190 protein-coding genes and 8 pseudogenes (1 of these 198 cut by a window edge) are annotated in these 215,919 nt (G+C 58.4%); 101 read left to right on the forward strand and 97 right to left on the reverse strand.

Annotated features, from left to right (window positions below; translation table 11 throughout):
• From NDI54_RS13345 to NDI54_RS13405, 13 genes and pseudogenes are all read left to right on the forward strand, one after another.
• A protein-coding gene (locus tag NDI54_RS13345) for an acetate--CoA ligase family protein (protein WP_310896929.1) crosses the window boundary here: on the forward strand, positions 1 to 1,496 show its 3' portion. It extends 670 nt beyond the left edge of the window; 1,496 of the gene's 2,166 nt are visible here — the last part of the coding sequence; its start codon lies off the left edge, out of view; it ends in the stop codon at positions 1,494 to 1,496.
• Between the two features lie 108 nt (positions 1,497 to 1,604).
• On the forward strand, positions 1,605 to 2,843 hold the full coding sequence (locus tag NDI54_RS13350; protein ID WP_310896930.1) for an MFS transporter: 1,239 nt from the start codon (positions 1,605 to 1,607) through the stop codon (positions 2,841 to 2,843).
• A gap of 304 nt (positions 2,844 to 3,147) precedes the next feature.
• Positions 3,148 to 4,230: an isocitrate/isopropylmalate dehydrogenase family protein gene (locus NDI54_RS13355; protein ID WP_310896931.1), complete on the forward strand. Its 1,083-nt coding sequence runs from the start codon at positions 3,148 to 3,150 to the stop codon at positions 4,228 to 4,230.
• A gap of 468 nt (positions 4,231 to 4,698) precedes the next feature.
• Complete coding sequence (locus NDI54_RS13360) at positions 4,699 to 5,151, forward strand: helix-turn-helix domain-containing protein (RefSeq protein ID WP_310896932.1); 453 nt, start codon at positions 4,699 to 4,701, stop codon at positions 5,149 to 5,151.
• Between the two features lie 210 nt (positions 5,152 to 5,361).
• A complete protein-coding gene (locus NDI54_RS13365) occupies positions 5,362 to 7,281 on the forward strand; it encodes an ABC transporter substrate-binding protein (RefSeq protein ID WP_310896933.1) in 1,920 nt (639 codons plus the stop codon).
• 14 nt (positions 7,282 to 7,295) lie between these two features.
• On the forward strand, positions 7,296 to 8,279 hold the full coding sequence (locus NDI54_RS13370; RefSeq protein ID WP_310896934.1) for an ABC transporter permease: 984 nt from the start codon (positions 7,296 to 7,298) through the stop codon (positions 8,277 to 8,279).
• Positions 8,279 to 9,199, forward strand: coding sequence for an ABC transporter permease (locus NDI54_RS13375; RefSeq protein WP_310896935.1), 921 nt, complete (start codon positions 8,279 to 8,281; stop codon positions 9,197 to 9,199). The genes NDI54_RS13370 and NDI54_RS13375 overlap by 1 nt, the downstream gene beginning before the upstream one ends.
• Positions 9,196 to 11,319: an ABC transporter ATP-binding protein gene (locus tag NDI54_RS13380; RefSeq protein WP_310896936.1), complete on the forward strand. Its 2,124-nt coding sequence runs from the start codon at positions 9,196 to 9,198 to the stop codon at positions 11,317 to 11,319. The genes NDI54_RS13375 and NDI54_RS13380 overlap by 4 nt, the downstream gene beginning before the upstream one ends.
• Before the next feature lie 3 nt (positions 11,320 to 11,322).
• Positions 11,323 to 12,699: a hemolysin family protein gene (locus NDI54_RS13385; protein WP_310896937.1), complete on the forward strand. Its 1,377-nt coding sequence runs from the start codon at positions 11,323 to 11,325 to the stop codon at positions 12,697 to 12,699.
• 43 nt (positions 12,700 to 12,742) lie between these two features.
• Complete coding sequence (locus NDI54_RS13390) at positions 12,743 to 13,192, forward strand: universal stress protein (RefSeq protein WP_151147975.1); 450 nt, start codon at positions 12,743 to 12,745, stop codon at positions 13,190 to 13,192.
• 314 nt (positions 13,193 to 13,506) lie between these two features.
• The gene (locus NDI54_RS13395; protein WP_310896938.1) at positions 13,507 to 14,658 is read left to right on the forward strand and encodes a thiolase family protein; all 1,152 of its coding nucleotides are present in this window, start codon (positions 13,507 to 13,509) and stop codon (positions 14,656 to 14,658) included.
• Entirely contained in the window at positions 14,655 to 15,035 is a 381-nt protein-coding gene (locus NDI54_RS13400; protein WP_310896939.1) for a Zn-ribbon domain-containing OB-fold protein, read from the forward strand. The genes NDI54_RS13395 and NDI54_RS13400 overlap by 4 nt, the downstream gene beginning before the upstream one ends.
• Positions 15,036 to 15,190: 155 nt before the next feature.
• Positions 15,191 to 15,711: pseudogene (locus NDI54_RS13405) on the forward strand (IS6 family transposase); the annotation flags it as partial.
• Between the two features lie 1,124 nt (positions 15,712 to 16,835).
• On the opposite strand, the gene NDI54_RS13410 reads toward NDI54_RS13405, so the two are convergent.
• The 3 genes and pseudogenes from NDI54_RS13410 to NDI54_RS13420 all read right to left on the reverse strand — a co-directional run.
• Positions 16,836 to 17,255, reverse strand: a complete 420-nt coding sequence (locus NDI54_RS13410) for a universal stress protein (RefSeq protein WP_310896940.1) — start codon at positions 17,253 to 17,255, stop codon at positions 16,836 to 16,838.
• A gap of 148 nt (positions 17,256 to 17,403) precedes the next feature.
• Positions 17,404 to 18,243 carry an ABC transporter permease gene (locus NDI54_RS13415; RefSeq protein WP_310896941.1) on the reverse strand — a complete coding sequence of 280 codons (840 nt, stop codon included), beginning with the start codon at positions 18,241 to 18,243 and terminating at the stop codon, positions 17,404 to 17,406.
• Positions 18,244 to 18,889: 646 nt separating this feature from the next.
• Positions 18,890 to 19,129: pseudogene (locus NDI54_RS13420) on the reverse strand (helix-turn-helix transcriptional regulator); the annotation flags it as partial.
• Between the two features lie 152 nt (positions 19,130 to 19,281).
• Between NDI54_RS13420 and NDI54_RS13425 the strand changes: the two are divergent.
• From NDI54_RS13425 to NDI54_RS13440, 4 genes are all read left to right on the forward strand, one after another.
• Positions 19,282 to 21,462 (forward strand): heavy metal translocating P-type ATPase, encoded by a 2,181-nt coding sequence (locus NDI54_RS13425; protein WP_310896942.1) that lies wholly within the window; start codon positions 19,282 to 19,284, stop codon positions 21,460 to 21,462.
• A gap of 221 nt (positions 21,463 to 21,683) precedes the next feature.
• Positions 21,684 to 21,839: a hypothetical protein gene (locus tag NDI54_RS13430; RefSeq protein WP_310896943.1), complete on the forward strand. Its 156-nt coding sequence runs from the start codon at positions 21,684 to 21,686 to the stop codon at positions 21,837 to 21,839.
• Positions 21,840 to 22,142: 303 nt separating this feature from the next.
• Positions 22,143 to 23,219, forward strand: a complete 1,077-nt coding sequence (locus NDI54_RS13435) for a succinylglutamate desuccinylase/aspartoacylase family protein (RefSeq protein ID WP_310896944.1) — start codon at positions 22,143 to 22,145, stop codon at positions 23,217 to 23,219.
• Positions 23,220 to 23,649: 430 nt separating this feature from the next.
• Positions 23,650 to 23,838 (forward strand): hypothetical protein, encoded by a 189-nt coding sequence (locus NDI54_RS13440; protein ID WP_310896945.1) that lies wholly within the window; start codon positions 23,650 to 23,652, stop codon positions 23,836 to 23,838.
• 739 nt (positions 23,839 to 24,577) lie between these two features.
• Here NDI54_RS13440 and NDI54_RS13445 read toward each other — a convergent pair.
• Positions 24,578 to 26,044 carry a DUF4397 domain-containing protein gene (locus NDI54_RS13445; protein WP_310896946.1) on the reverse strand — a complete coding sequence of 489 codons (1,467 nt, stop codon included), beginning with the start codon at positions 26,042 to 26,044 and terminating at the stop codon, positions 24,578 to 24,580.
• Between the two features lie 320 nt (positions 26,045 to 26,364).
• Between NDI54_RS13445 and NDI54_RS13450 the strand changes: the two genes are divergently transcribed.
• Together NDI54_RS13450 and NDI54_RS13455 are read left to right on the forward strand one after the other, a co-directional pair.
• Positions 26,365 to 26,643 (forward strand): ArsR/SmtB family transcription factor, encoded by a 279-nt coding sequence (locus tag NDI54_RS13450; protein ID WP_310896947.1) that lies wholly within the window; start codon positions 26,365 to 26,367, stop codon positions 26,641 to 26,643.
• Positions 26,644 to 26,706: 63 nt separating this feature from the next.
• Positions 26,707 to 26,988: a hypothetical protein gene (locus NDI54_RS13455; protein WP_310896948.1), complete on the forward strand. Its 282-nt coding sequence runs from the start codon at positions 26,707 to 26,709 to the stop codon at positions 26,986 to 26,988.
• A gap of 25 nt (positions 26,989 to 27,013) precedes the next feature.
• On the opposite strand, the gene NDI54_RS13460 is transcribed toward NDI54_RS13455, so the two are convergent.
• From NDI54_RS13460 to NDI54_RS13485, 6 genes are all read right to left on the reverse strand, one after another.
• Entirely contained in the window at positions 27,014 to 27,178 is a 165-nt protein-coding gene (locus NDI54_RS13460) for a GTP cyclohydrolase IIa (protein WP_406600184.1), read from the reverse strand.
• 56 nt (positions 27,179 to 27,234) lie between these two features.
• Complete coding sequence (locus NDI54_RS13465) at positions 27,235 to 28,146, reverse strand: class I SAM-dependent methyltransferase (RefSeq protein WP_310896950.1); 912 nt, start codon at positions 28,144 to 28,146, stop codon at positions 27,235 to 27,237.
• Positions 28,143 to 29,204, reverse strand: coding sequence for a glycosyltransferase family 4 protein (locus NDI54_RS13470; RefSeq protein WP_310896951.1), 1,062 nt, complete (start codon positions 29,202 to 29,204; stop codon positions 28,143 to 28,145). Before NDI54_RS13470 ends, NDI54_RS13465 begins: the two co-directional genes overlap by 4 nt.
• Complete coding sequence (locus NDI54_RS13475) at positions 29,201 to 29,578, reverse strand: 6-pyruvoyl trahydropterin synthase family protein (protein WP_310896952.1); 378 nt, start codon at positions 29,576 to 29,578, stop codon at positions 29,201 to 29,203. Before NDI54_RS13475 ends, NDI54_RS13470 begins: the two co-directional genes overlap by 4 nt.
• Positions 29,579 to 29,613: 35 nt before the next feature.
• A complete protein-coding gene (locus NDI54_RS13480; RefSeq protein WP_310896953.1) occupies positions 29,614 to 30,594 on the reverse strand; it encodes a zinc-dependent alcohol dehydrogenase in 981 nt (326 codons plus the stop codon).
• A gap of 125 nt (positions 30,595 to 30,719) precedes the next feature.
• Entirely contained in the window at positions 30,720 to 31,589 is an 870-nt protein-coding gene (locus NDI54_RS13485) for an alkaline phosphatase family protein (RefSeq protein WP_406600185.1), read from the reverse strand.
• Between the two features lie 154 nt (positions 31,590 to 31,743).
• Between NDI54_RS13485 and NDI54_RS13490 the strand changes: the two genes are divergently transcribed.
• From NDI54_RS13490 to NDI54_RS13510, 5 genes are all read left to right on the forward strand, one after another.
• Positions 31,744 to 33,711: an aldo/keto reductase gene (locus NDI54_RS13490; RefSeq protein ID WP_310896955.1), complete on the forward strand. Its 1,968-nt coding sequence runs from the start codon at positions 31,744 to 31,746 to the stop codon at positions 33,709 to 33,711.
• Positions 33,712 to 33,759: 48 nt separating this feature from the next.
• Positions 33,760 to 34,143 (forward strand): DUF7475 family protein, encoded by a 384-nt coding sequence (locus NDI54_RS13495; protein ID WP_310896956.1) that lies wholly within the window; start codon positions 33,760 to 33,762, stop codon positions 34,141 to 34,143.
• A gap of 72 nt (positions 34,144 to 34,215) precedes the next feature.
• Complete coding sequence (locus NDI54_RS13500) at positions 34,216 to 34,977, forward strand: CDP-alcohol phosphatidyltransferase family protein (RefSeq protein WP_310896957.1); 762 nt, start codon at positions 34,216 to 34,218, stop codon at positions 34,975 to 34,977.
• Between the two features lie 31 nt (positions 34,978 to 35,008).
• A complete protein-coding gene (locus NDI54_RS13505) occupies positions 35,009 to 35,485 on the forward strand; it encodes a metal-dependent hydrolase (RefSeq protein WP_310896958.1) in 477 nt (158 codons plus the stop codon).
• A gap of 24 nt (positions 35,486 to 35,509) precedes the next feature.
• Positions 35,510 to 36,043, forward strand: coding sequence for a phosphatase PAP2 family protein (locus NDI54_RS13510; protein ID WP_310896959.1), 534 nt, complete (start codon positions 35,510 to 35,512; stop codon positions 36,041 to 36,043).
• Between the two features lie 588 nt (positions 36,044 to 36,631).
• Here NDI54_RS13510 and NDI54_RS13515 read toward each other — a convergent pair.
• The 7 genes from NDI54_RS13515 to NDI54_RS13545 form a co-directional block, all read right to left on the reverse strand.
• Positions 36,632 to 36,760, reverse strand: a complete 129-nt coding sequence (locus NDI54_RS13515; RefSeq protein WP_310896960.1) for a hypothetical protein — start codon at positions 36,758 to 36,760, stop codon at positions 36,632 to 36,634.
• A 101-nt stretch (positions 36,761 to 36,861) separates the two neighbouring features.
• The gene (locus NDI54_RS13520; protein ID WP_310896961.1) at positions 36,862 to 37,734 is read right to left on the reverse strand and encodes an ABC transporter permease; all 873 of its coding nucleotides are present in this window, start codon (positions 37,732 to 37,734) and stop codon (positions 36,862 to 36,864) included.
• Between the two features lies 1 nt (position 37,735).
• Entirely contained in the window at positions 37,736 to 38,584 is an 849-nt protein-coding gene (locus NDI54_RS13525; protein ID WP_310896962.1) for an ABC transporter permease, read from the reverse strand.
• A complete protein-coding gene (locus tag NDI54_RS13530; RefSeq protein WP_310896963.1) occupies positions 38,581 to 39,426 on the reverse strand; it encodes an ABC transporter ATP-binding protein in 846 nt (281 codons plus the stop codon). The genes NDI54_RS13525 and NDI54_RS13530 overlap by 4 nt, the downstream gene beginning before the upstream one ends.
• 244 nt (positions 39,427 to 39,670) lie before the next feature.
• On the reverse strand, positions 39,671 to 40,954 hold the full coding sequence (locus tag NDI54_RS13535; protein WP_310896964.1) for an ABC transporter substrate-binding protein: 1,284 nt from the start codon (positions 40,952 to 40,954) through the stop codon (positions 39,671 to 39,673).
• Between the two features lie 452 nt (positions 40,955 to 41,406).
• Entirely contained in the window at positions 41,407 to 42,174 is a 768-nt protein-coding gene (locus NDI54_RS13540) for an IclR family transcriptional regulator (RefSeq protein WP_310896965.1), read from the reverse strand.
• Between the two features lie 148 nt (positions 42,175 to 42,322).
• Positions 42,323 to 43,432: a Gfo/Idh/MocA family protein gene (locus NDI54_RS13545; protein ID WP_310896966.1), complete on the reverse strand. Its 1,110-nt coding sequence runs from the start codon at positions 43,430 to 43,432 to the stop codon at positions 42,323 to 42,325.
• A gap of 163 nt (positions 43,433 to 43,595) precedes the next feature.
• On the opposite strand from NDI54_RS13545, the gene NDI54_RS13550 reads away from it, so the two are divergent.
• The 5 genes from NDI54_RS13550 to NDI54_RS13570 all read left to right on the forward strand — a co-directional run bounded on the left by NDI54_RS13550 (position 43,596) and on the right by NDI54_RS13570 (position 49,152).
• The gene (locus tag NDI54_RS13550; protein WP_310896967.1) at positions 43,596 to 44,744 is read left to right on the forward strand and encodes a Gfo/Idh/MocA family protein; all 1,149 of its coding nucleotides are present in this window, start codon (positions 43,596 to 43,598) and stop codon (positions 44,742 to 44,744) included.
• A gap of 229 nt (positions 44,745 to 44,973) precedes the next feature.
• A complete protein-coding gene (locus NDI54_RS13555) occupies positions 44,974 to 46,422 on the forward strand; it encodes a hypothetical protein (protein ID WP_310896968.1) in 1,449 nt (482 codons plus the stop codon).
• A gap of 383 nt (positions 46,423 to 46,805) precedes the next feature.
• Entirely contained in the window at positions 46,806 to 47,300 is a 495-nt protein-coding gene (locus tag NDI54_RS13560) for a DUF3592 domain-containing protein (protein WP_310896969.1), read from the forward strand.
• A 373-nt stretch (positions 47,301 to 47,673) separates the two neighbouring features.
• A complete protein-coding gene (locus NDI54_RS13565) occupies positions 47,674 to 48,264 on the forward strand; it encodes a hypothetical protein (protein ID WP_406600186.1) in 591 nt (196 codons plus the stop codon).
• A 51-nt stretch (positions 48,265 to 48,315) separates the two neighbouring features.
• On the forward strand, positions 48,316 to 49,152 hold the full coding sequence (locus tag NDI54_RS13570; protein WP_310896971.1) for a DUF4870 domain-containing protein: 837 nt from the start codon (positions 48,316 to 48,318) through the stop codon (positions 49,150 to 49,152).
• 808 nt (positions 49,153 to 49,960) lie between these two features.
• Here the strand turns inward: NDI54_RS13570 and NDI54_RS13575 are convergent.
• Together NDI54_RS13575 and NDI54_RS13580 are read right to left on the reverse strand one after the other, a co-directional pair.
• Entirely contained in the window at positions 49,961 to 50,125 is a 165-nt protein-coding gene (locus NDI54_RS13575; protein WP_310897112.1) for an IclR family transcriptional regulator domain-containing protein, read from the reverse strand.
• A gap of 10 nt (positions 50,126 to 50,135) precedes the next feature.
• Entirely contained in the window at positions 50,136 to 50,939 is an 804-nt protein-coding gene (locus NDI54_RS13580) for an aldo/keto reductase (RefSeq protein ID WP_310896972.1), read from the reverse strand.
• Between the two features lie 663 nt (positions 50,940 to 51,602).
• Between NDI54_RS13580 and NDI54_RS13585 the strand changes: the two genes are divergently transcribed.
• The 6 genes from NDI54_RS13585 (at position 51,603) to NDI54_RS13610 (ending at position 57,576) form a co-directional block, all read left to right on the forward strand.
• Complete coding sequence (locus NDI54_RS13585; RefSeq protein WP_310896973.1) at positions 51,603 to 52,376, forward strand: IclR family transcriptional regulator; 774 nt, start codon at positions 51,603 to 51,605, stop codon at positions 52,374 to 52,376.
• 228 nt (positions 52,377 to 52,604) lie between these two features.
• The gene (locus NDI54_RS13590) at positions 52,605 to 53,558 is read left to right on the forward strand and encodes a mannonate dehydratase (RefSeq protein WP_310896974.1); all 954 of its coding nucleotides are present in this window, start codon (positions 52,605 to 52,607) and stop codon (positions 53,556 to 53,558) included.
• 194 nt (positions 53,559 to 53,752) lie between these two features.
• Positions 53,753 to 54,805 carry a TRAP transporter substrate-binding protein gene (locus tag NDI54_RS13595; RefSeq protein ID WP_310896975.1) on the forward strand — a complete coding sequence of 351 codons (1,053 nt, stop codon included), beginning with the start codon at positions 53,753 to 53,755 and terminating at the stop codon, positions 54,803 to 54,805.
• 54 nt (positions 54,806 to 54,859) lie between these two features.
• Positions 54,860 to 55,381 carry a TRAP transporter small permease gene (locus tag NDI54_RS13600; RefSeq protein WP_310896976.1) on the forward strand — a complete coding sequence of 174 codons (522 nt, stop codon included), beginning with the start codon at positions 54,860 to 54,862 and terminating at the stop codon, positions 55,379 to 55,381.
• Positions 55,382 to 55,432: 51 nt separating this feature from the next.
• Complete coding sequence (locus tag NDI54_RS13605) at positions 55,433 to 56,731, forward strand: TRAP transporter large permease (protein WP_310896977.1); 1,299 nt, start codon at positions 55,433 to 55,435, stop codon at positions 56,729 to 56,731.
• 74 nt (positions 56,732 to 56,805) lie between these two features.
• Positions 56,806 to 57,576 (forward strand): SDR family NAD(P)-dependent oxidoreductase, encoded by a 771-nt coding sequence (locus tag NDI54_RS13610; RefSeq protein ID WP_310896978.1) that lies wholly within the window; start codon positions 56,806 to 56,808, stop codon positions 57,574 to 57,576.
• Here NDI54_RS13610 and NDI54_RS13615 read toward each other — a convergent pair.
• The 6 genes from NDI54_RS13615 to NDI54_RS13640 form a co-directional block, all read right to left on the reverse strand.
• Entirely contained in the window at positions 57,568 to 58,608 is a 1,041-nt protein-coding gene (locus tag NDI54_RS13615; protein WP_310896979.1) for an NAD(P)-dependent alcohol dehydrogenase, read from the reverse strand. The two genes, NDI54_RS13610 and NDI54_RS13615, sit on opposite strands and share 9 nt — an antisense overlap.
• A gap of 381 nt (positions 58,609 to 58,989) precedes the next feature.
• Positions 58,990 to 59,436 (reverse strand): universal stress protein, encoded by a 447-nt coding sequence (locus NDI54_RS13620; protein WP_310896980.1) that lies wholly within the window; start codon positions 59,434 to 59,436, stop codon positions 58,990 to 58,992.
• A 365-nt stretch (positions 59,437 to 59,801) separates the two neighbouring features.
• Positions 59,802 to 60,776, reverse strand: a complete 975-nt coding sequence (locus NDI54_RS13625; RefSeq protein ID WP_406600187.1) for an ABC transporter substrate-binding protein — start codon at positions 60,774 to 60,776, stop codon at positions 59,802 to 59,804.
• 722 nt (positions 60,777 to 61,498) lie between these two features.
• Positions 61,499 to 61,918 (reverse strand): GlcG/HbpS family heme-binding protein, encoded by a 420-nt coding sequence (locus NDI54_RS13630; protein WP_310896982.1) that lies wholly within the window; start codon positions 61,916 to 61,918, stop codon positions 61,499 to 61,501.
• Positions 61,919 to 62,217: 299 nt separating this feature from the next.
• On the reverse strand, positions 62,218 to 65,529 hold the full coding sequence (gene fdhF, locus NDI54_RS13635; RefSeq protein ID WP_310896983.1) for a formate dehydrogenase subunit alpha: 3,312 nt from the start codon (positions 65,527 to 65,529) through the stop codon (positions 62,218 to 62,220).
• Positions 65,526 to 67,049, reverse strand: coding sequence for an NADH-ubiquinone oxidoreductase-F iron-sulfur binding region domain-containing protein (locus NDI54_RS13640; protein WP_310896984.1), 1,524 nt, complete (start codon positions 67,047 to 67,049; stop codon positions 65,526 to 65,528). The genes fdhF and NDI54_RS13640 overlap by 4 nt, the downstream gene beginning before the upstream one ends.
• Before the next feature lie 161 nt (positions 67,050 to 67,210).
• On the opposite strand from NDI54_RS13640, the gene NDI54_RS13645 reads away from it, so the two are divergent.
• Entirely contained in the window at positions 67,211 to 67,480 is a 270-nt protein-coding gene (locus tag NDI54_RS13645) for a hypothetical protein (RefSeq protein ID WP_310896985.1), read from the forward strand.
• 25 nt (positions 67,481 to 67,505) lie between these two features.
• Here the strand turns inward: NDI54_RS13645 and NDI54_RS13650 are convergent, their stop codons facing one another.
• Together NDI54_RS13650 and NDI54_RS13655 are read right to left on the reverse strand one after the other, a co-directional pair.
• Positions 67,506 to 67,886 (reverse strand): Rid family detoxifying hydrolase, encoded by a 381-nt coding sequence (locus tag NDI54_RS13650; RefSeq protein WP_310896986.1) that lies wholly within the window; start codon positions 67,884 to 67,886, stop codon positions 67,506 to 67,508.
• 100 nt (positions 67,887 to 67,986) lie between these two features.
• The gene (locus NDI54_RS13655) at positions 67,987 to 68,397 is read right to left on the reverse strand and encodes an EamA family transporter (RefSeq protein ID WP_310896987.1); all 411 of its coding nucleotides are present in this window, start codon (positions 68,395 to 68,397) and stop codon (positions 67,987 to 67,989) included.
• Positions 68,398 to 68,569: 172 nt separating this feature from the next.
• On the opposite strand from NDI54_RS13655, the gene NDI54_RS13660 reads away from it, so the two are divergent.
• Positions 68,570 to 69,820, forward strand: a complete 1,251-nt coding sequence (locus NDI54_RS13660; protein ID WP_310896988.1) for an NAD-binding protein — start codon at positions 68,570 to 68,572, stop codon at positions 69,818 to 69,820.
• A gap of 93 nt (positions 69,821 to 69,913) precedes the next feature.
• Entirely contained in the window at positions 69,914 to 71,770 is a 1,857-nt protein-coding gene (locus NDI54_RS13665; protein WP_310896989.1) for a BCCT family transporter, read from the forward strand.
• A gap of 21 nt (positions 71,771 to 71,791) precedes the next feature.
• On the opposite strand, the gene NDI54_RS13670 is transcribed toward NDI54_RS13665, so the two are convergent.
• Complete coding sequence (locus tag NDI54_RS13670; protein WP_310896990.1) at positions 71,792 to 72,364, reverse strand: anthranilate synthase component II; 573 nt, start codon at positions 72,362 to 72,364, stop codon at positions 71,792 to 71,794.
• Complete coding sequence (gene pabB, locus NDI54_RS13675) at positions 72,361 to 73,872, reverse strand: aminodeoxychorismate synthase, component I (protein WP_310896991.1); 1,512 nt, start codon at positions 73,870 to 73,872, stop codon at positions 72,361 to 72,363. The genes NDI54_RS13670 and pabB overlap by 4 nt, the downstream gene beginning before the upstream one ends.
• 316 nt (positions 73,873 to 74,188) lie before the next feature.
• On the opposite strand from pabB, the gene NDI54_RS13680 reads away from it, so the two are divergent.
• Positions 74,189 to 75,082 carry a bifunctional methylenetetrahydrofolate dehydrogenase/methenyltetrahydrofolate cyclohydrolase gene (locus tag NDI54_RS13680; protein WP_310896992.1) on the forward strand — a complete coding sequence of 298 codons (894 nt, stop codon included), beginning with the start codon at positions 74,189 to 74,191 and terminating at the stop codon, positions 75,080 to 75,082.
• A gap of 35 nt (positions 75,083 to 75,117) precedes the next feature.
• Here NDI54_RS13680 and NDI54_RS13685 read toward each other — a convergent pair whose 3' ends face one another.
• Positions 75,118 to 75,318 (reverse strand): hypothetical protein, encoded by a 201-nt coding sequence (locus NDI54_RS13685; protein WP_310896993.1) that lies wholly within the window; start codon positions 75,316 to 75,318, stop codon positions 75,118 to 75,120.
• A gap of 152 nt (positions 75,319 to 75,470) precedes the next feature.
• Between NDI54_RS13685 and epsC the strand changes: the two genes are divergently transcribed.
• Both epsC and NDI54_RS13695 read left to right on the forward strand, forming a co-directional pair.
• A complete protein-coding gene (gene epsC / locus NDI54_RS13690; RefSeq protein WP_310896994.1) occupies positions 75,471 to 76,334 on the forward strand; it encodes a serine O-acetyltransferase EpsC in 864 nt (287 codons plus the stop codon).
• Positions 76,335 to 76,721: 387 nt separating this feature from the next.
• A pseudogene (locus NDI54_RS13695) lies at positions 76,722 to 77,452 on the forward strand (IS5/IS1182 family transposase).
• A 32-nt stretch (positions 77,453 to 77,484) separates the two neighbouring features.
• On the opposite strand, the gene NDI54_RS13700 reads toward NDI54_RS13695, so the two are convergent.
• Both NDI54_RS13700 and NDI54_RS13705 read right to left on the reverse strand, forming a co-directional pair.
• Positions 77,485 to 77,787 carry a hypothetical protein gene (locus NDI54_RS13700; RefSeq protein ID WP_310896995.1) on the reverse strand — a complete coding sequence of 101 codons (303 nt, stop codon included), beginning with the start codon at positions 77,785 to 77,787 and terminating at the stop codon, positions 77,485 to 77,487.
• Between the two features lie 334 nt (positions 77,788 to 78,121).
• Positions 78,122 to 78,289, reverse strand: a complete 168-nt coding sequence (locus NDI54_RS13705) for a hypothetical protein (protein ID WP_310896996.1) — start codon at positions 78,287 to 78,289, stop codon at positions 78,122 to 78,124.
• A 395-nt stretch (positions 78,290 to 78,684) separates the two neighbouring features.
• Between NDI54_RS13705 and NDI54_RS13710 the strand changes: the two genes are divergently transcribed.
• The gene (locus NDI54_RS13710; RefSeq protein ID WP_310896997.1) at positions 78,685 to 79,338 is read left to right on the forward strand and encodes a helix-turn-helix domain-containing protein; all 654 of its coding nucleotides are present in this window, start codon (positions 78,685 to 78,687) and stop codon (positions 79,336 to 79,338) included.
• A 145-nt stretch (positions 79,339 to 79,483) separates the two neighbouring features.
• Here the strand turns inward: NDI54_RS13710 and NDI54_RS13715 are convergent, their stop codons facing one another.
• On the reverse strand, positions 79,484 to 79,759 hold the full coding sequence (locus NDI54_RS13715) for a hypothetical protein (RefSeq protein ID WP_310896998.1): 276 nt from the start codon (positions 79,757 to 79,759) through the stop codon (positions 79,484 to 79,486).
• A 113-nt stretch (positions 79,760 to 79,872) separates the two neighbouring features.
• Here NDI54_RS13715 and NDI54_RS13720 point away from each other — a divergent pair, with 113 nt between their 5' ends.
• Positions 79,873 to 80,370, forward strand: coding sequence for a dihydrofolate reductase (locus NDI54_RS13720; protein ID WP_310896999.1), 498 nt, complete (start codon positions 79,873 to 79,875; stop codon positions 80,368 to 80,370).
• 245 nt (positions 80,371 to 80,615) lie between these two features.
• Positions 80,616 to 81,992: an aminomethyltransferase family protein gene (locus NDI54_RS13725; RefSeq protein WP_310897000.1), complete on the forward strand. Its 1,377-nt coding sequence runs from the start codon at positions 80,616 to 80,618 to the stop codon at positions 81,990 to 81,992.
• A 443-nt stretch (positions 81,993 to 82,435) separates the two neighbouring features.
• On the opposite strand, the gene glyA is transcribed toward NDI54_RS13725, so the two are convergent.
• Positions 82,436 to 83,683, reverse strand: coding sequence for a serine hydroxymethyltransferase (gene glyA / locus NDI54_RS13730; RefSeq protein WP_310897001.1), 1,248 nt, complete (start codon positions 83,681 to 83,683; stop codon positions 82,436 to 82,438).
• A gap of 199 nt (positions 83,684 to 83,882) precedes the next feature.
• Here glyA and NDI54_RS13735 point away from each other — a divergent pair, with 199 nt between their 5' ends.
• A complete protein-coding gene (locus NDI54_RS13735; protein ID WP_310897002.1) occupies positions 83,883 to 85,208 on the forward strand; it encodes an ABC transporter substrate-binding protein in 1,326 nt (441 codons plus the stop codon).
• Between the two features lie 91 nt (positions 85,209 to 85,299).
• Positions 85,300 to 86,502 carry a hypothetical protein gene (locus tag NDI54_RS13740; protein WP_310897003.1) on the forward strand — a complete coding sequence of 401 codons (1,203 nt, stop codon included), beginning with the start codon at positions 85,300 to 85,302 and terminating at the stop codon, positions 86,500 to 86,502.
• Here NDI54_RS13740 and NDI54_RS13745 read toward each other — a convergent pair.
• The 7 genes from NDI54_RS13745 to NDI54_RS13775 all read right to left on the reverse strand — a co-directional run bounded on the left by NDI54_RS13745 (position 86,499) and on the right by NDI54_RS13775 (position 94,701).
• Entirely contained in the window at positions 86,499 to 87,206 is a 708-nt protein-coding gene (locus NDI54_RS13745) for an ABC transporter ATP-binding protein (RefSeq protein WP_310897004.1), read from the reverse strand. The genes NDI54_RS13740 and NDI54_RS13745 overlap by 4 nt on opposite strands.
• Before the next feature lies 1 nt (position 87,207).
• Positions 87,208 to 88,176, reverse strand: coding sequence for an ABC transporter ATP-binding protein (locus NDI54_RS13750; RefSeq protein ID WP_310897005.1), 969 nt, complete (start codon positions 88,174 to 88,176; stop codon positions 87,208 to 87,210).
• A complete protein-coding gene (locus NDI54_RS13755; RefSeq protein WP_310897006.1) occupies positions 88,173 to 89,951 on the reverse strand; it encodes an ABC transporter permease subunit in 1,779 nt (592 codons plus the stop codon). Before NDI54_RS13755 ends, NDI54_RS13750 begins: the two co-directional genes overlap by 4 nt.
• A gap of 3 nt (positions 89,952 to 89,954) precedes the next feature.
• Positions 89,955 to 91,373 (reverse strand): branched-chain amino acid ABC transporter permease, encoded by a 1,419-nt coding sequence (locus NDI54_RS13760; protein WP_310897007.1) that lies wholly within the window; start codon positions 91,371 to 91,373, stop codon positions 89,955 to 89,957.
• A 102-nt stretch (positions 91,374 to 91,475) separates the two neighbouring features.
• Positions 91,476 to 92,336: a methylenetetrahydrofolate reductase gene (locus NDI54_RS13765; RefSeq protein ID WP_310897008.1), complete on the reverse strand. Its 861-nt coding sequence runs from the start codon at positions 92,334 to 92,336 to the stop codon at positions 91,476 to 91,478.
• A gap of 79 nt (positions 92,337 to 92,415) precedes the next feature.
• Entirely contained in the window at positions 92,416 to 93,609 is a 1,194-nt protein-coding gene (locus NDI54_RS13770; RefSeq protein WP_310897009.1) for a hypothetical protein, read from the reverse strand.
• 135 nt (positions 93,610 to 93,744) lie between these two features.
• The gene (locus tag NDI54_RS13775; RefSeq protein ID WP_310897010.1) at positions 93,745 to 94,701 is read right to left on the reverse strand and encodes a succinylglutamate desuccinylase/aspartoacylase family protein; all 957 of its coding nucleotides are present in this window, start codon (positions 94,699 to 94,701) and stop codon (positions 93,745 to 93,747) included.
• 336 nt (positions 94,702 to 95,037) lie between these two features.
• On the opposite strand from NDI54_RS13775, the gene NDI54_RS13780 reads away from it, so the two are divergent.
• The 6 genes from NDI54_RS13780 (at position 95,038) to NDI54_RS13805 (ending at position 104,172) form a co-directional block, all read left to right on the forward strand.
• Positions 95,038 to 97,611, forward strand: coding sequence for a GcvT family protein (locus NDI54_RS13780; RefSeq protein ID WP_310897011.1), 2,574 nt, complete (start codon positions 95,038 to 95,040; stop codon positions 97,609 to 97,611).
• Positions 97,612 to 97,758: 147 nt separating this feature from the next.
• Entirely contained in the window at positions 97,759 to 98,898 is a 1,140-nt protein-coding gene (locus NDI54_RS13785) for an aromatic ring-hydroxylating oxygenase subunit alpha (protein WP_310897012.1), read from the forward strand.
• 5 nt (positions 98,899 to 98,903) lie between these two features.
• Positions 98,904 to 99,275: a hypothetical protein gene (locus NDI54_RS13790; RefSeq protein WP_310897013.1), complete on the forward strand. Its 372-nt coding sequence runs from the start codon at positions 98,904 to 98,906 to the stop codon at positions 99,273 to 99,275.
• Positions 99,276 to 99,573: 298 nt separating this feature from the next.
• Positions 99,574 to 102,123 carry a GcvT family protein gene (locus NDI54_RS13795; RefSeq protein WP_310897014.1) on the forward strand — a complete coding sequence of 850 codons (2,550 nt, stop codon included), beginning with the start codon at positions 99,574 to 99,576 and terminating at the stop codon, positions 102,121 to 102,123.
• A gap of 56 nt (positions 102,124 to 102,179) precedes the next feature.
• Positions 102,180 to 103,427, forward strand: a complete 1,248-nt coding sequence (gene ilvA, locus NDI54_RS13800; RefSeq protein WP_310897015.1) for a threonine ammonia-lyase — start codon at positions 102,180 to 102,182, stop codon at positions 103,425 to 103,427.
• A gap of 301 nt (positions 103,428 to 103,728) precedes the next feature.
• Complete coding sequence (locus NDI54_RS13805) at positions 103,729 to 104,172, forward strand: universal stress protein (RefSeq protein ID WP_310897016.1); 444 nt, start codon at positions 103,729 to 103,731, stop codon at positions 104,170 to 104,172.
• 6 nt (positions 104,173 to 104,178) lie between these two features.
• On the opposite strand, the gene NDI54_RS13810 is transcribed toward NDI54_RS13805, so the two are convergent.
• Positions 104,179 to 104,340, reverse strand: coding sequence for a hypothetical protein (locus NDI54_RS13810; RefSeq protein ID WP_310897017.1), 162 nt, complete (start codon positions 104,338 to 104,340; stop codon positions 104,179 to 104,181).
• Positions 104,341 to 104,740: 400 nt separating this feature from the next.
• Here NDI54_RS13810 and NDI54_RS13815 point away from each other — a divergent pair, with 400 nt between their 5' ends.
• The gene (locus NDI54_RS13815; RefSeq protein WP_310897018.1) at positions 104,741 to 106,501 is read left to right on the forward strand and encodes a BCCT family transporter; all 1,761 of its coding nucleotides are present in this window, start codon (positions 104,741 to 104,743) and stop codon (positions 106,499 to 106,501) included.
• Positions 106,502 to 106,576: 75 nt separating this feature from the next.
• On the opposite strand, the gene NDI54_RS13820 is transcribed toward NDI54_RS13815, so the two are convergent.
• Positions 106,577 to 107,179 carry a hypothetical protein gene (locus NDI54_RS13820; protein ID WP_310897019.1) on the reverse strand — a complete coding sequence of 201 codons (603 nt, stop codon included), beginning with the start codon at positions 107,177 to 107,179 and terminating at the stop codon, positions 106,577 to 106,579.
• Positions 107,180 to 107,282: 103 nt separating this feature from the next.
• Between NDI54_RS13820 and NDI54_RS13825 the strand changes: the two genes are divergently transcribed.
• Positions 107,283 to 107,705 carry a hypothetical protein gene (locus NDI54_RS13825; RefSeq protein WP_310897020.1) on the forward strand — a complete coding sequence of 141 codons (423 nt, stop codon included), beginning with the start codon at positions 107,283 to 107,285 and terminating at the stop codon, positions 107,703 to 107,705.
• Positions 107,706 to 107,768: 63 nt separating this feature from the next.
• Here the strand turns inward: NDI54_RS13825 and NDI54_RS13830 are convergent, their stop codons facing one another.
• Both NDI54_RS13830 and folP read right to left on the reverse strand, forming a co-directional pair.
• A complete protein-coding gene (locus NDI54_RS13830; RefSeq protein ID WP_310897021.1) occupies positions 107,769 to 108,002 on the reverse strand; it encodes a hypothetical protein in 234 nt (77 codons plus the stop codon).
• A 25-nt stretch (positions 108,003 to 108,027) separates the two neighbouring features.
• On the reverse strand, positions 108,028 to 110,427 hold the full coding sequence (gene folP, locus NDI54_RS13835) for a dihydropteroate synthase (RefSeq protein ID WP_310897022.1): 2,400 nt from the start codon (positions 110,425 to 110,427) through the stop codon (positions 108,028 to 108,030).
• 96 nt (positions 110,428 to 110,523) lie between these two features.
• Here folP and NDI54_RS13840 point away from each other — a divergent pair, with 96 nt between their 5' ends.
• The 3 genes from NDI54_RS13840 to NDI54_RS13850 all read left to right on the forward strand — a co-directional run bounded on the left by NDI54_RS13840 (position 110,524) and on the right by NDI54_RS13850 (position 115,997).
• Complete coding sequence (locus NDI54_RS13840; RefSeq protein ID WP_310897023.1) at positions 110,524 to 111,723, forward strand: alanine--tRNA ligase-related protein; 1,200 nt, start codon at positions 110,524 to 110,526, stop codon at positions 111,721 to 111,723.
• A gap of 141 nt (positions 111,724 to 111,864) precedes the next feature.
• Positions 111,865 to 113,610, forward strand: a complete 1,746-nt coding sequence (locus tag NDI54_RS13845; RefSeq protein WP_310897024.1) for a formate--tetrahydrofolate ligase — start codon at positions 111,865 to 111,867, stop codon at positions 113,608 to 113,610.
• A gap of 215 nt (positions 113,611 to 113,825) precedes the next feature.
• Complete coding sequence (locus NDI54_RS13850) at positions 113,826 to 115,997, forward strand: (Fe-S)-binding protein (RefSeq protein ID WP_310897025.1); 2,172 nt, start codon at positions 113,826 to 113,828, stop codon at positions 115,995 to 115,997.
• Between the two features lie 35 nt (positions 115,998 to 116,032).
• On the opposite strand, the gene NDI54_RS13855 is transcribed toward NDI54_RS13850, so the two are convergent.
• The 5 genes from NDI54_RS13855 to folE form a co-directional block, all read right to left on the reverse strand.
• Positions 116,033 to 116,626 (reverse strand): cyclodeaminase/cyclohydrolase family protein, encoded by a 594-nt coding sequence (locus tag NDI54_RS13855; protein WP_310897026.1) that lies wholly within the window; start codon positions 116,624 to 116,626, stop codon positions 116,033 to 116,035.
• Between the two features lie 183 nt (positions 116,627 to 116,809).
• Positions 116,810 to 117,778 carry an electron transfer flavoprotein subunit alpha/FixB family protein gene (locus NDI54_RS13860; RefSeq protein ID WP_310897027.1) on the reverse strand — a complete coding sequence of 323 codons (969 nt, stop codon included), beginning with the start codon at positions 117,776 to 117,778 and terminating at the stop codon, positions 116,810 to 116,812.
• Between the two features lie 2 nt (positions 117,779 to 117,780).
• A complete protein-coding gene (locus NDI54_RS13865; RefSeq protein ID WP_310897028.1) occupies positions 117,781 to 118,551 on the reverse strand; it encodes an electron transfer flavoprotein subunit beta/FixA family protein in 771 nt (256 codons plus the stop codon).
• Positions 118,552 to 118,594: 43 nt separating this feature from the next.
• The gene (locus NDI54_RS13870) at positions 118,595 to 121,129 is read right to left on the reverse strand and encodes a GcvT family protein (protein WP_310897029.1); all 2,535 of its coding nucleotides are present in this window, start codon (positions 121,127 to 121,129) and stop codon (positions 118,595 to 118,597) included.
• A gap of 491 nt (positions 121,130 to 121,620) precedes the next feature.
• Entirely contained in the window at positions 121,621 to 122,253 is a 633-nt protein-coding gene (gene folE / locus NDI54_RS13875; protein WP_310897030.1) for a GTP cyclohydrolase I, read from the reverse strand.
• Positions 122,254 to 123,797: 1,544 nt separating this feature from the next.
• Between folE and NDI54_RS13880 the strand changes: the two genes are divergently transcribed.
• Positions 123,798 to 125,318 (forward strand): aldehyde dehydrogenase family protein, encoded by a 1,521-nt coding sequence (locus NDI54_RS13880; protein WP_406600188.1) that lies wholly within the window; start codon positions 123,798 to 123,800, stop codon positions 125,316 to 125,318.
• A 49-nt stretch (positions 125,319 to 125,367) separates the two neighbouring features.
• Here the strand turns inward: NDI54_RS13880 and NDI54_RS13885 are convergent, their stop codons facing one another.
• Complete coding sequence (locus NDI54_RS13885; RefSeq protein ID WP_310897032.1) at positions 125,368 to 125,682, reverse strand: hypothetical protein; 315 nt, start codon at positions 125,680 to 125,682, stop codon at positions 125,368 to 125,370.
• 168 nt (positions 125,683 to 125,850) lie between these two features.
• Between NDI54_RS13885 and NDI54_RS13890 the strand changes: the two genes are divergently transcribed.
• On the forward strand, positions 125,851 to 127,041 hold the full coding sequence (locus NDI54_RS13890) for an amidohydrolase family protein (RefSeq protein ID WP_310897033.1): 1,191 nt from the start codon (positions 125,851 to 125,853) through the stop codon (positions 127,039 to 127,041).
• A 2-nt stretch (positions 127,042 to 127,043) separates the two neighbouring features.
• Positions 127,044 to 127,409 carry a Rieske (2Fe-2S) protein gene (locus tag NDI54_RS13895; protein ID WP_310897034.1) on the forward strand — a complete coding sequence of 122 codons (366 nt, stop codon included), beginning with the start codon at positions 127,044 to 127,046 and terminating at the stop codon, positions 127,407 to 127,409.
• Between the two features lie 36 nt (positions 127,410 to 127,445).
• Here the strand turns inward: NDI54_RS13895 and NDI54_RS13900 are convergent, their stop codons facing one another.
• On the reverse strand, positions 127,446 to 128,219 hold the full coding sequence (locus NDI54_RS13900; protein WP_310897035.1) for an IclR family transcriptional regulator: 774 nt from the start codon (positions 128,217 to 128,219) through the stop codon (positions 127,446 to 127,448).
• A 209-nt stretch (positions 128,220 to 128,428) separates the two neighbouring features.
• Here NDI54_RS13900 and NDI54_RS13905 point away from each other — a divergent pair, with 209 nt between their 5' ends.
• The 4 genes from NDI54_RS13905 to NDI54_RS13920 are packed head-to-tail and all read left to right on the forward strand — an operon-like array spanning position 128,429 to position 131,743.
• Positions 128,429 to 129,346 (forward strand): glycine betaine ABC transporter substrate-binding protein, encoded by a 918-nt coding sequence (locus tag NDI54_RS13905; protein ID WP_310897036.1) that lies wholly within the window; start codon positions 128,429 to 128,431, stop codon positions 129,344 to 129,346.
• A gap of 4 nt (positions 129,347 to 129,350) precedes the next feature.
• Positions 129,351 to 130,067, forward strand: a complete 717-nt coding sequence (locus tag NDI54_RS13910) for an ABC transporter permease (RefSeq protein ID WP_310897037.1) — start codon at positions 129,351 to 129,353, stop codon at positions 130,065 to 130,067.
• The gene (locus tag NDI54_RS13915) at positions 130,064 to 131,068 is read left to right on the forward strand and encodes an ABC transporter ATP-binding protein (protein ID WP_310897038.1); all 1,005 of its coding nucleotides are present in this window, start codon (positions 130,064 to 130,066) and stop codon (positions 131,066 to 131,068) included. The genes NDI54_RS13910 and NDI54_RS13915 overlap by 4 nt, the downstream gene beginning before the upstream one ends.
• Positions 131,069 to 131,743, forward strand: a complete 675-nt coding sequence (locus tag NDI54_RS13920; RefSeq protein WP_310897039.1) for an ABC transporter permease — start codon at positions 131,069 to 131,071, stop codon at positions 131,741 to 131,743.
• Between the two features lie 1,794 nt (positions 131,744 to 133,537).
• Here NDI54_RS13920 and NDI54_RS13925 read toward each other — a convergent pair.
• The 3 genes from NDI54_RS13925 to NDI54_RS13935 all read right to left on the reverse strand — a co-directional run bounded on the left by NDI54_RS13925 (position 133,538) and on the right by NDI54_RS13935 (position 136,088).
• Entirely contained in the window at positions 133,538 to 133,900 is a 363-nt protein-coding gene (locus NDI54_RS13925; protein ID WP_310897113.1) for a transcriptional regulator, read from the reverse strand.
• A gap of 367 nt (positions 133,901 to 134,267) precedes the next feature.
• Positions 134,268 to 134,894 carry a hypothetical protein gene (locus tag NDI54_RS13930; RefSeq protein WP_310897040.1) on the reverse strand — a complete coding sequence of 209 codons (627 nt, stop codon included), beginning with the start codon at positions 134,892 to 134,894 and terminating at the stop codon, positions 134,268 to 134,270.
• Positions 134,895 to 134,900: 6 nt separating this feature from the next.
• Positions 134,901 to 136,088 carry an outer membrane protein assembly factor BamB family protein gene (locus NDI54_RS13935; RefSeq protein ID WP_406600189.1) on the reverse strand — a complete coding sequence of 396 codons (1,188 nt, stop codon included), beginning with the start codon at positions 136,086 to 136,088 and terminating at the stop codon, positions 134,901 to 134,903.
• A 593-nt stretch (positions 136,089 to 136,681) separates the two neighbouring features.
• On the opposite strand from NDI54_RS13935, the gene NDI54_RS13940 reads away from it, so the two are divergent.
• The 3 genes from NDI54_RS13940 (at position 136,682) to NDI54_RS13945 (ending at position 138,280) form a co-directional block, all read left to right on the forward strand.
• Positions 136,682 to 137,338 (forward strand): helix-turn-helix domain-containing protein, encoded by a 657-nt coding sequence (locus tag NDI54_RS13940; RefSeq protein WP_310897042.1) that lies wholly within the window; start codon positions 136,682 to 136,684, stop codon positions 137,336 to 137,338.
• Positions 137,339 to 137,407: 69 nt separating this feature from the next.
• Entirely contained in the window at positions 137,408 to 137,773 is a 366-nt protein-coding gene (locus tag NDI54_RS21540; RefSeq protein ID WP_455032225.1) for a DUF7344 domain-containing protein, read from the forward strand.
• A 345-nt stretch (positions 137,774 to 138,118) separates the two neighbouring features.
• Entirely contained in the window at positions 138,119 to 138,280 is a 162-nt protein-coding gene (locus NDI54_RS13945; protein WP_406600182.1) for a hypothetical protein, read from the forward strand.
• Positions 138,281 to 138,327: 47 nt separating this feature from the next.
• Here NDI54_RS13945 and NDI54_RS13950 read toward each other — a convergent pair whose 3' ends face one another.
• The 4 genes from NDI54_RS13950 to NDI54_RS13965 form a co-directional block, all read right to left on the reverse strand.
• Complete coding sequence (locus NDI54_RS13950) at positions 138,328 to 138,900, reverse strand: hypothetical protein (protein WP_310897043.1); 573 nt, start codon at positions 138,898 to 138,900, stop codon at positions 138,328 to 138,330.
• Complete coding sequence (locus tag NDI54_RS13955; protein WP_310897044.1) at positions 138,897 to 139,658, reverse strand: ABC transporter ATP-binding protein; 762 nt, start codon at positions 139,656 to 139,658, stop codon at positions 138,897 to 138,899. Before NDI54_RS13955 ends, NDI54_RS13950 begins: the two co-directional genes overlap by 4 nt.
• Positions 139,655 to 140,545: an ABC transporter permease subunit gene (locus NDI54_RS13960; protein ID WP_310897045.1), complete on the reverse strand. Its 891-nt coding sequence runs from the start codon at positions 140,543 to 140,545 to the stop codon at positions 139,655 to 139,657. The genes NDI54_RS13955 and NDI54_RS13960 overlap by 4 nt, the downstream gene beginning before the upstream one ends.
• 233 nt (positions 140,546 to 140,778) lie before the next feature.
• Positions 140,779 to 140,976 carry a CopZ family metallochaperone gene (locus tag NDI54_RS13965; protein ID WP_310897046.1) on the reverse strand — a complete coding sequence of 66 codons (198 nt, stop codon included), beginning with the start codon at positions 140,974 to 140,976 and terminating at the stop codon, positions 140,779 to 140,781.
• 955 nt (positions 140,977 to 141,931) lie between these two features.
• Between NDI54_RS13965 and NDI54_RS13970 the strand changes: the two genes are divergently transcribed.
• Together NDI54_RS13970 and NDI54_RS13975 are read left to right on the forward strand one after the other, a co-directional pair.
• Positions 141,932 to 143,188, forward strand: a complete 1,257-nt coding sequence (locus NDI54_RS13970) for an orc1/cdc6 family replication initiation protein (RefSeq protein ID WP_310897114.1) — start codon at positions 141,932 to 141,934, stop codon at positions 143,186 to 143,188.
• 650 nt (positions 143,189 to 143,838) lie between these two features.
• Complete coding sequence (locus NDI54_RS13975; protein ID WP_310897047.1) at positions 143,839 to 144,258, forward strand: hypothetical protein; 420 nt, start codon at positions 143,839 to 143,841, stop codon at positions 144,256 to 144,258.
• 82 nt (positions 144,259 to 144,340) lie between these two features.
• Here NDI54_RS13975 and NDI54_RS13980 read toward each other — a convergent pair whose 3' ends face one another.
• Complete coding sequence (locus NDI54_RS13980; RefSeq protein ID WP_310897048.1) at positions 144,341 to 144,520, reverse strand: DUF7511 domain-containing protein; 180 nt, start codon at positions 144,518 to 144,520, stop codon at positions 144,341 to 144,343.
• Positions 144,521 to 144,667: 147 nt separating this feature from the next.
• A complete protein-coding gene (locus NDI54_RS13985; RefSeq protein WP_310897049.1) occupies positions 144,668 to 144,889 on the reverse strand; it encodes a DUF1328 domain-containing protein in 222 nt (73 codons plus the stop codon).
• Positions 144,890 to 145,168: 279 nt separating this feature from the next.
• On the opposite strand from NDI54_RS13985, the gene NDI54_RS13990 reads away from it, so the two are divergent.
• Complete coding sequence (locus NDI54_RS13990; protein ID WP_310897050.1) at positions 145,169 to 146,038, forward strand: ParA family protein; 870 nt, start codon at positions 145,169 to 145,171, stop codon at positions 146,036 to 146,038.
• A gap of 9 nt (positions 146,039 to 146,047) precedes the next feature.
• A complete protein-coding gene (locus tag NDI54_RS13995) occupies positions 146,048 to 146,470 on the forward strand; it encodes a hypothetical protein (RefSeq protein ID WP_310897051.1) in 423 nt (140 codons plus the stop codon).
• Positions 146,471 to 146,497: 27 nt separating this feature from the next.
• Here the strand turns inward: NDI54_RS13995 and NDI54_RS14000 are convergent, their stop codons facing one another.
• Positions 146,498 to 146,815: an RPA12/RPB9/RPC11 RNA polymerase family protein gene (locus tag NDI54_RS14000; protein WP_310897052.1), complete on the reverse strand. Its 318-nt coding sequence runs from the start codon at positions 146,813 to 146,815 to the stop codon at positions 146,498 to 146,500.
• 384 nt (positions 146,816 to 147,199) lie between these two features.
• On the opposite strand from NDI54_RS14000, the gene NDI54_RS14005 reads away from it, so the two are divergent.
• Positions 147,200 to 147,721, forward strand: a complete 522-nt coding sequence (locus tag NDI54_RS14005; protein ID WP_310897053.1) for a DUF6326 family protein — start codon at positions 147,200 to 147,202, stop codon at positions 147,719 to 147,721.
• A gap of 454 nt (positions 147,722 to 148,175) precedes the next feature.
• On the opposite strand, the gene NDI54_RS14010 is transcribed toward NDI54_RS14005, so the two are convergent.
• Both NDI54_RS14010 and NDI54_RS14015 read right to left on the reverse strand, forming a co-directional pair.
• A complete protein-coding gene (locus NDI54_RS14010) occupies positions 148,176 to 148,856 on the reverse strand; it encodes a class I SAM-dependent methyltransferase (protein ID WP_310897054.1) in 681 nt (226 codons plus the stop codon).
• A 218-nt stretch (positions 148,857 to 149,074) separates the two neighbouring features.
• Positions 149,075 to 149,881: a hypothetical protein gene (locus NDI54_RS14015; RefSeq protein ID WP_310897055.1), complete on the reverse strand. Its 807-nt coding sequence runs from the start codon at positions 149,879 to 149,881 to the stop codon at positions 149,075 to 149,077.
• Positions 149,882 to 149,984: 103 nt separating this feature from the next.
• On the opposite strand from NDI54_RS14015, the gene NDI54_RS14020 reads away from it, so the two are divergent.
• From NDI54_RS14020 to NDI54_RS21450, 3 genes and pseudogenes are all read left to right on the forward strand, one after another.
• Positions 149,985 to 150,389 carry a CopG family ribbon-helix-helix protein gene (locus tag NDI54_RS14020; protein WP_310897056.1) on the forward strand — a complete coding sequence of 135 codons (405 nt, stop codon included), beginning with the start codon at positions 149,985 to 149,987 and terminating at the stop codon, positions 150,387 to 150,389.
• Positions 150,390 to 150,724: 335 nt separating this feature from the next.
• Positions 150,725 to 150,919, forward strand: a complete 195-nt coding sequence (locus NDI54_RS14025) for a hypothetical protein (RefSeq protein ID WP_310897057.1) — start codon at positions 150,725 to 150,727, stop codon at positions 150,917 to 150,919.
• A gap of 300 nt (positions 150,920 to 151,219) precedes the next feature.
• A pseudogene (locus NDI54_RS21450) lies at positions 151,220 to 151,441 on the forward strand (twitching motility protein PilT); the annotation flags it as partial.
• A 202-nt stretch (positions 151,442 to 151,643) separates the two neighbouring features.
• Here the strand turns inward: NDI54_RS21450 and NDI54_RS21545 are convergent.
• Both NDI54_RS21545 and NDI54_RS14030 read right to left on the reverse strand, forming a co-directional pair.
• Positions 151,644 to 151,982, reverse strand: coding sequence for a DUF7521 family protein (locus NDI54_RS21545; RefSeq protein WP_455032226.1), 339 nt, complete (start codon positions 151,980 to 151,982; stop codon positions 151,644 to 151,646).
• Positions 151,982 to 152,329, reverse strand: a complete 348-nt coding sequence (locus NDI54_RS14030; RefSeq protein ID WP_310897058.1) for a winged helix-turn-helix domain-containing protein — start codon at positions 152,327 to 152,329, stop codon at positions 151,982 to 151,984. Before NDI54_RS14030 ends, NDI54_RS21545 begins: the two co-directional genes overlap by 1 nt.
• Before the next feature lie 335 nt (positions 152,330 to 152,664).
• Between NDI54_RS14030 and NDI54_RS14035 the strand changes: the two genes are divergently transcribed.
• The 4 genes from NDI54_RS14035 to NDI54_RS14050 all read left to right on the forward strand — a co-directional run bounded on the left by NDI54_RS14035 (position 152,665) and on the right by NDI54_RS14050 (position 158,770).
• Entirely contained in the window at positions 152,665 to 154,605 is a 1,941-nt protein-coding gene (locus tag NDI54_RS14035) for a COG1361 S-layer family protein (RefSeq protein WP_310897059.1), read from the forward strand.
• Positions 154,605 to 157,079 (forward strand): efflux RND transporter permease subunit, encoded by a 2,475-nt coding sequence (locus tag NDI54_RS14040; protein ID WP_310897060.1) that lies wholly within the window; start codon positions 154,605 to 154,607, stop codon positions 157,077 to 157,079. Before NDI54_RS14035 ends, NDI54_RS14040 begins: the two co-directional genes overlap by 1 nt.
• 358 nt (positions 157,080 to 157,437) lie before the next feature.
• Positions 157,438 to 158,376: a ParA family protein gene (locus tag NDI54_RS14045; RefSeq protein ID WP_310897061.1), complete on the forward strand. Its 939-nt coding sequence runs from the start codon at positions 157,438 to 157,440 to the stop codon at positions 158,374 to 158,376.
• Positions 158,369 to 158,770, forward strand: a complete 402-nt coding sequence (locus NDI54_RS14050) for a hypothetical protein (protein ID WP_310897062.1) — start codon at positions 158,369 to 158,371, stop codon at positions 158,768 to 158,770. The genes NDI54_RS14045 and NDI54_RS14050 overlap by 8 nt, the downstream gene beginning before the upstream one ends.
• Before the next feature lie 331 nt (positions 158,771 to 159,101).
• On the opposite strand, the gene NDI54_RS14055 is transcribed toward NDI54_RS14050, so the two are convergent.
• Positions 159,102 to 160,331 (reverse strand): cation:proton antiporter, encoded by a 1,230-nt coding sequence (locus tag NDI54_RS14055; RefSeq protein ID WP_310897063.1) that lies wholly within the window; start codon positions 160,329 to 160,331, stop codon positions 159,102 to 159,104.
• A 3-nt stretch (positions 160,332 to 160,334) separates the two neighbouring features.
• Positions 160,335 to 160,814 (reverse strand): cation:proton antiporter regulatory subunit, encoded by a 480-nt coding sequence (locus NDI54_RS14060; protein WP_310897064.1) that lies wholly within the window; start codon positions 160,812 to 160,814, stop codon positions 160,335 to 160,337.
• A 783-nt stretch (positions 160,815 to 161,597) separates the two neighbouring features.
• Between NDI54_RS14060 and NDI54_RS14065 the strand changes: the two genes are divergently transcribed.
• On the forward strand, positions 161,598 to 162,029 hold the full coding sequence (locus tag NDI54_RS14065) for a universal stress protein (RefSeq protein WP_310897065.1): 432 nt from the start codon (positions 161,598 to 161,600) through the stop codon (positions 162,027 to 162,029).
• Positions 162,026 to 164,263 carry an amino acid permease gene (locus NDI54_RS14070; protein WP_310897066.1) on the forward strand — a complete coding sequence of 746 codons (2,238 nt, stop codon included), beginning with the start codon at positions 162,026 to 162,028 and terminating at the stop codon, positions 164,261 to 164,263. The genes NDI54_RS14065 and NDI54_RS14070 overlap by 4 nt, the downstream gene beginning before the upstream one ends.
• A gap of 353 nt (positions 164,264 to 164,616) precedes the next feature.
• Here NDI54_RS14070 and NDI54_RS14075 read toward each other — a convergent pair whose 3' ends face one another.
• Complete coding sequence (locus tag NDI54_RS14075) at positions 164,617 to 165,249, reverse strand: hypothetical protein (RefSeq protein ID WP_310897067.1); 633 nt, start codon at positions 165,247 to 165,249, stop codon at positions 164,617 to 164,619.
• 452 nt (positions 165,250 to 165,701) lie between these two features.
• Here NDI54_RS14075 and NDI54_RS14080 point away from each other — a divergent pair, with 452 nt between their 5' ends.
• The gene (locus NDI54_RS14080; protein WP_310897068.1) at positions 165,702 to 166,994 is read left to right on the forward strand and encodes an amidohydrolase; all 1,293 of its coding nucleotides are present in this window, start codon (positions 165,702 to 165,704) and stop codon (positions 166,992 to 166,994) included.
• Between the two features lie 29 nt (positions 166,995 to 167,023).
• On the opposite strand, the gene NDI54_RS14085 is transcribed toward NDI54_RS14080, so the two are convergent.
• Positions 167,024 to 168,415: an ATP-binding protein gene (locus NDI54_RS14085; protein ID WP_310897069.1), complete on the reverse strand. Its 1,392-nt coding sequence runs from the start codon at positions 168,413 to 168,415 to the stop codon at positions 167,024 to 167,026.
• Between the two features lie 185 nt (positions 168,416 to 168,600).
• Positions 168,601 to 168,819, reverse strand: a pseudogene (locus tag NDI54_RS14090) (IS1595 family transposase); the annotation flags it as partial.
• Positions 168,820 to 169,078: 259 nt separating this feature from the next.
• Between NDI54_RS14090 and NDI54_RS14095 the strand changes: the two are divergent.
• The gene (locus NDI54_RS14095; protein ID WP_406600190.1) at positions 169,079 to 170,392 is read left to right on the forward strand and encodes a DUF362 domain-containing protein; all 1,314 of its coding nucleotides are present in this window, start codon (positions 169,079 to 169,081) and stop codon (positions 170,390 to 170,392) included.
• A 117-nt stretch (positions 170,393 to 170,509) separates the two neighbouring features.
• Here the strand turns inward: NDI54_RS14095 and NDI54_RS14100 are convergent, their stop codons facing one another.
• Positions 170,510 to 171,262: an SDR family oxidoreductase gene (locus tag NDI54_RS14100; protein ID WP_310897071.1), complete on the reverse strand. Its 753-nt coding sequence runs from the start codon at positions 171,260 to 171,262 to the stop codon at positions 170,510 to 170,512.
• 222 nt (positions 171,263 to 171,484) lie between these two features.
• Here NDI54_RS14100 and NDI54_RS14105 point away from each other — a divergent pair, with 222 nt between their 5' ends.
• On the forward strand, positions 171,485 to 171,766 hold the full coding sequence (locus tag NDI54_RS14105; protein WP_310897072.1) for a hypothetical protein: 282 nt from the start codon (positions 171,485 to 171,487) through the stop codon (positions 171,764 to 171,766).
• Position 171,767: 1 nt separating this feature from the next.
• A complete protein-coding gene (locus tag NDI54_RS14110) occupies positions 171,768 to 172,817 on the forward strand; it encodes a CPBP family intramembrane glutamic endopeptidase (protein ID WP_310897073.1) in 1,050 nt (349 codons plus the stop codon).
• Positions 172,818 to 172,870: 53 nt separating this feature from the next.
• Here the strand turns inward: NDI54_RS14110 and NDI54_RS14115 are convergent, their stop codons facing one another.
• The 6 genes from NDI54_RS14115 to NDI54_RS14140 form a co-directional block, all read right to left on the reverse strand.
• Positions 172,871 to 173,965, reverse strand: coding sequence for a hypothetical protein (locus NDI54_RS14115; RefSeq protein ID WP_310897074.1), 1,095 nt, complete (start codon positions 173,963 to 173,965; stop codon positions 172,871 to 172,873).
• A 3-nt stretch (positions 173,966 to 173,968) separates the two neighbouring features.
• The gene (locus NDI54_RS14120) at positions 173,969 to 175,024 is read right to left on the reverse strand and encodes an isocitrate/isopropylmalate dehydrogenase family protein (RefSeq protein ID WP_310897075.1); all 1,056 of its coding nucleotides are present in this window, start codon (positions 175,022 to 175,024) and stop codon (positions 173,969 to 173,971) included.
• A 50-nt stretch (positions 175,025 to 175,074) separates the two neighbouring features.
• Positions 175,075 to 176,241 (reverse strand): ABC transporter ATP-binding protein, encoded by a 1,167-nt coding sequence (locus tag NDI54_RS14125; RefSeq protein WP_310897076.1) that lies wholly within the window; start codon positions 176,239 to 176,241, stop codon positions 175,075 to 175,077.
• 83 nt (positions 176,242 to 176,324) lie between these two features.
• On the reverse strand, positions 176,325 to 177,167 hold the full coding sequence (locus NDI54_RS14130) for a carbohydrate ABC transporter permease (RefSeq protein WP_310897077.1): 843 nt from the start codon (positions 177,165 to 177,167) through the stop codon (positions 176,325 to 176,327).
• 10 nt (positions 177,168 to 177,177) lie between these two features.
• A complete protein-coding gene (locus tag NDI54_RS14135) occupies positions 177,178 to 178,125 on the reverse strand; it encodes a carbohydrate ABC transporter permease (protein ID WP_310897078.1) in 948 nt (315 codons plus the stop codon).
• Between the two features lie 178 nt (positions 178,126 to 178,303).
• Positions 178,304 to 179,878 (reverse strand): ABC transporter substrate-binding protein, encoded by a 1,575-nt coding sequence (locus NDI54_RS14140; RefSeq protein ID WP_310897079.1) that lies wholly within the window; start codon positions 179,876 to 179,878, stop codon positions 178,304 to 178,306.
• Between the two features lie 121 nt (positions 179,879 to 179,999).
• On the opposite strand from NDI54_RS14140, the gene NDI54_RS14145 reads away from it, so the two are divergent.
• A complete protein-coding gene (locus NDI54_RS14145; RefSeq protein ID WP_310897080.1) occupies positions 180,000 to 181,574 on the forward strand; it encodes a TCP-1/cpn60 chaperonin family protein in 1,575 nt (524 codons plus the stop codon).
• 23 nt (positions 181,575 to 181,597) lie between these two features.
• On the opposite strand, the gene NDI54_RS14150 is transcribed toward NDI54_RS14145, so the two are convergent.
• Entirely contained in the window at positions 181,598 to 183,262 is a 1,665-nt protein-coding gene (locus tag NDI54_RS14150; protein ID WP_310897081.1) for a TCP-1/cpn60 chaperonin family protein, read from the reverse strand.
• A gap of 112 nt (positions 183,263 to 183,374) precedes the next feature.
• On the opposite strand from NDI54_RS14150, the gene fba reads away from it, so the two are divergent.
• Genes fba through NDI54_RS14165 form a run of 3 tightly spaced genes read left to right on the forward strand, consistent with a single transcriptional unit; the run spans position 183,375 to position 186,977 of the window.
• Positions 183,375 to 184,388, forward strand: coding sequence for a class II fructose-bisphosphate aldolase (gene fba, locus NDI54_RS14155; RefSeq protein ID WP_310897082.1), 1,014 nt, complete (start codon positions 183,375 to 183,377; stop codon positions 184,386 to 184,388).
• The gene (locus NDI54_RS14160) at positions 184,385 to 185,938 is read left to right on the forward strand and encodes an FGGY-family carbohydrate kinase (RefSeq protein WP_310897083.1); all 1,554 of its coding nucleotides are present in this window, start codon (positions 184,385 to 184,387) and stop codon (positions 185,936 to 185,938) included. Before fba ends, NDI54_RS14160 begins: the two co-directional genes overlap by 4 nt.
• On the forward strand, positions 185,931 to 186,977 hold the full coding sequence (locus NDI54_RS14165) for an NAD(P)-dependent oxidoreductase (RefSeq protein ID WP_310897084.1): 1,047 nt from the start codon (positions 185,931 to 185,933) through the stop codon (positions 186,975 to 186,977). Before NDI54_RS14160 ends, NDI54_RS14165 begins: the two co-directional genes overlap by 8 nt.
• A 136-nt stretch (positions 186,978 to 187,113) precedes the next feature.
• Here the strand turns inward: NDI54_RS14165 and NDI54_RS14170 are convergent, their stop codons facing one another.
• From NDI54_RS14170 to NDI54_RS14190, 5 genes are all read right to left on the reverse strand, one after another.
• Complete coding sequence (locus NDI54_RS14170) at positions 187,114 to 187,890, reverse strand: HpcH/HpaI aldolase family protein (RefSeq protein WP_310897085.1); 777 nt, start codon at positions 187,888 to 187,890, stop codon at positions 187,114 to 187,116.
• Positions 187,891 to 187,934: 44 nt separating this feature from the next.
• Positions 187,935 to 188,954, reverse strand: coding sequence for a 4-hydroxythreonine-4-phosphate dehydrogenase PdxA (pdxA, locus tag NDI54_RS14175; protein WP_310897086.1), 1,020 nt, complete (start codon positions 188,952 to 188,954; stop codon positions 187,935 to 187,937).
• Positions 188,947 to 190,236 (reverse strand): four-carbon acid sugar kinase family protein, encoded by a 1,290-nt coding sequence (locus NDI54_RS14180; RefSeq protein ID WP_310897087.1) that lies wholly within the window; start codon positions 190,234 to 190,236, stop codon positions 188,947 to 188,949. The genes pdxA and NDI54_RS14180 overlap by 8 nt, the downstream gene beginning before the upstream one ends.
• A 56-nt stretch (positions 190,237 to 190,292) precedes the next feature.
• On the reverse strand, positions 190,293 to 191,381 hold the full coding sequence (locus tag NDI54_RS14185; protein WP_310897088.1) for a zinc-binding dehydrogenase: 1,089 nt from the start codon (positions 191,379 to 191,381) through the stop codon (positions 190,293 to 190,295).
• A gap of 164 nt (positions 191,382 to 191,545) precedes the next feature.
• A complete protein-coding gene (locus NDI54_RS14190) occupies positions 191,546 to 191,680 on the reverse strand; it encodes a hypothetical protein (protein WP_406600183.1) in 135 nt (44 codons plus the stop codon).
• Positions 191,681 to 193,046: 1,366 nt separating this feature from the next.
• Between NDI54_RS14190 and NDI54_RS14195 the strand changes: the two genes are divergently transcribed.
• Positions 193,047 to 194,336, forward strand: coding sequence for an amidase (locus NDI54_RS14195; protein WP_310897089.1), 1,290 nt, complete (start codon positions 193,047 to 193,049; stop codon positions 194,334 to 194,336).
• Between the two features lie 56 nt (positions 194,337 to 194,392).
• Here the strand turns inward: NDI54_RS14195 and NDI54_RS21455 are convergent.
• The 4 genes and pseudogenes from NDI54_RS21455 to NDI54_RS14210 form a co-directional block, all read right to left on the reverse strand.
• A pseudogene (locus tag NDI54_RS21455) lies at positions 194,393 to 194,536 on the reverse strand (CopG family ribbon-helix-helix protein); the annotation flags it as partial.
• A 99-nt stretch (positions 194,537 to 194,635) separates the two neighbouring features.
• Positions 194,636 to 195,136: pseudogene (locus tag NDI54_RS14200) on the reverse strand (ABC transporter substrate-binding protein); the annotation flags it as partial.
• 202 nt (positions 195,137 to 195,338) lie between these two features.
• On the reverse strand, positions 195,339 to 195,776 hold the full coding sequence (locus tag NDI54_RS14205) for a hypothetical protein (protein ID WP_310897091.1): 438 nt from the start codon (positions 195,774 to 195,776) through the stop codon (positions 195,339 to 195,341).
• The gene (locus NDI54_RS14210) at positions 195,769 to 196,338 is read right to left on the reverse strand and encodes a DUF7342 family protein (RefSeq protein ID WP_310897092.1); all 570 of its coding nucleotides are present in this window, start codon (positions 196,336 to 196,338) and stop codon (positions 195,769 to 195,771) included. The genes NDI54_RS14205 and NDI54_RS14210 overlap by 8 nt, the downstream gene beginning before the upstream one ends.
• 178 nt (positions 196,339 to 196,516) lie before the next feature.
• Between NDI54_RS14210 and NDI54_RS14215 the strand changes: the two genes are divergently transcribed.
• From NDI54_RS14215 to NDI54_RS14230, 4 genes are all read left to right on the forward strand, one after another.
• Complete coding sequence (locus tag NDI54_RS14215) at positions 196,517 to 197,053, forward strand: hypothetical protein (RefSeq protein WP_310897093.1); 537 nt, start codon at positions 196,517 to 196,519, stop codon at positions 197,051 to 197,053.
• 549 nt (positions 197,054 to 197,602) lie between these two features.
• The gene (locus NDI54_RS14220) at positions 197,603 to 197,974 is read left to right on the forward strand and encodes a MarR family transcriptional regulator (protein WP_310897094.1); all 372 of its coding nucleotides are present in this window, start codon (positions 197,603 to 197,605) and stop codon (positions 197,972 to 197,974) included.
• A complete protein-coding gene (locus NDI54_RS14225; protein WP_310897095.1) occupies positions 197,971 to 198,324 on the forward strand; it encodes a type II toxin-antitoxin system PemK/MazF family toxin in 354 nt (117 codons plus the stop codon). The genes NDI54_RS14220 and NDI54_RS14225 overlap by 4 nt, the downstream gene beginning before the upstream one ends.
• Positions 198,325 to 198,774: 450 nt before the next feature.
• Complete coding sequence (locus NDI54_RS14230; RefSeq protein ID WP_310897096.1) at positions 198,775 to 199,089, forward strand: hypothetical protein; 315 nt, start codon at positions 198,775 to 198,777, stop codon at positions 199,087 to 199,089.
• 441 nt (positions 199,090 to 199,530) lie between these two features.
• Here NDI54_RS14230 and NDI54_RS14235 read toward each other — a convergent pair whose 3' ends face one another.
• Positions 199,531 to 199,929 carry a hypothetical protein gene (locus NDI54_RS14235; protein ID WP_310897097.1) on the reverse strand — a complete coding sequence of 133 codons (399 nt, stop codon included), beginning with the start codon at positions 199,927 to 199,929 and terminating at the stop codon, positions 199,531 to 199,533.
• A 112-nt stretch (positions 199,930 to 200,041) separates the two neighbouring features.
• Between NDI54_RS14235 and NDI54_RS14240 the strand changes: the two genes are divergently transcribed.
• From NDI54_RS14240 to NDI54_RS14260, 5 genes are all read left to right on the forward strand, one after another.
• Positions 200,042 to 201,715: a transposase gene (locus NDI54_RS14240; RefSeq protein WP_310897098.1), complete on the forward strand. Its 1,674-nt coding sequence runs from the start codon at positions 200,042 to 200,044 to the stop codon at positions 201,713 to 201,715.
• 317 nt (positions 201,716 to 202,032) lie between these two features.
• Positions 202,033 to 203,340, forward strand: a complete 1,308-nt coding sequence (locus NDI54_RS14245) for a tyrosine-type recombinase/integrase (protein WP_310897099.1) — start codon at positions 202,033 to 202,035, stop codon at positions 203,338 to 203,340.
• A gap of 163 nt (positions 203,341 to 203,503) precedes the next feature.
• Positions 203,504 to 204,562: a hypothetical protein gene (locus tag NDI54_RS14250; protein WP_310897100.1), complete on the forward strand. Its 1,059-nt coding sequence runs from the start codon at positions 203,504 to 203,506 to the stop codon at positions 204,560 to 204,562.
• 139 nt (positions 204,563 to 204,701) lie between these two features.
• Positions 204,702 to 204,872, forward strand: coding sequence for a hypothetical protein (locus NDI54_RS14255; RefSeq protein ID WP_310897101.1), 171 nt, complete (start codon positions 204,702 to 204,704; stop codon positions 204,870 to 204,872).
• Between the two features lie 127 nt (positions 204,873 to 204,999).
• On the forward strand, positions 205,000 to 205,848 hold the full coding sequence (locus tag NDI54_RS14260) for a DUF4352 domain-containing protein (protein ID WP_310897102.1): 849 nt from the start codon (positions 205,000 to 205,002) through the stop codon (positions 205,846 to 205,848).
• Positions 205,849 to 206,610: 762 nt separating this feature from the next.
• On the opposite strand, the gene NDI54_RS14265 is transcribed toward NDI54_RS14260, so the two are convergent.
• From NDI54_RS14265 to NDI54_RS14300, 8 genes are all read right to left on the reverse strand, one after another.
• A complete protein-coding gene (locus tag NDI54_RS14265; RefSeq protein ID WP_310897103.1) occupies positions 206,611 to 206,868 on the reverse strand; it encodes a hypothetical protein in 258 nt (85 codons plus the stop codon).
• Between the two features lie 649 nt (positions 206,869 to 207,517).
• Positions 207,518 to 207,775 (reverse strand): DUF7389 domain-containing protein, encoded by a 258-nt coding sequence (locus NDI54_RS14270; protein WP_310897104.1) that lies wholly within the window; start codon positions 207,773 to 207,775, stop codon positions 207,518 to 207,520.
• A 62-nt stretch (positions 207,776 to 207,837) separates the two neighbouring features.
• A complete protein-coding gene (locus NDI54_RS14275) occupies positions 207,838 to 208,665 on the reverse strand; it encodes an N-6 DNA methylase (protein WP_310897105.1) in 828 nt (275 codons plus the stop codon).
• Positions 208,666 to 209,040: 375 nt separating this feature from the next.
• Entirely contained in the window at positions 209,041 to 209,478 is a 438-nt protein-coding gene (locus NDI54_RS14280) for a hypothetical protein (RefSeq protein ID WP_310897106.1), read from the reverse strand.
• Positions 209,479 to 209,531: 53 nt separating this feature from the next.
• Positions 209,532 to 210,431 carry a transcription initiation factor IIB gene (locus NDI54_RS14285; protein WP_310897115.1) on the reverse strand — a complete coding sequence of 300 codons (900 nt, stop codon included), beginning with the start codon at positions 210,429 to 210,431 and terminating at the stop codon, positions 209,532 to 209,534.
• Positions 210,432 to 210,488: 57 nt separating this feature from the next.
• Complete coding sequence (locus NDI54_RS14290) at positions 210,489 to 211,175, reverse strand: hypothetical protein (protein WP_310897107.1); 687 nt, start codon at positions 211,173 to 211,175, stop codon at positions 210,489 to 210,491.
• Positions 211,176 to 211,357: 182 nt separating this feature from the next.
• Positions 211,358 to 212,920 (reverse strand): Mur ligase family CapB protein, encoded by a 1,563-nt coding sequence (locus tag NDI54_RS14295; RefSeq protein WP_310897108.1) that lies wholly within the window; start codon positions 212,918 to 212,920, stop codon positions 211,358 to 211,360.
• Entirely contained in the window at positions 212,917 to 214,086 is a 1,170-nt protein-coding gene (locus NDI54_RS14300) for a poly-gamma-glutamate biosynthesis protein PgsC/CapC (RefSeq protein WP_310897109.1), read from the reverse strand. The genes NDI54_RS14295 and NDI54_RS14300 overlap by 4 nt, the downstream gene beginning before the upstream one ends.
• Positions 214,087 to 214,245: 159 nt before the next feature.
• On the opposite strand from NDI54_RS14300, the gene NDI54_RS14305 reads away from it, so the two are divergent.
• Together NDI54_RS14305 and NDI54_RS14310 are read left to right on the forward strand one after the other, a co-directional pair.
• Entirely contained in the window at positions 214,246 to 215,172 is a 927-nt protein-coding gene (locus NDI54_RS14305; protein ID WP_310897110.1) for a poly-gamma-glutamate hydrolase family protein, read from the forward strand.
• A gap of 107 nt (positions 215,173 to 215,279) precedes the next feature.
• A pseudogene (locus NDI54_RS14310) lies at positions 215,280 to 215,684 on the forward strand (IS5/IS1182 family transposase); the annotation flags it as partial.
• Positions 215,685 to 215,919 lie beyond the last annotated feature (235 nt).

Below are 215,919 nucleotides of genomic sequence, written 5' to 3' on the forward strand. Positions count from 1 at the left end.
ATGTCGATGTCGTCTGCACATACATCGAGGGGGTTGATGACCCCGAGCGGTTCTTGCGAGTCGCCGAGGACGCCGTCCGCAACGGAACGCCCGTCCTGACGGTGAAAATCGGATCCTCTGAGCTCGCGGAGGCAGCGACGCTGAGTCACACTGGGTCACTCACCGGCGATGACGACGCTTGGGAAGCGGCGTTCGACCAGACCGGCGTCGAGCGAGTGCCGGACATCCCCGACCTGCTCGCTCGCGCGAGCGCTCACACTGCCTACGACGACCCCGACGGGAACAGCGTCTGTATCGCCTCAACCAGTGGCGGGCTCGCGAGCCTGCTCGCCGACATGGCCGCCGAACGGGGATTCGCGCTCCCGGATATCGACGGTGAGACCGAACGAGAACTGCTGGATATCGACGAACTGCTGACCTATGGCGGGTTCAACAACCCAGCTGATATCCGCGGCTACGGCGCCCACGTTCTCCCCGAGATCGCCGACGCGGTGACCAACGACGACGCGTTCGACGCGTACGTCTTCGCCATTGGCCTGCCCGGCGTAGACGAGCGTGCAGAGACTATCGCCGAGGACCTAGAGACCATCGCCGCCGAAGCTGACGACCCGGTCTACGTGCTCTGGACTGGACGCAAGGAGCCCGCTGATCCGACAGAGACACCACCGTACGTTCGCTTACGGGAGTCAATCCCAGTCTACGAGGATCCCAGCCGGTGTCTGGACGCACTCGCGTCGACGATGGACTTCGTCACCGCACACGACCACCTGGCCGACCAGCCGTCCCGAGGTGATCTCGCTGCTGACGCGCGTCGGGCCGCCGCCAACATCGACCTGCCGCGCGGACGTGTCCTCACGTGGGACGAGTCCGAAGAATTGCTAGACGCGTACGGCATCCCTGTGGTCGAGTCCCGGCTGGCGACCGATGTCGACGAGGCGGCCGCGGCGGCCGACGATCTTGGGTTCCCGGTCGTACTCAAGATCGACTCGCCGGCACTCCCTCACCGCACTGATGTCGGCGCAGTGCGGCTGGGCGTCGACTCGGTCGAGGCTGCTCGTGACGCCTACGAAGAAGTGATGACCGCCGCACGGACAGCTGTCGATGATGACGATATCGAAGGCGTGCTGGTCCAGCCGATGCTCGATGACGGCGTCGAGGCTATCACCGGCATTGCCCCTGACGAGGTGTTCGGCTCACTCGTCTCCGTCGGTCCGGGCGGAGTCCTCGTAGAGGCACTCGACGAGAGCGCCACGCTCGTCCCACCCTTCTCGCGAGCCGACGCGCGAGCTGCCGTTGAAAAAACGGCCCTCACGTCGCTACTCAGGGACCGGCGTGACGGGCCTGCACTGTCTGTCGACGCCTTCGTCGACGTACTCACTCGCGTCGGTGACCTGGCGGCGGGCGTTGACGCCGTTGCAGAACTGGACCTCAACCCTGTCGTCGTCACCGAGGACGGTCCCATCGCGGTGGACGCCCTCGTGCGGACCCGTGAGTAGCGTATCGATGCCCGTCACAGATATCTGTCGAGGCGCGGTGATCGCGGGCCGCGGACAGCGACCGCTCGCCGCCACGACCACTGTCGACCAAATCCAGCCACTCGCACCATGACAGCCGACGATATCATGACCGGACGCTTTGCCGCCCTGTCACACCTCCGTCGCTACGACGCGCTGGCACTGACCGCACTCGTGTGGTTTCTGGGCAAGTTCCTTCGCTACGCGTTCCCGCCCCTGTTCGGGCAGTTCCAGACGATATACGGTGTCTCCCGGACTGCACTCGGGGCGGCGTTCACCGGTCTCATGCTCGTGTACGCCGCGATGCAGTTCCCTTCGGGGTTCGTCGCCGACCGAGTCGGATCGGTGGGCGTCATCACTGTCGGCGGCGTCGTAACCGGCCTCGGTGCACTCGCGCTGGTTGTGGACGCCCCGTTTGCGGTGTTGGCGGGCGCGATGTTACTGATCGGCGCCGGCACGGGGACGTACAAGACTGTCGCTATCGAGTTACTGGCGCGGATTTACCCCTCGGAGACTGGCCGGGCGCTGGGTGTGTTCGATACAGTGGGGAGCCTGGCCGGTGTCGCAGCGCCCGCAGCGGTCGTGGCTGCGGCCACCCTCCCCGGCGTGTTCGGAGCGCCGTGGCGGACGCTGTTTCTTGCTGGCGGTCTCGCAGCGCTGGGGATCGCCCTCGTATTCCTCGTTCGTGTCCCGCGCCATCTGGAGGGACAACAGACTACTGCTGGCGGGAGCGACGGTGCGCCACAGCTTCGGGAGTACATCACCCTGTTCCGTCGACCGAAGTTCTCGGCATTCGTCACCGTAACGGTCCTGTTCTCGTTCACCTACAACGGGCTCGTGGCCTTCCTGCCGCTGTATCTCACCAGTGCAGGTGGCCTTCCCTCGGTGACCGCGAATCTGCTGTTCAGTAGTCTTTTCGCGGTCAGTCTGGTCCAACTGGTAACCGGGGAAGCGAGCGACCGTGTCGGTGTCCTCCCACTCCTCGCGGGGACGCTCGTCGCGGCGACTGTCGGCCTCGTCGGTCTTGTGGTGCTGTCGGGAACCGCGGGAGCAATTGGACTCGGGGCCTCCGTGGTCGTGCTCGGTCTCGGTGCCCATGGGTATCGGCCGGTACGCGGTGCTTACTTGGTTGCCGTACTCCCCGAAGGCGTCGCCAAGGGGTCCCTCGGGGTCGTCCGGACGCTGTTAGTCGCTGCAGGAGCCATCGGCCCCGCAGCTGTGGGGTACCTCTCCGAGGTGAGCGGCTTCAGGGTTGCCTTTGGCGTCCTGACAGCCGTACTCGGTGCCGCGGCCGCATTGACGGTGCTCCTGTGGGTGATTGAACGATGAGAGCGGGCGTGGCTTCCACAGCAGACATACCATCGCGTCCGACCCCATATGCGACGGGTTCCGGCCGAAGTAGGTGCCACTGTATCGACGACTTCGGTGACGCCCAGCAGACGACTCCATCGATTGCCGTCGAAATCTCGGACCACAGGCTGGTGCACCCCCACGAGCCCCGCATTCGAGGTCCGCTGCCGTCGATAAACGGCCGTATCTACAACCGTCAGGCTATGTCGGCACTGGATAACACAGTAACCCAGTACGTCAGCGGGAGCATCGTGCCGCACAACCAATCGCTAAACACGACACAATGATGAATACAGACGACCAGACTACGACGACGTACGACATCGAACTGATCCCCGGCGACGGCATCGGCCCAGAGGTGGTTGACGCCGCTCTCCCGCTTATCCGAGCGGTAGCCGACGACCACGGACTCGCGTTCGATATTACCCGACGCGACTGGGGGACCGAGTATTACCTCGAACAGGGAGAGATGATGCCCGAAGACGGGGTCTCCCGGCTCGCTGACTCGGACGCTATCTTCTTAGGGGCCGTCGGTCACCCCACAGTGCCCGATCACGTGACGCTCCACGGCCTCTTGTTGCCGATCCGGAAAGGGTTAGACCAGTACATCTGCAAGCGGCCTAACGTCCTTTTCGAGGGGATTGAAACTCCGCTCCAAGGGTATGACGCCGGCGACATCGATTTTGTCGTCTACCGCGAGAACACTGAAGGCGAATACGCCGACATTGGTGGCCGCGAGCACCGTGGTTTCAACCACGAAACGGCCGTCCAGTCGGCGTTATTCACTCGAGAAGGCACCGAGCGCATCGTCCGGGCGGCATTCGAGGCCGCGACCGAACGGGACGGGCACCTCACCAGCGTTACCAAATCCAATGCTCAGGCCCACAGCATGGTATTTTGGGACGACATCGTCGAGGAAGTGAGCGAGGACTACCCCAGCGTTACAGTTGAGCGTCTGCTGGTCGACGCCGCGTCGATGGACTTGATCCGCCGCCCACACGAGTTTGATATCATCGTTGCCTCGAATCTCTTCGGGGACATCTTGACGGATATCGGCGCACAGATCACTGGGAGCATGGGATTAGCGCCGTCGGGGAACATCCATCCAGGTGACGAAAACCCCTCAATGTTCGAACCCGTTCATGGGAGTGCACCGGACATCGTTGGTGACGGGGTCGCCAACCCGTTAGCGACTGTCCTCTCGTGGTCGATGCTGCTAGAGGATGTAGGCGAAAAGACGGCTGCTACCGCTCTCTGGGACGCAGTCACCAACCAGCTCGCCGACGGGGCTGCTCCACGGACGCCTGACCTTGGCGGCGACGCAACCACCGAGGCTGTCGTTGACGACCTCCGGTCCCGATTATGACAGGGCGTTCGCTTCGGGACGCTGCAGCTCGCCAATGGACGATTGCACAGGCATAACTCTTTGGTAACCAATCCCTACTCCTTCGGACGGCAGGGGGAACAACCGGATTCATTTGTGGGTCTCACTGGTCCGCTATTACCTTTGTTCGAACTGCATAGGTTTATCTGCGAGTTAGGATAAGGGCACACGCACGATTAATAAGGGTGATTTGGTATTCTACGTATCGAATTTAAGACTGCGCCGTCCGGTGTCACTGACCTGCTTGTATCGCATCTTCCGGAGATACAGCGTATTGAATTCGAAAACGCGTTCTATGCGGCCGATGGAGACTGGATCGAATCGCTCCTGGTCATTTCAGAGACGGAGTTCGACCCGGAAGCTGAGCTAGCATCGCTCTCACGGGCTGATCTATTCCACTCCGAACGAGTCTCCGACGACCGGAGTGACAAACAGATTTATCGGCTGACGGTGATAGCCCACGAGCCGTATCCGTTCCTTCTGGGCTTAATTCTTCGAGAAAGGGGGATTCCGAACCGGTTGATGCTAACATCCGACCACTTCGAGGGCGTCGCCACCCTCGCTGAGTGGGAAGACTTCCGGAGACTCGCCGATGAGATACAAGAGCACTTTGGACGTTTCGAACTCGTGAGCGTAAACCAAACCGAAACAGCAGGTGTGCCGTTAGGCGGCGGTCAGTTCGGTCGTGCCGTCCGAAATGAACTCTCTCGCGATCAACTGACTGTTCTCCAAACAGCCTACCAGATGGGATACTTCGAAACACCGCGGAAGGCCTCAGCGGACGACATCGCGACCGAACTTGACATCGCCCAGTCAACGTTCAGTGAACGCCTGCGACTCGCCGAGAGCCAGTTGTTCGACCTCGTTTTTTCCGGCGATGAGGACTCGGTCACTACTGACTGACAACGACGACAGCTGCGTGTCTCCCGAATCGGTCAATCGGTGCCCAATCAGTGTATGGGCAGTAGTAATATAGCAAATGACCGCTTGTCAATTCATTGATTATTCAATGGGTAATCCGGGGTGAAATCGGAATAGTATATAAAGAATGATTATGATTGGTGGGGTTCGGGGGTAGGTTCAGGCGGATATGGGGGGAACAGATGTGGTGTAATGTCGCGCAACAACCCGTTCGAGATCGAGACAGGAACGATATCGCGTCGGCGATTCATTAGCCTCGCGAGCGCAGCAGGGATTACGGGGCTGGCCGGCTGCAACCAAGGTGGCGACGGCGGTGACGGCGGTGACGGGACCTCGTCTGGCGACGGTCGCTCCCTCGAGACGAAGTTCTGGGAGGAATGGCCAGTCGAAAGCAAAGGACCGTCGGTCAATCCCGAGTTCGAGTACACGGCAGTCGAAGGCCAGTCGGTTTCATCGGTAACGACCCAGTTCGCACAGTCGGAGACACCATGGATGCGAGAGCACGCCTTGATGATCCAGGAGTCATTCAACTCCATCGGGGTGCCGGTCGAACTGGTCAACGTCCAGCCCAGTACGCGATACGGTGAGTTCTGGCGGGCCGACATCGGACACCCAGTCCCCGTTGTGATGAATCTCCACGGACCCGACCCACAGCGCGGGCTCGACCCCAACCCGTTCCTGATGCGGGCCCACCCCGAGACAGGTGGCAACTACTTCAACTACCAGAACGACGAAATAACGGAACTTCTCAACGAGCAGGCCCAGACAATTGGGGACCCACAAGGGCGTGCCGAGATCTGCCAAGAGATCCAGCAGAAGCTCAGTGAGGACGCGTACCTCATCGCCTCGAACTTCCCGGACGTTATTAACGTCGCGAACACGGCCAACTGGGAGGGATACGTGCCGACGCCGGGTAACGGGACGACGCGTGACTCGTTCATTTGGTCGCAAGTCAACCTCCAACCGAGAGGCGATTCGACGACATGGGTCAAAGGCGTTACCTCCGGGATGCAAGGAACGAACCTCCCCTGGTCGACCGGCGGCCAGGAGGAGAAACGCCTCCTGAACGTCTACGACGGGCTATACGACGCCTCTCCGGATTTGGAGATCGTTCCCGCGCTGGCGACTGGGCACGAGGTCATCGACGACACCACCGTCGAGATGGACCTTCGAGAGGGGGTCACCTGGCACGACGGCGAGTCGTTCGGGCCGGAAGATGTCACATTCAGCGTCCAAAAGTACAAGCAGCACACGGCACCGCAGCAGGGGCCGTTTTATCGGACCATCGAGAGCGCCGAAGTGGTCTCGACCAGCGGCGGCGGCCGGGTCCGGTTCAACCTCACTGAACCCGACGCGTCCTTCCTTACCCAGCGGGCCGTCCGCAGTGTCATTATCCCCAAACATCGTTGGGACGACATCGATAGCCCCGGCCAGCACAACCCTGATAATCCGGTCGGCACCGGGCCGTTCCAGTTCGAAAGTTGGGAGCAGGGCCAGGAGCTGCGACTCTCGAAACACGGGGACAACTGGATGTGGGACGACGATACCCGGCGGGAACTCATCGGCGAGGAACACTTCGTTTCCGGCGACGGCATCGACGCGATGGTCCATGCCAACGTCGGCAACGTCTCGACCCTCATCGGTGCGATGCAGTCGGGGGACATTGACGCCATCGGGACGACAGTCTCAAACCAACAGGCGAACCGTGCATCTCAGGCCGACGGCATCGAGAAACAGATCTCGCGCAACTACGTCCCGACGGATGTCCACCTCAGTCACCTCGTCCCGCTGTTCCGCGACAAAACGTTCCGAGTCGCACTGAGCCACGCCGTCGACAAACAGGGCTTCGTCGATAATACTCTCGGCGGACGCGGTCAGGCCATCGAGGGGCAGAATCTCATCACGCCCCTGCTGGAACCCTATTACGGCGAGACCGAGCCCTATGAATACAATCCCGAGATGGGCCGGACGATGCTCCGGCAGGCCGGATACACGTTCGACAGCGACGACATGCTCGTCTGGCCGCAGGGTGATGCCTGGGACGCCTTCGCTGAGCGCGTCGAGGACGGGCATTCGACGCGCTCCGAACTCGACCAACAGGACTTCTCGTAAGTACTACCGAACACATGACCTTTCGACGATTCCTGATAAAGCGGACGGCGATAGCCGCGATACTGACCCTTGTAGCCGTTAGCGTCATCTTCGCGACGCTGCGAATGTTGCCCAGCGATCCGTTCAGCGGACTCGTAGCCTCTGGCGCGCTCACACCATCACAGGTCGAGGAGTTACGCGCGTTGTACGGACTCGACGAGCCGATCTGGGTTCAGTATCTGAAATACATCCAGAATCTGTTCACCTTCCAGTTCGGGCTCTCGCTCACCCAGCAGCGACCGGTCAGCTCAATCATTGGCCCGGCGCTGCTGAACACGATGGTGTTGCTCCTCCCCGCGCTGATTACGACCGCAATCGTCAGTTCTCTGGCCGGTATGTACGCCGGCTGGAACCGCGGGTCGTGGTTCGAGCAGTTCAGTATCATCACCACGACGTTCTTCCGCGCGACTCCGATCTTCGTTACCGGCATCTTCCTGCTCATCATCTTTTCGTATGGGCTGGGCTGGTTCCCGGCCTTCGGGATGCGCAGCCCGATGGCCAATCCAGAGGGGGTGGTAGCCACATACCTCTCGGTGGACTTCTTGAAACACTACATTCTCCCGTTCACCGCGACAGTGCTGTTCTACAGCGGGGACTTCCTGATGCTCGCGCGCAACTCCGTCGTCGAGCGCAAAGGCTCGGAGTTCCTCAAGCTCCACCGTGCGAAGGGCCTTTCGGAGATGGAACAGCTGGGCCGCGCCGGACGTAACTCGCTGCTTCCGTTGGTGACGTACTTCGCACTCCGGACCGGGATGCTCTTCCAGGGCGTTATCACCCTGGAGGTGGTGTTCGCGTGGCCGGGGATCGGTCGTGCACTCGTCCAGGCGATCCTCAACCAAGACTACCCGACTGTACAGGCTGCTGTGTTCATCATGGCGCTGGCGGTCATCATCATGAACTTGACAGCGGATATCGCCTACGCGAGACTGGACCCGACCGTCGAGGCAGGTGATGTCTAATGTCGGGATACGCGCTCGACGCTGAAACAGCGAAAGACCGCTTGGTGTCTGAACTGTCACGAGCACGCTACACGCTGGGGAAAGTCCTCGAGGACAACGCAGCGAAGATCGGGTTCGCGATCATCATGGCGTTTGTCTTCATGGGCCTGTTCGGCCCGTATCTGGCGCCCCACCATCCCATCGAGCACACCATGCGCGCCGACGGATCGATGATGCGTCTCGAAAGTCCCTCTTCGGCGGCCCCGATGGGGACGACCTCCTTCGGCAAGGACGTACTCAGCCAATTCCTTGCGGGTGCACGGCCGACGCTCATCGTCGGAGTGTTCGGCGGCATCGGCACTGGCGTGCTTGGCTTCCTCGTCGGACTCACGAGCGGGTACTTCGGTGGCCGCGTCGACGAGGCCCTGATGCGGCTGACCGACCTGACGTTCGCGCTTCCGTTCCTTCCGATGGCGCTGTTGATTCTGTCGTTCGTGACGCCGAATATCTGGCTCATAACCGGTGTGCTGGTCATTTTCCTCTGGAAGATGCCCGCCCGGGTCATCCGCTCGGAGGTGATGACTGTAAAGGAGCGGACGTTCGTCAAATCAGCTCGCGCTCGCGGGGCTGGCCACCTGCGGACGATGTTCCTGCACGTGGCACCGAACGTGCTCGGTATCGGCTTCCTCTACACCGCCTACGCGTTCGGCTGGTCAATCGTCGCCGGCGCGTCGCTGGCCTTCCTGGGCTTTGGCGATCCGACGATGACCTCCTGGGGCCGGATGCTTCAGCAGGTCTACCGCTCGGGCGCAATGCGGGTCGCGTGGTGGTGGGTCTTCCCGCCCGCAGTCGGTATTGCGGCCGTCACGACCGCCGTCTTCCTGGTCGGCCGAGCGTTCGAGGAGCTAGTTAACCCCGACTTACAAACGGAGCAAGAATGAGTCTACTCGAAGTGAGCGATCTCAAGATCAAGTATAGAACTTCTGAGGAGGACGTACACGCTGTAAACGACGTTTCCTTCTCCATCGGAGAGCAGGACAACTACGGCCTCGTCGGCGAATCCGGCTGCGGGAAATCAACCATTGCGAAGACGATACTCGGCATGCTGGATGACAACGGCGAGATCGCGGCCGGTAGCGTCCAGTTCAAGGGCCGGGAGCTGGCCGACCTCTCCGAGAGCGAGTGGCAAGAGATCCGCTGGGAGGAGATTTCCTATATCCCACAGAGCGCAATGGACTCGCTGGATCCTGTGATGACTGTCGGTGCCCAGATCCGACAGGCAATCCACAAACACCGGGACGCCACCAAAGCAGAAGCCAACGAGCGCGTCGCCGAGGTGTTCGAGATCGTCGGTCTCGACCCAGCGCGGACGAGCGATTACCCCCACGAATTCTCCGGCGGGATGCGCCAGCGCGTTACTATCGCGATGGCGTTGGTGCTCGATCCAGACCTCATCATCGCCGACGAACCGACGACTGGCCTCGACGTTATCGTCCAGGACAAGATCATCGACAAACTGCTGGAGATCCAAGACGAAGTTGACAGTTCGATGATGCTCATCACCCACGACGTTGGAGTCGTCGCCGAGACCTGTGATGAGGTGTCTGTCCTCTACGGTGGGAAAGTGATGGAGCAGGGCGCGACGTACGACGTGTTCATGCACCCCACCAACCCCTACACAATGGGGCTACAGAACGCCTTCCCAGTGGTGGACGAGTTCGATGAGCAGGCCATCTCCATCCCGGGATCACTGCCTGAGTTGACCGAAGAGCCGACGGGGTGTGTCTTCCGCAACCGGTGTCCGTTTGCGACGGAGCAGTGCGATGACGGCCATCCGCCACTGATCGCGAACGACGGCCAGCTATCGGCCTGCTACCACACCGACAAGGTCGATGAGATGCGCGAGGCGGCCGCCAACCCCGAGACCTGGGGTATCGAAGGCGAGGATGACCGCGAAACGGCCCAGGAGACGGGCGACGTGATCCTCGAGACGGACGGCCTTGAAAAGTGGTTCAAGCAGACGCAGTCGTTCATTGATGACATGCGTGGCGCCGAACCCGACTACGTCAAGGCTGTCAACGGCGTCGATCTGACGGTCCGCCAGGGCGAGATCCTGGGCGTGGCCGGTGAGTCTGGCTGTGGCAAGTCGACGCTGGGCGAAGTGATCGCCGCGCTCCAGCCCCGGACCGGTGGCGACATTTACGTCGACGGCACGTCAGTCGATGACCTGCTCGCGGAGAGTACCAAGAAGTTCCGCTCGCAGGTACAGTTCATCTTTCAGGATCCGTTCGACTCGCTGAACCCGCGCCAGCGGGTCAAGGCTGCCGTCGCCGAACCCCTCAAGATCCAGGGGTACGATCAGGAGACGATCGACCAGCGGGTCCGCGAAACCGTCTCCGATGTTGGTCTCAACCCGCCCGAAAAATATCTCGACCAACTTCCGGCCCAGCTGTCGGGTGGGGAGCGCCAGCGCGTCGCTATCGCGCAGGCGCTTGTGTTGCAACCGAAGCTTCTCATCTGTGACGAGCCAGCGTCGATGCTAGACGTATCGCTGAAGGCTAATATCCTCAACATCCTGCGGGAGATGGCCGACAAACGTGACATCGGTATCATCTACATCTCCCACGACCTTGCCAGCCTCACGCAAATCGCGAACCGGCTGGCAGTGATGTACCTCGGGCGGGTCATCGAGATCGGCGAGACCCGTGAGGTCGTCCAGAACCCGAGACACCCCTATGCGGCGTCGTTACTTGCTGCCTCCCCACAAACAGACCCCAGTGTCAATCGCCAGCGGGTGTTGTTGCCCGGCGAACCACCAAACCCTGTCAACCTCCCCGAGGGCTGTAACTTCGCGCCGCGGTGCCCGAAGGCCAGCGAGGAATGCCGCAAGGCCGAACCCGAACGGTCGGCCTTCAAAGACGGGGGCCACGAGGCGGCCTGTTACTTCCCGGTCGAGGACGTTGAGAGCGAACTGCTGGCGCAGTATGCTCGTAATAGCGGACGGGCAGAGGTACAGTCAGTCGAGGAAGGGTCGATTGAGGAGTCCGTCGAGGGGGAGTAAGCGATGCGAGCCCCTCCGTTGCGAGAGGCGGGATTCGAAACGGTGACGCTGACCATCCAAGTTGGCGGCGTCTCCGTCCCCGATAGCGCCATCGCAATCGGTGGGGTCGCCCTTATCGGCGCTCTCATCGCACTCTCTGCCTTCTTTTCCTCGTCGGAGATAGCTATGTTCTCGCTGGCGGACCATCGGGTCGAGGTTCTCGCTAATGACGGAGTCCCCGGGTCCCAGACCCTACAGGCGCTGAAGGCTGACCCGCACCGACTACTCGTGACGATCCTGGTCGGTAATAATCTCGTCAATATCGCGATGTCGTCAATCGCGACCGGGCTGCTGGTAGTGCTCGGATTCGGTCAAGGGCAGTCGGTTGCATTCGCGACCTTCGGTATCACCGCCTTGGTCTTGCTGTTTGGCGAGAGCGCACCCAAATCCTATGCGGTCGAGAACACGGAATCATGGGCGCTGCGTATCTCCAGACCCCTCAAACTCGCCGAATACGTTCTCCTCCCGCTGGTCGTCCTGTTCGACTACCTGACGCGTGTTATAAACAGAGTCACCGGGGGACGCTCAGCTATCGAGACATCCTACGTCACCCGCGACGAGATCCGGGAAATGATCGAAACCGGAGAACGGGAGGGGGTCCTCGACCAGGGAGAACGCGAGATGTTCCAGCGTATCTTCCGGTTCGACGACACAATCGCTAAGGAGGTGATGACCCCCCGGCTGGATGTCACCGCCGTCGATCGAGCCGATGATATTGACGAGGCGATTGCGACGTGCATCCGGAGCGGTCACCAGCGTCTCCCCGTGTACGAGGGCAGTCTTGACAACGTTGTCGGCGTCGTGACGTTGTCCGACCTCATCCGGGAGTGTCGCTACGGTGAGGGTGATTTCGACAGCCTCGACCACAGCGTCACGGAAGCACTCCACGTGCCGGAGAGCAAGAGCGTGGACGACCTGTTCGAGGAGATGCGCCAGGAACCAGTCGAGATGGCCATTGTCATCGACGAGTTCGGAACGACGGAGGGAATTATCACAACCGAAGACCTCACCGAGGAAATCGTCGGCGAGATCCTCACTGCAGAGGAAGAGGAGCCGATTACGGTCATCGACGAGACGAGCGTCAGCGTCCGGGGAGACGTAAACGTCGAAGCGGTCAACGACGCAGTCGATGTCGACCTCCCTGAGGGAGAGGAGTTCGAAACGATTGCCGGGTTCATTTTCAATCGGGCTGGACGGCTGGTCGCAGAGGGAGAGGCGCTCAGCTACGGCGATGTCGAACTCAGCGTCGAGCGGGTCGATGACAATCGTATCACGCGTGCTCGAATCACTGAACAGTACGATCAATCATCTACGGGCCAATCGGTGGAGTCGCAGAGTTGATTCCACCAATCGGCCCATAGCGACCAACTCACGGAGCAAACACATGACGATACTCACAGCCATTGGAGAGGAACTGCATTCGAACAAGATACTCGAGATCGGATACGATCTCGCGACGGCGTACGACGAGCAACTGCTCGTCCTCCACGTCATCCCGAAAGAGGACTTCAACGACCACAAGGCAGCGCTCAAGGGCACACCAGCGTCCGATAGCTTCACCATCAGCCGAGAGGAGCAAAGCGCTGCCGAGATCGCCCGTCAAGCCGTCTACGAGTCGCTTGACGAGTACGAGTCTGACCGAATCGATACTCGGGGGCGCGTCGGCGACCCAACCGACAAGATACTGGCTGAAGTCGAACACACCGACCCACGCTACCTCGTCATCGGTGGAAAGGGACGGTCTCCCGTGGGGAAAGCGATCTTCGGGAGCACTGCACAGAACGTGCTACTGAACGCGTCCTGTCCCGTCGTTCTGACGAGTAAACAGGGATGAGGCCACTGACCACAACGGGCTGAGCCGTGGGAAAGAGCGTGCCGCTGAAACCGGCAGGCAATGACTCTCTTGGCGGTCCACGGGTCGGAACCCTCTGCCGGCAACAACGGCACGTAGCTGGTATCTGCGTGTGAAACCGCCCCGTTGTCGGGCCTAGCCCGACTGCTTGAGGGAACGAATCTCCCTCTCTGTTCACGGCGTGGAGGATGTCACGAGCAGCATTGCCCGTTGTTTCCTACCAGTTGGATCATGATTATCCGTGCAAAAGTGTTGGGACCGTAACAAATACACAACACCTCTGTGAGAATACACGTATGGAAGTCGCAGTGATCGGCGCGTCAATGACGAAATTCGGACAACGCGATGCCTGGATATGTGAGTTACTCTCGCAGGCCGGCGACGAGTGCCTCATGGACGCCGGTGTCGCGCCCACGGACGTAGAGCACCTGTACGTCTCGAACATGACCAGCGGTGAGTTCGAAGGGCAGACAGGAGTAATGAACGCGCTCGCGCACGATTTGGGCGTACTACCGGCGTACACAGAGCGGATCGACCAGACTTCATCTTCGGGCGGGGCCGGCATCTACGAGTCCTGGCAGTCCATCGCCAGCGGGGCCAGCGAGATGACGCTACTGGTCGGCGGGGAGAAAATGACTCACAAGACAACCGGAGAATCGACCGATATCATTGCGTCCTGTACGCACCCGGACGAATACAAACACGGCGTGACGCTCCCGTCCTTCGCCGGGATGACCGCCCGGCACTACCTGGAGCGGTTCGACGCCCCGCGAGAATCACTGGCCCGCGTGGCGGTCAAGAATCACAAGAACGGCGTGGACAACCCAAAGGCGCAGTTTCAAAAGGAGATCACGATGGAGAAAGCGCTGGAGTCACCCATCATCGCGGACCCGCTGCGGCTGTACGATTTCTGTCCGATCACGGACGGCAGCGCCGCGCTCATGTTCACGACGGAAGAGCGGGCCAAAGAGATCACCGACGAATATGCCCTTGTCTCCGGCGTCGCCGGTGCAACGGACACCCACGTGGTTCACGAACGGGACGACCCGACAATCATGGGTGGAGTCGTCGAGTCGAGCAAGCAGGCTTACGAGATGGCGGGCCTCGGTCCTGAGGACCTCGACGTGGCGGAACTACACGACATGTTCACCATTCTGGAGTTCCTCCAACTGGAGGGCATCGGCGTCGCAGACCAGGGCACAGCCTGGGAGCTAGCGATGGACGGCACCACTGCCAAGGACGGCAACCTGCCGATCAATACGTCTGGCGGGCTCAAATCGAAGGGCCACCCGCTGGGGGCAAGCGGTGTCGCTCAGGGCGTGGAAATCTACGAACAGCTCGTCGGCGAGGCTGGCCCGCGCCAAGTCGAGGCCGATACGGCACTGGCGTGTAACGTCGGCGGCTTTGGCAACTGTGTCATCACCACCATCATGGAGGCTGCAGAATGACACTGGAAGCAGGCATGTGCACGAACGGTCACGTCTCGTACCCCACACACCCCCGCTGTCCGGAGTGTGGCGAACCACAGCAAGAGACGTTCGATCTTGCGGACCGAACCGCCGAGGTCGTCACCTGGACGCATTCGACGGCGACGCCGCCGGGCGTCCGCGAGCCCAACACGCTGGCAATTGTCGAGTTCGACATCACCGATGTCGCCGACGCGAGCGACGAGTTCGTCCGCGCGCTCGGGCAGGTGACGACGGACGAAGTCGAAACCGGCGACGCGGTCGAACCCGTCTACACCGAGGAACTCCGCGACCCCGACGCGGGAATCAAAGTGCCCGAGAGCCAGGACTGGGACGGCTACCGCTGGAATCCAGTGTAACGGCTATCCCGGCGTCGCCCTCCTAATAACTAATTTAGCCATTGGAAGGTTTAACAATACCACACATAACAAGAGTACAGATATTAGAGAAATTACAGTAACTGTTAATCGATCGGCAGTGGGACGGCCCGTTGTGTACCACAGAGCAGAAACCTGGTATTCAGATACATCTGGCAGTACTACCACTATTGAATACTGTCTCTATACTTGATATTTTGGTATCCACGCTCTCGAAAATCGGTCCACGACTGGGTACCCAAGGTCGATGTACAGCCAGTCAGTGGCAAATCACCGAATCAGGTTGCGGCAAGGAAACCGTGATTCGGATCACTGACCAGCAATTCTGGCTGTACACCGCGGTAAATCCCGAGACGAACAAAATTTTCACCTGCGGTTGTTTTCGACCACTACAACCGTTCACACCGATATCTTTCTCAAAGAACTGCGGCAGAAGTACGATGTCGAAACCGCCGTGTTTCTCGCCGATAGCGCTCAACACCTCCAAACATCACTGCAACGATCTGGGCTCCGATTTCAGACAGAACGCCACGGAAATCGGAACGCTATCGAACATATACTCAGAAAAATAAAAAGACGAACTTTTTCGTTTTCAAACTGTTTCAGTCACGTCAAACCGAGCACAGCTGAAAGTTGGTTCAAAATATTCGACAGGTGATATAATACTCCAAAGGTGTTGGTTGCCTGTAACTCCTCAAGTACGGCTTCGGCGTGTCCGGTTACTCATAGACAAACCAACACGCTGCCTGTTTGTGTCGGTGCTGTTGGTTAGCTCTATCTCATGTCTGTGGTACAAACGTCCAACGGGGGGTGTCATACAACTCTCTCAAGGCTTGGATGTCAGAAAGAATGACTTGAATTGAATGCACAGCAGGACAGCGCATTGACCACTGGTATTCCTGTCAGTAGTAGAGTGTATCCGTTGACGGTTGCTGAATATAGAGCGCGTATCTCGCACAGAATTATTTTTCCAATTCGATCAGATTGGGTTGAGCAAGACAGTGAACAGTATTAGCAGCCCATAGCTGTAGAAACGGTCCGAGAATCAATGTTTCCGTTGCCATCAATACGGACTTCTGCAAACCGGGAATTACAGTCGAAATGATCAGTCGTTACTGGGTACGTACCAGTTGTCTGTGTTGATTCGTCAGTCACTTTGAGGAGGTAGCCTGGAGACCGGATTTCCAGCCGAAGTGTCCCGTTCGGCGGAAGTGTTTCTCTCCGGGTTACGAGTGATGAGTGACTCTCGTCATGAATTAATTCGACAGAGATAGTTCGGTTCCTCGGGCTATCATTCCAGATCTGAATTGGCAACGTTTCCCCCGCTCCATCAACTTGGATGACAGTCGTGGGTTCGACTTTCGTTCCTTGGTATGGGGCCGGAACAGATGGAGCAATCGTTGGCCTGTCAGATATCGTTACGTCGGGCGGACCGCTGAGGTCTGAGAGAGTGGGAAACACGAACACCGAAGCGACGATGCCGGTACTGATAATGAGAACGACCGCAAGAAGCGGACGGATATTCATACTACAAGCGACTTCCGTCTGTGCGCATCTGTTTTCTGGTTGTTACATTCACACGCTTACTGACCGCAGCTGTCGATGAAACAAACTTCGGGAGGGTGTTTCTCTGACATGCTCGGAGTATTCGAGGAACGAAGACGCTCAGACAAGCGCGGAGAGCCGTCAATTATTCTCTTTTCAGCGGTAGTGTTGCATACAGCTCGCAAGTCGACCACACCTTTCGGCAACTGACGCGGAGACAAACCGAGAGCGATACGTCTACCGAACAACCGTCACTGGAACGGGCGAGCGGCGGAACACCGTCTGGGCGACGTTGCCGACGAAGAGTTGGTCGGCGAGTGACCCTCCATGACTGCCGATCACGACCGTATCGAATGAGTCGGACTGCTTGACAATCGCTTTCGCTGGACTTCCCCACACGACCTTCGTGGAAATATCGACCCCATGAGACTGCGCGATCTCACGCGCCCGTTCGAATATTTCCGCAGCGTGTTTCTCTGCGGCCTCCTCGATATTCTCCTCCAGTGCGAGTCCCACCGCCTTGCCCATCATTGCCGATGGCTCGCCGACGATGTGGAGCACCGTGATCTCCGCATCGGGATGCGCTTCGAGTGCGTATTCGAGCGCACGTACCGCCATTTCCGAATCGTCCATCGGGACGAGAACACGTGAAATCATAGCATACCTACGGCTCCGAAGATGATAAAATGCGGTCGTGGCGGAGCCCACGACGTGAGTAGAGGACACATCTGTTCCGGGCTATCCCGTACTTACTGATGGCTCCGCTGTATCTCGCACAGCAATCGGGCGGTGGTTACCCCACAGTTTACATGATGTCCGCCGACTGGAATCGAATATAGCCGAACCCGAGTGATAGAACGAGCCAGGCCGCGAGAATGGCGAATCCGGTCCACTCTGGTGGGTAGAACGAGGCCGATACGGGGTAGGACATTAATTCATCGAACGTGGGGATTATCGCCCGTGCCGCGTAGCCGACCGCTGCAGTCGGGTTGAGGGCGTGGACAAGGATCAACCACGGAGGTACACCAGACTCCGGTGGGATGTAGCCGACGGTGATCGTCTGTAGAATCGCCGTTACAACATCCCATCCAAGCTGAAAGAGGATGTAGAGGCTCGCCGCACCAATAACCGCCGTATACTGAGACTTCATTACCGAGGAGAAACCGATGCCAATTGCGACGTAGACCGCACCATAGAAGACCGTCAATATGGCGTAGAGTGCGAATTTGACGGCCGCAAATGATTCGTAGGTCAGCAGTGCGAAGCCAGCGACGATCGAATAGCCGCTAAGGATAGCGATGGTCAAAACGGCACACCGGCCGATGAACTTCCCGAGAATAACATCACGGCGGGAGTTTGGCAGGCTGAGCAGGAGCTTGATGCTCCCGCTGTCACGCTCACCGGCGATGGCGGCATAAGAGATGCCCAAGCCCAGCAGTGGGACAAAGAAACTCATCGGCTGGCCCATGCTATTGAGCAGTGCCAGCGTGCTGGTCGGGACTTCGCTATTCGAAGCCGTCAGAGGGACGTGCTGAATCGCTGCCCAGAATCCAGAGACAAGGACGAACAACAGCGTGGTGGCGAGGAACGTTCCTGAGCGGATTGAGTCGTTGAAGTCTTTTCTGATGACTGCGGGGAGGGACATTTTGTTGAGTAATTATCTAGAGATATTCATAAAACCTGACATTCTCTGGACCCATTGTGTATGGTTCCCTATACTGACTGTTTCAAATTGGGAATGCTCCCTGGACGGTAATGGGTCTGGACAGGAGTATGGCTGTCGGCTGGAGGGCATATACTCGACAGAGCGTCATGCGGTCCTCGGCTCGGCGGATGGCGGTCGGTAGTTCCTGCCGGCGTTGGCGGTCCCCATCATCGAAGCGCCACGCACACTCTCTGATCCCCCTATCCCACTCATGTGGGTCCGGAGCCCGCTTTTCGGGACGATGTGCGATGTATTCAATCCCTAATCTGAAGCGCAACTTACAATTATAGTTATTGCGTACATCACGACTGCCAGCACAAAGTAAGCCACTTTGTACTGGGTGATTGTCAGAGGCACGGGATACGGTCCGCCGTCGCATTCGGCGGCGGATCGTTCCACGGACCGAACTGTGAGCGATTCCCTGACAGCAATGGTTATGTATGAGGTCTTCAATTATTACCATAGGGTACCAGTCGGTAATCACCCGCCCAGTGACCCCGTGCCTCTGACAACACCGGCCGACTGTACCCCCGTTCAGACCGCTGAACGACGGCGCTGCGTGAGTTGCTGGGGCATTACTGTGTACCCCATTAGCGACGGGTCGGGGCAGCTCACAGAATTGTACGAGCGTTTCGGCGTGGCGCTGGAGGAGGTGTCTGCCAGCGCCAGTCAGCGTATACACATTGGTTCGGGCGTCAAGCGCGTCCCGATTGAGGCGGTCCGTGTCGGTGAGCCGGTCGAGATTCTGGTAGAGGCGGCTGTGGCTGATCGGGTGCCCGTACGCTCGTCGAGGGGGGGTGAGGGAGGCCTTGAGCACGAGGCCATAGGAGGTCTGGGGCGCGCGTGAACAGAACTGACGAATACCATTCAGGGAGACCGTCTAAATCCTCCAAGGCCCCGGACACTGTCTGTTGTCAGACGAATACTCACTGATGTACCTAAAACGTGAAATCAAACCAAGCCGTAGATGCAGAGAACGTGGCTGTTACTGAATCACAATCTCTCTCGACATGTTCGGTCAAAATCGAACGACAAGGTGGTCGTGGCGAGGCGGGAGCACGGGCACTCGAACGACATCTCAAGCGTCTCTCCGGCGTCCACGATGTCGACATCTCGTTTCGAACTGGGAATGCCCGGATCACCTACGACGGGAGCGTCACCTCGGAAGAAACGATTCGAGACGCTGTCCGCGACCGGAATGTGGCGATTCAAGACGACTCTGAGAAGACAACGGACGATGTGCGCTCCCGCTCGGACCTCAGGCGGGAGGCAGTGTTCGTCGGCCTGACGCTCCTCGGGATGGTGACCGGCCTCGCGACGGGCTGGCTCGGGGGACCATCACTCCTTATGTGGGCCGGTTACGGCGTCGCATACGTCTTCGGCGGGTGGTACGGACTCATAGGAGCCATCGAGACGCTCCGCCACCGCGCGGTCGACATCGACCTGTTGATGATCGTCGCTGCGCTCGGCGCGCTCTCGATTGGGGCACCGTTCGAGGGCGCGATGCTCCTCTTCCTTTTTTCTCTATCGAACATGCTCCAACACTACGCCATCGGCCGTTCGCGCCGGGCAATCAAGTCCCTCGTGGAGATGCGGCCGGACGAAGCACAGGTCCTCCGCGACGGTGAGGAGGTCACTGTGGCCATCGACGAGGTCGCCGTGGGAGACGTGTTCGTCGTCCGTCCCGGCGATAGGATTCCACTCGACGGCGTCGTCACGTCCGGCGAGGGAACGGTCGACCAGGCCTCGCTCACTGGCGAGTCCGTCCCCGTGCCGAAAGAACCCGGCGACGAGGTGTTCGGCGGGACAATCAACGAGAGCGGGAGCCTCGAAATCGAAGTTACGCGGCAGGCCCACGAGTCGGCGATCAGCCGCCTCATCACCATGGTCGAAGAGGCCCAGAGCGAGAAGGCCCCGACACAGCGGCTCATCGACCGGCTCGAACAACCATACGTACTCGGGGTATTCGGACTCACGATTGCCGCGATCGCGATTCCACTCGCGCTCGGGGGGGAATTCACTAGCACGTTCTACCGATCGATGACGCTCATGGTCGCCGCCTCGCCGTGTGCAGTCATCATCTCCACGCCAGCAGCAGTGCTCTCGGCGATCGCCTCCGGGGGCCGACAGGGCGTCCTGTTCAAGGGTGGCGAACACGTCGAGACTGCGGCACGCATCGATGCGGTCGCCTTCGACAAGACTGGCACACTCACACAGGGCGACACGCAGTTGACCGACGTGTTCGTCCGTGACGGCACGGCAGACGAGACACTGACCGAGGACGGACTGCTCTCCATGGTGGCCGCAGTGCAGGCCCGCTCGGAGCACCACCTCGCTCGGGCCACCGTGAGGGCGGCAGAGGCCCGGTCACTCGAGGTCCCTGACGCGGAGCGGTTCCAGTCAGTCGCCGGGAAAGGCGTCAAAGCAGATGTCGACGGCAGCACGACGCACATCGGGAACCGCAGTTACTTCGAGACCGTCCTCGGAGACACGGCGATCGACGGTCTCGAACCAGGCCTCGACCGTCTCCGGACGTTAGAGGCAGAGGGGAAAACGAGCGTTCTCGTCGCCCGAGAGAGCCATGGTGCAGTCAGCGTGGTGGGGTGGCTCGCGTTCACCGACACCGTTCGCCCCAACGCGGCCGAGATGATCGCCGACCTCCGCTCGCTCGGCGTGGAGCACATCGTCATGCTAACGGGCGATAACGAACGCGTCGCACAGCGCATCGCTGACGAGGTCGGTATCGACGAAGTCCAGGCGGAACTGCTACCGGAGGAGAAAGTGGCGACGATCGAAGACCTGGTCGAGCGACACGAGAACGTGGCGATGGTCGGCGACGGCGTCAACGACGCGCCAGCCCTCGCCACAGCAACCCTCGGCATCGCGATGGGTGGCGCGGGGACCGATGTCGCGCTGGACACTGCCGACGTGGTGCTGATGGGCGACGATCTCAGCAAGATCCCCTACGTGCTCGGTCTCGGACGGCGAACCCGCCGGACACTCACAATCAATCTCGCCATCGCTTTCGGCGCGATTGCACTCATGGTCGGTGCGATCCTTCTCCGCGGTATCCCGCTCCCACTCGCAGTGATCGGTCACGAGGGCTCGACGGTCATCGTCTCACTGAACGGTCTTCGGTTACTCGGCTTTCGCGGATGAGCACGGTACAGGGGGTTGAGGGGCCGCAGTCGACACAGCGGACGAGTGACCCCTTCGATACCACTCGCCAACGACGGACAGAAATCAGGGGGGAGGATCATAAGAGCGGGTGATGACGACGGCTTGCGGGAACAGAGCGAACAGTCAGCCGACTGATGGCAGATGATGCACTGGCTACTATAGTTGCAAAACAGCTTCCCGATACCGCCGACCGTTGAGGGATGACAGTCGACGAAGTCGTTGAGAAGGTCATGCTGGAGCGGACCCGGGTCAAAGAGATGATGCACCCATACGAGGTAGCGAATCTGTTCGTTATGGGCTGTTCCCACCACAGTAAGCACCTCAACGGCGGCGATATGACCCGCGAGGTGGGATGAGTCTGACGTACTGACACGCAGTGTGTGGGAGCTAAGTGCGTCGACTGCCTGGTCTGGTGCATGCCAGTTGTTTTTACACCCTACTTGCAGAAAGCGAAGGAACGGGTTCCACCGACATCCTCCACCACAGCGGATACTGATTCTCACGAAGACACCGAGGCAGCTACTGGCCGACCGGTACAGCGACTCGTCGTTGGCGCTACTATAACCAGTATCGTTGCTGTCGCTGTCTTGACCATTGCTCGCCGTCTCCAACGACGCGACGGGACATCTACGGCAGCCTCGAATGACGGTAACTGATTCATGTCCGATGACGAACTCCGTTCTTTCAAATACGACGGCGAAGTCAAGCCCGGTGAAAAGCGACAGTTCCGCTACGAGGTGAGCGAGACGTATCTCGGCGACCCCGTCGAGATACCAGTCACGATCATCAACGGCGACAAGCCCGGTCCACGCCTGTTCATGACTGCAGCCATTCACGGCGACGAACTGAACGGAGTCAAGGTTCTCCAAGAAGTGGCCGACCGGTACGCACCAACGGATATTCACGGGACACTGGTGCTGCTCCACGTTGTGAACGTTCCCGGCTACCAGGCCCAGCAGCGGGATCTCCCGATCTACGATCAGGATTTGAACCGGTCGTTTCCCGGAAAATCGTCGGCCAACACAGCTGGACGAATCGCTAACCAGGTGTACGAACGGTTCATCAATCAGTGTGATCTCGGTATCGACTTCCACACGTCGACCCGGAATCGGACAACCATGTACCACGCTCGAGCCGACATCGACGACCCAGACGTGGACCGCCTCGCACAGGCGTTTGGAACCAACGTCATCCTTTCGGGCGAGGGTGAAGCAGACTCACTCCGGGCTGTTGCCTCCCGAAACGGTATTCCGACGGTCACCGTGGAGATGGGGAAGGCACACCGATTCCAGCCAGCACTCATCGAGAAGGCACTCGATGGTGTCGAGAGCGTCTTTGCGACCTACGACATCGTCCCGGAGGCGACTCGGGTAGACCCCCTGTGGCGGAAAGTGATGGGAGCGACCGAAGAGAAACGGTGGCTCCGTGCGGATACTGGTGGCCTCGTCGAGATGGAGTGGGGGCCGAATCCACTCGTCCACGGGGGCGAGACTATCTGTACCATCACAGATCAGTTCAAGACCGAAGAGCACCGCGTCGAAGCACCGTTCACCGGGTTGATCGTCGGGGTACTGGAGAACCCGGTGGCGTTGCCGGGACATCCGGTCTGTCACCTCGTCAGTATTAGCCCGGAGACACGCGACGAGATCGAGCGCGAAATCACTAACGGAGAATTCGACGGGTACCGGTCCTACGGCCAGCAATGGATGACCGAAAACGGGCATGATGACTCGTAAGTTTCGGCCGCCGGCCTCGGAGGCGCACGTCCGATGAGCAAAACTGCTCACGTCTAAGCTCCCAGGAAAGTCCATGTTGCGAGGAATGAACAAACGGCCAGTGCAACGGTGTCGTCAAATTCCGTGGATATCCACGTGACAACGACACGAAAGCACGATAGTCAGATCACTCTGCGCAGTCAGTACAAAAGAACGGCTCTGTTGAAATCCTTAAGAAGTGATAGGATCGGCATGCGAGATACAGAGGATGAATGTTTCATCGAGACCGAAGTGCCCAAATGTCGGCATTTCGAACATAGCCCTGATGAACCAAATCACGAGAACGCAACTCTTGAAAGTGGGTGGCTTCTTGATGTTGCTGATTTTGGTTCTCGGAGGGCTTCCGTTCCTTGAACGAAACGGGTAAATTAGCGATTCGGTGGGTCTGGCGATGTTCGGCACGCTGAGCATCTTTGCTGGTTGCTGGATGATTCGCTCCCCAGAGAAACACGACCGCGTCGTGGGGAACCCGGAGGAGTATTCGTCGTCGAAAGTTCGATGGCGACAGGTGGAGGAGCGCCTCGGTGGAGTCGGGGTAATAATCGTCGGACTCGTGTTCATCTACATTGGGCTTGCATAGCTGGTTCGTGCTACACCGGTGAGTCTTCAATCGTTCGTGACCGATTCGCGCTCTGTATTCAGCACGGCTTCAAGAACGTATCACCGGATGAGGATTTCAACAGAGCCCGCTGAGATAGTGTGTATCGCGTACGTAATTCGATTAGTTACGCCATTCGTTGATGAGTGTGGGGATGATGACGCCAACGCCGAGGAGCACGGCGAAGTGAATCCATTGACTGTCAGTTACAGTTGTTGTACCGTACACCGATACGAGAGCGAGTATGACAAATATAGCTGTAATCTTGGTTTCTGAACTAACCAGGCTATTCGACCTTTGGGAGGGCTGTTCTGACATCCCCTTGACGTACGGTTGTAGTAGACAAATACCTTGTCCACAGTATCAGAGCCAGCAACTCCTGCCGACCGAACAGCGCGGTCATACCTGTCTACTGCTTGACTGCGAACGCTTCTCTGACAGGCTCTCAGCTGTCACACCAGCGAATCTGTGCCAGCAGATTCGCGGCCCGACGCTCCGAGACGAATACGTTGATTGGCATCACCGTTCGTCGGGTGGCGCGGCCGCCCTACCCTTGCCCGCTGTGACTTCCTACTACTGCTCCAACTCACCAACAATCCGTTGAGGGTGAGTGTTTTCGCCTTTCTCGGCCCGGAGTTGTAGTGTCATGGGTGTCCGTTACAGGCAACGGTTGGCCCCACGTCGAGTTGCTCTCCGTCTTATCGACGTTGCCTGCAGTTCACTACATCCCAGTGGTGTCCTGTGCGACGATCAGGTCGAAGGGCGTGTCCGCCGGTTCGTCGTCAGGCGAAAGGTACCCTGCAGCGAAGGCCGTGTATACTTGATTTCCTTCGAGAGTCACGTCGAAGTCAGCCACTATATCGCCGTCGTTGTTCTCGGTATCGCCCCGAATCTGGACGGTGTAGTCGTTGGCGGGCACCTCGACAGAGCCGGACTCCGTGTAGGCGACGCCGTCGAACAGTGTGTCACCGGTCGATTCGGCCGTCACGTCGACAGCCGGGGCGTCAGGGGAAACGTGTACCACGCGAAGTCGCGCGGTGTCTGCACCTGGTGCCGCGTTGTCGTCTTCGAGCACGAGCGGCGCAAAGGCCTCGTCCGCCTCGTCGCCGATTTCGCCGGCAGCAGCGACGGTGTACATCTGTCCGCTCTCGACGGTCACGTCGCCTTCGAACACCGACGTGTCCTGGTCTCCGGCGGCGGTAATTTCGATTGTTCGCGCGCCAGCAGGGACCTCAAGATAGTCACTGACCGCGCCGAAGGGCACGTCTTCCAGGGCTGCCGAGCCGTCGACGTATACGTCCACGTTCGGGGCATTGGGTGACATGTGTGCGACCCGGACGCTCGCAGGTTCGGACTCGGTTTCGGTTCCCATCTCGCCGCCCGTGTCCTGTGCGACAATCAGGTCGAAGGGCGTGTCCGCCGGCTCGTCATCCGGTGAGAGATACCCCGCCGCGAAGGCGGTGTACACCTCGCCACCAGCCAGGCTCACGTCGAACTCCGCGACAACATCGCCGTCGTTGCTCTCCGTATCGCCACGGACCTGCAACGTGTAGTCTCCTTCGGGTACTTCGACGTAGCCGGAGCCGCCGTACTCGACGCCGTCGTACAGCGCGTCCCCGTTCGACGCGAGCGTCACGTCGACGGCCGGCGCGTCGGGCGAAGCGTGGACCAGACGAACGCGTGCGGTGTCGCCGCCGGGATCGCTGTTGTCGTCTTCCAGGACGAGCGGTTCGAACGCCTGGTCGGCGTCGTCGCCGAGTTCGCCGATAGCGGCGACGGTGTACGCCGTGTCCGCTGCCACCGGGACCGGCCCCGAAAACACCGACGTGTCAGGGTCACCAGCGGCAGTAATTTCGACCGACAGCTCGCCCGCGGGCACGTCGAGATACTGGCTCACCGCGCCGAAGGCCACGTCTTCGAGGACTGCATCACCCTCGACATAGACATCCACGTTCGGCGCGTTTGGCGACATATGAGCCACCCGGACCGACCCAGTCCCAGAGTCCGTTGCCTCTTCGGTCTCGGTTTCGGTCTCCGTCTCCATCGGCGTGTCCATGCCGCTGTCCGTCTCGGTGTCAGGCTCTTCGGCTCCACCGTCGCCGCCGTCACCGCTACAACCGGCGAGGCCAACTGTTACACCGGTTCCGATACCGAGCAAAATCCGTCGTCGAGTCGTGTCTGATGACATCCATTATCTGCTGGGTTTGTCAGCTAAATAATACATTTCGCAATTCTCTCTCAATTCTCTCTCAAGTCTTCCTAGAGAGTTTGAAACCACTGTTTATCGGAATCTGCCGAAACTGTTTTATCCAGCATTCTCGGAATTGTAAAACATGGAAGATAGTTCTGTCACGTCGGGATTGGAGGTGATTCTCGGCCCCGAGTGTGCACACTGGTCTCTTCGATGCCGACAGCCGGCCGCCCGTGACAATTTGTCCCGAAGTCGCTGTGCCCGTGGAGGTAGTATGTCGGTGGATTCTTGCCGGACCGACCGGAAATATAACCAGAATGGAAACGGTCCTCTGGCAAACGCTTGCAGGCACCCGCGGAGGACCCAACCGCGCCCGCGTTCTGCGCGCCTTGTCCGACCAGCCACGAAACGCCAACCAACTTGCTGATGATCTCGACCTGGCGTACAATACGGTCCGATATCATCTCGAAGTCCTCGAAGAGAACGGGGTCATCACCAGCAGCGACGCCGACTACGGCGTTATCTATCTCCCCAGCGAGCAAGCGAGAACCCATTGGGACACCGTCGAACAAATCCTTACACAGTTGGACGATTAATATGTACGCGATACAACACCGTCACCGACCAACGGGACCGAACCGACTCCGGGAGCACAGAGCATGAGTCTCGTGTTGAATGGAGCCCGCATCGCCGCCGCAGTCAACATCCTGTTGCTGGGCGTTCTTATCACAATCTGGGTACAGACATACCGTGAAATCCGTGCCCCGTTGACGCTGGGCTCTATCGTGTTTGCAGCGTTCTTACTGGCCGAAAACGCCGTTGCTCTGTACTTTTATTTCACGGCCCCGGCGATGCCCGCAGTAGCCGTACAGGTGATGATGGTCCTCCAGATGCTCGAAACAATCGGTATCGGGGTACTGACATACTTCACTTGGAAATGAGGCTGGTCGTTTTTTCAGGAGCTATTTAATTCGCCCGCGAACAAACAGCGGTGACGTTGTCCCCGCCGACGAAGAAGGCAAGCGAGTCTTGAATACGGGCGTGGGCCGTCATGTCGAGACCATTGGTAATGGCGACCATGTTTTCGAAGCGGCTAAATGGCCCTCCTATTGCCGACCAACTACGAGATATGTGTGTTCGTCACGGGTGTTTTGGGGATGCTGTCAAGTCTGTGTTGTGAAGCTGTGTCACGAATCGACCTCTGCTAGCGTTGTAACCCGGCCCAGAAAATCCAGTTGATGGGTACAATACAGCAGTTCCGCGGCCGCTACCTGTTCGCGTCGACGAGCCAGCCAGTCGTCGAGTGCGTCGAAGTCATTGCCAGCGACTTCCCGAACCGCGGCCTCAACCGTGTCGAGGATGTGCTGGAGGAAGTACGCCTCGTCGGCGGGATACGCGCCGTCGACTGGCCGGACGATCCAGTCGGAGCCGGCGGCCCCGGAGAGCGTCGCCCCGTCCAGCCGCTGGAGACGGTCGAGGACATCGTCGCCGGCACGGCTGTCGCCGCCGGGTTTTCGGTCCATATGGTCGTGGTAGTGGGCCTCGACCGCCCGGTCGGCCGGGTGGGTCGGGCGAAAGCGGGTCGCGCCGTCGAACGTGATGGGGAAGTAGTAGTGTCCGCCGGGCGCGAGCCCGCTAAGCAACGTTGGGAGTCTATCACGGCCGATAATATCGAGTAGCGCTGCACCGACCAACAGATCGTATCCGTCGGCGTCATCGGCGTACTCGACCGCGTCCGCCACGACAGTCTCGACCTCGATACGTCGGTCGCCGGCGTCGACCGTCAGCGGGTCGTCGGTTACCGTTGCCTCGCTGTCAGCCGCCCACTCCCGAAGATAGGCCGGGATGGTGGCGGTATTCGCGGATTCGATGTCGACGGCTGTGTAGCGAACGTCGCCCGCCGGGAGAACATCCCAATCGATGAACCGGGTCAGCATCGTCCCGATGCCGGCCCCGATTTCGAGTACCCGGAGCGGCCCGTCGGTGTCGGCGGCGCGGCTGGCTAATTGGTTTCGCAACGTTTCGACCAGCCGACGATCCAGCGCCCGGTCGTCAACGGTACGTTTCGCCCGCAGATATCGCTGAAAAGACTCGGTCACGCCGATACCCCCGTGGTCCCTGCTACGTCGGCCAGCAGCCGGCGGACCCGCGCAGTCGTCTCGGCCCAGTCGGGGTGGGCTTCATACCGATCTCTGGCGGCCCGTCCCATCGCGGCCAAGCGGTCACGGTCGGTCGCAAATCGTTCCAGTTCGCGAGCGATGGCGGCCGGGTCGTCCGGTTCGACGAGCGCGCTGGTCTCGCCGTCGGTAACCAGGTCGCCAGCGCCGCCCGCTCGGGAGGCCAGCGCGGGGAGGCCGTAGCTCATCCCCTCCAGATAGACGATACCGAATCCCTCGTATCTGGACGGGACCGCGAGGACGTGGCTGGCGTCGAGCGTCGCCGCCAGTTCGTCGTCGCTGAGACGCCCTGCAAAACTGACGCAGTCAGACAGGCCTCGCTCACGGACGTTCGTCCGGACCGCCTCGACGTGGTCCCCATCGGCGGGGCTCCCGACGACGGTGAGGGCGATGTCGGCGTCGGCTGCGGCCACCCCGTCGACGAGCGTGTCGAGCCCTTTCCGGGGAGTGATGTTGCCGACGAAGACAATCCGGAGCGGGTCCTCACGTGCGCGCTCGTCGATGTCTCTGTGACTTATCTCGGGGTCGAACCGGTCGCCGGCCGGGGGCGCGACGACGGTCCGGTCAACGCCGAGGTCCGTGACAACGCTTTCCGTGGTCTGGCTGTTACAGACGGCGGCGTCGACCGTATCGAGATAGCGACGTTCGACCGCACGGTACAGCGGCGTCAGTCGTCGTGGTTCGCTCGCTCGTAAGTGGTGCACGACGCTGACGATGGGATAGGAGAGCGTGCGGTTCGTGCGGACGAGCGACGGGTGGGCGAGTTCGTCCTGCAACATAACGTCGACAGCCACATCGAGGCGCTGCCGCAGGCTTCGGGACCCGTTGTCCAGCAGGCCACGGTGATACGCGCGCCACGGGAGTTCGACCAGTTCGACGGTGTCGCCGGCGGCCCGAAGCCCCTCGACGAGTTTCCGGTCGTAGCGAAACCCGCCCGACTGTTCGTCCAGACTCCCGTACAGCGTCAGCCCAACTCTCATACGGTGGCGTCGTAGCTCGCGGCGGCCTCGTCGTCTTCCCAGACCGTCACGGCGAGTTCGGTGACGGTGTCGTCGGTGACACGCTCGGTGACACGCTCGAAGATGACTTTGGCGAACCGCTCGACGCTGGGGTTGTCCCCCTCGAACTCTGGACAGTCGTTGAGCATCGTATCGCGGTAGCGGTCCTCGAGGTCCGAGAGCGCGGCTTCGGCGTCGTCGATGTCGACGAGGTAGTCGAACTCGTTGAGCGCGGGCCCGCGGAAGCACAGTTCCACTTCGTAGTGATGTGAGTGTGGCTTCCCCTCCGGTCCTGCGTTCGGGACGGTGAGGTAGTGCTGTGCCACGAAGTCCGTCAGCACTGTCGTTGAGTACATGTGGTGTGTCAAGGGTGGGAGTCACCTAAATGGTGTCACTCGTAGGAGAGGACGACCTGGACGGCGTCGTCGGGTCGCTCGTCCAGCAGCCGGTAGGCCTCGGCCGCGCGGTCGATGGGAACTTCGTGGGTTAACAACGCTGAGAGGTCCCGGTCAGCCAGCCACGACCGGACAACATCGAGCCGGCGGTCCTTGTCCCAGCGGTCGGCGTGGTCGGGGTCGATGCGGCTCACCTGACTGCTCCGGACCCGGATATGGCTCCGGTGGTAGTCGCTCCCCAGCGCCAGTTGCACGTCTTTGGTCCCGTACCACGAACCGACGACGACCTGTCCCGCGTAGCCGGTAGCGTCGATAGCGTCGTCCAGCGCCGTCGGATCCCCCGAGAGTTCGAACGTGATGTCGGCGTCATCGATGTCGAGTGCCCTCGGCGCGACCGAGCGGTCCGCACCGAGCGATTCGGAGAGGTCGCGCCGGCGCTCACAGGGGTCGACGGTCACCAGCGAGGCCAGCGGGAACTCGGAGAGGGCAGCCGTCGTCAACAGCCCGACTGGCCCCTGTCCGAAGACGACCACGCGCGAGCCGATGCGCGGCCGGGCGTCCATGACGAAGTTGACTGCCGCCTCTGCGTTGGGGATGAACACTGCCCGCTCGGGCGGCAGCGTCGTCGGGACGAGCGTTTCGGGATCGGCCAGAAAGTGGCTCTCGTGGGGATTGAACGCGAACACGCGGCGGTCGAGCCAGTCGTCGGCGACGCCGTCGCCGACGGCCGTGACGCGGCCGACGGCGGCGTACCCGTACTGGAGCGGATAGGAAAACGTCCCGTCCAGCGCACCGATGGTCTCGTCGGTCGCAAGGTCCGACGGCACTTCGCCGCGGTAGACGAGCAGTTCCGTTCCGGGGCTGATACCCGATAGCTCCGTCCGGACGCGGACCTCCGATGGCCCGGGTTGTGGTACCGGTGTCTCGTCTATGGTGACCGACTCCGTGCCGGTGAAGTACAGTTCCTTGCCGGGCATCAGGCCGCCGCCTCCACTGGGGCGTCTGTGCCGGTGTGTCGGTGCCGAACTGGGCGGGCGCGGTGGCGGCTCCGGGGATGCACGTCTTGCACCCAGGCTTTCACTGACTAAAATCTACCTCCCGGTCAGAGATATCCGAGGGCGTCGAGCCGGTCGCGGTCCCCCTTGGCTCCGTAGACCCGCGAGACTGGGAGCCGTTCTGGGGGTGTCAGCTTCGGGTCGAACCGACCGCTGTCGACGCCCGTCGTCTCGGTCCACGGCACTGCGAGCAGCGCCGGGACCGGCGTGTGCATCGGGTGGCCGTACAGTCCCCACTCCCCGAAGAGGTTGCCGTGGTCCGCCGTGATAGCGACCCGTCCATCGACGTTGTCGAGCAGCGTGCCGACCGATTCCAGAACGTACCGGAGATTCGCCTCGTAGGCCGCCCAGACCCGCTCGACCGACACCTCGCCGCGGCGCAGCGAGACCCACGGATTCCCGGTGTTGCTGTGGTCGCCGGTTCGGGCCAGTCCGTCGTCGCCGTCCAGCGGGTCCGGCACGAACGGGTGGTGTGGTTGCATGTAGTGGACGACCAGCCGCTCGGGGCTCCGCTCGCGGGCCAGCGCGATGGCGCGGTCGGTGACTGCCGCCGCCGGCACGGTTTCCAGTTCCTCGTCCCACGCGTACTTCCAGACCTCGTCCAGCGCGGCGAAGGCCTCGGCGTCGAGATACCGGTCGGTCCACGTGTTGCCGGTGACCATCGCTGTGTGTTCGGTCTCAGGATGGTCGAGAAAGGTGTTCTCCAGCCACTCCGAGGAGGAGCTACCGACCGAACGGACTGTCTCGACTGAATCGAGGAAGTCGATTTCCGGGGCGACTGACCGGAGTAGATCGGCTCGACAAGCGTCGAGCACCACGAGAACGTCCCACTCGCGCTCGTAGACGTTCGTGCCGTAGTCGAGTCGGCGGCCGATTGCCTGGATGGACCGCAAGTACGCCGTGCCGAGTCGGCCCATCCCCGGTTCTGTCACACCCGCTGTTGGGGTCGTTCGGATAAAACTGGTCGGGCCCTCATGGCGTGCTCCCAACCATGACGACAGACAGCGAGCGAGTACCCAGACCGGGAGCGTGGGGCCAACAGTATATACGTCTCGCCCACACCCTCCCTGTGTGCACTGTCTGTTCGTCGGCGCGGGGGCCATCGCGACCGAGTACGCGGCCGAACTGGACGACGGACCGCTCTCGCTCGCGGGCGTCTGTGACCTCGATAGTGAGCGAGCGAGGGGCCTGGCCGATGAGTACGGCTGTCCGGCCTTCACCGACCTCGACACCGCATTGCGGGACGTGGACGCACCTCTCGTCGTAAATCTGACGAGCCACGCCGCCCACGCGCCGGTGACCCGGACCGCGCTCGAAGCCGGGCGGCACGTCTACTCACAGAAGCCGCTGGCCCTCGATGCCGAGGTGGCCGCGGAGCTACTCGAACTGGCCCGTGAGCGGAACCTGGCGCTTGGCTGTGCGCCCGGCACGCCACGGGCTCCGAGCCAGCGCCGCGCGGGCCGACTGCTGGCGGACGGACGACTCGGCCCCGTCCAGTTGGGGTACGCCCACGCGCATGTCGGTCGCGTCACCGACTGGCACGACCGGCCGGACTCCTTTCTCGACATCGGGCCGCTGTACGACGGCGGCGTCTACCCGCTCGCCCTGCTGGTCTCGTGGTTCGGCCCCGTCGAATCAGTTCGGGCCGCCGACACGCTCGATAGCTGGCCAGATCGGGCGGAACGACGCCCCTCAGCCCCCAGCCACGTCGAAGCGATGCTCGCGTTCGCCGCAGGCCCGACAGTCCGACTCACCGCGAGCCTCTACGCGCCACATCGGAGCCGGGAGTTCTACGGGCTGGAACTGCACGGTGACGACGGGTCGCTGTATCTGCGGGGCACCGGTGCGATGACCGACAGCCCCGACGCGGTGCGGTTCGGCCGCGTCGGCCGCGAGTACGTCGACGCCCCCGCCCAGTACCCCACCCGACCGTATCGCTATCTCGACCCCGTCGAGTCGCTGGCGGCCGGCGTTACCCGTGGCAGGCCCTTACGAGCGAGCGGGCGGCGCGGTGCGCACGTCGTCGCCGTCTGTAACGCAATCGAGACGGCCGCCGAGTCGGGTGGGCCGGTCGACGTGCCCGACTGCGGCGCGGCGGGCGACCCTGTACCCGTACCTGTCGTCAGCCCAGGCGGGGACCGCACAGACACCGAGCGCGCGCTCCGACTACCGCCTATCGGCTTCGGCTGTTCGCGCTACCGCGACGGCGAGTACGTCGACCGCGCGGATTCCATCGCGACGGCGCTCGATGCGGGCTACCGCCTGCTCGACACCGCAGAACTGTACGGCAACGAACACCGCATCGGTGAACTGCTGGCCGCGCCAGGCACACCCGACCGAGAATGCCTGTTCGTCCTCGGGAAGGTGTGGCGCACGAATCACCGGCCCGACCACCTGCTGGACGCGTGTCGAGGGAGCCTCGACGAACTCGGCCTCGGCGCGTTCGACTGCTACGCGCTGCACTGGCCCGAGGCGTGGGCCCACCGCGGGTCGCTTTCGAAACTGGCCGAGCAACCCGTCGACCGGCAGGAAGCGCTGACCTTCCCCGAAGACGACAGTGGTGATATCGAGACGGCCGACATCCCGCTCGAACGGGCGTGGGCGAACCTCGAAACGGTCCACGAACGGGGACTGGCACACACGCTCGGGGTTTGTAACGTCTCGCAAGGACAGTTAGAGACGATTCTCGACACCGCAAGCGTCCGGCCTGCACTCGTCCAGATAGAGCGCCATCCCTACCAGCCACAGACCGACCTTGTGGCGTTCTGTCACGAGCGCGGTATCCGTGTGATTGCACACTCGCCGCTGTCGGCTCCCGGCCTGCTTGACGAGCCTGTCCTGGCCGAGATTGCCGAGGCGAACGGACTCACGCCTGCCGGTGTCGTGCTGGCGTGGAACGTCACACGGGGCGTCGTCCCTATCCCGTCAAGCACGACGCCGGCCCACGTCGTCGGGAACCTCGCCGCCGCTGGGCAGCGTCTGGACGCCGAGGATTGCGCCCGTATCGAGGCGCTCAGGCGGCCCGGTTTCGAGCGGTAAACGGCGATTTGGCAGTATTGTTATGTAGTTGAAAACTGAATTTAGAACATGGCAACGACCGAGACGCAAGGTCTCTCGCCGGATGTAGCGTCACTCGCCAGTGTGCACTGGGTCGGTATCGTCGCTGCACTCGTCACCGCCGCCGTCCACCTCCTGCTCGGTGTCAGGATGCTCCCGTCGGGCATGGGTATCAGTTTCGTGCTCGCGGGCCTCGGGTTTCTGGGTGCGATTGCGCTGGTCGTGCTGGACTACCGCCGCCGGACCGTCTACGCCGTCGGTATCCCGTTCACACTCGTTCAGATCGTGCTGTGGTACTACGTCAATTTCGTCGCTCTCGGGAAGTCGTTCCCAGCAGACATCGGGACACTGGGCGCGATTGATAAGCTCGCACAGGTCGTTCTCCTTGCCGTCCTCGTCGTCCTGTTGCGATGAGCGGGACGAGATGGGACGGCTCTCAGTCGACCTCGGGGGCTGACCCAAGGCCGAGCAGACCGGGAGGTGACGATGGCAGGCCGACAGGGTAATCCACCGGTCGGCCTCCGGGTCGGCCTCCCCGTCGTCGGTGCCCTGGCGTTGACTGCCGTCGTCGGCGCGTTCTTCCCTGCCGACCAGATGACCCGCTGGATGGTCCACCCGGCGGCAGTCGCAGGCGTCTGTTGGGCGGGGCAACTCTGGTACGCGGGCCGCGGGCTGGAGAGCGTTCGGCCGTGGCGGTACGTCTTCGGGTTGGCGAACACGCTGACGCTGCTCCGGGGCGGGCTGTACGCCGTCGTCGCCGGCTTCCTCGTCGTCCCGGCGACGACTGACCTTGCGTGGGTCCCAGCGGTGTGTTACGGCGCTGGTGTCGTCTTCGACAAACTCGACGGCACGGTCGCCCGCACTGTCGGGGAACAGACGGCGCTTGGCACGCGGCTCGACATGGCGTTTGACACCTTCGGGTTCGTCGTCGCGCCGCTTCTCGCGGTGCTGTGGGGGCGACTCCCCGTCTGGTACCTCTCGATTTCCGTTGCCAGATACGTGTACCTGGCGGGGATACGGTGGCGACGGCTGCGTAGTCGGCCGATTTTCGAACGGCCTGACAGCAACCTCGGGAAGTACCTCGCAGGCGTCCAAATGGTGTTCGTTGCCGTCGCGCTTGTCCCCACGGTTCCGGTTAGACTCGTCTTCGCGCTCGCCCCCGCCGTTCTCGCGCCGTCGCTTGCGGTGTTCGCCCGGGACTTCCTCGTCGTAAGCGGCCGACTTCCGCGCGAGTGGTTCGACGGGTAGCGTTGATACGTTCTGGCGACTACCTACTCGTATGCTCTTTCCGACGCACCTGCTCGCGGCCTGGCTCGTCGGCCGGGCGTCCCGGCTGTCGACGCCGTGGCTTGTCGCGGGCACCGCGTTCCCCGATGTTCTTGATAAGCCGCTTGCGACCGTCGGCGTCACCCCGTTGTTCCACTCCGTAGGTCACTCGGCGCTGCTGGTCCTCGTGGCGGTACCACTGGCACTCTCCGGCCGTGCAGGCCTGTCGGTCGCAGTCGGCTGGGCGGTACACCTCCTGCTCGATGCGGTCCACGTCGTCGTCAACGGCCGGCCCGGCGATGCCGTCTTTCTGCTGTGGCCAGCCGTCGTCCCGACGGACCCGCTCGCCCTTCCCCCGGGATCATTCTTTCTGTATTACCTCTGGAGTCCGTCGTTTTTCCTCGAAGTCGGGCTCTGGCTCGGCGTCGCGGGACTGCTCGTCCGTCGGTGGCGGGCCGGAGAGCTACCCGTCATGACCGAGCGCCTATGATGCCACAGTCGTTACAACCCGAAAGTGAGAGCGCAGATACTCGCGGAGTTTTTCGACCTTCTCGTTCGAATCGACACGGCCACGATGGACGCCATCGTCGCCGCACGGACCCCGCTTATGACGAAGGTCCTGACTTCCGTGACGGGGCTTGGCTCGGCGACGGCAGCGCTGTGTTTCGTCGGCGTCTGCTATCTGGCCGACTGGGACGAGGCGTTTCGCCACAGTCTCGTTGCGTTGTCTATTACGGGCGTCATCGTCGGAACACTCATGCTGACGGTTCAGCGTCCGTTCCCGGCCGACCCGGTCTGTCTGACTGACGGAGCCGAGACGGTTTCGACATCGTTCCCGTCTGGCCACGCCGCCGCCGTGACGGTGTACGCCATGACCGCTCGCAAGTCCGACGCACTACCGTTTGGCGCAGTGGTAGTGCTGGCCACGCTGGTCGCCATCTCACGGATCTATCTGGGCACGCACTACCTCACCGATACTGTCGTCGGTGTGGGCATCGGAGTTGCCGCTTTCCTGCTCTCCGCGTGGTTGCTGGATCGGGCTTCGTGAGGGCATGTTCTATTAGGGTCACTGATGCGGATCGTTGTCGCTGTGTACCGGTACTGGCCCTAATCAAGAGTAGCGATATCAGTACGCGGCAGTAACCCATTGTTCAGAGAGTTCACGATTAGCCAACGTTTCTTCCCAACCAGCCGATAATCCAAGACCCCGATACAGGTACTCATCGCGACGCTATTCCGATGACACGGCGATCCTCCTTCGCCAGCGAAGGGATCTGAGAGGGGACTGACTGATATCGAACCTGCACTACGCTCACTGCTGGAGTTCGTCTCCTGTGCCACGCTTACTATTTGTACTATTCTAAAATATAATACTATTTTGAAATAGCACAGATTTGTGGAATAGAATACTATCTATACTACGTAGTGCAGAATCAAGTCGGGAGGCGTGGATGCTACTGAATAGTATGAATAGACCAGAAGCAAGAATAGTATGAATCGGACAAGTAGTCTGAATAGCCTACGTGAGTCGGTACAGACCGACGGGAACTCTTGGGCTGTTTCGATGTGGAGCTGACGGATGGCGTCGCTAAATCGACGAGTATTGGTACCCCGTCCGGCGGCCGGCCGCACAGAACTACGATGTCCCGCTGATCGCACGGTATAGCCGATCGCCGTCCGTCTCGGGACCCACCAGGATATCCATGTCCAGCAAGAGGGCAACGGACGGTTCCGGCAGGTTGTGGTTGTGTACGTCGATGCGCATGTATCGTGGGTCGACCCGTACCGGGCTATAGTTTCCCCTGCGGCGGCTAGCATGTCCGTGGCGGCCCGGCGGAGAGGGGAAGTGGCCAGTCCACTTGGGTGTCAGGCTGTCGATCCCGGCGGAGTCAGGTACTTCACGGTCCAAACCGCGAGCTGGAAGAACGTGTACGAGACCAGCATGATGACCAGGACAACGCCGAACATGTAGCCCAGATCACCGGTCTTCCAAGCCAGGATGATCTGATAGCCGATACCCGACGATGAGGCGATGAATTCGGCGACGATGACGCCGACGATGGAGAGTTGCACCGTCGACTTGATGCTGCTCGCGATGTTGGGCAGGGCCCGCCAGAACCGGAAGTACTTCACCATCTGCCAGCGGGTCGCACCGAGCACCGTTCCGAGGTGCTGGTAGCGCTCCTCGAGTTCGTTCATTCCGGTTATAGTGCTGATGAACACCGGAAAGAAGCCGACCCAAGCACCGAACGTACTGACTCCGTTGATGCCGATGGCAATCTGTGCGTCCGCAGCGGTCATGGCCGGGAAGATGTACGCCGACGGGCCGGTGAAGGTGAACAGCGTGAAGCTGCCACCGACGAGGAACCAGATGATGAACATCGGCGCGAGCACGGGGTGTGGGACGGCGTACGCGAAGATGATGAGCGGCATCGTCATCTGTCTAAGCGTGTATATCTCGGCGATGACCATGCCGAGGAGAACGCCAAGTACCACTGCCAGGATGAACGCGACCACGACCGAGGAGAACGTCTCTGAGACACGCACGACGATGGTATCGGCCTGCGCCTGCAGGGAACTAATGGTATATCCGATGTCCGCGACAATACGGTTGTTGCCAATGGCGCGGGCGATACCCTCCCAGAGGAGGATGAACAGAACGCCGGTAACCAACGTCGGGAACTGGCGCTTGAGCCACCGTTTCGCCAGCGCGAACTGTCGTTCGGAAAGTCCCGACATGTTACTCGTTCCCCATGATAGACGATTCGCGCCAGAAGATCATCTTGCTCTCGATCAGGTAGACAATCAGGACCACACCGGTGCTGATCAGCCCGAGCACAAGGACGATAGCGAACGCCCGGGCGATGCTCGTCCGGCCGATGGCCGAGGCGGCCTGTGAGCCAATACCGAAGGTCCCACTGACGAACTCGCCGACGACCGCTCCGATCATCGCCAGGACGAATCCGATTTTCATGCCGTCGAAGATGAACGGAAGCCCGTTCTTGAACCGAACGTACTTGAACTCCTGCCAGGTCGTCGCGCCGTACACTTCGAGCATGTTCTCGGTGTCTTCGTCGATGCTCCGGAACCCGTCAATGGCGGCGATCAGCATCGGGAAGAACGCGACCCAGACTGCCATCACGTAGTTCGCGAGATAGAGCATCGAGACGCTGTAGAAGCTAACCCAGTAGATCACGAGCGGGGTCATCGCGATACGCGGGACGGTGTTCGTTCCGATGACGAACGGCATCAGCGCGTTCAGGAGGCGGTCGCTCGCGACGAGCGGAATCGCGATGACGATAGAGAGTGCGAGCGCCAGCAGGAACCCGACCAGCGCCGCCGAGAGCGTGTTCGGCAGGGCAGCGACGATAGCCGGCCAGATGCGGATGAGTTCGTTCACCACGCCCATCGGTCCGGGGAAGTACTTCGGGTTGAGCGACAGGACGGTCGTAACCGCTTCCCAGAACGCGATCAGTAGGACGAGGCCGAGTCCGGAGAGCGCCCAGCGGGTGAGTCTGTCGTCGTTGATGCTGAACCGACCGCTGCCGGTGATCCCGTTGCCCAGTTTTCGCACGGCGTTCCCGATCATTGCAGGCTCTTGAAGTACTGGTGGAGTTCGGCAGACAGTTCGACGAATCGGGTGGAGCCCCGAGTGTCCTCGCCCCTGGGCCTGTCGAGATCGATGTCGATAACGTCCGCGACCTCACCCGGACGTGGGGAAAGCACGACGACCCGGTCCGAAAGGAACACCGCCTCGTCCAAGTCATGGGTGATGAACAGGATGGTTTTCTCCGTCTCGCGCCAGATGCGGAGCAGTTCGAGGTTGAGTTCATCCTTCGTCATCGCGTCCAGCGACCCGAACGGCTCGTCCATCAGGAGCACCGACGGGTTGTAGATCAGCGACTGGCTGATGGTGACCCGCTGTTGCATCCCGCCGGAGAGTTCGTTGGGGTAGGAGTCACCGAACCCTTCCAGTCCGACGAGCGAGAGGAGTTCGTCGGCTCTGTCCTCGTAGAAACTCATGTCTTTATCGATAGCCCCGTTCTCCTTCAGAATCTGAACGGGGAGCATGATGTTCTTCCGGACCGTCCGCCATTCGAGAGCGACCGGATGCTGGAAGACGAGGCCGACTTCCTTGCGCTCGTGCTGTGGACTCTGTACGTCGACGCCGTTTATTTGGACCGACCCCTCCGTCGCCTCAAGGATGCCTGCAGCCATGTGTAACAGCGTCGTCTTCCCGCAGCCGGAGGGGCCGACGACCGATACGAACTCCCCCCGTTCCACATCCATGTCGATGTCTTGCAACGCGACTACGGATTCCTCTGCGGCTGCATCTACGCCATACACCTTGTCGACACTGTCGAACGAAATCATGTGATCCACGGACTCGGCGTCGTCGGTTCTGGATTGTTGTTCTATTGTATTGTTCATTATTGTTTGTTGATGGTTTTCCGCGCCACATAAACGTAACTGATTAGTAGAGTTACTTGTTTCCGGTCGATATTCCCCGGGACATCCCGGCAGTTCTGGGGTACGACTCCGCAAACCGGGTGACGCTCGCAGTCGAGTCGCACTCCTGCCATCGAATCACTCATCGATGCACCGCGTCGAAGCGGGTTCGGGGGTCGACAACCGTGTCCGTTCGAAGGTCGGTCGGCCCGTCAATGCTGCGCCCTCAGTTGCCGGCCTCGGCCTCTTCGAATAAGTCCCAGACCATGCCGGCTGTCTCGCCGAGTTGGGTCCACTCCTCGTCAGTGAAGGTGACCTTCTCGGTGTTCTCCCAAGGTTCCGAGATCACCATTTCGCTTGCGGACGGGAGCGCGTCGGGGTTGTCGACGAGCGCCGGTCCGGCGTTCTCGAGCACGTTGGCGACGCCGTCTTCTGTGAAGTAGCCGAGGCCCTCGTCTTTCATATCGAGCGTGACGGCCTGAGCGCAGTTCACCTCGTGCTGGCCCGTGAGTTCGTCGTCCGTCCAAGTCTGGAGATTCTGATTGACCTCGTTTTTGAGGTAGTCGAGGTACTCCGACTGGTTGAGCAGACCCCACTTTAGGGCCTTGAAGTAGCCTGTCATGACCTGCCCCATGAATTCGGGCGCGTTCTCCTTGTTTTCGTACCAGCTATTGTTTACCCAGATGGGGAAGCCAGGGAAACCGCCGAAGGCCGTCAGTGGGGTGACGCCGAGTTCTGCGTCGACCTCCTCCTGATAGACGGGCAGGAGGTCGATGGAACCCCAGACTGCGGCGACTTCGCCGTTGGCGAGGCGTGGCGCGGCGACCTCTTCGGTCCCCTCTTGGAGTGTCACTTCGCTCGGGTCGACGCCAACGAGGTTCGGGTACACCTGGATCGTCGCCGCGGCGAACCCGGACGCGGCGAGGATCGTCTTACCAGCGATATCCGCCCGATCCTCCATCATGTCCTTGCGCCAGATGAGCGAGAGAAGTGGTCGCCCACGGGCGAGACCGACCATGCTCATGTCCAGCGCTTCGGTGTTGTCCGTCTCGGGGTAGACGCTAAGTGCCGTGGTCATCGACGCGATGCCCATCGGTTTGTTGCCGGTCCCGATGTTCTGGGACTCAGTGTCCGAGCCGTTCCCACGGACGCCGTCGATGTTCGGGACGCCGGCGTCCTCCCAGTACCCCCGACCTTCGGCCACGTGCGTGTGACCCCACGACGGCTCTATTTTCCAGGGCGTCGTGAAGACGGCCTCCGTCTCGTCCATGAAGCCGCTCGCCTCGGTCGATGTGCTCCCGCCGCCGCCGGAGGCCTCGGTCGAGGTGCTTCCCCCGCTGCTGCCGTCACCGCCACCCCCGCCGTCGCCGGAACACCCGGCGAACATCGCCGCGCCTATCGTTGCAGCGGTGCCGTGCAGGAACTTTCGACGGTCGATTTCGCCCGGTAATACGGCGTCTAGTTCGTCGATAATTCGTTCTTCGGCTGCAGTTGGCTCTCGATCAGACATATGGTAGGAGTATTCACTCATATTACATAAGTATTGTTGTTAATAAAAGTGTAGATTTCACAGATAGCCACACCTCAATGCCCGTTCACGCCCGAAACGCGGTGGATCGCGCCGTCTTCGGTCGATCAGTGACCGATATCCGAGTCGCGGTGGAGCGCTAGCAATCCCTCCCGAATCTCGCCGATCAGAAACAGCGTCACACAGGGGTTCCGCCAAACCACGAGCTATCGCATCGGTTCCGGTGGTGAGAGTGTCGATTCGATAACATCTCTTTTACTGTTCGCATATATCGAATGATATTTCGTGAAGAATACGCTGAAAGAGACATATGAGCGATATTATAACAGGAGTACAGCTGTTATTAGTTTGCTACTGATTTAATGTTCGGTAAATTCGAACGAACAACGTAGATTACGAGACCGCCGCGCCCGGTTCTGAGTCCGGCCGGGGAGTCAGGCGAGGGACAGTTCAAGTTCGTACTCATTGATCTGTTCCGTGAGGACTTCGGCTAACTGTCGTTCCCGGGTCGAGTCCGAGAAGGAGTGTTTCGGACCAGTGATGCTGAATCCGCCGATGACGGACCCGGACTGCTCCGTCGCCGCGACGCCGATGGCATACAGGTCCTGTATGTTCTCCTCGTGGTTGACGGCATAACCCTGCTCACGGATCTCCGCAAGTTCCGCGAACAGTTCGTCCCGGTCGGTGATGGTGTGTTCAGTCTCCTGTGGCATCCCCCAGTCGTCGAGGATCTGTTCGACTCGCATTCGAGGCATGGCCGCCAGCATTGCCTTCCCAATGGCCGTGTTGTGGAGGTAGAGTTTGTTGCCGAGTCGCTCGTGTGCCCACCCCATCTTATTGCCCGACGCAGTGTGAATGAAGACAGCCTGGCCGCCCATCTCGACTGCGAAGGTCGTACGGAAGCCAACCTCGTCGAAGAGACGCTCGGTGTACTCCCGGGCGAGGATGAACCCCTCTTTGCGGGTCCGGACCTGGTTGCCCAGGCGGAGCAGTTCCGGGCCGAGGTAGTACACGTCGCCACGCTTCACGACGAACTGCTTCGATTCCAAGGTAGCGAGGTGTCCGTGGACGGTGCTTTTGGGGATATCCATCCGCTCGGCGATCGCGCTGACGCCGGCCCCGTCGACTTCCTCGAGGAGTTCCAGTATCTCAATCGATGTCGCCGTGGTCTGCAGCGTTCGTGACCCAGTTTCGCGGTCCATAGGCTTTCTATAGGAGGGGGCCAGTATAAAGTTCGGGATAATCGAACACAATCCAGGTCACTGCGGTCAATAGGCGGTGACAAGTCCGGGCCGTAGACGTGCCGGTCGCTTCGGCGACTCGGTTTCCGTATTCGCCAGGAACAGGGCTCTATACCTCGGCCCACGCATCGCGTTCGGCCGACTCGTACGCCGCGTCGAGGACCCGGAGTAACTGGACCGCGTCGTCGACGGTGGCCGGCACGTCGCCGGTCTCGTAGCCCTCGAAAAAGGCCTGGAAGTAGTCATAGACGAAGTCGCCCCATGCCGGGAACCGGTCGTATGTGAACTCGTACTCGATCGTTCGGGTGGGCGCTGCGGACCACTCGGCGTCCTCGGATGTCAGTTCGAGCGGAATGGTCGGCTCGTGCTGGAGTGCGTCGTGATGAACTGGCGTGAGCGCCTGGCCCTCCTTCCCGTACAGACCCAGGTGTGTGTCCTTCCCACGGTCGCTCAGGTAGTACCCGGAGTGGTACGTGCCGAGGGTGCCGCCCTCGGTTTCGAACTGCACGACGCCACCGAGGTCGACATCCGCATGCGGGTCGTCCTCCGCCTCGTGGAACTGCGCGTTGACCCGGTCGATGGGGTCGTCGAGAATCCACGGCATCATGTCGATCCAGTGGGGACCGACCCATTGGAGCGCGCCGCCCCGACTCGTCTCGCTGTCGTAGATGTAGTGCGTCGTGTCGCGGTAGGACAGTTGACTCGCGTTGAATCGACCGTCGACGGTCCAGATATCGCCGAAAAAGCCGCTTTGGACGCGCTCGCGGAGGTCCATTGCGACCGGATTCTTCCGGTAGTACATCGTCGGTGCGACGGTCACGCCCCGCTCGTTCGCCCGCGTGGCGATCGATTCGAGGTCTGCGGCGGTCCGGCCGATCGGTTTCTCGCTGACGACGTGAACGCCCTCGTCGACGGCGCTTGAAACGATGGCCGGCGTCTCGTCACTCCGGTACGTGATCCAGACGACATCGATGTCCGCCTCGGCCACCAGGCGATGTGGGTTCTCGTATACGGACGCGCCCGCGACGAGATCCGAGACGTTCTGGCCCTCCGTCGTCACCTCGTCCGGGCGCTCGTCCATCGCAGTGAGGGTCTCGACATCGACGCGACGACCGGGTTCACAGACGGCAGTCACGTCGAGGTCCAGACTGCTCGCGACGGAAAAGTAGGGATCGCGATGGTGATGGTCGACACCGACGTAGCCAATTTTCACAGGCATGTCAGAAAATCGGTCGAGATAGTACAAGAAAGTACGGGTCGTGGACCCCCATGCGTCGAGCCCGTTCGAAGCCGGGCCACGAATGACTTGCCCGGCCTGCGAACGTGGGTGACCGAAACGCTATTAAGACTTGGGCAACCTCGTTTCGTTGACGGAGTCCGCTATGCAAGACGTTGGCATCATCATGAACGGCGTCACCGGTCGGATGGGGACGAATCAGCACCTCATTCGGTCGATTCTGGCGCTACGCGAGGAGGGCGGCGTAGAACTGCCCGGCGGTGAACGGGTCATCCCCGACCCGATTCTCGTCGGTCGAAACGAACGCAAGTTGCAAGCGCTGTGTGAAGAACACGACGTGGACCGGTACGCGGTTGACCCAGAACTGGAAACCGTACTGGACGGTGAGGATCAGATCTACTTCGACTCCCAGGTCACGCCGCGGCGGCCTGAGGCTCTCCTGAAGGCGATCAATGCTGGCAAGCACGTCTACTGCGAGAAGCCACTCGCAACGGACCTCGACGAAGCAAAGGAAGTGGCCCGGGCCGCCGAGGGGAGTGATGTGAAGCACGGAATCGTCCAGGACAAACTCTGGCTCCCCGGGCTGATAAAGCTCCGGCGCCTCATCGACCAGGGCTTCTTCGGCGACCTCCTCTCGGTGCGCGTCGAGTTCGGCTACTGGGTGTTTACCGGCCACGTGCAGCCCGCCCAGCGCCCGTCGTGGAACTACCGCGCAGAGGACGGCGGAGGGATCATCGACGACATGTTCTCCCACTGGAGCTACGTACTCGAGAGTCTCTTCGGCGACGTGGAGACGGTCAGTTGTCTCGGCAAGATACACCTCCCCGAACGCATTGACGAGAACGGCGAGGCCTACGAGGCCACCGCAGAGGACGCTGCCTACGCCATCATGGAACTCGAAGACGACGTGATTGCACAGCTCAACTCATCGTGGGCCGTCCGCGTCAACCGGGACGACCTGCTCGAGATCCAGGTTGACGGGACTGAGGGCAGTGCGGTCGCGGGTCTCCGCGAGTGCAAGTCCCAGCATCACTCTAACACCCCCAAGCCGGAGTGGAATCCCGACACGCCGAACGAGCACGACTTCTACGACGACTGGGAGGATGTCCCGGACAACCAAGTGTTCGAAAACGCGTTCAAAGAGCAGTGGGCGAAGTACATTCGCCACGTTGTCGCGGACGAACCGTTCCCCTGGAACTTCCGCGAGGGCGCGAAAGGCGTCCAGCTGACCGAGGCGAGTTACCGATCCTGGGACGAGGGCCGACGCGTCCAGGTTCCCGAACTGGAGCTCTGAAGGCGGTGTTCATTCCTGGCGAGGCGGACAGGCGCTGGAGGTGTATGGTGTCGGCCACGGAGAGCACTCTCACCGTGCAGGGTGGATGATGCCGACAATGGACAGCACGGCGACCAGACCCCCGCAGTCCGTCTCGACGGCTCGCGGTAGGCAAGTAGCCGTCTCGTAATCTGGATCGTCGGCGACGGTGGGAAGAAAGTACTAAAATGTTCCGGGATCACTTCCCGCTATGACAGTCTCAGTTACGGAGACGGAGCTGCGCGTCTTCGACCTCGAAACGCGGATGCCGTTTCACTTCGGCAACGTCGAGGTCACCGAGATTCCGAAGGTTTTCCTCCGGATAGAGGCCGAGATCGACGGCGAGACTCGGAGCGGGACCGCGATGGGGGGCCTGATACCTGGCTGGTTCTACAAGGACCCGGACATGCGCCTCGTTGAGGGCCTGACCAACATGATCGAGGTGTTCCGGGCCGGTATGGACCACGCACGAGCGCTGGACCCAGCGCCGACCGCCTTCGCCTGCTGGTGGTCGCTGTACGAGCGTCAGCGAGCGTGGGCGAGCGGCACGGACCACCCGCCCCTCCTCTGGTCCTACGGGGTCAGCCTCGTCGAGCAAGCTCTGATCGATGCCGTCTGCCGGCGGAAGGACACCACATTCGCGGCTGCGGTCAGGACGAACTCACTTGGCCTCGATCTGGGCTGTATCTATGAGGAACTTTCCACGTACGAACCTGCCGACCTCTTGCCGACAGAACCGCTGACTTCCACTGCGATACGCCACACCATCGGCCAGGAAGACCCCCTGACTAACAGTGACCTGGCGCCCGGATCCCGCCTTGATGACGGCCTCCCGCAGACACTCTCAGAGTACGTCCGCAGGGACGGCGTGAATCACTTCAAAATCAAGCTCTCCGCGGATCTGGCGCGGGATCGCGAGCGTCTCGTGGACATCGCCGAACTACTGGCCGATCTCGGCGTCACGGAATACCGGTGTACCGTCGACGCCAACGAGGGCTACGACTCTGTCAGGGAATTCAAACGCCAGTGGCTGTCTCACACTGACGAGCCCGCCCTTGCGGATCTCTTCGAACGACTTACTTACGTCGAACAACCCCTTGCCCGCGATGACGCCTTCACGTCTGCGACGAAGGGCGTCCTCGAACAGTGGGACGACGCGCCGCCAATCATTATCGACGAGTCGGACGCCCGAATCGACAGTGCTGGAACGGCACTCGAGTACGGATACGCCGGGACGAGTCACAAGAACTGCAAGGGCGTTTTCAAGGGCGTGGCCAACGCCTGCCTGATCGCTCATCGCAACCGCATCGACACGGACCGGCAATACGTATTGAGCGCCGAGGATCTGACAACTGTAGGCCCGGTAGAACTCCTGCAGGACCTTGCGGTGACGGCGACCATCGGCGCTGACCACGTCGAGCGGAACGGTCACCACTACTTCCGTGGCCTCGATGCGTTCCCCGATTCGGTACAGGACGGGGTCCTTGGGGCCCATGGTGACCTGTACCGCCGCCACGAGGACGGATTTCCGACGCTTGACGTGCAGGGCGGAAAACTCGACTTGACCTCGGTCGTCGACGCGCCGTTCGGTGTTGGGACCACGTTCGATATCGACGAATTCGTGCCGGTCGATGAGTGGCTAGACCAATTACATTCCTAAAACGACAACCGATGTTCTCATACAGCCACTATTTTCACGGAACTACGACATTCTATTCCTACCCTCTGTGACGACTACTAATTACTACTATTAGTAAGTAAGTTAGCACTACCGACTGACGGAACGATGTGCTATATCAAATCGTTTCACTGCAAAGTTGATGTATATAGGTTTTAGTGGTCAGGGACTAAGACGTTCTCCTGTGTATTCCGCCCTCCAGGAGTACCACCGATCACTCCGACGACATGGCGTCCTGCCTGTGGCTTCGATCTGCTTGCCCCGTCGCTTCCGTCTGAACGAGCGAACTACTCCGCAATTGGTTGGGAGTCTCAGAAACAGCTGGCTGTTACCGAAAATCAAACAGTACGAAGGTGGCTGGTAGGATGGCCAAGGATTCAAATTTCAGTGTTAATGGTCCTGATACGCTGGGTAGAGCAGTACTATACATCGTTATCGGTGTTGCTATCGCTAGCTACGGGGGATACGATTACGTCCAGCAGACCGAAGCAGTTCGAAATTCGGTTGAAGTGGATGCGACCATCACAGAACGTAGTATTGAGACGGATAGTGGAACAGCATCGAATCCGGGCGTAAAGTACGAACCGAGCGTCGAATTCGAATATACTTATAATGGAACTAGGTACACCGGAACAAAACTATACCCGGCGAATATTGGGCGCGACTATGAGACACGTTCAGCAGCCGAATCAGCAATCGAACCGTACGAACGGGGGACACAGACAATTGCATATGTTTCTCCAGACGAGCCAGGAGATGCGTTTCTGAAGAACGAAACATCAAGGGCACCAATCATAGCTATTGGAATTGGGGGCGTGTTCGCTCTCATTGCAGCTTTGTCCGCTGTGAAGAAGATCTGAATTACCCGATGTAATTGCTGCCCGTAACATACGCTTACCGAACAACAATCAGAATTGACAGTACGTTGTTACACTGGACAACGACAGAACTAGTGGAGCGTTTAGGATCACATAGTCTGTATCCGACCTCATTACACGCCTATCAGTATGTACAGACAGCCGCCGGTCAATGTCGACCCAGAAAGAACCAGTTCGTGGCTATGAACACCCGTCGGTTTGTTTTCTCGAAAGCTGTATCCAAAACCGTCGCTGTACGGTGGTTTCCCAGCTTTTAAACATGGACTTCCCACGTTTCACGGCCGTCAAATTGCAGTTCATGGGCGTGAAATCCCCGACCGATTTTAATTATCCCCGTCAACTATCCAGCGATACCGTGTCCGTGATTCCATCCTGGATCGATGAACGGATCGACCGGAACCTCGACAACACGCTCACGCAGGAACACGTTGTCGAGACGATGCTTGAGTCCGAGCGACCGTTCTTTTCGATCCGACAACTGCATGCGCGCATCAAGCCCGATGTCACTCGGGCCACGGTTCGGAACCGGCTGCAGGAACTCCAGGAGATCGATGTCGTCGCAACTGAAACGTATCCTGACTCGATCAGCCTGTACTACATCAACCATCCAGAGTCGGACTGGCCGGTATCGCCCGAGGGCAAACATGCGCTAAACGCAAATACCCCGCTGGATCGGCTCTCCACTCGCGGATTCCTTACTTTCTCGGACACGGCTGGAATCCGCACGCTTGTGCTCGCTGGGTTCCAGTTGAGCCTCGTCCTGTTCGCACTTGGTGGCGTCCTCACCGTCAGTGGAGCTGACGTAAGCGGTACCCAAAGCGACATCGTACTCTGGGGCACCGCATTCGACCTACTACTCGTGAGCATCCTGTTACTCGTCGCCGAGCGGACAGTTCGATGGATTCGTGACAGATATGGCTCACTGGACCTCCTACCATCGACGTAAGCAAAACGAATCAGAGATCAATACTACGACTTCGAAGCCCCCACCCAACCCATGACCTCAACACCACCAACCCCCGGACCCAAACTGCTTGATGAACGCTCACTCAGTGGCATCCTTATCCACTTCATTGCGATTCCAACTGGCGTCGTCGGCGCTGGAATCCTGTATCTCCTCGCCACTGACGAGTTCACAAAGCGAAACGCCCGCAACGCGCTTGACTGGCACCTTACTGTATTGGTGATAACAGCCATCACGTTTGGCGCTGTGTTCACCTATGCCGGACTTACTGGACAAAGACTCACCGATGTTTCCGTCCTTCCATCGTCTGTGTCGACGGTCGCCGGCATCGGTATTTCCGCACTTCTCACGCTCTGGTTCGCTGTCACGGCTTGGACATTTGCTGTCGGGCTCATCGCGATGGTGAAAGCCATATTCGGGACGGCATGGCGGTATCCATTCTCACTAGCGCTCGTCGAGCGGTTTGGATCCCATGTTACCCTCTCCGATCGATGGCCGCTTGTTATACTCGGATACGTCGTCTTGTCACCACTTCTCATCTGGGCTGTTTTCTTTGCTTCAGCAAACGATGCTATAGTCATTCTTTCTGCCTTCGGGTTGCTCGGCCTAATACTGGGTTTGACCCCGTTGACAGGGATCGCGATGTATCGTCATGGTAAAGAAAATTGGGTGCAGGATGCCGACCAGCAGTCACACGTTCTTGCACACCTTGGCGTCCCTGTTCTTGTCGCTGCCATCGGATATGCGGTTTCGCGGAGTTTCACTCAGTCTGTAGCTCCGCAAGGCGACGCGATGTATGTGTTCCTCGCCGTATTCTGGATATCGTCAACCGTGTACTTGCTTCGGTGGTGGAGGACATCTTCAAAATAACTCACCACAGCAATCCCAGAAATATGCTACTTCTTACACTGCCGTTTCGTTATTCGGCACTATATTATCGTCGTTCTACCTATTTCTAAGATACTACTTTTATTTTGAGAGATTATACTCTTGTTCTACTCATCTTTAGTTACGCACTTTCATATACTCACATCTATATCGCTAGGTAGTGAAATATGATGTTGTATTTTATTAAATCTGGTATTTTTGTTCGTAATATTTCCTATTTGTTCCTATATACTCCACCATGGGAACAAATATTATATTTCGAATGGGTAGACCACGAGCACGTCACGTACAACGGCGAGAGCATTGTCGGTCTCTCGGAGTCGGAACCGTTCATACCAAACTGGTAGACTCCAGATGATATTGTGTTAGTTTGAGAACTCCTCCGCATCACAGCTGAAAAGGCCGCTATTGGGTCTTGTATAAGCAGAGATGACAAAATAGGATCTCTATCTAGATCCTCGAAAATTGTGACATTGACGAAACATTCAGTTGGCGTCGTTGTAGATACCGCAGTTAGTGTAACATAGGTACATGTGTTATTCCAGACCGAATCACATCTCTACTGAGCCAGGATTTGAGGCTGGTCTCGATTCATAGGTTCGCACCAGCCGAACAGAGGGGCCTCAAGAGATCTGAGAATGTATCTCGATAACGTTCGTTGGTCGCGTAACCATACTGGGCAACTCTTTCTCGTAGAATTCGCCTTCGAACCGACTTGCTGGCCCAGAGATACTAATACTGTTGGCTGTAACTATTTTAAGATCTTCGCCACCCGGGGTGGCGAATTTCTTTACAGACTTACAGCCGACAGTATAATAGCACCGATAATTTCATTTCCTGTCGTAACCGGTGCAGCGATACATCGGAGTCCCTGGATTTTCTCTTCCCGGTCAAAAGCGTACCCACGTTCACGGATCTCTGGGATACCTTGCCTGGTACAGCAATCTGCAGAGATTCGAGTAAAATTACCAGGTCATCCAGTCGGGGTCCTCACAGCGATGGGTCCGCTCGATAGCATCGATCCGGTCCAGGTCCTCAGCATCGAGTTCGGTCTCCAGCGCGCCGAAATTTTCGCGGAGGTGGTCGACAGAACTCGTCCGTGGTATCGCCGTCACACCCTCTTTTGAGAGCAGCCATGCGAGCGAGACGACCGGCTCCGGGACTCCGTTTTTTGCCGCGATGTCCGAGATGACATCCACGTCAAACACTGCGCCCTGGGCTAACGGTGAGTAGGCGACGAGGTCGGTGTCAGTGTCAGCGAGAAAAGCCCGGAGTTCGTCCTGCTGGAGCAGTGGGTGCATCTCGACCTGGAGCGCGTCGATGGGGCGGTCGACTAGGTCGTCGGCGAGTTCGAGGTCGGCGACGGTGTAGTTGCTCACACCGAGGTTGTCGACGTGGCCGTCGTCAACGCGATCGGCAAGAACCGGCAGGACCGTTTCGATGTCGGCCTGCCCGCGCGGCCAGTGGTGATACAGGAGATCGATGCGGTCGAGGCCGAGTTTCTCGAAGCTCTCGTCGATAGCTCGCTCGACGTACTCGGTGGTCTTTTCGGGCTCCTCGAAATGTGCGACCTTCGTTGCGACGAAGAGGTCGTCACGGTCGACATCGGTGGCGTCAATGGCCTCGCCCACCTCCTCTTCGTTCCCGTAGAGCCGGGCAGTGTCGATGTGGCGGTACCCGTGTTCGATGGCCGTTTTGATCGTCTCGACACCGTCGTCGCCGGTGAGCGAATACGTTCCGAGTCCGAGTCGCATTTCGCTTTGGATCATATACACAGATACAAATGCGGATTGTATAGTGGTATCGGCTTCGGTAAACTGCCGTTTGGCTTCTCTATACTGTATCCAGTACGCCTAGAAATATGCAAATCGAACTACCATCTCGCAATAGACGCAGAATAACAGAGTCTCTCCTGTACGCTCGCGGGATGGATATTTCGCAGCGACGACCAGCGATTCTGGCTGTAGGCCGCTGCTGATCCTACCCTATCTCTCATGTCTAAGCTCTGTACAACTGGATCTTAATGGGTCGTTCGGAGACCAGTGACAGCGCGTTTACGTAACATACGTACATCTGTTATTTACTCAAGAGAAGAAACACACCTGGCTGGCTTTTGCTCAATTCCCCAATCGTCTGTTGATCCCACGGACTCTCATCGTTCTCTCAGTCGTTATTGCGAATCTGGATAATTGACCCAGTACTCTCCGACATACCATTGATACAGCTCTGTAGGGGGTCGGCCGGTGTCTTGCGGTACAAATTATGTCTGTGTTCGAAAAACCGGCACAGCGGACGTATAATCAATATGTCATTGCAGTATCACTAAACCACAAGGCCCACCGAAATACCCGCGTCATGTTTCGATAAACGTGTGGGCTTCCTGTATTCCACTCATAGTAGAATTTATTTGTGTCGTGGCTGTAGGTTGTTGTATGAATACGGAAAATTCGGATGACGGGGGAAAGCGAATCAAGGCCGTTCAGCGGGCGTTTGAAGTCGTCTCTGTCCTGAGACAAGCGGGAACGGTGCGAATACAAGACGTTGCGGACTCGCTCGATATTCCAACGAGCACTGCACACGTCCATCTAAAAACACTGGAATCCGTCGGTTACGTGGTGAAAGACGCAAACGGATACCGACTTAGTCTCCGTTTTCTTCAGGATGGGGCCGTCGTTAGAAATGGATTGAGAGCGTATCCAACAGCGAAAGTCGAAATTCAAAACCTCGCTGAAACCACGGGCGAGGTCGCCAACCTCGGTGTCGAAGAGGACGGACAGCGCGTTATCGTCTATCAATCAGAGGGTAGTGAAGCGGTGTACGATAATGCCCCCATCGGTGAGTTCACGAACATGCACTGGACTGCGTTGGGCAAAGCCATTCTCGCTGAGCTACCTGAAGATTACGTGCGAAAGATTGTCGATCAATACGGACTTCCGACTGCGACAGAAAATACTATCGCTGAATTCGATCCCCTCCTTGACGAACTGGCTACCATTCGCGATCAGGGGTTCGCGCTTGAAGACGAAGAACGGCGCACCGGGATTCGGTCAATAGCGGTTCCACTGAAAGTGGAAGAGAGCGTCGTCGGTGCAGTTTCCATTTCTGGCCCAAAAGAGCGTTTTAACGACAGCAGAATCACGAATGAACTGCTGCCAGCACTCAGAGACCGAACGAACGTGATTGAGGTCAAAATCGCTTACGAGTAGTCGGTTGCTGTGTCATTTTCATAAAGAATGGCTGCCTGTGGGATTTGAAACAAGATATCTCAATAACAGTTGTCAGAGACTATTGTTCCACTCATAGTAGAATTGTTCATGAACTATCACACTAACATGGATTGTTCGTACCACAGCGAACGACTAGGCTCTGCTCTCCGCATCTGAGACCCGTGCTCTGAGAAAATTTATATAGTAGGAATCTCTCAGTCCTTGCGTATGAATACTGCACTAATGCTACCACCGTCGCCGGATAGGCGATGGACACTAGCTAAGCAACTGGGTGTCGATTGCGGCGTCGTTCGGTTTTGGGGGGTTGACGACTGGTGGGAGTATGAGACGCTGATGCGGACGCGAAACCGATTTGAGGACCACGGAATCCCGCTCCAGGTCGTTGAAGATAGACCACCGATGACAAAGACCGTCCTCGGCAAGGAAGGGCGTGACAAAGAGATAGCCAGGGTCAAGCAACTACTCAGGAATATGGGCAAACTGGGTATCGAGACCTACTGCTGGGTCTGGACTGAAAATCCCGTTGGCGTCTTGCGAACATCGGATTCAATCCCGGACAGAGGCGGTTCGCTGCTAACGGGGTACGATCATGGATTGAGTGAACGAGCAGACGAGCATCCTGCTGCGGGTATTAGCGAGGAGGAGTTATGGGACAATCTGGAATATTTCCTGAACGAAGTCGTGCCAGTCGCTGAAGAGGCCGGCGTGAAGATGGCGCTTCATCCCGACGATCCACCACTCTCACCGGTCCGAGGTGTTCCTCGGTTAGTGACCTCACTCGAGAAATACGAGCGTATTCTCGAGTTATATGACAGTCCAAATCACGGGGTGACGCTGTGTCAGGGGAACTTCGCTGCGATGGAGACCGACGTTCCATCGGCTATTCGGCGGCTAGGAGATCGGATTCATTTCGTTCACTTCCGGGATGTCGAGGGGACACCCGATTCGTTCGTAGAGACCTGGCACGATGATGGGCCAACGGATATGCGCGCAGCTATTGAGGCATACCGCGACATAGGATTCGAGGGACCGATCAGACCGGATCACGTGCCGAAAATGCTCGGTGAAGAGGACCGAGAAGGTGTCCATGCTGGCTACACAGACATGGGACGGTTATTCGCCATCGGATATATCCGTGGACTGCTCGAACAGACGGGATAGCTTGGTCGGCATCGTCGTCGCCATCTTTCAGGTATTCGTTGTGCGGTGGTCTCCGTAGTAGCTGAGATAGTATTTCTGTTGAAATTGCGGCATCACTATTGCACTGTTACGGAGCGTCGGTGACATACGCAAACTATAATTGAAATGTATTATTGGGAAAGATATAAGTAGGAGGGTGTTGGTTCTGAGTATGTATGCCACAGCAGAGCCGACGAAACTTCATCGAACAGGCAGCAGTACTGGGCGGCGCAGGCGCTCTCACATCACTTGCGGGTTGTTCCGGTGATGGCAGTGGAGATGGTTCCGGAGGAAACGGTACGACGGGTACCAGCGACGGGGGATCCGGTGGCGAAACCGAGATGCTCATCGGGAGTGTGTTCCCCAGCGGACACGTTATCAACGAGATGGCGAACTCCTGGGCAGAGACTGTTGCAGAAGAGACCGGGGATCGGGTCTCGATAACTATCGAGCCTGCCTTCGGCGGCGAATCAGAAGTGATGGAGCAAACCCGTATCGGGTCGATTGATGGGACCATCATCGGCACTCGATGGGTCATCGACTACGACCCCGAGAACTTCTGGGTCGAATCCCCGTTCGTCTTCGAGAACTGGGAGCAACAGAAGCGCGCGTTCCAGACGGAATACCTGGACAACGGTCGGGAGCAGCTGCGTGAAGAGGGCAATCAACTCCTGATCAACCAACCAGTGTACCGTGGCTACCGACACACCACCGGTAACAAGGCCTTCGAGACCCCCGAGGACATCCAGGGAATCAATCTCCGCGTGCCGGATCTTTCGCCTTGGGTTAACATCTGGGAAGGAATCGGTGCCAGCCCCACAACCGTGGCCTTCGACGAACTGTACAGCGCGCTGCAGCAAGGCGTCGTCAAGGCGCAGGAAAACCCAGCTGAAACCGTTCTTTCCGCGTCGCTCTATGAGGTGCAGAGTCACTACACGCTGACTCGACACCTGGCCTCAACTGGCTGGTTTACGCTCAATACGGATACCTTCGGTGGGATGTCAGAGGACGACCAAAGCGTCGTCAGAGACACTCTGACCCAGAGCATCCAGGATCTCAGTAGCAATATCCAGGAATCCGAGTCACAGGCGCTTGACGAACTGGAAAGCGAGGGGATGACTCTCGTCGAACCGGACCGCGATGCGTGGTTGGCCGCCGCCGAAGACCCACTCCGTGCGCAGTTCGAAGAGAGTTGGAACCCATCGCTGGAAGAAGTGCGAAACATTTGAAAGGCAGGCTGGAAACACTGAATTATGGTTGAGCATAGTACTAAATCGGGACCAATGCGGTACGTAGACCGGGCTGTCACGATCGCAGCCCTGTCTCTGTACACGCTGATGATACTAGTCGTCGGGTTGCAGATACTGACTCGGTGGGTGATCGGATCAATCATTGGCAGTAGCCTGCCGTGGACTGTCAATCTCTCACAGATGCTGCTCGTGTATATCACGTTTATCGGTGCCGCAGTTGCAAGCGGCAAGCGTGAGCACATCTCCCTGGACCTGCTGTCTTCCCGGCTTTCGGACAACAAAGTACGGGTTCTTGCCGGGATTCAGTCGGTACTTGTCCTGGTCTTTATTTCAGTTCTCGTTTCGGGAGCATACCCGCTGTATCTACAGAACCAGGGCTCTGTTATCGGAGCGTTACCGACTCATCCACCGTTCACGCAGGCGTGGCTTTACGTCCCAGTGGTTATTGGTGGAATCATCATTGCCGTTTACAGTATCCGTGACCTGTGGGCAGTAGTCATGTCACCGGATGATCTCGTGGGAGATAGCAAACAGGGGACTGAAGATGAAAATTGAGAAACTCGGTGAAGACTGCGAGATGTATAGCACAACAGAGGTGGCGGCGTAATGGAAGATATCGTCCTGCTAACTCTCTTTGTGGGGATACTGCTTGGACTCTATCTCATCGAAGTCCCCGTCGTCTACGGGCTGGGACTGACAAGCCTCATCCTAATGTGGACGACATCGATTCCGTTCGAACCACTGCTTGTGGCCCAAACGATGGTCAGTGGAAGCAATTCCTTCGTCCTACTGGCGATTCCACTGTTCCTCCAGACCGGCCTATTGATGAATTCACTCGGTCTTACCGACGTTATTTTTGACTTCGCGAAGGCAATTGTCGGACCGATTCGAGGTGGAATGGCCCACGTCAATATCGTGGCGAGCATCATCTTCTCGGGTATGACCGGGACAGCAGCGGCTGATGCAGCCGGGCTCGGTGCTATCGAATACCGGGCAATGCGTGATGCGGGGTATGATGAAGGATTCAGTGTTGCGGTCACGGGATCGTCATCGATTATCGGTCCGATCATTCCCCCGAGTGTTCCACTTATCATCTATGGGGTTATCGCACAGGTCTCTATCGGGACCTTGTTCATCGCGGGCCTCGTTCCAGGGCTCATTATGGGACTTGGCCTGATGGTTCTCTGTACCATCTATGCGAACAAACGTGGCTATGAACGCGGTGACTGGTGGTCCCTTGGCGAAATCGCCAAAACAGGATACCGTGCGCTCCCGGCACTGGGAACGCCGATTCTCATTATCGGCGGTATCTTGGGTGGCTTGTTTACAGCCACAGAGGCAGGCGCTATCGCGCTGTTCTACACGCTACTTATTGGGACGCTCTTCTACGATTCGCTTAGCATTGAGGAACTGGTGGAATCGTTCAACGATGGGATGACACGAACTGCGTCGCTTACGTTCATCGTCGCTGCTGCTGCTCTGTACGGGTTTCTCATCAGGCGAGCACAGCTACCGGAGGTCCTGGCAGAGGCGGTCACAACAGTCTCGACCGATCCGCTCATCATCCTCCTGTTGATCGCTGGTGTGCTGTTCATCGTCGGCCTGATGCTGGAGACTATCGCAGCTATCACGATTCTCACTCCGGTCTTCCTGCCAGTCATCGAACAGACGGCGATAAGCCCGATTCATTTCGGCGTTGTGATGATCATCACGTTGATGATCGGGTTGCTAACGCCGCCGTTCGGCGTCATTCTGTTCGTCCTTAACGCCGTTACTGGTGTCTCACTCGAACGGATTACGCGGAATATGATTCCGTTCTATATCCCACTCCTCGTGGCACTCATTCTCGCAATTGTATTCCCGGCTATCGTTCTGTGGCTCCCGAAAGCGATGGGACTTCTCTGAGTTCCCGGCGCTATTTTTCCCGACGAGAGGGTAACCGTAAGAATAAGGACGTGGGCACCAGTTGGAATCAGTGTATGACTGACTCAGCGACGCCTACTGTCAGTGTCGAAGACAAGAACGCAGTAGTTATCGGCGGAACGAGTGGTATCGGTCGTGCAATCGCGTTAGCATTCGCAAACGATGGGGCAAACGTCGTCGCATCAAGCCGCGATGAGGAGGCCGTGGAAGCGATGGCAGCGGAGCTGCGATCCCATGGTGCAGAAACGGTGGCAGTCACCTGTGACGTGCGCGAGATGGCATCCATCGAACGGCTCTACACTGAGGCCGCTGCCGAGCTGGGTGACATCGATATCCTGGTTAACTCGGCTGGCTCCGTCGGGAAGGCACCGATAACCGAGATGGAAAGTGAGGAGTGGGACCTGGATATCGATACCAACCTCACCGGTGTCTTCCGTGCGTGTCAGGTGTTCGGGCGCGAAATGGATACTGGGAGCATCATCAATATCTCGTCCATGTCCGCTGGACAAGCCCGAGAACAGCGGCCCGCGTACTGTGCCGCGAAAAGTGGTGTCAACGGCCTCACCCGCTCGGCAGCCGCCGACCTCGGCCCGGAGATCCGTGTCAACGCGATAGAGCCAGGGTTTGTCGAAACACCGCTTGCTGGCGATGCCTTCGAAAAGGGGACCGAACTGCGTGCAAAGATCGACGAGCGAACGCCGCTCGAACGGGTTGCACAACCAGATGAAATTGCCGGTGCTGCAGTGTATCTCGCCAGTGATGCGGCCTCGTTCACGACCGGTGAAACGCTGAAGATTGACGGTGGCTACGACGACAGTTCACTCTGACTCATCGCTGAGACGGACAACGCCTTTCACGCTCTCTGGTTCTATCGCCCTGTCAAATGCTGCCTGTGTTTCGGCGAGCGACTGCTCGAAACTCACGATACTATCTACGTTGTAGCGACCCGCCCGTATTCCTTCGATAGCCTCTGGGTACGTATTGCTAAATCGGAACGACCCGTACAGGTCGTATTCATCGGTAATCAGGCCAATGACATCTGTTGGGAGGTCCGTATCTATCGGAATCCCCACAAAGACGATACTCCCCCCTCGTTTGGTGGTTTCAGTTGTCATCTCAATCGCACTGTTTGCGCCCGAACTCTCCAAGACGATATCGACACCGTGACCATCGACATACTCTTGGATCGCAGCAACTGGATCTTCAGTGGAGACATCAACGGTGTGGTCCACGCCTCGCTGCTCAGCCAACTCCAGTTTTTCCGGGACAACATCGGTCAGAATGACCTCTGCGCCTCGATCAAGGGCGACTTCCGAGACGAGCTGTCCGATGGGACCACCACCGGTGACGAGAACTGTGTCACCGTCGGAGACGTTCCCTCGATCACAGGCATGAATGGCAACGCTTAGCGGTTCGGCAAGTGCCCCTTCGCGTAGCGAGACGCCTTCCGGCAGTGTGTAGACGAGATCGGCCGGCCACGCGACGTATTCCGTTAGCGCCCCATCAACCGGTGGCGAGGACATATATTCCATCTGCTCACAGAGGTGGTACGTGCTATCGCCGTTGCAGTACGAACAGTCCCCACAGGGAATGCCCGGCTCAATGGCGACTCGGTCCGAGATGGACACGGTCGAGACATCGCTTCCGACTTCTACAACAGTCCCCGAAGATTCGTGTCCCAGCACGTGAGGGAAGTCAACGACGTTACCGCTATTTTCTCCGTGCTGGTAATAGTGGAGGTCAGATCCACAAATACCGACACGGCTGATACGGACGAGTACTTCATCCGGATCGAGACTCGGCTGTTCCCGCTCAACTACGCTAAGCTCCCCAACATCGGAGAGAACACATGTTCGCATAGTTCGAAATTGACGAACAAATATTTAAACTTTGGGTGGCGTGTACTATCTGATAGTATAGGTCTTGAAATAAATACCAGACAAGAACGAATTATTCTCGCCCCCTCAAGTGTGGATTAATGATATCGTGTGATATGGGGCGGTCTCGTAAGTTTGGTTGAAAAGTAGAGTATCGCAGCGATACGGAGCATGTGAGTCACAGCCCTATAGTAACAATTGAAACGAGTTACACACTGATCGCACTGCTGTCGTGCGATCAGGTGTGCATTGATTTTCAATGGCTACTATAGTTAAGAGACGTTTTGGCAACCGGCCACCCCAAGACCATCCGGTGATTACCGTCCTAAACAACCGAGCGTCAGGATGTGTAAGGAAGGGCACTCACTCAGCAGGTTCTGTGATGATCGTGACCGGGCCATCGAAATCAAGTACCAGCTTTTGTGCCTGATCACCAAAGAGCATCTTCCCGGTCGGAGACCGTTTTTTGCCAGTCGTAAAGACGTGGTCACTGTCCCACTTCTCGGCAATTTCCAGAATATCTTCAGGTATTGTCCCAACAACTCCGAGTGATTCGTACTGAACTTCATCGCCAAAGTACTCCGCGCCGATCTCGGTAGCTTCAGCTTCTGCTTTGGATTCTATGTCCTCGATACTGTCACCACGTTTTCTGGCTTCGGCTTTGGTCAGAACTTCATCCTCGTACTGATCCCGGTCAACGACTCGACACAGCAAAACTTCTGTTTCGGTACCTGTCGCATATGTTTTTGCTGCGTTGAGTAACTGTTCATTTGGGGTATCACTATCTAATACGACTACTATCGTACCCATACCTTGGTATGAACGCGCCAGTATACATAATTTATACGGTCGTACTGAGATTGAGTTATTATAACGGTACCCGTGTTAACGAGTGGTGCCCATCAACTCAGTGGATGTCCTGTCACCCCACCACGGCCCGGAGTTTTGGCTGCCGGTAGGTTCAGGACCGTCGGCCAGCAATGTAGAACACTATCCTTGATGCCGCGGTTGATGTAACAAAGGGCCGCCGTCCGGACCCGCTTCTTGTCCCCGTTGGCGACAACTATTCCCTGAGAGGGAGCGTATCCTCACCAGCTACACGAACTGTTTCGTCGAGAAACCCAGAGCGGGACGCCTGGACTGCAAACGAACAATGCCCCGGTCGATACTGTGTCTCAGATATTCCCCTGAACGATTTCCGCCACGCGTTCACGGTCGAACAACGTCACATCCTCGAACGAATCCGGATAGATATCCTTCGCCGCACGGTCAGTGTGGTAGAAATTGATAATTGGTCCCTGATCGAGATAGCCAGCATTGTATATATTACCGTCCTGAACTGCCTGTACACCGTTAGATCCGTCCTCTGATTGCAATGGCTCGACGACTTCCGCTTGGAACTCAGACTCGGACGCTCCGCCGTGATTTCGCACTAACAGTATCTCGGGATCGATTTCAATCAAGGCTTCCAGATCGAGTGTCCCCCTGTCAGAGAAACTATAGTGTCCTACATCCGTCGCTGCAAGTGCATCGGTCAGACCGAGTTCGCGCCACTGCTTGGTGCTGACTCCGCCATCATCAAACCGGAACGGATAGAATTGGAACCCCGATCCGTCCGCTGGGAAGATCAGTAAGGCAGTCGGTCGCTGGTCGGCCGGCGGCAGGCTTTCATTGATCAACGTGCGCATCCGCTCGTGGAGGTCAACGAATGCTTGGTAGCGCTCCTGTGCCTGAAAGACCTCAGCCATCACTCCAAAGGCCTCATACAGGCTGTAGTAGCGGTAATCGTGCCAGTCGTCACTGTGTCGACGGATGAAATTCCCAAAGAACGGACCGAGATTTTCGGTAACCTCATCGATATCAGCCTGATCCCAGTCATACCAGAGTCGCAGAATATGTGGGTCTATGAAATGGACATCCGCATCCATTTTATAGAACGCTTCCTTGCTCACACCGTCTCCGACGAGTTCCATGATCTCATCCGCCTGGAACTCTACCTCAGGAAGGTTTTCGAAGACCTCGTTCGCAAACCGATCGTGATTCTGAATGCCGAGTGTCTGTCCACCGCCGAGTGCAAACGCCATATCCGCGAAAGTCGGTAATAATGCGGTCCATCGCTCAGGTGGTCCGTCGAACTCGACTGGACCCATTGGTTCCATTGCAACAGTGTATGACCCCTCAGATTCGGTCCCGGCATCCGTTTCCGAGTTGCCTGTCTGTGACGAAGGAACGGGTGACCCTGTAGCGTCCTGCCCTGACTGGGAAGTACCCGAACAGCCTGCAAGCAGACCGCTACCGATAATTGTCCCGCCGTACTTCAAACAATCACGCCGCGTCAATACCTGTGGACCGTTGGAATCGCCTGGCATATTTTTAGGTCTCCCTAACAATACAAAACAGTTCCGAACTTTAGGCCGACCTAACTCAGCAATGAGAGCCCCTTCACCAGCGTAGGGAGTGCCAGCGTGCTCGGGAGTCAGTGCAGTATTGGGAAGATGTAGTTATATTCAAAAAGAGAGTGTGGATACCTTATCGGTAAATAAACTCAGATACCATAATACTCTAGTATATCGTCGAATGCGTGCTTGTATTACTCCGTCTTGATCCTAGAACAGTCGATATTGGTGACTGGCTCGGACATTGGTTTCAGTTCGCACATAGGTTCGGGGCGACAGCTTGCCCAGTTCCGATAGAGATGGGGTTCAGCGGCACATCGAGGCGACGAAAAATAACGCAAACTACGGGATTCACCTACGGAAGCGCCAAACACGGTGAAACAGTATTCGACTTGGTGACGGTGTCGCTCGTTGGACACCTCGATACTATCGCGGGTCGACCGGTCGCGTATCGTGCGTGACTGACGGGGAGTTGCTTACTCCGTGAGTTCCGTCCATCGCTCGACGCCGGCCTCTGCGACCGTTCGGTCTTGGGCCACTGCACCGCCGGATACACCGATGGTTCCGACGATCTCTCCGTCTTGTTCGAGCGGGTAGCCGCCACCGAAAATCACGAGTTGTCCGTCATCGGTGTTCTGTAACCCGTACAGCGAATTTCCGGGCTCCGATGGCTCGGCCAGTTCGTGTGTCGGTGTTTCGAGCGCCGCCGCAGTGTAGGCCTTGTTGCGCGAGATGCTTACAGACGCAAGCCAGGCCCCGTCCATGCGGTGTTGTGCGACGAGGTTTCCTTCGCTGTTAGCGACTGTGATGACCATCGGGTTCTCGATCTCGGTGGCTTTCTCTTCTGCTGCTTCAATCAGTTCCGTTGCGGTCGCAAGCGGGATGGATTCGACCATGCGGATGATGTGTTGGCAGGTAGATATAAAAAGGCAGTCATACCGGCTGTAAGACGCACTGGAGCATGACGAAATAGGGCTTTCAGGTCGTTTCGCTCCTTTTAATGGCTAAAGCGGTATTGGCGGGGAGTCGGCTAGCACAAGTGGTAATAAATATGATTGTTTAGAATTACTACTGAGGATAAATCAGCAGTTATCGCTGAAATTGTAGTTGTAGTAACTATATCTGTGGGTACTTTCGAGGCGTGACCCCAACATCGGACCTGAAATAGCAGTACTCCGAAAGCAGGCGGGTCGGTTCAGTCGTCGCTTGCGCCTCGCTTCCGAATCTGTTTCCCACCGGCGTCTGGCGTCCGGAGCACCGTCTCGTCCGTGTCCGGTCCAAGCACTTCCACGCGGACGCTGGACACCTTATACTCCGGAATGCCGGCCGTGGGGTCGAACGTTTCGCCGGTGAGCTTGTTCACCGCGCCCGCTGCGAAGTGCATCGGGATGAACAGGGTTCCCGGACCCACGCGGTCGGTAACCTGCGCTTTGACGACGATGTCGCCCCGGCGGGACTCAACGCGGACGTACTCGCCGTCGGCGATGCCGAGCTTCTCGGCCGTCTCGGGATGGACCTCGACGAAGCTCTCGCCGACGTGGCTCATCAGCCCCTCGACGCGGCGGGTGATCTGACCCGTGTGCCAGTGATACAGCACGCGCCCGGAGGTGAGCGTCAGCGGGAACTCCTCATCGGGAATCTCGCCGGGGTGGCCGCCGTCCGCTGGAACGAAGCGGGCTTTCCCGTCCTCGAAGTTGAAGTTCCCCTCCTCGTAGTCATAGAGGTACGGCGTGCCTTCGTGGTCCTCGTCCCAGCAAGGCCACTGCAACCCGTGCTCGTCGCCCGATTCGAGGCGGTCGTACGTCACCCCGCCGTAGATGGGCGCAAGCGAGTTGATTTCGTCCATGACCTCGCGTGGGTGGTCGTAGTCCCACTCGTATCCGAGACGACGCGCCAGTGCCTGCGTGATCTCCCAGTCCTGGCGGGCCTTGCCCGGCGGTTCAGACGTGGGCCGGACCCGCTGGACCCGTCGCTCAGTGTTCGTGAACGTGCCGTGTTTCTCCGGCGACGTGGCAGCGGGCAACACTACGTCGGCGTAGTCTGCGGTCTCGGTCATGAAGATGTCCTGCACGACGAGGAACTCCATGTCTTCCAGCGCCTCCCCGGCGTGCTGGATATCCGGCTCGGAGAGGGCGGGGTTCTCACCGACGACGTACATCCCACGGAGATTCCCAGCGTGGGCCTCGGCGAGCATCTCCGGCACTTTCAGGCCGGGTTCTTCGGGCGGTCGCTCGCCCCACGCGTCGGCGAACTTCTCGCCGACCTCGTCGTCTGCGGGGTCCTGATAGCCCGGGAGACTGCCGGGCAGGGTACCCATGTCGCCACCGCCGCCCTGGACGTTGTTCTGGCCGCGGAACGGCGAGAGACCGGCTCCGGGCTTGCCGACCTGGCCCAGCACAAGCGCAAGGTCGGCCATCGCGATGAGGTTCTCCGTGCCGTGGCTCTGCTGGGTCATCCCCATCGCCCAGCCAAAGACGACGCTGTCAGCGTCGGCGAGCGTCTCGGCAGCCGAGGCGAGTTCCTCGGGCGAGACGCCCGCCAGTTCCTCGACTTTCTCCGGCGTGAACGCCTGAACCTTCTCCTTGACTTCCTCGAAGTTCTTCGTGTTGCGCTCGATGAAGGCCTCGTCGTGGAGGTCGTGTTCGATGATGTACCGGATCAGACCGTTGAGCCAGGCCACATCGTAGCCGGGGTTGGTCCGGGTGTACTGGTCGGCGTGTTCGGCGATGCCGATCTTCCGTGGGTCGAACACGACAAGGTCGGCCCCGTCCCGGACGTTCTGCTTGATTCGCGTGGCAAGCACCGGGTGAGATTCGGTCGTGTTGGAGCCGCTGATGAGGTAGGCGTCGGCCTCGCCGATGTCCTCGTTGATGCGGTTGGTCATCGCGCCGTAGCCAAGCGTCTGCTGGAGTGCCGCAACTGTCGATGAGTGACACAGCCGCGCGCAGTTGTCGATGTTCTTCGTGCCAAGCACTTGCCGGGCGAACTTCTGGACGAGGTACGCCTCCTCGTTGCTGCCCTTCGAGGAAGCCAGACAGCCCAGCGAATCGATGCCGTGGTCGTCCTGAATCTCGGTGAAGCGCTCGGCGACGTAATCGAGCGCCTCGTCCCAGCTCGTTGGTTCGAGTTCGCCGTCGTCGTTGCGGATGAGCGGCTCGGTGACCCGCTGTTTGCTGTTGGCGAACTCGTGGCCGAACTTCCCTTTCACGCAGGTCGAGAAGTTGTTCGCGGGCGCGTCATCGGGGTCGTCGACAGGGACGACGCCGAGTGAGTCGCCGTCTTTGCCCCACATCTCGAAGCGGCAGCCAACGGCACAGAACCCGCAAGTCGTCTCCTGCTTGTCGATTTTCGAGAGGCGGTAGTCGCTGACCACGCTGGCGATGTCGAACAGCCGGCCCTCTGGCATCGTGTTCGCCGCGATGCTCTCGGCGGTGTGCTCCCCGGCGAGGAACGCCTTTTTGCCGTAGTCTTTGGCGATGTCGCCGGCCCGCCGTTTCGCCGCTGACGCGAACTTGGCGAGGCCGGTTTTCCCTTTCGCCGCTCTCGGATCGCCGGGCTCGAACGCGCGGTTGGGGGCGGTTGTGTCGTCGATCGTTTCCACGTCCTCGTGTTCGATGACGGTCCCGATCGAGTTCCGTTGCGTGAATCCCGGCAGTGGAAGCGTCGCCACGCCGTCGATACCCTTCTCGGTCAGCGAGCCGGTCGGACACACTGTCGCACAGTGCCCACAGGAGACACACTCCGAGTCGTGCATCGTCTCGGCGTCGGACTGGAAGCCGATGCGGGTGTCCTCGCCGTGGCCCTCGATTCGGAGGACGCCCTCGACCTGCACGTCGTTGCAGGCGTCGACACAGCGGTTACAGAGGATGCACTTGTTGCGGTCGATCTGGATAAACGAAGAGGTGTCGTCGATGGGTTCGTACTGGTCGCGCTCGTCGAAGACGCCGTACCGGGGGTGGTCGACATCCTCGCTGATGGCGGCGTCCTGCAACTCACAGCGGCCGTTGCCGTTGCAGGTAGTACACCGAAGGTTGTGGTTCGACAGCACGAGGTCGAGATTGACGCTACGGGCCTCCTCGGCGTCGGGCGTGTCCGTCGAGACGGAGAGGCCGTCCTCGGCGGGGAACGAACACGACGGCACGAGGCCGTGCTGTTCGGTTTCGACCATGCAGGTGCGACACTCGCTTCGTGGGCCGATTTCGTCGCTACAGTCGCCGTCGCGGTCGTAGTAACACAGTGCCGGCACGTCGGCGTCGTCTTCGACGCCGTCGGCACCGGGGTCGACGCTGACGATGTCGTCGTCGAGGTCCTGCAAGGCGTCGATGATGGTCGACCCCGGGGCGACAGTGACTGATTCGCCGTCGACGGTAAGCGTCGACGGGTCGTCACTGTCTGTTCCGACATCGGGGTCGTTGGCGGTGCCGGTCTCGAACTCCGTGGTGACTGGTGTCTCCGGCTGTGGGTCGTGCAGGTCTGGAACGCGTGGGATCGATTTGTCAGTGCTCATAGTTTCTCCGTGCAGGTGCCGCTGGGACAGCGGCCGTTCGTGTGAGCGCGGAACTCGGGTTCGAACTCGTCGATGGCGGTGGTTACCGGGCGCGGCGCGTGTGCGCCTATCTGGCAGTTACTCGACTCGCGCATCACACGGCCGAGTTCGCGTATCTTGTCGCTCTCAAAGGAGCCGTCATATACGTCACGCAGCAGTTCGGTGAGCTGTTTCGTCCCTTCGCGCCCGGGGACACAGCGGCCGCTGTTCTCCTGGGAGGCAAACCGGGCGCGCTGGCCGACTGTCTCGACGGCACACCGGTCACTATCGAACAGTTCGACGACGCCGTCAGTCCCCAAGTTCGCCGCTCGAAGGGACTGAGCGGTCGGTGCGATATCGAGGCTCCGGGTGATGCCACCGAGGACGCCGCCGACGCAGGCCATCTTGAATGGGCCGTCCAGCTCGACTGTCTCGCGGGCAGTTGCGAGGCTCCCGCTGGGCCCGAGTTCGACTGTCGCCGGGTCGGCCACGTCACCGGCGACGGTGACGATACGTGTGCCGGGGTCCGTGGCGTCGGCGTCAATGCTTCCTGGGTCGTCGATGGCTCGCTGGACGTGCGCGAACGTACGCGGGGTGTGAATGACTGTTGGGCGACCGTACAGGCCGCGCTTGGCCGGCGACGGCGGCTGGAGTCGCGGTTCGACGCGGTCGGCTCCTTCCAGCGCTTCGAGTGCGGCCGTCGGTTCACTCGCTCGGAACTCGTCAGGTCCGGCCACCAGTTGTGGCACGACGGGCAGGGTGTCGGCAGCCGCGTCGATCGCCTCACGGAGTCCCTGATGCAGTTCCGTCTCGGCCTCGTTCACGTAGATGACGGCGTCGGCGGCGTTCACGTACTCGGCGACAGCGGCTATCCCGTCGAGGACCGCCATCGGTGCGCCTGACAGGAGCGTGCCGTCGGCGGCCGGGCGGTCGCTAGCGTCGTTGGCGTTGCAGACGACCACCGGGTCACCATCGGCCGCTCTGGTTGTGTCCCAGACATCAGCGACGGGGTCGTCGGTGGCTGCGTCCCCGCGGCCGCGGCCCAGTAGACCGACCTCGGTCGCCGCATCGGCTGTCCGTTCCGTCGAGACAAACGACCAGTCGGCCGGGGAAAGCGGGGCCACCCAACCACAGGGACCCAGCACGTCGCGCCGACCGACTGCGAGCGGTCCACGCTCCGGCTTCGGAAGCGACGCCGTCCCAGGGTCGTGCTCGGCGACGGCGTCCGCCTCTGCCGTCGGCACGGCTCCTTTTTCTAACTCCTCGACCACCTCGCGGACGGTTGACGGCGCGGGGTCACCGTAGAACGCGGTCCGGCCGTCGCTCGTAAGCAGCAGTAGCGGTGTCATCGCTGTGAGGCCTGTCGGTCCTGTTCTGACTACCGGGACCGAGTCTGCCGTATCACGCGCCGCAGTGAGGACACGGTCCCCGCTCGTCGGCCGCCCGCCTGTCGCCACGCGGACGACAGTGGTGTGGGCGAGAGCCGACCGTTCCTGTGTCATAGATTGAGCGTCGTGCTGAAAGGTTAAAAATCCAGCCTGGCGGACCCCACTGACGAGCCATGAGAGACGGCTCCCTCAACAGATCGCTCCGATAACACGGTGAGTCCAGTGACAGTTTCGTTGCAACAATGTGGATGCAGTGTGAGTGGGGACACGGACCAATGAATCCGCGATTCCAAGACGTGAAATCGGAAGCCTCAGCCGCGCTCACCGAGGACGATCTTCGCTCGGCGTACACCGGCATCATTCACGAGGACGGGCGCCACGAGTATTACTTCGGCAACGACACCGAGGAAGCGGCCGAACTCCGCGAGGCGGCGACGATACAGCTCGGCATGTTGCTGCGCGTCCTCGCGGATCGCTCGGACAGTAGCGTCGACGAACTCACGGACCTCGCGGCGGAGCGCGCCGAACAAATGGAACTGCGATAAAACCGGGACCGAACCCGCCCGTTGGTTACTCGGTGGTGGCGATAGCTTCGATTTCGACGGCCGCGCCCTTCGGGACTGCTCCCGCACCGACGGCGCTCCGGGCCGGCGGCTCCGACTCGAAGAACTCGCTGTAGGCCTCGTTGAACTCGTCGAAGTCGTCGATATCGTCGAGGAAGACGGTCGTCTTGAGTACGTCGTCCAGCGAGAGCCCTTCTGACTCCAGAATCGCCTCGACGTTGCGGAGACACTGTCGTGTCTGGTCGGCGACCGACTCGTCGTCGAGCAGCTCGCCGTCAGTCGTCAGCGGGAGCTGTCCGGCGGTGATGAGCAGATCGCCGTTCGTGGTTGCCTGACTGTACGCGCCGACCGCGGCCGGTGCCTCGTCGGTGCTGATTGCACGCTTCATACCCGGACCTATCCGACCCCATCGCATAAATCCCAGCCGTATCGGGGCGTTTTCGCACAACGTTCTCCGGAGCTTACTAGTTGTGTCCAAGCGATGTCAGTCACTGGTTGATGATGACAATCGCGGTCAGTGCCAGGCCGATGCCGGCGACTTTCGTCAGCGTCACTGACTCCCCGAAGGCAATAATACCGATGACAGCGGCGGTAATGAAGTACATCCCGCCGATGGTTGACACGACCGATGTCGATCCGACAGTGACGCCGATGAACGTCGACACGACCCCGATGGCGGCCGCGATGCCAGCCGCCCCAGCGAACACCAGCCCGCGGTTGGTGACTGCGAGTGAGGCGTCGGACGCGACGACGTAGACGCCGGTGGCGACCGCCGCGGTCGCATACGACACGAACGCCGCGGTTTCGGGGTCCATTGTACTCGACGCGATATTGCCAAGCGCGATCCAGAACCCCCAAGAGATCATCGTCCCCAGCCCGAACAGGACGGCCGCGTTCATCTGTCTGGCCCTCGGGCGAATTGATCCCGGTCCCATGCGGGTAAGCCGTGCATATAGCTATGTTTTGAATCGTATAATCGGTACATCTGGCCAATGCTACACAGCCCGAGCCCTTGAGTTCGCCGCCTGTTCGCCGCGTGTTTTTTATATCGACTCCGACAAGACCGTGGTAATGGCTAACGCGCCGGAAGATTCGACGGACAAGGCGCTAGAGGACGTGTTCTACCCGGCCGACAGGGTTCCGTTCGTCGACTGGGACGAGTTCTCCGGTGCGAAGCCGACAGTCGTCCTGACCGGCGTCGTCACGCTCCTGGCGTTCGTAACCGGGCTCTCGAACCTCAGCCAGACGCCGTTGATACTCGATGGCCCGCTGTCAGTAGCTGTCGATTTGCCACTGGCCGTTGTTCGGTTCGGCGGTGTCCTGTTCGCGTTCGTGCTTGGACTCGTGACGGTCGGCCTCCAGCGGCGCAAACGACTCGCCTGGCGCGTGGCGTCAGTCGTATTCCTCGGGCTGGTACTGCTGCCGCTTGCTACGTTGCAGCCCACAGACATCCCGCTACTGGTGACGACGCTGCTCACGTATCCCCTGCTCGTCCGAAACCGCCACCGGTTCGACCAGTCGCTCGATCTCTCGCCGATTCAGATCGCGTCGCTGTCGGCAATTTTCGGAGTCGTCCTCTACGGGACCGTTGGTGCCTACGGACTTCGGGGCCAGTTTCTCGAACTCGACAGTTGGGGCGATGCCGTGTACTACGTCGTCGTCACTATCGCAACAGTCGGATACGGTGATATCACTCCGGTGACGGCGGAAGCACGGTGGTTTTCGCTTTCGATCATCCTGTTCGGGACCGGCGCGTTCACCGTCGCCGTGGGCGCGCTCATCGGGCCGGCTATCGAATCCAGAATGGCGACAGCGTTCGGAGTCATGACTGCATCAGAACTCACACTCCTTGAGGACCACATCGTCGTCCTCGGGTACGGAGACGTTACGGCATCGCTGCTTGAGGAACTCGGCGACGAGACGGCGGTTGTCGTCGTCACGCCTGACGAGGGAACGGTCGCGTCGCTCCAGGGCGAAGGTGTGAATCTGCTCACCGGCGACCCCACCGACGAGGATGTCCTTCGGGACGCACGTGTCGGAACTGCAAGCGGTGTTGTGGTGGGGAGCAACGACGACGCACGCGACGTGTTGGCAGTTATAGCGACGAAAAACGTCAATCCGGACATCCGTATCGTCGCGGCGGCGACCGACGAGAAACACGTCGAGAAGTTCCGCACTGTCGGCGCCGACGAGGTCATCAACCCCCGGTCTATCGGCGGGCGGCTCCTGGGGCAGTCGGTACTCGGCGGCGGAGAGACAGAATCACTCTTGGACGGACTCGGACCGAGAGACGAAGCGGGCAGGACTGACGGTGCCGAGTGATTCGTCCCGATATCGTTTGAGGGGTGCCTGTGCCACCCACGCGAGCCAGGCTGTGGGATAGTAATATACGCATTCGGTACCAAATGTCAAGGCATGGCCACTTCGGACGCCAGTGGTATTGCGGAGCTCGTCGGCCGGCTACTGGTACCACTCTGTGCCGCGTCCGGGGCACTCGTGCTTGCGGGGTTCTTTTTTCCGACGCTGGTCGGCGAAGCCGTGACCGGCCCGGCGTGGCTCACTATCGCGCTCGTGTTTTTCAGTTCGGGGCTGTGTTACATTGCGCTGCTTCCGTTTTCAGAAGACCAGACTGAGCGGACTGCGGCCGATGTCCTCCTCCGTGTCCGCCAGACCGATGCCCGGCAGGCCGTCCGCGAGTTCCTCACACAGCACGAGCCGGCGATCCTCGCGTTCCCGGTCCTCGTGTTCGTCGCGTTCTTCGGGCTCCAGATGACATTCCCGACACGGACGACGAGCGCCGTCAACGCCGCGGCAGCCACGGTGTTACGCACTGGCGGCCCACTGTTTCTCGCCGCCGTCTTTCTCTCCGTCTGTTACTGTCTGGTCTTGTTGCTGGGTCCGTGGGGCGACATCAAACTCGGCGGTCCGGACACGGAGCCCAGCTACACCTATCCGACGTACTTCACGCTCGTGTTTACCGCCGGCATCGCGGCCGGGCTGGTGTTCTGGGGGCCGACAGAGGCCCTGTTTCATTACGACCAGCCGCCACCGTACGTCGGCGCAACCGCACAGTCCCCGGGCGCGGTCACCGGCGCGCTGCTGTACACCCTCTTTCACTGGGGTATCTCGGCCTGGAGCGCGTACGCTGTCCTGGGCGTCCCGATAGCGTACTTCGCGTTCACGCGGGACGCGCCGCTTCGCGTCTCGACGGTGTTAGCACCGGTTCTCGGCGTTGACGGACTGGACTCGAGATGGGCAACACTGGTCGACACGCTGGCCGTCTTCGCCACTATCGGCGGTATCGCCACGTCCGTTGCACTCGTGAGCGAGCAGTTCCTCGCCGGTATCAACTACCAGTGGGACGTGGCGGCGGGCGACCTCGGACCGGTCCTGTTCGTCGGCGGACTGACGCTGATATTCGTCGTTTCCAGCGTGACCGGGATTCACCGCGGCATCCGCCGTATCGCCGGCCTCAACGTCGTCCTGTTCGGCCTGTTCGCGCTGCTTATCGTTGCCGTGGGTCCGCGGTCGTTCATCCTCCGACAGGGCACACAGGCGGTTGGGACCTATCTGCTGGAGTTCGTTCCGCTGAGCCTCCACACGGGCGGACAGTGGGTCGCCGAGTGGACGGTCTGGAACTGGTCGTGGTGGTTCTCCTGGGCTCCCTTCGCGGGACTGTTCGTCGCCGCGCTCTCCCGCGGTCGGCGTGTCAGGACTGTCGTGTTCACGACCGTCGTCGCCACCTCAACGGCGACGATGGTCTGGTTCCTGTTGCTGGGTGGCACGTCGCTGTTCGTCCAGCAGTCCGGACAGGCCGACATCCTCGCCGTCATCGCGCAACGCGGCGGCTCGGAGGCCGTCGCTGGGTTCCCCCTGTTCGCGTCGCTGCCACTGGGACAGCTCCTGATGTTCCTGTTTCTCGCGCTCATCGTCGTGTTCATCACCACCTCTGCGGACACGTCGACGCTTGTCGTCTCGGTGCTGGCAACACGCCGGGGACTCGCACCGTCGATGCCACACATCGCCTTCTGGGGCGTCTTTCAGGGTTCGGTCGGCGTTTCAGTGTTGCTGCTGGGCGGCGCTGAGACGCTACAGGCACTGGCTGTCCTGACCGGCGGACCGTTCGCCGTAATTTCGCTCGTGGCGGCGGGCGGACTGACCGTGACATGGTACAGAGACGAAGAGGGCCATACGTCCGTCGTTCGACGCGTTCTCGACCGGTTCCCACACGTTCAGGGTCACCACGACATCGATCCGCCCGACGAGAAGTGATCCGCCCGTCTCCTGGCCTGCTCAGGCCCCGGCGATATCGGTACAGAAGTTCTCGACGATCTGTTTGCCGGCGGCAGTGAGGATGCTCTCCGGGTGGAACTGGACGCCGATATGCGGTCGCTCGACGTGGCGAACGCCCATCACGATACCCTGCTCGTCGTTCGTGTGGGCCGTTTCTTCCAGAGGCTCCGGGAGATCCGTGGCCTCGACAGCCAGCGAATGGTACCGGCCCACCTCGAAGGGATCGGTGATTCCGTCGTACAGACTCGTCCCGTCGTGGCGGACTTCCGAGGGTTTCCCGTGGACCACGTCCGGTGCGTGGCCGACAGGCGCGCCGTGGGCCGCACAGAGCGCCTGATGGCCCAGACAAACGCCCAGTGCGGGGTACTCCGTCTCGGCGAACACGTCGACAGACACGCCGGCGTCCGCCGGTGTCCCGGGACCCGGAGAGACGATGATACCGTCCGGGTCGAGGGCACGGATGCCATCGACATCTATCGCGTCGTTCCGGCGGACGGTGACATCGTCGAATTCGCCGACGTACTGGACGAGATTGTAGGCAAAGGAATCGTAGTTGTCGATGATGAGTATCATCGCGTCCCCTCCATCGGTTCGGTCGTGGATTCGACCGCGAACGATCCCTGTTCGCCGAGCGCCTCGTCAACGGCGGTAACGAGCGCGCGGGCCTTATCCAGTGTCTCCCGGTACTCTGCTTCCGGGACGGAGTCGTGGACGATGCCACTTCCCACGCGAAGCCGATACTCGCCGTCGTAGTGAACCAGCGTCCTGATGGTGATGTTTAGCGTCGCTCGGTCGTCGAAGCCGAACACGCCGATGCTACCGGTGTAGGGGCCGCGACGGGTTTGCTCCACTTCGTCGATAATCTCCATCGTCCGTGGTTTCGGCGCGCCGGTGATGGTTCCGCCGGGGAACACCGCCGCCACCGCATCAGCGATACTCACACCGTCACGCAGCGCCCCTTCGACGAGGGACACGAGGTGCATTACCTCCGAATACCGGTCGACGCGGCGGTACTCAGCCACATCGACGGACCCGTACTCGCTGACCTTGCCGAGGTCGTTCCGTTCGAGGTCGACCAACATCGCGTGTTCCGCCCGCTCTTTCTCGTCGCTACAGAGGTCTGCCTCCAGTTCCTCGTCTTCCGCCGGCGTCGCGCCCCGCGGCCGGGTGCCGGCAATGGGTTCCGTCAGCAACTGGTCGTCTTCAACATCTAACAACAGCTCCGGGCTGGCGCTGACGAGGTCGACGCCGGGGAACTCAAGCAGGGCCGAGTACGGGGCCGGGTTCACCCGACGGACAGCGTCGAAGGTGTCGACCGGATGGACTGCCGCTGGAGCGGTCAGGCGGTGTGAGACGTTCGTCTGGAACGTGTCGCCGTCCCTGACGTATTGCTTTATCTGTCGGACGCGCTCGGCGAATGCCGCTTCGCCGCATTCGCTCTCGAACGTCGCCTGACTCGCTGCAGTCGGCTGTGACTGGACGTGTGTCTCACCGTCGATGGCGTTTTGAGCTAAATTGTACGCCTTCTCACGGCCGCGCTCGTATGCTTCTTCAGGCGATCCATCAACGATGGGACACGCCGTCACGTGCATCTCGACTGCCCCGTCGTGTGGCTCCTCCCAGGCGGCGACACAGTCGAACACGCCCAGCTGGAGCCGTGGAAGCCCGTCCGAAACGGTCGTTTCCGGGAGATCCTCAAGCTCCCGGGCTACGTCGTACGATAGCCAGCCGAAGGCACCACACGGGTACGGAACCGTACAGTCGCCCCGTTCCAGGTGTTCACGGTCGAGTAGTTCTTCGATGGTCTCGATACTCGGGCTACTTCCGTCCCGTGAGGGCGTTGCGTCCTGTGTTACCTCGATCTGTTCGACTGGGTCTACACCGAAGTATCCCCAGCCGGACTGCCCGCCAGTCGTTTCGAGGTAAAAGCCCTCGCTGTTCTCGCTCCGTGCGCGCCGATACGCCTCGAACGGATCGGTGACTGTGACGCGCGCTTCGACCGGCACACGAGCGCCGTCCGGTGCCGCCCTCGCAGTTTCGACGAACGATTCCTCGTCAGTGCTGAACCGAATGTTGGTCATCGTGCAGTCGCTCCTAAACGAGAGGCCTATGCCCCCCAGTATGGTTATGTAGACGTTTCACGGGTCCGGACAAAAACCTTCGGTACGTCTTACCAATGGCGCTATTACTGTTTACATACCGTCCGTTTGTGGTTGCTCAGTGGACGAATAGCAGGGGCTATTTCAAAGGCTGCACTATTCCACATTGCCGACTAAGCTAGCAGGGTCCGAGACGTGTATCGAACGCGTGTCTGGCCCCATCTGCCAAGCGTGACGCAGTGTGATCCCCTTCGGCGGACAATCGGGAAAATCCGGGCCGACAGCGAACACAGCAACTATGACCACAATAATCGACGGTAACGAGATCGGCGACCAGATCACAGATGGTGTCGCAGCGTGTACGGACACACTCGTCAGCGAAGGTGTCACACCAGGGCTGGCGACAGTGCTGATGAGCGACGATGGGGCCAGCGAGACCTACGTCTCGATGAAACAGAAGGCCTGTGAAGAAATCGGTATCGAGGGGTTCCATCACGAGATCAGCGCCGACGAACCGGCCGAAACGCTGTTTGAGACCATCGACGAACTGAACGCTGATCCGGCCGTCCACGGGATTCTCGTGCAGATGCCCGTTCCCGATCACGTAAACAAGCGGGACGTGTTGGAACGGATCGACCCGATGAAAGATGTCGATGGATTCCACCCTGAAAACGTCGGCCGTCTCGTCGCAGGCAACGCTCGATACAAACCATGCACACCCCATGGGATCCAGAAGATACTCGCCGAGACCGGTATCGAAACGGAAGGGAAAGATGCCGTCGTCGTCGGTCGCTCGGACATCGTGGGCAAACCGATGGCGAACCTGCTCGTGCAGTACGGATCAGGCGGGAACGCGACGACAACCGTCTGTCACTCCCGGACCGACGACCTCGCAGCCAAGACCCGCAACGCGGACATCGTCATCGCAGCCGCCGGCGTGCCTGAAATGATCGACGGGTCGATGCTCTCGGAGGGCACGACCGTCATCGATGTTGGCATCAACAGGGTCGACGCTGACAACGACAAGGGATACGAACTCGTTGGTGACGTTGAGTTCGAGAGCGCGAAAGCGAAAGCGGACGCCATCACCCCGGTCCCGGGGGGCGTCGGGCCGCTCACTATCGCGATGCTGATGTACAACACCGTGAAAGCGGCTAGCCTGCAGTCAGGCATCGATATTTCGCTCCCGTAGGCTGGGACTGCTGGTCGGTCAGCGGGGGTGCGTTGCTATACGGTTTCGACTTCACCACACTCCGGGCACGTAATCAGGAGTTCACCGGCCGGGTTCTGCTCCCCTTCGATGACGTTGTGGCCGCTAGCACACTGTTCGTGCATGTACACCTCGTGGCTGTCGTGTTCTCGCAACCAGATATGGCCTTCCTCCGGTGCTGAAACGATGCCATGACAGAAGTAGCACTCGCCGTTCATACGTATCCGATGACAATCCAATATCAAATAACTATCTCTCCTGAGAGTGTCTGTCCGTGTTTCCAATGTCGCTACGACTCCGAGAACATAATATAGTGGAAAGTCGACAAGTCTTGTTTCAAAACTAAACACTTCCAGCACAACACTGTAATATGGACTACTGCTACACCGGAGACACACACGAAGAACTGTTCGAGGCGTACCAGGCCGACGAAGACCCGTTCCCAACCCAGACCCAGATGGAGTTCCCGCGGCGGGAACACCGACGGGCGGAGGTCGACATCCTCAAACGACTGTTCTTCCCGACCTGCTGGAACGCTGCCGCACTGGTTCGAGACAAGCTCGCTGTGTTGGATCACCTCGACACCCTCGGCGGGCTCTTCTTTTCGGGCATCAGACCGTACTCCGGGTCGGACCCAGCGGAGACAGTCGCTGCTGTCATCGACCAACTCCCGACCGTTCGGACACGGCTCAAGAAAGATGTCGAAGCCGCGTTCAAAGGCGACCCGGCGGCGAAAACGTACATGGAAATAATCCGATCCTATCCGGGGTTTATGGCGATACTGGTTCAGCGCGTCGCACACGTCCTTTACGACGCCGGAGCCGCCGAATACGCTCGGGAACTCACTGAATACGCCAAAACCGAGACCGGTATCGACATCCACCCCGGTGCTGAAATCGGGGACTACTTTTTTATCGACCACGGAACCGGTGTCGTTATCGGCGAAACCACAACCGTCGGGGAGTGGGTCCGGCTGTATCAGGACGTGACCCTCGGGGCGCTCCATTTCGAGAGCGACGAGAGCGATGAACACAGACTAAAAAAGGGGTACAAACGACACCCGGACATCGGTGATCATGTCGTTATCGGTGCTGGAACGAAAGTGCTGGGCGCTATTAGCGTCGGCGACCACGTCAGCATCGGTGCGAACTCATGGATCACTGACGACGTTCCGGACGATACGAAAGTGTACGTCACTGACCATCCGACACAGGAGCGGAAACGAACCGAATGACATCCACCCCGGCCTGAAAGCCGGGATTCTCTCGCTGAATCAAGATAGGGTCGGCGCACGCACCGCTCATTGGATTCCGACGAGCAGTTCCGCTACGGCAGCAAGCCGCTCCCGGCTGCAGGTCTGGACAAACCGAAGGTGTTCGTGGATTGTCGTCTTATGGAAGTTGCCGCCCCTAATCTATGCGGACCACGGTGGTTCCAGTCACCAGCGACGCCGTCGTCTCTCCCACTACCAATAACAACTGTACCAGTATTAGTCTCTACAACTCGGGCGCTGTGTATCAAGACAGCAAGGCAGTGTTGCGGTTATTGTCATCCACAGAACTATGACTTGGCTCTGTTGAAATCCTCAAGAGGTTACGGGAACGTCCGGTAGTCTGACCGAATGGAAACCCTCCCGAAATCGCAATTGCTCCGGTTCGTTGAACAAGCGATGCACGTGGCACGCCGAGCTGTCGCTCGCTACTCATCGAAGTTCTCTAAACGCCGGTACACACTCCACCAGCACATCGTTCTCCTCTGTCTCAAAGTGCGGAAGAACACGACGTACAGGACGCTTCTCGATGAACTCATCGAAATGCCCCGCATTCGGAAAGCCATCAATCTGGACGAACTTCCGTCACCCTCAACGTTGTGTAAAGCGTTCAACCGGCTCGATATGGCAGTCTGGCGTGTTCTACTTAACCTCTCGATCACCCTTCACCCGACCAATGGTGTCGTCGGGATTGATGCAACTGGATTCGACCGGAGTCACGCCTCGAAACACTACACGAAGCGAACGAAGCTGACGATTCAGCAGTTGAAAGTGACACTGCTCGTGGACACGAGAGCGAATGCTATCCTCGATCTCCACGTGACGACGACCAGAAGGTTCGCGCGTTAGCCCGTGACGCTGGTGTTCGTCCCCTCATCAAGCACCGAGAATTTTCGTCGCTCCACAAGGCGTGGAATGCTCGGCTGGACGCCAACCTCTACGGCCAACGGAGTCAGAATGAGACAGTGAACTCCAGTCTCAAACGGAAATATGGCGCATTCGTCCGCTCACGACACTGGTGGAAGCAGTTCCGTGAACTCGTTGTCGGCTGTCTCACTCACAACATCGACAAGGCACTCTGAACGTTAGATATAGAGAACGTCAACACCAGCGGTTATCCTCCGATAATAAATCCGAGACCGAGGAACGGGGCAGCGACGACGCACAGCAATACGAGACCCGCCGTAAAACGGAGTACGCCTACCGCCTGTAGCTGGGTCTCTGGGAGAGATTCAGCGATTCCCGACAGCGCAGTTCCGACGATCATAAATAGTAACCATCGGGTTTCGCCAGCGTCGCCGACACTCCAGGCATACACGAACATACACAAGAAGGTAAGCGACAGGCCGAACTGGAAAAGTCCGATTCGACGGCCTTGTGGCTCGTTGAACAACACTTCGCTGATATTGGGGACCATGAGCGACGCATTTCTGCTCGAGATACAAAACAATGCCTCAGTGCGTCCCAGCAGAACGTCCTCTCCCGTGATACGCGATTCCTCTGCAAGGGGTGGGAATGAATACTATGAGATGCGCAGTTCTAACTAACGGCTGTTTCAGCTGGAAAGGTGTCGAACCAATAGGATTTCAACAGAGCCTATGAGTTTAGAATCGTAATGGGTGCTGAACAAGCTGGATTAGCGGGATATCAGTCCAAATGTAGCTAGTTTGGGTGTGGATATTAGAATATAGTTGAATAATGCCGTATATATGAGAATAAAAGAGAAATGGATCTATATTTCCGAAGAGGAGTTACTTGTTGTAGCTGTCCGGAATCAGCACGACGCCGTGGACATCGAAGAGGTCGGTAACGGCCGCTTCAATGCGACCGAGGTCCGGCGGGAGTGTAACTGCCGGCAGATAGAAATCGTCGCTTGACAACTTCTCGCTCTCAGTGGTTCGGTTTTGTGGTTCTCTCATTTCAATCTAACATACTGGCGGTATCGTCCTAACCTCATTGGGGGATAGTTACGGGTCTTTATTACGGTAAAATATAAATGATTGTTAATATATGTTCCTGTCGAAACGTGTCTTACCCTCCGGATCAGGTAGATCATAAATATACCACCTGGGTTAGTCTACCATTGTTTGATTCATTCTACCCCTTGGTAAATACGTTTTCACTGATAATAATGATCGGCCAGGTGTAGTTTGAGACTGTAGCCAGCTTTTGTTTTTTGCCTTCGTGCGTACACCTGTGTATGTAAACATTGACGTGAGCACGCGGCATACATACACCAAGCCATAGACGGTGACACCACAATGTCGAACTATCGCCTGTCTCTGACGCGTCGATAGCAAGACCAACGCACAACATGTCAATAACAACAAAAATTCACATCGAACACGAACGCCTCGCTCTCGTCCCGACGCTACAGAGCCTCGAAGACGTAACGATCCGTGTGATCACGCAGGGCAACACCGACCCAGGGTCAACTGTGTTCCCGTTCCTCATCGAGTATCACGATAGGGAATACCTCGAAGAGATGCTCGATACCGACCCCACCGTTCAGAGCTACGAACTTGTCGACTGGACCGACCAGACAGGAATCTACTACATCGAACACACGCCGGAAACGAAGCTCATCAGCACTATTGTGACCGATGTTAGCGGATTTCTCGTCCATACAGAGACGAAAGGCAACGGCTGGCTCGTCCGACTCCTTCTCCCTGACCGGCAGGCACTGAACACGATCTGGGAGTACGCACATTCAAATGATATTTCGCTCGAGATTATCGAGATATATGGAAACACAGACACCGGCGGTGAGCAATCATACGGGTTGACTGACGAACAGCGGACTGCATTGGTTACCGCCTACGAAAACGGCTACTTCAGAGAACCCAGAGACATCTCGTTGAACGAGGTTGCGGAGGAAATCGGGCTCTCGTCGACAGCAATGAGCGGTCGGCTCCGACGGGGAATGCGGAACCTCGTTGCGGCAACGATTATCGACAGAGAGGAATGAGTTCACGGACCAGTACACTGAGAATCGGTTGACTCAATTTCTCGAAGCATCGGTCGGATATACGACTCGATAGTCGGCTTTTATCTGTGAAGGCTCGTCAACACGGATTCTACGGGCTGTTTTATACATCTACAGCCGGATTCGATTACTTGGATTGGTTACTTGACTCCTTTTTGCGGTACACAGGCCGCAACGATGTCGGGTCTTTGTTGTACCCAAGCCAGACACTCAGTACCGTCGCAGCGAAGACCATATACACGGGAAACAGGAGAACGAGTGCGTACCCAGCGAAAATTGGTTCCAATACGCCGAGCCAGTATAGCGTCACGATACCAGTGAGTCCGGCTACTGCGCTCGCGATGATCCCCAGTCGATACGCATGAGCAGCTGCGGGACCGGGCGAAAGGTGAATCGTATCCATACGACATTTTATATGGCTGACCCTCATAAGTCGCGCGCGACACGCGGTAGCGCGTGTCGAGGTAGCATTCATTAGACTGGACTTATTTCCATCTGCCGAACAAAGAAATGTCTATGAAGCTCTCGTTGATCGCCGCCGTTGCGGCAAACGGAGTGATCGGTGCTAACGGCGGTGTTCCGTGGCAGTATCCCGAAGACCTGACACATTTCAGGCAGACGACTACCGGCCATCCAGTCGTCATGGGACGGCGGACCTTCGAGAGCATCCAGCGTGATCTCGGCGGCCCGCTACCGAATCGATCGAACATCGTTCTGACTACGACGCCACAACGACTTCCTGATGCTGTCACTGCTGTTACGTCGACAGCGGCGGCGCTAAGGGAGGCAGACGACAGTGACGCGGCTACAACGTACGTTATCGGTGGCGCTACCGTTTACGAACAGTTTCTCCCACAGGCCGACGAACTACTCCTGACGGAAATCGACACAGCCTTCAACGGGGATACGGTCTTTCCGACCGTCGATTGGTCTCGCTGGACTGAGAGGGAACGAACGTCACACGATGCGTTCGACATTGTCAAATACACGCACACTGAGCGCGGGTCAACATGACTGATTGGCGCCCGTACAAAAACAGCAGCCGTCTCGTCTCTCCGGTGGTCCATCCTTTGACCACGCAGTTTCCACTATCGGCCGACTGATACACATCGCAGCTATACGTTGATTTGTCATGCCCGCTGACCGTAGACGATAGATTTGAGAACTATTGCTATCCGGATAAAACACCCATCCGTATATAAAACCCAGAAGCAAGTAGCAGTATCTTTTATTACTATTTCTGGTCATCTTTCACAGGCATGAGCGGTAACGAGGAACACCCTAACTATCCTAGTGTCGACCAGTCAGATCGAACCGTCCCCCGGAACCTTCGCCAGACCGGTGACCCCAACATCGAGATGTTGGTGTCAACGCGCGTTCGGAAGTCTCCGTTCTTCCACAAGTCGTTCAACGAGGAAGGCGCCTGGCGGTGTACCGTCTACAACCGGCTCTACCACCCACGCGGACTCGTCGAGCCGGAAGACGGCGGCGCAATGAAGGAGTACGAGGCGCTCACCGAGAGCGTCACACTCTGGGATGTCGCCGTAGAGCGCCAGATTCGGGTCAAGGGCCCGGACGCCGAGGCGCTGACCAACTACGTTGTCACACGTGATGTCACCGATATGGACGCGATGGACGGGAAGTACGTCATCCTCTGTAACGAGGACGGCGGCGTCCTGAACGACCCGGTGCTGCTGCGCCCAGAAGAGGATGAGTTCTGGTTCTCCATCTCGGACTCGACCCTGATGCAGTGGCTCCAGGGTGTCAACGTCGACAACGACTTCGATGTCGAAATCGACGAGATCGACGTGGCCCCGATGCAGATTCAGGGCCCGCTCTCGGAAGATGTCATGGTTGACGTTGTTGGCGACAAAGTCAGCGACGTTCCGTACTACGGCCTGATGGACGCCGAGATCAACGGCGCCGATGTCCTCATCAGCCAGACCGGCTTCTCCGGAGAGGCAGGATTCGAGATTTACGTTCGAAACGCACACGAAGACGCCGAGAAGGTGTGGGACCCCGTTATGGAGACGGTCAAGGAACACGGCGGTCGCCAGATTGCGCCGGGCCATCACCGCCGCATCGCCGCCGGTATCATGTCCTGGGGCCAGGACCTCGACCACGAAACCTCCCCGTTCCAGGTCAACCTCGGCTACCACGTCCCTGACGACAAGGAAGCGGACTACATCGGAAAAGAGACGCTCGAAGAGCAGAAAGAGCAGATCGAGAACGGCAACTACCCGTTCGAGCACAAGCTCATCGGCCTCAAAATCGCGGGCGAGCCGATCCGCGACTACGCGCCGGACTTCTGGCTCATCTCCGATCCGGAGACGGGCGAGGAATGCGGGTACCTTACCTCACCGTGGTACAACCCGGATCTCGAGACCAACATCGGTATGGGCTTCGTCCCGGCCGAGAAAATCGAGGAAGTCACCGACACGCCGCTCAACGACGACGTCTACGACGAGGAACTGGATCTGGAGTTCCAGGTTCACCTCCCCGACGAGTACGCCGAAGAACCCGGCGAGCCCGTGTTCGCGACGGCAGCCAAGGTCCCGTTCAAGGAGTCGGTCAATCCGAGCGCCCGAGAGCAGGCGAAGCTTAACGCCCGGAAAGAAGCCGAAAGCGACGACTAATCCCGTAGGTCTGTCCCACCTTCGGTTCGTACCCGCGTGATGGGTACCCCAGTTTTTTGCAAGTCCCACGACGGTCAGGAGTTGACGCTTGTCGTTTGAACGTCGCCGAGATGCTATCTTCTGTTTCCGGTTCCCGGATTGTGTTCTCGGACAGTCCCACCGCAGACATCTATTCGATATCGTTGTGTACGGGCACAGGGCTACTCACCTGTCCGACCTTCTTTGGGCCGCTGGATTGAGCGAAATTCTGTGTTAGAGGGGGTCTCTCGTAGCAATGACAGGTGCGGGCACCGCGCGTGTTCAGCGGCCGCTTACATTCTGTTGCTTTGGTTTCCAGAACCGAATTTGCGAGAACACGTCGGCCCTTTGTTACGAGGCGACAGGCAGCAATCCTCGACCCCTAGTACAAAACTGTTGTACTGATGCAGCTTCCTGTGCCCGCGCTACTCGTACAGGGTGTACTCGTCAGTCAGTTCGTCCACGCGGTCACTGACTTCTGCGACGACAGCGTCGTCGTGCGGGGCATCGATGACCTCGTAGATGAGGTCGGCGACTTCGCGACAAGCGTCCTCGTCGAAGCCACGCGATGTCAGGCCCGGGGTCCCGGCACGGATGCCCGAGGGGTTGAACGACGAGCGGGTCTCGCCGGGGACGGTGTTAGCGTTGAGGACGATGCCGGCATCCTCTAGTGCTGCCTCGACTTCCTTGCCAGTCGTATCGGGATGGGACGGCCGGAGGTCGATGAGGACGAGGTGGTTGTCCGTGCCGCCAGAGATCAGATCCAGGCCGTGCTCTTGCAGACGGTTCCCGAGAGCGGCTGCGTTGTCGACGGTCTGTTGAGCGTACTGCTCGAACTCGGGGGCCAGCGCCTCGCCGAAGCCGACGGCCTTGCCTGCGATACAGTGCATCGCTGGTCCGCCTTGTGACCCAGGGAAAACGGCCGAGTCGATGTCGTCGGCGTACTCCTCGTCACACATGATGATGCCGCCACGGCCGGCGCGGATAGTCTTGTGCGTCGAGCCGGTGACGAAGTCAGCGATGCCGACGGGTGATTCGTGGACGCCGGCAGCGACGAGGCCTGTGATGTGAGCGATATCCGCGAGGTGGTAGGCATCGGTCGCGTCGGCGGCCTCCTGAATACGCTCGAAGTCGATCTCGCGTGGGTACGCGGAGTAGCCCGAGACAATGATATCCGGATCGAACTCCTCGGCGTGTTCGTGGAGACCCTCGTAGTCGATGTAGCCGGTCTCCTCGTCGACCTTGTACTGTTCGACCTCGTACACCTGGCCGGCGAAGTTCGCCGGATGGCCATGGGAGAGGTGGCCGCCGTGGGTCAGATCCAGCGAGAGGATCTTGTCGCCGGGTTCGAGCATGCCGAGATAGACGCCCATGTTCGCCTGCGAGCCCGAATGTGGCTGGACGTTGATGTGGTCCGCACCCCACAGTTCCTTCGCGCGGTCGATGGCCAACTGCTCCACTTCGTCGGCGTACTCACATCCGCCGTAGTAGCGCTCGCCCGGATATCCTTCCGCGTAGTTGTTCGTCAACTCGGAGCTCTGGGCTTCCATCACGGCCTCGCTAACGTGGTTCTCGCTGGCGATCATCGCCAGTGTGTCGTTCTGTCGCCCGCGCTCACCTTCGAGCGCATCAGCGACGGCTGGGTCTGCCTCTCGAACAGTGTCGTACGTCATACTGCCGTCAACGGCCTGGTAACGTAATAATTTGCGTGCTGGCGCAACCTACCAGATTGGTGAGTGGTTGTGGGAGCCAACGCTCACCACTGTGCAGGTGTGGATTCGTGGACCAGCTATCGAGCGGGGTGCTGTTGGGAGGTCAATATTGCATCGCAACATAGATTGATAAGTGATTTGTTCATACATACCAACGGACATGTCAGAGCAGACCAGACGTGACCTTCTGAAACGGCTCGGGGTCGGAAGCACGGTCGGAGTCGCATCACTCGCCGGATGCGCACAGCAGTCAGAGGACGGCGGCGGTGACGGCGAGACGACGGGCACGGAGGCCGATGACGAGTCGACGAGTACGGAAAGCGATGCCGGTGAAAGCGGTGGTGGTGAATCGATTGCAATCGGGACGCTGTTCCCGGTTACCGGCACCAACAGCGCGTACGGCGGCGGCCATCAAGATGCCGCGAACCTCGCGGCCGAGGAAATCAACGCGGCGGGCGGTCCACTGGATCGTGAGATCACGACGATCAACCGCGACACGGAAGGGAATCCCTCGCGGGCGGCCCAGAAGTTCCGGACGATGATAAACGAAGAAGGCATCGTCGGACTCGTGGGCCCGTATTCGAGTGGTATCGGGACCACGCTCGCCCCGGTCGCCCGTGACAACCGGGTGATGGAAGTGAGCAACGGCAACACGTCCCCGGCGCTTGCGACCGCTGGCGTCAACGAGGACAACGACGTGAAATACTACGGCCGAACCGCACCGAACGATGTCCAGCAGGCACTGGTGATGGGTCGGATACTGAACCAGCGTCTCGAAGCCGAGACAGCATCGTTCCTCTACGTCGACAACCCCTACGGCCAGGGGCTCGCCGAACAGGCCAGCGAGAACTTCGAGGGTGAGACGCTGAACATGGTCGGGTACTCCCAGCAGACGAACGACTACACCTCGACGCTGGATTCAGTGTTCGAAGGCGATCCCGACGCTGTTGGGGCAGTGATGTACCCGGGGAACGGTCGGACGATACTGAACCAGTGGAACCAGGGCGGCTACGGCGGACAGTGGGTCGCCGCCGAGGCTATCCTCGCACCCCAGCTCCTGTCGGACCTCTCGGACATCGTCGAGGGCATGTTTATTACGTCCCCACAGACCGCCAACAGCGAGACGTTTATCAGCAACATGGGCGGGGAGAGTGCGGTCACGCAGTTCGCGCCCCACGCCTACGACGCGACCTACCTCGAAGCGCTGGCGATGCAGCAGGCCGGGGAAGCCAGCGGGACGGCTATCGCGGAGAACATCCGTAGCGTCTCCCGAGGCGATGGGACGACGGTCGGTGTCGGGGAGTTCCAGGCTGGCAAGGAGGCACTCGCAAACGACGAGAGCGTGAACTACGACGGAGCCTCCGGTTCGGTCGACCTCAACGAGAACCTCGAACCGGTCGTTCCCTACCGGATCCTCGAAGTGACAAGCGGCGAAGCCGAAGTCATCGAAGAAGTCCCCCTGAGCTACTTCGAGGGCAAGATGTAGCCGGCGGCATTCCGCCTTCGGCCTCTCGAGTGCCGACACCAAAGACACAGACGGTGTGTGGCTTTATTTCGCCGACGGGTATACGACAGGTATGAGCGTCGATATCGAGCCGGAATGGCAGCCGGCGACGAAGCTGAACGTCATCGGCGGGGCGCTGGATTTCACGGCGCTGGATCCGCTCCCGGAGGGTGTCACTCGGGACCAGATCGAGGAAATCTGCTATACGGTCCGCGAGCTGTACGGCGACTACGTGGACGAGATCGTCGCTGAGACCACCCTCTCACAGCGGGAGGCCCAGACGTGGGTGCTCCGGACCCTCGCTCACGACGGCACCGAACCGCTCTCCTACGAGGCTATCGGGCTGTACATCTGGGCCATCGGCCGAGCGACGGAGGGTGACCCGCTCTCACGAACCATCGTGACAGACTATTACGACCGGGCCGAGGCGAAGGTCGAGCGAGCCGAGGCGACGGTCAAGCGGACCGGACCGCCGCCGTACCCGGACGACGTGTACGATGACCCCGCCATGCTCTGGGTCGATGCGCCAGTCGCCGAGCGGCTACAGCGATACCGGCGTGCGAACGAAACCTTCAGCGATTGCCTCGCGCGGCTGCTGGACGAGTCTGGCACGTCAATCCCGCTTGAGACGTTCGTCGAGGCCTATCGAACCGAGCGGGGTGCCGACTACGTGGCGGTCGATACCGTCTACCCGGACTGGGACGCCGAACTGCGCGTGGTCGTCGGAGTATCCGACGCCGGGACAGAACCGGATGTAGTCGCGGACGCCGCGGCGTTGCGGGTAGCTGGGCAGTCCTACGACTTCACTATCAGCGAGGAATCAGACCCTGTCCACGCGGATTCTCATCTCGTCGTGTACGCTGGGACAGCGGATCCGCCGGTTCCGGTCGCAGACGGGACTGATCGACTCGGGACGGCCCTCGCGGGTGTGGAGCGTTCGCTCCCGGACCTAGTCTCACAGCTCCGCTCCGTGGGCGCGACAGCGCTTACCATCGGAACCGAACCCGCTGGTGCCGGCGCTCACCTGTTTCCGGTTTTCGAGGCCGAACCCGACACCGAACCGCTAGCCGCTCTCGAACGGATCCAGCTAGACGACCGGACGCTGGACGTGGGCCGGGTCTCGCCGATGACGGTGGCGGCGTATCGGGAGCACAGTGAGACGACGAAACTGCTGTGGGCACGCGGTGACGGGCCTCTCGAACAGCGGGCGCTCCCCGACGACCCGACTGACCGTCGAGAACTGCTCCCGGATACGGTACTCAGGACAAGTACTTAGCCACCGAGATACAGCTCACCGACCTCGTCGCTGTCGAGCAGGTCCTGCCCGCTTCCGGCGAACTTGTTTTCCCCCATATCCAGCACGTAGCCCTTGTCCGAGACCGACAGTGCCTGCCGGGCGTTCTGTTCGACCATGAGAATCGCCGTGTCGGTCTCGTCGCGGATCCGGACGAGGCGGTCGAACATGTCGTCCACGAGGTCCGGAGCCAGGCCGGCAGAGGGTTCGTCGACAAGAATGAGCGCCGGGTCGACCATCAGCGCCGAGGACAGGGCTAACATCTGCTGTTGCCCGCCGGACATGGTTCCGGCCTTCTGGTTCTGTCGCTCACGGAGGACCGGAAACCGCTCGAAGGCCTCCTGGAAGTCCGACTCGCTCACGTTTGCGTCGATATAAGCCCCCATTTCGAGGTTCTCCCGGACGGTGAGCGTCGGGAAGACGTTCTCCCGCTGAGGGACATAGCACAATCCCTGTTCGGTCACTTCGTCGGCCCGGAGCGCAGTGATGTCGGTTCCATCGAACGTGACTTGCCCCGCCCAGCAGTCGATGAGGCCGTAGATGGCCTTCATCAGCGTCGACTTCCCGGCGCCGTTCGGGCCGATGATCGTGACGATCTCCTCCGCCCCCACGTCTATGTCGACGCCGTGGAGGATCTCGGCGTCACCGTACCCGGAGACAACGCCCCGTGCTTCGAGCAGTGCCATCTCAGTCCACCCCCAGGTAGGCGTCGATGACTCGCTGATCGTTTCGAATCGCGGCCGGTTCGCCTTCGACCAGTTTTTTGCCCTCGTTCATGACGATGATCGTATCGGAGAGGTCCATGATGACATCCATGTCGTGTTCGACGATACAGAAGGTGTATCCCTCGTCCCGCAAGGCCCTGATGCGGTCGGTCAGCTTCTCGGTCAGCGCCGGGTTGACGCCCGCAACCGGTTCGTCGAGGAGGACGAGCTTCGGGTCGAGCATCAGGACGCGGCCCAGTTCCAACAGTTTCCGCTGGCCGCCCGAAAGGTTGCCAGCCAACTCATCCGCGACGTGGTCGATTTCAAGCAGTTCCAGCATCTCCGTCGCCCGCTCGTACAGCGCCGTCTCCTCCTCGGCGACGGCGTCACGGCGGACCCACGCGTTAGCGAGGTTCTCGCCGGCCTGGTGCTGAGGCGCGAGCATCAGGTTCTCCCGGGCAGTCATATCGCTCAGTTCCCGCGTTATCTGGAACGTCCGTGCCAGCCCTTCCCGAGCCAGCATGAACGGTCGACTGAATTTGTGGCTGTCGGACGCGGCCTTGAGTCGCTCTTGCCCGAGGTAGACGCCGGCCCCCAGTCCCGCGCCCAGCGCGCCCGCGCCCAGACTGGTCGCTGTGCCCAGACCAGCAACGCCGAAGGCCGCGATGGCTCCGGCACTCCCGAAAGTGAGGCCGGACGCACTCCCCCAGATGAACCGTTCGTCGCTGCTTGCTGTCATGAGGTCCTGTAGCGGCTCCCCGTCGTAGCGGACGGTCCCGCTGTCAGGCTTGTAGAAGCCGCTGATGAGGTTGAACGTCGTGGTCTTGCCGGCCCCGTTTGGCCCGATGAGTCCCGTTATCGACCCCTGCTCGATGTCGAAGGTCGCGCCATCGACGGCGACGATGCCGCCGAACGTCTTTCGCAGGTCCTCGACTTCAAGGATCGCGCTCATTCGTCCTCACCCCCGTCGGCACGGGCGGCCACGCCACCCTCTCGCTGTGGGTTGCTGGTTTCGTTGACCCCTCCGGGCGTGCTGTAGTTCGCTTTCCCCAGCAATCCGTCCGGAAGGTAGTACAGAACGATGAGGAACAGAATCCCCATGACGACGAGGCGGAACGCCACCACGTTGACCCGCAGTGCCGGCGGGAAAAACGACGCTATCTGGGTCGTCGCCTGCTGGAAGGCCCAGAAGACGGCGGCACCGAGGATCGTCCCCTTGTTGTTGTTTGGGCCGCCGATGAAGACGATGAGCAGGGCGATGAACGTCACGCGCGGCGCGAACGTGACGAACGTGAGGCCCTGGGTGTACATCGCCCACAGCGCGCCCGCAAAGCCGGCCAGCGCAGAGCCGATGACCATGCTCTGTATCTTGTACACGAATGGGTCCTTGCCCAGCGAGCGCACCACGTCTTCGTCGTTCCGAACCGCCCGAAGCACGCGACCGAACGGCGACCGGGCGGTCAGTTCCAGCAGGTAGTACGCACCGAGCAGACACAGAACAAAGCCGGCCAGCAGGAACCGCTGGTAGTCAACTTGCACGGTCAGCGTCCCGGCGAAAGCCACGATGTAGTCTACGCCGACATCGCCGCCGAAGGCCAGTATCCACACGAGGTTCTGGACTAACGCTTTGAGCGCCGCCCCGGGCTGGCCGCCACTGAAGGGGCCGACCAGCGGAATGACGAAGTACCAGATCCCGACGAACCACAGCGTCGCTACGCCGATTATCTGTACTTTCGCCGTTGCAAACCAGTCCAGCGACTGCACAGCACGGTAGAAGCCACCGATGACGATACCGAGGAGGAGGAGACTGCCGGCGACTTTGACCGAGACGGCTCCGGCGTAAGGAATCGGCAACAAGGCGACGAGGAAGCCCGTCCCGAGGGCGATCCCACTCAGCCACTCGCGGCGGGTGAATCGTCCGGACAGTCGAGCCAGGACGGCGACCAAGACGAGCCAGGTGAACGCGGAGACCAGCACGCCGACCAGCAGTATGCGGTCCGCGACGGCTAGCAACACCGCCATGAGGCCGGCGGCAACGACGCCGCCAGCGGCGGCCACCTGAACCCTTCCCAGCGGGCCGCCGGGCCGACTGAGCGTCGAGAGGCCGAACGAGCCCACGAGATACAGCGCCGACACGGGTAGCGGGGAGCCACGGCCGCGCTCTCCGGCGAGCACAGCGAGAGCGATGCCCCAGACGACGGCTGTGATGACACCGAACAGCGTTGGTGTGGCCGGGAGCGACACGCCGAGGAACGGCACGCCGACCTGTCCCTCCAGCAAGAGCGGGAAGCTGCTCTTTAGCGGTGGGCTGTACCCGCGCAGCGCGTCGGGACCGTTTGCGAACCACGACTCGGCCTGGATGAACCGCTGGAAGATGACCGACACGCCCAACACCGTGATGGCGAGGTAGTCCTCCCGCAGGCGGATGGTCGGTAGTGCGACTAAGCCGCCGATTATCCCCGACAGCACAGTTGCGACTACGATTCCGACGACCCAGGTTCCGACGACGGGGACATCGCCGAGGCCGACGACGTAGGCCGTGAAGTCGCCGGGTTCGTCGGGCGGGAGGACGAACAACGCCGACGTGTACGCGCCGACGAGGAAGAACCCAACGTGGCCGAAATCCAACAGCCCGGTGTGGCCATACTTCAGGGTCAGCCCGTACGAGAGGATGCCGTAGATGGCGACCAGCACGATAAACGAAATGACAACGTCTGAGACTGCCATCTGTCAGTCCCCCACGATTCCTTCAGGCTTGATGAGCAAGACGAGCAGTAACACGACGAACGCGACGGGAACCCTGTACGTCGCGCTCAGCCCCGGGATAGCGAAGATACCGACCTCCATCGCAAGTCCGACGACGTAACTCCCGAGGATCGCCCCGTACACCGAGATACCGCCAAGGATGACTCCCGCAAACATCGGGAGCAGCAGGAAGAACCCGAGGTTGATCGTGATGTTACTGAACAGGAAGCCAAGCAAGACGCCGGCGACCGCGGCGAACATCCCCGCGAGTATCCAGACGACCATCATCACGCGGCGCGTGTTGATACCGCGGATCATCGCCAGTTCCCGGTTGTCGCTGGTCGCCCGCATCGCCTTCCCGAGCGTTGTCGCCTGCAACAGGTAATGGAGGAATCCCATGAGTCCCATCGCGGTGAGGATGATCCCGAGCCTGAGCGGCGACGTTCGCAGACGCGTCTCGTACAGCGTCGCCGACGGGACCGTCCCGCCGCCAGCGAACAGTGCACCACCGAGTATCAGTACGGCGACGCCACCGAGTCCCGCAGCCAAGCGTGGGCCGACGACGCCCGCGGTGTCACGACGGCGTCGGTACGCCCCACCCGCGACCAGGGCTGCGACGCCCAAGATGCCAATCACTTCCAGCCAGCCGTAGCCCAGGGTGAACAGTTGAGGGGTCCCTGTCCCACGGGTTTCGAGCACGTTGATGACCACCCCGTTGGCCGATACCAGGAGGTCGATGAACTTCGCGAACGTGAAGTTGACGCTCGACCCGGCCGCCTGAATCGTCGTGTCGACCTCGTAGAATCGGATGTCGCCCCCGAAGACGGTCTGGATGCTGAACCGGATGATAAACGCCATCGCGAGGGAGACGATGAGCATCATCGCCAGTTCGACATCTTTCTCCCGGAACTTGCGGAACACGACCGACTCGGTCAGCGGGACGAGAGCTCCAAGGACGACAACGGAGAACAGGAGCGCTGCGGGATAGGATGGCAGGCCGGCGACGACGAGCGCGCCGACGACGACTGCGAGCCCGACGTGCGTGGTGGTCCCCACTGTCGGTGATACGTCGATCCCCCACCAGCCCCCGCGTATCGCGTCGACACCGCCGAGATGGTACACTGAACCGAGGACACCTACCGCTGAGATAGCGAACACCAGTCCGATACCCGTGGGACCGACCGCACGCGGACCCGTGGCGAACACGTCGAACAGCGGAACGGACTGTGGCTTGTTCACTAATAGCGCGGCATACGCTCCCAGTGTCAGCAGGTCGCCGTGCGCGAAGTTCGGAACCTCGGCAATGTCATAGACCAGTGCCAACCCGATTGCACCCAGCGCAATGATACTACCCGTGACCAACCCAGTCAGAATTGCGTTCAACAGTCCGACTGACGGCGCCATACGCGAGACGTGTACCTGCCAAATAAATATTGTTTTTCCATCAGGTAATTGTACCGCTGGCCCCACCCAGTTCAACAGCAGCCAGTATCGCTTGCCCGGCGACTAGCTTTCGAGCCGCTTGTGTCGCCACTTCTCCGTGTCGGGCGTCTGATTGAAGGTGTAGATGTGGACGCCCCGGATGTTGTACTCGTCGTCGTCGACGTATGGTGCGAGCCCGTCAATGAGGTCATCGGGTTCGTACGTCCCGCGAGACCCGACCAGTTGTTTGACGAACCCGAGAATGCCCGTGGTCTTCCTGAGGAACTTTATCGAGTCACCGACACCGACCTTTTGCGAGATCTGCATCAGGCGCTGGTAGTTCATCACGCCCGGGATCCCGATTTCGACCGGGAGTGCGATACCGCGAGCACGGATATCTTCGACCCACTCCAGAACGGTCTCGGGGTCGTAACAGAGTTGCGTGACGATGTAGGTCGCGTACGGCGCCTTCTGTGCCATCGACTCCGCCAGCGTTTCGTCGTCGATGAAATCGTGGCCCTCGGGGTAGCCAGTGATACCGACTTCCTCGAAGGAATACTCGGTCTCCGCAAGCACCGTGAGTAAATCGTGTGCCGACTCGAACTCGCCGGCCGGCTCCTCGCGGTCACCACCGGGAACGAAGATGTCCGTGATGCCTGCCTGTTTCAGTCGCTCGGCGATTGCTTCGAGTTGCTCCCGATCTTCCACGTAGCGGGCTGCGATGTGCGGGACGACATCGTATCCCATCTCGGCGGCTTCCTCCGTCTTTTCGACGGTCCGCTCGATGCCGAGCTGCGGCGAAGTCGTGATCGCGATGGTGGCGTTGTCCGGGAGGTGGGTAATCTCCTCGTCGAAGCTCTCGAACGGCATCAGTTCGAACCGAGCGCCCGTCAGGAGCGTCTGGACACCTTGTGAATCTGAGACAGCGCGTGTTCCGAGGGCCATGAGTTACTAGAGATAAGATATAAACGTACTTTGTACTGTGGGTGGGGCATCGAACCCATTTATAAACGACGCCCCTCTCTCACGCGCTGTGGGGCGTACACTGCCGGATTCGACTAGCTACGGTCCCGTAAGAAACGGTATGGTCTGGCTCATCGGCGAGTCGACACAAGACGAGATCTAACAGATTGAGCTCCTCCAGCAGGTCCCGGGTCTGGGACCGGTTGAGGCCCAAGTACCGCTGGATCTCGTACACCGTATCCGAGTCAACGACCGCCTCCGCAACGTCGCGGAGTTGCACATCGGCCGGGAGTCCAAGACCGTCGGTGACCAGTTGGTCGTCAGGGAGGTCCCCGACAGAGTCGGTCCCGGGTCCTGGTGACTCGGCTGCGACGGGTTCGGCCACACTGACCTGCTCGTCTTCGTCGTCGGCCCCCGACTGGCTCGCCGCGTCATCCGGGGTCCCTGATTTGCTGGCCGATTCCACGTCGTCACTGGACGTGTTGTACGTGTTCGGGACGTGGATGTCGGCCTCGATCATGTACCGGCGAACGGTCTCGGACGAGACATCCATCTGGATCTGCGCTGCGATCTCTTTGAAATTGTCACATTCGTCGTAGAGAGCTTGCAGGTAGCCGGTGTCCTCGTATGGGGGCACGGAGTCGTCACGAACAGCGGCGAAAGGGTCCGATTCCCCCTCGGACGCAGGCTCAGACTGTGTCTCGTCCGTCGTCGTGCTGTCAGACTGTCCGCGTGCTTGTGACTCGTCGTCGCCAGCGAGCGTGGACTCCGTGTCCGCGACATCCGAAGCAGCGAGTGAATTATTGTCGTCAGTGTCGGGAGAACCCACGGAGCTGATCGGTGCCGATTCCTCGGTTTCACCCTGTTCGGGTCCGGAATCGACGCTAGCTTCCTCGGCTGCTGCTGTCGTGGCGTCGATTGTCAGGTCAACCGTCAGGAGCAACCCATCGTCGGTAACAGCGGCTGAGGCGTCGCCGACCGACACCGATGCAGCGGCAGTCGACGGCGGTTCAGTGGCTGCTGGTGAGAATTCGACTTGCAGATCCCCACTGTCGGTCAGCATCGCGCTCTTTGGCGTGAGCCCGTCATCTGCGCCGCCGCCAGAACAGACTGAGACCGGCATCGAAACCGTCACCTCGAGGACTGCACTACCTGTATCGGCTGGCGATGCTTCGACGGTCCGGACGGATCGGCCACGAGATTCGTATGCATCGATGATCTCAGCGAGCGCCGTAAAGGCCGTGTGGAGTCCCATGTTATTGATTGACTATGACACGTTATGGTGTAGAGATATGTGCGGAATAGCTAACCCATTTATAAACAGCCGTGGAACTGAGGTTATTGGATCAAGTTAAACCTGCTGCCGAACACATTATCGAACGGATACCGGTCAGCACGGTGTCGCGATACCGGCGAGACGTTCGCCCTTCACGACGACAGATTCTCTAGCGAGCGAATATAGCACGCCTCGTTCTGTCGCTGAAACGACTTGTTGTTGTTCAAACGAGGACGGGTCGTAAATAGTTCCAAGTCGCTCCGCCTCGTCAACGGTGTCGCCGATGGCGATATCCGTCCGGCACTCGAACAACCCCGATGCTGTCGCAGTAACCGGCTCCCCGTCGTTTCGGAGCACTGTTTGGTCGGCCTGCACGTCCGCCGCCGCTGGGAGGACAGCCTGCTCACGCAGGAGGTTCTGGAGGCCATCGACACCGTCTTTGACCGCCCCCAGTGCGATCCGGCGGCTGTTCGACAACTCTGCGGTGATGACCGGAATACCGGCCGCTGCAGCCGCGGCACGGAACGTCCCATCGGGCTCATCGCCGCTATCGTCTTCGGTGCCGTCGATGAGCCTGTAGTCGGTTCCGAACGCTTCGGCGAGGCGCTCGGCGACCGGGTCACCCGCGCGACACCTGACGTGTGCCAGCATGTCTGCCGTGCCGGTGTGGAGGTCGACCGCCGCATCAGCGTCTTCGACAAGCTCCCACAGGCGAGCCGCTAACTGTTCCTGTAAGCTGCCGGATTCGTCTCCCGGCCAGACACGGTTCAGATTCGGGTTCATCACGTCGTACTCGCCGGGAGTCATGTACGACCGGTGGTCAAAGGCAAGCTGGTTCACCACCGGAACGACGATAACCGTCCCGGCGATGGTCGCGTCGATCAGGTGATCGTGGAGCCGCCGTAACGCGGCCGGGCCGTTGAGTTCGATACCGTGTTGCGCCGCCTGGATGTACACTGTCGGTCCGGGCCCACCGACGTATCGGTGGACAGTCACGGACACGTCCCGCCCCGACGGTAGCCGTCCGAGCCGCCGGTCAGTCGCTGTGTGTGTGACGGACGCGTATTCCATACCGTAGCCCAGCAGCGCGCGAACAAAAAACACCGGGAGTGGGGCTAGTCGATGTCGCCGCCATCCGATTGGGGGTCTGCTGACGGAGCGAAGCGACAATCTGCCCAACTGCTTAGTAGGAGGAGTGATAACACATAACTTGATTCACAAATACGCAATTGTGAGATGCGACTTCACTCTGGGCAGGAGTGCAAACCACCATAGGGGACATACATTTATTAACAACGGTACCCCTGTTATTCTGAAACACTATATGACGTTTTTCTGATCGGTTGCAAAGAGAACCGGCCAGGCGGTACTTATATTGCCACGCCATCGTAGATTTCATACAGAGTTATGGAGCCAACCGATAGCCTGCCGACCCAAGCCGACACCGTCATCGTCGGTGCCGGAATCGTCGGCTGCAACATTGCGTACCAGTTGACTGAGCTCGGCCGCGAGGACGTTGTCGTGGTCGATCAGGGACCGATGCCTACCACGGGTGGATCGTCGACGCACGCCCCCGGGATCATGTTCCAGACCGCAGAGCCGAAGGTACTCGGCCAATTTGCGGACTATAGCCGCCGTCTGTACTCCGATCTTGAAGGGGCGGACGGGACCCAGGCGTACTCCGAAACGGGCGGCATCGAAGTCGCACGCAGCGAGGAACGCATGGACTTCCTCCAGCGCCGCGTCGAGTATGCCGAGGCCTGGGGCATCGAGGACCCGCAGTTGCTCTCCCCTGAGGAAGTCACCGAGCATCTCCCACTGGTCGACGCTGACCAGATCAAGGGCGGCTACTACTCCCCGACAGACGGGCAGGTGTCCGGCGTCGTCGCATGTGACGCACTGGCCCGAGAAGCGATGGACAGAGGCGCGAAATTCGTCCCGCACACGCGCACCGAGGACGTACAAACGAAAGACAGCGGAGTACAGGCTGTTGTCACTGAAAACGGCACCATCGAGTGTAACGAGGTCGTTGTCGCGACGAACATCTGGGCCCGACAACTCGGTGAGAAACTGGACGTGCACCTGCCAGTCACGCCGGTCGAGCACCAGTACACGATGACGGAATCGCTCGACGAACTGGCCGACAGCGCGGTCGACATCACCGACCACCCGCTGTTCGAGAACTACGAGAACGTCTCCGGGGAGAAGGCAAAGCGGCTTCTGGTGGGTCCAGACCGACCGATTCTCCGCGACCAGGACAACGCGATGTACTACCGGAACCACGGGGACGCCTACGGTATCGGCTCGTACAACCACGAGCCCATCGTCCCTGATCCGATGGAACTCGGCGGGAACGACCCGGACGGTGAGCAGGGGTCGGTCCACGAGTTTACCGACTATCACATGGACAACGCGACCCATCCGGACCGACCGGACAAGGCCCCCCGACAGGCCAGCGACGAACTGCTGCCCGCGACGGCCGGGAAGGAACTCGAACACAAGTACAACGGCATGTTCGCGGAGTCACCCAACGGGCTTCCCGTGATGGGGCCGGTCCAGGAGTACGACGGCCTCTGGACGGCGGCAGCGATCTGGGTCACCCACGCCGGTGGAGCCGGGAAGGCCCTCGCCGAGTGGATGGAACACGGCGTTCCGCGGCTGCCCGAAGGACCAATCGACCTCGCCCACTGCGACGTGAACCGCTTCGATGAGCACGAGGGGAGCTGGGACTTCGCCCGAGATATCGGCGGCGAGGAGTACCGCATCGTCTACAACATCATGCACCCGAAGTGGGTCTGGACGGACAAGCAGCGCGACATCCGCCGGACCCCGATGTACCACACCCACAAGGAGTACGACGCCGAACTGTGGGCCGAGGCCGGCTGGGAGGAGCCACAGTGGTTCGAGTCCAACGCCGACCTACTGGCGGAGTTCGGCGACCAGATTCCCGACCGCGAGGGCTGGGAGGCGAAGTACTGGTCGCCAATCGAAGGCGCTGAAGCACTGAACGTCCGCGAGAACGTCGGTCTCCACGACATGACCTCCTTCAACAAGATGGAGGTCATCGGGAGCGACGCCGGCGAGTTCATCCAGTACCTCTGTACGAACGACATGGACATCGACGTGGGCGACGTGAAGTACACGCTGATGTGTAACGAGGGCGGTGGCGTCCGTGCGGATATCACGGTCACGCGAACCGACGAGGACCGATACCTCCTGCTGACTACCGGTCGTGAAGTCGGAAACAACCACGTCGCGTGGGTGCGCGAGCAGTCGCCCGACGACGTGGTCGTCAACGACGTGACCTCCAGCCTGGCGGCGATGGTCTGTACGGGACCGAACGCCCGGAAAGTCCTCTCGAAGGTCACCGATGTCGATCTCTCGGACGATGCATTCCCGTTCTTCACGAGCCAGCAGTTCTTCATCAAGAACATTCCCGTGACTGCGCTCCGCGTCTCGTACGCGGGCGAACTCGGCTGGGAGTTCTACACGCCCTCGGAGTACGGCGAACAACTCTGGGAGCACATCATGGAGGCCGGCGAGGAGTACGGCATCCGCCCCTACGGCAACGGCGCGCTGAACTCGCTCCGAATCGAGAAAGGGTTCCGCCTCTGGGGGAAGGACCTCCACACGGAGCACAACCCCTACGAGGCCGGTCTCGGTTGGGCCGTCGACCTCGAAACCGACTTCATCGGCAAGGAGGCCGTCGCGGCGGCCGCCGACGGCGACAACATCGACCACAAGGTCGCCTGTCTGACCCTCGACGACGAGGAGGCTGTCGTGCTGGACAACAAGCCGGTGCTCGACGGCGACGAGACCATCGGGTATCTCCACAGCGCCGAGTACGGCTACACCGAGGGCGCATGTGTCGCCTACACCTACCTGCCGCCCGAGTACGCCGAACCGGGTACCAGCGTCGAAATCCTCTACGAGGGCGAGCGCTACGACGCGACTGTCCGCGAGGAACCGTTAGTATCCTGATACTGGGAAACGAACGCCAGATGCCGTGACTGCGGGCCGTTCTTTTTTTGATTGACGCAAGTATCTCAGTACTCTTTCAGTATTATTTAAACACGTGTGCTATCCATAGTCAACGATGATGGGTCTGGCAAGTGGGCATACATACGCATGACAAGTTGGAGCCAGACAAGTGATGATGTTATGGCAGTAAGCCCCGAGATAACTGACGAAAATAACGCACTCCCGGCGAAATATTTCACAGATCCGAATGTACATGAACTCGAAAAAGAGAAAGTATTTGGTCAATACTGGGTGTACGCCGGACACGCGAACGCGATTACGGAGTCAGGAGCGTACTTCACGCGAACGATCGGCGACAAGCAAGTGATCATCGTCCGCGACCACGACGACGAGATACGCGCATTCTTCAACGTCTGCGCACACCGCGGTTCGAAGATGGTCGAGGATACGCCCATGACCAACCCCGGAAACATGGGCCGCATCCGCTGCCCGTATCACATGTGGTCGTATGACCTGGACGGCGACCTCGAAAGCACGCCAAAGAGCTTCGAGGAGGCGGGGCTCAACCCGGACCTGGATGACGAGGAGGTCTGCAGTTTAGATGCCAGCGACAACGGACTCAACGAGGTCCAGACTGACCGGATCGGACCGTTTGTCTTCCTCAACTTCGCCGACGACCCAATGCCGCTGGCCGAGCAGGCGGGGACGCTGAAAACGGAGCTGGAAGACATGCCCCTAGAGGAGTACGAACACGCAGCGCGGTACGTGTCGGAAGTCGACTGCAACTGGAAGACGTTCGCGGGCAACTACTCCGAATGCGACCACTGCCACGCGAACCATCAGGACTGGATAACCGACATCGAACTCGACGGGTCCAACCTCGAAGTCAACGACTACCACTGGATCCTGCACTACACCCACGACGAGGATGTCGACGACGAGCTACGCATCCACGACGAAAAGGAGGCGAAGTTCTACTACTTCTGGCCGAACTTCACGGTGAACATGTACGGGACAGCCGACGGGTACGGGACGTACATTATCGACCCGATTGACGAAGGGCGGTTCCAGTTAATCGCTGACTACTACTTCAGCTCCGCGGAGATGACTGACGAGGAACAGGAGTTCGTCCAGACGAGCCGCCAGTTACAGGAGGAAGACTTCGAACTCGTCGAACGCCAGTACGAAGGGCTGCAGTCCGGAGCGCTCGCCCAGGCACAACTGGGGCCGAACGAACACACCGTCCACAAACTGCACCGACTCGCACAGGAGGCCTACGAAGCTTGACTTCGGTGTCACAGACAGACCAGCGAGAAGACGTGTCCTTCGTCGCTCGAGCCACCGAGACAGGTGCCCGCGTGGAAGCGTCGACAGCGAACGAGGTGATTGCGTTCTATCGACGCCAGCAGGGATTGATGGACACGGATCTCGAATGGGTGTTCGCGGAGCATCCAGCAGTCACTGAGGCCCCGGGCGCGGACAGTATCGACGCTGTCCTCCGGGGGTTAGACGACTACTTCAAGAACGGGGTTCCGCTGGGAGTTCTCGCCGCCGCGATGAGTAAACAGGGCTGGACTGTCGGGGACACGCTGAGCGAAGTGTACGAACTGCGGATGAGCGGCTCGCTCTGGGAACCGCGCGCCGATCACCTCCGACCGGTCTGACGGGTCGCCGACCGTCATATCGGCCACGGTGACCTACCTGACTGCCTTGATTTGGTCACACACTCACAGCAGCAGCCACTCTGTTCGCAATGGCCTGTCCTCTAGCCGTCTGCCAGAAACTGTAAGCTGCGTAGAATGCTGAGGTTCGTCGTGACCGGCGCTTTGGATCGTTTCGCTCCGAACCCCTATTCTGGCATCTATGCACCATAGGAGACCTCTACGTACGGAATTATCTGAGAAGGTATTCGGGCCACCGATGTTTTTATCCCTGTGACAGAAGCAGTCCAAAATGAGATATATGAGCACAGAGACTCCCCCATCTCGGGCGGATACCGTTGTTATCGGTGCCGGAGCCGTCGGGTGTAGCGTCGCGTATCATCTGACGGAGCTTGGCGCGGAGGACGTGGCCGTCATTGACCAGGGACCACTCCCGGTGACGGGCGGCTCGTCCGTCCACGCGCCCGGCATCATGTTCCAAACGTCGCCGTCGAAGATTCAGACGAAGGCTGCCCACTACACCAGCCGACTGCTCTCAGATGCCGGCGTCTACGACGAGGTCGGTGGCATCGAAATCGCCCGCAGCGAGGAGCGGATGGACTTCCTCCGGCGGCGCAAAGAGTGGGCCACCTCCTACGGCCTGCCGGAGCCGCAACTGCTCTCACCGGAGGAAGTGACCGAGCATCTCCCACTGGTCGACGAGGACGAAATCCTCGGCGGCTACTACTCCCCGACTGACGGCCGTGTTGACGGCATCAGTGCGCTCCAGTGGTACATGGAGAACTCCTCGGCGTCGTTCTACGGGAACACGGAGGTTACTGACCTGGATGTGTCGGGCGGCGAAATCAATGCCGTCGAGACGGATCAGGGCCGCATCGATTGCGAACGAGCGGTCATTGCGACGAATAACTGGGGCTACCAGACCGGCCAACTCGCCGGGCTGGACCTGCCAATCGCTCCAGTCGAACACCAGTACGTCGTCACGGAACCGATGGACGAACTCGATGTCGAAACCTCGGTCGGCGACAACACGACCGGGCTGGACGTGCCGGGTGACCGCTCCATCGCGGAGTACATGAGCGAGGGTCCACACCAGCCGGTCGGCCGCGACCAAGACCATTCGCTGTATTTCCGGACGCACGGCAACGCACTCGGTCTTGGGTCGTACAACCACGAGACGCTCTCCGTCGACCCCGAGGCGATGGGCAAGAACACCGAGGAGCACCAGGCCTCAGTTCGCGGATTCACGAAGAAACACTGGGAGACGCCGAGCCACCGCGGGCGGGACAAGTCCGCAAAGCAGGCGTTCGACGAACTGCTGCCGGCGACACAGGACGTAGACTACGAAGCGACCGAGAACGGCATCTTCGTGTTCACGCCCGACGGCATGCCGGCCGTTGGTGAGACCGCACAGGTCGAGGGGCTCTGGACCGGGCTGGCGATCTGGTGGACCCACTCCGGCGGCTACGGCCGTATTCTCGCGGAATGGATGGAAAACGGCACGCCACGACTGCCGTCCGGACCGGTCGACACCGGTGGCATCCACGTCCGCCGATTCGAGCCCCACGCGGGCGAGAAAGACTACTTCGTCGACCGCGGAGCCAAGCGCTACGAACAGGTCTACAGCATCGTCGAGCCGCGGTGGCAGCCCGACGACCACCGGGGAATCAGGACGAGCCCGTTCTACCACCAACAGAAAGAACTCGGTGCGGAGTTCTACCAGAGCGGCGGCTGGGAGACCCCGCAGTGGTACGAGTCCAACAGCGATCTGGTCGAGCGCTACGAGGATCAGATTCCCGATCAAGACGGCTGGCAGGGCATCAACCGCTCGAAGATCGAGGCCGCCGAGCATCTCCACACCCGCGACAAGGTGTCGATGTTCGACATGACGACGTTCAGCTCGATCATGGTCGAGGGCGAGGGGAGCCAGGCGTTCCTCCAGCGGGTCTGTAGCAACGACATGGACATCGAAACCGGGCAAGTCCGCTACTCGCTGTTGCTGAACGACGGTGGCGGCATCCTCGCCGACATCACCGTCGTCAAACTCGATGACGAGGAATTCATGGTAACGACTGGCGGCGGCAACTCCCCCGGCATCCACGGCGGCCACCTGGAAGACGAGGCTCCAGAGACGGTGTCGGTCCACATCGAGGAAGGTGCGAAATCCACAATCGGCCTTTGGGGGCCAAACGCGCGTCTCCTCCTCCAGCGGTGTACCGACGAGGACGTGACCAACGAGGGATTCCCGTACTTCCGAGCAAAGCAGATGTACGTCGGCGACGTGCCGGTCATCGCGCTACGAGTGTCGTACGTGGGTGAACTCGGGTGGGAGCTGTGGACGCCGACGGAGTACGGCCAGCGCCTCTGGGAGACCCTATGGGAGGCCGGACAGGACCTCGGCGTCCGACCGATGGGCGGCGGCGCGCTCAGTTCGATGCGCCTGGAGAAGGGCTTCCGGCTCTGGGGCACGGACATCGACACGGACTCGAACCCCTTCGAGGCCGGCCTGCCCTTTGCCGTCGATATGGACACCGAGTTCATCGGCAAGGAGGCACTGGAGACCGCACGAAGCGAGGGCATCGACAACAAGATCACGCCGCTCACGCTTGACGACTCGACCGATATCATGCTGAGTGGCCGCCCGGTGCTGAAAGACGGCGAGGCAATCGGCTACGTGCAGGCCGGGAACTACGGCTACAGCATCGACGAGTCCATCGGGTACACGTACGTCCCGTCCGAGTATGCCGAGGCCGGCACGTCGGTCCAGATACAGTGCGAGGGAGAGACATACGACGCCACGGTGCGCGACGAGCCGCTCTTTGACCCTGGCCGGGACCGCATCCTCAAATGATGGGACCGAGCAACGAACTGACGACTCCGGGGTAAGACCCGATACGAAACGAACTCATGACACAATCCGAATCGGACACGCTACCAGTCACGTACGCAGATATCGAACGAGCCCGCGAACGCCTCGACGACGACACCGTCGTGAAGAAGACACCGGTCGAGCAAAGCACATCGCTGGGCGGGTTTGTCGACGCGGAGGTGTACCTGAAGATGGAACACCTCCAGTGGACGGGCTCGTTCAAGACGCGGGGCGCGTACAACAAGATTTCACAGGAAGTCGCAAACGGCGTAGACGAATTCGTCGCCGCCAGCGCCGGCAACCACGCGCAGGGCGTCGCCCTCGCCGCGACGAAATGTGGGGCGGAGTCGACGATCTTCATGCCGGAAAACGCCCCACAGGCCAAGGTCGACGCGACCAGAAGCTACGGCGGGGTCGTCGAGCTGGTCGGCAACGACTTCCAGGAGACGATGGCACACGCCCAGGCCGTCGTCGAGGAGACCGACGCCGAGTTCGTCCACGCCTACGACGACCTGGACATAATCGCCGGACAGGGAACGCTCGGTGCGGAGATGTACCACGACTGCCCCGACGTTGACACAGTCGTGGTTCCCATCGGCGGCGGTGGGCTCATCAGCGGGATCTCGACGGCGATCAAACACCTCTCGCCCGAAACGCGCGTCGTCGGCGTGCAGGCGACCGGCGCGGAAACCGTCCACGAAAGCCTGGACAAGGGGATCCCGGTCGTTCTCGACGAGGTCAACACCATCGCCGACGGCATCGCTACCGGCGGTATCTCGGAAACGACCCTGGCCATCATCCAAGAGAACGTCGACGAGGTCGTGACCGTTTCGGACACCGATATCGCACAGGCGATACTCCTGTTGATGGAACGGGCCAAGCAGGTCGTGGAAGGTGCTGGGGCCGCCTCAGTGGCAGCCATCCTGAGCGACGGTCTCGACGTGTCGGGTGAAACGGTGATGCCGCTGCTCTGTGGCGGCAACCTCGATATGACCCAGATGCGTGAGGTACTCATACACGCGCTGGCGGAACGCCAACAGCTCCTGCAGCTCCGTGTTCGCATTGACGACCGCCCCGGCGTGATGGAAGAGATTTCGGGAGTCATTGCCAGCCAGGGGGCCAACATCCACGACGTTCGCCACGAGCGGTCCGTCGATAATCTGGAAATCGGCGAGGCGTACCTCGTGTTTAACGTCGAGACGAGCGGTGCTGAGCACGCGCAGTCGATCATCACAGCGATACGCAACGAGGGCTACACAGTCGACAACATCGCGCGGAAGGAGTAACCGACCGCTATAGCCCTAGAAACTACCGTCAGACCGCTGATCCGAATTCTTCTGCTAGTGTTTAGTTAGTGGCTACGAATCACAAACGACCAGAAAGTCCCCCTAGCCGGTTGGACACGCCATATTCGATGGGGCTGAAAGGAGCCGCGTTCTCAGCGAACCCCGGCGGAGAGGCCACCTACCGGAGCGTGAGCGGAGAACGCGGGGGCTCTCTACTTCATTATTGCTAGACGAAACACCACTATCTACGCGGGGAAACCTATAACAAGTTTGTCGTGGAAATACAAACGAGTTAGCTAGCATGTACAAACACATACTCGTTCCGTATGATGGCAGCGACGAATCCCAGAAAGGGGCAGAACACGGCATCGAACTCGCCGCCGCACTCGATGCGACAGTCCATGCATTGTACGTAATTGACCTCCCAGGCGCTCCCCGGGCGCTTGGGCTCAGAGACGACGAGGATGAGATGCGCGAGGAGTATCGGGACTACGGCGAAGAAATGTTGGCAAATCTCAGGGAGATTGCCGAGGGCCACGGGGTCGCCTACGAGACGCATTTCCGGACCGGCGCACCCAGCGAGGAAATCGTCGAATTCGCGGAGGAAAACGACATGGACGCGATTGTCCTTGGCTCGGCGTTCCGTGGCAAACTCGGGAACCTGATCGGCGGAACGACGGACAAAGTGGTCCGAACGTCGCGTGTTCCGGTCATCAGTCAGCGGATGGACATCAACGATCTGTGACCACCATTAGGCATCTACCAGCCGGGTCTCACGTACGTAGATCACCAGACTCGCGCTGAGGAAGCTGAATCCCGCGAGTCGAAAGTCGCCCACCGTCATCCCCACGAGACCGATGCCCATCAGAAGCGCTGCGAGTGCGGCTGCTCCTGTCGCCAGTAACCGTGTCATAGTCGTTGTAGGACCGAGGCCGAAATAAAAACGCGCCATGCTGCAAGGCCGGGTAACACGCTGGCAGCGACCTTGGAAACTCAGTCTCTCAACTACCCTACAAATTTGGCGAGACGGACCAGCATCCCACTGCAGTCCGTCAAATATGGGGTCTAAGGTGAACTTTTATAATACTTGCATCAATTGATGTGTATGAGAGTGTATAGCACATAAAACGTTCAACTGCGGGCACGGTGCGCCCGACGAGTCGAGCACAGTCAAACAATCGGGATGTGAGTGACGCAGGCATACTGCGCTGGGATGTCCTTGCGTGAAGGTGGCCACACATTACGACAGAACAAAACCGCGATCATGACAATGAGACAACGCAGACCAGTACCGCGTTCGAGAGGGGTAACGTATGCCAGACAGTGATGACTCAACCGACGGAATGTCGGACGGACTTCAGGTCGAATTGTTCCACCCTGAATCCGACCGCGAACCCGGCGATACGAACATTCAGGCGGCCGGTTTCGACGTTCACCCGGTTGTCTTCCCGGTAGCGCTCGTGATAATCGCGCTGTTCATCGCAGTGACGGTGTTGATGGGTGACGCCGCGTCATCGGCCTACACCTGGCTGTTCAACACCATCGGGGATACCTTCGGCTGGTTCTACCTGCTGGCCGTCAACATCTTTATTGTCACCTTGCTGTACTTCGCGTTCAGCAAGTACGGTAAAATCAAAATCGGTGGCGTCGAAGCCGAAAAGGAGTTCAGCGACTTCTCCTGGATGGCGATGCTGTTCAGCGCCGGCATGGGTATCGGCCTCATGTTCTACAGCGTCTCAGAGCCGCTGTACTACTTCCAGACTCCCCCGAGCTTCTTCGGGGCCGAGGCTGGAACCGGTGCGGCAGCGTCCGCCGCGATGGCACAGACGTTCTTCCACTGGGGCTTCCATCCCTGGGCAGTGTACGGATTAGTGGGACTCGGCCTCGCGTTCTTCTCGTTCAATCGCGGGCTCCCGCTCACCTTCCGGTCGATATTCTGGCCGCTGCTGGGCGAGCGGATTTACGGCTGGCCGGGCCACGTTATCGACCTCGTGACGGTGTTCGCGACGCTGTTCGGGCTGTCAACCTCGCTGGGGCTCGGTGTCGCACAGGTCAACACGGGGCTGTCCTACGTTGGCGGTGACATGCTCGGCGCAGTGAGTATCCCAACAGGGACCTGGCCGCAGGTCGCGCTCATCGCCGGGATCACGCTCATCGCGACGCTTTCGGTTGCGGCGGGGCTCGACAGCGGGGTCAAACGCCTGAGCACGCTCAATCTCTACCTGATGTTTGCACTGCTCGGGTTCCTCGTCATCGTCGGCCCGACGGTGTACATCTTCGGGACGTGGGTTGAGGGACTCGGCGCGTACTTCGGCAACATCCTCGCCCTCGGATTCTTCACCGGGACGCTCAACGAAGCGGCAAACGGGACCCCGACCGCCTGGACCGTGTTCTACTGGGGCTGGTGGATCGCGTGGTCGCCGTTCGTCGGGATGTTCATCGCGCGTATCTCGAAGGGCCGGTCCGTTCGGGAGTTCGTCCTAGGCGTGCTGTTCCTCCCGTCGATGTTCTCGACGCTCTGGCTGTCAGTGTTTGGCGGCAGCGCGCTGTTCAATTCGCTTCAGGGGAACGGACAGGCCCTGGCGACCTACAACGAACTCGGCCAGACCGTCGCGATGTTCGCACTGCTAGAGCAGTTCCCGCTTGGCGTGATTAGCGGGCTACTCGCGACCCTGCTGGTCATCACGTTCTTCGTTACGTCATCTGACTCCGGATCACTGGTCATCGACCACTTGACCTCGGGCGGGAAACACGACGTTCCACGGGTTCAGCGGATTTTCTGGGCCCTCACCGAGGGACTGGTCGCGTCCATCCTGCTCATCGGCGGTGGGCTGACGGCGCTGCAGACGGCCGCAATCACCACAGGGCTCCCGTTCGCGCTTATCCTGTGCTTGATGTGCTATACGGTGTATCTGGGGCTCGACAACGAGTACCAGATACTCGAATCCGAGGAGTTCGCGGACACCATCCAGGACCTCTCTGAACGCGAGGACGTGGATGTCGTGACCGCCGGCGACGAGATGGTAACAGATATCTCGGACCCAGGTGACGAGACGGCGACTGGCACCGATTAATTCTCTCTCGTTTTTCAGTTTTTATCGCCCGGTAGCGGCGGCACTCGTAGGTCTACGAGGCCGGAAACACTCCCACTAGCGGCCGTTTAGTTCTGTCTCGACCGTCCGTTCGGAATGAATCCAGACGCGTGCGGAGCCCCCGATTCCGAACGCGGCGATGGCGAGACTGGAGACGATACTGCCAGCGGGCGAGAACAGGACCCACGTGATCGCACTGAGCGACGCGCCGAGAAGGAGCCCGCGTGCTGGGTGGCGGCCGCGCAGAAGTTGGGTGAGGAGCGTTCCGACCACTAAAAACCCAAACGCAGTGAGTATCAGGAGAAACGCGCCCCCGATGATGATTCCGAGGCGGACCAATATGCCGCCGGCGACACTCATCTGGGCCAGTGTCGTTGTCCCGTACAGAGCAACGATACCGACTATCACGTACCCCGCGACGCCGTAGAGGACGGCAGTTGCCGGGCTGTCCGAGATCGCATCGATAGCCTCGTCGAGGGAGTCCCGGCGCAGCCTGAGGACCAGTGCGCCGATCACGAGGACGACAACGAACGAGACGAGCGCGCGGAGCGGCCTGGATAGTTCGGTGGCGGGCCCCAGCTGTCCGACAACGAGACTGCCTGGCTCTGCTGGCAGTCCGAGGACGCTCAGTGCGAGACTGCCGACTGCATCAAAACCCATACCACACATACCGTGGGTCGCCGTGAAAACCTACCGACCGCCACCACCGGGTCAGCGATGGGGTCCCGGAAATTTAAGCCGTCAGAATACATACCATGTGACAGTGTCTGGATGGCTCGGAGTCCTGTTCTCGAAGCTTGTCTGGGTTGGCAAGCGGGTCGCCACGCCACTCCAGCGGAGTGACGGGCCGAACAAGTTCAGGCTGTCAAGTGTAGACACGGCAACGACGACGTACGACGGCGATATCGGGTGGGCCAGTCGACCACCGGCGACGGTCGAGTGTCCGCGATGTGAGTCGGAGATCTTTCAACACAACGTGCGGGACAACATTGATTGCCCGCGGTGTGTCGGCGAGTACAGTCACGACGAGTTCCCCGACCTGAAACTCCTGTATCTCACCTGTCCCGTCTGCCGAAACCGGATGGAACACGGGCAGCGCCACCCCGAGCGATTCGATATTCCCGAATGGGCGACCTGTACGGGTTGTCGCTACCACTGGGAGTTCGAACATTCTTATGACGACTGATACAGGCTATGGGCGTGGGTCACGGACGGAAACCCGTAGTCGCTCCCTAACAGTGGCCGACCGTCAGTAGTACTTCCACTCGTCGTCGTTGCTCCCCTGGGTGACGCCGCCGTCTTCCGGGCCCTCTGTCTCCTCTGTGTCGTCGGGCCAGCGGATACCGTCTCCCCTGAGGCTCTTGTACGCAAACGCCCCAAGGCCGACAATCATCAGCAAGAGAACGAGGGTCCCGGCGAGGGCCGCTATCTGACCGACGGACTCCAGCAGGCCCGAACCGAGTTGGATCTGAAACAGTAGCATACCGGACGTACGGGCGGCACAGGCATCAGTGTTTCCGGGACCCTGATGCTCTTGACGCCGTTGCTGAGACCGTCTTGAGCACGGCATTGTTCTCTGCGACATCGTGGACTCTGACAACATCGGCCCCGCGTTCAGCGGCCAGCGCTGTCGTGGCCAGGGTCGGCGGCAGCCTGTCCGCGCTCGGGCCGCTCATGTCCGCAAACATCGACTTCCGCGAGTGTCCCAGCAACACCGGACAGCCGAGGGCATGAAACTCGTGGAGTCTGTCGACCAGCTCGAACGACTCGACGGCGTTCTTCCCGAAGCCACAGCCCGGGTCGACGATCACCTGTTCACGGTCGATGCCGGCTTGCTCGGCCAGCAGGATCTGCTCCGAAAGATCCCGGAGTACGTCTCCGACGACATCGTCGTAAGTCACGGACCGCCCCGGGTCCACCGGAGCCGAAAGACTGTGCATCAAGATGATGGACGCGTCGTGTTCGGCGACTACGAACCGCATTTCGGGGTCCGATAGCCCCGACACGTCGTTGACGATGTCAGCACCGGCGTCCAGCGCCGCGTCGGCGACGGCGGCTTTCCGGGTATCGACAGAAACAGTTGTGTCGAGCGACGAAACGGCCTCGATGACGGGCACCACGCGGTCGATTTCCGTTTCGACGGGCACCGGCTCTGCGCCGGGGCGGGTACTCTCGCCGCCGATATCAATGATATCCGCGCCGGCCTCGATCATCTGCTCTGCGTGACGGACCGCAACGTCACGACGATTGTACTCGCCGCCGTCGTAGAAACTGTCCGGCGTCACGTTGAGAATGCCCATTACGGCTGCTTCCTCGCCGTCAAAGGGTGGTGGGAAGTCCCTGTTAGACAGCGTGTTTTGGAGCTGCGTGGCGAGCCGACCGAGTCCGTGCCCCGCTGAACGCAGTCGGTCGATCAGCTGTTGCAACTGTTGTGGCGTTCCCGAGAGGGTCGTCTCGACGAGTTTCTCCGGAGTCCCCAGCGTCGAGCAGGTACAGGTGCCACCACAGTCCTCTAGCTGCTGTGTCACGACATCGGCCTGGGTGCGCCGCATCGTGACTGAGAGAACGCGTTGGCGAACGCCGGACCCGATCTCAGTTTCACTTGGCCCTCCCGTTGGGGTCCGCTGGCAGTTGTCTTTGGGAACGACCAGTCGGCTCCATCGGTCTCTGGCTTCGGCAACTGCGTAGAGCGAGCCGGTCACAAGTACGAAATCGTCCGCGTCGGCTGCAGCTATCGCTCGCTCGGTGGCTTCGGGAACGGAATCGACCTGCTGTATTCGGGACGCGTGCCCCTCGAACGCCCCAGCCAGAGATCCAGTGCTCGCTGCTCGGTCAAGATCCGGCCGTGCGGCAAACGCAGTCTCAACGGCAGGCAGCGTCTCGATCATCTGCCCGTATTCCTTGTCGCGCATCGCGGCGAAGACGACGTGGAGGTCGTCGTAGTCATACCGCTCGATGAGTTCGGTCAACGTCTCCATCGCGCCGGGGTTGTGAGACCCATCGAGAACCACCATCGGGTCGGTCGAACGGACCTCGAACCGCCCCGGAAGCGACGCCGCCCGCAATCCATCGGATATCGTTGCCGTGTCGATATCAAGTAGCTGGCGGGCCAACGTTGCTGCGACGCCGGCGTTTTCGGCCTGATGCTGGCCGAGCAGTTTGAGGTTCGATTCGAGCGCCCAGTCCGGCCCGGTGAGCGAGATGCGGTTCTCGACGGCCGAGCGCATGCCGTTCTCGACGGCGGTGACATCGGCGTCCTCGCCGCCGACGGTGACGGTGTCGGTGATTTCTTGGATCGCTTCGAGGGCAGCGCCGGTGGTTCCTGTCACGAGCGGGCGGTCTCGGGGTGAGACCTGCGCTTTGTCGCGGGCGATTTCCTCGACTGTATCGCCGAGTAGATCAGTGTGTTCCAAACTGATGCTGGTGACGGCACTTGCAACCGGGTCCACAGCACTCGTGGCGTCGTATCGACCGCCGATACCGACCTCCAGCACGGCAACGTCGACATCTTCAGCGTCAAAATGGTACAGCGCGAGCGCAGTGAGTACCTCGAAATGCGTCGGCTTGTCGTCCTCAGCGGCCAGTTGGTCGATGCAGGGCTCCATTCGCTCAACGAACTCCGTTACCCGTTCTTTCGGTATCCGGCCGCCGTTGACGGTAATCTGCTCCCGGAATCCGTTCAGGCCCGGCGAAGTGAACAGTCCGACATCAAGACCCGCGGCTCTGAGGACGCTTTCGGTCATGCGAGCGGTGCTGCCCTTGCCGTTCGACCCGGCGATCTGAACGCTGTCAAAGCTGTCGTGCGGGTCCTCGAGATGTGAAAGCATCCGCGCCGTCGTGTCGGTCCCCAACTTAGGCCGCCGACGCTGTAGCGACTGCAGGTAGGCCGCCGACTCGTGGTAGTCCATACCATAACTGGTCAGCGGCGGCCTGATTAATGTATCGCCAATCGGTCGGCTCCCGGGAGGCGCGGAATTTTTTGCGTACGCCCAGAGAGAGACCCTATGGGCGAAGCGAAACCAGTAAACCTCGCAGCAGCGGAGCCGTATGTCAGGTCCTTCGAGTCGCAAGTGCGAACTGTCGATGGCCGGACAATCACTCTCGATGAGACGTATTTCTACGCGGAAGGCGGCGGACAACCGGCCGACACGGGGACGCTCGCCGGCGTCGACGTGGTTGATGTTCAGAAACAGGAGGGCGTGACCGTCCACACGCTCGCTGCCGAACCGGACCTCGAAGCGGGTGACACAGTTCAGGGCGAGATCGACGACTCGGCCCGGACATACAGTATGCGGGCCCACACCGCGAGTCACGTCATCTACGGCGCGGGGCGGAAACTGTTCGACGACCACGCCTACGGTGGGTTTGACATCGGTGAAGACACCATCCGGCTAGATTTCGAGACGACGGCAAGCGGCGACGTGAACCCGCTGACCGTCCAGCGGATGGCGAACGAAACGGTCTGGAACGATTTGGACGTGGACTGGTACGAGATGGACGTTGCGGCAGCAAGTGAGCGCGACGACATCGTGTTCAACCTCGGCGATGACGCTAACCCGACAGACACTGTCCGTATCGTTGAAATCGGGGACTGGGACATCGCCGCCTGTGGCGGCACGCACGTCCGAACTACCAGCGAAGTCGGCCCGATAAAGGTCCTCGATGTCTCCAACCCAGGCGCAAACCTCGTCCGAGTCGAGTACGCCGTCGGTCCGTCGGCGATCCAACGACAGATCGACGAAACGCGAAACGCCACCCGCGCGGCGGACACACTCGATACGAGCGTTGACTCCCTTTCACGACGAGCGGAACAACTGCTCGAAGAGAAACAGGCACTGCAGAGCGAACTCGACGAACTCGGCGAGCAGCTCCTCGACGCCCGACTGGCCGCGCTGGCCGAGGACACCCACTACCGGGACGGCACCGAGTGGCTCGTGGGCACTGTCGATGCTGTCGGCCCGAACACCGTCGCGGACCGCCTCGGCGACCGGGAAGAACTCGGTGCTGACATCGTCGTCCTCGCCGGACAGGATGGGGCCACGTTTGTCGTTGTCGGGACGGATGGCGAGACGGACGCGAACACCGTTATCGATGACGTGACCGATGAGTTCGGCGGTGGCGGCGGCGGTCGACCGACCCTCGCACAGGGGGGCGGTCTGGACGCCGAACCCGAGGCTGTCGTCGAGTATCTGCGGGACGCCTGAACTGTCTATTCGGTCCGTGGTATAACCACTCTCGTAAGCGGAGCGACATGATGTGGGACTTGTCCGTCTGGAACACATCCTATTCCGGTAGTGTCAGGTTCACTAACATTATTACGGTGGTGTAGGGAAGGACTAGTCGAGATGTCTTCACAGGATGAGGAATCCGCGACCGACGAGACACAAGAGCCGATCCCGACAGACTACGATATCGCCCAGTCGACAGACATGGAACCGATCTGGGAGCTTGTCGAGCCGTGGGGGCTCGGGCTCGATGACCTCCAGTACTTCGGCGAATACACCGCGAAAGTCAAACAACACGCCATCGAGCGCCTCCGCGACCAGGCCGAAAACAAGGAGCAGAACCTCGTTCTGGTAACCGGGATGACGCCGACCCCCAAAGGCGAGGGGAAGACGGTAACGACCGTCGGCCTCGGGCAGACGCTCAATCACGTCGGTGAGGAAGCGATGATCGCGATTCGAGAACCGTCACTTGGCCCGGTGTTCGGCGTCAAAGGCGGTGCAGCAGGTGGTGGCCGGTCACAGGTACTGCCGATGGAGGACATCAACCTCCACTTCACTGGTGACCTGCACGCGCTCACCTCCGCGCACAACCTCATCGCGGCGATGCTTGACGCGAAGATTTCACAGGGCGACGAACTGGACATCGATATCAACAATGTCGCATGGCCACGCGCGATTGACATGAACGACCGCGCGCTCCGAGAGACGGTCGTCGGCCTCGGCGGCGAGACTGGCGGGACCCCGAGAGAGGACAGCTTCATCCTCACCGCCGCGTCGGAGCTGATGGCCGTCCTCTGTCTGGCCACCGATATCGGCGACCTCAAGGAACGAGTCAGCCGTATCATCGTCGCCTACGACGAGGACGGTGACCCGGTCACGGTCGACGACATCGAGGCGACCGGTCCTGCCACGATGTTGCTCCGAGACGCCATCAAGCCGAACGTCGTCCAGACCATCGAAGGCACGCCGGCGTTAGTCCACGGCGGCCCGTTCGCCAACATCGCCCACGGGACGAACTCGCTCGTCGCCGACAAGACCGCATTCGGCATGGGTGACTATCTCGTTACCGAGGCCGGCTTCGGTTCCGACCTCGGCGCAGAGAAGTTCATGGACGTTGTCTGTCGCATGGGCGACATGACGCCCAACGCCGTCGTCCTCGTGGCGTCGGTCCGCGCACTCAAGTACCACGGACTCGACCAGTGGCCGGTCGACTACGACGAGATCGACGAGGCCGGCGTCGAGGCCGTCGAGGCCGGCTTCTCGAACCTCGACAAGCACGCGACGAATCTCCAGAAGTTCGGCGTCCCGGTCGTCGTTTCGATCAACCGCTTCCCCGACGACACCGACGAGGAGATTCAGGCCGTGCTGGACCACTGCCGCGACGACCTCGGCGTCCGTGCCGCAGAGTCGAACGTCTTCTCCGACGGAAGCGAAGGCGGCGTCGACCTGGCGGAGAACGTCATCGAGGCAACCGAGGAGAGCAACGAGGAAGACTTCCAGATGCTGTACGACGATGAGGACAGCATCAAGGATAAGATCCACACCGTTGCGACCGAAATCTACGGTGCTGACGACGTGAAATACACTGGAAGCGCGCTCGACGATATCGAGCAAATGAACGAGCTTGACTTCGACGACTACCCGGTCGTCATGTCCAAGACGTTCCACTCGCTGAGCGACGACGCGAGCAAGAAGGGCGCACCGGAGGGCTGGGAGCTCGAAATCAGTGAGGTCTACCCGTCTGCTGGAGCCGGGTTCCTCGTTGCGCTCACGGCCGACGCGCTTACCATGCCCGGTCTGCCGGCCCGTCCGGCCGCCGCCGACATGGACATCGACGAAGACGGCAACATCTCTGGATTGTTCTAGCGGATCGGACTCGCGCCCCAGTTCTTTTTTCGCGTCGTAGCGGTTTCCGTTTTCACCGGCTTGGCCCCCAGTACCGGTGCGTAGGCGTCCGGCGGTAAGCGCTCCCTTATCAAAGCCGACAGAATTGAGGGCGCAGGTCCTTCGGCACCCGACCAGCAGAATCCCACATCAGCAGCGCGAGAAGCGCTGCGTCCAGAGCTGTTAGCATCTCAATCATGATACCACACAACGTGCTACTACTCCAGGCAACGGATGAGGTGACACGGCCGACGTTCTGGCGTATCGGGCCGATACAAAAAACACTCTTCTACTACCTCGCGGCCCTCGCAATCGCTGTCTTCCTCGTGAGTAGCTATCAGCGAGTGCAGCAGTATCTCGCCGGCGGGCCGGACGAGTTCCCCCGACTTGCAGACCTGCCACGTCGGGTGGTCAACGCTGCGAGGGCCGTCCTTTCGAATCGACCGCTCTTCGAGGGAGATCTCGTCGCCGGAGCGATGCATGCGATGATACTCTGGGGGTTTCTGACGCTACTTATCGCCACGACGATCCTGGGTATCGACATGGACCTATACCGGCCACTCACCGGCGAGTCGTTCTTCGTGGGACAGTTCTACCTCTCGTACTCCTTTGTCGTCGACGCCATGGGACTGCTGTTCGTTGTTGGCCTTGGTGTCGCAATCTATCGCCGGTACGGCGTCCGAACCGACCGACTTCTGGGTCGACACACAGGCCTCGAAGACGACCTCTTCCTGTGGACTCTGTTTCTCCTCGGTGTCGGGGGCTATCTCACCGAGGGCATCCGCATTCTGGGACAGGGGTTCCCCAGCTTCGAGACCGTCAGTTTCGTCGGCTGGGCGCTTGCAGTTGCGCTCGAAGGCGCTGGAGTGACGCCACAACTCGCAGCGACAGTGTTCCCTGTCATCTGGTGGTCCCACTCGCTGCTCGCGCTCGTGTTCGTCGCGGCAATCCCGCAGGGGAAGCCGTTTCACATGCTCGCCTCCTTCGCCAACGTCGTTGCGAACGACGACGACGCAGGGCGACGGCTCCCCGGTATCCCGTCGGACCTGGACGCGACGAACGCGGCGTCGATAGACGATTTCACGTGGAAGGACCGCCTCGATCAGGACGCCTGCACCAAGTGCGGGCGCTGTTCCTCGGCCTGTCCGGCCAACGCCTCCGGCCGCGATCTCGACCCGCGGAACGTGATCCTCGATCTTAGAGAATATCGCGAGAACCGGAACTCGGGCGGCGAGCCGGTCCCAATCGTCGCTGATGGCGGGACGAGCGTTATCGATAGCCAGACAATGGAGTCATGTATGGCCTGCATGGCCTGTATGGACGCCTGTCCGGTTGACATCGAGCATCTGAAGTCCTTCACACGGCTGAACCGGCAGCTGGTCGACGAGGGTGAGGTCGACTCAAATCTACAGGATACGTTCCAGAATGTGATGCAGAACGGCAACACCTTCGGGAACCCACAGCGGGACCGCGGAGAGTGGACCGCAGAGCTGGAGTTCGATGTCACGGACGCCCGCGAAACCGAGGTCGAATACCTCTGGTACGTCGGCGATTACCCGAGCTTCGACGAACGGAACAAGGCCGTGGCGCGTTCGTTGGCGACGCTATTCGACCACGCCGACGTGGAGTACGGGATCCTCTACGACGACGAACAGTACGACGGGAACGACATCCGACGGGCCGGCGAGGAGTTCCTCTTCCTGCAGCAGGCTAGCCACCACGTCGAGACGTTCGAAGACTGTGAGTTCGATAAGATCGTCTGTACGGACCCCCATTCCTACAACACGTTCACAAACGAGTACCCCGAGGTGGACTTCGGGAAGTTCGCGGACGACCCCATGATGGACGCACCAGTCGACGGGACCTGGGACGGTGCGCCGGTGTTCCACTGGACGCAAGTCGTCGAGGACTTGGTGACATCCGGTGCACTCGGACTCTCCGGGGACGAACTCGACTACACGGTCACCTACCACGACCCCTGTCACCTCGGCCGGTACAACGACGAGTACGAAGCGCCGCGGGACCTGGTCGAGGCGACCGGCTGTGACCTCGTCGAGATGCCCCGCAACAGGGACGATTCGTTCTGTTGTGGCGGCGGTGGCGGCGGCCTCTGGCTGGACTTCGACGACGAACCGAAGCCGAGTGAGGAACGGTTACGCGAGGCATTACAGGACACCACTGCCGGCGATGCGGTCGAGAAATTCGTCGTGGCCTGTCCGATGTGCCTGACGATGTACGAGGACGGCCGCAAGACCGGCGGCTACGAGGACGACATCGAGATCGTCGACGTGGCCGAGCTACTCGTCGAAGCGGTCGAGGAGCAGTCAGACAGCGTCGAATCGCCCATGCAACGACCGGCCGACAGTTAGAGGACGCTGATTGACTTTCGGCGAGCGCAGGGTCATCAGCGTTCTGCGTTCGTGATTGCTTCGTCGAGCGCCGCTTCGCCGGCCGCTTCCGCCTCGTCTGCTCGCTGAGACAGTTCTGCCACAACCGATTCGTCGTCTATCATGTCGAGATTGGCCCGAACAGTCGAGACCGACGCCTGCAGGGCCGCCATCGCAAGCAGTGCCCCGACAGCCGCGTCGGGGACGGCGACGGGCGTCCCCTTCGCAGTGACCGTTCGAGCGTGCTTGAGAACGGCAAGACAGACCTCGGCGGCCGCCATTGGGACCTCTGTAGAGCGTTTCGCGGCCGCCTGAATCTGGGTGTCATCACCGGTCTCGAATGCGGCCCCGACCGCATCGACCGCTGCCGCGTCCTCGTCTGCGAGTGCGAGGAGCCGTTCCCGGTGGTCGGTCAGCGCGTCACTGACCTCCCGTAGCTCACCCGCCTCCCGTTCAGACTGATCCGAGCCCAGAGTGTGGATACAGACCATTTCACAGAGTGCCGCACCCATCGCCCCGCCGACGGCCGCGACCGCACCGCCGCTGGGGGTCACCTGTCCCGAGGCAACGTCGTCGAGGAACTCCCCGATCGGCTGGTTTGCAAACGTCATTGATCGGGCACACCGCCGGTCGTCTCTGGTGATTGATTGTCCATACTGCGGGACTCTCGGCCCACTCGCCTAATGATTTCCCTGGAGGTGTTCGGCCTCCGCGTGGGCCATCCCGTCACAAAGGCTATGCCCGGACTATGGTGCGGGTGAATCTGGCCGTCGTCGAACTGAGAGCGAGTCGTATCAGCGCTCGTCGGCCAGCGTGTCGTTCAACTCAGGCACGACCTCGTGTAAGTCACCGACGACGGCGTAGTCGGCCTTCTGCATGATGGCCGCCTCCGGATCGGTGTTGATCGCGAGGATGCTGTCCGCACCCTTACAGCCCACCATGTGCTGCACTGCACCGCTGATGCCACAGGCGACGTAGAGATCCGGGCTGATTTTCGTGCCCGTCTGTCCGATCTGGTCGTCGTGCGGTCGCCAGCCCTCGTTGACGGCGGCACGCGATGCACCGACGGTGCCACCGAGGCTCTCTGCTAGCGTCTCCAGTTTGTCGTAGTCTTCGGGTCCGCCGACGCCGCGTCCGCCACCGACGACGACGCGGGCTTCGCCGAGCGAAACACCGGACTCGTCGGACTCCTCGACGCGGTCGACGCTGACCCGAAACGCGCGTTCCTCGAGCGTTGGTTCGAACGGCTGGACAGCGGTATCGGCTGCTTCAGCCACCGTTTCCGGCGAGAACTCGTGTGCCGCCGCGGTCAGCAGTTTCGTGTCGCCGTCCAGGCGTGCGTGTTCGACAAGGCTGCCGCCCCACCGCTGGCGCGACAGTTCGTACACGTCGCCTGGTTCGACATCGAGGCAGTTAGCCGCCATCGGCAAGTCGCGTTTGGCTCCGACGTGGGCTAGCACCTCCTGTCCGCGGTCAGTCCCCGGGGCGACGACTGCATCTGGATCAGTTGCGTCGAGCAACTGGGCGATACTTTCCGCCCAGGCCTCTGGTGCGTACGTGTCCAGTCGCTCGTCGGCGACTCGGTGGACCGTCTCGACGCCATAGTCTCCGAGGGTGTCCCCGAGCGCAGCCGCTTCAGCGCCGAACGCGACAGCTTCGAGTGACGCATCGGTCGCCGTCGCCAGTTCCCGGGCCAGCGTGAGCGATTCCAGCGAGGCTTCTTCGGGACTCCCGCCCGCGTGTTCGACGAAAGTTAATATCACGGTTAGACCACCTCCAGGTCGTCTCGTAGCAGGTCGACGACCGCAGGCACGGCGTCCGGTCCCTCGCCGAGAACGTCGGCCGCGCCATCCGTGTCCTCCGGCGCTTCCAGCCGGACTTTCTCGATCCCCCCGTCGAACTCGCCGGAAACCGGTTCCCGCCGCTCGATGGACTGCTTGCGCGCCTGCATCTTGGCACGCATCGAGGCGTAGCGGGGTTCGTTCATCCCTTCTTTCACGCCGACGGCCGCCGGGAGGTCGAGTTCGTACACCTCGGTCCCGCCGGTCACGTCGCGCTCGGCGACGACTTTCCCATCTTCAATCGTCAGGTCCGTCACACCGGCGACGAACGGGATATCCAACTGTTCTGCAACACGAATCCCTACCTGGTGGTTCGCCACGTCGGCCGACTCGTTGCCGAACAGGCAGAGATCGAAGTCGGGATCGTCGGCGTCCCCGCTCAGGGCGTCAGCCAGGGCGGCTGCCGTTTTACGGGGTCGCCATTCCTCGCCGTCAGTTTCCAGTAGCGTCGCCTCGTCGGCTGTCATCGCGAGCCCGGTCCGGAGCTGTTCGTCTGCGTCCTCCGGCCCGAGCGACAGCACGGTGGCCGTGCCGTCGTGGTCGTCGGCCACCTGGATCGCTTCCTCGACCGCACACTCCTCGTGGGGCGATATCGTGAACCCCAGATGGCTCGTGTCTATCTGCTGTTCGTCGTCGGTCAGCGTGAGTTTCGCGCCGGTGTCCGGCACGCGCTTGATGCAAGCTACGGTGTCCATATCCTGTCTCTCTGTATTGGGTGTGGTCGGTTCACTGGCTGTACTAGCTCCTGATGCGTTCGTTCTCGGGATCGAACAGCGGCCGACTCCCGACGACCTCGACCGTCACCGGATACTGCTGGCCCATGTATTCGACCTGGAGGCGCTTCCCTTCCTCGGCGTGGGATTGCGGGAGATACGCCATGAGGAGGTGTTGCCCGACGCTCGGACCGGTACCAGCGCTGGTCACGTACGAGCGACGGCCTTCGTCGTCAACGAGTACGTCTCCGTTCTGGTCGAGGACCGGCTCGTTGCCGAGCATGAAGCGCCGCTCACCGCCATCGGGGGCGTGGTCGTCAACGGACAGCGTACACAGCGTGGCCGTGTTCTCCTCGTCAATCGCCTCGGCGTAGGCCTCCTTCCCGATGAAGTCAGCGTCCTTGACGCCGTGGAACGTCAGCCCGGCCTCTGCGGGGTTGTAGTCCAGTTCCAGTTCGTGGCCGAACAGTCGGTACCCCTTCTCGAGCCGTCCGGTCGTTCCGTAGACGCCCATGCCGGCCGGCCGGACATTGTGGTCCTGTCCGGCCTCCCACAGCACGTCCCAGAGGCGGCGACCCTGGCCCATCGGGGCGTAAATCTCCCAGCCCTGCTCGCCGATGTAGGAGAGTCGCATCGCCCAGGCGTCGACCTCTCCGACCGTGATTTTCTGTGCCGTGTACGGTTCGAACGCATCGTGGGACATGTCTTCTTCAGTGACACTATCCACCATCTCGCGGGCGTTCGGCCCCCAGACGCCCAGCGTGCACAGCGATTCGGACTGGTCAATGAGGGTCACGTCGGCGTCGTCCGGGATGTGGTCGCCGAACCAGGCTCGGTCGGCTCCGCCCGCCGCGCCGCCGGTGATGACCCGGTAGTGTTCGGGGCCGAGGCGAGCGATAGTCAGGTCCGAGACAAAACCGCCGTTTTCGGCGAGTATCGGGGTGTAGACGGTTTTTCCGACCTCGACATCAACGCGGCCCACGGCCATCCGTTCGAGGTAGTCAACGACATCCGACCCGCGGAAGTCGAAGATGCTGAAGCCCATGTCACCGATCATCGACACGTGCTCGCGGGTGTGGAGATGCTCCGCGAGGATAATCGGCGACCACCACCGCGAGTCCCACTCGTTGGGCCGCTGGAACTCGGCGAGTTCGTCCTCGTATCTGTCCAGCAGGTCGCTGTTTGACTCGTACCACTGTGGCCGCTCCCAGCCAGCCGCCTCGTGGAACTCCGCGTCGAGATCAGCCTGTTTCTCGTAGAACGGGCTCGTCCGGAGTTCCCTCGCCGACTGGTACTGCTCGGCCGGATGGACGATGTCGTATATCTTCTGGAACCCCTCACTGGCCCGGTCTTTGACGAACGAGCGGGAGTTCCCGTACTCGTAGAACCGGTTCACGTCGGCCCCGTGGAGGTCGATATCCGACCAGCCACGCGTCATCCACTGGGCGACCGCCTCGCCGATGGCCGGGGCCTCCTTAATCCAGACCGCGGCACACGACCAGAGCCCGTCAACGTCCTGCAGCGGCCCCAGAAGCGGCCCACCGTCGGGTGTTTGTGAAAGCAGGCCGTCGATTTCGTGGCGGATGCCGGCTTCGGGGTCGTCGAGGAGTTCCGGGACGATTTCCAGCGCGTCGGCCATCGACTGCTCGAAGGCGTCCTCGGTCAGTGGGGGTTGCGTCGGCGACAGCGGCGCTTCGTCGATGGACGGGATGTCCTCGACATCCCAGAGTATCGGCCGGTGCTGATAGGACCCCACTTCGAGGTCGTTCCCGTGCTGGCGCTCGTACATCTGGGTGTCCATGTCGCGGACGACCGGGAACGAGATTTCGCCCTCGTAGTCCTCGAAGAAGGAGATCGGCCCGACGCTGACCATCTGGTGGACTGCCGGCGTCAGCGGAATTTCGACGCCGGCCATCTCGGCGATTTTCGGGCTCCAGAGCCCGGCCGCAATGACTACGTCATCGGCCGTGACAGTCCCTCGGTCGGTCTCGACCGCCTGTATCGATCCGTCCTCGACGTGGAGGTCAAGCACCTCGGTATTGGGCGAGACGTGGAGCCCGCCGTCGGTGTACTCGTCTGCCCGCGCACGCATCACTTCCCCGGCCCGGAGCGGGTCACAGGTGCCCGCACCGGTGCTGTAGAACCCGGCTTTGATGAGGTCAGTGTTGACGTACGGGACGAGGTCTTCGACTTCTTCGGGCGTCAACAGCTCCGCCGGTTCACCCCACGCCTTCGCCGACTGGACACGCCGTTTCAGCTCTTCGACCCGTTCCTCGGTGCGGGCCACTTCGATACCGCCGCTGTTGGTGAACGTGTCCATGTCCCTGTATTGCTCGATACTTCGCTGGGTGAGGTGGGTCATCTCCTTCGAGTGTTCCACCGGCATCAGGAAGTTCGAGGCGTGGCCTGTCGAGCCACCAGGGTCGGGTAACGGCCCCTTGTCCACAATTGCGATGTCATCTCGTCCCATTCGGGCGAGGTGATACGCCAGACTGTTCCCGACGATACCGCCACCGATGATTACTGTACTGGCCTGTGACGGCAGCGAGTCCGAACTCATCGTCGTCTCACCCGTGTGCTGGTGTGCCGAACCGTCTGCTCTACTCTCGTGCTAATAGCTCTCAACATCGTATCGTACGTTTTGAGGGTGGTGTGATGCCAGAATGAAGCAGCGTCCACAGTTCTGGGGCGATTTAAGTACCCCCGGTCCCGTTGCCACCCATTAGATGGCCACTACCTATAGTAGCCATTGAAAATCAATACACACCTGATCGCACGACAGCAGTGCGATCAATGTGTAACTCGTTTCAATTGTTACTATAGAAGAATTACTAATCGAAAACCACGCCCGAACGCCGGACAGGCCTACAGACCCCAAGTTCGCGTTCTGCGGGTGAAGGTGCCGAGACAACCCACTCATACTATTGCCTATCTAATACGTTGTGTTTTGAGATGCCGATGATTGCAAACAGTAGGCTGACGATAGAAACAATGTGACGACTGGATCACTCGGATCGGCAACTCCGGCAACCAGGGTGCAGTTGCTGGCACTCAGCGGCCATTGGGTCCGCCGGCGTGGCGTCGGATAGACTCTCTGAACTGTGTGCGGTCGGCCTCGCTGATCGTGCCGACGCGTTCTCTAGTGGTCGTTTCGGTCTCCGTTTCGATGCCGCGCATTACCTCGCACATGTGCGTTGCCGTCACTTCGACGGCGACTCCGTGTGCATCGAGTTCCTCAGCCAGTCCAACCGCGATGTCTCGCGTGAGCGTCTCTTGTGTCGTCAACTGGCGCGACTGCCAACGGACGTACCGGATAAGCTTCGACAGACCCACCATCTCCTCCCCAGGCCTGTACGCCACGTGGGCGACACCCTGAAACGGAAGCATATGATGCTCACACATGCTTTGAAGCGGGATCCCTGTTTTGACGATTAGTCCGTCAGTCTCCGATTCGAAGGTCCGCATTACAGGCTTGGACTCCGTCCGTGACCCTTCGGTCAGCGTTTCAAGCATTTCCGGGACACGTCGGCTCCAGGTATCGGACAGCCCTGTCGAATCGGGATCGCGGCCAGCGGCTTCAAGTAAGAGACGAGCACCACGTCGCGCCTTTTCTTCGTCAAAACTGTCTGTCGGTTGCGTCGCCGCGTTATGTCCAGTTGTCGGCTCTTGTTCCCGTGAATCCATTATATTCCTACAGGAGAGCTGAAGGTAAAAATCCTCTGTCCCTGCGGTTCCGTCACTGGAATCACAATGTTACTATTGTTATTGCCACCCGCAAATGGTTAGAATGTTTGTATTCTGTGTTCGAAACTACGGACGCGATTCAGTTTGAGGAAGAACAAATCGAAAAGTACCGCACAACGTAATTTTGACAGCCGTGTTTCATAGATCGGAAAAAGTGGCGTGGTGAATTTCATGCTGGTCAGTAGCAGCGGTCACGCTAGAGTGGCGGGAGCGATGACTGGATTTGGTATGTGGAACGCGAGCGGATCCCGTGAGCAAGGACGCTTGCTATTCAGATATAGATGAAAATATATCGAATTACAATACTTTCTTTCATATTTATATTATAGCTGGTATCCGTTCCTGAATCCCAGCCTATGATAGGACACAGACGACTGTTTTCACCCAGATAGCGAAAGCATAGAAGCAAGTTGTACTGGATGAGACTGTGATTCGGACGGCAATCACCAGAGCTAGGTGTGCGCTGCGGCCCATCTTGACACAAATAAGTCCCTCCGTATCTGTCTTCTCATCACGTAGATAACCCACTGAATCGATGATCGCCGAGAGTACTGGGAGAAACACCACATTTGCGACACCGGATTTCTTGTCAATAATGGAGACTTACCCAAGCCGCTCTGCAACGAAATTGATTCGATTGTAGAGACAAACCATTATAAATACTATCAGACATAATTGAGACGACAGAGACACTAACCTATACAGTTTCAAACTGTTTCACTCACGGTAAACAAGACCCAGCCAAATCGAGATATAAACAGTTGCTGTCTGGTCCAATACTGTTAACTAAACATAGCCTTACAAACGGAGATTGCTACTGCTGCTTCAATAGCAGGACCATCGTCAACTAACACTTGTACAAGCGTTATTAGAGGGGACGGTTGTCAGTTATCTCAATACACTCTCGGTCTTCGTTTCAATACTGCACCCCTCAACCAGTTTCTCAGTGTAGGTATTTTTGCAGTCACTGTTCGTGGAAAAACGACGTTAGGCCACCTGATGTCAAGTCCAGTTACTTCCAGGTTCACTACCTGAAACCGCCGCAATTTGCAGCTACTGGGTGGGGATGGATTTCTATTGGTGGCACCGATCTCGTGACAGAACAGTCGTCACCGGCTGTGCAGTTCCGCCGTCGGTTCGCATCTCTCAAGCGCACAGACAACCGCACAGAGCAGACTGAGACACAGTCGACATAGCTATCTCCTATTTGTGAGCGGTTTATTCTGCAATACAGAATCAGTATCTGGTTGAAACGCTCTATCGCTAACTGTATCCCTTAATATAACCTTCAAGTATAGCAAAAAATGACCACCGTGGGAAATGTAGCCGATATTTTATTCCATCTACAGTAATTAACAGTAGAACGGGCTAAATAATCAAAGATATTCCCCAATGTAGAATTTCAAAATGAGTCTCGCATAGTGAGAATATAATCGATGAGTGCCACAGTAGTTTTTTATATCTGCGTGCAGGTGATTGGCACGATGAATGTGAACGAGTACGGCGGAGACCCAGCAACTGCTCACAGGACAGCGATAGAGGAGGTTACTGAATTTAGGGAATTTGGCGCTTGGGTCGGTGGCGAATCAACTAGTGGCGAAGGCAGCGAGCGTATTGAGACTACGGACCCTGTGACCGACCAGCAAATCGCTGAAATCCCGGCATTTCGACGCAGCGATGTCGACACTGCGGTGTCTGTCGCCTGGACTGCATTCGAGACAACGTGGTCCGAAACGACACCAGCCGAGCGGTCGCGAATGCTCTCTAACTGGATAGACGAACTGCAAAGCCATGCCGAGGAATTGACCCTGCTCGAATGTCTCGATACAGGGAAACCACGGGCTCACGCGCGGGCCGAGGTACAGGGTGCAATCGAAACGCTAGAGTACTACGCCGCAGCAGCGAGGATTAACGAAGGAAAACAGATCGATGCAGAGAATGATCTCCACCTGTACACTCGGCAGGAACCATACGGCGTTGTGGGACAGATTGTCCCCTGGAACTTCCCCATATGGGCCGCTGCATGGAAACTTGGGCCTGCGCTCGCGGCGGGTAACTGTACCGTACTGAAACCGTCGGCGAACACCCCGCTAACAACAATCCGGATGGCGCAGCTCACGGCTGACATCCTCCCCGATGGCGTTGTCAACGTGGTGACTGGGTCTGGCTCACGGGTCGGTGGGCATCTTACTGAACACGACGACGTTCGCAAGATTTCCTTCACTGGGAGCGAAGCAGTCGGAAAGCAAGTGATGGAGTCAGCGGCAGACCACTTCGCTGCCGTCACCTTGGAGCTGGGAGGCAAATCCCCGTTCGTCGTGTTTCCCGACGCCGACATGGATAAAGTCGTAGACGCCGTCGCCGAGGGCGTCTTCTATAGTACGGGCGAAATCTGTGACGCGCTTTCCCGCGCAATCGTTCACGAGGACATCATTGACGAGTTCACGGATCGGTTCGTCGAAAAGGCAGAGTCCCACGTACTCGGAGACCCACTGAAGGACGAAACCACAATGGGACCGCTGACCACCGCCGCGCAGTTGGAGACTGTGCAAGAGTATATACAGACCGGACTGGACGAAGGTGCAACACTGCTCACCGGCGGCAATATACCGACAGATCCGGAGTTACAGGACGGTTGGTACATCGAGCCGACTGTGTTCGGCGACGTGACCAACGACATGCGGATCGCACAGGAAGAAATATTCGGCCCGGTACAGACGATCCAGTCGTTCTCGACCTACGAAGAGGCGATCAAGCTGGCAAACGATACGAAGTTCGGCTTGGCTGCGGGGATCGGAACGGAAAAAACATCGCTGGCGCACAATGCAGCGGCGGATATCGATGCCGGTCTTATCTATGTAAACGATTACGGCCCGATTCTCCCCGATGCGCCATACGGCGGGTTCAAGAACTCCGGTATCGGACGGGATCTCGGTGAGGAGGCGCTGGATCACTATCGACAGACAAAGAGCGTCTATGTGAACCTCGACGAACCAAGCCTGTGAGGCCACGGCAATGCAAGCAGGCGCGTCGAGTTTGGCTCGAATCGCTGTATTATGATTCTATCGACGCGACAATCTGCTCGCGTAGTTCACTGGCGCTGATCTGGTAGACGTTGTTTCCCTTCTCGTCGCGATGCCGTTCGACCGCCACACAGTCGCTCCCGTCAAGACGGAACACCCAGACGCTGGGATAGCTTGGATCCTCACTTATAAGATTGATCTGGGCATCATACTTGGCTTCGATTTCATCGAGGACCTCGTGAACGTACGTCCCGTCGGTGAGCCGCGACGGTTCGTACTCCGGAAGACCCATCCGTTCCCGAAGTGCAGCGTTCTTTTGCCACCACTGCGGTCGCTCATGTGACATCACACCACAGGGTCATATAGCACGGAAGTTAATCTTTGCGACCGCCCTCGTCAAAGCGGAGAAATACAGCAGGTTCGATCCGGTACGATATGTGTAGCGGACAGGAATCGACAGAGTCCTCGCAACTACACTCATTCCGAACAGTGGCTGTCCCCTGGGACGCCTTCGATGGTCCGAATCCCCGGTATTGAGAACAGAGAGCTGGAATATCCTGGAATCGTTATTACGGAATCATCAGTAACTGAGAAAAAGGATTATATGGCCACTGCAAATATGATTAGCTGGATGTCACAAGCAAAGTCCCACGCGTTAGCGGATACTACCGTTGTCGACACGGATGTGCATATTACGGTCGAAGAAGAGACCGTCGCAAAATACCTCGATGAGCCGTACCGTTCAAGCATCACTGATTCGCCCCATGCGATGTTTCCCTCCAGCAGTTGGGATCAACGAATGGGTGGCAAGATTGACGACCACTTCTCGACCTTCACCGATCCCGAGGACATCCAGCAATTCCAGTCTGACTTCGATATCGACTATCCGATCATCAATACGTTTGAACCCCTGGGAAAGTTTCCCCAGCCCGACCTGGCGATGAGCCTCATGCGGGCGTACAACGACCTGCTACTGGATCAGTTTTTAGACGACTATGACTTCTTAGGCCTCGCAGCAGTCGCAACACAAAAGCCAGAGGAGGCGGCGGCTGAGATTGACCGCCTCAGCAACGAGGATGGGATCGTTGGGATCTATATCGGGACGAGCGGTGAGTACCCGCCCCTGGGCGATCCCGTCAACGATCCGATTTACAGAGCCGCCGAGGATAACGATCTCCCGGTCGTCTTCCACGGAAATGGGGACGAGTTTATGTTCGACTTTCCACATCACAACAAAGGGTTCAACAACTACTTCGAGGTGCAAACGCTCGGTCATCCATGGCAACAGATGGCCACGATGTCGAGCCTGCTGGGTGAAGGTGTCCCCGCGAAGTTCCCCGATCTCAACTTCGTTTTCCTGGAAGCCGGAATCGGGTGGGTGCCGTACATGATGCACCGGATGAACAAGATCTATCGAATGCGGCGCAGCGAGGTGCCACTCCTCGAAAAGTCCCCAGAAGAATACATCCGTGACCAGTTCTATATCGGCTCCCAACCGCTGGGCGAGCCGAATACGTCCGACGATATGAAGCGGATGATCGAGACGCTGGGCGCTGATATGCTGATGTTCGCGACTGACTATCCACACTGGGACTTCGACCATCTCGAAGAGCTCGATAAGTACCTTCAGCACTACTTCACTGAGGAAGAACGGCGGAAGATCCTGTACGAGACGCCGGTTGAGGCGTTCGGTCTGTCACTGTAACAATGAGCGAGCATACGGTAGCCACGGTGGAAGAACTCGACGACGGGGATCGGAAACTGATCGAACTCGAAGGCCGTGAGATCGCGCTGTTCCGGATAAACGGTGAGTTTCGCGCATACACGAACTGGTGTCTCCACCAGGGCGGACCGGCCTGCGAAGGCAGCGTAACGGGTACAAGCAGCGCGGAGTTCGACCGAGACGAACTACAAACGGACCTCCAGTGGTGCAAAGAGGGTGAGGTCCTCAATTGTCCGTGGCACGGCTGGGAATACGACATTCCGACGGGTGAGTGTCTCTCGAAAGAGGGGACGAAACTGCCGTCACACCCGGTCGAAGTCAAAGACGGCGACGTAATCGTCTCGTTGTGAGGACAACGACCGCTCATCGGTCAGCGGCCCTTCGATTCAGCGGACATTCGGTTCGTTGAGATTCAATTCGATTACATTGATGGACTGCCGCAACTCCGCGGCCATCTCGCCTTCCAACCGGTCGGGAGTCATCCTGTGAGCGGGACCAGCAATGCTGAGTGCACCGAGCACCGTCCCGTCTTGACGTGTAATCGGTGCCCCGACCGATTTGAGCCCGGTGCGGAACTCCTCCCGGTCGAACGCCAAGTCCTGGTCTCGAATTAGTTCGAGTTCGTCTGCTAGCGCGGCACGATCTGTGATCGTCTGTGGGGTCTGTTCCGGTAACCCGTGCGTCTGAAGAATTGTTTCGCGCTCCGCCTCGGAAAGGTGGGCAAGAATCACCTTGCCGACGGCAGAACAGTGCAGATGTGTGCGAACCCCGGGAATCGCAGGGTATTGGATATCTTTACTCCCCTGCCCGATATCCAGATAAATCCCCTGACCGTGTTCTTCGACTAGAAGCGTAATCAACTCCCCAGTCTCCTGTGCGAGCTTCTGGACCTCAGGATGTGCGGCGTCGTACAACGGAATACGATGACGCACCCGTTCGCCCAGGCCCAGAAACCGGAGCGTCAGCTGATATTCGTTCCCAGACTTCACGACGTATTCGAGTTCTCTGAGTGTGCTGAGGTGGTTATGAACGACGCTCTGTGATCGATCAACCCGCTCTGCGATCTCGACGACACGCGCACCCCCCAGCTCATCCAGTGTTTCAATTATTTCGTTCGCTGTCTGAACCGCTTTCACAGGGTTATGTGCTTCGTGAGACATGCTTTTGTCCAGACATCGGTATTACAAAAACATTGTTCTCGAAGACAGAATACACTGGTTCTGTAAAGGCTAACACCAAACAGTGTACTATATTGTCCACTTATCTACGGGCAGATAGTGTTAGAATATCTATAATTTCAGCAAACATTAAGTAAAAGCCCCGAAATCTTAGGGTGAGTATGACAGTCACACGCAGGAGCTTGCTTAAAATGAGTGGACTCGCGGGTGGGTCAACCATCATCGGGTCTCTCGCAGGGTGTAGTTCGCTCAGTGGTAGCAGTTCAACCAGCATTACCGCTGCGTCAATGCAGTGGTCCGAGGCGAAGTTGATGGGATATCTCGGGCACGAATCGCTGAAGGCAAACACCGATTATGCAATCGAAGACGAGATCGGCTTAGGAGGGTCCCAGCAGTGCTTCCAGGCCGTCAAGAACCAAGAGGTTGATTTATATCACCTCTATACTGGGGGAGCATACGCGACGATCCCGCCGAAACACACGGAGAAGCCGGAGTCTCCCGAGGCAGCCTACGAAATTGCCAAGCAGGACATGGCAGAAGAGCACAACCTCTCGTATCTCGAACGAGCACAGTTCAACAACACCTACTCCATCGCACTGCGTCCCGGTTTCCAGGAGGAGACTGGACTTGAGACGATCAGTGGCTTTGCCGAATACCTCAACAGCGGCAACACAGATCTTACCGTCGTGCTCGGGCCAGAGTTTGCTGAACGGTCCGATGGATGGCCCGGTCTCACGGATGCATATGGCTTCTCCGACGCCGTATCGAATGTCAACATCCGGAAGATCGGCGCAAACTTGACCTACCAGGTTCTGGGAGAAGGGGAAGCCGAGGCAGGAATGGTGTTCACCACGAACCCCAAGATCAGGCAGTACAATCTCGCGACGCTTGAGGACGACCAGAACTTCTTCCTGCCGTACAATCCCGCGCCGCTGGTCAACTCCGAAACGCTGTCCGAAGCCCCGGAAATAGAAGCCGCACTGAACGAACCAATGCGCGCACTTGACAGTGAACAGAAGGTCATCGAACTCAACTCTCGAATCTCCAACGACGGCGAGGAAGTCCAAGCCGTGGCCCGGGACTTTCTAAAAAGTGAGGGGATCATCTGAAGCGATGTTCGCCGAGAGCTTCGCTTCGATGGTACTGGTAGGAGCGTACGTCCAGTTCGTTCAGGAGAACTTCGGCGAACTGTTGACGCTCCTCGTTGAACACGTCATTATTACGGTCCAGACAGTTGCCATTGCAGTGCCGATTGCGGTCGCGCTGGGGATCGGCATCACGTACAACGAACGCGCTGCGACCGCTGTTCTGTGGCTGGCTGGCATCGCCATGACGATTCCGAGTTTAGCTGCGTTCGGCCTCTTGATTCCGTTTCTGGGTATCGGAAGCCCACCCGTCGTCTTCACGCTGGTGTTGTACTCACAGTTGCCGGTGATCCGGAACACGTACGTTGGGCTCACCGGTATCGAAGAATCGACCATCCAGGCGGGGAGAGGACTCGGGATGACGCGAGCCCAGCGACTTCGACGGATTCAGATCCCGAAGGCGCTTCCGATCATCCTCGCTGGGGTCCGAAACGCCGTCGTGATCGTCGTGGGCGTCGCCGCTGTCGGTGCGTTCGTCGGTGCAGGTGGCCTTGGAACGCTCATCTTTCAGGGCATCCGAGAGGCTAACCCGGTGATGACTGTCGTCGCCACAATCGTCGTCTCCGCGCTTGCACTCGCATCGGATTATGGGATCGCCACTATCGAACAACTCCTTCGGATTCGCAACGGCGAGGAAGTCAATCCACGGCTCAGCACCCAAATGTGCAGGAGGGCACTCCTATGATTGAATTCGAGAACGTCACGAAACAGTATCCGGATGGCACAGTCGCGATCGAAGATATCAGTTTCAGTGTCGAGGAAGGCACGACAACCGTCCTTGTCGGTCCGTCTGGCTGTGGGAAGACCACGACGATGAAACTGGTCAACCGACTCGAAGACCCCACCGAGGGAACGGTGTACGTCAACGGTGCCGATAATCAGGAACTGGACAAGATCGAACTCCGTCGGGATGTCGGGTACGTTATTCAGGAGATCGGGCTATTCGATCACCTGACGGTGGCCGAAAACGTTGCAACGGTGCCCGACCTGGAGGACTGGGAGCAAGAACGAATCGACGACCGTGTCGATGAGCTCTTGGAACTGATGGGACTGCCGCCCGAGGACTACCGCGAAAGCTTCCCCGACGAGCTCTCGGGTGGCCAGCGCCAGCGTATTGGCGTCGCTCGGGCGCTCGCAGCTGATCCAGATGTCCTGTTGATGGACGAACCCTTCGGCGCGCTCGATCCCATCACTCGTGAACGCCTCCAGAACGAGTTCCTCGACATCCAGTCACGGATCAACACCACCATCATCTTCGTGACCCACAGCATCGACGAAGCGCTCAAAATGGGCGATAAAATCGCGATCTACAACGTCGGAGAGGTCGTCCAGTACGACACGCCACAGAACATCCTCGCAAACCCGGCGACGGAGTTTGTCGAGGACTTCATCGGAGACAACCAGACGTTCAAGCAGCTGGATATCACGCTCGTCTCAGAGGTGATGGAACCCCTCGACGGGGGAGAGAGTGCTGTGGCCGATACCGAACCCCTCCAGGTTGCCGCTGACGGCGGTGACGGACCGCCTGCCGTAGCCGCAGACGCGACGCTCAAGACTGCACTCACGCGGCTGCTAGCGACTGATACTGTCGAACTGCCAGTCGTTGGGGACGACGATGTCGTCGGGACAATCTCCGAACGGCACATTCGGGACTACTTCCAGCCAGAAAAGACGGGAGGGAGCTAAATGGCTGGTATCGCCAGTACGTTCATCGATGGGATGCAGTACTTGTTGAGTAACGGCGCAACCTTCTGGGGACTCCTCCAGCGCCACCTGTTACTGGTGTTGATTTCGGAAGTCGTTGCGATCACCGTCGCAGTTCCGCTGGGTGTTCTCGCCACCCGGTACGAGCGTGCAAAGGGACCAATCCTATCGCTGGGGAACGTCGCCCAGACAATACCGCCACTGGCAATCATCGCGCTGGCGTTTCCGGTCCTCGGACTGGGGTATCTGCCGTCTGTGGTAGCCCTATTTATTTACGCCCTGTTGCCAGTGTTGACGAACACGATCGCCGGCATCGAAAGCGTCGACGAAGGGGTTATCGATGCTGCCCGGGGAATGGGGATGACACAAAACGAGCGGCTGACACAGATCGAACTCCCGCTGGCCCTCCCAGTGATCTTTGCGGGGATTCGGACCAGCACCATCATCAACGTCGGCACCGCTTATCTCGCCTTCTTTATCGGCGGTGGCGGGCTTGGAGTCTGGGTCATCAGTGGAATCAATCTCTTCAATATGCCACAAGTTGTCGCTGGCGCAGTGCCCGGGGCGTTGTTGGCAATCTCTCTTGATTTCATTCTCGGACGCATCGAAGGCCATCTCGGGGAGTCCAGTCCGGAGGGGACGAGTGCCGTTGCCTGACCAAGGCTATCGATTCCGCGCCGAATGAACCAAAACGACTGGACCGCACAAGATTGTCTTGACAGCGACACTGGAGCGAAGTTCCGATAGTTCCGAGGCAATCACATCGACAAAATTCACCGCGTCTGTCAGCGACACAACATTATATCTGATTGACTGGACTTGCTAGGAGGGGGTGGTCAGGATCCTACAATAGTTCCAACAGTGTCATTTTCGCACTCTTTGAGCGTGAATCAGCACGTCAGCAATATACCTCTGAAAAGTGTTAGACCGGTCGCTGACCCAGTGTATTACCAAACTCGCTTGTGAGTGTCAATGATCTCGATATCCCTTACTGAGGGAGGGACATAGTGAGAAGTGCCAAGATGCGGTCACCCTCTATACCGCACGGCTGGGAGACCAGAATCGAAATCACGTATAAATCCATGGTGCAGTCCCACTGTGTCTTTAAGTTCCTTCTCCCAGTCGTTTCAGATGGGTCCCGTGACCACCTGCACATCGTAGTCCACGTATAGCCCACGGGTCCTCTGGTATTCGTGGCTGCCTCATCGCAGCCACTTTCGGCTGCACTTCTTCGACAGTCACTGCTCCCTCAAGTCCTGCTTCGGTCTATTACTCCAGGTGAGATCGCTTTGCTACCGTAACCCCGAAGTCTCTCACAATAGTTCGGCAATTATTATTCACTATAGGCCGATACAGATCTGTATTTCGAAAATATATAGCAGATCGCTCTTAGGTAGCACATCGTTGATGGTTCGCTGTCTTGCAGTTTTGGTCTGTATCGAATGAACGCTAATCTGGTCAGAGAGACATCCAGGTCGATGGTCTTGGACTCTCGTCAGAACACCGAGGCCGTATTCAACAATCTGCTACGGAAGAGCGTAGCAGATAATCAGTCACATATAGCCGCGGATAGACGCAGCGTTCTGAAAACCATCGGTGCCGGCGCGGTGAGTGCAGTGGTCTTGGCCGGAGCCAGCGGGTCGGAGGTGGCCGACGATGGCCGGCCATGGTGAGGAGCCCGTTCCGTTGAACGTGCCGATAGCTAATACCGTGTTATATACTAACTTTCTTTTTGACTAGATGTGAAGGTATGCCGTTCGATACATATATAAATAGGATAGTTACTTTCGTAAATACTATTTTGGAGTTGGCTTTGATCAGATATGACTATTGAAAGGTAGTATGTTACCATAGTTTGGCTATCGATTGTAATCGTAATAGTATGCCAGTATAAATACGAACCATAGAGAGATACAAGCATACTCTGTCGTAATACGTGAGATCCGATACGAACCCAACGACGACCTCCACCTCAGAGACATGTGTGACACAAAAGCCGTCGTGAAAGCAGGTTCTTCACTCACTCAGGCAAGAACAATGACGGTTCGATATCCCTGAACGAGCAGGTTGTGAATACAGATCACAACTGTTTTTGATACCAACTACATATTATTCGGTTGGGTTCTGGTCCCCGCTCCGTTTCCCTTGAATCCCTTCCGATTCATCGATTGGCCTGGGACTGGAACCCGTCGTCGTGGATGACGACTTTGAATGGTGCGTTGCACGCCACTCCCCCCGGCTGCCCACCATTTCTCCCACTCCTATGCTGCCCTGCACTACTCACTCAAGTCCAACTAGTGGTACTGTGTGCATTGTAATGGCTCGTATACGACCCGGTTCCGACTGTTATCGTCTCTCGTTCGTCAAGCGACTGTGATTCCGTGTCCGACACCGAGGTAGCCCCGTTAGTCGGCGAAACGGATGACGTTACTATAGCATCGCAGCGACTTCTTATTCGTCTTCGTTTGCCCGCTGTCGATACGATTCGAGCAAATCATCGAGGAGCAGACACCGTGGATCCGTGACCGGGTACGCGGTGTCGATGTACTCCTCTGCGGTCTCGATTTCGCCTCGAATGGCGAACTGGCGGACTCGCGCAGCGTTCTCGTAGAAATTCTCGTTGATCTCGGTCGAGATTTCCGTGCCGGCGTCGGTAGACTTGTGCTGAAAGACCTCACTTTCGAGATCCGTGAAATCAACCATCTCCGGTTCGTACCCGTCGATTTCAGAAAGAACGTACTCCACGGCAAATCGCTGAAATTCGGACTTGCTCGAGAAGACACCGTCGTCTACCATCTCCTCAACGCAGTCCATCACCGTTTCGGGGAACCGGACCGTTGATTTGACCACGTACGTATCTTCACACCGTGGATCCATATAAAATATACTCCCGAGAGCCATCGTAGTGACCCCAGTTTGGTAGCGCCAACGGGGGCGAGCGATCTATTGTGTGACGAACGGACGTTTAGAAGAATATCTCGATAAACGACACAGTTGAAGGGTTCAAAGATTTATATTTTCACCTTGGAATTCGTCGAAGTGAACGGTCTCTCGAAGTCATAGCGTCCCCGTTTTACTGCTGGTGTTGCACTGTGTCAGTCACGTATACCCGGAACTCACCTGATGCTGGACTATTCTGGGCTCTGGCATCACACGGGGGCTTGTGTCTGAAACGAGGGATCTACCCGTGGTCGGATGTGTCGTCGTCAACCCACAGGTCGAAGCCGACGACAAGCGCCGTGATACTTGGCGGTATAATCAACAGCACTCCACCACCGGATGGGATCGTAATGCCTGCAATCGAGAGACCGAGATACACACCGATAACGACCGGTGTGCCGGCGAGCGCAGCGCCGAGTCGAAGCGACTCGGACCGGAGATAGCCAACGCCCCATCCGATGAGGCCCCAGCATATGAGTACGAACGAAAGGCCCAAAACGAGGAGCGCGGTGAGTTCTGTCCCGATATCGTTTGGACCGGCGGAAGTGAACAATAGCGTCCCGAGTACGCAGGTTCCACCTCCGACAAGACCGGCGAACGCGAACACGCGCTGTAAGCGTGACATCGACTCGCTATCGCGCCTGAATAACACGCTCAAGCCGATGAGGCCCAGTATGTTTGCGATCACCGTGAGCGCAGGTACGAGCGTCCGTTGGACCCAAATCGCACTAAATAGCGGCGGGTCGAACACGTACGAATCTCCTGGCTGTGGTGCGGGCCAGAGGTCCAGCGGAAGTACAACGATGACCAGACACACTGCACTCAGAGCAAGGAGCAGGCCGGCGGCCCGATGTAAGCGACGCGCCATCGCAGGTCACTCACCTCCGAACGCCACGACGGAGCCCTCTGGTGACACGCTCACAACGCCGCCGTCGAGTACCGCCAGTGAGACGGCCTGATATTCGGCCGGGTACTGCCAGACTGCGTCGCCGAAACGCGTCGTGAACGCAGTGAGCCCGATGTCGTGTTGGAACGTGAATACGGCATCCTCGGACGCGGCAGTCACGGCGCCACCGAGATTGATCTCCGAACACCACCGGGGCTCCGGCGCTCCCTCATCAACCTGATCGAACGCGAACGTCGCGCTGGATGCTTCACCGGGTCGTTCGATCGCGTACACGCTTTCGGGCGTCACGACCGGCAGCTCGAAGGAACGCCCACGGTCGATACGCCACTGCTCGGTCCCGTCAGTGAGCGAGCGACCGACTAGGTCGCCGTAGGTGCACACGTAGACTGTTCCGTCTGCTACGACAGGATACCCGTCAGGCCGATCAGATTGTCGCCACTGGATCTCACCGGTTTCGGCATCCACCGCCACAACTTCCTCACCGGCGATGACAGCGGTGCTGTCGGCCACGGCCAGCCTCGTCCCATCGACGTAGACCGTCCACTGTCGGTGTCCGTCGGTGGTGTCAAATCGGGCTACCCCATCGGCAGTGGGAACGAACAGCGCGTCATCAGTCACCGCTGGAACGCCTGCCCCGACCACCTCGGTGTTGCGCCACGCAACAGCTCCGTCGTCAGCCTCCAGAGCAACGACGCCATCAGTCGTTGCGAGGAAGACCCGGCCGTTTGCCATTACCGGGGGCGCCGGGCGGTCTCCGATGCCGGCCGGTGACTGAACAGTTGCCGGTTTGAGCTCGCGTCGCCACTGTTCTGTCCCGTCACGGAGCGATAAGGCAACGACACTGGCCGAAGTCGTCAACACAACAATGCTGTCGGCGACGACTACCGCACTCGCACCGATGTTTTCAACGCCCGAAATCGTTGTAGAGATATCCGCACGCCACTTGACCGACGGTGTCGTCGTTTCCATTCGGACTGGTGTATAAGCCGTGTTCGCCGCGTCGAATCGCGGCGTGGGCCATGAACCGTCGGGGACCGTCTCGAAGCCCGCGTTGTCGGTCCCCGATTCGACTGTATAGGACGGTTCTGGCCTGCCGTCGTCAGGGCACGACGACGAGCAGCCAGCGATACTGGCGACTGTTCCGGTGGCGACCATCCCGAGGAATGATCGCCGCTGCGTGGAGGGCATCAAATGCTCGTTTTAATAGCTTCATAAAAAATGTTAGTGTAACGTTGCTTCAGTCGTGTGGTGTAAGCGAACTCCGCTCCCGAGTATCCTACCCAACAGTGAGTGTCGAAACCGTATCCATCCGGACGGAAATTCGGTTAAACGGTTGTCATTAGGTGCAAGTTGAACGGTGGATGTGATACAGACCGCAAGTAATAGTTTTATATCAGAGGTTTAATCGTTTTCAGAGGCATCCTCAGGAAGCAACACCTCAGGTCGCTGGAGATAATCTGGGATCCGTGCGAATGTTCTGATACGATCCCATTCGTCAGATGTAAAATTGCTGTCCATGAGTAGTAGTTCCCTGTGAGTGTCTTCAATATATCGATATACTAATGAAATATGAATGATAATGAAACTAGGAATAGATACATATCAAAAATAGATTAAATGGTCTATATCCGTCAAGACGTACTGGCACCGCTTCGTAATCAGAGAGACCAATTACCGGGAATAATATCACCATTAGCATGGTAAAATAAGTAGCAGACCTTTGCAACTGGAGGACTACGGGGCAAACAATGGCTACTGAGGCGACGTTCACTATTCCGGCAGACCAGTTCCCTTTGGGGACAGTGTTCAACCAACTACCGAATGTGACGGTCCAGTTAGAGCGACTGATCCCCGCAGGGGATGTGATGATTCCCTACTTCTGGGTGCGGGGAACCGAAGTCACCGACATCGAGAGTGCGTTCACCGAGCATCCGGGAGTGCGGGCGATTCGGCTTGTTGACTCTGTTAATGACGAGTACCTGTTACGCGTAGAGTGGGCGCGGGACTATTACGACGTGTTAACCATACTGGCAGAGACAGAAGTTCCACTGATTGAGGCTATCGGTACAAGCCAACAGTGGACGTTCAAAGTTCGCGGTGACAACCGGGGAGACCTCGTAGATTTTCAACAACGCTGTCAAGACCTTGGAATTCCAATCACATTGACGAATTTGAACGCGTTGACGCCAGTTGAGACGACGATCGAAGCCATCCTGACTGACACCCAGCAGGAGGCACTGACTCTCGCTTATGAACGTGGCTACTTCGAGTCCCCGCGAGATGTCACAATGGCAGAACTCGGTACGGAACTCGGCATCTCACAGCAGGCCGTCAGCTCCCGCCTCCGGCGCGGAATCAAGCACATCCTCGGGAACACGCTCTCCACCATCTCTACTCCACGTTGACATATTATATAAAGGGGTTGTATAGTAAAAAGTAACCCTAAATCACGTCAGGTGACTACATTAGAGCTAATGCAAGGTGGTTCTGTTGCCTATGACTCGCTACTTGACCTGTGCCGGAACCAACATCGTCGAATCGTTCTCAAGACGCTCGTAGAGGAACAACAGTCAGTAACAGTTGATGACCTTACCGGGGTCGTTCTCAAGTATAATCATCAGATATCAGTTACAGAGGCATCTGAAGACATCCTAACAGAGATCAATAACTCGTTATATCATACGCACCTCCCGAAGATAGCCTCGGAAGGACTCATAAACTATAATCCTGAACGCCAACTCGTGGAACCAACCAAGCAATTAGATCAGGTGCAGCCGACCCTGACCACGCTCTTGGATGCCGATCCCTCGCTCAAAGCGCCGATAGAACTGGAGTGTTGATCAGCCGCTTTCCATCCTCGTTTTTTCAGATCGTTCTATTGAGAGAATGAGGACGAGGACCAATTCGTTGGCGCAGTGGGTGGGTAATTTGGTCATATAGTGGTAAAATATACTCGGTCGCCCGCTGGGATTCCAGGCCCGTGATCCTCAATATAGAACCCGTCATCAAGCGCACCCACAGTCACAGTACTATCGTCGCTGCCGTGGTCAAACACGTTCCGAATGAGAGACTACGATGTCCCCGAGACGAAACACTCTACTCGGAATCACAGTGTGTGGGCAGAACTGACCGCCGTACAAACCGACCGTCTCTACACATCCGGCAATCCTCGTCAGGGTCCGTTGATGAACCGCTTCCAGCTAGAGATGACTGCCAGGCAATTCTATCCGGAGCAGTTCGGTGAGTGGCCCGGCTACGTCGACGGCGAGCTACATCCAGAGGTTCCTGATGACGAGCAACTGTTCGACCGACAACGCATCGCGGAGATCATCAACGGAGACAGCTGAATACGGACAGTAGCTCCACTCACCACCAATCAAATCGGATCGCGGCCTCACCACAGCTGTTTTGTCGTAATTGTCACTTCGATGTCCGGGGAAAACGGCTGCCATTCCTCGCTCTCGTCTCTCCTGTACTCGAATATCGGCGACTCGTGCTCGCCCCGAACGTATGCAGTCCCAGCCCCACGAATGCCGTCGCCGTGCAGTTCGTAGGTTTCACTGACTGTTTGTCCGGAATCAAGTGCCTGAACGAGCGGTGTCGACTCGACGCCGTAGTCGCTCCGACTTTCGATGTCGACGTACTGGCTGGTTTCGTACTGCGCCGTATACAGCAGCGTTCCGCCCGGACCCTCGGCATCGGGTGAGCGAACGAGCTTCAGCAGTCCGAACGGCCACACACCCGTGTTCCGCACGCGGAGCGGTCGCTCCCCTCGGTTGCGGAGTTCGAATTCGAGCCGCGCCGGGTGTTCGATGACGGCATCAGGCTCCATGACTGTCACGTCGAACTCGAAGGGCGCTGTTGCCGTCACCGCAACATCCGTGATCGTGTACTCCGTGTCACCCAGGCAGCCTGCGAGGCTCGCCATCGAGGCCCCCGCGGTGGTGAGCAAGGCGCGTCGTCTCATCGCTTTTCCCCCGTGGTCCGTTCGTCCGCAGTGACCGCCTCGTCGGTGATCGAAACGAAAATTTCCTCGACCGAGGCATCCGCATCCACGTTAGCGCGTGTCCGGAGGTCATCGACAGTGCCCTCTGCCACGATCTGCCCACGGTGGAGGATGCCGACCCGGTCACAGACTAGTTCGACCTGGCCGAGGACGTGGCTTGAGAAGAAGACCGCCGCTCCGCGGTCGTTTTCCTCGTGGACGATTTCGCGGACAGTCCTGACCCCGTGAGGGTCAAGGCCGGTGAACGGTTCATCGAGAATGAGCAGGTCGGGATTGCCGACGAGTGCCATCGCGAGCGCCAGCCGTTGCTCCATTCCCTGCGAGAACGTCGCAACGTCTTGATCGATCGCATCGCCGAGCCCGACACGGTCCAGCAGCTGTTCGGGAGAATCACTCGCGCGCTTCGTGTTGCTGACGAGCGCGAGGTGCTGCCGTGCGGTGTGTCCGTCGTAGAGGCTGTACCGGTCCGGGAGGATCCCCAATCGGTCGTGTATCTCGACGACATCGGCCTGGGGATCAGCACCCAGAACGCGAACAGTTCCCTCTGTCGGGCGGACGTAATCCATGAGGAGACCGATCGTCGTCGATTTTCCAGCACCGTTGGGGCCGAGGAAACCGTAGATCTCGTCGTCGGTGACGGTGAGATCGAGGTCGTCAACTGCGACCATCGATCCGTATCGCTTCGTGAGCCCGTCGGTTTCGATAACGGCCTCAGTCATACCAGATCCCTCCGCGAGAAGACAAACTGAGCGAGTCCGAAGGGGGCGATCAACCACGCGAGGAGGATGAGGATACCGACGGACTCGTGGAGGTAGATCGGAACCGCGCCGGGCTGGAACGTCGTTTCGACGACCAGCGCGTTCGTCGATACCGTTGGCCGGAGTTCTGAGAGGACAGTACTGTACGTGCTTGTGGAGTTGCCAACACCGAGTATCCAGTTCGAGACGACGTTGTATGCTCCACTCGGCGAGAGTCGGTGCAGAACGAACAGCAGTCCCGACGCCGGTGGGTCAAATGGATTGACGGGCTGACCCGTCACCTGCGAGAAAATTGCCGTACTGATCCGTGACCAGAAGACGATCAACGGCAGAAATACGACGCCGAAAACAGCGCCAGCGGCCGTGACCGTTCGCTTGGCGACCGCAGAGATGGACACAGCAATCGAAACGAGCACGCCGACGTAGGCGAGCGTCACGAGAGCGACCCCGAAAAACAGGAGCGGGTCGAACAGCCCGTGGTTCACCAGTCCGATGCCGGCCAGAACGAGAAACGAGACGGAGACGGGACCGGCAATACCGGCCGTCCGGCCGACGATCTTTCCGAGGAGAATCTCCGTTCGCGTAAGCGGGAGCCCGACGATGAACTTGACACTTCCCGAGGTCCGTTCGCCGACGACCGACTGGTAACTCAACAGTAACACGCCAAGCGGGAGCAGTCCTGTTCCGGCCAGTTGCACGTATCCAGCCGTGATGTTCGTTCCGAGACTGTCCCAGCCGACGTAACTCGGCCGGTAGCTCCACAGAACGAGAAGGGTGGCCAAGAGCCAGACACCCTTCGATTTCGCCACTGTTCGTGCTTCCTTGCGAGCAAGCGGGGACCAACGCATCGGGTGGTGCAACTCAGGCCATCTGATTATATTTTGTCAAACCGGCCAGAGCGGCGGTAGACAGAGCTAACGGTATGATCGATCAATCACAGGGAGTCTCGTTTGACGACGAAAACCACGATAGGAATGCCGTGGCGCTCAGGCAAGTTGCTACGGGAATAGCAGCATTTCACACATCGATGCTGTCAAAGTGTTCGCTCCCTGAAAGGAGACGATTCCTGAAAGGAGATTACTCAGACGTGAGCGGTGTACCCGGCGTTTTCGACAGCGTCTACGAGAGTTGAGGTATCGGCGTCACCGTCGACGTGTGCCCGGTCCGTCTCTCGGTCAACAGCCACATCAGTAACACCGGGTACGTCCTGAAGCGCCTCTTCGACTGTCTGTTCGCAGTGTCCACACGACATACCCTCTACGGTGATAGTTGTCGACATACAAGACGGCGTACGGTTTCTATTCTTATGGGGATTCTCCCTTCGATAGATTCGTACTGCTGCCACCTGAGATTTGGATCGGTAAGAGAATCGGTCTAGACACTTTCTGAGGAAAGCCAAGCGGGAAGTAACACACCACTGTTTCCGGAGCTTTGCAGTTCTAGCAGAACAATCTGAGATGGTGGTCCGCTCGTTCGTAGTCCTGGCGAACGGAGTGCCAGAAAGATCTCTGAAACACACCACCGCTTCCGAAGTAATCACCGCGAATCTGGACTGTAAACGATGGAACGGCCGGATTGAATTACAGTGGAAATTGTGGTTCAATGATTGCAGGGACACACCACTGTTTCCGAAGCTATCGGGGTCAACACACAGGAGTCACATATCAAACGGCTGTTGACACTATGCAGATCCTGGGTCAGTACGAGAATCCACATCACCGGATTTGAGGGTGTATCTGTTGGGAAATGACAAAGATCGATGGTAGAACGTAGTAGAGAACCCTCACACCACTGTTTCCGAAGCTTTTCACAACTCAGGGATAGACCAACCCTCACACCACTGTTTCCGAAGCTATGGGAGCATCGTGTGGGGGAGGGCTGCAGATGCCAGCAATAATTGATTGGTTCGGGGTTGATCCGAACTCGATCCAAGAAAATCTGATCGGCTGAACTACCTACCTCTAGTAGTTCTAGACTAACGCAGTTTCTTCTTACTGCTTTACGGATATTGTTATATGTATATAGTTATAAAACTTCCTCTATTCAAAAGTGAATTGAACGTACAGCCGGACAGATATCCGAAAGCTTCGGAAATAGTGGTGTCTGTGTGTTTTATAAGTAATCGAGCATCGGAAACGCCGGGGGGTATCATACTTATAAAAACGCAAGCTTCGGACGCTTCGGAAGCTTAGGAACCAGTGGTTTTATCATATCATGCTGTGAGTAACTCCCTCATGGGGATGTTTGAACGGGATCAACAGGTGTTTGCGGATGCGACTCCCCTCGACGATTCGTACGAGCCAGAGGATATCCGAGAACGAGACGACGAACTGGAAAAATATCAACGTGCTCTCCAACCGATCATCGACAATCGGCCCACATCAAACATTTTTCTCTACGGAAAAACCGGCACCGGAAAGACGGTCGCAACGAAGTTCATGCTCTCCCATCTCGAGTCGGATGCAGCTACGTACGACGATGTCGAACTCTCGACTATCTGGGTCAGCTGTGAGAATCTCTCCTCGTCGTATCAGGTCGCCGTTGCTCTCGTGAACGAACTCCGGCTTGGCCAGGGCAAGGATCGGATTAGTACGACGGGCTATTCACAGCAACGAGTGTTCGATCTGCTTTACGACGAACTGGACTCTCTTGGTGGTACTGTCGTGATCGTACTCGACGAAATCGACAACATCGGGCAGTCAGACGATATCCTCTATGGACTGCCCCGTGCCCGGTCGAACGATTACGTCGAGGATGTACGTCCCGTTATTGTCGGCATCAGCAACGACTTCCAGTTCCGGGAGAACCTCTCGCCGAAGGTCAAGGATACGTTGGCAGAGAAGGAGATCCTCTTTCCACCGTACGATGCCAATCAGTTACGGTCGATTCTTCATCCACGGGCGGAAAAGGCGTTTCACGACGATGTCCTTGAAGATGACGTTGTCCCGCTGTGTGCAGCTTTCGCCGCACAGGATACCGGCTCGGCGCGACAGGCCATTCGTCTCCTCCGCGAAGCCGGTGAAATAGCTCAAGCCGAAGAAGCCGATGCCGTGACTGGCGACTTCGTTCGGGACGCCCAGGATGAACTCGAAAAGAACCAGCTCTACCAGGGTATGCAGGAACTCACGACGCAGGGACACGCTGTCCTGTGCGCGCTTGCGTATCACCAGGCACTCGATGAGGTCCCAGTCCGTTCCCGTGACCTCTACGACCGGTACATCAAAATCTGTGAACGATTAGACGCCGATAGCGTCAGCGAACGGCGTGTCCGCGACCATCTGTCGGACATGAACATGCTCGGACTCATCAGCGTGTACGAGCGCAACGAGGGACTGTCCGCAGGTCGCTATCACGAATACGAACTCGATGTTCCGCTCAAAGCTGTCCTCGATGTCTTACTGTCGACCTCGCGGTTCGAAGATGTCGCAAACATCATTCAATCGACCGCCGAAGACAACAATTTGCTGCAGTCCAACCTTTCGAACTACTGAGTCCGCTCCGGCTTCGAAAGCTCCGGAAACAGTGGTGTGTAGCTTCGGAAACGGTGGTGTGTGTGGGTGTTCATTTTTCGGACTAGTATGGTCCGTTCCTGACTGGTTTCACATCGCGAACACGTCGGACCACCTAACCGTGCGATCATCGGGCTGGAAGCCGCAACTATCGACGGCGCCCGCGCACTCGGACTCGAAACCGATCGGCTCGAGTCAGAAACACCTTGACGGACTGGTCTTGTCTGGCGTCAGATGCTTCGCGAAAGCGATATCTGAACGCTGGACAGCATCTTCCGGCGGATTCGCAGACCAGCTGGATCATCCAGATTTTGATGAAAGCGACCGACACAGCTGCGCTCGTCGATGCTGGCGTAGAATCGTCTCTTGTCGAGACGGCCCAGATGGGTAACGTCAACGGTATCGCTAATGTTGTCTCGGACCACTATAGGTCACTCCGGCTGTAGGTCTGTTTTGATAAACTGTATACTACTATAATTAATTCAAGCTCCCTGAGACCAGGCATCCTTCGGGAATATGATCCCTCAGCGAGAAACTCCGGTGTCCGTTGCGGTGTCGGGGAGCCGCCAACGACCACCGTAGACACATCACTTACCCGTGTGGGTGATCAACTGCCAGGTACCCGACCTATCATGGTTTCTGGAGAGTCACTGCACCATCCGCCGGACGAACACGAGGAGTACCCGCCGATTCGCTGTGATGCATGTCGGACTGCGCTGCAGTCCCCTGACGGGATGCCGTCGTTCCTGCTGCTCGATCAGTTGACGGTTCCACTTGTCGGCTGTACTGACCACCTGACGGAGTTCACAAGCGTCTGTGGGTATACGACCACAGCTACCGCTGAACTGCTAAACCACAGGCCCGCTGGCGGTGTCGGCTGTCCGAGCTGTCACCTGGCAGTACACAATCCACAGCAGCCGGTCGTTCAGGTTCAGGACGGAGCCGTCGCCGTACTCGCGTGTCCGAGACACCAATCCGAGGTCATCAACCGGTTTCACGCGGGACTGGACACACAACACCAGCTGACAGCGCAGTTCGAGACGTTCTCCTGAGGCGGCTCTTTTTTGACGAATACGGCCCGGAGTCTCCCGTCATAGCCATCCCGCACAAGCGCACTGCAATTCGCGACACCGATCAGACGGTTTCGGCGAGATCGTATGCGAAGTCTCTGTCGATGGTGAGCCAGTGTGTCGTGCGTTCGCTCTGTGGGTCGTAGATCGTGAGTTCGGTTGGTGCATCTCGGTCGTCGACCGCCCAGCTAAGCGCTATGTCGGGGCGGTTCGGAGGACGGGAGTCGTGGTTGTTCGTTTGCATGGATATCGTAGATCTCGGGTAGTTATCGCGGGTAGACGCCGGGCAGTCGATGGCCCCTCTCAGCTGATTGGTCGCCGACTGTTATTCGATCGCCCGTACCGTCCCGGACTGAAGCGGTGACTCTCACAGTTTAGCGGAGGGCCGTTCTTACAGGACGTACGTAACGACAGCAAGCACGACGAAGATGATGACGAGCCATTTCGCGATATCCATACTGATGCCGGCGACACCCCGCGCGCCGAGAACAGCGGCGACGAGCGCTAGTATCAAGAACAGGACCGCGAGTTCGACGAGGTTGCCGCCGCCGAACTGCAGTGGTACTGCCTGCATTGCAGCGACGCTCTCCAGAACGCTACCGGTTGGTAACATGTTGTTACATTGAGTGCTTGTCTATATCATCCCCCTACTTATTCACTGACAGTCTTTTTTTGATTACCTGAGAGAACGTGACCTGGGCGTGGACGGTCGCCGGCGCATTTCCTCCATCAACTGCTGTCGTGAGTCCCACCTTGGAGTCTCAGACTAGTCTGTTCATTAGATTCAATATATTGGTTCAACCGAATGATTGATACGATTGATTGAACTGTTTGGTTGAACCAGATGGTTGAAGCAATGGGTTATTTGAACCAATGGAAACAACTGCCTGGTATGCTCTCATACAGCACGTACAGCGAGGCTGGTGGGGTCGGCAAAACCACTACCGCCGCAAATCTGGCGGCAGCACACGCACGCGCGGGACTGAAACCGCTGGTCGTTCCGCTAGACCCACAAGAGGGTAACCTTTCTCGGTTGTTCGGCGTCGACGGGGACCGCTCGAAGGACGTTGATCACCTTGCACGGCATATGATAAACCGTCCGAAGGGTGACTTCCAGGACCTTATCGCCGAGACCGAGCACGGCGTCGATCTCATACCCGAGCATAACCAACTTGCCGACCTCGGCGATTGGCTGCGCCGTGAACAGGACCAGGCTGCTGCAGTCGGGGACGCGTTCAACATCCACGCCGCGTTACTGAGTACGCTCGCTGACGCCGGTATTCGGGACGAGTATGACGTTCTGATCTGTGACCCGCCGGCGACGGAAGGGCCACACCTGCACAACGCGATCAACGCCACTCGGTCGCTCGTGATCCCTGTCGAACCGAGTGCGAAGGGACAGGCTGCTGTCGAGGGTCTTGAACAGCTCGTCGCCGGGCTAGAAGACACGCTTGACATCGACGTTGGTGTACTCGCCGCCGTGCCAGTGGGTGTGAAGGGAACGAACGACCAGGAGCGCGTTCTCAGCGAGATCCCGTACTCGACGCCGGAGATCTTCGGTGATCGGACATCGCTGATGGAAGGGTCGTGGGCACAGCAGTGTTCGGCGTTCACGTACGTCCGCGAGCATCGGAGCCGCCGTCGTGACTACGAGCTCGAAACGCTTGCGCAGTACGACCGACTAGCCCGCTATCTCGAAGAACAAGCTGGCATCGAGGCTCCGAACCCACCAGAACCCGGCGCGCTCGAAGAGGTGGCCTAAATGGGGGGTATGAAGGAAGGGCCTGGTGAGGACCCCTTTGCCGATGATTCAAACGACGATACGCAAGCGGACCCGGAGCCGGAACCAGTGACCGACACACCCATTTCTGATGAACCGACGACTGATCCTGCTGACCCGATAACCGAACCCGAAAGCGATACGAATACCGACATGAGTACCGACCAGATCCCGTATGTCATCCGTCGCCAGACCGTGAAAGAGGACCGTGACAACGAGCACGTCGCATTCCTGCGGGACGAATACGCTGAACTGGAAGACCAGATCAGGGCTGACGTGGCCGACGAACTCGATATGCGCCCGAAGGACGTGTCGGTGACGGACTTGCGCGAGGCGTTTGTCGAACTCGCGGCGGAAAACCCTGCTGCCGTGGCAACAATACTGGAAAACTGGGGCTACGAGCACCTGAAATAACCTGAATCCTCCGCTGGGGATGCGCCGTCAGGATTCGCGCCACTTGTGGCCACACTCGATGCAGGTGAACAGCCGGACCTCGTAGGAGCCGCCGGGCTTGGGCAGCATCTCGTAGGAGGCCCGATCGCTGTCACAGTCGTCCGCCGGACAGGGCTCCTGCATCGTCTCGGTGGAGCCCTGGGTCGCGTCGGCCACGGCGGGTGCCCCGTCGTCTCGCTGACCATCCTGTGTCGCCATCGCCGCTTCTGCTTGCGAGTCCCGCGGCTCCTCGTTCTCACAGGAACGACACACCCACGTGTCGCCCTCCGTGTGCATCAGCGAACCACACTCGTCACAGAATTGCATACACCGGAGGAGTACGGTCTCGGATATATGTGTTAACTTCCGCTCCGTCGGCTGTGTTGAAATCCTTAGAAAGTTATATATTCTATCTATAGTAACAATTGAAACGATTTACACACTGATCGCACCGCTGTCGTGCGATCAGGTGTGCATTGATTTTCAATGGCTACTATAGGTTGTGGTTAGTGTAGGGACTCACATTCCAGTCAGCCCACCGACTTACCCGAAACCTGTCAGGAATGCCGTGCGAGAGACAGAGTGTGTAGTCAGCACGTCCACTGTCGGTCTCGTCTATCTGGAAACCGAGGGTGGCTCACTCGGATAATCAGAACCACGCAGAGTTTCAAAATGCTATCGAATCACAAGGCTTCGGGTAGTAGGCACTGTATGGCACCATCAAAGCCACAGGCGGACCAGTCAACGACGGCGGAACCCAAGAGCGGCGTATTGGAGGATAACCAGATTGATGTGAAATTGAAGCTTGCCGGATTGTGGACCTCATTTATGTTTTTGTATGTATATGTAGACGTTTTGGGATTTTATAAGCCAGGGACTATTGAGGATATACTCATAGGACAAGTATTCACGTTCCAAATTTCGCCATTATTCATTATGATCGCACTAGTATCAGTAACAATTCCGGCTTTAATGGTTGCCCTGTCTCTGACATTGCCGGCAAGAGTGAATCGCTGGACGAATATCGTCCTGGGAATACTCTATATTCCGTATTCATTATTCAATTTAGCGGGTGCGGGATCTTGGCCACATTATTACTTTGGTGCTGGTGTAGAAGTTGTTCTTCTTGCACTAGTTCTCTGGTATGCCTGGAAATGGCCGAGGACCCCGGTGGACGCAACCCAAAGGGCTGAGGCGAACGACCGGAAGACAGTCCAGCCTCAAGATTTCTGAAGGTGCGTCGTTCGTCGAAACGTCGAGCGCAACCGACCACAGGGGGCCATCTCCTCGGTGAACCGAGAGGCGAATTGGGATCCGCGACTCCGTGAGAAACCGCACAGGTTCAACCATTTGGTAGTAGCACAGCCCCAACATTCAAAATAGTCCGTCGGGCCGTGCAAGACACGCGCGCTGTATCTTGCACGGGTATCAGAATATCTCTCTAGATTGGTCGAAACCTCGACGGTCGATACGCAGGCTTCAGCGAGCACCTGTTTCAGAATATAATATGTCTGAAAGGTAGGGGTTTCAACAGAGCCGCTCCGTCATTATTCCAGGCAACTGCGCAGGCTGACTGTGCTGGGTTATCGAAGCGGCAACAGGCAACGTTCGAACGACATCATCACATATTCAGACAGATATCACGACCCGGTGCTATTCTGATTGGGTAGCCAGAACACGGGTTGGCTCATTCCGGGATGTCACCCCCGATTATGTACTGTTGGTAGTCGGGTTCTTCGCCCCAGAATACCGTATCCATCAGCGGTTCGTGCTCGACGTTCTCAACCCCGTGCTCACTAAGTAGTTCCGACAGTTCCTCAGGCGGACGGCCGTCATACAGCGGCAAGTCCTCGTGGATGTCTTCGTACCCGTCGAACGCACCTGCGAAATCCCAGTGACCTTCGATGAGAATGAGCCGACCACCGGGACGGACAACTCGGCACCACTCCTCTATTGCCTGGCCCGGAGATGGAAGCGTCCAGATGAGATGCCGAGAGGTCACCATATCGTACGTGTTGTCGGGCTGTTCTAACGTTTCAGCATCACCGACACGGAAATTGAGGTTTTCGTCTTTCTCACGAGCCTTCTCACGGGCTTTCTCCAGCATTTCGACTGAGTAATCGACGCCTGTGACATCGTGACCGAGCTCCGCCAACAGGAACGAAATTACGCCAGTACCGCAGCCGACATCAAGGGTCTGTTGCGGGGGCTCACCTGTCCAAGACCCCAATACCGAGAGCCATGCTTCATGCTGTTCCTCTCCATGGAGTGCATGGTGGCTATCGTCGTCGTACGTCGCAGCCCGCTCGTTCCAGTACGTCCGGACCTCCTCTTTGATATCGTCAGCAGACAATTCGGATCCTGTCATTCAAGGTCATCTTCAAAACCGATCTGCTGTTATGTAATATTCTCGATTTGAGCATGTGAGTGACACTCAGGGCCCCCTTTATTCGTCACGCACTGTCGGTATTCTATCTCCGGCACTTGGATATGGTTCGCCCTTTAGAATTCTCCAGTCACCGGCATTTTCAGATCGGTTCTATTCCCCTACAGAAGGGTGTGACGCTGGGAACGGGACATTTCGGTTCAGAAGACGCCAACGATGAATCCGATGCCCATGATGGCCAGGACTGTCGCGGAAAACAGCGGAAGGTACGGTGTGTATCGCTTGACCGTTGCCTCGTGCTCCTGATAGCCAGCGATGAGGAGCATCGTCAGCCCGACAATACCCAGAATGACTGTCAGCGCGTACGCGGCCATTAGTTCCAGACAATAGACCGAGCCGGCACAGAGTCCGATGATCTCGAACTCCTCTTCGTGGGCGAACCCGAGAACGAATGCGAACCAGGCGATTCCGAACAGGCTGCGATTGGCGTCAGTCGCTGAGTCTGTTCTGTGTTCGTGCGAATGTCCACCCATTCCTGCAAGCCGTGCTTTCATCCGTTCATACAGCCCACCTGAGGGGTGTTCCAGCGTCGATGACGTGGCGTCGTGATCGTGAGCGGACTGGTCCGCTGTCGGCTCATCGTGGTCGTGATCATGCTGATGGGAGTGTCCGTGTGTGTACTCTCGGATACCGAGCCCTATGAGTAACACACCGGCAATGATACTCACAGGGCCGCCAATGGCGACACCGCCGATCGAGATCGGTTCGTTGAGCTGGGTCAACTGAAAGTACGATTTCGCGTAGAAGAACACGCCGACCATCGCCAGACTGCTGATGAGGTGTCCGATACCAATGAGTGAACTAGCGGCGAGCCCGTGGAGCCACTTGTTGGATTGATCAAGCGCATAACTCGCAGCGACCGGCCATCCGTGCCCGGGTTCGATACCATGGACGATGCCCAACCCAATCGCACCGACCAATAGCGGAAACGCTTCGCCGTGTAGCATATATCGATTCCTCTATCCCCGCGTTATATAGGGGTTGTTAGGACTGAAATGGGGGTTCCGTAATAATCGAGGAATCAAGTCAGCGGGGGATCAACTGTAGCATATGCGAACAAGCTTGAACGTCTCAGATGACATCCTCGAAGCGTTCGACGAAACGTGGCAAGCCGAAGGACTTGATTCCCGCTCACGGGCGATTCGTGAAGCAATGCAAGAATATATCGAGGGACACTCACAGCTTGAGGAGGTTTCAGGTGATGTCGTTTCCGTTCTGGCCTTCGATTACAAGCATCACGAGGTGATTCAGGATCTCCACTCCGCCCAGCACCACTTCCAGGACATAATCGAGACGATGAGTCACACCCACCAGGGAGACTGGTGTTTAGAGACGGTCTTCTGTCACGGTCCTGCGGCACGGGTTCGTGAACTCGTGTATCGCCTTCGGGACTTCGATGGGGTTGGTCGCGTGAAAACAATGCTACTCAGGGAAACCACTCCACCTGCTCAGTAAATAACTACAGGACACCGTGTCATAGAACCGCTCAAATTCCGCATCGGTTATCGATTGGCGCGCGATACTGGTTTTGTCCGTCTCACCAACAGAGATGTCATATTCCGACACATATTTTACACCAGTGTCAAAGTCCCCAGTAATATTCCGTTAGGGTGTCATAAAACAGTTCACAAGGTGGTTTATTTCAGGACTTTTGCGAGGAGTTCTCTGCTGAGTACGTCTGCGAACCGACCAATAATGATATAATTCGCAACAGAGCCACTGTGAGGATATTGGTGAACAGGTGGTTATATTGATTTCGTAACAAGATATTTCGGTGAATGTCTCTCTCTATGAAGAACATTGACACGCTACAAGAGGCTATTACACAAATCCAGTTTGCTCAACAGGAATTGGAGGATGATAATGTCTCACAGGACCTTGAGGAAGCTATAAAACCGCTTCAAGAATTGGTGGAGTCCTTGGAAAAAGAAGCTGAAAATCAGTATTGGCCCAACAGGATGCGTAGTCTATACGGGCTGTACTGACCAGTTTAGCTTGGGTGTGTCAGCAGTTCTCTGACATCCTCATATTCCGTCTTAATCTCATCATTGTCTTCCTGTTTCGTATCCTTCTGATACTCTTTGGTCCCTGTTACAGAGCTTCACGATCCAATTGAGGCAGTTGTGCGGACAATTCTCAGCAAAGCGCATGAGTAACAGTTGAGACAGGGTTCTCACTGTTCGCCTCGGTCTCGATGGCGAGGCTGACGCAGTCTATGAGGTCGAAGCAGCGAAAGAACTCGAATTCGATGATGAACATTCGGACGGCGGGGAGTCCCGGACGCAATGACAGGCGAAGGTGTTCCAGCAACCCCGAGCGTTCTAAACACGACTGTCCTCTCGAATTTTGCCTACATCGACCAGCTGTGAGTGATTGCAGGGCTCTCTGGGATCTGTGCGGTTCCAGTCGCTCGCGAGGAACTCGAATGCGGCGTCAATAACTATCCGTATCTCCAGTCAGCTCTAGACTTCTTTGACGACGAAATTCCAGTCGCAACGATTTCAGAATATCGCTGACAACACTAACTGTAGCCCCAACAGAGGTTCGAAGGATGAGGTAGTAACGACCGAAACACGGAGTGCAACGGGATTTGTGCTACTTTCGGCAACAGCAATTACTTGTCAGAAGATCGATAGAAAGAGGACTGTATCCATGAAATTTATTTCGTCGAAATATGGTTGAATGTCATTCATTACTCCTTCTCACGATTCACGAATGACTCCGTAACGACAGCGAATAAATAATACATCCGATACCGACGATTTTGATGCTATTGCTCACTAATGGTGAATACAGAGTATACACGATCAGATCGAGCCTGAACTGTAAGCCAGCTATCGAAATTAGAAGCGATGCGATTGGAGACACAACAGTAATGAGTGCGAGCCCGGCCGCGAGAAACAGCATCTGTCGTCTATTACTTCTACGATACCCTTGATACGCTTGGTAGACAATAAATACCCCCATCCCAACAGCGAGTAACGTCACTGCTAGTAGAAGCAGGGAGTAGGGGGGAATCACCGACGGGTCAATTTGGAGCGATTGCATTAGATTTCTCCCCACAGTTCGGTGAAACGGTCCGCCATTTTTTCAGTCGGTTGTTCTTCGACTTCGATCTTGAGTGTATCATTTTCTAACTCTATTGTGAGGCGTTTGAGCCGTGCCTTGTAGACACTGTAGTGGTGGCCACCGTCTTCGATCTGGGTTTGTTCTTCAAGGAGTCCACACTCGATGAGCCGTTCAGTGCGTCGATAAATCGTCGGGAGCGACGCATTACACTCATCACTGAGTTCCTTCGCCGACTTTGCCGTGGTGTTTGTTGCCGTGAGGATTGCGCGAGCGTACTCATCGTCGAGGAGGGCGTAAATCTCGCTCGACTGGGGATCCTCACTCACGTGTAGTCATTCTCGCAGGCATGCTTGGTATGCGTGCCGATTTTCTGGGTCTGAAAATGTACTCAGACTATTTCGCTACACAGAATCAGCGCCATCTCAGCATCGTTCCCCGGAAGATTTCTGCGTGTGTCTTTGCCTGCCAAACGAACGCGTTACCTGGCTCTAAAGCAGTTTTTCTGGCGTGGAAAATCTGCATTCCTGTTTAATTCCCCACACTCCCTCCATTTTCTCGTGATACGAGAACCGTTGCAGCACACACTTTCCGGTCAACAGCTACGATTACACTGTTTCTGCGGGCTGCGACCCCGCTCACAGCCATCACGTGAGGAGACACAATGAAGCGGAGCAGTAGTGCGAGTATCCTCTTTGCTGTTGTCGTAGTGACGGTTGCGAGTGGTACTGCCGTCGCCGCCGTAACCGGGAGTCCCCAAATCGAGGTTACGTTTGCCGACAACACTGTCTCGCCCGGCGAGGAGACGACGCTTGACGTTGTACTCTCGAACAGCGGTGACCTCGACAGCGGGTCGGCTACCAACCCAAGTCTCAACAGCGAAGTGACGACTGCCCGGAGTCTGAGCGTGGATGTTAGTTCCGGCGACGCCCCGATGGCGATTACCACGACCCGACAACAGACTGGTGACCTCGCCACGGGATCGCCCCGTACAGTGTCGTTTGATATCAGCGTCAACGACAGCGCTGAGGCCGGCACCTATCGCATCCCCGTGAGATTGGAGTACGACTACTACAGCCTCGTCGCCGAGTCTACGGGAACCCGTAATGAGGGAAGCGTCTCGCGGACAGAATACGTCACCGTGCATATCAGCGATGACGCCACGTTCGACGTGATCAACGTCGACTCCGACACTCGCGTGGGATCGACAGGCGGTGTCGAACTAACCGTCCAGAATACGGGCGAGACAGCCGCAACCGACGCTGCAGTGACGCTGTCGAGCCAGAACGGCGAGTTTACTGTTGGCGGTGGAGAGCAGAGTTCCCGCTTCGTCGATGCGTGGGAGTCCGGCGAAAACAAAACCTTTGACTATCAGGTCGGGGCGTCCAGTGACGCCAAACCTAATCCGTACAACTTCCGCCTGTCCGTGGCGTTTGACGACGCCAAGGGCGTCCGAGAAGAATCCGTTAGCAGTACGGTCGGCATCGCCCCCGCACCCGAACAGTCGTTCGCGGTCGTCAACACCTCCTCGATGGTGCCTGTCGGCAACACTGGGGAGTACGAACTGACGCTTCGCAACGACGGCCCAGTCACCGTCAACGACGCAGCAGTGACGGTCACCTCACAGAGCAGCGACATCACCTTCGGTGGAGCCAGTTCCACCTCGCAGTTCGTCGGGGAGTGGACCCCCGGTGAGGTCCGAACGGTGACCGTCGACGCGACTGCGAGTTCGAACTCTGAGGTCCGTTCGTACGCGCTCTCTGCATCGGTCCAGTACGACGACCCTGAGGGCGACACGGGCACCGATGACAGTCTCTCGCTGGGTATCGAGACCACGCCGAAACAGGAGTTCTCGCTGTCGGACGTTTCTGGGGGACTGCGTGCGGGCCAGGACGGCACGCTCGAAGCGACGTTGGCCAACGATGGTCCCCGGACCGTCGAGAACGCCGTGATTAACTGGGAAAGCGACCACTCGAATCTCTCCCCGCAGGAAACCCAGTACGCCGTCGGCAATCTGGAGCCCGGCGAGTCGACGACGGTGGATTTCGGCGTCGACGCCTCCGACAGCGCCCGCGCGGGGCCACGTCAGTTCGACTTCACTGTCGGCTACACGGACGACAACGGTAATCAACAGTCGAGCGATACGCTGTCGCTCCAGTCCGACGTTGCCGCCAGCGAGGACGAGTTCGACCTCGCGGTCGCAAACCGAACGATTACCGTCGGGAACGCACGGGTCGTCTCGGTGGAAGTGACGAACAACCTCAACGAGACGGTTACCGATATCGAGGCACGGCTGTTTGCTGACGACCCACTCAGCATCAGTGGCACGGACACCAGCTATATTGAGTCGTTAGCGCCCGGTGAGTCCGCGACACTGGCGTACGAGGTGTCGGCGGCGTCCTCCGCGACAGCGGGAAGCACCTATCCGATGGCGTTCGACTTCCGGTATACGGATAGCGATGGCAACACCCACCTGTCTGATACGTTCAGGAAGCCAGTTGATGCGGCTCCCCAGAGCGGCGGGGGGCTACCTGTCCCACTCCTCCTGGGGCTGGGCGTAGCTGTCATCGGTGGTGCGGCAGTCGTTTACTGGAGGCGCGACTGATGTCACTGGCGGAGCGAGTTGAAACGGCGACAGAACGCCTCAACACGACAATCGTGGACCGACCACGAGCGGTTATCGTCGTATTTCTGCTTGTCACAGGGGTCTTCGTCGGCGGTTTAGGATCTGTGCAAGTGAGCGCCGGCGGCCTTGACTCGTTCACCGAGGGACTACCGGAACAGGAGGCCGAAGACGAAGTCACCGAGAATTTCCAGGGCCCGTTTCAGTCGGACACGCAGGACACGACACAACTCATTCGGACGGATAGCAACGTTCTGACCAAAGAAGCACTTGTCCGTGACGCACGCCTTATCGAACGCGTTGCGGACCGTGATGACCTTCGGATGGAATCGGCCAGTGGTCCGGCTCCAACTATTGCACGGCATTTGAATCCGTCAGCGACAACACCGGAAGCATACCGGCAAACGCTCGAACGCGCCCCCAGGTCTGACATCAGACAGGCTGTTCGAGAACTCGAATCGGAGTCCCGGCTGCGCGGATCGGTATCAAACGATTTCAATCCCACTAGCGTCTCAGCGTCTGCATCAATCACGACGATCTCACATGATTTCCCCAGTAGTTTTGACGATCTGACTGCTGTCCAGACGGGCATCCAAGGGGTTGCTGACGATATGCCGGGCGACGTTCGTGCGTTCGGGTCAGGAACGACCGAAGCAGAGATACGGCAGTCTATGTCGGATTCGCTTCTGATTGTGATGCCGGTAGTGATACTACTGTTGCTGTTCTTCCTAGTGGTCGCATACCGTGACCCCATCGACGTACTGCTGGGACTGGTGACGCTTGTAATGACGATTATCTGGACGTTTGGATTCCTTGGATACACAGGGATTCCGTTCAGCCAACAGATGATCTCGGTCCCGGTGTTACTGCTTGCTGTTGGCGTTGACTTCGGTATCCACATCATCAATCGCTATCGAGAAGAGACAGCGCGCGGGTTTTCACCAGTTGAAGCGATGCGAGAAGCGAACGACCAGCTCATCATAGCGTTCGTCATTGTGACCGTAACCGCAGTGTTCGGATTCGGTGCGAACGTCATCTCGACCCTGACACCGATTCGGAACCTGGGCATCGCGTCAGCAGTTGGTATTCTCTTCACATTCCTCCTCTTCGGGGTATTCTTACCCGCGGCCAAGTTGGTGAGTGATGACGTACGGACCCGTTTCGGTGTTCCGGAATTCAACTCCGCCCCGATCGCGTCAGAGGATTCAGTCCTCGGACGAATGCTCGCGTTTCCGGCACAGGTGAGCCAGCACGCTCCAGTGGTGATCGTCTTGGGCTTGCTCCTGTCAGGTGGTCTGATGGGCGCGTATGGGTCGGGTGTCGGCACCTCGTTCGAGAATGAAGATTTCCTGCCCCCCGAGGAGATTCCGGCGTACCTCACAGAGTTGCCTGAGTCGCTCAGTCCAGGTGAGTATACTATCACGTCGACGATCAATCTGCTGGATGATAAATTCGGGAGCAGTCAGGGCAGTACTGTGAAAATATATGTCCGGGGGAATCTCAAGCAAGATCACGCGCTCGAAGCTCTCGCCGCTCCGAACGACAATCCTCCGGAGTCGCTTGCAGTTGGACCTGGCGGGCAGGCAGAGGCACGGAGCATCGTGACCGTCATCAAATCTCACGCGAACGAAAACGAAGAATTTGCCGCCTTAGTCGCCCGAAACGACCAGAACGACAACGGCATTCCCGACCAGAATCTCGAACAGATTTACGACGAACTGTTCTCGTCTTCGGCGAGTGACCGGGCCCAGCGGTACCTCACTGAGGATTACCGGTCCGCACAGATCGAATATCGGACTGATCCCGACGCAACACAGACAGAAGTGACCGCTGGTGGGGCTGAACTAGCAGACAGACTTCGGTTCGAAGCGACAGCCACGGGAAGCGTCGTCGTCCTTGCGGCGGTGATGGATCTGATCTTCCAGTCTGCGATTCAGGGGCTGGTCATGGCAATCGGACTGACTGCCGGGTTCCTTGTGATTATCTACGGCATCTTGGAACGGAAGCCACTGCTCGGCGTGGTCAACGTCTTCCCGATACTGGTGGCAATCGCGTTCTTGCTCGGGACAATGCGATACCTGAACATCACGCTAAATGCACTGACAGCAACGATCCTCTCTATCTCGGTCGGGGTCGGAATCGCCTATTCAGTGCATACGACCCATCGGTTCATCGACGAATACGATGCGACGACAGGCGCACACGAAGCGATGATGGTCACGCTGACAGGGACCGGCGGTGCATTGTTCGGCAGCATGCTGACAACCGCCCTGGGGACTGGTGCGCTCGCACTAGCCATTACCCCGATTCTCGGCAACTTCGGGGTCCTGATCGGCCTGAGTGTCACCTATTCGTTCCTCGCGGCGGTGATCGCACTCCCACCCGCAGTGTTGCTCTGGGAACGAATACACCAGTGGGATCTTGACCTATTGGCGCGTCTCCGTCCCGCAGTCTAGGCGATATATCCTTTCGACTGGGAGACGCTATTTTTCAGGGAGCAGCACTCGTCACAACGGTGGATGGCTAAATACACTCCGAATATGTGCGATATACAGTAATTTGTCGGGTTCCGTCGCATCTGATTTCAATTCGTATCCGTAGATTCCTGTTGCGATGACTCGTGCTTTCGGATCGAACTCACCGATGATACTTCTGTGGTCGTCAGGGAGAGCCATCTTTGAAAACGTCCCTGTTCTACTTACACTATTTCAAAGTAGTCAACTATTTATGAATAGTATACAGTTGTAGAATAGAATATCATCTATACCATTCACGACGGAGTTAAGTTGAAAGCGGTTGATACCATTGAATAGTATGAGTGGTCCAGATAGTAAGAATAGCATAGATCGAACGAATAGCCCAAATAGTCCATATGAGTCGGCACAGACCGACGGAAACCACCGAGCTGTTTCGGTGTGTATGCTGAAGGGGGGCGTCGGCAAATCAACGATCGCTGTCAACCTCGCACGGCAGTTGGCCGCACAGGACCACGACGTACTGCTCATCGATCTTGACCCGAACGGCCACGCCTCCGTCGGCTTAGGGTTTGATGACCAATATCACAACACTGAGGAAACCATCGGCGACGTTTTCTTTGACGATGCTGACCCGACCTCTGTCGTCTACGATACCAGCTACGAGTTCGATATTCTCCCGTCCAGCGAGGATTTAGAGCAAGTCGAGCGGGAGATCGTCGTCGGCGACGTGTTCCAACCATCTGCGCTGCTCAAGCGGGAAGTGGTTGATCCACTCCTCGGGGACACGTATGATTACATCGTCACGGATTCGCCGGCGTATCGGTCCCGACTTACGGACAATGCGCTCGTCGCGACGGCGAATCTGGTGCTTCCCCTCGCACCTGGGAACGAAGCAATAGCCGGCTTAGAACGGACCATCGAGCGACAGATCTCACCCCTTCGGCAACATATGGATGTCGATGTCCTGGCGCTGGTTCCGAACATGTTGAATGCCCGTATCGACCAACAGACCCAGGATCGCCAGTTGCTTGAACGGCTCAACTCGCACGATAATCTCCAGGACCGTATCCCGAACTTCGCGCGGATCACTGACTGGGCGGCCGTCGACGCCGGTGAAATAAAAGCCGCACCAGGTATCCGGGACCGTACCAGCATCACGAAGGCCTACGGCGAGCGCAAACCGCTCCTGGACTACGATCCTGACTGTGACCAACTGAAGTGTTTCGACGAACTGGCTCACATTGTCGAGGCAGGGGAGGTGGTCCGCCATGGCTGAGGACGACCCGTTTGCTGACCTCGGAGAGACGCTTGCGGACGAGCCGGATGACGACTCACAGGATACGGACGGGGTATCCGAATCGGAGGCGACTGAAGAAACTCCTGCCCAGGAATCGGTCGAGCCCCGGGACCCGATGACCGATACTGCGTTCAGCTACGAGGCTGCCAAACAGCGTCCCTTCTATGCTCGTGAGGCGACAATCGAGGACTTCGATTCCTGGCTGAAGTACGAATTAGAGAGACAGCTCAACCAACAGGGTTACCAGAACATCGTCGTTCGGGAGATGACCGACGCCCTTCTACGAACCGTCGTAGAGGAAGACCTTGTCGACGAAGTGGCCGACCGGTTCGAACAGGCCCGCGAGTCTTCTCCTTCAGAATCGACTGAATAGCGTACTATTCCAAAATAGAATACTATTCCACAATATTGTAACAGCAGTCCCAGAAGGGCTGAATTCCCCGCTTGTACGGCGGAAGTTACCGACAGGCGAAACGATTCGCTCCAGATCGACATCGCCTCGAAGCGGAACGAGAATTCGCTCGATTGAGCCGATTTTGTGACGTATACGGTCGGGAGTAGCAGTCTCGGGTTCGAACGATGGGGTGACGAGTACATCCGAGAGCCAGGGCTGTAGTTGGTCCCTGTCACTGGCGTGCAGTCCGGCGACTATGCTGACCCGACGAACTGGTGGTATCTGTCGGTCACGAAAGTGATTACCGCCGCTATAGTCCTCTTTCGGAACCAACTCGGGCAGTTACGAACGTCTCCAAGGGACCGGAGTACTGCATGAGCAGTGAGCCGAGTATACTCATCGCCAGCACATATCCGACAGAGAAGGCGTAGATTGTCTGTGCGATATCTGGTGTGAGTGATGTGCCAGCCCCGGCGAGTGCAACAGCAGCGATAATCAGTGAGAACTCACCGCGAGTTGCCAGTGCGACCCCGACACGGGTCGACCGGCGCGCATCCAAGTCGTAGACGTGACCGCTGAGAAAGCCCGAGACGAGTTTCGTCGGCGTCGTCACGACGACGAGGACAGCGATGAGTCCGATAACGCCGATAAAGAGTGTCGGGTCGGTTATGAGACCAATCCAGAAGAAGAAGATCGCTGCGAACGTATCTCTGACTGGTTCAAGCAACTGTTCGAGGTCGTGAACGTAGTCAGTCGACGAGAACGCCATGCCGGCGAAGAAGGCGGCGACAGCTTCACTCACCCCGAGCGCGAGCGCGATACCCGCGATGAGGACGGTCACGCCGATGGTACGGAGGATGAGAAACTCGTGAGAACTCGTTTGGAGGAGCCGCTGGAACCACGCGGTTCCAAAATGTACGAGCAAGAGTAACACCAGGATGAACCCGATCGCGATTCCGATGGACATCATCGCTTCGCCGAGGTCACCACCACCGAGGACGAGTGCAGAGGCGACGGCGAGGTAGACCGCGATAAACAGGTCTTCGTAGACGAGTGTCCCGAGAATCGGTTGGGCTTCGTCGTTGACGATCCACCCACGGTCGATGAGCGACTTTGTGATTATCGCAGACGACGAAATATAGACGATACCTGCGGTCAGAAATGCCGGGAGAAACGCACCAAAGAGCGCGTACCCGAGGAGCAATCCACCGCCGAAATTGATGACGAGGTCGATGGTTCCTACCTTACCGATCCGCTCTTTGCTCTCCAAGAGCCGGTCGAGATTGAACTCAAGCCCGAGAAAGAACAGGAGAAACACGATGCCGAGTTCTGCGGCGATTTTGACGAACGTCGTCTCCTGAATGAACACTGTGTCGACGACCGGGAGCGTTACTCGACCAATGACGTATGGGGAGAGGACCATCCCTACGACGATATAGAACGGAATGACCGATTGGTTTAGTCGAGACGCAATTGCGCCGACGAGTGCCACAGCGGCAAAGATGATACCGACTTCAAGTAATAGCGTGTTTGCGGCCATCGATTACTGATTGCTGGAGACCTGTGCGTCAAACCGCCCGACTGCGTCCTGCGTTCCGGCGACAATTACCGTGTCACCGGCTTGAAACGCAGTCTCGGTGAACGAGTCCGCAATGAGCTCCTCGTTCTGATATACCGCTAACACAGTGATGTTGTCGGGAGCGGTGGCGCTGACAGTGTCTCCGATAACGGGCGACGATTCGAGAATTGTAATCCAGTCGATCATCAGATCGTCGGCAAACAGCGTCTCGTCGTCATCGGATTCGATAGGCTGGAAGTACGCGCCTTCGAGTACTGTTCCGAGGACCCTGGACTCCTGATCAGTGAGTTCGAGTAACCGCTCTGGATCAGCATCCACGTCCTCTTTCCGCATCAGTTCCCGCTTTCCGGAATTGTGAGTGAGAATCACCGCGTGATCCCCTGACCGTAGCGCTATCTCGTGTTTCTTTCCAACGCCTGGCAGATCCGTTTCGGAGACATCCATACAGACCACTAACAATGTCGCCCTTATCAATACAAAGGGCTCGGCGGCCGTCAGCCAGGGAGTCGAGATTTCCTGAATCGTATTCATTTGCCTGCCACAGTTTGGACCATATCTACCAGCGGACAATACGGGACGGAGACCCCTCACTCCGAATTCGTAGTCACAGTGTGGACCGGACGGGCGGTTCACGGATCCACATTCGGAGATTGGGTTCCCTCCGTCTGCCTCCCCGCCCCAGCGACCCGTCGAAGTATCGACCACAGAGTACCGAGAAACGTTCCGATACGGTCCGCCAGTTGTTGAGTCGTATAGGGTACGAACGGACCAGACCTTCCTGTTTCCTCTGAGGGCCGGTCGGAATCCCGAGTATCCGGTGGTGGGTCTGCGGGCATTTGCTAGAAATACACTCCATCACGTTGTTACACCACGTTCATTCTGTGGAAGTCGTTCAGATGGCCTCTATGGCCTCCGAGACGATATCAGTCCTCACAAAGAGCACCACGTCGTCGCCGACTTTCAGCACGGTAGCATCCCAGGGGACAACGAACGTATGATCGTGCGTAACTGCCCTGCTGAGGACCACGGGGGACAGGTCAGCGACGCCCTCTTCGATTAGCGGAGTCGTGAGAACGCTTTCGTCACCGATTTCGCTCTCGATAGCCTCTGCTTGCTGATATTCGATGAGCGAGATATTTTCGATTGCCCCCTATGGAGAAATCCGCAAGTGGTCAGTCCTGTCCGGTAGATACACACGCTTAACAGAGAGTGGCCGTACTGACCAGTATGAGCAGTGAGTCTCCAAACGAGGAACTCCTCGAACACGTACTTCTTCCCGTCGCGAACGAGGATGACGCGTTGGCAACCGCGCGGGCCCTCAAACCCTACGGGCCGAACCACGTGACAGTTCTCCATGTCGTAGAGAAAGGGGGTGGTGTACCGGATAAGTCGCCAGTCGAGCAATCCGAAGAACTGGCCGCGGAATCGTACGCTGCCGTCCGGTCCGTATTCCCCGACGCCGACGACCACACCGCCTACGGACGGGACGTGGCTGACGAGATCTTCGAAGCTGCCGGCGAGGTTGATGCCAGCGCTATTGCGTATCGCGCTCGTGGCGGGAACCGGCTCATGAACTTTCTCTCCGGTGACATCTCACTGAGTCTGGTGACGGAGGCTGACCGCCCCGTCATTGCCCTACCCCGCGAGGATGAGATATGAGTGACGAAGACCTGGCCAAGGACCTCGGGCCACTGGCAGCCCTGACCATCGGCGTCGGAACGATGATCGGGGCAGGTATCTTCGTCCTGCCTGGGGAGGCCATCCTCAAGGCCGGATCATTCGCCTCAGTAGCGTTCATCCTCGGCGGCGTCATCGCCATGTTCACGGCGCTGTCAGCCAGCGAACTCGGCACCGCGATGCCCCGCTCAGGAGGTGCGTACTACTACGTCAATCACGCGCTCGGTCCTATGTTCGGCTCGGTCGCCGGATGGGCCAACTGGCTTGGACTGGCCTTCGCCAGCGCCTTCTACATGGTCGGGTTTGGCCGGTACATCGCTCGCATCTTCGGACTCTCCGGTAGCGTCGGCGTCGGTCCGCTATCGATTACTGTGGTGAAATTGATAGCGCTTGTCGGCGGTGCCTTCTTCGTCCTCATCAACTACGTGGGGGCGAAAGAAACTGGCCGGTTACAGAACATCATCGTCGTCTTACTTATCGGTATCCTCACTGTGTTCACGTTCCTCGGGACACTCAGAGCCGAGCCGTCGAACCTCCCGGCTGCTACTGATGTCGTCACCACTCTGGAAACTACGGGACTCATCTTCGTCTCCTATCTCGGCTTCGTCCAGATTACGAGCGTGGCCGAGGAAATCAAAGAGCCCGGAAAGAACTTGCCCCGCGCGGTCATCGGGAGTGTCGTCATCGTGACCGTCATCTACGCGCTCGTGCTTGTAATCATGAGCGCGGCCGTCCCACAGGGATTCATCGCGGACATCATCAGCTCTGACGCCGAGAACCCCATCGCCGTTGTCGAGGTCGGGAGCTACATTCAGGGAGCCGCAATGGGCGGTGCGCTCCTGTTCGGCGGCTTGCTCGCTACCGCCTCCAGTGCGAACGCCTCTATCCTCGCGTCCTCGCGTATCAACTTCGCCATGGGTCGTGACCGGATTGTCACACCAGCTCTCAACGAGATCCACCCGAAGTATGGGACGCCATACAGAGCAATTGGCATCACCGGCGGACTCATTCTCCTCTTTATCATCATCGGAGATCTGACACTGCTCTCGGGTGCCGCATCCGGACTGCACCTCATCATCTACGGCTTGCTGAATCTCGCACTCATCGTTATGCGGTACGTGAACCCCGACGAGTACACGCCTGATTTCGTGGTCCCGCTGTATCCCCTGATGCCGATTCTCGGTGTCATCCTCTCGTTTGCATTGCTGGTGTTCGTCGCCGGCGATGCCCTGCTGCTCTCCTTCGGTATCGCTACCGCAGCCGTGCTATGGTACGCACTCTACGCCCGTTCCCGAACCGAGAAACAGGGGATTCTGTCGAAGCACATCATCTCGCGCTCCGAAGAAATGCCCGACGCGGCCGTCAGCGCGGCCACTGGTGTCCAGCCCGACGGCGGGCAGTACCGCGTGATGGTCCCGCTTGCGAACCCCGCAAACGAACAGGAACTCATCACCCTCGCCAGTGCTATCGCCAAACAGCGCGGCGGGACGGTGATTGCCACCCACATCGTCACGGTGCCCGACCAGACGGCGCTCTCGGCTGCCGCCGACCGGTCTGACGAGATAGACAAAGGCTCACAACAGCTGCTCGATAACGCCCGCAAGGACGCTGAAACGTTCGGTGTCGATGTCGAGACACATACCATCCTTTCACACAAATCCTATGAGGCCATCTTCGATGCCGCCCGTACACACACCGCCGACCTCGTCGTGATGGGATGGGGGCCGGACTCACACGGTTCACCAGGACGAGCTGAGTCGGCCATGGACGAACTGACCGAGGCGGTCCCCTGTGACTTCTTAGTCCTCCGTGACCGCGGGTTTGACCCCTCGCGCATTCTGCTCCCAACCGCCGGTGGCCCGGACTCTGAGCTGTCAGCCAACATCGCGAAGCTGCTCCAGTCCGAATACGACTCCGAAGTGACGCTGCTCAACGTCGCTGACGACCGCGAGGAAGGCAAGCAGTTCCTTCAGGAGTGGGCGGCCGACCACAGATTAGAGGACGCCGAACTCCTCGTCAGATCCGGTGACATCGAGACGGCGATCGAGAACGCTGCCAACGACGCCACACTCCTGCTCATTGGCGCGACCGAGGAGGGGTTACTTCACCGACTCGTCTCCGGGTCGCTCGTGCTTGATGTCGTTGACGACGTGGAGTGTTCGGTTCTGCTGGCGGAGAAACACCGCGACCGAGGACTTCTGGAACGGCTGTTCTGACGACGAACCTCGAATTTTTAGTGCCTCTGGTTTCCGTTGCCTGAAGGAACCCTCGGACCAATTTCGCTACGGTATCTCCCTCTGTGAGAAACACGGCATCGTCCTATAGTAGCCATTGAAAAGCAATGCACACCTGATCGCATGACAGCAGTGCGATCAGTGTGGAACTCGTTTCAATTGTTACTCTAGTGTTTCTTGTTGATGTTCCGGACTGACTCAAAACAGTTCTGAAACGCTAACAGTCGCTGTGAGGATGTATCTTCCTTAGCGGGAGTGAAATGCCCGCTCGGTAAGCAAACCTACGACATGGAGGACTGAACTGCGCTACTGGATACTCAGCGGACGGGGCGCTGTCAGTCTGTGGCTATTATATTTTTCTCTCTCATATATGACCACAGGAGTCCTATCAGGACGACAATAACCGCGAGGACACCAAGTTTAACGAATTGCATTGGGGGAAGCAGTGGAAAGTCCAATTCGGGGCCGAGAAGGTGAAACACGATTCCCGGGACAGTAATGAGTGCCTCAGTTCGAGTTCCAGTCCAACCCTGAGACGGCAGGAACGCAACTACGGCGAGGAGCGCTCCATAGATGATGAACGGCAGTTGATAGAACAAGTAGACGAAGAAGAATCCACCGCTCGCACTCGTCCGAAGGCGATAGTACTGCTCCTCATAGACAATCACATACTGACCTTGGCCGGGGTTAATGTTGTCACCGTAGTTGAATGGCTCCGGAAAGTCTTCTTGCCCGTAGATCGTGTAGTAGTTGTCAGGAGATTCAATAGCTCGTCGAACAGGATCTTGCGCGGAGTTTGGGAGCCTCTCATACTGGAGTATCGGACTGTTTTCACTGATGTCGGATTCTTCGACGGGATTAACACTGAAGGAAGCTTGCTGACCCCAATCCAACATCGTGATCGGAGCACCGATGAGTGAGGCCGCAACTAAGAGGGCAAAGATAGAATGGACCAATCGACGGTTCATGAGTGGGGTGTCTGGAGGGAGAAATAAATGTCTTGTCTGAAGTTATCGCAGAAATCCTTATATTAATATCTAGACTATATGTCTAAGATAATTTACAGCCAGAAGGTTAGAAATTAAGTAAATCATGGCCACAACGATGTCGACGGATTTCGGGTCGCAGTTCTTTTACTTCGCGTTTGCGTGTCTGCTCCACTCGATTTGGCGTGCGTTCGATGTCCTCAGCGTTCGTTCGACCACCCGAGCGGAGGTCTTCGCTGGACCCGTGCTCGAAGCGGTCACTATCGATGGGCATACCCTCCACTATGTAACAGAAAGTCACACCTATAATATATACAACTAATAGTCGTTGTGAATGCGGCCAATCTATTCGTGACGGCAGTGGTCAGTACAGGTGCTTCTTTGAGCACACAAAAAGCCAAACTGTGATGTGCCTCGAATGTTCATTCTTCCTAATGACATCACTTCTAATTGCGGGAGGACAAGTTCTGCGTTCCGATATGACGGTCTCTCAAGCAGATATACTGATTGATCAGGACAGCGGTTTAATCAAGAAGATTGGCTCTGATCTCACAGCAGAGAACACTCTTCAAGCCGCAAACTCGCTTGTGACTCCTGGTTTTGTTAACGGCCATTCTCATGTTCCAATGGTATTGCTTCGAGGATGTGCAGATGATAAGCCACTGGACCGCTGGCTAGAAGAGGATATTTGGCCAGCTGAGAGCACAATGACCGCAGACGATGTTCATACCGGAGCAAAACTCGGCTTGTTAGAAATGATCAAGTCTGGAACAACTGGTTTTGCAGACATGTACTTTCATGTGCCCGAAATTGTTGCTGCGGTTGATCAAGCTGGAGTACGTGCTCTACTGGGTCACGGAGTTGTAACGACTGGGAAGGACGCTGACAAATCATTAGCCGATGTCGAAAAAAGCCTTGAGTTCGCACAAGAGTATGATGGTGCGGCAGACGGGAGAATCTCAACTGCGTTTATGCCACATTCCTTAGTCACTGTCGGAAGTGAATATCTTGAGGAGTTCGTCCCTCGGGTTCGTGAAGCAGGTATTCCAATTCACTATCATGCGAATGAGACTCTGAACGAAGTCACTCCGATAGTAAATGACCATGGCATTCGCCCACTTGATTATGCCGCAGATCACGGGATGTTGGAACCACAAGATTTCGTCGCCCATGGAGTTCATGTTGATGAGCACGAGATGACCCTCTTAGCTGAGGCAGGAACAAGTGTGATCCATTGTCCGGCTTCTAATATGAAGTTGGCCAGCGGTATGGCTCCGATCCAGCGTCTGATGGATGCAGGAGTGACAGTCGGTCTTGGAACAGATGGTGCAGCTTCAAACAATGACCTGTCGTTATTAGATGAGGGTCGTGATGCTGCCATGCTCGGTAAAATTGCTGCTAATGACGCAAGTGCTGTTCCCGCAGAGACGGTAGTTCAAATGATGACTCAGGGGAGTGCTTCAGCACTGGGCTTTCATTCAGGCGTGATTGAAGAGGGAGAACCAGCTGATTTGGCCGTCATTGATCTTGAGAAGCCACACTTGACACCTCGAAATGATTTGGTAAGCCATCTAGCTTACTCGGCAGCTGGCAGCGATGTGAAGCATACGATCTGTGATGGACAAATCCTCATGCGTGACCGTGAAGTGCTAACTTTCGAAGAGGAATCAATTGTAAAACAAGCACAACAGACTGCCAGTTCATTAGTCTCTCGCGTTTCAGGCTGATGTTCAGTACGCACACTTCTGACTACCCTTCAGGACGGTGTGAGGATCTCATCCATCTTTGCGAAATTCCATAGCGACCAGTGTTCGTCGAGTTGGTCTTCGAGTCCTTCAACGAACCCGCTCTTTGAGAACAGTGCGAAGCACTCCTCCCGATCATCTGGTCCCCATCTAACGGTCCCTGCTTTTGCCTGCAGGTCATTGACCAGCGCCGTCCCGACTGGATCCGATGTCCACTTGCACTCGGCGAACAGGATCCGGTTATCGTTCGGTGCGAGCCCCACAATATCGATCTCGTCTTCCCCGTACCACCACCGCCCGACCTCCGAGTACGGCTCGAACTCACCGCGTCGAATCCCCTCCCACACGGCTTCCTGACACACGTCCTCGAACGCGGTGGCGACGTGCATTGGAAGATCAGGGGCGATCGTTCCGTCGTAGACGATATCCGGTGCTTCTTCGATACTGGAGCGGTTCGGCTCAACGTACCGGAACCAGAACCGAAGGAACTCGTCAGTGACGCGGTACCGCGACCGCTTTGACTTCTTTCCGGACGCTGTCACAGGGACTTCCCGATCGATCAGTCGGAGCTGCCGCAACGTCTGTAGATACTTCGATAGCGGACCGACATCGATTCCCGTCGCTCCTGAGATCTCGTTCGGCGTCGTGTGCCCCAGCGCCACCGCTTCGAGAATACTCATGTACCGCGCGGGATTCCGGAGCTCCGTCCGAAGCAAAAACTCCGGCTCGTTGTACAGTACTGCTGACGGCGATAGCACCTGTGACCGGACGTTCTCCGCGAGCGATCGCCCGTAATCGAACAGCGTGAGATACATCGGCGTCCCTCCGGTAATCGCGTAAGACCGAATCGCGTCCGCGATCTCGTAGTCGATGACCTCACGGGCCTGCTGAAATGAGAACGGCTGCACGTCGAGTTGTCCCGTACGACGACCGTACAATGGGCTCTCGTGGCCGAGTACCTCAGATTCCATCGTACTCACACTAGACCCACAGAGAACCAGCATCGAGTCGGTCTCTTGGAATTGTTCGTCGACGAATCCCTGTACGTAGGATGGGACCGAGTCGTTCTCCGAGACAAGATACGGGAACTCGTCGATCACAACCACTACCGCCTCAGAACGGAGTTTCTCTCCGAGGTAGTCGAAGGCCTCGTCCCACCCGTCAATCCGTGGGGTGCGATCGTCGAAGAACGCTGCAACCTGGTCGATGAACTTCTCGCGCTGCCGACGCTCGGCTTCCTGCGCCGCGAGAAAGTAAATATGCGGCCGATCAGTACAGAATTCCTTCAGCAACTCCGTCTTGCCGACACGCCGACGCCCGTAGACGACGAATACGTCCGAGCCAGGCGACTCAAACGCAACTGAAAGCGCATCAAGCTCCTCTCTCCGGTCATAGAAAGTCATACTTTGAATAATGATTACTACGATAATGACTTATGTGTTTTGGCGCGCCCCTTCAACTGTGACTGTTGAGATGCTTCGGTTCGGCAAGAGCTACCTTCGAACTATAGTAGCCATTGAAAATCAATACACACCTGATCGCACGATAGCAGTGCGATCAGATGTGTAAATCATTTCAATTGTTACTATAGCGACGCCTGACTCTCGGAAGTGTTCATGTGCATATCTCCATCGACGTATACAGCTTCACGGTGAATGACTGCTTCTCGCTGGTAGTTCTCATCGTCTCCGAGTGGATCTTATACTCAAAATCCGCCAGTGTAGACGGGTACCAACTCCCCCCAGTAGTCACCGATAAAGAGTCATACAGTCGAGTCGGCAGCAGATTTCGCTGGCGCAACATATCGCCACGACCAACGAGTGTAAACACTGGTAGCATGACCTCCCGCCGCAATTCTCGCTTCCGCTCTCAGTGGCGTACGCCGTCTGGACTGGGATTGATTTCTGGAGATGGCTTTCAGATGATACCGATCCAATGCCGTATTTTGTTGGGATTTTCGCTGATATCGTGCAGATCGGAGTCGACGACGAGGGAGATCTACGGGCATTGCTGGGCTAACAGACAAGACTTAGTGCATCTTCTGCCTTCCTAGAATCATGTCTGAGATACCACTCACCGTCCCGGAGCCGGAACGACTCGCGGCGGCCAACGACGCAGTCCGGACGGACCTGCCACGGTTCGCTCCCGCGGCAGTCGAGTGGGAGACCGAGAGCATTGCAGACGTGACAGCGGCGGGGCGAGCAGCCGTTGACGACCTCCCAGCGCTGGACTCGCTCCCGCCGGGTGCAGAGATCGCCATCACAGCCGGGAGCCGCGGCATTCGGGACTTTCCCCCGATGCTAGCAGGGGTTATCGAAGCGTTACAGGACAGCGGATACGAACCGTTCGTGTTCCCCTCGATGGGGAGCCACGGCGGTGCAACAGCCGACGGGCAACGAGCGGTCCTCGCCGACCTCGGGATGACGCCAGACTCCCTGGGGTGTCCCGTCCGCTCGTCGATGGCGACCGTCGAAGTCGGCCAGGACGACGACCGGACAGTCTACGTTGACGCCCATGCCGCCGACGCCGATGCCATCCTCATCGCCAACCGGGTCAAACCCCACACGGATTTCACCGACACAATCGAGTCCGGACTCTGCAAGATGGCGGTCATCGGGATGGGCAAACACGACGGGGCGGAGATGATGCACAATGCGGGGTTGCGGGGCGATATGGGCAACGAGATCCGGGAGCGGGCAGCGATCCTGTTCGACGAACTCCCGATAATCGGCGGTATCGCGCTTGTCGAAAACGCTCACGACCGGGCCACGCACATCGAGGGGGTCCCGACAGACCAGATACTCGAACGGGAAGCGGAACTGCTGGAGCGTGCCTACCGGGAGCTGCCGATGCTCCCAGTCGAGGATTTGGACCTGCTCATCGTTGATGAGATGGGGAAGGAAGTGAGCGGCACCGGTCTGGATACGAACGTCATCGGGCGGACGTATTTCGAGGGAGAAACGGAACCGGAGCGACCGAAATACACACGCATCTACGTCCGCTCACTGACGCCGCCGTCCCACGGCAACGGACTCGGGATCGGTCTCGCCGATATGGTGCACGAGGACCTCGTTCGCGACCTTGATCTCGGTGACACCTACGTCAACATCGCCACGAGCGGGGAAACGAAACGGACAAAGATTCCGCTGATCGTTCCGGACGACGAAAGTGCGTTGCTACTCGCGCCGTCGATCACCGGGACACCTGATCCAGAAGAGCTGCGGATCGCACGGATCCCGAACACGATGGAACCCGGCCAGTTGTTCGTCTCGGAGCCAGTCGCCAACGACCTCAAAGACCACGAGTCCGTCACTGTTGGCGAACTCCGGGACCTCGAACTCGACGACGGTACGTTGTCCTCTGATCCGTACGGGGTCTGAGGCGAACCCGGCCGATTTGTGCGTCTCGTCGCTGCGCTCATACTGTTGGCTGTAACTATTTTAAGATATTCGCCACCCGGGGTGGCGAATATCTTTACAGACTTACAGCCGACAGTATCAGAAGTGGGTGAACTTGTCCCGTCGGTAGATGTCGATGCTGTTGATATGCGTCGGGGGGTTCTGAGCGACGGCAAAGGCGATAGCATCCGCGACCTCCGACGCTTCAGTCACCTCGCCTTCCTCGAACCGTTCGTTCATCGGGTTATCGTCCTCCGAGCCGAAATCAGTCCGGACCTCGGTGGGGTTGATCTGTGTGACACCGATACCGTCCTCGCCGACCGCTCCTTGGAGGCTCAGCGCAAAGCCGCGGATCCACCACTTCGTCGCTGCATACACAGGATTCTTTGGCCGCGGATACTGGCCGGAGAAACTCGATACGAACACGAGCGAGCCGTCCCCCTCGCGGAGGTGTGGCAAGGCCGCCTGGGCGGTGTAGAAGGCCCCGTCGACGTTGACATCCATCATCGCCCGATAGGACTCGTTGGACATCTCCTCGACGGATTCGTCGATACCCAGACCGGCATTGGCGACGACGATGTCCAGTGAGCCAAATGTCTCGACAGTCGCCTCGACGGCTGCCGCTACCTGGTCGGGGTCCGTGACATCTGTCCGGACGACGCGCGTTTCGGCGTCCGTCGCTGCCTCGACATCCGCGGCGACGGATTCCAGTTCGTCTTCGCTCCGAGCGGCGAGGACGATATCAGCCCCGTCTGCGGCGAGTTGCTTGACCGTCGCAGCACCGATACCCGAACTCGCACCCGTGACCAACGCCGTCTGTCCGGCTAACGGATTCGTACTATCGCGTGGCATACACATGTCCGCTCGGCCGAACGTGGAATATACCTTTTGTCGCTTTCGGTCGTTGTTGAGCGCGGCGAGGTGTCCCCGTCTGCCCCGACGATGATCGAGTTCGTCATTGTGTCGATGCGTCAATTTCGGCAGCAACGTCGTCGCCGGATTCAAGGAGTTCTGACAGGGGTAATTCGTCTCACCGACGGTATATTTATTGGCATTACTCGCAACTGTTAGGACATGCCACATGGGCCAGACGCAGTCCACGAGCTCATTACCGAGGCCGGCTGGTCCTATCCAGTGACATCGCGTCGGCTAGAGGAACGTCGGCCGATGGCGAATATCAGTATCGACGAAAACGGAAACTCCATGATGCTCTCCGAGTTATTACACGAGGCCGATGTCCAGCGATTCGAGAGTTACGAAGATTTGCGGAAAAAGCTCGAACCAGTCTGTGAGGCCGAGAGTACGGCGCGGCAGACTGGGATCGTCGGAAAGCTGAAAGAGACGTTCCTGGGCTGAAATGAACAAGCTACGTGCGCTTTCCTGGGGCGGTGGCGGACTGGTAGTCCTCCTTGCCCTCTGGGCAGCGCTCCACTATGACGGCCCACTGCTTCGCTTCGCTCCGGCGGTCCTCGTCGGCATCGTGGCGGCAGGTCTCCCGTTCGGTCTCGCGTATTCCAAGAGCGCAATCGAATCGCTGCGACTGCGCCTCGCCGACACTGACGAGGGATTCAGTGCCGAACAGGGGTCGGTGTTCGTCTCCACGTCGGCTGTCGACGACTCCATCGACTTCCTGGAGGCGGTGCATTCGGCGCTTCGGTCCGATGAAGAGTACGACTCGGTGGAGCGGGACTCGTTCGAGGAGGGGCCAGGTTTGACGGTTCTCCACGGCGGTTTCCACAACTCGTTCATCCGCGTTACTGCGGCCGGCCGCGTGGTCGTCACCGGCGCGTCCGAACGCACGAAGCTCCTCGCGGATACTGTGAGTGATACGTACTCGCTGTCCTTCGAACGGACGCGGAACAACCCGTTCGACGGGATGGAACCCGTTCGCGGAGCGCCACGCGTGTTCCTCGGCGCACTCGTTTTCACACTGCTCCTCTTCGGGACACACGCGGTGACCGCGACAGCGTACCCCACCGATACGTACAATCCAGCCGAGCGAGCCGTCATGGTCGGGTTCGACGCTAGCGGGAGCGTTGATCCCCGAGTCTCCGAGACGGATTCGGAGCTATCGAAGGCGGCGTTCCTCGTCGAAGTCGTAAACGAGTCCGCGACCGAGGTTCGGTGGCGCGGCAACGACACCGAACAGATCGCGGAGCACGGTGAGAATGCACTGGCGGCCTCCGATGACGCCCGATCACTGCTCGCCTCGGCCGAAGACGAGTCGCTCACACCGGCACAGGTCGAGCGGGCCAAGCGAATCCGAGCCCAGCTCGTGGCGGCCGAGCGCAACGTGGCGACCGCCCTGGAGGAAAGAGCCGACACCGAGGCACTCGAGAACACGGACTCGCTAACCCGTCTTAGCGACCAGCTGCGGGCTTCAGCGAACCGAACCGAATACTCATAGTCTCCACCGTTGATAGCAACACTGACACCCGCTCCAAAACCTGCCGAATCGAGCTACGTTCTCGGCTCGGTGAGCGCGTCGACACAATCCGAACCCAGTTTCCCCTGTTCGGGGTTGATGATCTCGGAGAGGAGCGAATCCGTGTCGACGTTGGCGTTAGTCGAATCGGTCGACGAGTCAGACGGGGCCTCGGGGAACACGACTGCGAACGTGTACCGCCCCCAGACGAGTGCAGTCCGGTAGTTGTTCGCCAGCGCAGTGCCTGCCTCCGCGGCGGACTGCTGGTCCGGCCAGCGGTCGATGATGAGCGTTATCGTCGTTCCCCGTGGGCTTCGGTAGGTCGATTCGTGTCGAACGTCGGGCGTCCAGGGAATCGTTAGCTCGTTCGGTCCCTGGAAGGTGCTGGCGTTGAGTTGCCGAACGGCTTCCCATCCCTCGAGTCCAGTGCTCAGTGCCGCATCGACCGGGACGGGCCGCAACGACGACGGGTGGGCGTCGGTTGGCGGCCGCGGACAGGCCGCAGACGACGGTGTCACGATATCGTTGTCCGTCGACGCCTCGAACAGCGACTGACTCACCGACACCGGCGTCACCGTCGGCTCGGCGTCCCCGTTCGGGTCCGAGGTTTCTGCGCTGTCGAAGTTGCCTGTCGCGACCATCGCAACGCTTGCAAACAGGAGCACGACGACGAGAACCATGCTGCCCGCTCCTCGAGGTATCGATGGCAGGGCTGGTATCGTGGACGTGAGACGGTCCAGCAGAGCGCGGCTATCGGCGAAGGAACCGGGTTCGAAGTGGTCGGCCAGGAGTTTCTGCCGCCGGTCGCGGTCGATAGCGTACAGCGCCATCCCGTGTAGCTCTCGTGCGTCGATGACACGGACCTCGTCCAGCGTCCGTTCGACAGCCGCCATTGTCCCAACGACGATTCTATCGGCATCGACTCGGCTCGACGGCGGTGTCTTCGTGAGACGAACATCGAGCGTTTCGCCGGGGGTTCCGCGAGGTGGCTGCACCAACAGTCTCCCACAATCGACTGTCTCGACAGTCCAGCCGCGCGCTTCGTACAGATCCGCGACAAACCGGGTCAGTTGCCACTGGTCGAACCGCCTGACTCGCTTGACGAACTCCTTGCGAGTCGGAAGGTGCACGGGTTATAGGCGGGCGCGGAGATCCTTGATGACATCGTCTGTACCAGCGTCTCCGCCGAGATCCGGTGTTCGAGGGGCCGAGTCGTCGGCCAACTGTTCGTCGACGAGCTGGCGAAGGCGGTCGCCTGCGGTATCCTCGCCGAGATCGTCGAAAAGCATGGCCCCGGAGAGGACCGTCGCAAGCGGGTTGGCAATCCCTTGCCCCTGGATGTCCGGGGCGCTGCCGTGAACCGGTTCGAACATCGACGGCGCGTCTCCGTCGACACAGAGGTTCGCCGACGGGGCCAGTCCCATGCTGCCCGAAATGATCGCGCCGAGGTCGGTGAGGATGTCGCCAAAGAGGTTCGACGCGACAACCACATCGAATGCCTCGGGTCGGCGCACGAAATCCATCGCGGCGGCGTCGACGAGCAAGCGCTCGACAGTCACCTCCGGATACTCCTGGCCCACCTCTTCGACGATGTCGTCCCAGAGGACCATCCCGTAGGCCTGTGCGTTCGACTTCGTCACGTTCGTCAATTTTCCGTCCCGCTCGGCGGCCGCCTCGAACGCCTCGCGCACGACCGTCTCGGTCCCCTTGCGGGTGAACACCGCGCTCTGGATCGCCACCTCGTGCTCGAAGCCACGGTGTTCGCGCCCGCCCACGTCGGCGTACTCGCCCTCGGTGTTCTCCCGGTAGACCACGAAATCGATATCACCGCCTTCGTATCCCCGGAGCGGACTCTGCACGCCTTCGCGGAGTTCGGTCGGTCGCTTGCATATCTGCTGGTTGAGCTCTTTACGGATGGGCAGCATCAGTCCATGGAGCGTCACGTGGTCGGGGATGTCGGGATGGCCGACCGCACCCAGCAAGATAGCGTCGTAATGTCGAAGCTGGTCGACGCCGTCGTCCGGCATCATCGCCCCCTCCTGAAGATACCGGTCGCTCCCCCAGTCGAACTCCGTGTACTCAATCTCGAAGCCCTCACGTTCCGCCACGTCGTCGAGTAGGGGCTTGACCGCCGCCACGACTTCGGCTCCGATTCCGTCGCCCGGTATCAGTGCAACAGTGTATGTCATACGTTGAGGTCGTGAATCCTGCGCCGCTTTCTGATCCGTATTCGCACCGGTTAGTCAGCCGTTGAATCGGACTGCTCGACCCGTGGTGTCACGCTCGTGTCGGAATACCCGTGGACCAGTGCCTCCTCGGTACGGCTGTCGAAGAGGTGGATGTCGTCCTCGTCGAACGTGACGTTGACGACATCGCCCTCTGCCGGTTCCACCTCGGATCCCGTCCGGACGCGGAACTCTTTGCCGGCCAAGTCGAGGTAGATGAAGTTATCCGAACCGACAATTTCAACCACATCGACAGTAAGCTCGATGGTCTTCTCTGGTGGCGCTTCCGGATCGATACGGACATCCTCCGGGCGAATGCCGAATATCAGGTCCGATGTCGAGGCGTCGACCGGCTCAAGCAGCCGACTGCTCACGTCGTAACTGAAGTCCGCACTCGTGATCGTGCCGGATCCATCGGGGTTCCGTTCCAGTTCAACATCGAGGAAGTTCATCGACGGCGACCCAATGAAGTCCGCGACGAAGTAGTTGGTCGGCTCGTGGTACACCTTCTTCGGTGCCCCGATTTGCTGGAGCTTCCCGCCGTTGAGGATGACGATGCGGTCGGCCATCGTCATCGCTTCCTCCTGGTCGTGTGTGACGTACACGGTCGTGATGCCAACCTCGGAGTGGATCCGCGAGATTTCGGTCCGCATATGCTTGCGAAGTTTCGCGTCCAGGTTCGACAGGGGTTCGTCAAACAGGAACAGCGAGGGCTCACGGACGATTGCCCGGCCAGTAGCGACACGTTGCTGTTGACCGCCGGACAGCGACGAGGGCTTTTTCTCCAGCAGGTCCTCGATACCCATCATGTCGGCGGCCTCCTGGACGCGCCGGTCGATCTCCTCGTCGTCGAGGTCCGTACTGAGATGGAGGCCGTATGCCATGTTCTGATGGACCGTCTTGTGCGGGTACAGGGCGTAAGACTGGAACACCATCGCGATGTCTCGGTCCTTTGGGGATTTCTCGTTGATCCGCTCGCCACCGAGCCGTATCTCACCGTCTGTGACCGTCTCCAGCCCGGCGATCATGCGGAGCGTCGTCGATTTCCCACAGCCCGAGGGGCCGACGACGACGATGAACTCGCCGTCCTCGATGTCGAGGTCGAGTTCTTCGACCGCGACGATTGTCTCTGCTTTCGTGTCGAACACCTTCGTTACCTCGTCAAGTTCGAGTCGTGCCATGTGTTATCACCTGATTTAATTTCGTAACCGCGCGATTTATGTATTCGCTCTCGTTTCACCTTGCACTATCCGGAAGCATCCGATTATCCGCCCGGTGATCCTCCCAGCCCAGCACCGACGTACCGGCGTGAGAGGCCGTAGAAGACGACGGGCGGTGCGACCAGTAGGACGAGCGAGGCCATCAACACGTTCCATTCCCGGAGCACGTCGCTCCCAAGGATGTAATAGATGGCGACGGTGGCGGTTCTGGTTGCCTCGTCCGTCGTCAGTACGAACACCCAGAGGAAGTTGTTCCAGGCGGTGAGGAAGGCGAACAGGGCCGCCGCCGCGACTGCCGGCAGGCTCAGGGGCAAGACGACTCTGAGGAACGCTGTGAGTTCGTTGTGGCCGTCAATGAGAGCCGCTTCCTCGATGTTCTCGGGGATCCCCTGCCGGAAGAAACCCTGGAGCAGCCAGATGTTCTGTGGCAGGACGAAGATGGATAGCGCAATGATGATCCCTGGGAGCGTGTTGACCAGTCTAAGGAAGTAGAACACCTCGTACACCGGGATAGTCAGGACGATCCACGGGAACATGATCGTGAACACGGCGGTGTAGAACAGCGCCTGTCGGCCCGGGAAATCCAGTCGAGCGAACGCGTAGGCCCCGGGAATTGCGAAGAACAGCGAGATGACCGTCGCGGCGACCGAGACGATGATGCTGTTCCGGAAGTACGTCTCGAACGCGAACCGGTTCCAGATCTGTGTATACGCGTTGAGTGTGAGTTCGCTCAGTGCGGGAATGAACCCGGTATCCTGGCTGATCGCTGCGAGGTTGCTAAGGATCGATGTCCGAATCACCCAGTAGTACGGGACGATGGCGAACAGTGCGAACGCGATGATACCAACGTACAGGAGTGCGCGTGAGCGTCTGTTTTCATTGAGCATAATGTATCACCTACACGTAGAGGTTCTCTTCTTCGTCGATTGCCTTCACGTAGATGACCGCCGCGGTCATCGACAGCAGGACCATCGCCATGCCGATGGTGTAGGCCCTGGCGAAGTTGTTGTTGACAAACGCTACCCGATAGGTCAGGATACTGAGGATCATCGTCCTTGTCCCGGGACCACCGCCAGTCAACGCGAACGGTTGTGAGAACTCGGCGATGTTCCACGCCGTCCGCAGCGAGAGGATGACGATCGTCGGAATCAGGAGCCGCGGGAGCGTCACGTCCCGGAACCGCTGGATCCGATTGGCCCCGGACTGTGCGGCGGCCTCGTACTGTTCTTTCGGGATGCCCGAAATGGCGGCGGCGTAGATAATCGCCGAGTAGGCGTAGTCGTGCCATGTCTGGGCGACGATAAGCGAGATGAACGGCCACATCCCCGTCGCGAGGAACGACGGCGGGTCGACCCCAATGAGACCGAACGCCTTCACCACGAAGCCAAAGTCGTTGTCCAGGAACCACATCCAGACGACACCACCGGCGAGTGGTGCGGAGAAGTACGGCGACATGATGAGGGCGCCGACCCAGTCTTTCGCGACATCACGGAGTTCGTTCAACAGTAACGCAGCGAGCAACCCGAGGGCCAGTTGCAGGAACGTCGTTCCCACGACGAAGCCAATGGTCAGGATGAACGCGTAGACGAACAGGTCGTTCGTCACGACCCAGATGTAGTTTTCAAGCCCGATGAACTGACCGGGTTCGCCCAGTCGGGTGTCTGTAAACGTCATCGATACACCCCGGAGTATCGGATAGTAAAACAGGCCGGTGAATGCGATAAACGTCGGTATGATGAACACGTATCCGGCCCAGTTCTCCCGGAGTCGGTCCATGAACGTCTCCTCGTCGAGGCCGTATCGTTCACGGATCTCTTCTCGGGAGCGCGCCTGCTCCTGTGCCATGCTAATCCGAACCAATGCCAACTGAATAAAGCTTTGCCTATCGGACCCCCGTCAGACACTGAGGGGACGACGATGTTACTGGTAAATGGAGTGGGAGTCTGACGTAACCAAGGACATCAAAAAACCGGATACCGATCGATTCAGTCGTATCGATTGGCCCGACCGGACTAGGGCGGCGTTAGTTGTTCTCTTCTTCGAGTCGAGTGAGCACACGGTCGCGGACGATTCCGGGCGTCTCCTCGGCGCTGTGTTGGCCGGCAATCGCCTGGCTGATCGTCTCGTTGATGTCCGTCCAGCGGATGGGGTCAGTGGGCCACACGTCCCACGGACCGCCCGTGTTGCTGTACTGCGCACCGTATTCGGACTGGTTTTCGATCGACTGCTGGAAGTTCTGCGGGAGGTCGTACTCCTCGAGCATCGGGTCGAGCATCGACTGCATGCCCGGGATGGCCTCGTAGTGCTCGCCCCACGCGGGGAGGACGAAGTCCTCGTCTTCCCACAGGTACTCCGTGAGCGCCCAGGCACCTTCCTGTTGCTGGTCCTCGGCGTCCTGGAAGATGGTGTGTGCCTGTTCGAGTCCCCACACGTGACCGCCGTGTTCTCCGGAGTGGCCGCTGAGGTCGTCGATACCGATGGCGTTGCCGAATTCCGCATCGAGCTGGGGGTTGGGCAACAGCATGAAGTCGCCCTCGCCGTCGTTCCAGCCGATCTGAGCCTCCTCGCTGACGGAGTACCAGCGGTTCGCCGTCGGCAGTGCGTAGGTGAACGACGCGACCCGACCGCTGAGCATCAGCGACGGGATGTCCTCGTCGCCTCGTGTCGCGGCCTCGTCGCTGCTGAACTCGTCGGCAAGGTTGACACAGGCCTTGATCATTCCGTCAGTCTTCTGGCGGTCCTCTTCCATGTCCTCGTTGGCGATGACGACATCTGGGTCAGTCCCCTCGCCGCGGATCCACGGGTCTGTTCCCTCAGTGTACGCCGTCCGGGCGTAGCCCCAGTACGACTCGAGGTCGCCCGGGACGCCGGTCTCCTCGTAGGCGATGATGTCCTGTTCCTCGTCGATTGTCTGCAAGACATCGTAGAACTGGCTCCACGTCTTCAGTTCCTCCATCGGATTCTCGACGCCGGCTTGCGAGAATGTCTTGGGCCGAATCCCGAGGTTACTGTTCGTGTGGCGGATAGCGCCGACCGCCCAGTAGTCGCCGCGGAACTCGGAGACCTGCTGGCCCGCTTCTGACAGGCCGTCGGGGAAGGAGTCGCTGCCCTCCATGAACGCCGCGTGGTCGACCAGCTGGTCGTCCCGATAGAACTGCAGACCGAGACCACCAGACTCACCGAGCGCAGGTGGGTTGCCGTTCTGCACGCGGGATGACATCGCTTGCGAGATGTCACCATAGGATGCGGTCTGGAGGTCTACCTCGTAGCCGTCGTTCTTGGAGGCGAAATCCTCCATCGAGGAGTTGAAGTGGTCCTGTATGTCACCGTTTTCGGCAGCGTTAGCGGAGAGAAACTCCACGGAGACCGTTTCGCTTCCGCCACCGTCGCCACCGCCATCGCCGCCATCGCCACCATCGCCGCCGTCGCCACCGTCGCCTCCGCCGTCACCGCCATCACCGCTACACCCAGCGAGGCCGCCGAGAGCGCCGGCGCTCGCCGCACCTGTGAGCTTTACAAAGTCACGGCGTGATGTGCCGCTGTCATCAGCCGTTGCCTGAGATGTGTCCGGTTCGCCTTGCTTGTTACTCTGTGACATGCCAGTAAACTATCAGTAGGGTGAAGATATAAACCTGCCCCCTGATTTCAACTATTTATGTCAGAACAAAATAAACAGCGCACGACAATTTATTTGTTTCCAAAACGCACCCTGAGATAGTGTGACTAACGACGACCTCGTCGCCAACGTTCGTACCGTCGCTGACGCTGTTCAGACGACACTGGGACCGTTCGGGGCGAACAAGCTACTGGTACAGCAAGACGGAACGGTGACCGCGACCTCATCCTCGACTGAATTGCTCGAGCGATTCGATGTTACCGATCCGGCCATGACGCTGCTCCAGACAGCGGCATCTGGTTTCGGAGACCGATACAGTGACGGCACCGGGACCGTCGTTACGCTCGCTGGTGCCTTGCTTCACGAGGGAGACGGACTGGCCGAACAAGGGCTTCATCCAACTGCGATAGAACAGGGATATCGGGAGGGACTCGACAGTGCTCTCGACACCATCGACCGCACGGCTCGCCCCCTCTCTTCGTTCGGAGCCGAAGCCGTCGCAAAGACTGCCCTCACGGGGACGCGTGACCTCCAGGTCCGCCAGTCCGTTGCGGCACAGATCGCGAACGTCGTCGAGAAAGTGGGAGCAGACGCGAGCGATAGCATCCGTGTCGTCTCACGCCCCGGCGGTGCAATCGCGGAGACGGAACTCCTCCAGGGTGTCGTCCTTGAGCGTGGGCCGATCCTCAAATCCATGCCCCGTTCGCCTGATCGTGACGGCATCGCGGTCCTCTCTTCCAGTGTCGACGTTCCCCACGTGGGGAGCCAACTCGGTGATGTCAGCCGTCGGGTCGTCTTCGACGCCGATTCCTTCGAGGCCAGGGAAGGGATCGCGGAGTACGAATCCGAAGCGTTCACCGAACAACTCCAGGCCGCTATCGACGCCGACTGTGGCGCTATAATCACGGAACGGGCGATAAACGAACGGGTCGAGACCCGACTCGCGGCCGAGGGAATACTCGGGATCCAGCGCGTCGATACTGACGAACTCCGGGCGATTGCCCGAACCACAGGTGCAACTGTCGTCCCGTCGCTCGACCAGATCTCTGAGTCGACACTCGGCAGGGGCTCGATCACAGTCCAGCGAAAAGCCGGCCGGGACGTGACCATACTCAAATCGGATTCCGGCGAACCGGCTTACACCCTCTTTTGCCGGGCTCCCGATCCGCGGACGGTCACCGCGTTCGAACACTCGGTAGAGACAGCCATCGCCGCAACGGCAGCGGCCGTCCGTGACGGGCGCGTGGTCCCAGGCGGCGGTGCGGTGGAGGCGACAGTGTCCCAGGCAGTCAAGGCAGAGGCCCGATCACTCGAGGGGCGTCAGCAGCTCTCTGCCGACGCGTTCGGAACGGCACTCATGACGGTCCCGCGCGTACTCGCGAAGACCGCGGGCCTCGACGGTGGCCGGACAGTCGTCCAGTTGCGGGTCGCCAGGTCGGACGGACGAGATTCGGTCGGGGTCGACGCACTCGCCGGCACGACAGCGGACGTGCTGGGAGACGATCCCATCGTCGAACCGGTCGCGATCAAGAAAGCGATACTCACGGCCGCGACAGACCTCGCGACGCAACTGATTCGCATCGATGAGCGACTGCCAGCAGTCGACCTCAGCGATGATGACGACGTTGTACCGGAAGAAGCGACCGCAGAGGGCCAGGAGACACCAGCAGGGCGGTGACGGAACGCCTGATAGTCGACGACTCACTCACGTTCCGGCCGCGGCGTGTAGCCGGGTAACTCTACGTTCGGATACAGCACCGTATCGATCGTGAGCAACTGCTCGACGATGGCAGCCGCAGTCTCGATAGCCTGTGAGAACACCCGTCGGGGCTCGACAACCCCCGCGTCCCAGGCGTCGATCGGATCGCCCGTCTGGGGATCGATGCCCGTCGCAGACCGACCGTCAGCGGCGTGGGCCGTCCGCAGACCCGTCACTGCAGTCACTGGGTCATGGCCGGCGTTCCGGGCGAGTGTCGCAGGGATACAGTCAAGCGCGTCGGCGAACGCCTCGACTGCGAGTTGCTCTCGACCGGTCACCGCCGTCGCGTGCTCCCGTATCTCCGTCGCGACCGCCGCGGCCGGTGCGCCTGCCCCGGGCAGCAGCTGGCCGTCCATCGCAGCGATGGCCGTGGTCTCAAGCGCGTCTTCGAGCGCCTCCTCTCGCCGCCTCGCCTCTTCGGCCGTCGACGCGCTCGCGACGACCGTGAGGACCGGACCCGGACACCCCTCGAAGGCAGTCCACACTTCCTCGCCCACCGTTCGCTGACTCACCCGTTCGGCTTGCCCGAGGCGCTCGTCAGTGAATTCGCTCAGGTTCGAGACGACTGTGCCGCCGGTGGCCTCTGCGAGGCGGTAGACATCTTCCTTGGGATAGGTCGCCTTGTCGATGACGGCGATTCCCGCCTCCTCGAACGGCCTGACGACCGATTCGTCAAGCTTCTCCAGGCAAACTAGCACATCAACGCCACGGGCGGCGAGGTTCTGGGCCGTCGATTCGATCCTGTCTGAGAGCTGGGCCCGGTACCTGTCCGCTGCTTCGGGAGAGGAAAGCGTCACGCCAGCACCACCGTCGAGGATGCTGGCCGTCTCCTCGAAGTCGATCTCACGGTCCAGGATCGCCACGGTCGCGCCAGCGATCGGTTCGTCGATCCCCCACCCGTTCGGTCCTGCATCCGTGGGACGAGATAGTACCAGCCCGTCGACGACGCCGCTCTCGGCTCCGGGCTGGGAGAGTATCTTCGCGTGGTCAGTGTTAATCCAGCCGTCGTCCCGTCCGGCGGCGAGCCGCGTGATTGTGGACGCCACTCGTCGGGAAAGGTCCTGCCTGACCGCCGAATCGAGATTCGTTGTCATCGTCGTCGCGGCGACATCCGCGAGCCGGTCCTCGTCGTCCGCCTCGACGGGTCGGGCGAGATCATCGAGGACCGCCCCAGCACGAGCCCGGGCGATGCCGTACCCGACGACCACGCTGCTCGGAGCGAGTCCCTGGTCGATGAGTTCGAACCCCTCATCCAGGAAGGCACCCGCCAGTAACACCGCGGTAGACGTGCCGTCGTGTAACCCGCTCTGCATGCCGTCGGCACCGTCGACGAACAGGGCAGCGACGGGGTGAGCGAAGCCATCCATGCGCTCGATGGCGTCGAAGATTCGCCCGGCGTCGCCAACGCGGACCCGTTCCTCGCGGTTCTGTTTGTCCTCCGTGACGATGAGTTTCTCCATACCGGCCGGGCCGAACGTCGACTCGACGAGGGAAACGGTCGCGTCCACGGCACCACGGACGTATCGACGCGCGTCATCGTCAGTCATCGTCCAGTTTCCTCGCTCGCCGTCGTCGAGGCGCGCCTCCGCTTCTGGATCCACGGCCATACAGGGTTCTTGCGAGGAGTACGGATTAATCCTTTGTGCGAAATTACAAATACCCGGGGGATCGACGGTGTCGCCGACAAACCTTATTGTCCTCTTGTGAGAACCGTCAGGTATGCCGTATTATCGGGGCGAGCAACTTAGTGAAGTGTATGATGGGGCTGCTCGAGACGGATACGGTTTCGTCGCGAGCAACACGACGCATCTCGACATTATGCAGGGCCTACTCGACGGAGCGGCGGATGCCGAATCCGACATCGTTCTGCAGATCAAACGCGACACCGCGGAGTACCTGGGGAACGGCGATGTCGCAGCCGGGCTCAATATAATGCAGTCGCACCTTCGCACAGTAAGCGAAATGCTGGACGTTGGCGTCTTCCTCAACGTCGACCACGTCGCGGCCGACGACGAGGAACTGATCGACGCTGCCATCGAATCGGGCGGTCCCTCCTCGATGATGATAGACGCCTCAGATTACCCTTTCGAGGAGAACGTCGAACGGACGGCGGCGGTCGTCGACCGCGTTGACGACCGCGGCGAGGACCTGCTCGTCGAAGCAGAGCTGGGGACCATCGCTGGGACCGAAAGCGGTGAAACCACCGAGGAGGCGTTCTACACGGATCCAGCGGAGGCCGTCGAGTTCGTCGAGCGGACCGGCTGTGACCTCCTCGCCGTCTCCATCGGGACCGAACACGGCGTCTCGGCCGGTGTCGACCTCGACCTTCGTGTCGATCTTGCTGCCGAGATCCATGCAGCCCTGCGCGACCACGGCTTCGAGGTCCCTCTGGTCGTGCACGGCTCCTCGGGCCTCACACCCAAGCAAGTCTCAGCGTTGATGGAGACGGGTGTCTGCAAGCTAAACACGAACACGCGCTACCAGTACGAGTACGCCCGCACGGCCTGTGAGTTCTACCACGACAACGCCGACGCCATCCTCCCGCCGGAGGGGGTCGTCGACGACCGCGCGACGTTTTTCGCCGACGCCGACTGGGCTCCCGACAAGAGCCGGTTCAACCCGCAGGTCGTCGGCCGCGCAGTCCGCAAACGGATCGCGGCTGTCCACGCCGAGCTGGCCGAAACTGCCGGGAGCGCGGGGGAAAGCCACTTTCTGAAGGGAGCGTCTCGATGAGCGAGCTCGTACTCGGAATCGATGCCGGACTGACGGCGACCAAAGCTGCGCTGTTCACCCCAGATGGAGAAGAGGTCGCAGTAGGGAGCCGTGAGACTCCGACGAAACGCCCCGCCTCCGACCACCGGGAAGTCCAGCTCTCGGACCTGTGGGAAGTCACAACCGAGGCGGTCCGCGAGGTGCTCGACCACGAGAGCGTCGACCCGAAAGACATCACGGCAGTCGGCGTCGCCGGCCACGGCCACGGCCTCTACCTGCTAGACGAGTCGGGGAGCCAGGTCAGGCCAGGGATCAAATCGACCGACAGCCGGGCGGCCGGTCTCACCGAGGAATGGGAGCAGGACGGTACGGCCGACCAAATGCGCGAACGTCTCGGATATGCGCCCTTCGCTGCGGATCCGCTGAGCCTGCTGGGGTGGCTCGACCGCGAAGAACCCGACACGCTCGACCGGATCGAACACCTCCTGTTCTGCAAGGACTATCTCAAGTTCAAGCTCACAGATCGGATCTGTACCGACGAAATGGAGGGGAGCGTGTTCTACGGTGCCGGCGACGACGAGTACGACCGCGGCGTGTTCGCGGCGCTCGACGTGGACCTCTCCCCCGATGTCTTGCCCGAGGTCGTTCCGAGCTGGGAACCCTGTGGGCGCGTGACCCAGGAGGCCGCCGACGAGACGGGGCTGCCCGAGGGTGTCCCCGTCGCGTCCGGACTCCACGACGTGGGAGCGACCGCGCTGGGGACGGGCGCTCACGCGGCCGGACAGGCTGTCCTCATTCTCGGGACCTGGGGGCAGAGCATCATCGTTCTGGACGACCCCTGGTCCGATGAAGGCCACAACAGTGCCGGCGGAGAACGGGGCCTGACGCGCCGGTACCTCGACGGCGGCTACATCCGCTACAAGGGACTCCGCTCGGCGGCCGTCTGCCTGGACTGGTTCGTCCGGGAATTCGGTCACGACTGGCAGGCACAGGCGAGCGACGAGGGCGTGAGTCCCTACGAGATATACGACCGCGTCGCTGCGGCTGTCCCAGCGGGCGCATCCGGCCTGCTCTTTCATCCCTATCTGGACGGGTCGACCGATGAGCCGACCGACCGCGGCGGGTTCTACGGACTGACCAGCGAACACACGCGGGCCGATATGCTCCGGTCCGTGTACGAAGGTGTCGCCATCGCCCAGAGCGCCGGTCTCGTAGATCTGACGCCGGATGTCCACGTCGATGACGTGCGTCTGGGCGGCGGCGGAGCCCGGAGCGAGGTGTGGAGCGACGTGTTCGCCGCCGCAGTCGACAACACACTGCTCATTCCGGCCGGGGAAGAGACAGGTGCCCGGGGCGCAGCGATTTGCGGTGCTATCGCGGCCGATGTTTACCCGGACCACAAGCAGGCTGTCGACCGGATGGTCTCGGTGGCCCGGCACCACGAACCGGATCCGGACGCCGCGGCCCTCTACAGCGACCGGCGCGAAACCTTCGAGAACGCACTGTCGGCGATACGGCCGACCTGGAAACGTTTAATGAACCACGCTGAGAGGACGTACACGAATGACTGACACGAACAAACGCTGTCTCCTCTGTGGCGATCCACAGCAACCCAGTGCGGCGATGTACGAATCCGCCGGCTACCTCGAAGAGCACGGCGTAGAATTCGAGCGGATGGAGTGGCAAGGCGATGTCTCGGCCGCCGAGTTCCGGGACGTAACCATGGACATGGAGTCCCGGGGTCCCGGTGACTACGATGCCAGCACTATTGCGGAGAACCTGGCAGGCGTCGAGTTCCTGGTCGTCCACAAGGCGCCCGTCTCCCGGGCGGTGTTCGAACAGGGTGAGGACCTGGAAGTCGTCGCAGCAGCCCGGGGCGGAACCGAGAACGTCGACAAAGAGGCCGCCGCCGACCACGATGTAACCGTGCTTCACGCGCCCGGCCGGAACGCTGACGCCGTCGCGGACTACGCTGTCTCGTTCGCCCTCTCGGTACACAGGCGAATACCACATTTCGTCGAGACGACCGGTCGCGGCGAGTGGGACCTGGAGTTCGACCCGCAGGGACTCCCGCGCGACGTGACGAACCTCACCATCGGGGTCGTCGGCTTCGGGAACGTCGGGCGGAAGGTCGCCGAGCGCTGGGCCGGATTCGGCCCCGAGATTCTCGCCTATGATCCGTACGTCGACGACGAGACCACGCGCGAACATGGCGCGACACCGGCAGACCTGGACGAACTCCTCCAGACAGTCGACGTGGTCAGTATCCACGCGCGACTGACTGACGACACCCGCCATATGCTCGATGCAGCGGCGTTCGAGCAAATGCGGGAGGACGCCCTGCTTGTCAACACGGCGCGAGGCGGGCTCGTCGAGACGGACGCGCTGGTCGAGGCCCTCCAGTCCGGATCGATCGGTGGCGCCGCGCTCGACGTTTTCGAAGCGGAACCGATCCCCGAGGGACACCCGCTTCTGGACCTCGACAACGTGTGGCTCTCGCCCCACACTGCCGGTTCGACTCGCGATGCGGTGTACAACGGCGCCCGCATCGTTGCCGCGGACTTAGAGGCTATCATCGAGGGCCACGAACCAACTCATCGTATCAAATAATAATTACATATGTATCGGGAGTAGCGAACTCCCAGCTTACAGTATCTAACTACCGCTGAACCTGCAAACTTCAAACTATTGGCGTTCCGAACTTTCCCGTTCCCGTGGGGTCTGACACGACGCTGGATCGAACGAGCTACCGCTGCTCCTCGACTAAGTCTCGACTGTGTTCAAGAGCATCGGTCACGCCGCTGGCCAAATGCATCAGATCAATGCCGGTCGCGAGGTAGTCGACATCCCAGTCCAGTCGCTGCTCTCGTTCGGCGTCGCTCGTTGCCAGGGTTCCGGTCGTGACACCGGCCGCCCGAGCAGCCGAAAAAACGGAGTCGATGGCATTCAGCAACGCATCGTTCTCCCACTGGCCGAAACAGCCCATCGACAGCGAGAGGTCTAACGGTCCGACAAAGACGCCGTCGATACCATCAATCGCAGCGATATCAGCAGCGTTTTCCACCGCCTGCTGAGACTCCAACTGTACGTGCCTGACGAACGAGTCGTCCCCCGCTTCGAGATGCTCGCCAACCGACATCGTGTAGTCGGTCGATCGCCCGGGTCCGATCCCGCGGGTCCCCTCCGGGGGATATCGGCTGCACTCGACGATCCGCTCGGCCTGGGCAGGTGTCTCAACCATGGGGATCAGGACGCCGTCCGGAGCGAGATCGAGGGTTCGCTTCAGCGTGGTCGCGTCGTCGTCCGGCACACGGACTATCGTCTCAATTTCCCCGTCGCTACCGCGTAGCATGTCTCCCATCGTTTCGAACGACATCGGCGTGTGTTCCGCGTCGATGACGACGAAGTCGTAGCCCGCGGTGGCAGCCATCTCGACCGTGAGTGGGTGCGGAATCGAGGCCCAACTACCGATCAACGGATCCGAGTCTGCAGTCACTGTGCCCAATCGCTCCGAGTCCGACATACACCCGTCCAGTCGAGGCAGGAATATAAAAACACCAGGCTGAGTCAGCGGCTGGGTTCGGCTCGGTCGGTATCGGTCATCTCGACGGCGACGGCTACGGCGTCAAGGAGGCTCTGTTCCGAAGCGATCCCCTCACCGGCGATATCGAAGGCGGTGCCGTGGTCGACGCTCGTGCGGATGATCGGGAGACCGATAGTGACGTTGACACCCGAGACGGCTGACCCGCCAGCGAAGCCGAGCATTTTGATCGGGATGTGGCCCTGGTCGTGGTACATCGAGACGACACAGTCGAACTCGCCGCTGGCCGCCCGGACGTACACGGTGTCGGGCGACTCCGGTCCGGTGGCGTCGATGCCGTCCTCGCGGGCCTGCTCGACAGCCGGTTCGATCTCGGCGGCGTCTTCGTCACCGAGCAAGCCGCCGTCGCTCGCGTGGGGGTTCAGACCAGCAACGCCGATCGATGGCGAGTCGATGCCGAGGTCGCGAAGCGCTCCGGCAGTGAGATGGATAGTATCGAGGACGTTCTCCGTCGTCACCAGATCACAGGCCTCGTGCAGTGAGACGTGCGTACTCACGTGCGTGACGCGCAACTCGTCCTCGACGAGCATCATCGCGTAGTTCTCGGTGTCGGTGTAATCGGCGAGCATGCCAGTGTGGCCCGCGTACGTGCTGCCGGCCAGTTTCGTCGCCTGCTTGTTTATGGGTGCCGTCGTGATGGCGTCGATGTCGCCTGCCTTGGCCAGTTCGATGGCTTTTTCGACGTATTCGAGGCTTGCTGCGCCGTACTCCTCGCGGACCTCGCCGCGGACGAGTACGTCCACGTTGTCAGCATCGAGGACGGGAATGGCTTCGGCACTGAACGTGGCGGCGTCGACAGCGTCGACCGATTCGACGCCGAGAGACGACTCGACGATCTCGATGGCGTCCGCGATCACAGACGCGTCGCCGATCACGATTGGTCGGCTACTCTGTCGAAGTTCCGGGTACGCCTTGACGATCACTTCGGGGCCGATCCCTGCTGGGTCGCCCATGGTAATCCCGACAACTGGGGCTGACTCACTCATTGTTCCCCGAAAGATACCCCAAGCAGTTAACAATAGCTCCTTCGGACCCAAACCCGCCTGCCTTCGTGACGATCGGCGTTCCGCTCGCCATGCCATCGGCGAGGCGACCGACGGGGATTCCGGCGGTGACGGCGTCGCCGGTCAGCGTCACAGTCGTTGCGTCGAGTGAACGAAGGCCAGCGACTGCCACGTCACCGCCGGTGTAGAACAACCCTGACGGCGACTGTAAGTCGATGACTGCGGCGGCGGTCGCTGCCAGACCGGACGCGATCCGTTTGCTGATCTCATCGAGCCCCAGGCCACGGGCCTCCCCTTCCCTGACAGTCCGTTCCACGGTCTCTCGGTCCGTGGCCGCGGTCAGAACAGCCGGCTGTCCGCTGGCGAGTCGGTCGGCCGCCCGGCTGGCCCCTTCCTCGCTGGCCGGCTCTGTCAGGAGATCGACTGGCTTGAGTTCGATGACCGCCGCTGTGGGGACCTGTTCGAGTTGAGCGAGCGTGGTCGCGCTGACGCTCCCGACGACGGCCAGTGGCGATCCCGGTCCGACCGCTGCTGGTGACCGGGATGTCCCGTCAGCGGCACCTTTTACAGCGACGTGTTCCGCGAGGCCGCCGCTGCCGACGTAGAGCGTCTCGTGATCGGCACCGGCGTCGGCGATCGTCGCTAGATTCTCCACCGTCTGGGCGTCACAGACGACGACCGGCGGCCGGTCGTGTCGCTGGACCGCGGCGGTGAGTGCCGCTGTGACCTGATCGCGACCGGATTCGACGACATCTATCGAGATCTGTTCGACGGCCCTATCGTCGCTCTCGAAGATATCGGTCAGTTTTGACGATGTCGGTCCCTTCTGGTCGTCTGCGTACTCCGTCTCGTCAAGGGGCATCCCATCCACGTAATGGATACCGTCCCGCGTCGTCCGGCCTGCCGCGGGGAAGGCCGGTGCGACCAGTGCCAGGTCGGCCTCCGATGCGGTGAGTGCGGCGTCGGTTTCTATCCCTACGTTGCCCCGAAGTGTTGAGTCGACTTTCTTGTACACCGTTTCCGCCGGGACCGTTCTGACAACCTCGGCGACCACATCGGCTGCGGCCGCGGCATCGTCGTACCTCGTGTCGGTGTTGACACCGAGTATCGGCGAGTTAGGACGCCGATCCAGTCGGCCCGGTTGCCCCGGTGGAACCGCGACGACAGCGGTACCGTACCCCCGGGCGGCGAACCCATGAGACGTGTCCATCGTCCCGGTCAGATCGTCGGCGACGATACAGACCGAGTGTGTGGCCCCTGTCATACCAGAAGTGGTGCACCACAGGGGATTAAATTACGGTGTGACCGCGGCACCCGTCTTTACTCGGGGATCAACGCGGCCCGCGTCACGTTGCGGTTCGCCGAATCCCGGAGCGCGTCTTGTAGATCTGCCAGCGCGTACTCCGCGTCGACCAGCTCACCGAAGGGGTAGTCGTCGCCGTGTTCGGAGAGAAACGCCAGGGCTTCTCGCAGGTACCACGGTGCGTATCGCATCATGGTCGTCATTTCGACGGACTTGCGGACGGCCTTCCCTGGATCGATCTTTGCCTCCTTTCCGGGAATGATGTTGCCCATGACGAGGTAGCGCCCGCCGTTGCCGAGCAACTGGAACCCCTCGTCGATGGCCGCAGGAACGCCGGTCACCTCGACGGCGGCATCGGCCCCAAGCCCGTCAGTCAGTTCGAGCACGCGCTCCTCCCGTGCCTCAACCGTCTCGAACTCGTTCAGGTTCACGGTGTGGTCGGCACCGAACTCCGCGGCCCGCTCAAGCCGGTCGGCGACACCGTCGACGACGATGGTCTCGGCACCCCGTTCTGTGGCGACGGCCGTCGCGTTGAGACCGAGGCCACCGGCGCCCTGGATGACGACGGTGTCGCCCTGAGTCACCGCAATGGCGTCGAGTCCGTTGAGGACCTGTGAGAGCGCACAGTTGGCCGCGGCCGCTGCCGTTTCGTCGACATCCTCGGGGACCTTATACACGTACTGATCGTGGTGTATGTAGTAGTGGCTCGCAAACGTGCCGTGGAAGTGGGGCCATTCACCGGGCGCACGCGACCAGTACTTGTAGGCGTTCTCGCAGTACTGGTGCTGGCCGCGGCCACAGCGCACACACTCGTTGCACGTGGCGAAGTAGGCCGGGACGACGAGATCGCCGTCTTCGAGTTCCTGGCCGGCGTTGTCCCGCACATCACCGCCGGTTTCGACGACTCGGCAGAGCGCCTCGTGACCGAGGGCACCGTCGCGAATGAGTGGATGCTCGCCGCGCCAGATATGGAGTTCGGAGCCACAGACGTTCGCGCGCACGATCTTCGTGAGTAGGTCCCCCTCTTTCGGTGTCGGGAGCTCGTACTCCTGGAGTTCGGTCGATTCCGGCTGTGCGAGATAGCCGACGGTCCCGGTGTTCGACATATGAAAGCGCTCACAGGCAGTTCACAAAGCGTTTGTGGACCGGTTGCGGTGTCGAAAGTCGCCGTGCTGAACCCGTCGTTTACGATGCGGACCTCGACGGTTGCGTCGGTCGCTGTTCTTTCGGGAGTCTGTGTCCGGGAACCATGGCGACACCGACATACATTCTAGACAACGATAACATCGTTTTCGAGCGTCCCGATCGCTTCGAGGTCGATACTGACGTGGTCCGCAGCCTGCAGCGTGAACGATTTGTTGGGGACGATAGCAGTGCCTGTCAACAGGACAGCCAGTTCAGGCACTGCGTTATGTCGGGTGTAGGGATGTCCGTCTACGCGTCTCTTTGTTTCACTGGGAACCGTTGGAGAAAAAACGAAACTAGTTGTTCATCATTAATGAATAGTCTTTATATACTTCTTTACCTACATATGTAGATTATCCACGTGGAGACTGAATATAGTGAAATATATTCACATATTGTTCACTATAGAGGAGCTATCGGGAAATGATCGGTCGGGTGTAACGACACCCTTGAAACCTCACGGTTTTCACAAGAAGACAGACGATTTGATTCATTGGAGCAGATCTGCGAGCGAGGTTCTTGCTCGGAGACAGGGAGCGGCTGAGCGGTCCCCGCTGAGTCACTGTACCGATTCTGGTCAACAATTGGTCCCTCAGCGTTATCAGTGTCACCAGACCGAAAAATCGCCCCACGGGAGCACGGTTCAGGATGGAACTCCCACACAATCTCTTGGAGAGACAGAACGTCGTCGGCCTGAGATTCACCTATTCATGACGGGTCAGCCGAAGCGTTCAGTAATATCGGAATCATCTGACATCAAAAATTATAGTAGTTCTAACTGCCCCGTTGTCACCGGAGTATTCCAATAACAGAAGTACTCTTATTATTCCATGTGTTCATTAGCTTATATGAGCCTGCGAAGTACTGGCTGGAAGTCGCCCGTACTGATATCACTCGATACTAGTCCTCAGGCGTGATGTCTTACTGTCGTGTTTCATCCACCCAGACTGTTCAAACACTTGCAGGCCAGCCACGACGGACTGGGTTGTTGTTGACGGTTACCTCTCCAGGGAGATGGTTGGCGACGGTGTAGTCACACTGTCGCTTCGGCCGGCGTGGCAATTCTCATGGTGAAGTCGTCTGTAAGCGGGCTAGGTGGAATACGAAAACAGATGTATCGATTTCGGGGCCTTTTTGCCAAGGATTGTGTAATATATTTATAATTATTTAAATTCATATCAAAATATCATAAATAGATGTAAATCATCTGTTTTGGAATGATCTGGCCGAGGCTCAAATCTAGATCTTTGTATATCGTCGACACTTGCCATCCATAGTACTGTCGGGTTATGATATATATGCATAACCCCACTGTCGGAGCTGCTTGAGAGAGAGGTTGGCGAACACCGCGAAACACGCCAGTGTACCTGTCCTCACAGTCTCTCTTGATTCAGCGACGATGACGAGAGTAATATGCGGCCTGGTGCTCGTAGGGACAGTATTCGATTGGCCGGATATCGGTTATGCTTTGGTCAATTCTGTCTTGCCAAAGGACTTTCAAGGAGTCCAGTCGTCATCTTTGCCAACTTCGCGATCAACGTATGATACACACACGAATCGACCCACCTGTCGCAATTACTCGATAGATGATTCACAAAAACCACTTAGCGAAAACGGTTGCAAAGCTTCAAAATAAGTCGTTGTCCGTTGAGGAGTACCTAGACGAACTTCGAACGCGAACGGAGTCCATTGAACCCGAAATTGAATCCTTGCTGCCCGAGTCAGATCGGTGGTCCCGGCTTACATCTGATTCGGAACAGTTGGCAAGCACTCCATACTCGGCCCAAAAGCCGTTGTACGGTATCCCGGTCGGAGTGAAGGACATTATACACGCTTCGGGTTTTCAAACTAAGGCAAATTCGTCGCTCCCACCCGAACAATTGACCGGACCGGAAGCGACTGTCGTTCGTCAGCTCAAATCGGCCGGTGCGCTGGTCTTCGGAAAGACCGTAACGACGGAATTCGCCTACTCGGAGCCGGGTCCGACAAAGAATCCACACAACACGAACCACACACCGGGCGGATCAAGCAGCGGATCTGCCGCTGCAGTTGCAGCGGGGCTCTGCCCACTTGCATTGGGGACCCAAACTATCGGCTCAATCATCAGGCCCGCGTCTTTTTGTGGGGTCGTTGGATTCAAGCCCAGCTACGGTCGCGTGTCGGCTGAGGGTGTGATACCGCTGTCACAGTCGGTTGACCACGTCGGCTTCTTCACGCAAGACGTGGCCGGAGCTGAAATAGCCGCCAGTGTACTCTGTGCAGGATGGCAGACGATTCCCGAGGGGATGGACCGACCAACGATTGGCATCCCAGATGGACCGTATCTCCAACAGGCTAGTTCGGACGGACTTGATCGCTTCCATACTCACTGTCGCCGGCTAGAGCAGGCTGGATACGATGTCGAAAAGGTGCCCGTGTTGCCCGATATCGAGACGATCAACAAGTATCACGAACGACTCATCGCAGCCGAAGCCGCGATGGTACATCACGAATGGTATCAGGAACACGGTGAAAAGTACGGTGCTCAGACAGCCGAACTCATAGAGGAGGGATACGGTGTCCCAACGAGAGAAATCGCCATCGGACGAAACAGCCGCATGGAGACCCGTACGCATCTAACCGATGTTATGGAGGACCACGATATCGATATCTGGATCGCACCTGGTGCCTGTGGACCGGCCCCGGAGGGCATTGACTCGACAGGTGACCCGATAATGAACCTTCCGTGGACACACGCCGGGCTCCCAACAATCGCGATTCCGACGGATGATACTATCAATGGGTTACCCATCGGCGTGCAATGTGTGACCCATTTCAATGCTGACGAACATCTATTAAATTGGGCGCGTGAGATCGTCCGCACACTTCAGGCCTGAATCTCGCATAGATGGACAATCTCCTATCGTCGGTGTAGTCTGTGAAGACTATCGGAATCGTGCTCGTAATCGAACGCCAAGACGGCCGTTATTTCCCCAGAGTCATCTTCGAGTTTCGTGTGTGATTTGATATACTCGTTCATGGCCTCTCGAACGGCCCGTGAACGTGAGTCAAAGCCTCCGTGTTCCCACGTCTGGTCGCATTACGAACTGAACACACCGAGGAGAACTCAAGAAGCTCGGCGTCACTGTCTGAAACCGACGCCGTTCCTCGGGGCGTAATTTAACTGCAAAGCGTCTCAGATCTGTCCATGGACGATTTCCGCGACGCGTTCACGGTCGAACAGCGTCACGTCCTCGAACGAATTCGGGTAGATATCTTTCGCCGCCCGGTCGGTATGGTAGAAATTGATAATCGGTCCCTGGTTGAGATAGCCAGCGTTGTAGATGGCACCGTCCTGAACTGCCTGTACACCGTTAGATCCATCTTCTGCCTGTAGTGGCTCAACAACCTCTTTCTGGAACTCAGACTCGGACGCTCCGCCGTAGTTCCGTACCAGTAGTACCTCGGGGTCGATTTCGATCAGGGCTTCTAGATCGAGTGTCCCCCTGTCAGAGAAACTGTAGTGTCCCACATCTGTCGCTGCAAGTGCATCTGTCAGACCGAGATCGCGCCACTGCTTGGTACTGATCCCCCCATCATCGAACCGGAACGGAAAGAACTGGAACCCTGCTCCATCGGCTGGGAAGACAAGTAAGGCAGTCGGCCGCTGCTCGGCCGGTGGCAGGTGCTCATCGATCGCAGTAGTTGAGACCGGCACTCTCAATGCATACGGTCCGAATGCCACAAGGTCCAGTCAGGGTTCGTATACTAGAACTCGAATACTTGGGGTGTCGATGCGGCGATACACCGGGACGCCAGTAATCCGTCTCTCTGACCCGAATCGTATTCGGCCCGACAGCGTTCCGTAGAACCGCACACCTCGTTTCCACCCTGGCTCGTCACTCGGCCCAGAATGCCTCGATTCGTTCGTCAAGACGAGTAAGTACGGTGGCGAGCACGTCCTGCCACTCATCTGGATAGTCTTCGTCCTCGCCTGGTGTCAGCGCATCCGGGGGCCGGTGGAAGTGCTCGCGGGTATTGTGGTCATTGGGATGGCGGTCCCAGCGGCACTCCCACGAGTTCCCCGTTTGGTATTGCTCGGAGTAATGGATGCTGAAGTCATCGGTTTCGAACCATCGGATACGAAGATACGCTCGCGTGACCCCGCTTGGGAAGTACCCGATGTCATAGTCGGCGACGACGGCGTTCGGTGCATACTCAGGGCGTGCTTGGACATCGGCGAAGCGGGCGCTTCTGGAGAGATGCGGGGAAATCCGGTCGAGAATTTCAGCATCGATCGGGCCGGTACTGGACGGCCCGTCCTGGTTGTCAGGCATCGATATGACTGGGAGAACTACCAGAAGTTGAGTCATCACGCCGCGCCGCGTCGAGGAGGGTAGCTCTGCGTTCGAGCGTTTTCCACTTGGAGAGCGCTTCCCGCGCGTCTTCAGTTGCCATTTCGCGGCTGGCTTCGACGAGAGAGACGGCGTCGGGATTGTCTGCGTCGAACTGTTCTCTGTACTCCTCGATCTGTTCGATGGCGTCTGAAAGCGCCTCAACGATTTCTTGGTCGGAGTATTCGTCGCGGATGCGGTCGATACGTCGCCACTGGAAGTACGCGTCGTTGCGCTCGTACCGGACGGGGCGGCCGTCGTGACGGTGAACCAATCCCATCCCGTCGAACCACTCCAAGTAGTCGCGGGCAGTCTCAGTGTCGCAGTCAGCGAGATCGGCGATGTCGGAAACCTTCGTAGGGGTGCGAAGCCCCGTGACGATATCGAGGAGTCGCTCGCGGATCGGACCACTCTTGAGCAGCGAATCGGGCGATTCTAAACCATCGAGATCCGGCGGTGACTCGTCGCCAGCGTACGCATCGTCGGGAATATCTGTGATATCCATTCGTGACGCCTCCGTACATAATCTAACACTTGAACGGATATATATCTACTGCATGCTGAATTATTTCTGATTCAGTATTCGACGTCCTGACCCTATCGAAAAGAAACCCCGCATTCAGAAAACAGAGATTATTAGCGATTTGGAGTGAACCAGCAGTAGACAAACTGAAGGTTATCAAATGGCTCCCCCGTTGAAACTATCCTCCCGGAACCGACGTATCGCCCTCATCCTCGGTATCGTTGCGATATTCGGACTGTTTGCGGGGTGTTCGTCTTCGGATCCCGGCCAAACCGGACCCGTAACGGTCTACCTCACCAACGACGGGAACGCGACACACGAATTCTCGGTCGCCACGGTTGACGGCGAACTGGGGCAGAATGCGGTCGTCATCAATCGGCGAAACAAAAGCGTCGATTACGCATCGGCCGGGCAGGGACTTGGCAAGCACACGTACTCGCGAGACTACGGCTACGTGACTTCGCTTGAACTCCCAGCGAATCGAACCGAGGCGGTTGGCACGTACACATTAAATCCGAACGAGACGGTACAAACGAACGCCACAGAGTTCGATACTGGGGATACGCTCGTCATCGTGAACCGTCGGGAAGACCGGATCGTGACGATGATCACCGCCAATTGCAACGAGGCGAGCCTGAACTTCGTGTCCGTTACGGCGAGCCCGAATGATACTTTCGCGGGGTACTTCTGTGGGTGATTGGATTCCTCGCCCATCCTCCGCGGTTCTTTGTAACCACACACCTCTCAGCGGGTGCTTCGATTGCTTGGCAAGACAATTGGCTGTACCACGCGATTGACGAGAACGTTACTCAGGAATTTGCCGGTTGGGACGCAGACAGCTGACTGACAATACGCTGACACTGTTGAAGAAAGAAACTGGAATCGGGTAGAGAGGGACTCAATCCTGGTGAATGCGGAGTCCGAGTGGCTACACTATCGAAAATCTTCGGAATCTGGCATTATTATCACCAGTACAACATGATCGAGTGGTTGAGAGCTAATCTGAAGATGTCCTCGATCACTTAACCGTCCAAATGCACGCATTACAGCCCCGCTAAATCCGCTGTAGTCTCAACTTCCAATGCTGATAGTAGTTGAGACTGGAGCTCTCAATGTATACGTCTTCGAATCGCTTCGTGGTTGAACGTAATTACTACTAGTGACTCATACAGTATCATCGGTTTCAATATTTCATAGCTTTCAGTCCTAACACTCTTTACGGTGAGTGTCATAGATTCAATCAACGATGTCTATTGATCGAGAAACATTCGAGAACACGAGCGAGGACGAACTCGAGGAACTCTCTGTTCCAGATCAGGTCCTCGGGTTTCTCGCTGCCCACGGGGACCGTGCGTTCAAGGCGGGTGAAATCGCCTCGCAAATCGGTATCGACGAGGGCGCAGTCAGCACCGCCCTTTCACGGTTGAAAGACCGCAGTCTCGTTGAACACAAGGCGACGTACTGGGCAGTAACCGACGACACTGATCGACTCGACGGGTATAGTGGCTACGAGCGAGCGACTGCCCTGTTCAACGAGCAGGTCGGTGAAGAGGAGAAGGAATCGTGGCGTGAACACTCTCCCAGCGAGCCACATCCGAGCGAGGAGAACGAACAGTGACCGAGGAGGAAGCTTCGCCGATTTTCCACCGGGGAGATGTCGTCTACGGCGATGACCCGTTCAAAGGCGATGAAGACGCCCGACCGTGGCTGATTCTCTCAAACCACGAGGGGCGTCCGTTTCATGGCGAGCAGTATATCGCAGTGACGCTCACAACGAAATCCTGGATGGACGGGCTCATCGACATTCCCGAGGAAAGCTGGCTTCGCGGTGGAACACCAGCCGAAAGTCGAATCGTTCCGTGGGGAGTGCAATCAATCGACCACGAGGACATTGATTTCTGGCAGGGCCGTCTAGAAACCAATCTCGTTGACGAAGCGGTTGCAGCTCTTGCCGAGGAACTACGGTAGCCAGTTCTTCCAGCAATCTTTGCTTCAGAGGGACTTTCTGTAGAGCAACTCATTGCATATGCGCATGTAACAACCAGAAAGCAGATGCGTACAGGGAGAGCCGAAAATTGAGTTATATCGTGTCACCTTGGAGTGGTTTTATTCCAACTTATTGTTGTCCTATAGTACCCAAAAATATTCCCACCGATCTGCGAATATTGTAAAGAACAAGATATTTACCACCACTAAATGACAAATAGATAGATGAATCGCAGAAACGGAATTAAGATACTAAAAAAGACTCCTTGTCTATTTCAGTGATTCTATAAAATGGGAACGAAATCAAAAAACCGATTCAGTTGGGCGCTAATTATATTTGCAGTAGCATTGCTTATCATCTCTGGTTTACTCATTGATGCTCCCTCGGAGCCGACGACTAGGGCTTACACCACAGAGACGAATGAATCGCAAATGTCTTCGGATGACGAGGTAGTCCGTTACAATGACCTTTCAGCAGCGGGCCAAGACGTGTTCGACCAAGCACTCCGTGCTGATGGGATTGCCACAGTGAATCAGTCACCGCCAGATTTCGACTATCCAGATGATACAATGGACTATACCTACGTCGAAAAAAACGGGACTATATACACTATAGGCACTGGATCGAACCCATGCAGGATATGTGCCTTCGTGGAGCCACTTGGTATCGTGGCTGGGGTCGCGGGGGCCATCCTGTTACTGAGCGGAGTGTATCGACTGATAAGCAGGGAATCTGACGCTACATAGAGCTGATTATCGGTAGAGCGTCTTTTTGACGGTCTGGTTTCAATTTGGCCGCAGGTTTCGTTCACGACCAATTCTGATCAACATTAGAGCTTTTACAGCCTACGAGTTATAATCACTGCAGCGGCTACTGTCACTCATACTGCTTAGCCCCATTGGGTGCTGTATATGTTTTCTCTATCACCAGTTAGACGAATTTTTGGGCGTGTCGTGGCCGATCTCTCGTAGTGGTTACGAGTTGTGACTCTCAATGCACTGTCTTTCGACGGATCGCACAGCAGTCATACGCTGAATGGCCAGCGTATGATTCTCTACAAATATGCCAGCCACTATTGGTATTTTCGGACCTAAATCAAAATAGTAGTAGGGCTGATTGGCTCTGTTGAAATCCTATTCTTCAGATATATTTTCGCCTGAAACAGCCGGTCGATGAGAGCTGCTAACTTATCGTTTCCATCCGCTGATCTCGCCCGAATACAGTAGATACAGGAGAAGATAGAGGAAGAGAGATACCATGAATCCCCCAACGGCACTAGTTACAATTTCACTTGGTATGTTAACTTGCCCGCTAATGATCCAAACAACGACGGCAAAGGAAAGAATGGATATGGCTCTGCCGAGGGCTCCGATTTTCCGGAACCATGTTCCGACCTGTTCTCCAATTGGTGAATTTGCAAGGGGCCCCACCGAAACCAATCCGATGACGAATCCGAAAAGTAACCAGCCCCAATAAATCGTCTGTAGGTATCCTACGTTGAGTGGTATCCAGACCAGAATCAGTAGACCGATCAGAATGTCTGTCCATGTTGGAGGGCTCTCAGGAAACCATCTTCGCAGAACCATTATCTTTGGAACTAGGGGACAGAATCATAGCCTTTCTGGTCGGATTGATACACGGTTTACCTGTACTGAGCAGTAAACGGGTTCTTGAGCCTGCCGTGGCCAGCATCTCGTAGTGGTAACGAGTTGTGACTCCCAACGTAGTGTCTTTCGACGGATCGCACAGCAATCATACGCTGAGTGGCCAGCATATAATTCGACACCACTCTATGACCGAAGTTCTCTCGCTGGCCTGGAAGAAGACATTCGGACCGTTGCCTCCACATGGTTCGACCACCAAGCTCACCACTCTGTCGACGAGTTCGTGTCTCACTACCCAATAGCGTATGTCGAGTTTGGGCCACATGACCAGTATTCGGAAGCCACCCAGTATGAGATGGCCCAACTGTTCCGACTGTTTCTGCTCAAAGAAATCCATGGCTGGACCCATGAAACGGCACTTCTCACCTACCTCACCCACCATCCTGACCTCCGTGAACAACTAGGCTTGGAGACAGTCCCAGACCAGTCGACGCTGTGGCGCAGTTGGCACGAACGATTCACTACAGAGCTTCGCGAGACAATTGAGACTGCTGCGCGGACGGTTCTGATCAAAACCCAGGACGAGGGTGTTGCTGTTCCGCAAGAACCAGAACGGCAGCTTCCATTTCAGCGTGACGAGGAAGAATCAGACACGGGTGACCAAGCCGTTCTCGACGAATCAGCACCGATTACGAACCACATCAGCCGCATCGTCTTCCCAGCCCTCTCGTTAGATCGTGGTGATGGTTGTGAAATCCACGAGAACGCGTATTGGGGCTTACAAACGCATCTCGGGCTTCGAGAACGGTTGGCTGCTAACGAAGGAGCTCGCAGTTTCGTCTACGAGTCGACCCGTGACCGGACACCGCTGGGTCACGCTCATCGCGAGCACATTCGTGATCTCTCTATCGAGCAGATTAGAGAGATGTACCGGCGAGCCGCGAATCGATTACTGGATGAAGTCGCAGAGACGGAGGAGTTCTTCCGAGCTGGTATCGTCGCTATCGATATTACTGAAGCAGACCCGTTCACAGGCGACAGAACCGGGCACGAAGATGAGATTATCGGCACGAAGGAGAAGACCGACGAGTATGCCTACCAGTGGGCGACGGTCCAGCTGGTCGGCAACGCCGTTCCAATCGTGCTGGATGCGCGCCCGGTCCGAAAGGGAGAGACTCGCAAGGAAATCGTCGAAGACTTGCTCAACTCTGCCGAGGACCTCGTTCACGTCGATAACGTGCTGATGGACCGGGAGTTCGACAGCCAGCACATTCTGGAGATGATTAGCCAGCGCGGACTGTCGTACGTCGTGCCGAAGCGGATGCAAACCAGTGAGAAAGCCCAGGCAAAGCGGTTGCTCCGACGTGATCAAAACCGGTACGAGACCGACCGCAAGCTCCATCTCGGGAAGAACGAGTGGCACGAGACAACGCTGATCTACCGACGGAAGGAGGACTCTGAGCACGAGGACTATCGACAGTACTCGGTATTCATGTCGAACCGCGGCAGTGGATTCCTCACCGAGTATGGATATCGCTGGGAGATTGAGAGCGGCTATAGGTCGATCAAGCGGTTCATGGCTGCCACCACGTCAAAAGATTTCGGGCTTAGATTCTTTTATTTCGCGTTTGCGTGCCTGCTGTATTCGATTTGGCGAGCAGTGGATCTGCTCGTGCAGGTCGAGTTGACTGGTGAGTACGAACACTCGCCAATTGTGACAGCCGACAACACGCTGACGTTGCTGAAGAAGGAGACAGGAATCGGGTAGCAATGTGCTTGGTTCGGGTTAGCGCGGTGTTTGAGTGGCTACACTGCTGGAAGTCTCGAAATTTGCCCATTTGATTGGCTATGTCCCAAGAATAGCCATCTGGAGAGTGATTTGAGGCAGTTCTCGCGGTCTGAATCGGCTAAAAACACGCATTACAGACCCTCTAAACATACTGTAGTCTCAACTTCCATCTATGGACATTCCATACAGCGATATGCAGTTTAAAGCAATATTTGCCAGATCACCGTAGAGCCATAAGTCTGGCTTGGGTCTGCTGTGGCAACAGAATTATCAGTTCTTAGTGTGTTTAGCTCTGTATGCCGAAATCGGCTGACTCAGATTCAGAACCCGGAAAGCACGACTCTTCCCCCGGGATCGAGCGGACGAAGCCGTGGCACTCGGCCGACGACGTGCCCTGGACGCTGCTCACCGAGCCCCAGCTCGCCGATGCCTACGAGGCCGTGGTTGTCCCGGCGCTGCGACGGGACGGCCACGAACCAGAGACCGACCGGCCATCGTACGAGTGGCTCTCGAACAACGGCTTCCGCGGACTCACGTACGCGCTGAAAGAGTACCACGACACCACCTTCGCTACGTTCTGGTCAGAGACCTTGGGGTACGACACCGAATCCAGTGGCTACGACTGGGATATCGAACACGACGAGACACGCGAGTCCTTTCAGGAGTATCTGGACGCCAAGCAAGCAGCGGCTGACGACTGGACGGACAGCACTCGCGAGACCATACGATATCGACTCGCACGCTACGCTCGCTCCTACGGAGAGCGTCACGGGACCGACGATCTTCTCTCGCCCGTCGACGCCGACAGCGACATCACGGAGACCGAGGCCGTCGACCGCTGCCGAGAGACTTTCGCCTACATGTCGAATGAGTACGCTGAATCAACCATTGCACGCGTACACGATGCAATCCGCACATGGTATGGCTGGCTTGTGGAGCGCCGTGTAGCGACTGTCAACCCGACTAACGGCGCTGAGGATTGGTTCTCGTGGACTCGCTCCTCGGACACCGACCCCGTCGCCCTCGATCCCGAGCACGTCCGGGCGATGTTCGACGCGGCAATCGCCAGCCGCGACCGAATGCTCGTTGTCGCACTCGCGGGCTGGGGACTCCGCGCCGGCGAAGTCGCAGCGCTGCACCAAGGCCAGCTCTATCTGGATGCCGATGAACCGTACATCCAGTTCGACGAGCGAAAGAACGGTCCGGGAACCGTCGCCATTGTCTTAGGCGAAGATGTCGCCCGCCGGCACGTTTCTCGGGTGGATGGCTACCTGTTCCCCTCGGAGCGCTCGAAAACCGGCCACGTCGACGGGACGACAATCGCCGGCTGGTTTCACGACCTCGCCGACAAGGCCGGGGTTCCCGAGGAGATCGACGGCGTTGCCCGGAAGCCCCACATGGGCCGACGCTTCTGGTACGATGCCTACTCACAGACGACTGAGGACCTGCTGAAACACGTGCAGGATATCGCCGACGAGCAGGGCAGCGCGAGCGCGAAGGTGGTGTTCGAGGATTATCTGACTGACGAGCGAAAGCGAGAACTCCGCCGTGAGTTCATGCGAGAGAAATTGAGTACGGCGTTCGGCAGTGAGAATGGTGTCTAATTGTGGCTGCAAATCAAGTTCTGTGCTTTGACAGCCTAATTCTGACAATCTCGTATCAACACGAACACGTCGAATAGAACCATCCCAAAATACCAACAGTCCAGTTATACCAAGAGTATGATCTGACCAGTAGCTTTTAATATTAGGAAAGGCAAATCTAAATGTGAGACCTAATATCGATATTCCGTGGTCAATTCATGGAAGAATCAAGGAGCACGCAGAACACACTGACCAGACTATAGAAGAAGCCTACATCGATACACTAGAAAAAGGTGTTAGAGAGCTTCCAGACCAACCAGATAACGTGAGGCTTCCTGAAGCAGGTTACAACGACTTCGGCCCGCGGTTCATTCGATCGCAAGGGGCCGAATCGCAGCATATCAATAATTCCATCACCTGCCACCCGTTCCTGCATTTCGGTCAGAATGCGATGCAGTTCCGAACGCGGACCGAAGATATGACTTTGGAGGATTTTACAGATAGACTTGCAAGACTACACAACGTCGGTCGATTGGACAGAGCTTGGTTCACAGTTCATCAACTCGGCGGAGCGCTCGTAGGACGTGGGCCGTCGAATCTGGTGACAGCGATTGAGGAGGCAGATGATGTTTTCGCCGAAGAGGAAATACCGACATACAAAAACGGCCATCTGCTATACCTTGCAAATCTCCCATATGAAAGCGAATATCTTCTAATTCGGGCAGAAATGCCCAATACCACCCATAACAAGCGAGTCCTATCAAGAGTCGAACTACGATTTATAACTGAAGGAATCCCAGTGACTGGAGATCTGTATCGGCGGCTGGCGAACGCATTAGGGTTTACCGAACTGTTCAACGCCACGGAACTGTCGTTGCCACAGACGGGCTTCAAGTCACAGAATGACAGTTCGCCGAACGTTGTTGAGAAGATAACAACGGCGGAGGAAGGCTACGATGACCCAAGCGTTACCGGACTGATTGTAGAGAATCCGCTGCAAGACAATCAGGAAACGCTCTCGTACCTCAAAAATCAACTTACAGGGCCAGAGGATTCCCTTTCAGAAGCCGAGAGGTATATCAACGTCTTAGCCAACTACGACGAGCTGTACTGCGAATTAACCCACAACCACGGACTGTCGAAAGACTATGACTACAAGTTCAATGGGCTGTCGGCTACGTACATCAAACCGCTATTCAACCGAAATAGTCCCTGGAATATCTCATTAAATATGGAATGGTGAGCCTGATAGCATCATAATCAACACTACTCCTCGTCACCCAGGACTCCACAAGCGCCGGGAGAACACGGACAATCCCGATGAGATGCAGTGTTACTGGACGGTCTCGGGAACCCCCCGTAAGACAGGGCGTGGCGAGACGATGCTCTTCAGCGACGGCTCGGAAATCTGGGGGACCGCGACGATCACCGAGGTCGAGGACGGCAAAATCTGGTTCACGCCGATCCGGACGGCGGATGGGCTGAGTTTCGACCTGCCGATCGACCCGCAGACGCGTGGCTTTCCGTACATCACCGAGGAGATGGTGGAGTGATTTTCAGTGCTCCAGTTTCCTAGAATTCTTATCAGTTCATTAAAACGTACATTCTTTACAGACGACATTTTAACTATCAGGGGATTCGACAGTTGGACACATGTCAATAGCTGCCAAAATTCCTGGAATGGCGCCTGGTTCGTTGATTCGCAACATACTCGTGGCGCTCGTGTATCTGTTCACCTTCCCGATCTGGTTGACGCTGTCTCCGTTTATTGTCGGAATCTTCGTCTGGCGCAACAGCTACGGCTGGGCCGAGACACTCGACGCGCTTCCGGGGATCGGCAGCGACGGCGGGCTCGTAGCCGGCGCACTCGCCTTCGTCTATATTGTCGTCATCTTCGCAGTGCTGGGGGCGGCGTTCGGTGGTGGCGGTGGCGGCGGCGAGCAATCCGCGACTCAGGCCTCTGACGGCCAGGCCGATGCGGGCGGCGCTGCGACGACGCCAGCACCGGCGACCGAAACGGCGGCGGCCACGTCGGCTCCTGCATCCACCGAAACGCCCGAACCAACACCAGAGCCGACGCCCACGCCGGAACCAACGCCGACGCCGGATGATACCAGTCACGAAGTTGGCGAGACGTTCACTGTCGGGAGCGGCGACCAGACCATCGAGTACACCATTACGGACGTTCGCACCACGGACGCTATCGGTGGAGAGTTCGGTGTCGAAGCCGACGGCGAGTTCGTCGTGGTCGAGATCGAACTCACTAACCGCGCTACCGAGTCCTTTACCATCAGTTCCAACCTGTTCACACTGGTCGACAGCCAGGATCGAGAGTACGATGTGGACACGGACGGCGTCACGTATGCCGAAGACAGCATCATCTTCGAGCAAGTCAACCCTGATGTGTCGATGACTGGCGTTATCGTCTTCGACGTACCGGCGGATCAACAGGGGCGGACGCTCCGAATCGAACCGGCGGGCCTGTTCTCGTCGGCCGACGCGCACACGGTGACGCTGACTGAAAACTAAAAGCAACCCGGCACTCCTCGGGGGCGTCGATTGCGACCATCTCTGGGCCGATTGCGACGAATAACTGGGACTATTTTGTTAGGCGTACTTGATGCCATAGGCGATAAGGACAATAGGGATACCACCGCGTATCACGTAGTCTTTCACCCATAGCACAAGCACCATCGGACCTGCATCGAGCAGTGACGGAGGATTTAGAGGGAATAGCCCTGGCCAGAGAACGACGAGTAATACGAAACCCAGTAGCATCGACACCAGCCCTAACCACTGTACAACCCCTCGACCGTTGTTCACGGACATGTCTATCAGTTCGTGTATGACATGTAAAATAATATCGTCTAGTAGCTATCTGGATAGCTATTTGAAAATTTCTCCGACTCGCTAACCAACATAAAGGCAGAAACCGGGCAGATTGTTGGTTAGTGTGTTGGTGCCGCGAAGCGGCCCTCTTTACGGCCAGGACCACTCGGATGCTACACAATGATTACTCAATCTGATATTCTAGATGATTTGGAAGAGCTAACTGGTTTTCGCGGCGGCCAAGAAGGAAAGCGACGGATGCGGATGCTCGTATCACGTATGCAAACCCATCGAGATACCGATACTGACGAATGACCGGTACGGTTGAGTCTTTGCCGGTCGAACTCAGCAGCCTGAAAAATCAGAGGACCCGGACCTCCGTTGTGCCACAAGCTCCTTTGTTGAGCGTACCTCTGACACTACCTCTCACACGATTGCAAGACAAATAGCTTATCATAACAATCAGTCACTTGTCGCCCATGTCGCCCAGCATTCCGCGTCACAGAATACCGGCCGATAGAATATCGGCCCTGTCGAGCTGCTGACCCGAACCCAAGCCCCGATGTGTTCCGTGTCGACGGGAACCGGCTCGCCACACGCCTCGCAGGCCTTCGTTGCCCCATCCTGATACCCTTGAACCGTCCGTTCGGCCTCAACCTTGACGATCGTCCCCTCATCGCTACTCGGTGGGCTATCGAGCCCCTCGGCTGATGCGTGCATAGCTGAGAGGTAGGTCGGCAAGTGGATATACGCCAGCCTACCGGCCTGAAAGTGAAAGTGCCGGCCCAATCCGGCACCGGGATGGGGTGGTGGGGTGGGGGTGGAGACACAGACACCTGAATGTGGAACCAGAGGGGTGTCTGTAGTTACACCTTCTCCAGTCCCGAGTATGAAAATGATGGCTAGTGTTCGGACTCTTGACACACTTGCCGAGAACTCAGCCTTCCACACTGAAAGTGAGAGTGCCGGAGGAATCCGGCACCGAATGGGGTTTGGGGGGTGAAGTATACAGACACCGAAAGTGGATTCAGAGGGGTTGGTGTCTGTGACTGGATTCGTTTCTTCTCGGCTATCAACCTTCTGGCCTACGTATCAGTCTTCGAATGTTTTTGTGGCCACTATCGGTGAGGTTCACCAGTTCACCAACATAAACACCTTTTCGACCCGTATGTTGGTTAAATTGCTACCACATCAGCTAGAGCAACAGTAGTGAAGACGTGTATTCGATTTTCCAGCGACATCTGGTGTGCTTCGGACCTATTCTTGGCACATTTACGGAGTTGAGGCCGCCCACGGTGTCAACCTCGATACTAACCGTCCTCGACGACCGGCAGTACTCTTGCTCGGGCCAAAAGCGAAAGCGTAGGCTCTATTTGTCGACTTCCTCGGGCTGAATATCCCGAAGGCGCCCACTGACTTTCGCCTCGTACTCCGCTAAAAGCTTGTAGAACTCTTCAATCGTCTCCTCGGCAGTCCTCCCTTTCGCCTTGATCGTCACACTGTCTTCGTCTCGTGTTCCGTTTCCTCGCTTTAACCGGGCTTCCATGCTACTCCCAATATCTGTTCGTTCGACCGTTTCAACCGCACCTGGAGCCGCTGCTGACTCTCTATCTGGTTCACTTGACATAGTTTTTTCAGGACGCTCTCATTAGAACGCCCCTCACCCGACTGGGGCACACAAAACAGCCGTTAATCGCTGCTGTCGAACGCACCCAGACTGGCCTGTTCACTCGGAACAGACATCCCAACGGGAGGTGTTCGATCTTCCATGCCCGTGTCTGTCCCCTGATCTGGACTGCGCTGGTTGTCTCCCTCAACCGTGTTCTCGAATGCGTCGGTCACCCACTCGTGAAGCTCCTCGACCTCCTCACCGTCTAGCTCGCGAACGCTCCCACCCAGCGAAGAGTACGAGGTCTGCCACGCCCCCTGGAACTCGACAGTCAGTGAGTCGCCCTGGATAACGTAGGCGTCCAGGTTCAAGAAACAACAGTTCAGCGCCGTCATTCGGGCACATAATGGATCCTTGTCTTGCCCGACAAACAGTGCTTCTGGCTGTTTCCGACCAGCGACCAGTAGCATCCGACCGCTCCCACAGGTCGGGTCAAGAACCGTCTGCCGGTCCTCGGTATCGTTACTTTCGTTTACAACGCCGGCGATCTCAGCCATTGTCTTGCAGACAGTGTGTGGCGTAAAGTGCTGGCCGAAGGCATCGCTCGACATTCCATACTCCTCGTAGACCGCACCCAGAATGTCAGCACTGGTGACTGCCATCCGTTCTTGCAGCTGGCCGAACGCTTTCGAGAAGAGGTCGACGGACCGCTGCCCATGTGGATGGTCCATATCACCGCGATCACGATAGTTATCGACGATTTCCAGATATGGGTCGTCTCGATTCTGAAGCGCGAATAACATGAGTTTGACCCAGTCTCGAAACACGGTGTGGGCGCTGTGCCCGCGCTGGTGAATCTGCTCAAGCGTTTCAACAATCCCGTCGACATCAAGCTGTGGAGAAGCCATGCTCTCTCAGCCACCAGAGAGTCACAAATCGAGCCGACCAGTTATCGTCACTCCAGAGTTCTACTCGTTGCTTGATCTGGTCAATACATCAACATAGGGCCCATCAAAAATTCTAAGACAAGCGTCCTACTTCCTTCAATATGGCACAGTGTAATCTCTGCGGACAACAATGGAACCAACCGGATATTGAGCGTATCTGCGACCATTTTGAAGAAGAACACGGATTTTTTCAAGACTAATACACAGTATCATACAACCCTTCATGGGGTGTTATTTTCAACTAAAATAGTTTGAATCAGATGAGCGGTACGCAGGCCTACCGAGCAGCTGCTTCAATCGCCTTCACAAGTAATGAATCCGTATTCACAACAGCTGCTATAGATTGTAGAGGTCCTCAACCGAGCGGCGGTAGTAGTCTTGATCGGAGTCCTGAACAGCGTCAGTTTCATCGGAGCGCTTCGCAACGACGCTGGCGAACTCTTTCGGAGGCTTCCAGTTGCCCTCTGTCTCCCGTGCTTCCCACTCTTGGACGAGAGCGTGCTCACCGTCAGCAGTGACATATAGAGTACGAATCCCCGGCTGCTCGCTGAGTGGCCCTTCAAGCAATTTCGCAGTTCGGGTATCAACTACCCATTCAAGCAGGAGACCAGCCCGCCACTGAATGGCATACAGTTTGACCTCACCGTTGTCGGGAGATTCTATACGACCGTTGTCAGCCCACGATTGTGGCAGCGATTGATTCGTGGTTTTGTCTGTCCATCGCCACTTTCGCTCTTTCGATCCATGCTTTCCACGTCGGTAGCCACTGCTCATTGTTGGATTTCTCTCAGCTACCCGAGAAGCACAAAACAGCCCGTCGCGAGAGGTCACTCAGCCATGTGCTTCTCGATGTGCTGGAACCACAGACGGATCGTCTTTGTATGCAAATCCACCGTCTCACTTATCATCGCTTGCGTGAGTCGGGTATCTGACTCCCGGCCAGCAAGGTAAAGAGCGCCGGCTGCGATACCGTCTGGTCGCCCGTTGATCTCGGCGGACTCGGTTGCCTGCTCTGCCAGTTCGAGTGCCCGCTGACGAATGTCCGGAGCAATGTCGAAGGGGAGGTCTGAACAAATCCTCGCCACCCAGTCGACCGGGAGCGATACTGGGATCGGAAGTTCGAGTTCCACCAAGAACGTCCGGTAACAATTCCAGATATGTGAGTCTGAACACCGTGCAACCGTAGCCACTGTCTCCATCCTCACCAGGCCATTGCATCGGCAGGCAGCGTAGACCGCGGCCGCTGCACCGCCCTCAATCGACCGTCCGATTAGGAGGTTCTTGTCCTGGGCTTTCCGGAAGAGCGTGGATGCCTGCTGTTTGACCGCTTTGGTTTCAGACAGCGCACTTGCAATGCGTCGGATTTCACCGAGTCCATGGGCAAGATTCCGGTCGCGCTTGCTATCGAACTTTGCCCGACCGTGAAGCCACCGCTGGCGAGCAAGCCGTTGACGCCGTCTCGGAGAAATATCTGCGCTATCGACTCGCCCGATATTCGTCGACAGGCCTCGGTCGTGGCGAGTGGCCGTCCGGGGCGCTCCCGTCCGCTTCTGTTCCTCCTTATCGTACGTCCGCCACTCTGGCCTGCGGTCGATCTGGTCTTGTTCGGTCACCAGGCCACAGTTCTCACAGTGCGTTTCTCGGCCACTGCTATCGAGCGTGCCGCCACACTTGGGACAACTCGGCGTAGCTGTAGACAACTCTGTCTGGACAGTTTGCGAAGATATGTTTCGAGACATGCTCTCATCTGACCGGAGGATCAGAAAACACGCTACGGCGTCCGATTAGGCGTTTGGCAGTTTTCCATCCGGTCGGGGGACTCGGTCGGCTTCAATCTCGATCTCGACCCGGCGACGGTGTTTGCATCGCTCGGCGACATCGGGACAACTGCACGTCTCCTCAAGCACATCCACCTTGTACCAACTGTCCGACGCCGAATGGACCTCGTAGCGACCGGGCTTTGCGAGGAAGGAAACGTCGATGTCTTCCTGCTTCGCTCGCTTCGTACGTGGTTCATCCCCGGAATTGACAGCCAAGGGCTCCTCAGCTGGACTCGTGACACTGCCGTCGTCAAACCGAACCTGCATGACTCCGCCATCAGCGACTGCTTTGCGGGGTTCGTCGTCGACGTGCAGCCCAAACTGGTCGTCTAGAGCGGCGTCGTCCACCCACTGCGGGATGGGTCGCTCGCCGGTCGCGAAGGCGACTCGCTTCTGGTGCTTGCACTCCTCGCTGGGATTGTACTGCTTCCACTTGCACTCACAACTCCCTATTCGAGTGTCGACAAGGTACTCTGAGCCGGACCCGGAGTTGACCAGGAAGAGGTCGTCGGCGTTTCGTGCCCGACCAATTGAGTCTAACACGGTCATCACTTCGGTCAGCGCCCGAACGGTACGGCTGTTCGGGCCAGCCTCCTCTAGTTCGCTCTCGTCGATGCTGCTGGCGTCGCTACGGGATTCTGTGGTAGCCATGAATGATAGGCGGAACGCCCTCTGTGGGACGCCCCTCACCACGCTGGGGCGCAGAAAATTTGGCGACTAGAGTCTGTTAAAGGGTGATTCTATTCTCGGACAGGAGTGGTCAGTACAGGAGATATCTATAACATAGTAAGATCCGTGCATATACACTAACCAGTGGCCCGTTCGAATGAGCATTAATCAGAACTCTGAATGGCTATTTGCTTGGCACGTTCAGTTATTTCATCTTCCATCCGTCGCATGAATTCATCAACTGTGTTTCCCATCAGAAGCACGGGGTAATCAGTCCTGAGCATCTCTTCAAGCACTTTTCCTGCATCTTCACTGCGGTCGTGTTCTATTACAGGCACATCAACATTTGATGCGAATACACTCGTGAATGCGCCACCAACACGGGCACGCTCAATCAGATCTCGATTGGCGAGCGTGTTCAGATACTTCGCAAATGATGCAGTGCGGCTCCTACGATCTGCTCGCAAATACACAAATGGCAGTACGTAATTGTCTCCGGCCAACTCTTGCCGAATTGCCTCTGTGCTCTCGATATCATTGATTTCTGCCCCGTTGAACACCCGTCCACCGGGAAGAGTCACCCACCGTGGCTGGATTGAATCCAAGTAGGCGTTCAATTGTTCGTCGGGAACCGGTTCCATATCTAACAACCGAAGCACGTCGTTCGTTGCGTACACTGTTTCCGCACCGATCCGGCCCACTTGATCATCCGGAATCGTTACCTGCGTCATCTCACCACCTTGTTGTTCGATTTCTTTACGCATGTAGTCCGCGAGCACAGGATTCTGTTCCCCGTTGACGACTTTTGTCCCCGGTGGAATTGTCCGAGCGAAAGCCCGTGCAATCTCACGGGGTGTCTTTCCGAGTGTATCTTGATGATCTTGCCGTACGTTTGCAATGACGACAATATGGGGCTTGACAAATTGCTCGTTAATCAGACGGGTAGTGTATTCGGTAATTCCTTGATTTTCAAAGATTGCGACATCTTCTGGAGTGTATGCGCTGAGCTGGGCTCCGAATTCTCGAAGCACCCTGATATTCTCGTATAGTGTCGTGTGAGGGCCTTTGCGATCGACAGCAATGACATCACGGTTGCGAATAAGCACCGGTTGATTGCCAGTGATTTTTGTCAATACATCGTATCCACGACGATTAAACACGTCGTCGAGACGGCGAACAGTCGATGATTTTCCACGGATCCCCGAGACAACGATGCGGGTATCGATATCATTGAGAAAGCGTCGATGCCTTTTCCCTCGGGTGAACAGTTTTTTTAGTGCCCCCCGAACCTCCGACATCCCGACTAAGAAGGGATCCAGCTCGACTGTGTCCTCAGCGCCAGCATAATAGATCGGTGTTGCACCGATTGCCAGTTCTCGGAACCGAGTAGCCGCTTCCATGGCCTTCTCTCTCGTGGTATATGTGAAGCTGGGTTCAGCCAGGCTGGTACCATCTTGTTTCAATGACCATTCAAAAACATCTATTGAGTCATTCCCTCGGATGTGTAATCTAGAGTTGGAGCCGTTTTGATTCTCCCCGTCGTACTCGAACTCGTCAATGTCTTCTATCGTGGCGACTGCATCTCGAACACTATTGATTGCGGTTCGAGCAGCCTTCGAACTGTCGTACTGGTGTGGTGAAATGCCAAGGCAAATTTCAGCGTCGTATAACTGCCAGAGCCAGCCGTCGACAGTTTTGACAACCTCGAAAGAACCTTGCTCGATCATCGTTCATCACTCCCGGAGAGAATCGATGCTTCGAACACTTCTTCGTGGTCAGGTCGATCAACAGTGTAGTACTCGACAAAGAGGAAACAAACTACGGTAATAGCCACACCAACGAGAATCTCCACGGGGCCGAATTGTTGTGGAATACCTCTTGGGAGAATCTGCCCTGTCGCCCGAACAATCAGGAGCAAGAATGTGAATGTCCCGAGTGTCAGTGGAACATATAGTTTGCGCTTGCTGGTGGGAGTTGTATGCCAATTGTACGCGTTGATCCCTGCAAGTATTCCGACAAAATAGGCAGATAAACCTCGTGTAATCGGGAGTGCCATTACAAGCGGCACTGTCGAAAGTAGCGCAAATGCTGTCGTGATTGAAATAAGAACACGCCCGTATAGCAGGGTGATCTGATGGACAAGCTGGAGGAATATGAACGCGGTGACGAGGACAATGACATAGAGTGCAATCAGCCATTGGCTAGCAAGCGCGTAAATCGCTAACAAGGCGGTCGAAATGAGTCCAATCCGAATACCGTACCTGGCCCGGACACGTTCCGAAATCCCGAGACCAATCAGAAAGATGAGTATTGTACTGGGACGAGAGAGAATCGTGGGTTCCAACTCAGTTGCAACTGCGGCATTCTTAAACACAGCAACATCCGACGTTGACGTATAGAGGGCTGGGGGTGTTAGTTCTCCGAGAACCGGAGCTAGTTCTGGAGTAACCAGGAACCAGCCAAGTGTCGTCAGTCCACTGAACAGTAGAATCGTCGCGATAAGGTCGTCTGTTCGGTACTGTGGTTTGAGCTGATGGTAATTGAATGCAGCCAAGCCAGGGAGAATACTACCAATAAATACCACCTCTCGAAGCGACTCTGGAAAGACGGCACCAATTGTCAGAAAGATCAGCAGTGGAATCCCGCTGCCGATACCCATCGCGACGAGTAGTTCGTCTCGTCCATAAATGAGTGTGCGTTGTTTTACGATAGAGAGGCCAAGATATGCGAGGATGGTGCTGAAAAAGAAAACTGGAAGCATAAACGCATTTTTGAGCGTGTACACAGCTAACACGGGAATAGCGATTGTGCCGCCTAGTCGGTACCCGAATAGTTGTGTTATCGTACCAACAAGTACAAGTCCAAGTGCAGTAACGACGACTGGTACAATCACCGTTACCCTCTCATGATAACACAAGGGTGTTGTAATAATCAGGTTAGAAATAGATAATCTGTGGATAATACTACATTTTCGCTGGGATACCCTCACCTAAGTATCATTGTTGATATTTGACCACAATGCGTATACTACCGATTAAATTGTTCAAAGGTGATGCGCAAAATCACCAGAAGGACAGTCCTAACAGGGGTCGGTAGTGTTGCACTTGGAACTGGGGCAGTTATCACAAATGCTAAATCAAACAACGGATCCACCAGTGATGATACGACTGTGCGAATAAAAAAAGACGACAGCATCGCTACTTCTGAACGATGCCGTCTCCCCCAAGCAACAATTGACGCTGCTGGTCTCGAACCAGGCCATCAAGTAAGGCTCAGTTACGACGGTGCACCAGCAGTATTTACCGTTGATAGCTCGGACGACAAGTTTGGTTACGTCAGTTCCGGCGGGCGTGACCGTCTGGGAGTGAGTGGAGGGAGTTTTGAGGTCAATATTGATCCGATGGTCGTTGACCCGTCTCTCGACGAAAAGACCGCTGCAGAAGAAGGGGGCTTCCTTGAAGGGCTAACCGACCACGGAACGTCAGATTTGATTGCACTCGCACCGCACGGTGGGTATATCGAATGGGGAACCGATTCACAAGCCAGGCATATCTCGGACCAACTGGAAGCTACTGCTTGGTATAGTGCTGGCTGGTGGCCGGGTGGGGGCGCATACCGACGGTGGCACGTTACCTCGACTGACATCCATCCAAGGTCCTTCCCAGTGCTGGATGATATCTCTGACCGGGGATTCGACTACGCAGTGAGCTTCCATGGCTGGTCGGAGTCCCACGTGGCTGTAGGTGGCGGCGCGCCAGACGGACTTCGTGAAGATATCCGTGATGGCATCTCTGATATCGTTGATTGTGAGGTACGGCTGGCTTCCGAGGGCCCACGTGATGGCGATTCACCAGAGAATATCGTGAATTGGTTGACGGCCTCAGGTAGCGATGGGGTACAGATTGAACAACCGTGGTCGGTTAGAGAGAATCATACTATCGGTGTTGCTGATACCGTTGTTGACATATTCAATGAATAGTCGTAGCCGTTCTGTACCTGGGAGGATATCATTTAAAAACTAACTCTATATATTTGGCTCTATTGAACTCCTCAGAGAGTTACAGATCCGCCTGATAGTCTGATCGGATGCAAGCCCTCCCGAAGTCACGACTGCTCCAGTTCGTTGAGCAGGCATTTCATTTGGCCCGACGAGCTGTCTCTCGATATTCTTCGAAGCTCTCGAAACGACGGTACACGCTCCACCAGCACATCGTCTTGCTCTGTCTCAAGGTTCGGAAGAATACGACGTACCGGACGCTTCTTGACGTACTTATCGAGATGCCCCGGATTCGAAGAGCAATTGAACTTGAGGAACTACCGTCTCCTTCGACGTTGTGTAAGGCGTTCAATCGGCTAGATATGGCGGTTTGGCGCGTTCTGCTCAACCTCTCGGTCACACTCCTCCCGACTAACGGTGTCGTCGGGGTTGACGCATCAGGCTTTGACCGCAGTCGCGCCTCGAAACACTACACAAAGAGAACAAAACTCAGTCCTCACAAAGCATCGCCAGTTAACCGGACCTGAGTCACCTATTGGTTGGGATGGGTCGTCGATAGTGGTCGGAGAACCCTAATCGAGGGCAGAGCTGCCGCGTCGGCGGCTTATCGCCGCCGACAGCGGCAGCGTTGCCACTGAGGAGGTGGTGTCCTCGGTCAGTGACTACCGGTCGAACCGGTCGTCCGGTGGCCGGTTTGCGGGGACGGCCCGACGCATTGCGAGGGCCGTC

It is taken from the genome of Haloarcula terrestris (genome assembly GCF_031624315.1).
GTDB lineage: Archaea > Halobacteriota > Halobacteria > Halobacteriales > Haloarculaceae > Haloarcula > Haloarcula terrestris.

Excerpts from the sequence above, each read along its gene's own strand:
- NDI54_RS13350 (WP_310896930.1), top strand. The coding sequence starts at position 1,605 with ATGACAGCCGACGATATCATGACCGGACGCTTTGCCGCCCTGTCACAC.
- NDI54_RS13355 (WP_310896931.1), top strand. The coding sequence starts at position 3,148 with ATGATGAATACAGACGACCAGACTACGACGACGTACGACATCGAACTG.
- NDI54_RS13365 (WP_310896933.1), top strand. The coding sequence starts at position 5,362 with ATGTCGCGCAACAACCCGTTCGAGATCGAGACAGGAACGATATCGCGT.
- NDI54_RS13370 (WP_310896934.1), top strand. The coding sequence starts at position 7,296 with ATGACCTTTCGACGATTCCTGATAAAGCGGACGGCGATAGCCGCGATA.
- NDI54_RS13375 (WP_310896935.1), top strand. The coding sequence starts at position 8,279 with ATGTCGGGATACGCGCTCGACGCTGAAACAGCGAAAGACCGCTTGGTG.
- NDI54_RS13380 (WP_310896936.1), top strand. The coding sequence starts at position 9,196 with ATGAGTCTACTCGAAGTGAGCGATCTCAAGATCAAGTATAGAACTTCT.
- NDI54_RS13385 (WP_310896937.1), top strand. The coding sequence starts at position 11,323 with ATGCGAGCCCCTCCGTTGCGAGAGGCGGGATTCGAAACGGTGACGCTG.
- NDI54_RS13390 (WP_151147975.1), top strand. The coding sequence starts at position 12,743 with ATGACGATACTCACAGCCATTGGAGAGGAACTGCATTCGAACAAGATA.
- NDI54_RS13395 (WP_310896938.1), top strand. The coding sequence starts at position 13,507 with ATGGAAGTCGCAGTGATCGGCGCGTCAATGACGAAATTCGGACAACGC.
- NDI54_RS13400 (WP_310896939.1), top strand. The coding sequence starts at position 14,655 with ATGACACTGGAAGCAGGCATGTGCACGAACGGTCACGTCTCGTACCCC.
- NDI54_RS13410 (WP_310896940.1), bottom strand. The coding sequence starts at position 17,255 with ATGATTTCACGTGTTCTCGTCCCGATGGACGATTCGGAAATGGCGGTA.
- NDI54_RS13415 (WP_310896941.1), bottom strand. The coding sequence starts at position 18,243 with ATGTCCCTCCCCGCAGTCATCAGAAAAGACTTCAACGACTCAATCCGC.
- NDI54_RS13430 (WP_310896943.1), top strand. The coding sequence starts at position 21,684 with ATGACAGTCGACGAAGTCGTTGAGAAGGTCATGCTGGAGCGGACCCGG.
- NDI54_RS13435 (WP_310896944.1), top strand. The coding sequence starts at position 22,143 with ATGTCCGATGACGAACTCCGTTCTTTCAAATACGACGGCGAAGTCAAG.
- NDI54_RS13440 (WP_310896945.1), top strand. The coding sequence starts at position 23,650 with ATGTTCGGCACGCTGAGCATCTTTGCTGGTTGCTGGATGATTCGCTCC.
- NDI54_RS13445 (WP_310896946.1), bottom strand. The coding sequence starts at position 26,044 with ATGTCATCAGACACGACTCGACGACGGATTTTGCTCGGTATCGGAACC.
- NDI54_RS13450 (WP_310896947.1), top strand. The coding sequence starts at position 26,365 with ATGGAAACGGTCCTCTGGCAAACGCTTGCAGGCACCCGCGGAGGACCC.
- NDI54_RS13455 (WP_310896948.1), top strand. The coding sequence starts at position 26,707 with ATGAGTCTCGTGTTGAATGGAGCCCGCATCGCCGCCGCAGTCAACATC.
- NDI54_RS13470 (WP_310896951.1), bottom strand. The coding sequence starts at position 29,204 with ATGAGAGTTGGGCTGACGCTGTACGGGAGTCTGGACGAACAGTCGGGC.
- NDI54_RS13475 (WP_310896952.1), bottom strand. The coding sequence starts at position 29,578 with ATGTACTCAACGACAGTGCTGACGGACTTCGTGGCACAGCACTACCTC.
- NDI54_RS13480 (WP_310896953.1), bottom strand. The coding sequence starts at position 30,594 with ATGCCCGGCAAGGAACTGTACTTCACCGGCACGGAGTCGGTCACCATA.
- NDI54_RS13485 (WP_406600185.1), bottom strand. The coding sequence starts at position 31,589 with ATGGGCCGACTCGGCACGGCGTACTTGCGGTCCATCCAGGCAATCGGC.
- NDI54_RS13495 (WP_310896956.1), top strand. The coding sequence starts at position 33,760 with ATGGCAACGACCGAGACGCAAGGTCTCTCGCCGGATGTAGCGTCACTC.
- NDI54_RS13500 (WP_310896957.1), top strand. The coding sequence starts at position 34,216 with ATGGCAGGCCGACAGGGTAATCCACCGGTCGGCCTCCGGGTCGGCCTC.
- NDI54_RS13505 (WP_310896958.1), top strand. The coding sequence starts at position 35,009 with ATGCTCTTTCCGACGCACCTGCTCGCGGCCTGGCTCGTCGGCCGGGCG.
- NDI54_RS13515 (WP_310896960.1), bottom strand. The coding sequence starts at position 36,760 with ATGCGCATCGACGTACACAACCACAACCTGCCGGAACCGTCCGTTGCC.
- NDI54_RS13520 (WP_310896961.1), bottom strand. The coding sequence starts at position 37,734 with ATGTCGGGACTTTCCGAACGACAGTTCGCGCTGGCGAAACGGTGGCTC.
- NDI54_RS13525 (WP_310896962.1), bottom strand. The coding sequence starts at position 38,584 with ATGATCGGGAACGCCGTGCGAAAACTGGGCAACGGGATCACCGGCAGC.
- NDI54_RS13530 (WP_310896963.1), bottom strand. The coding sequence starts at position 39,426 with ATGAACAATACAATAGAACAACAATCCAGAACCGACGACGCCGAGTCC.
- NDI54_RS13535 (WP_310896964.1), bottom strand. The coding sequence starts at position 40,954 with ATGTCTGATCGAGAGCCAACTGCAGCCGAAGAACGAATTATCGACGAA.
- NDI54_RS13540 (WP_310896965.1), bottom strand. The coding sequence starts at position 42,174 with ATGGACCGCGAAACTGGGTCACGAACGCTGCAGACCACGGCGACATCG.
- NDI54_RS13545 (WP_310896966.1), bottom strand. The coding sequence starts at position 43,432 with ATGCCTGTGAAAATTGGCTACGTCGGTGTCGACCATCACCATCGCGAT.
- NDI54_RS13550 (WP_310896967.1), top strand. The coding sequence starts at position 43,596 with ATGCAAGACGTTGGCATCATCATGAACGGCGTCACCGGTCGGATGGGG.
- NDI54_RS13555 (WP_310896968.1), top strand. The coding sequence starts at position 44,974 with ATGACAGTCTCAGTTACGGAGACGGAGCTGCGCGTCTTCGACCTCGAA.
- NDI54_RS13560 (WP_310896969.1), top strand. The coding sequence starts at position 46,806 with ATGGCCAAGGATTCAAATTTCAGTGTTAATGGTCCTGATACGCTGGGT.
- NDI54_RS13570 (WP_310896971.1), top strand. The coding sequence starts at position 48,316 with ATGACCTCAACACCACCAACCCCCGGACCCAAACTGCTTGATGAACGC.
- NDI54_RS13580 (WP_310896972.1), bottom strand. The coding sequence starts at position 50,939 with ATGATCCAAAGCGAAATGCGACTCGGACTCGGAACGTATTCGCTCACC.
- NDI54_RS13585 (WP_310896973.1), top strand. The coding sequence starts at position 51,603 with ATGAATACGGAAAATTCGGATGACGGGGGAAAGCGAATCAAGGCCGTT.
- NDI54_RS13590 (WP_310896974.1), top strand. The coding sequence starts at position 52,605 with ATGAATACTGCACTAATGCTACCACCGTCGCCGGATAGGCGATGGACA.
- NDI54_RS13595 (WP_310896975.1), top strand. The coding sequence starts at position 53,753 with ATGCCACAGCAGAGCCGACGAAACTTCATCGAACAGGCAGCAGTACTG.
- NDI54_RS13600 (WP_310896976.1), top strand. The coding sequence starts at position 54,860 with ATGCGGTACGTAGACCGGGCTGTCACGATCGCAGCCCTGTCTCTGTAC.
- NDI54_RS13605 (WP_310896977.1), top strand. The coding sequence starts at position 55,433 with ATGGAAGATATCGTCCTGCTAACTCTCTTTGTGGGGATACTGCTTGGA.
- NDI54_RS13610 (WP_310896978.1), top strand. The coding sequence starts at position 56,806 with ATGACTGACTCAGCGACGCCTACTGTCAGTGTCGAAGACAAGAACGCA.
- NDI54_RS13615 (WP_310896979.1), bottom strand. The coding sequence starts at position 58,608 with ATGCGAACATGTGTTCTCTCCGATGTTGGGGAGCTTAGCGTAGTTGAG.
- NDI54_RS13620 (WP_310896980.1), bottom strand. The coding sequence starts at position 59,436 with ATGGGTACGATAGTAGTCGTATTAGATAGTGATACCCCAAATGAACAG.
- NDI54_RS13625 (WP_406600187.1), bottom strand. The coding sequence starts at position 60,776 with ATGGGTCCAGTCGAGTTCGACGGACCACCTGAGCGATGGACCGCATTA.
- NDI54_RS13630 (WP_310896982.1), bottom strand. The coding sequence starts at position 61,918 with ATGGTCGAATCCATCCCGCTTGCGACCGCAACGGAACTGATTGAAGCA.
- fdhF (WP_310896983.1), bottom strand. The coding sequence starts at position 65,529 with ATGAGCACTGACAAATCGATCCCACGCGTTCCAGACCTGCACGACCCA.
- NDI54_RS13640 (WP_310896984.1), bottom strand. The coding sequence starts at position 67,049 with ATGACACAGGAACGGTCGGCTCTCGCCCACACCACTGTCGTCCGCGTG.
- NDI54_RS13645 (WP_310896985.1), top strand. The coding sequence starts at position 67,211 with ATGAATCCGCGATTCCAAGACGTGAAATCGGAAGCCTCAGCCGCGCTC.
- NDI54_RS13650 (WP_310896986.1), bottom strand. The coding sequence starts at position 67,886 with ATGAAGCGTGCAATCAGCACCGACGAGGCACCGGCCGCGGTCGGCGCG.
- NDI54_RS13655 (WP_310896987.1), bottom strand. The coding sequence starts at position 68,397 with ATGAACGCGGCCGTCCTGTTCGGGCTGGGGACGATGATCTCTTGGGGG.
- NDI54_RS13660 (WP_310896988.1), top strand. The coding sequence starts at position 68,570 with ATGGCTAACGCGCCGGAAGATTCGACGGACAAGGCGCTAGAGGACGTG.
- NDI54_RS13665 (WP_310896989.1), top strand. The coding sequence starts at position 69,914 with ATGGCCACTTCGGACGCCAGTGGTATTGCGGAGCTCGTCGGCCGGCTA.
- NDI54_RS13670 (WP_310896990.1), bottom strand. The coding sequence starts at position 72,364 with ATGATACTCATCATCGACAACTACGATTCCTTTGCCTACAATCTCGTC.
- pabB (WP_310896991.1), bottom strand. The coding sequence starts at position 73,872 with ATGACCAACATTCGGTTCAGCACTGACGAGGAATCGTTCGTCGAAACT.
- NDI54_RS13680 (WP_310896992.1), top strand. The coding sequence starts at position 74,189 with ATGACCACAATAATCGACGGTAACGAGATCGGCGACCAGATCACAGAT.
- NDI54_RS13685 (WP_310896993.1), bottom strand. The coding sequence starts at position 75,318 with ATGAACGGCGAGTGCTACTTCTGTCATGGCATCGTTTCAGCACCGGAG.
- epsC (WP_310896994.1), top strand. The coding sequence starts at position 75,471 with ATGGACTACTGCTACACCGGAGACACACACGAAGAACTGTTCGAGGCG.
- NDI54_RS13700 (WP_310896995.1), bottom strand. The coding sequence starts at position 77,787 with ATGGTCCCCAATATCAGCGAAGTGTTGTTCAACGAGCCACAAGGCCGT.
- NDI54_RS13705 (WP_310896996.1), bottom strand. The coding sequence starts at position 78,289 with ATGAGAGAACCACAAAACCGAACCACTGAGAGCGAGAAGTTGTCAAGC.
- NDI54_RS13710 (WP_310896997.1), top strand. The coding sequence starts at position 78,685 with ATGTCAATAACAACAAAAATTCACATCGAACACGAACGCCTCGCTCTC.
- NDI54_RS13715 (WP_310896998.1), bottom strand. The coding sequence starts at position 79,759 with ATGGATACGATTCACCTTTCGCCCGGTCCCGCAGCTGCTCATGCGTAT.
- NDI54_RS13720 (WP_310896999.1), top strand. The coding sequence starts at position 79,873 with ATGAAGCTCTCGTTGATCGCCGCCGTTGCGGCAAACGGAGTGATCGGT.
- NDI54_RS13725 (WP_310897000.1), top strand. The coding sequence starts at position 80,616 with ATGAGCGGTAACGAGGAACACCCTAACTATCCTAGTGTCGACCAGTCA.
- glyA (WP_310897001.1), bottom strand. The coding sequence starts at position 83,683 with ATGACGTACGACACTGTTCGAGAGGCAGACCCAGCCGTCGCTGATGCG.
- NDI54_RS13735 (WP_310897002.1), top strand. The coding sequence starts at position 83,883 with ATGTCAGAGCAGACCAGACGTGACCTTCTGAAACGGCTCGGGGTCGGA.
- NDI54_RS13740 (WP_310897003.1), top strand. The coding sequence starts at position 85,300 with ATGAGCGTCGATATCGAGCCGGAATGGCAGCCGGCGACGAAGCTGAAC.
- NDI54_RS13745 (WP_310897004.1), bottom strand. The coding sequence starts at position 87,206 with ATGGCACTGCTCGAAGCACGGGGCGTTGTCTCCGGGTACGGTGACGCC.
- NDI54_RS13750 (WP_310897005.1), bottom strand. The coding sequence starts at position 88,176 with ATGAGCGCGATCCTTGAAGTCGAGGACCTGCGAAAGACGTTCGGCGGC.
- NDI54_RS13755 (WP_310897006.1), bottom strand. The coding sequence starts at position 89,951 with ATGGCAGTCTCAGACGTTGTCATTTCGTTTATCGTGCTGGTCGCCATC.
- NDI54_RS13760 (WP_310897007.1), bottom strand. The coding sequence starts at position 91,373 with ATGGCGCCGTCAGTCGGACTGTTGAACGCAATTCTGACTGGGTTGGTC.
- NDI54_RS13765 (WP_310897008.1), bottom strand. The coding sequence starts at position 92,336 with ATGGCCCTCGGAACACGCGCTGTCTCAGATTCACAAGGTGTCCAGACG.
- NDI54_RS13770 (WP_310897009.1), bottom strand. The coding sequence starts at position 93,609 with ATGGGACTCCACACGGCCTTTACGGCGCTCGCTGAGATCATCGATGCA.
- NDI54_RS13775 (WP_310897010.1), bottom strand. The coding sequence starts at position 94,701 with ATGGAATACGCGTCCGTCACACACACAGCGACTGACCGGCGGCTCGGA.
- NDI54_RS13780 (WP_310897011.1), top strand. The coding sequence starts at position 95,038 with ATGGAGCCAACCGATAGCCTGCCGACCCAAGCCGACACCGTCATCGTC.
- NDI54_RS13785 (WP_310897012.1), top strand. The coding sequence starts at position 97,759 with ATGACAAGTTGGAGCCAGACAAGTGATGATGTTATGGCAGTAAGCCCC.
- NDI54_RS13795 (WP_310897014.1), top strand. The coding sequence starts at position 99,574 with ATGAGCACAGAGACTCCCCCATCTCGGGCGGATACCGTTGTTATCGGT.
- ilvA (WP_310897015.1), top strand. The coding sequence starts at position 102,180 with ATGACACAATCCGAATCGGACACGCTACCAGTCACGTACGCAGATATC.
- NDI54_RS13805 (WP_310897016.1), top strand. The coding sequence starts at position 103,729 with ATGTACAAACACATACTCGTTCCGTATGATGGCAGCGACGAATCCCAG.
- NDI54_RS13810 (WP_310897017.1), bottom strand. The coding sequence starts at position 104,340 with ATGACACGGTTACTGGCGACAGGAGCAGCCGCACTCGCAGCGCTTCTG.
- NDI54_RS13815 (WP_310897018.1), top strand. The coding sequence starts at position 104,741 with ATGCCAGACAGTGATGACTCAACCGACGGAATGTCGGACGGACTTCAG.
- NDI54_RS13820 (WP_310897019.1), bottom strand. The coding sequence starts at position 107,179 with ATGGGTTTTGATGCAGTCGGCAGTCTCGCACTGAGCGTCCTCGGACTG.
- NDI54_RS13830 (WP_310897021.1), bottom strand. The coding sequence starts at position 108,002 with ATGCTACTGTTTCAGATCCAACTCGGTTCGGGCCTGCTGGAGTCCGTC.
- folP (WP_310897022.1), bottom strand. The coding sequence starts at position 110,427 with ATGGACTACCACGAGTCGGCGGCCTACCTGCAGTCGCTACAGCGTCGG.
- NDI54_RS13840 (WP_310897023.1), top strand. The coding sequence starts at position 110,524 with ATGGGCGAAGCGAAACCAGTAAACCTCGCAGCAGCGGAGCCGTATGTC.
- NDI54_RS13845 (WP_310897024.1), top strand. The coding sequence starts at position 111,865 with ATGTCTTCACAGGATGAGGAATCCGCGACCGACGAGACACAAGAGCCG.
- NDI54_RS13850 (WP_310897025.1), top strand. The coding sequence starts at position 113,826 with ATGATACCACACAACGTGCTACTACTCCAGGCAACGGATGAGGTGACA.
- NDI54_RS13855 (WP_310897026.1), bottom strand. The coding sequence starts at position 116,626 with ATGACGTTTGCAAACCAGCCGATCGGGGAGTTCCTCGACGACGTTGCC.
- NDI54_RS13865 (WP_310897028.1), bottom strand. The coding sequence starts at position 118,551 with ATGGACACCGTAGCTTGCATCAAGCGCGTGCCGGACACCGGCGCGAAA.
- NDI54_RS13870 (WP_310897029.1), bottom strand. The coding sequence starts at position 121,129 with ATGAGTTCGGACTCGCTGCCGTCACAGGCCAGTACAGTAATCATCGGT.
- folE (WP_310897030.1), bottom strand. The coding sequence starts at position 122,253 with ATGGATTCACGGGAACAAGAGCCGACAACTGGACATAACGCGGCGACG.
- NDI54_RS13880 (WP_406600188.1), top strand. The coding sequence starts at position 123,798 with ATGAATGTGAACGAGTACGGCGGAGACCCAGCAACTGCTCACAGGACA.
- NDI54_RS13885 (WP_310897032.1), bottom strand. The coding sequence starts at position 125,682 with ATGTCACATGAGCGACCGCAGTGGTGGCAAAAGAACGCTGCACTTCGG.
- NDI54_RS13890 (WP_310897033.1), top strand. The coding sequence starts at position 125,851 with ATGGTCCGAATCCCCGGTATTGAGAACAGAGAGCTGGAATATCCTGGA.
- NDI54_RS13895 (WP_310897034.1), top strand. The coding sequence starts at position 127,044 with ATGAGCGAGCATACGGTAGCCACGGTGGAAGAACTCGACGACGGGGAT.
- NDI54_RS13900 (WP_310897035.1), bottom strand. The coding sequence starts at position 128,219 with ATGTCTCACGAAGCACATAACCCTGTGAAAGCGGTTCAGACAGCGAAC.
- NDI54_RS13905 (WP_310897036.1), top strand. The coding sequence starts at position 128,429 with ATGAGTGGACTCGCGGGTGGGTCAACCATCATCGGGTCTCTCGCAGGG.
- NDI54_RS13910 (WP_310897037.1), top strand. The coding sequence starts at position 129,351 with ATGTTCGCCGAGAGCTTCGCTTCGATGGTACTGGTAGGAGCGTACGTC.
- NDI54_RS13915 (WP_310897038.1), top strand. The coding sequence starts at position 130,064 with ATGATTGAATTCGAGAACGTCACGAAACAGTATCCGGATGGCACAGTC.
- NDI54_RS13920 (WP_310897039.1), top strand. The coding sequence starts at position 131,069 with ATGGCTGGTATCGCCAGTACGTTCATCGATGGGATGCAGTACTTGTTG.
- NDI54_RS13925 (WP_310897113.1), bottom strand. The coding sequence starts at position 133,900 with ATGGACTGCGTTGAGGAGATGGTAGACGACGGTGTCTTCTCGAGCAAG.
- NDI54_RS13930 (WP_310897040.1), bottom strand. The coding sequence starts at position 134,894 with ATGGCGCGTCGCTTACATCGGGCCGCCGGCCTGCTCCTTGCTCTGAGT.
- NDI54_RS13935 (WP_406600189.1), bottom strand. The coding sequence starts at position 136,088 with ATGGTCGCCACCGGAACAGTCGCCAGTATCGCTGGCTGCTCGTCGTCG.
- NDI54_RS13940 (WP_310897042.1), top strand. The coding sequence starts at position 136,682 with ATGGCTACTGAGGCGACGTTCACTATTCCGGCAGACCAGTTCCCTTTG.
- NDI54_RS21540 (WP_455032225.1), top strand. The coding sequence starts at position 137,408 with ATGCAAGGTGGTTCTGTTGCCTATGACTCGCTACTTGACCTGTGCCGG.
- NDI54_RS13945 (WP_406600182.1), top strand. The coding sequence starts at position 138,119 with ATGAACCGCTTCCAGCTAGAGATGACTGCCAGGCAATTCTATCCGGAG.
- NDI54_RS13950 (WP_310897043.1), bottom strand. The coding sequence starts at position 138,900 with ATGAGACGACGCGCCTTGCTCACCACCGCGGGGGCCTCGATGGCGAGC.
- NDI54_RS13955 (WP_310897044.1), bottom strand. The coding sequence starts at position 139,658 with ATGACTGAGGCCGTTATCGAAACCGACGGGCTCACGAAGCGATACGGA.
- NDI54_RS13960 (WP_310897045.1), bottom strand. The coding sequence starts at position 140,545 with ATGCGTTGGTCCCCGCTTGCTCGCAAGGAAGCACGAACAGTGGCGAAA.
- NDI54_RS13965 (WP_310897046.1), bottom strand. The coding sequence starts at position 140,976 with ATGTCGACAACTATCACCGTAGAGGGTATGTCGTGTGGACACTGCGAA.
- NDI54_RS13970 (WP_310897114.1), top strand. The coding sequence starts at position 141,932 with ATGGGGATGTTTGAACGGGATCAACAGGTGTTTGCGGATGCGACTCCC.
- NDI54_RS13975 (WP_310897047.1), top strand. The coding sequence starts at position 143,839 with ATGGTTTCTGGAGAGTCACTGCACCATCCGCCGGACGAACACGAGGAG.
- NDI54_RS13980 (WP_310897048.1), bottom strand. The coding sequence starts at position 144,520 with ATGCAAACGAACAACCACGACTCCCGTCCTCCGAACCGCCCCGACATA.
- NDI54_RS13985 (WP_310897049.1), bottom strand. The coding sequence starts at position 144,889 with ATGTTACCAACCGGTAGCGTTCTGGAGAGCGTCGCTGCAATGCAGGCA.
- NDI54_RS13990 (WP_310897050.1), top strand. The coding sequence starts at position 145,169 with ATGCTCTCATACAGCACGTACAGCGAGGCTGGTGGGGTCGGCAAAACC.
- NDI54_RS13995 (WP_310897051.1), top strand. The coding sequence starts at position 146,048 with ATGAAGGAAGGGCCTGGTGAGGACCCCTTTGCCGATGATTCAAACGAC.
- NDI54_RS14000 (WP_310897052.1), bottom strand. The coding sequence starts at position 146,815 with ATGCAATTCTGTGACGAGTGTGGTTCGCTGATGCACACGGAGGGCGAC.
- NDI54_RS14005 (WP_310897053.1), top strand. The coding sequence starts at position 147,200 with ATGGCACCATCAAAGCCACAGGCGGACCAGTCAACGACGGCGGAACCC.
- NDI54_RS14010 (WP_310897054.1), bottom strand. The coding sequence starts at position 148,856 with ATGACAGGATCCGAATTGTCTGCTGACGATATCAAAGAGGAGGTCCGG.
- NDI54_RS14015 (WP_310897055.1), bottom strand. The coding sequence starts at position 149,881 with ATGCTACACGGCGAAGCGTTTCCGCTATTGGTCGGTGCGATTGGGTTG.
- NDI54_RS14020 (WP_310897056.1), top strand. The coding sequence starts at position 149,985 with ATGCGAACAAGCTTGAACGTCTCAGATGACATCCTCGAAGCGTTCGAC.
- NDI54_RS14025 (WP_310897057.1), top strand. The coding sequence starts at position 150,725 with ATGAAGAACATTGACACGCTACAAGAGGCTATTACACAAATCCAGTTT.
- NDI54_RS21545 (WP_455032226.1), bottom strand. The coding sequence starts at position 151,982 with ATGCAATCGCTCCAAATTGACCCGTCGGTGATTCCCCCCTACTCCCTG.
- NDI54_RS14035 (WP_310897059.1), top strand. The coding sequence starts at position 152,665 with ATGAAGCGGAGCAGTAGTGCGAGTATCCTCTTTGCTGTTGTCGTAGTG.
- NDI54_RS14040 (WP_310897060.1), top strand. The coding sequence starts at position 154,605 with ATGTCACTGGCGGAGCGAGTTGAAACGGCGACAGAACGCCTCAACACG.
- NDI54_RS14045 (WP_310897061.1), top strand. The coding sequence starts at position 157,438 with ATGAGTGGTCCAGATAGTAAGAATAGCATAGATCGAACGAATAGCCCA.
- NDI54_RS14050 (WP_310897062.1), top strand. The coding sequence starts at position 158,369 with ATGGCTGAGGACGACCCGTTTGCTGACCTCGGAGAGACGCTTGCGGAC.
- NDI54_RS14055 (WP_310897063.1), bottom strand. The coding sequence starts at position 160,331 with ATGGCCGCAAACACGCTATTACTTGAAGTCGGTATCATCTTTGCCGCT.
- NDI54_RS14060 (WP_310897064.1), bottom strand. The coding sequence starts at position 160,814 with ATGGATGTCTCCGAAACGGATCTGCCAGGCGTTGGAAAGAAACACGAG.
- NDI54_RS14065 (WP_310897065.1), top strand. The coding sequence starts at position 161,598 with ATGAGCAGTGAGTCTCCAAACGAGGAACTCCTCGAACACGTACTTCTT.
- NDI54_RS14070 (WP_310897066.1), top strand. The coding sequence starts at position 162,026 with ATGAGTGACGAAGACCTGGCCAAGGACCTCGGGCCACTGGCAGCCCTG.
- NDI54_RS14075 (WP_310897067.1), bottom strand. The coding sequence starts at position 165,249 with ATGAACCGTCGATTGGTCCATTCTATCTTTGCCCTCTTAGTTGCGGCC.
- NDI54_RS14080 (WP_310897068.1), top strand. The coding sequence starts at position 165,702 with ATGACATCACTTCTAATTGCGGGAGGACAAGTTCTGCGTTCCGATATG.
- NDI54_RS14085 (WP_310897069.1), bottom strand. The coding sequence starts at position 168,415 with ATGACTTTCTATGACCGGAGAGAGGAGCTTGATGCGCTTTCAGTTGCG.
- NDI54_RS14100 (WP_310897071.1), bottom strand. The coding sequence starts at position 171,262 with ATGCCACGCGATAGTACGAATCCGTTAGCCGGACAGACGGCGTTGGTC.
- NDI54_RS14105 (WP_310897072.1), top strand. The coding sequence starts at position 171,485 with ATGCCACATGGGCCAGACGCAGTCCACGAGCTCATTACCGAGGCCGGC.
- NDI54_RS14110 (WP_310897073.1), top strand. The coding sequence starts at position 171,768 with ATGAACAAGCTACGTGCGCTTTCCTGGGGCGGTGGCGGACTGGTAGTC.
- NDI54_RS14120 (WP_310897075.1), bottom strand. The coding sequence starts at position 175,024 with ATGACATACACTGTTGCACTGATACCGGGCGACGGAATCGGAGCCGAA.
- NDI54_RS14125 (WP_310897076.1), bottom strand. The coding sequence starts at position 176,241 with ATGGCACGACTCGAACTTGACGAGGTAACGAAGGTGTTCGACACGAAA.
- NDI54_RS14130 (WP_310897077.1), bottom strand. The coding sequence starts at position 177,167 with ATGCTCAATGAAAACAGACGCTCACGCGCACTCCTGTACGTTGGTATC.
- NDI54_RS14135 (WP_310897078.1), bottom strand. The coding sequence starts at position 178,125 with ATGGCACAGGAGCAGGCGCGCTCCCGAGAAGAGATCCGTGAACGATAC.
- NDI54_RS14140 (WP_310897079.1), bottom strand. The coding sequence starts at position 179,878 with ATGTCACAGAGTAACAAGCAAGGCGAACCGGACACATCTCAGGCAACG.
- NDI54_RS14150 (WP_310897081.1), bottom strand. The coding sequence starts at position 183,262 with ATGGCCGTGGATCCAGAAGCGGAGGCGCGCCTCGACGACGGCGAGCGA.
- fba (WP_310897082.1), top strand. The coding sequence starts at position 183,375 with ATGCCGTATTATCGGGGCGAGCAACTTAGTGAAGTGTATGATGGGGCT.
- NDI54_RS14160 (WP_310897083.1), top strand. The coding sequence starts at position 184,385 with ATGAGCGAGCTCGTACTCGGAATCGATGCCGGACTGACGGCGACCAAA.
- NDI54_RS14165 (WP_310897084.1), top strand. The coding sequence starts at position 185,931 with ATGACTGACACGAACAAACGCTGTCTCCTCTGTGGCGATCCACAGCAA.
- NDI54_RS14170 (WP_310897085.1), bottom strand. The coding sequence starts at position 187,890 with ATGTCGGACTCGGAGCGATTGGGCACAGTGACTGCAGACTCGGATCCG.
- pdxA (WP_310897086.1), bottom strand. The coding sequence starts at position 188,954 with ATGAGTGAGTCAGCCCCAGTTGTCGGGATTACCATGGGCGACCCAGCA.
- NDI54_RS14180 (WP_310897087.1), bottom strand. The coding sequence starts at position 190,236 with ATGACAGGGGCCACACACTCGGTCTGTATCGTCGCCGACGATCTGACC.
- NDI54_RS14185 (WP_310897088.1), bottom strand. The coding sequence starts at position 191,381 with ATGTCGAACACCGGGACCGTCGGCTATCTCGCACAGCCGGAATCGACC.
- NDI54_RS14195 (WP_310897089.1), top strand. The coding sequence starts at position 193,047 with ATGATTCACAAAAACCACTTAGCGAAAACGGTTGCAAAGCTTCAAAAT.
- NDI54_RS14205 (WP_310897091.1), bottom strand. The coding sequence starts at position 195,776 with ATGCCTGACAACCAGGACGGGCCGTCCAGTACCGGCCCGATCGATGCT.
- NDI54_RS14210 (WP_310897092.1), bottom strand. The coding sequence starts at position 196,338 with ATGGATATCACAGATATTCCCGACGATGCGTACGCTGGCGACGAGTCA.
- NDI54_RS14215 (WP_310897093.1), top strand. The coding sequence starts at position 196,517 with ATGGCTCCCCCGTTGAAACTATCCTCCCGGAACCGACGTATCGCCCTC.
- NDI54_RS14220 (WP_310897094.1), top strand. The coding sequence starts at position 197,603 with ATGTCTATTGATCGAGAAACATTCGAGAACACGAGCGAGGACGAACTC.
- NDI54_RS14230 (WP_310897096.1), top strand. The coding sequence starts at position 198,775 with ATGTCTTCGGATGACGAGGTAGTCCGTTACAATGACCTTTCAGCAGCG.
- NDI54_RS14235 (WP_310897097.1), bottom strand. The coding sequence starts at position 199,929 with ATGGTTCTGCGAAGATGGTTTCCTGAGAGCCCTCCAACATGGACAGAC.
- NDI54_RS14245 (WP_310897099.1), top strand. The coding sequence starts at position 202,033 with ATGCCGAAATCGGCTGACTCAGATTCAGAACCCGGAAAGCACGACTCT.
- NDI54_RS14255 (WP_310897101.1), top strand. The coding sequence starts at position 204,702 with ATGCTCTTCAGCGACGGCTCGGAAATCTGGGGGACCGCGACGATCACC.
- NDI54_RS14260 (WP_310897102.1), top strand. The coding sequence starts at position 205,000 with ATGGCGCCTGGTTCGTTGATTCGCAACATACTCGTGGCGCTCGTGTAT.
- NDI54_RS14265 (WP_310897103.1), bottom strand. The coding sequence starts at position 206,868 with ATGCACGCATCAGCCGAGGGGCTCGATAGCCCACCGAGTAGCGATGAG.
- NDI54_RS14270 (WP_310897104.1), bottom strand. The coding sequence starts at position 207,775 with ATGTCAAGTGAACCAGATAGAGAGTCAGCAGCGGCTCCAGGTGCGGTT.
- NDI54_RS14275 (WP_310897105.1), bottom strand. The coding sequence starts at position 208,665 with ATGGCTTCTCCACAGCTTGATGTCGACGGGATTGTTGAAACGCTTGAG.
- NDI54_RS14280 (WP_310897106.1), bottom strand. The coding sequence starts at position 209,478 with ATGAGCAGTGGCTACCGACGTGGAAAGCATGGATCGAAAGAGCGAAAG.
- NDI54_RS14290 (WP_310897107.1), bottom strand. The coding sequence starts at position 211,175 with ATGGCTACCACAGAATCCCGTAGCGACGCCAGCAGCATCGACGAGAGC.
- NDI54_RS14295 (WP_310897108.1), bottom strand. The coding sequence starts at position 212,920 with ATGATCGAGCAAGGTTCTTTCGAGGTTGTCAAAACTGTCGACGGCTGG.
- NDI54_RS14305 (WP_310897110.1), top strand. The coding sequence starts at position 214,246 with ATGCGCAAAATCACCAGAAGGACAGTCCTAACAGGGGTCGGTAGTGTT.